We start from the raw sequence: 194070 nt of genomic DNA on the forward strand, positions 1-194070 counted from the left end.
TTTCATCCGGACCTTCGGTTGGGGTTTGTGCCCCGCCGCCGGGGCCCCGGGGGCGGGCGCTGCCATGCCGGCCGGCATGGCAGCGCACTGCTGCAGGCCGAACTTTCCCAGAACCACCGCGCGAAACTGATCGTTCAGCTGGGCCGCCAGGGCGAGACCGAAACGCGCTCCCATCGACATCCCGAGATAGCCGAGCCGGCCGACGTCGACCCGGCCGCAGGTGGCGACCGCATCAAGGGCGGCCTTCCAGTCGTCGGTCATGCGGTCGAGGGCCACCTCGACCCCGAGCTCGGCGATCCGGGCCTGATATCGCTCGGCCGGCACGGGGGCCGGCACCCGCTCGCCGTGGTAGGGACCGTCGATCGCGACCACGGCGCATCCGCCTTGACCGGCGAACCAGCGGGCGTGCTCGACAACCCGGGCGCTGCGCTTGTGGCCGCTCCCGCCGTGACCGATCAGCACGAGCGGCACCGCGGCGGACGCCTCCGGCGGCAGCCACATCGCACCAGGCACACGACGCCCGGAACAAACGGCACGAAACGACCCTTCGACGACGCCGTCCGCCGCCTGATCGGCAAACCACGTGAGACCCGATGGCACCGCTCCATCCAACCACCCGCCCCGTGACGCGGCCACCTGCTTCCGCGCCCCTGACTGCCCTCGCCGGGTCGCCGGCCCGGCTGGCCGGGGTCGGGAAGGGCCTGAGGTGTGAGGGCCTGCTGCCGGAGAGTGAGCGGGGGACCGAGGTTCGCGAATCGGGCGGTGGGGCGGCTACTCTCGGGGCGGCCGTGGCGCGTTGGTGCTGGGTTCGGGCGGTCGTGAGCTTGTCGTGGGGTGGGGCGTCCAAGGGCGGTCACCGCTCCCGGGTGGCGTTCAACAAGATCACGTAGGCTGGTCCGGCCGTGTTGCGCGGGGGTGGTTCCCTGTGCCGGCGTGTTCGCGCGGTCCCCGTCGAGGAAGGTGGTCTGGAGCTCCGTGTCTGTCGGTAACCGGACGAAAGACCGTAAGTGGCCCACCAAGGCCGTGTTGCTGCTCCTGTGCGGGCTTCTGACCGGGGTGGTGGTTTCGGCCGCCTCGTTCCCGGCCTTCGCGCTGGGCGGGCTGGTCGCCAAGGCCGGGGCGCAGGAGTTCGCCGCGCTGCCGAGCACGCTCAAGGAGCAGTCGGCGCCGCAGGTGACCCGGGTCTTCGCCAACGACGGCAAGACGCAGATCGCCGTGCTCTACGACGAGTTCCGCAGCGATGTGCCGATCAGCCAGATCTCCCAGCACATGCAGGACGCCATCGTGGCCGCCGAGGACCACAAGTTCTACGAGCACAACGGCGTCGACCTCAAGGGCATCGCCCGGGCCGCGGTCAACAACAACAACGGCGGGTCCAAGCAGGGCGCCTCGACGCTGACCATGCAGTACGTGCGGATGGCCCAGGCCTACGGCGCGAAGACGCCGCAGGAGGCGATCGACGCGACCAAGGACAGCCCGGAGCGCAAGGTCACCGAGATCAAGTACGCGCTGCAGGTCGAGAAGGATCTGACCAAGAAGCAGATCCTCGAGCGGTACCTCAACCTCGCGCCGTACGGCAACGGGGCGTACGGCATCTATGCCGGCAGCCAGGTCTACTTCAAGAAGACCCCCAAGAACCTGACCATCGCCGAGGCCGCGCTGCTGGCCGGCATGGTCAAGGCGCCGACCTCGTTCGACCCGACCACCACGACCGGTTACCCGCAGGCCCTGGACCGGCGCAACTACATCATCGACAACATGGTCTCGCTCGGGCAGATCACCAAGGCCGAGGGCGACGCGGCCAAGAAGACCAAGCTCGGCCGCACGACCAACCGCCCCGGCAACGGCTGCACCAACGTCGCCAAGAACAACTGGGGCTTCTTCTGCGACTACTTCTACCGCTGGTGGCTGGACCAGAAGGACTTCGGGGCCAACACGTACGAGCGTGAGCGCCAGCTCAAGACCGGCGGGTACCGGATCGTCACGTCCCTCGACGTGAAGGCGCAGACCGCGGCCCGGGCCGAGATCAGCAAGAAGATCAAGGACAAGAACAAGAACGCCGTCCTGATCGCCGGGGTCGAGCCGGGCACGGGCGAGGTCAAGGCGCTGGCCGCCAACCGCACGTTCAAGCTGGACAACGGCTCCAACCCGCTGAGCTCGAACCCGCAGGCCCGCAAGGCCGGGGTGAAGGCGACGTACCCGAACACGACGAACCCGATCATCACCGGTGGCGGGGACATCAACGGCTACCAGGCCGGCTCGGTGTTCAAGATGTTCACCATGGTGGCCGCCCTGGAGAACGGTCTCGAGCTCAGCCACTCGATCACCTCGGACTACTTCTACAAGTCGGGCTACCCGGTCGCGTTCAACTCGCCGGCGGCCTGCCCGAACACGAGCATCTACTGCCCGCAGAACGCGTCCAAGAACGAGAAGGGCACGTTCAACATGTGGACCGGCTTCGGCAAGTCGGTCAACACGTACTTCGTGCCGCTGCAGGAGCAGGTCGGCGCGGAGAAGGTGGTCGACGTCTCGAAGCGGTTCGGCATGCAGTACCGCGCCAAGGGCGACCGCGACCTGATCGCCACCAATGAGGCGGCGCACCAGTTCGGCGCGTTCACCCTCGGTGTGACCTCGTCGACGCCGCTGGACATCGCGAACGCGTACGCCACGCTGGCCGGCGACGGCATGTACTGCACACCGACGCCGATCAAGCAGATCACCACGGCGAGCGGCAAGAAGCTGAAGACCGGCCAGCCGTCCTGCAAGCGGGCCACCACGCCCGACGTGGCCCGTAAGGCCCTGGACGCGGCCCGGTGCCCGGTCGGCGACCACGCCCAGCTGGGCAGCTGCGCCGGCGGTACGGAGATGAACGCGTACCGCACGATCAAGCACCCGATCTTCGGCAAGACCGGCACCACCGACAGTGACAAGACGGCATCGCTGGTCGTCGGCTCGCGCAACCTGGTCGTGGCCGGCTACATGGTCAACCCGGACTGGGCCAACCACACCGACCGGATGCCGCACAACATCGTCAACCCGGTCGTCTACAACACGCTCGCCGATTACATGGAGGGTCAAGAGAGCGTCGAGTTCAAGAAACCGGGCGAGTAGAGGTAAGTTTGGCCGCCCGTACCGCGGGTAACGGGCACCGATCATGCTGGACGAGATCAACCGAGGTCGACATGTCATTGGATTACCGGATCGAACGCGACGCGAGCACCATCACCGTCGTGCCCGAGGGTGACATCAGCCTCGAGACCGTCGACGTGCTGCGCCAGGTGCTGCGCAGCACGGTCGAGACCCCGAACACCGACCGCGTCGACGTCGACATGAGCGGTGTCGCCTTCCTCGACTCCAGCGGCATCGGCGTCCTGGTCGCCGCCCAGCGCATGGCCGCCGCCCGCGGCGTCACCCTGATGCTGCGCGAGCCCACCGCCATGGTTCGCATGGTCCTCGACATCGCCAACCTGGGCGACATCCTGGTCCGCCAGCCGGCCACCGACCAGCGCGAGCCGGCCGCCGACTAGGAGGCGGCCGCGATGTCGCGGTCGTAGCGTTTCATCAGCTCGAGGCCCTCGCGGCCGGGGCGGTCGCCCTCCCCGGCCCGCTTCACGACAACGCCCCAGGCCGCCCAGAGCAGCCCTTCGACCTCGTCCGGCTCCTTCCGGCAGGCCCGCTCGATCGGCGCGACGAACGCCGCGACATCCCCCGCCGCCACGACCGCCGGATAGTGGGCAAGGGCTTCCTCGTAGTTCACACCGCCAATCCACGGAGGCGTAAGAAGCGGCACGCGCGCCCGCCCTCGGCGGCGAACCCGCACGGTGTCGGGCGTGCTCGGGGGCGACCGGCGTGGCCCTTTCGCGCATGGGTTGGCGGTGGTGCTCGGCGGAGCGGGGCCGGCGTGGCTGAACTGGAGGCATGCCTGACATCACGCATCAGACCGCGCCCACGCAGTTCGCCGAGGCCGGCGGCATCTCGTTCGCCTACCGGCGGTTCGGGCACGGGGGTGAGGTGCCGCTCGTGCTGCTTCAGCACTTTCGCGGGAACCTCGACAACTGGGATCCGGCGCTGACCGACGGGCTGGCCGCCGGGCGCGAGGTGATCCTCGTCGACTACGCCGGGGTGGGGTCCTCCACCGGCGCGCCCGCGCACTCGGTCAACGAGAGCGCCCGGCACATCATCGCCTTCACCGAGGCGCTCGGGCTCGAGCGGTTCGACCTGCTCGGCTTCTCGCTCGGCGGGTTCGTCGCGCAGGAGATCGCGCTGATCCGGCCGCTGGCCGTGCGCAAGCTGGTGCTGGCCGGCACCGGGCCCAAGGGCGCGCCCGGCATGCACGCCTGGCGGGCCGACATCGCCGAGCATGCGCGAGCGCAGGTCAACGACGCCGCCGACCTGCTCTACATCTTCTTCGCGCACACCGAGACCAGCCAGGCGCTGGGTAAGCAGTTCCTCGGCCGCATCTTCACCCGCACCGAGGACCGGGACGAGCCGACCACGGTCGCCGTCCGCGACGCCCAGTACGACGCCATCATCGAGTGGGGCATCCCGGACCACTCGGCGCTGCAACGGCTGACCGGCATCGCCGCGCCCACGCTGATCCTGCAGGGCGACGACGACCTGATGATCCCGACCAAGGGCAGCCACACGATGGCCGGGCTGATCCCGGACGCGCGGCTGCGCATCTACCCCGACGCGGCGCACGCGTCGCTGTTCCAGTACCCGGCCGACGCGGCCAAGGACGTCAACGAATTCCTCGGCTGAAGGAGCCACCATGACCGACCTGCTTGAAGTGATCCTGGAGTCGTACGGCGGCCGCCAAGCGTGGGCCGAGGCCCAGCAGATCAGCGCCCGCCAGTTCTTCGGCGGCGCGCTGTGGGCGCTGAAGGGCTGGCCCGGCGCCCTCGACGACGTCCAGGTCACTGTGGACCTGCACCGCGAGCACACCCGGCAGGAGCCGTTCTTCGCCGACGGGCACCACACGAACTTCACCCCGCAGCGGGTGGCCGTGGAGACCGCCGACGGCGAGGTGGTCGAGGAGCTGCTCGACCCGCGGGCCTCGTTCACCGGGCACGAGCTGACCACGCCGTGGACGCGGCTGCAGCTCGCCTACTTCTCCGGGTACGCCATGTGGACGTACACCACCGAGCCGGCCTCGCTGCTGCTGCCGGGCGTGCGAACCGAGGAGATCGACGGCTGGACCGAGGACGGCAAGAAGTTCCGGCGGCTCGCGGTCACCTACCCGGACACGATCGCCACCCACACGCCGCGCCAGGTCCTCTACGTCGACGGCGACGGACTGATCCGGCGCCGCGACTACACCGTCGACATCGCCGGGAGGGCGCCGAGCGCGCAGTACGCCCTGGACTTCGCCACGGTCGGCGGCCTGGTCGTCGCGACCAGCCGGAAGATTTACAGCACGGACGGGAACAACCACAAGGTGCCGGACCCGCTGATCGTCTCGATCGACCTCAAGGACGTCGAGGTCAACTGAGGAGGTACGGGGCCCGGCCCGGCCGGGCCCCTCTCAGACCACCCCGTAGCGCATGGCGTGGGCGATGATGTGCGATCGGTTGCGCAGCCCCAGACGCCGGGTGATGGCGTGGATGACGCCCTTGACCGTCCGCTCGGAGTAGCTCAGCTTGGCCGCGATCTCGGTCGTCTCCAAACCCTCGGCCATCAGCCGGATCACGTCGATCTCGCGCGGGGTCAGCCCGGACGCGTTCAGCCCGGCCTCGTCGAGCACCTGCCGCTGCAGCTGCCGCAGGTGCTCCAGCAGGTCGCCGACCAGCGGCGGCGGCATCACCCCGTCACCGGCCGCGACCGCGACGACGGTCCGGGTGAGCCGCTCGGCCGTGACGGCCGCCCGGGGCAGCACCGCCTGGACCCGGCACTCGACGGCCAGCAGCAGCTCGGAGTCGTCGAGGTCGTCGAGCACCAGCACGACCGGCCGGCGGGTGGCCGCGGCCGAGCGGCGCAGGGCGGGCGCCACCCGGGAGTCCAGGCGGGCGGCGGCGAAGACCAGGACGTCGCCGCCGGCCTCGCCCTCGTCGAGGATCCGCAGCTCCGGCCGGCCGGCCAGCAGCACGGTGAGCCCCGTGAGCGTGAGCGAGTCGGTGGCCTGCACCGACACGTCGATCGTCTGGACCACTGCCTCGGTCATGGGGGCCTCCTTCGCGGCTTGCTGAGGCAACAGTGCCGCGCTCGCCGGGTGGAGGCATAAGTCGAATCACTGACGGCTTGCGTGCACCGACCGTACGGCCGCCGATCCTTCACCGACCGCCGCCGCGACCCGCTTGAGCGAGCCCTGCCGCACGTCGCCCACCGCGAACACTCGAGGGATCGAGGTGGCGAACAGGGCATCGGTCACGATGAACCCGGACTTGTCGGTTTCGACACCCTCGAGCCACTCCGTCGCCGCCGTGGCGCCGATGAAGCTGAACAGGCCGCGGCACTCCAGCGGCTCGTCGCGGCCGGTGAGCGTCAGAGCATCCAGGTGCTCGTCACCGCGTACGGCCAGGATCTCGGTGTTGGCCAGGACCGTGATGCGAGGGTCGGCCAGGATCCGCTCGACCAGGTACGACGACATCTTGGCGGACAGGTCCGGGCCCCGCACGATCAGCGTCACATGCGATGCGTAGCGAGCTAGATGCAGCGACGCCTGCCCGGCCGAGTTGGCCCCGCCGACCACCGCGACCGGCTCCCCGGCCACGCCCTGCGCCTCCAGATCGGTCGCGGCGTGGTAGATCCCGTTGCCCACGAAGTCGTCCCACTCCTCGATCGGCAACGACCGGTAGGCCGCCCCGGTGGCCACGATGACCGCCCGCGCGCGAACCTCGGCGCCGTCGTTGAGCACCAGCGTGTGGCTGTCCGAGCCCGGCCGCAGCGCCTTCACCCCGCACGGCGTGGCGATCTCGGCCCCGAACTTCAGCGCCTGCACGGCGGCCCGGGTGGTCAGGTCGAGGCCGCTGAGCCCGAACGGGAAGCCCAGGTAGTTCTCGATGCGGGCGCTGGTCGCGGCCTGCCCGCCGGTCGCCACCCCGTCCAGCAGCAGCGTGCTGAGCCCCTCGGAGGCGCCGTAGACGGCCGCGGCCAGTCCGGCCGGTCCGGCGCCGACGATGGCCAGGTCGACGGTTCCGCGGCCGATGCTGCGATAGGTCAGCCCGAGGTGCTCGCTGAGGTCGCCGGGCGTCACCCGCCGCAGGACGCCTTGCGGCGTCAAGGCCACCGGCAGGTCGGCGTGCGTGAGTCCGGCTTCCTGCAGTACGGATCCAGCCTCGCCGGACGCTTCGTCGAGCCACAGGTGCGGCAGCCCCTGGCGGTCGAGGAACACGCGCAGGGCCAGGCTGTCGCCCGAGCGCGGATCGCCGATGATCCGGGTGTTCTGCTCGGCCCCGAGCCGCAGCAGCCGGCGGCGGGCCAGGAAGGCCCGCAGAAACAGGTCGCCCAGATCGGTCTGCTGGGCCATCAGGCGCCGGAACGACCCCTGGTCGATGACCCGGACCGTGCCCGGCTCGACCACGGTGACCGACTGGTTGCGGATCTGCCCGGTGAGCAGGCTGAGCTCACCGGCGAAACCACCCGGGCCGTACGTGAACGAGCCGTCGGAGAGGGTGGCGGTCCCGCACAAGACGAGATCGCAGTTCGCCTCGCCCACCTCGGCCAGCCGGGTCCCGGCGGTCACCGTCTGCTCCGTCCCGTACGTCGCGGCCCGGGCGAGCTGCTCGGTGTCGAGGCGGGCGGTCGCGGCGGCGGGCAGATCCTCGATTTCCGGGAAGGACGTCCTGTTCATTCGGGCAACGGTGACAGGGCGCGGTGGCTTGCGTCACGGGATGGGCGTTTCCAGGGTCACAGGGGCAAGGGCGGTTGCCCCCGCCGCCGCTAAGCTCGGTTCCGTGCCGGCTCGAACCCCCTCCCTGATCGGGCGCGAGCGGGAGCTGGCCCACTTCCGGGAGCTGCTCGCCGCCGTCGGCCCGGCCGGTCAGGCCGTCGTGGTCGAGGGCGAGGCCGGCATCGGCAAGAGCACCCTGGTCGACGTGGTGGTGGCGCTCGCCGCCGAGCAGGGCTTCCGTGAGCTGCGCTGCACCGGCGTGGCCAGCGAGACCACCTCAGGCTTCGCCGGCCTGCACGAGCTGTTCCACCCCGTGCTCGACCGCCTGGCCGCCCTTCCGCCCCGGCAGCGGCAGGCCCTGGAGGTGGCCCTCGGGCAGGACGACGGTCCGGCCCCGAGCCGGCTGATGACCGGCCTGGCCGCGCTCGGCCTGCTCGAGGAGTACGCGGCCGAGCAGCCCACGGTCGTGGTGGTCGAGGACGCGCAGTGGCTCGACGCGTCCAGCGCCCAGACGGTCGCCTTCGTCGCCCGGCGGCTGTCGCAGGCCCGGGTGCTGCTGATCGTCACCATGCGGGCCGCCTCGGAGCTGTTCGGCTCGTTGCCCGAGCTGCCGCTCGGCCCGCTCTCCGAGGAGGAGGCCGAGCGGCTGCTGCCGGAGCTCGACGGGCCGGCCCGCAAGCGCGTCCTGGCCGCGGCCGTCGGCAACCCGCTGGCCCTGACCGAGCTGCCCCGGGCCCTGAGCTCGGCGGCGCGCACCGGCGACCAGTGGCTGCCGATGACCCGGCGGCTGGAGCAGGCCTTCCTGGACGGGGCGGCCGGGCTGCCCGAGCGCAGCCGGCGGATGCTCCTGCTGATCGCCGCCGCCCCCGAGTCGTCGCTGCGGCAGCTCATGGCGGCCGCGGCCGGCGCCGGGCTGACCCTCGACGACTTCGCCCCGATCGAGCGGGCCGGGCTGGCCACCGTGCCCGGCGACCGGGTGGTGCTGCGCCATCCGCTGGTGCGCTCGGCCGTCTACGGCGCGGCGTCGTTCGCCGAGCGGACCGCCGCCCACCGGCTGCTGGCCGCCGCCGCCACCGACCCCGACCGGGCCGCCTGGCACGCCGCCGCGGCCACCCCGGACTACGACGACGAGGTCGCCGCCGCGCTCGAGGAGACCGCGAACCGGGCCCGTGACCGCAGCGCCCAGAACGAGGCGGTGGCGGCGCTGCGCCGGGCCGCCGCCCTCTCCTCCGCGGTGACCGACCGGGCCCGCCGGCTCGCGGCCGCCGCCGAGATCGCCCGGCAGGCGGGCGAGGTCACCGACAGCGCGCTGCTCGTGCACGAGGCCTGGCCGCTGGCCACCGACCCCGACGTGCTGGCCCACCTGGCCTTGACCGAGGCCGCGCTGGGCGCGAGCGCGGCCGTGCCCGGGCACAGCACCGGCGAGCTGCTCGACCTGGTGGCCCGGCTGGCCGGCCCGAGCGGCCGGGACAACCAGATGCAGCGGCTGCGCGTGCTGGCCACGGCGGCCACCGCCCAGGCCATCCAGGGGTTGCCGGCCGAGCTGCGCGACCGGCTCCGGCAGGCCATCGACGACGCCGCCACCGGTCAGGACGGGCCGCACGCCCTGGTCGGCCGGGTCCTGCTCCAGCCGGCCGAGCACGCCGCGCAGGCCCGGTCCGCGCTGCCGGGCCTGCACCGCAGCGTCCGCGACTACATGGCGGCCGGGCCACCCAGCCGTTCCCAGCTCATCATCGGGGTCGGGCTGATGGCCCAGGCCGTGCACGACCTGCCGGCCGCCCTGCGGTGGTGGGACCTCGGCGTCGACCACTTCCACCGGGCCGGGGCCATCGGCGACGAGGCCTGGATGCTGCGGGAGCGGGCGGTCATCCGAGTCGGCCTCGGCCGGCTGACGGAGGGCCTGGCCGACGCCGAGATGGCGCTGCGGCTCAGCCAGGACCTCGGGCTGCGGGTCACCACGGCCGACTCGGCCTTCGCGGCGGCCCGGGCGTACGCGTGGCGTGGTGACAACGCCCGCGCCCGCGACGCGCTGCGCCAGGGTGAACAGGTCCTGCCCGACGCCACCTTCCTGCGGGCCCGGGCGAGTTGGTCGGCCGGCCTGATCGCGCTCAACGAGCACCGGTACTCCGACGCGTGGGACCTGCTGTCGGGCACCCAGGCCATCGCCACCACCGGCCTGTGGTCGCTCGGCGACCTGACCGAGGCCGCGGTCCACCTCGGGCACGAGTCCGCGGTCGAGCCGCTGCTGACCCGGGCCGCCGAGCAGGCGGCCGCGTTCGCCAGCCCGTACCTCGACAACCTGCTCCTGCGCGCCCGGGCCCAGATCGCGCCCGGGCCGGAGGCCGAGGCGCACTACGAGGCCGCGCTGGCCCTCCCGGCCCCGGCCGCGGGCGCGCTGGAGTCGGCCCGGACCCGCCTGGCCTACGGCGAGTGGCTGCGCCGCCGCCGGCGCATCGTGGACGCCCGCGAGCAGCTCGGCGCGGCCCTGCGGGTCTTCGAGGGCGCCGGGGCGATGCCGTGGGCCGAACGGGCCTCGGCCGAGCTGCGCGCGGCCGGCGTCGCCCCGGCCGCACCCCGCCCGGCCGGTCCGTCCTACGCCCAGCTGACCGCGCAGGAGATGCGCATCATCGAGCTGGCCGCGGACGGGCTGACCAACAAGGAGATCGCCGACCAGCTCTACCTGTCGCACCGCACGATCGCGACCCACCTGTACAAGGTCTTCCCGAAGCTGGGCATCAGCAACCGCAACCAGCTCAGAAACGCGCTGTCCAGTTCTCCCGCTCGTACAGAGGCGCCAAACCGGACCTGAGCATGTTGGACAGCGACTGGTTGCCCTCGCCCTGCCACGTCTCGGCGAACAGGCGCCGGCAGCCGGCCTCGGCCGCCGCCCGGGCCCGGGCGCCGATGAGCGCCGACTGGGCGCCCCGGCCCCGGTGACTCGGCCGGGTGCCCGCGGCGTTCAGGCCGGCCCCGTCGCCGTACAGGTAGAGATTGGCCCCGGCGACGATCTCGTCACCCGCCCAGGCCGCGAAGGGCCGCCACTCCGGCCGCCCGGCGGTCGAGGCCAGCATCGCCGTCAGATCGCCGCTCGGCATGCCGAACGTCTCCAGCACGACGTCGGCCCACGCCTCGGCGTGCTTCTCCTCGACGGGCGCGACACGCAGATCAGTCGGCCCGGCGACGACCGCGGCCGGGTCGCCGCCCAGTTTGATCCAGGTGCTGCCCTTCTCCAGCCCGCGCCCCGCGAAGCCGTCCGGCAGCACCGAGGGCACCAGCTGGAGCGTCGCCTGCCGCACCCCGTGGCCGCGGTAGAAGTCGAGCACCTCGTCCAGGACGGCCAGGGTGAACGGCTCGGTCACCCCGAACCCGAGCGCCTTGCTCCAGTACGACGTCGGATCGTTCGGCATGGCCAGCGCCACCCCACCCCCGATCCGTGCGGCGGCCACGCCCAGCCTCGCCCGCGCCGCTTCCGGCATGCGCGTCTCGTAATCGTGCATGAACGCGGCCTCAGTCAGCTCGGCCTGCTCGTCCACCTTCAAACCCCCTGCCCGTACGCCTCGTCGCGCTCGCCGGCTCATCATCGGCGAGTCCCGGCTCCACCGCGATGAGCCCGATCACGCCGGCAGATCTCGGCGCCACTGTCGCGAGGGCTGGGCATCTTCTAGGTTGGTGATCTGGCTCCGATCCGATGTGGTGCCTGAATGGGCCTCACTCCCGGGGAGCCGGAGCGGGGAGGGCAACCTACATGCGCAGCCGATGGCTGGCGGGCACGGCGGCGATCGTCCTGGCGATCCCGGTGGTGTCGGCCTGCGACAAGTCCGACGCCCCGGCCCACAACGCCTCCCCGCCCGTCACGGTGAGCCTGCCGGACAAGCCCATGAGCGCCGAGGCGGCCGCCGCCGTCGAGAAGACGGTGTCGGCGCTCCAGGCGGCGAACGCCACCGAGGCGCCGGCGGTCCTGGTCGGCGTGTGGGATCCGGCGAAGGGCTTCTACACCGGCGTTTTCGGCAAGTCGGAGGCGGCTTCGGCGGCCGACACCGTACGGATCGGCAGCATCACCAAGACCTTCGTCGCCACCCTGGTGCTCCAGCTGGTCGCGGAGGGCAGGCTCACCCTCGACGGGACGGTGGGGCAGTACGTTCCCGAGCTGGCCACCCGGTACCCGGAGGTCGGCTCGCGGACCGTCGAGCAGCTGCTGTCGATGCGCAGCGGGCTGCCCGACTACGCGGCCGCCGTCACGGGGCGCATCGCCTCCGAGCCGGCTCTGACGTCGAAGGCGTGGACCGCGGACGAGCTGATCAAGGACGCCCTGGCGGACGGGCCGGTCGGCCCGGCCGGGGCGACGCCGGCGTCCTACAGCAACACCAACTACATCGTGCTCGGCGAGATCCTGGAGAAGGTCACCGGCATGTCCCTGCCCGACCTCGTCTCGGCCCGCCTGCTCAAGCCGTTGGCGCTCAACCGCACGGCGTACCCGCCGGCCGGCGACACGAGGCTGGCGGCGCCCGCTTCCCACGGCTACGTGATGGCCGGCGGCGTCGGCGAGCTGACGGTGGCGGGCGGGACCTTCCGGGCGGGCACCGACGTGTCGGACTGGACCGCATCCTGGGGCGGCGCCGCCGGGATCATGAGCTCGACCGTCGGGGACCTGGCCCGCTGGGCGGCGACGGGCTTCGGTTCGGCCACCCTGCCGGAGTCGCTCCGGACGGCCCGGGCCAAGTCCGTCCGGCTGGAGCATCTCGGCGAGTACGGGCTGGGCCTGCAGAAACTCGGCGCCTGGAGCGGGCACATGGGCGGTGTTCCCGGCTGGTCCACCGTGGCCCTGCGGAACACCACCTCGGGGGCGATCGTCGTCGTCGCCGTCGACGCCTGCTGCGGGGACACCTCGTCGGTGCTTCCTTTGAGGGTCGTCGACGCGCTGTATCCGGGCACGCTCTCATTGACGTGACGCCGATCGGTCATCCGTCGCGATCCGGCTCGTAGGATCGGGCGATGGACCGTCGGCTGGCCATCGGTGGGCTCGCGGCGACGGCGGCGTTCGTGGTCACGGTCGTGACCCGGGCGGTGGCGCATGGGCGGGCGGTGGAGCGGATGACCGGGGCCGCCACGTACCGCGAGCTTTTCGCCGTGCAGGCCGAATATCAGCAGACCAGCCGCGTTCTGCTCGTGCTGTCGCTCGTCTCGCTGCTGGTGGCCGGGGCGGCACTGCGGCTGGGGCGCCGGCCGTGGGGACTGTGGCTGGTGGTGGCCGGCGCCTTCGTGGCCTGGACCGTCTACGGCTGGTGGCAGACGTTCGCCCGGACCGGAGGGGGCGGAGGCGCCATGGTCGTCTCGGCCGGCGCCCGGCCGGCGCCCGAGGTGCTGGCCGCCGCCGTGGAGGCGTACCGCGGGCCTGGCCTTATCGGGGTGTCCCTGGCGATCCTGCTCCTGGTCGTGCACGTGCTCTCAAATAAGCGTCGCTGAGGCGCCCGCGTTGGCCCAGACGGCCAGCTCGCCGCCGGGCAGGCAGACGATCAGCGGGCCGTCCGGGTTGGTGAACGCCCACGACTCGACCTCCGGATCGGGGCCGACGCGCAGCTCCGCGCCCGTCCCGAAGGTCAGGCTGAGCTCGCCGTCGCTGGCCTGGGCGGTGCTGACCACGTCGCCGAGCAGCGGCGCCAGCACGTCCGCATCGTCCTCGCCGGGCACCACTGTGGCCCGGCTCCCGGCCGCGGTGAGCAGGGCGGCCGTCTCGATCAGGATCTGGCTGCCGCGCGAGAAGCTGAGGACGAGGGCGTCGCCCAGGCGCACGTACTCCAGATGCTGGCCGACCAGGGGGGTGAGCGGCGACATGACGTACCTCGATCAGCTCGTGGAATCTCGACGAGCAGGACCGTAGACGGAGTTTTCATAAGGGGGCCTTAAAAGGCGGCCCGGATCGCTTCGGCGAGGCTCGGCTTGCCGTACAGCTCGGCCCTGATCGCCGCGAGGCTCTCGGCGGCGAGGGCGTCGCGGTAGGCGGCCTCGGCCCGCTGCATGGCGACCTTCACCGCGCACGGATCGGTGGGGCGCGGGGTCAGCGCGCCGATCCGGCCGGCTCCTCGTCGACGAGCACATGCGGGTGCCGGGCGTGCCCGGCGTCTACGCGGCCGGCGACACGGCGGCCGCCGTGGTCGAGGCCGGGCGGATGACGATGCAGAGCTGCCAGCACGCGCAGCCGATGGGCAATGCGCGGGCCACAACGCGGTCTCCGACCTGCTGGGGGGCGTGGCGATCGGGTTCGCTCCCGACCCGTACAGCAACCATCTTGATCTCGGCGCGGTGGCCACGAAGGGCTGGGACCGCGTCGTCTCCAATCGGGCATACGCCGCGTGAGGCGTCCCCGGGACACGAAGGGATGACCTGACCGGCTACTCTTCCGCCCGACAAGGCGAAAGACGCTCGCCATCGATGCGCCATCCCACAGGAAGAATTCGCCCATGCGCCAGCCCTCGGTGACCCTCTCGGTGGTCACGCCGATGTTCAACGAGCGCGAGGCGGTCGACCACTTCGTGGCTCGGCTGCGCCCTGTTCTCGACGGCCTGGGAGACTCGTACGAGGTCGTGGCCGTGGACGACGGCAGCAGCGACGCGACGGTCTCGCGCCTGATGCAGCTACGGGCCGACTGGCCGCAACTGCGCGTGGTCGCCCTGCGCCGCAACGTCGGCCACCAGACCGCCCTGCGCGCCGGCCTGCGGGCCTCGCGCGGCGACTACGTGGTGAGCATCGACGCCGACCTGCAGGACCCGCCCGAGGTGATCGGCGAGATGCTGGCCGCGGCCCGCCGCGAGAAGGTCGACGTCGTGTACGGCGTGCGCAGCGACCGCAGCACGGACACCGCCTTCAAGCGGCAGACCGCCGGCCTCTACTACCGGATGATGCGCAAGCTGGTCGGGCCGTGGATCTCCGACCAGGCCGGCGACTTCCGCCTGATCAGCCGGGCCGTGGTCGAGGTGCTGAACGCGCTGCCGGAGCCGCGCCCGGTCTACCGGCTGATCGTGCCGTCGCTGGGCTTCAGCAGCGCCGAGGTCCCGTACGTGCGGGCCGAGCGCGTCGCCGGCGAGACCAAGTACCCGCTGTCGAAGATGATCAAGCTGACGCTGGACAGCATCACCAGCTTCTCGGCGGCCCCGCTGAAGATCGCGACCTGGCTCGGCATGCTCAGCTTCCTCATCTGCGTGCTGCTGATGGTGATCGCGCTGGTCGCCTGGATCGCGGGCTCCGTGGTCCCGGGCTGGACGTCGCTCTACATCGCGGTGCTGCTGCTCGGCGGCGTCCAGCTGGTCTGCGTGGGCCTGCTCGGCGAGTACATCGGCCGCATCTACGCGGCCGGCCAGGGCCGGCCGCCGTTCCTGGTCGCCTTCGACACCGCCGCGCTCGACGTGGCCGACGTGGCGGCCACCCCGGTCCCCGGCGGCCCGATCACCGAGGCCGAGCTCGAGGGCGTGGAGCTGGCCGGGCGCCCTGTCGCCTGAGCATCGCGATGAGCATGGCCGGGAACATGAGGATGTGCCCGGCCATCATCAAGGTGCCACCACTGATCAGACCCAGGCCGTACGGAATCAGCAGCGCCACGAACGGCACGAACATCGCGGCGCACATCCCGGCGATGTGCCCCCACGAGTGCTTGCGCACCAGCATCCAGGCGGCCATGCCGATCGACATGTTCGTGGCCATCACCATCGCCGCGGCGGCCGGGTGGTCCTCCAGCGAGGGTACGGCCGCCGCCCAGGCCGGACCGAGGGCGATCATGCCGGCGACCATCGCGACGACCATCTCGAAGTAGTGAAGAGCGAAACGGGCTTTCGTCGAAGTCATGCCGATGATGCTCGCGCCCGGCGGGTCATGTTCTCAGGTGCCGAAGGTCATGGCCGGGGTCACTCGTTCAGCAGACCCAGCTCCCGGCCCCGCAAGGCGGCCTGGGTGCGGTCGCGGACGCCGAGCTTGCCGAGCACATTGGTGACGTGGTTCTTGACGGTGCCCTCGGCCAGGAAGAGGGCGGCCGCGATCTCCCGGTTGCTGCGGCCCCGCGCGAGCAGGCGCAGCACGTCCCTCTCCCGTTCCGAGAGCGGATCGACCGGCGGCGACGTCTCGGGCAGCCGCGCGACCCGGGCCACGACCTTGGCCGCGACCGACGGCTGCAGCACCGACTCGCCCCGGTGGGCGGCCCGCACCGCCTCGACCAGCCGCTCCGACGACACGTCCTTGAGCAGGTAGCCGATCGCCCCCGCACGCAGCGCCGCGAACACGTCGGCGTCGTCGTCGAACGTGGTCAGGGCGATGACCTGCGTCTCCTGATGCCGGGCCCGGATCCGGCGGGTCGCCTCGACGCCGTCCAGCACCGGCATCCGCAGATCCATCAGCACGACGTCCGGCCGCACCTCACCGGCCCGGGCCAGCGCCTCGTCGCCGTTGCCGGCCTCGCCCACCACCTCGAGATCCTCGACCACGCCGAGCAGCACGGCCAGCGCCTCCCGGAACAGCGCCTGATCGTCCACAATGAGCACACGGGTCACCCCGGCACCTCCATCCGCAGCGTCGAGCCGGCCCCGGGCGTGGACTCCAGGGTGAGGTCGCCACCGAGCCGGGCCGCCCGTTCCCGCAGGCCGACCAGCCCGAACCCGCCCGTCGCGCCGCCGGCGACGCCCTTGCCGTTGTCGCGCACCTCCAGGCGTACGGCCGCCGGCCGGGAAAAATCGAGAACCAGGGCGGCTTTCGTCGCGTGGGCGTGCTTGCGCACGTTGGTGAGGCCCTCCTGCGCCGTACGGAACAGCGACTCCTCGGCCTCCGGAGACAGGGGCCGGGCCTCGCCGACGATGTCCACGTCGCTCGTCAGCCGCCGCAGGGCCTCCGTCAGCTTTCCGCCCAGCGCGTCCCGCTCCTCCCGCAGCGCACCCACCGACCGGCGGACCTCCCGCAACGCCTCCTCGGCCTGCTCCTGCGCCTTGCCGAGCAGCTCGTCGGCCTTTTCGGGCTGCTTCCCGAGCACCGCGCGGGCCGCCTTGATCTGTATCTGAACGACGGTCAGCCCGTGCCCGAGCCCGTCGTGGATGTCCCGCGCGACCCGGTTCCGCTCCTCCAGAGTGGCCAGCCGCGCCGCCGCCCGCCGAGCCTCCTGCTCACGCATCAGCAGTCGGGTGACCACCGCCGCGAACGCGCCGACCGCGAACAGCCCGAGCCCTTCCCGCACCCCGGCCGCCAGCTCCATGCCCACGTGGAACAACGGCAGCAACGCGACCACCACCACAACCGCCGCCACCGGCAGCAGCAGCGTCGCCTGAATGACCAGCACGACGAGCATGAGCGTCGCCCCCACCGACGCCGCCGAGGCCACAAAAACCACAAAACCACAGATCAAAAGCAGCGTGACGTACGCATACGCGAGGCGCCCCCGCCCCGCCACCCACCCGGCACCGATCGTCGCCACCAGCACGAAAACCGCCCCCGGCACGAGCGCGAACCCCGCCCGATGCCCACCCAGCACATCGACGAGCAGCGTCACGAAGGCAGCGACCGTCAACGCCGCCATGGCCCGTCTCACGACCTCACTGTCGAGCACACCCCCGCAACCGGTCAAACCCCAGCCCGAGAGACCGACTGCGCGGCGGTCAAGGACGCCACGCACAACGCCTTCGGACGCCCCAGCGCGGATCTCCATGAGGATGGGCCGACGAGCCCCGCCGCTGGCGGCCCGGCTCACCTCCCGCCCCGCCGGTGTTGATCACCCGTTCGGGGGAGTGCCGAGCGGTCCTTTCACCTTTCCGGCCTCCCTCCTCCAAGATCATCTATGGCTTGCTCCGCCGGGGGTGGGGCGGTGGCGATCGGGTGCGTGATCGAGAAAGCAGGCGCCGACCCGATCGTGCCGGCGGCGCTTGCGCTCGGGGTGTCCGAATGAGGGAGGCCCGCCAGTGGGTGGTGACGGCGGAGCCCGGAGTGTCCGATCGGTGGGTGGCGCCTGACGAAGGTCTGGATGCGGGAGTGGTCGATGGGTGAGACGCATCGGCGGGGTTCGGAAGGGGCGAGCCGGCCGGAGCTCGTCGCAAGGCGGCCGTGCGGGCAGTGCCAGGGTGTGACCGACCGGAGCTCGGTCCTGGCCTGCGGGCGTTGCGGCGGCCCGGGCTACGCGTTCGACCCGGGCCGGGCGCCGCAGGGGTCGGAGGAGACCGAGGCCGCGGTGGAATGTCTGCTGCAGCACGTTCCCGTGCTGCGCCCGCTCGATCGCGGTGTGCTCGGGGCGATCGTCGATGACCACTTCCGGGCGGGCTGGTGTGTGCGTGACGTCGTGCACGCGCTCGACCAGCGGCCGGACAACGAGGGGCACGAGATCTGGTCCGCGAAGGAGCCGCCCGAGCGTCTTCTGTGGCACGTCCATGAGCGGCTGCGGACGTGGCGGTGGACCGACGGAGGCGAGATCATGGCCGGTCCCTGGACCGCCCGGCGGGCCGCGATGGCGACTGCCCACCGGCTCCAAGCCGACCGGCAGCGCGAGCGCGACGAAAGCTGGCACGAGCAGATCGCCGGGGCCCGCGCCGCCACCGGGGCCGGCCGGGCCGAGGCCCGCCGGGTCGCGGCCGAAGCCGGCGCTGCCGCCCGGCGGAACCGCGCCCACGCCGCCGAAGCCGACGCCATGCACCGCCGAGCGCAGGTCCGCGCCGCCCGGCAGCAAGCCCTCACTGACGGCGGCTGACATCTGCTGCTCAATCGGCGGCGGGGGAGCTGTGGTGCGGGCACGGTGGGGAGTGGCCACGCTGGCCGTTCTGACGATGGCCGGTTGCGGCGGGCACAAGAAGGACGTTCACGAGCTCGAAGCGGTTCTCGCCGAGCGCTACCAACGGTGAGCGGTCGACGCTGAGCCCTGGAGCGGGGCGACGCGGGTCACGACGGCTGGTCGGACGCGCTGGGCTGGGCCGAGCTGTGCCCCGGCGCGCCGAGCGGCCCGGTGGCCATGGGCCCGCCGACGAGATCGTCCTCCGGGGCCGGGTCGCCGACCGTGCCGGCCCAGGCCTCGGCGTCGTCGACCGGCGTGTAGCCGATGGCGCGGCCGCCCGCCGCCGACCACCAGCGGCGGGTGTTGGCCGAGACGCCCCAGACGACGTGGAAGCCGGTGGCGGTCAGCGCGGCCTCGACCAGCCGGGCGACGTCGTCGGGGGACAGCCACGACGACAGGTCGCGGTGGTGTTCCGGTTTCTCCTTGCAGGAGCCGATGCGCAGGCAGATCACGTCCATCCCGTACCGGTCGTGGTAGAGCCGCCCGAGCGACTCCATCGCCGCCTTGCTCCAGCCGTAGTAGGAGTCGGGCCGCGGCGCCACGTCGTCCGGCAGGTCCTCGGTGTACGGCTGAAGCCCCACCGCGTGATTGCTCGACGCCAGGATCACCCGCCCCACGCCCGTCTCGTGGGCCGCCTGCAGCACCCGCTCGGTGCCGCGCACGTTCACCGCCAGCACGTCCTCGAACGGCCCCTCGCTCGCGATGCCACCGAGATGCACCACCGCGTCCACCCCACGGCACGCCTCCCGCACCGCGTCCAGGTCGGTCACGTCCAGCTCGGCGATGCCTTCGCCCGGCTGTACGTCCGTGGCCCGCAACCCACTCAGGCGCGCCCGCAGCATCGTGCCGATGGCCCCGGACGCCCCGGTCAGCAAGATCTCCATGCCGTGCGTGTGCCCGCGCCGGCCAGGAACAACCCTTCCGCGGCTCATCCGATGCGGGACCAGAGCCCGCAATGGTGCTCGGCCGCCGCGTCGACCGGGCCGACCGCTCCGGCGGCGAAGGCCTGGACGTAGGGCGCGCCGGGCCAGCCGGCCCGGCCGGTGGCGGCGAAGCGGGCCCAGGCGTCGACCATTCGGTCGGCCAGCGCCGTCTGCGGCTTGCCGGCCAGATAGCCGACGTCGAACAGGTACGGCAGCTCGGAGCCGTGGAAGGCGCCCCACGCGTACGGCACGGCCGGCGCCGGGCCGTCGCGCTCGGCGAACTCGTACGCGTAGGTGGGGTTCCGCCGGGCCAGGAGCCGGTCGCCGGCCAGCGTGGGGCAGGCCCAGATCCGGTCGGTGGCCACGGCGGCCCAGGCCAGACCGGGTGAGGGGTACGCATCCACGGGGTAGGCGGCCCGCACCCGAGCCGCTTGCTCGCCGAAGGCCGCGTGCAGGATCGCGGCGTACCGCTCGGCCGTGACCGGGGTGACCAGGTCGACCGAGGCGACGAAGCCGCGGTGCTCGTCGCGGGTGTGACCGGACAGCACCGGCATGTGGTGGAAAGCCCCGGCGCGCAGGGCGTCGGCCGGCGCCCAAGGCAGCAGCGGCGTCCCGTAGGCCGGCGTGACGAACGCCTGCACCCCGATGCCCTGGGTGTGGCTGAGCAAGGTCTCCGGCGGCTGCGCCCGCAGGCACGCCAGCCTGTCACCCCGGCAGCCGAGCGTCGCCGCGAGCTCGGTGCCCTGCCTCTGTACGGCGTCGAGCGGCGACCACTGGGAGCCGGCCCCGACGCCGGGCAGGAACAGCTCGTCCGGCCAGTCGGTGAGACACGACCCGGACTGGATGACCGCCCGCTGGAACAACCCGGCCGCGGCCGGCGAGGTGAGCTGCGCGCAGACGCTCATGCCGCCGGCCGACTGCCCGGCCAGGGTGATGTTGGTGGGGTCGCCGCCGAAAGCCGCGGCGTTGCGGTGGGCCCAGCGCAGCGCGGCCTGCTGGTCCTGCAGCCCGAAGGTGCCCGAGCCGGCCAGCCCGGGCAGCCCGAGGTAGCCGAAGACGCCGAGCCGGTAGTTGACGGTCACCACGACGACGCCCCGCCGGGCGAGCCGGTGCGCGTCGTACATGCTGCCGGATCCGGTCTGGAAGCCGCCGCCGTGCAGCCACAGCAGGACCGGGTGGCGTCCGCGGCCGTCGCGGGGCGTGGTCACGTTGACGTAGAGGCAGTCCTCGTCGCTGGGTGAGGCGCCGGACGACGCGCCGTTCTGCGCGCAGTCGGGACCCGGTGCGTCGGCCGCCCGTACACCCGCCCAGGCTGTGACCGGCTGCGGCGCCCGCCATCGCCGATCCCCGGTCGGCGGGGCCGCGTACGGTACGCCCTGGAAGGTGCGGTAGCCCTCGTGGGCGACGCCCCGGACCAGGCCGGCGTCGGTCCGGACGGTCAGGGCGCTCCCGGTGCCGGCGGGGCCGGGCGCGCCGCCGATCGCCAGGGCCGCCGCCATGAGCACGGCAGTGAAAGTCATACCGCCAGCCTCGTCACCGATCGACGGGCGCGGATCAACCGCTCGATGATCGATCGGTTGATGCTCACCTCCGCCGATCGGTGGAGGCTGGGCCTCACTCCGCGTCGGTGGAGGCGGCCAGGGCCTCCTGCGGCTCGATCTGGGCGAGCCGCTCGCGCAGGGCGGTTGTCACGAAGCGGTACGCGTCGGAGCCGAGCACCAGGCGCAGCGGGGCCGGGCTCTGGTCGGCGCTGTCGATGATGCGGGCCGCCATCTTGGCCGGGTCGCCCAGCGGGGGCCGGCTGCGGTCCTTGGCGCCGCGGACCATGGCGGCCGGGGTGTCGTCGTAGGCGGCCAGCGGGGTGGCCAGCTGCAGACTGTCGAAGCGGAACTCGGTGCGCGCGCCGCCGGGCTCGACGATCGTCATCTCGATGCCGAACGGGGCCACGTCCTTGGCCGTGCCCTCGATGAAGCCTTCGATGCCCCACTTGCCGGCGTGGTAGAGCGACGCCCCCGGGTTGGTCGCCTGCCCGCCGTACGTCGAGATCTGGACGACCCGGCCGCCGCCCTGGGCCCGCAGGTGCGGCAGGGCCGCCCGGACCACGGCGATCGAGCCCAGCAGGTTGGTGTTGAGCTGGGCGACGACCTGCTCGTCGGTCAGTTCCTCGGCCGCGCCGAACAGCCCGTACCCGGCGTTGTTGACCACCACGTCGATCCGGCCCAGCTCGGCGAACGCGCGGTCGACGACGGCCCGTACGTTCGGCAGGTCGGTCACATCCAGGTTGGCCACCCAGAACTGCTCGCCGTACTTGTCCTTGAGGTCGTCGACCGAGCCGTCCCGGCGGACCGTGCCGGCGACCCGGTCGCCGCGGGAGAGCAGCTGCTCGGTCATCCGCCGGCCGAAACCGCTGTTGACCCCGGTGATGAACCACGTTTTCGTTGTCATGCCTCGACTGTGCGGCATCCGCGGCCGGCCTGGCAGACAGAGTTGTTCCTGGTAGCAGCGGGGACAGGCACGGCCGGGGCGGGCCGCCTACGGTGGGATCATGAGCAACGCGCTGGGTGATTTCCTGCGGGCCCGCCGGGAGCTGGTCACCCCGGCCGAGGTGGGCCTGCCGGGCGGTGGGCTGCGCCGGGTGCCGGGGCTGCGCCGCGAGGAGGTCGCGATGCTGGCCGGCATCAGCGCCGAGTACTACCTGCGGCTCGAGCAGGGCCGTGACCGGACGCCGTCCCGCCAGGTCGTGGAGGCGCTGGCCCGTGTGCTCCGGCTCGACGCGGAAGGCACCTCGTACCTCTCGGAACTGGCCCGGCCGAAAGGCCGCCGCCCGGCCAAGCGCCCGGCCGAAAGCGTCCCCGCCGGGCTGGAGATGCTGCTGGGCACGCTGAACGTGCCGGCCTTCGTGGTCAACCGCTACCGCGACGTGCTGGCCGCCAACCCGCTGGCGGCCGAGCTGTCGCCGCTGATGCGGCCCGGCGTCAACCGGCTGGTCGTGCTCTTCACCGACCCGGCAGCCCGGGCCTACCACCCCGACCTGGACGAGAACGTGGGCAACGTGGTCGCCCAGCTGCGGGCCGAGATGGGCGCCGACACCGACGACCCGCGCCTGCAGTCGCTCATCGGTGAGCTGTCGCTCAAGAGCGAGCAGTTCCGCAAGCTGTGGGCCCGGCACGACATCCACCGCGGCGGCAGCGACACCGGCGTCATCCACCACCCGCGGGTCGGCGAGATGCGGCTGCGCCGCGAGAAGCTGGCCGTCATCGGCAGCGACGGCCTGCAGCTGGTGATGTACCACGCCGAACCGGGCAGCCCGGCCGCCGACGCCCTCGCCCTGCTGCTCAGCGAGCTAGAACCGCGCTGAACAGCGCCCGCTCCCGGGCCCCCACGCCGGGCTCCGACGCTAGGAGCCGGGCGCGGGACCGGCATGAGTCACGCGACTGACAGACTCCAGTCGAGGATCTCCTGGGTCGAGGACGTGCTGCCGGTCGAGCCGGTGAAACCGGCCCAGGCCCGGTCGGCGCCGACCTCGGCGGCCAGGTCGACGGTCGTGTCGACGACCTGCTCACTGTCGACGTCGACGGTCAGGCGGTGGGCGCCGGCGTCGTAGGCCACCCGGACCTCGACCGGCGAGCCGAACAGCCGGGTGCTCAGCGGGGCCGCGGCCAGGTGGTAGTCCGGGTTGCCGCGCAGCACCACGGCGGCGTGGTTGGCGTCGGCGTCGCCGGCGTTGCGGAAGTCGTCCAGCTCGACGGCGACGCTCTGCCGGATGCCGCGGTAGCCGAGGCCGCCGCCCCAGCCGCCCAGCGCGCGCGGGCCCACACCCTGGACCAGGAAGGCCACGCCGTCGGCGCCGGGGGAGTTGCCGCGCAGGTGGACGCGGAACGAGGTCTCGAAGGAGCGGGTCAGGTCGATCTGCTCGCCGCCCCAGGCCGAGCCGGCCTGCCGGTAGCCGCCACCGGTCAGGCGCAGGACGGAGCTGGGCGAGTCGGCGGCGGACACGAAGCTCGCCGAGCCGTTGAGGCTGAAGTCGCTGAACGGGAACCCGCCGGCCGCGGCCTGGGCGGGCGAGGCGGCGGTGACCGCGGTGGCGAGGGACGCGGCGGCAGCCAGCAGACCGCCCATCACCCGCTTGCGATAGACAGACTGGGACATTGTTCGGTCCTCCAGATGAGCGATGAACGCGGGCTCACCGTAGGACGGGAATCCGGCTCATGTCCCCAAAACCGGGCAAAGTGTTTCGACCGCCACCACGCGGGAAGTCGGCGGTCATTTTGCCGTCCCCACCGGCATAGGGTGGGGGCCGTCGACTGACGTTGAGGAGCGCGAATGAGCGGCACCATCGAGCTGGGCGGCAAGACCGTGAACCGGCTCGGCTACGGGGCGATGCGGATCACCGGCCCCGGCATCTGGGGACCACCGGCCGACCACGACGAGGCGATCCGGGTGCTGCGCCGCTCGGTCGAACTCGGCGTGACGTTCATCGACACCGCCGACTCGTACGGGCCCGAGGTCTCGGAGAACCTGATCCGGGAGGCCCTGCACGACGGGACGGGCTACGGCGACGTGGTCATCGCGACCAAGGGTGGCTTCACCCGCACCGGGCCCGACGCGTGGGTCGCCCTGGGCCGGGCCGAGTACCTGCGGCAGTGCATGCAGCTGTCGCTGCGCCGCCTCGGCGTCGAACAGATCGACCTGTGGCAGCTGCACCGCATCGACCCGCGCACCCCGCGCGAGGAGCAGTTCGGCGTGCTGCGCTGGTTCCTCGACGAGGGCCTGGCCAAGCAGGTCGGCCTCTCCGAGGTGAGCGTCGAGGACGTCAAAGAGGCGCAGGCGTCCGGTGTGCCGGTCGCCTCGGTGCAGAACCGCTACAACCTGGGCGACCGCCGGGCCGAGGAGCTGCTCGACTACTGCGCCGGCCAGGGCATCGCCTTCATCCCGTGGGCCCCGGTCGACGCCGGCGCCCTGGCCCGCCCCGGCGGCCCGCTGGACAAGGTCGCGGCCGCCCACCCCGGCACGACCACCGGCCAGCTGGCCCTGGCCTGGCTGCTGCGCCGCTCCCCGGTCATGGTCCCGATCCCCGGCACCTCCTCGGTCGCCCACCTCGAGGAGAACATGGCGGCGGCCGCGATCGAGCTCACCGACGACGAGTACGACGCCCTGACCTAGGCGCGCCGGGCGGCGAACTTCCCGTCCGGGTCGAGGCGGGTCAGGATGGCGCCGGCGATCTCGCTGAGCTGGGTGATCTGCTCGGGGGTGAGGGCGTCGATCACGTACTCCCGGGCCGTGGCGACATGGCCCGGGGCGCTGTCCAGGACCTTGGCCGAGCCGGCGTCGGTGAGCCGGGCGTTGGTGGCCCGCCGGTCCTCGGGGCAGGGGAAACGCTCGACGAAGCCGCGCCCCTCGAGGCGCTGCACGACGTGTGAGAGGCGGGGGAGGGTGGCGTTGGTCATCTGGGCCAGCGCCGTCATCCGCAGCGTCTTCTTGTCGGCCTCGGAGAGCATCGCGAGCACGTAGTACTCGAAGTGGCCGAGGTCGGCGTCGCGGCGCAGCTGACTCTCCAGCACCCCGGGCAGCAGCTCCAGCACGGCGGCCAGGCGCACCCAGGCGGTCAGCTCGTCCGAGCTCAGCCATCGCGTGTCCATGCCCACATCCTCGCACCAAATTGGTTGTTGCTACAACTTTGGCCTTCTGCGACAGTTGTAGCAACAACCAATCAAACGGCGGCGAGCCCACGACGGTCCTGATCGCCGGGGACGACGCCGACGCCGAACAGCGGCTGGCCGGCATCGTGACCGCCGCCGGTCTGCGCGCCGTCGACGCCGGGGCCCTCAAGCGGGCCCGCGAGCTCGAGTCGCTCGGCTTCCTGCAGATCGGCCTGGCCGCCACCGAGAAGGTCTCCTGGACCGGGTTCGCCGTCGTCGCCTGATCTCCGGGAACCGGGGTGGTGCGGGTCTGTGCCACCTCGGAGCTGGGCGGGCTTAGCGTCGCGCCATGAAGTCGGCGCCGATGCTGGTGGTGATGTCGGTGGCGTCGGCGCAGTCGGGGTCCGCGGTTGCGCGCGGGCTCTTCGGGGAGCTCGGGCCGGCCGGGGTGCTGGTGTGGCGCATGGGTCTCGCCGCGCTGATTCTCGCGGTTCTCGTCCGGCCCGGCGTTCGGCGCTGGGCCGGGGCGGCCTGGCGGGCGGCGGTGCTGTTGGGGGTCTTCGCGGCCGGGTTGACGACCTTGTCGTACCTCGCCCTTGAGGTTGCCCCGCAGGGTGTGGTGGTGACGGCGTCGTTCGCCGGGCCGCTCGTGCTCGTCGTGGCTCAGACGCGGCGGGCGGTTGATCTGCTGTGGGCGGGGCTGGCCGGCGGCGGGGTGGTGCTGCTGGGGTTGCGTACGGGGACTGACGTGCCGCTCGCCGGGCTTCTGCTCGCGCTCGCGGCCGGAGTCTGCGGCGCGGGGTACATCGTCTTCAGCGCCCGGCTCGGCGACGCGCTGCCGGGGCTGGACGGGCTGGCGGTGTCGTTCGCGGTGGCCGCGCTGCTCGTGCTGCCCTTTGGCGCGCGCGGGGCCGTGCACGCATTCGGCGAACCGGGGTTGCTGGCCGGCGGGATCACCGTTGCGGTGCTGGCCGGCGTCGTTCCGTACGGCCTGGAACTGATGGCCCTGCGGTCGCTGCCGACCCGGGTCTTCGGGGTGCTGATGAGCCTGCAGCCGGCCGGGGCGGCGGTCGCCGGGCTGCTCATCCTGGGTCAGCGGCTGGGGCCGGGGCCGATCGTGGCGCTGGTGATGGTGAGCCTGGCCGGTTTCGGGATCACCCGTTCGGCGCGATCATCTGAACGTTCGGCCGATCGGAGATAGGTCCGAATTGGACCGTTTGGAGCCCTGGTGTGGTGGTGATCTCCCGGCCCGGGGCGACGAAACTGTGCGTCCGCTATGTATGGTGCCTCGCCAGATCTTTTACAGGAGAGCGGTAAGGGCACCACATGACGACGTCCGACACCCGGACCCGGCAGTCGATCCCCGGTCAGCGCGAGCCCCTCGACGGGGACGTCGCGGGCCCGAGCGCCGGTAAGCCGTCCGCGCACCCCGGGTTCCGGCCGGACATCGAGGGGCTGCGGGCCATCGCGGTCACCCTCGTCGTGCTGGGCCACGCCGGGTTGCCGTTCCTGGCCGGTGGCTATGTCGGCGTCGACGTGTTCTTCGTCATCTCGGGCTTCCTGATCACGACCCTGCTGCTCAAGGAACTGACCCGCAGCGGGCGGATCTCGCTCGCCCGCTTCTACGCCCGGCGCGCGGCCCGGCTGCTGCCCGCCTCCACCCTCGTGGTGGTGGCCACGCTGGTGGCCAGCTGGCTGTGGCTGCCCCCGAACCGGTTCAAGGGCATCACGCTGGACGCGTTGTTCAGCACGTTCTACGGCATCAACTACCGGCTGGCCGCGATCGGCACCGACTATCTGAACGCCTCGGCGCCGCCCTCGCCGCTGCAGCACCTCTGGTCGCTCGCCGTGGAGGAGCAGTTCTACCTGGTCTGGCCGCTGCTGCTGGGCGGGGTCTGGGCCTGGCGCAAGCGCCGCCGGCCCATCGCCATCGCGCTCGGCCTGGTCATCGTGGTCTCGCTGGCGGTCAGCGTCTACCAGAGCTCCAGTGCGGCCCCTTGGGCCTACTTCGGGGCCCACACCCGGGCGTACGAGCTTGGCATCGGCGCCCTGATCGCGCTGGCCGCCCGGTACTCGGCCCGGCTGCCGAAGGTGGCCGGGGGAGTGCTGGCCGGGCTGGGTCTGGCCGCCATCGTGGCCGCCGCGCTGCTGTACAACGACGACACGACCTTCCCCGGCTACGCCGCCCTGCTGCCGGTCCTGGGCACCGCCGCGGTGATCGCCGGTGGCACCACGGCGTCGATCCCGGTCCTGCGCAGCTGGCCGTTCCAGCAGGTCGGCAAGCTGTCGTACGCGTGGTACCTGTGGCACTGGCCGGTTCTGATGATCGGCCCGTCGGCGCTCGGCCTGAACGCCTCGACGAAGGTCAAGCTGGCCCTCGCGGCCGGGTCGCTCGTGCTCGCGTACCTCTCGTTCATCCTGGTCGAGAACCCCGTGCGCAACCGCGCCTGGATCAAGCTCAAGGCGTGGCGCGGTGTGGGTCTGGGGCTGGTCCTTTCCGGTTCGGCGGCCGCGCTGGCCCTGATCGCCTCGAACCTGACGCCGCCGCTGCCGACCGGCCCGGCCGCGGTCGACACGATCGGCGTGGTGGCCTCGTCGGCCGACCCGCAGAAGACCCTGACCGACCTGATCACCAAGGGCGTGGCCGAGAAGCGCGTCCCGTCGAACATGACGCCGACCGTGGAGAAGGCCCTGCCGGACGTGCCGCGGGTCTACCCGGACGGCTGCAGCGTCGGCTACTTCGAGGTCGAGCAGAAGAGCGCCTGCGTCTACGGCGATCCGAACGGCGCCAAATCGATCTACCTGATCGGCGACTCCCACGGCGCGCAGTGGTTCCCGGCCGTCGACGCCATTGCCAAGAAGCGGGGCGTGCGGTTCGTCTCGCTCACCAAGAGCGGCTGCCTGGCCCCGTCGGTGACCATCGCCAACAAGGTCCTCAAGCGCACGTACACCGAGTGCTCGACGTGGCGTTCCTGGGTCATCGCCAAGATCCAGCGGGACAAGCCGGACATGGTGATCATGGCCTCCAACGGCAGCGACGAGGGTGGTTTGGTCGACGCGGCCGGCAAGAAGGTGCCCGCCGCCGGGCCTGCCGACGACGCGCTGTGGGTGGCCGGCTGGCAGTCCACGTGGAAGCAGCTGGCGGCGCCCGGCCGCAAGCTGGTCGTCTTCCTGGACACCCCGTGGCCGTGGCGCAGCGCGCCCGACTGCGCCGCCGAGAACCCACGTGACCTGGTCAAGTGCGGCCGTCCGTCGAACAAGGCGTTCTACGAGCCGGCCCGCCGGGCGGCGGTGGCGGCCGCGGCCAAGAAGGCCGGCGCCACCGTGGTCGACCCGGCGCCCTGGTTCTGCGTGAAGGGCTTCTGCCCGGTCGTGGTGGGCAATGTGCTGGTCTACAAGGACTTCAGCCACATTTCCACCTATTACGCCCGGACCCTGGTGCCGCTGCTCGACCCGAAGATCCCCGCCCTCTGACCCGAAGCCTGTCCATAACCGACAACTAGGCCCTTCACAGGGTGTGGTGCTCTGCGGTTAGGATTCGCCGTCGGCGCACAGTACGAGACCCCCCAGGTGTAACCGTGAACCCCTCGCAATTTGCCCGCTTCGTTCCCGGAGCAGCGGTATGACGGCGTTGCTCCAGGAGCCGCCGGTCGCGACTCCGCAGACGGCGGGCAAGCCGCACGGCAACGTGCTGTGGCGGGTGGTGCCCTGGGCCGTCCCGTTCGTCGCGGCGGTGATCGTGCTGCTCAAGTACGACACCCCGGCCGGCCAGATCGCGATCTACGGGCTGTACTTCGCCCTGGCCGTCGTGCTGCCGGGCACCCTGGTGATGCGGGCGCTGTACGGCAGCCGGGGCAACTGGCCCGAGGACCTCGGTGTGGGCGCCGCGGCGGGCCTGGTCGTGCAGTTGATCGGGTGGGCGCTGGCCGCCGCGACCGGGGTCGAGCTGCTGCTGCCGATCTGGATCGGCCTGGTCGTGCTCGCCTTCCTGGCCGTGCCCAAGTTGTGGCGGCACTGGCGCGTCAGCAATCCCGACCCGCTGCCGCTGGCCTGGTCGTGGGGCATGGCGGCGGTGCTGCTGATCGTCGTTCTCTACGGGGCGAGCAACCTCCGCGGTACGCCCCTGCCGCCCGCGACGTTCCAGATCTATCAGGACATCTACTACCATCTCGCCCTGGTCCACGAGATGATGCGGACGATGCCGTTCCACGTGCCCCAGGTGGACGGCGAGATCCTGCGCTACCACTACCTGTCCGACTCCGACATCGCGTCGGCCAGCATGCTCACCGGCATCGACCCGGTCATGGTTTACCTGCGGCTCTGGATCATCCCGATCATCGCCGTCGGGGCCATGGTCTTCGCCGTGATGGCCCGCTCGGTCAGTGGCAAGTGGTGGACCGGCCCGGTGGCGGCCGCGGTAGGTTTCGGCGGGCGGGCCCTGACGCTGAACGGCCCGATCGCCCCGTTCGGCGGCGGCAACCCGTTCTCCATCCTGAGCCCCTCACAGACGTACGTCATCCCGCTCTTCGGCCTTTTCGGTCTGATCTGCGTCGAGGCGTTGCGGGGCAAGCAGCTGCGCTGGATGTGGGCCGCGCTCCCGGTGCTCGCCGTGGCCGTGGCCGGCTCCAAGTCCAGCGCCCTGCCGCCGCTGTTCGCCGGTGTCGGCCTGGCCGCGCTGGTCCTGCTCGTGCGGCGGCGGGCGATGCCGTGGATCGCGGCCGGCCTGCTCGGCTCGATCCTGTTCGGCGTGGTCGTCGGTCTCAAGCTGTTCGCCGGTGGCGGCGCCGGCACGCTGGCCCTGCAGCCGCTGGCGACACTGCGCTTCATGGACCCGTACGAGCGCACGCTCGGCACCCACGACGGCATCCTGCTCGGCGGGTTCCTGCCGCCGGGCGTGGCCAACGCCGACGGCAAGGGTGTGCTGTTCATCGTCTTCCTGCTCGTGTGGTGGGTGCTGGCGCAACTGCCCCGGCTGCTCGGCCTGTTCGTGCCGCTGCGCAACCGCGCCGAGGGCGAGCGCGGGCAGGACGTCGCGTACTGGATGATCGGCGGCGTCGTGGTGGCCGGCACGGCCGCGTTGTGGCTGTTCTGGCACCCGTCGGCCAGCCAGGGCTACTTCTTCAACGGCATCCTGCCGTTCGCCGCGGTGCTCACCGTCTGCGCGCTGGCCGACCACGCCGAGCGTTTCCGGCTCGCCGCGGCCGGCGCCGCCGCGGCCGCCGCGGTCGGGGTGCTGCTTCTGCCCAAGACGCCCTGGCCGGCCAAGAACACGTTCGTCGACTGGGGTCAGGCGCTGGGCGCGCCGTTCCTGATCGCCGCCGGCGCCGTCGTGCTGCTGAGCGCGATCGCGCTGGCCGTGTGGCGCAAACGCGCGCTGCTGGCCCTGCCGGCCGCGCTGATCGCCGCGGTCCTCGGAGCCAGCCTCGCCACCGGCGGCGACAACCTGGTCACCGCCCTGGACAACCCGATCCCGCCGGTGAAGGAAGCCAACGCCATCACCGACGCCGAGATGCGCGCCGCGCTGTGGCTCAACGACAACGCCGGCCAGGACGACCTGGTCGCCACCAACGTGCACTGCTTCCCGATCAAGTCGAAGAACGCGTGCAACTCCCGCGCGTTCTGGATCGCCGGCCTCGGCGGCCGCCGTACGCTCATCGAGAGCTGGGGATACTCGGACAGCGCGGTGGCCGCGCACGGCGTGAACGGCCTGCCGTACTCCTTCCAGCCCGCGCCGGACCTCGCGGCCTTCGACCTCAACGAGCGCGTGTTCGCCCAGGGCGCCGCGGCTGACGTGCAAAAGCTGCGGGACACGTACGGGGTGAAGTGGCTGTTCGCCGACACCCGGGCCGCCCCGGTCGCGCCGGCGCTGGCCCAGGCGGCCGACGTCCGTTACCGCGACGGGTCGGCCACCGTCTACGAGATCAGGCCCGGCGCCTGACCCACGAGCTCGACATCACGGGGCGTCAGCGGGCGGCCGCGGGTGATGACAACGACATGCTCCAGGCCGTACGACCGTAAGTCGGCGCAGCGGGCGGCGAAGGCTTCCGCCGGCTCGCCGTCCCGCAGCGCGGTCGCCACGGTCTTGGTGATGCCGGCGAAGTCGCGGCCGGCCGCCTCGCAGTGGCCGCGCAGCACGTCGAGCTTGCGCCGGATCGTGACCCCGCCGTCCGGGATGTCGAAGACGTTGCAGGCGTCGGCGTACTCGGCCACCAGCCGCAGCGTCCGCTTCTCCCCGGCGCCGCCGATCAGGATGGGCGGCCGCTTGATCGGTGCCGGGTGGGACAGCGGGCCGTCGCCGGCCCACGTGCTGATCGCCTCGCGCAGCGTCTGCTCGAGCAGGTCGAAGCGCTCGCCCATCGGCGGCAGCGGCAGCCCGGCCGCCTCGGCCTCGCCGGCTTCGTAACCGGCGCCCAGGCCCAGCCACGCCCGGCCCCCGGAGAGGACGTCGAGCGTGGTCACGGTCTTGATCAGCACGGACGGGGCGCGGAAGGTGACCGGGCTGACCATGGCCCCGAGCCGGATCCGGCTGGTCACCGCGGCCAGATGGTTGAGCACCGAATAGGCCTCGAGCATCGGATCGGTGGGCTTCGCGGCCGGGTCGGCCTGGATGAGGTGGTCGGCGACCCAGAGCGTGTGCAGGCCGCAGTCGTCGGCGGCGTGGCCGAGCCCCTTCAGGTCGACCGGATAGTTCGTGATGCTGACGCTGACGTCCATGTCGCCCTCCCCGTTTGTTAGAGTGACTCTAAACTTAGAGCGACTTGAAGAAAAGGGGCCGGATGGGTCTGCGCGAGGAGAAGAAGGAGCGCACCCGGCGCCAGATCGCCGACACGGCGTGGGTGCTCTTCGCCGACCGCGGCTTCGAGCAGGTGACGGTGGCCGAGGTCGCGGCCGAGGCCGGCGTTTCCGAGGCGACGGTGTTCAACTACTTCGCGTCCAAGGAGGACTTGTTCTTCGAGCGCCTCGATCGCTACGGCCTCTCGCTGGTCGACGGCGTGGCCTCCCGGCCGGCCGCCGAGAGCCCCCTGGCCGCCTTCCGCCGCCTGCTGCTGACCTCCGGCGGCCTGCTCGCCCGCCTCGACGAGGACCCACGCGCCCTGGACCGGCTGCGCACGATCAACCGCGTCATCGCCGGCAGCCCGTCCCTGCGCGCCCGGGAGCAGCTCTCCTTCGCCCGAATCGCCGAGACCCTGGCCGCGAGTCTCCCGGGCGACCCGGTGACCGCCCACGTCGTCGCCTACTCGCTGGTGGGCGTGCAACGCTCCCTGGTCCAGCACGTCCGCACCGCCATCCTGGCCGGCGAGATCCCGGACGACCTGGCCGCCCGCGCCGAGCAGGCCTTCACCCTGCTGGAACACGGCTTGGGCTAGCCCCGCTCACCCGGGCCCACTCCGTTGCGCGCGCCCGCTCACCCGCGCCCGCTCCATTGCGCGTGCCCGCTTACCCGCGCCCGCTCCATTGCGCGCGTCGCTTACCCCCGGATCTGGTCATTGCGGGCGTCGCTCATTGAGTCCGCCTCGCTTGCCAGGTCGGTCCCGTTGCGCGCGTCGCCCATCGTGGGCTGCTCCCTTGTGCGCGGCGGTCCGCTGGCTGGCCGACGCTGCGGGCAGGGGCGAGATTGCGGGATTGTTAAACTGGATTACAGTTTCGTCACTTTGGTGGCTGTCGATGGAAAAGATCGAGATCGGTGGGTGCACGATCACCGCCACATCGATCGTCTTTCATCGAGGAGCCTCATGCTCAGAAGGACCCGCCGCACCCTGGCCGCCGCGCTGATCGCCGCCGGCCTGGGCGCTGTCCCGGCCACCCCGGGGCTGGCTGCTCCCACCACCGACTCCGCCGCCGGCGCTCTCACCGTCACCCTGCTCACCGGGGACGTCGTCACCGTGAACCCGGCCATCCCGGGCTGCGGCGGCGTCCGGGTCCGGCCGGCCGGCCGGCACGGCGCGATCCTGCGCCGCTGCGACCCGGACGGCCACGTCCACATCGTCCCGTCGAGCGTGGCCGGGCAGATCGGCACGCTCTACGACGAGGACCTGTTCGACGTCACCACACTGATCGCGAACGGCTACGACGACGCCCGCTCGCCCGACCTCCCGGTCATCATCAAGCCCGCGGGCAACGCCAAACTCACCGGCCGGCCCCTGCCCAGCATCGGCGCGGTCGCCACCCGCCTCCCCAAGCAAAGCCTCGCCGGGCAAAGCTCCGCATCGCAGCCGAGCAACGCCTCCGGCCCGGGTCCTTCCTCCCGGCGAAGCGGGGCCGCGGTCCCGTCCGACTCCGCCACCCCGCAGCCGGGCGCTTCCGGGCAAGACGCCGCGTCGAAGCCGGGCGCATCTCAGCAAGGTGTCGCTTCCCCGTCGGGTGTCGTCGGGCACGGCAACGCCTCTCAGCCGGGCCTCGCGGCGGTGGGTGGGGCCGCGAAGATCTGGCTGGATCATCGGGTGCGGGCCACGCCGATTGCCGGATCGGGCCGGCTGGACACCAACCTCACCCAGATTGCGGCCGACCAAGCCTGGCGGGCGGGTTACACCGGGCGCGGGGTGAAGCTGGCCGTGCTCGACACCGGGGCTGACTTCACCCATCCCGATCTGGTGGGGCGGGTGGCCGAGAAGGCCGACTTCGTCACCGAGGGCGGGGACGCGGTTGACGGCAACGGTCATGGCACGCATGTGGCGACCACCGCGGCGGGTAGCGGGAAAGCGTCCGGCGGGGCCCGGCGTGGTGTCGCCCCGGACGCGCAGCTGCTGATCGGCAAGGTGCTCGACGACGGTGGCTACGGCTCCGACTCGCAGGTCATCGCGGGTATGGAGTGGGCCGCGGCCCGGGCCGACGTGGTCAGCATGAGTCTCGGTGACTCCAGCGCGGGGGAGGACGGCCCGCTGACCCAGGCGGTCGACGAGCTCACCGCGGCGACCGGGGCGCTGTTCGTCGTCGCGGCCGGCAACGCCGGGCCGGGTCCGGGCACGGTGGCCTCGCCGGGCACCGCGGCGGCGGCGCTGACCGTGGGCGCGGTCGACAGCCGGGACCGGATCGCCGGCTTCTCCAGCCGGGGTCCGCTCGCCGAGGCGCACACGGCCAAGCCGGAGGTGACCGCGCCGGGCGTGGACATCGTGGCCGGCCGGGCCGAGGGCACGACGCTGGGCGCGCCGATCGACGCCGACTACGTGTCGCTGTCGGGGACTTCGATGGCCACTCCGCACGTGGCGGGTGAGGTCGCTCTGGTCAAGCAGCGCCATCCGGACTGGTCCGCCGACCGGCTCAAGGCCGCCGTCATCGGCTCGGCCGACCCGTTGCCGGGCGTCGACACCTACACCGGTGGCGCGGGGCGGGTCAACGCCGCGCGGGCGCTCGGACCGGTCGTCAGCGAGCAGCCGGTCATCGCGCTCGGCGCCGACGGCATCGAGGCCAAGCTTTCGTGGTCCGGACCGGTGAAGCGGTGGGACGTGACCACGTACGACCGGTCCGGTCGGGCGGTGGCCGGTCGTCCGGTGACCCTGTCCGGAACGAGACTTCGGCTCGACCGGGCGGCGCTCAAGAGGACCGGCTTCTACTCGGCGGTCGTCACGGTGAACGGCGGGGCGGCCCGGACGGTCGTGACCTTCGAGATCCCGGCGCCGCGTCACACGCTGACCGTGCGGACCAGGCCGATGCCGGACGCCTACCCGGGCGGCACCACCGTCGTCGTGGTCAACCTCGTCAACGAGGACGACCCGGCGGTCAAGGCGGTCGGCGCGTCCGGTGAGCCCGGTGGCACGGTGACGTTCGGTGACGTTCCGGCCGGGCGGTACGCGATGGAGACGATGTACTTCAGCAACGATGCCACGTACGACAACCAGCGCGTCGCGTACCTCTCGGAGGAAGTCAGCGTGACCGGCGATCTCAGCCGGACCGTCGACCCGGCCACGGCCAAGCTCGCCGACGCCGCAGTGGACGGTGTGCGGACCCGGACCGACGAGGCCGCCGTCTCGGTCTTCCGGACGTCGGCCAACGGCATCGCCTGGGGCAGCCAGCTCTCGGTGTACGGCCCCGACCCGGTGCGCCTGTCGATCGGCACGATCGGCCGGCCCGCGACGGGCAGCCAGCGCCTCTACACCTCGTACAGCCTGGTTGATCCCGACCGGAGGTCGCACTTCGACCTGATCAGCGCGCACCCGAAGGGCATGCCGGCCGGCGAGAGCCTGCGGGTGTCCCGGGCGGGCCTGGCCCGCATCGACCAGCGGGCCGACGTGATGACGTTCCCGTACGAGGTGGTGCCGACCATGCGCCGCTACGGCTACACGCCGGACGGCGAATACCTGTCGCACAGCTTCGGCGAGCTGCGGCCGGAGGGGCGCACCGACTACGTCACGCCGGGCTATCTGTGGCAGGACGAGGGACGGTTCAGCCAGCTCGGCCAGGAAAGGCTGGTGTCGTACGCCGCGGGAAGCCGAACCGAGAAGCACTGGGGCCGCCAGCCGGTGCACGCGGACTGGTTCGACGACCCGGCCGTGGGCGAATGGGGCTGCGCGACGGCGCCGGCGCGTACCTCCGGGACCCTGCACCTGGACATGACCACCCAGACCGAGCGGCACGATCGCGCGGACTGCCTGGCTGCCGGGTCGATCCTGTTCACCCGCTCGATGTCGTTGTACCGCAACGGCGAGCTGGTCGGCACGACGGCCGAGTCGCGCGCCGACTTCGACGTGCCGCGGGAGCGGGCCGGCTACCGGCTGAAGTTCGATGTGGACATGAGCCGCATCCAGTCCGTCTCGACGAAAACCAGCACGACGTGGGGTTTCCGGTCGACCGGGCCGACGGGCCTGAACACCGTGGCGCTGCCGTTGCTGGCTGTCGACTACGACCTGGCCCTCGACCATTTCAACCACGCGACGGGCCGGCCGGCGACCTTCACCGTGCGACAGTCGCGCACGCTGAAGCCGCAGCGCATCACGTCGTTCACCGTTCGCACCTCGGTTGACGACGGTGTCACCTGGCGGCCGGTGCCGGTCCGCGGCTTCCAGGCCACCCTGCCGCCCCCGCCCGCCGGCGGCTTCCTCTCCCTGCGGGTCACGGCCACCGGCGACGGTGGCAGCTCGATCGATCAAACCATCATGCGGGCGTACGCTTCCCGCTGAGCCACCGCGGCGGCGAGGGGGCGCCCTCTCGCCGCCGCTTCTCGGCTCTCCAGCGACCGTGACCGGATCGAGTACCGCTTCCCAGGCTGACTCTGTCGGCCAGGTGGCGGCGGCGCTCGGCCGGCGCCGTCACCATGGGCGGATGACTGACCTGGCCCCTCTCATCGACCGCGTCTCCGAGGCGGCCCGCTGCCTGATCCGCGGGGACGCGCGCGGCTACATGGATCTGCTTCCGCACGCCGAGGATTACACCCTGATGTCGCCGTACGGAGGGGAGGTCGACCACGATTCCGTCCTGACCGACGAGGTGGTGGCGAGCATCGCCGACTGGTTCCGCGGCGGCGAGGTGGAGACCGAGGTCGTGGCCGCCCACCAGTCGGACGGCCTGGCTGTGCTGGTCGTGGTCGAGCGGCAGCACGGCATCGTCGGCGGGCTGCCCTGACAGGAGTGGTCGCTGCGGGTGACGCTGGTCTTCCGCCGCTCCGGCGATCGGTGGCTTCTGCTGCACCGGCACGCCGACGCCCTGACCCACCGCATCGACCATGACACGCTGGCCCGGCTGGCCCGGGGCGACCTCAAGCCGGGTTCTGGGCCAGATAGCGAAGACCGCGCTTGAGATAAGCCCGCGGGTTGGTGTCCAGGTAGCTCGCCCACGTCGGCGCCGGTTCGCCCCGCAGCCAGGCGTAGCGGGCCAGCGCGTACCCGAACATCGGCTCGGTCAGATAGCCCAGCCGGGAGGTGCGGTAGCCCGTCTCGTGCCGGTTGAACTCGAACGCCGCGTTGGCCGCGAAGATCCCGAGCCCGTAGAACACGGTCAGCAGGTCGGTCAGCGGTTCGTGGTCCTCGCGCTCCGGATCGATCCGCAGCCCGTCGTTGAGCAGGATCGCATGACCGAGCTCATGCGCGATCGTGGCCACCAGGGCCATCGGCTCGGCCGCCTTGTCGTCGCGGATCCCGATGACCGAGCGCCCGCCGCGGATCCGGTGGTGTCCCGCCGCCACCTGCCACTGCCGATTCAACGGCACGTACGCGGCCAGGCCGTCGTCCTCGTCATCGGCATCATGCTCGAGGTCGATCCGTCCGGGATCCACCCCCATGTGCGCACACAACCGCCGGAACACCGCGCGGATGTCGTCCCGGCTACCTCGGTAGACCCCCGGGAAGAACTCATCCGTCGGCAGCACCACCGCCCCGAGCAGCCGGGCCCGCCCGAACTCGCCCACCATCCAGTCGAGCGACGTCTCGATCCACTCCCGCTCCACCGCCCGTACCGGGCTCTCCACCCGCCCCCACCACCGCATCCCCCGATTGTGCGGCGGCCGCTCAAGTCACCCCGCGGGCCGGACGGGCAGGCGCTGCAGGCCGCGGAGCAGGAGGCCCGGTCGCCACTCGGGCTGGACGTCCGGCGCCAGCCGCAGGCCGGGGAAGCGTTCGGCCAAGCGGGTGAAGGCGACCATGCCCTCCAGCCGGGCCAGCGGCGCGCCGAGGCAGTAGTGGATGCCGTGCCCGAACGCGAGATGCGGGTTGTTCTCCCGGTCGAGCCGCATCTCGTCGGGGGCGTCGAAGCGGTCGTCCCGGTTGGCCGCCAGCAGCCCGACCACCACCTGGTCCCCGGCCGCCACCGGCCGGCCGCCGATCGTCAGGTCGGTGACCGCGATCCGGAAGGTGGCCGTCTCCACCGGCGCCTCGAACCGGAGCATCTCCTCGATCGCCGCGGGCAGCAGCGACGGGCCGGCGACCAGCCGCTCCCACCGTTCCGGCCGGCTGAGCAGCAGCCAGGCCCCGTTCCCGATCAGGTTGACCGTCGTCTCGTGGCCGGCGATGAGGAGCAGGAAGACCATGGAGGTCAGCTCGTCCTCGGTGAGCCGGTCCTGATCGTCGCGGACCTCGAGCAGCGCCGCCAGCAGATCGTCGCCACTCTGCCGGCGCCGCTTGACGAGCAATTCCCGGATGTACGCGATCAGCGCCATCACGGCACCGCGATGGTCGACCCCCGGCTGGGGCCCGGCGACGATGATGTTGGTCCAGGTCCGGAAGTCGTCCCGGTCCTCGCCGGGGACGCCGAGCAGCTCGCAGATGACCTGGATCGGCAGCGGGAACGCGAACGCGTCGATCAGATCGATCTCGTCCCGGCCGGAACGGGCCACGTCGTCCAGCAGCCCCGCGGTGATCTCCTCGATCCGGGGCCGCAGCGCCTCCACCCGCCGCGCGGTGAAGGCGGCCGACACGAGCCGGCGCAGCCGCGTGTGGTCGGGCGGATCGGCCGACAGCATGTGCCGGCTGACCGCGGGCAGCCCGACCACCGGGTACTGCTTGGAGAGCCGGGGATCGCTGAGCGCCCGCTTGGCGTCCTCGTAGCGGGTCACCAGCCAGGCCCGGCTCCCGTTCGGAAGCGTCACCAGGTGCACCGGATCGGTCCGCCGCAGCGCCGCGTAGAACGGATGCGGATCGGCGTGGAACGCCGGGTCGCCGAGATCGAGCTGAGCATCCTGCGTCATGAGATCCCCTCCACGCCATCCATGGCCGTGAATGAGCCTACCGGCTGAGCCGGAGCCTTCCGGCCCGATCGCGGCGGGCGATCGGGCCGGGAATCGCTCAGATCTCGCCCCAGCGGGCCGACTCGCCGGCCGGGGAGCGGTGCTGCGGGACGTTCCACGGGTTGTCGTCGCGCAGCGGCTCGGGAAGCAGCTCCGGTGGGCAGTCCTGGTAGGTGACCGGTCGCAGGAAGCGGTCGATCGCCGCGGTGCCGACCGAGGTGGTGGTGGGGTTGGTGGTGGCCGGCCAGGGGCCGCCGTGCTGCTGGGCGGGGGTCACCGCGACACCGGTGGGCCAGCCGTTGAACAGCAGCCGGCCCGACCGGTCGCTCAGCACGGCGACCAGGTCGCGCAGCCAGGGCGACGCTTCACCGGCGCCGATGTGGACACCGGCCGCGAGGGAGCCCTCGACCAGGTCGGCCAGCCGGGCGGCGAGCGCGCTGTCCGGGTCGTAGCGCACGACCAGCGACAGCGGCCCGAAAGCCTCGTCCAGCAAGGTGTCCCGATGCGCAAGCAGCGTCTCCAGGTCCGTTTCGACCAGCGTCGGCGAGGCGTCCAGCCCGTCCACGTCACCGGCCACGACGACGGTGACACCGGGCGTCCCGAGCACCTCGTCCCGCCGCCGGCCGTAGCCGTCGGCGATTCCCGCGTGCAGCAGCCGGTGCGGCCCAGCAGCCTCGAACGCCCCGGCCGCCAGACCGGCGAAGTCGCTGGAGAGCGAGGCCGAGGGGGAGGTGGGATCCGAGGCGGTGGGTGAGGCGGGCGCCGAGGCGGTGGGTGAGGCGGGGGGCGGGACGGGGGCCGGGACGAAGAGCAGGCCGGGCTTGGTGCAGAGCTGCCCGGCGGAGGCGGTGACGCTGGTGGCGAAGCCGGCGGCGATCTGCCCGGCCCGCTCGGCGAGAGCGGCCGGGGTCACCACGACCGGGTTGATGCTGCCCAGCTCGCCGTAGAACGGGATCGGATGCTCCCGCTCGGCCGCGATGCGGGCCAGCGCGCGGCCCCCGGCCACCGACCCGGTGAACGACGCCGCGGTGATGCGCGGGTCGCGCAGCGCGGCCACCCCCTCCTCCTGCCCGTGGATCACGGTCAGGGCGTCGGCCGGCAGCCCGGCCGACGCGAGGGCGGCCCGGGCGATCTCGGCCGTACGGTCGGAGAGCTTCGGGTGACCGGGGTGCGCCTTGACCACGACCGGGCAGCCCGCGGCCAGGGCCGATGCCGTGTCCCCGCCGAGCACCGAGAAGGCGAACGGGAAGTTGCTGGCCGCGAAGTTGAGCACGGGACCGAGCGGCACCCGGTAGCGGCGCAGGTCCGGGCGCGGCCCCAGGACGAAATCAGGGTCGGCGTCGTCGATGCGTACATCCAGGAACTCACCCGCCGCCGCGACCGAGGCGAAGAGCCGGAGTTGCACGGTGGTCCGTTTGAGCTCGCCGCGCAGCCGGCCCTCGGCCAGGCCCGTCTCGGCCTGCGCGACGGGGACGAGCTCGTCGGCCGCGGCGTCGAGCGCGTCCGCGACGGCGACCAGGGCCCGGGCCCGGTCGCGCGGGGAGAAGGCGTCGAAGCCGGACGAGGCGGCGGCGCCGATTGCGTCAGTCATGGGAACCTCAGAACGCGAAGCCGGTGGGATAGGGGTCGGACGGGTCGAGCATGTACTGGCCGATGCCGGTGACCCAGGCCCGCCCGGTGATGGCCGGGATGACCGCGGGGCGGCCGTCGACGGTGGTCTCGCCGATCAGGCGGCCGGTGAAGCGGCTGCCGATGAACGACTCGTTGACGAAATCCTGCCCGAGCGCCAGCTCGCCGCGCGCCCACAGCTCGGCCATCCGGGCCGACGTGCCCGTGCCGCAGGGGGAGCGGTCGAACCAGCCGGGGTAGATGGCCATGGCGTGCCGGGAGTGCTGGGCGGTGGAACCGGGCGCGATGAACTCTACGTGGTGGCAGTGGTCGACCCCGGCGATCGACGGGTGCCGGGGCGGGTCCTGTTCGTTGATGGCGCTCATGATGGCCAGCCCGGCGTCGAGGATGTCGCGCTGACGGGCCCGGTCGAACGGCAGCCCGACCGCCGTCAGGTCGACCATCGCGTAGAAGTTGCCGCCGAAGGCCAGGCTGTACGGCACGGTGCCGAGCCCGGGCACGTCGATGCTCACGTCGAGCCGGTCGCAGTAGGCCGGCACGTTCTCCAGCGTCACCGCGTCCGCGTGCCCGTCGCTCACCTGGACGTTGGCCACGACCAGCCCGGCCGGGGTGTCGAGCCGGATCGTGGTGACCGGCTCGGTGACCGGCACCATGCCCGTCTCGACCAGCACCGTGGCCACGCCGATGGTGCCGTGCCCGCACATCGGCAGGCAGCCGGACACCTCGATGTAGACGACGCCGAAGTCGGCGTCGGGCCGGGTCGGTGGCTGCAGGATCGCGCCGCTCATGGCCGCGTGCCCGCGCGGCTCGTTCATCAGCAGCTGCCGGAGGCCGTCCATGTGCTCGATGAAGTGCAGCCGGCGCTCGTTCATGGTGGCGCCCGGGATGGTGCCGACGCCGCCGGTGACGACCCGCGTCGGCATGCCCTCGGTGTGCGAGTCGACCGCGGTGAACAGCCTGGACGACCGCATGTCAGACCGCCAGGCCCGCGACGGCCTCGACCGCCCGCTTGGTCTCGGCCTCGATCTGGGCGCGGTGCTCCGGGGTGAGCGCGCCGCGCGGCGGGCGGCACGGGCCGCCGTACCGGCCGACGATGTCCATGCTCAGCTTGATGGCCTGGACGAACTCGGTGCGCGAGTCCCAGCGGAACAGCGCGACGAGCTTCTCGTAGAGCGCGCGGGCCTCGGCCACCTGGCCGTCGAGCATCAGGTCGTAGATGCGCACCGACTCGGCCGGGAAGACGTTGGGGAAGCCGGCGAACCAGCCCACCGCGCCGTCGACCATGAGCTCGAAGAGCACGTCGTCGGCCCCGGCGACCACGTCGATGTCGCACTTCTCGCGGATCTCGAAGAGCCGCCGCACGTCGCCGCTGAACTCCTTGACCGCCTTGACCTGCGGGATCTGCGCGATCTCGGCGACCAGCGAGGGGACCAGGTCGACCTTGGTGTCGTACGGGTTGTTGTAGATCATCATCGGCAGGCCGGCCTCGGCGATGTGCGTGTAGTGCTCGACCACCTGGGTCTGGCTCGCGCGGTACATGGTCGGGGGCAGCGCCAGCACGCCGTCGGCGCCGTCCTCGGCCGCCAGCTCGGCCCAGTGCTTGGCCTGGTGCCAGCCCGGCCCGTGCACGCCGGCCACGACCACGCCGCGCCCGCCGACGGCCTCGACCGCGACCTGGACCACCTGGCGGCGCTCGGCGTCGGTCAGCGACGAGTACTCGCCGAGCGAGCCGTTGGGCCCGACTCCGTGGCAGCCGTTGCTGATCAGCCAGTCGCAGTGCTCGGCGAACTTGTCGTAGTCGACCGCGAGCCCGGCCGGGGCCGAGGGGTCCTCGCGGTAGGGGAGGGCGGTGGCGACGATGACGCCGCGCAGGGTCTCGGTCATGGGGTGTCTCCTTCCGGGCGGGCCAGTTCACCGAGGCGAACCAGCCCGGCGAGGGGGCGGGTGGCGGTGCGGCCCGGGTCGAGCAGGCCGCCGGTCGTACGGTCGAGAAGGTCTTCGACGCTGCGCCCGCAGACCCGGCCCTGGCAGATGCCGAGCCCGGCCCGGGTGCTCAGTTTCAGCGAGCGCAGCCCGCGCGAGCCGGTGGCCGTGGCGACGTCCCGCAGCTCGCCGGCGGTCACCTCTTCGCAGCGGCAGATCAGGGTGTCGTCGGCCGGCCAGGTCGTCCAGCCCGGGCGGATGCCGTGCCCGGCGCTCAGGCGGGCGGCGAAGCGCTGGTACGTCAGGACTTCACGGCGCTGGGCGGCGGTCGGGGTGCCCCCGGCGGCCACCGTGCCCGCGAGCGCGCCCTCGGCCAGCGCGAGGTCGGCGCCGCCGATGCCGGTGATCTCGCCGGCCGCGAGGACGCCGGGGATGCTCGTGCGGCAGTTGCTGTCGACGACGACGGCACCGTCCGGCCCGGTCTGACAGCCGGCGGCCACGGCCAGCTCGGCGCGGGGAACGAAGCCGTGGCTGACGCAGACGGCGTCCACGGCGACCTTTTCTTCGGTTCCGGGGACGGGGGCCCACTGCGCATCGAGGCGGGCGACGGTCACCGCATCGACCCGGTCGTCGCCGTGGGCGGCGATCACGCCGGTCGCCACGCGGTACGGGATGCGGTGCCGGGCGAGGTCCCGGACGTAACCGGCGAGCTCGCCGGCTTTGTGCGTGGCCCCGAGGAGCTGGAGAGGGTGGGCCGTCCAGGCGCGGCCGAGCCGGCCCCAGCCGCCGGCCTCCAGCACCCCGGCCACCCGGGCGCCCGTGCGGACCAGGCTGGACGCGACCGGCAGCAGGAACGGCCCCGCGCCGGCCACCAGCACGCGCCGGCCGACCGCCACCCGCTCGGCCTTGGCCAGGGCCTGGGCGGCGCCCGCGGTGAAGACCCCGGGCAGGTCCCAGCCGGGGAAGGGCAGGGTCCGCTCGTACGCCCCGGTGGCCAGGATCAGCGCGCCGGGATCGAAGGTGCGGCGGACGCGGCCGGCGCCGTCGGCCGGGCCGATGAGAACGTGGACGGTGGGCGGCCGGTCGTCGTGGCGCTCGGCCAGCCAGACCTGGGCCCCGGTCACGATCTCGACGCCGGTCAGCTCCCGGCGCAGGGCGGTGAACCGCTCCCAGCCGTGGTGCAGCACCTGCTCGCGGGCGGCCGGCTGCCGGTCGGGGAGATGACGCCAGTACTGCCCGCCGGTCTGCTCGGCCGCGTCGAGCACGACGACCCGGGCGCCGGCGCGGCGGGCGGCCACGGCGGCGGCCAGACCGGCCGGCCCGGCCCCGATGATCAGGACCTCAGTCATGGGTGGTCACCTCGTCTCCGTCGGCGGCGCGGCGCTGGCACGCCCGTACGTCCCGCAGGCCGTTGACCGTGACCAGGCAGTCGAAGCAGACGCCGATGCCGCAGAAGACGCCCCGGGGGCGGCCCTGCCGGGCGGTGGTGCGCCAGCTCGAACGGCCCGCGGCCATCAGCACGCCGGCAATGGTCTGCCCGGCCACCCCCGTCAGGGGAACGCCGTCGACCACGATCGCGACCTCGGCCGCGGCACCCGGCTCGACGGGGTCGTCGGCGGGGCTGATGCGGGAGGGTCCGGTCGCCGTCATGCCAGTAGTATGTCACACACTACTGAGCAGATGCGAGGCCAGAGTGGGCCGTTCCACGGCGAACGGCGAGGCCGGCACCCGCGTCGGGCGCCCCAGCAACAGGTCGGCGAGCAGCTCGGCGGTCGCGGCCGACAGCACGATGCCCGCGCCCTCGTGACCGGTCGCGTGCCACAGCCCGGAAAGGCGCGGGTCCGCCCCGATCACCGGCAGGTGGTCCGGAACGTACGGCCGGAAGCCCCCATAGGCCCGCATGACCGCCACGTCGGCCAGGAACGGAAAGAGCACCATCGCCTTCGCGGCCAGCGCGGACAGCACCCGGGCCTCGATCCGCCCGTCGAACCCGCGCCGCTCCCGCGAGGAGCCGATCAGCACGGTGCCCGAGGCCGTCGACTCGACCACGCTTGACGTCTGCAGGGCGGCGTCGCTCGACCCGACCGCGCCCACATAATCGGCGTCGTACACCTTATGGCGGATGCGCTGCGGCATGCGGGTGGTGACCAGGATCGTGCCGCGCCGCGGCCGCACCGGCAGGGCCACCCCCAGGCGGGACGCCACCTCGCCGGACCACGGCCCGGCGGCGACCACGACATGGTCTGCGTGCAGGTCGCCGGCAGTCGTGCGAACCCCGGTGAGCCGGTCACCCGCACGCAGGGCGGAAAGCACCTCCACGCCCTGCCGTACGACCGCACCTCGCCGGCGAGCGGCGGCGAGCAGGGCCTCGGTGGCGATCGCGGGCTGCACCTGCGCGTCCTGCGGGTAGTGGACGGCGGCCGTGTAGTCGCGGGTCAGATCGGGCTCCAGCTCGTGCGGGTCGACCTCGTCGGCGATCACCCCCGCGCCGCGCTGACCGGCCGCGAAGGCGCGCAGCCGCTCGGCCCCCGCAGCGGTGGTGGCGACGACCAGGCCGCCCTTGGCCTCGTACTCGATGCTGGGGAAGCCCGGCACCTCGTCCTTCATCGACTCCCACAGGGTCAGCGAGCGCTGGGCCAGCACCAGCTCGTCGCCCGGGCCCTTGTCGGAGACCAGCAGGTTGCCCTCGCCCGCGGCCGACGTGCCGCCCGCCGACGCGGCCCGGTCGAGCACGGTCACCGCGACGCCCGCGCCGGCCAGCTCGCGGGCCACCGCGGCGCCGACGATGCCCGCGCCGACGACGACCACCCTCATCGCGAGCCCTCGGGACGCCCGCTCCACCAGCCGGTGACGTGGCCGATGTGCACCCGCATCAGGCCCTCGGCGGCGGCCCCCTCGCCGGCCACCAGCAGGTCGAGCAGCGTGTGGTGCTCGGCCGAGGATCGGGCCAGCTCGGAGGTGCCGAGCATGGTGGTCAAGCCGACCAGCCGGGTCTGCTGCCGCAGGTCGCCGACCAGGGTGACCAGCCGGTCGTTGCCGGTCAGGCCGAGCAGGCGCAGGTGGAAGGCGGTGTCGGCGATCAGGTAGGTCTGCAGGTCGGAGGCGGCCGCGCTGGTCACGATGTCCTCGGCCTCGGCCCGGAGCTGGACCAGCGCGTCGCCGTCGAGCTTGCCCGCGAGCAGCCGCATGGGTGGCGCCTCGAGCCACTGGCGGATCTGCACGATCTGCTCGAGCTCCTGCTCGCTGACCTCGGTGACCCGGAAGCCCTTGTTGCGGGCGATCTCCACGAAGCCGCGTTTCTCCAGGTTGAGCAGCGCCTCCCGCACGGGGGTGGCGGAGACGTCGAAGCGCGCGGCCAGCGTGGGCGCGGTCAGCATGGTGCCCGGTGGGAACTCGCCGGAGACGATGGCGGCCGACACCGCCTCCTCCACGGACTGGCGGTAGCTGCCGGCTGTGCGCAGCGGTCCGATCGTCATGCCGTTGCCCTCCCTCAGTGGTGTGTGACATAGTACAGGCCATGTTCAGCGCGGACCAGGTGCACTCGCTCGGATTTCCCGAGGCCGTCAAGGCCCTGCGAGCCGCTCTCGCCGCCGGCCTCGACCCCGAGCACGAGCCGCCGCGCATGCCTTTTGACACCGGCAACGGCGAGATCCTCGTGATGCCGTCCGCCGACGGCAAGACCGCCGGCGTCAAGCTCGTCTCCATCGCCCCCGGCAACCCCGCACGCGGCCTGCCCCGCATCCACGGTGTCTACGTGCTTTTCGACGCCGAGACGCTCGTGCCGCGCGCGGTCCTCGACGGCGCTGCGCTCACCGCTCTGCGTACCCCCGCGGTCTCGGCCCTGGGCGTCGGCCTGGTCGCTCCGCCGACCGCCCGCCACTTGGTCGTCTTCGGCACGGGCCCGCAGGCCCGCGGTCACGTCGAGGCGCTGCGGGCAATCCGACCCATCGAGGCGGTACGGGTCGTCGGCCGCGACCCGGCCCGCACGGCCGCGTTCGCCGACAGCCTCGGCGCGGAGGTCGCTGATGTCTCCGCGGTCGACGGCGCCGACCTGGTCGTCTGCTGCACCACGGCCCGTGAGCCGCTCTTCCCCGGCACGTTGCTCGGCCCGGAGGCGGTCGTGGTCGCGGTCGGCTCACACGAACCCGGCGCCCGCGAGGTCGACGCCGAGACTGTGAAGCGGTGCGGCGTGCTGGTGGAGTCGCGCGCCAGCGCCCTGCGCGAGGCCGGCGACGTCATCCAGGCCCTCGACGCCGGCGCGATCACGGCCGACGCGCTGGTCACCTTGGCCGACCTGATCCGGGGTTCGTCCCCCGCCCGGCCCAGGCTGATCAAAACTGTGGGGATGGGCTGGGAGGACCTAGTGATCGCCACCGCTGTCGTGGAGGCCGCCGCATGAGACTGTCCGCTCTCGTGCTGCCGGACCGGCACCCCACCAGCACCTTCCTGGCCGAAGTGAGCGAGGCCGAGCAGTTCGGCGTGCACACCGTCTGGACGTACGACCATCTGACCTGGCCCCTGCTGGCCGGCAACCCCTGGTACGGCTGCGTTCCGCTGCTCGCCGCCGCGGCCGTGACGACCGATCGCGTACGTCTCGGCTGCCAGGTCGCCACGCCCAACTACCGCCACCCGGTGCCGTTCGCCAAGGAGCTCATGACCCTCGACCAGCTCAGCGGCGGCCGCATCGACGTCGGCCTGGGCGCCGGCGCCGAGGGCCCCGACGCGCAGGTCCTCGGCGACCCGCCCCGCACCCCGCGCGAGCGCATGGACCGCTTCGCCGAATGGATCGGCCTGCTCGACACGCTGCTGCGCGAGCCGGTCACCACGGTCCACGGCGAGCGCTACTCGGCCGTCGACGCCCACCAGCTGCCCGGCTGCGTGCAGACCCCGCGCATGCCCTTCACCGTGGCCGGCACCGGCCCGCGCTCGCTCAAGCTGGCCGCCCGCCACGGCCGGTCCTGGATCACCTACGGCCCGTACGGCCCGGCCGTCGAACCCGGCGAATGGTTCGCCGCCCTGGAGAAGCAGACACGGCAGCTGGACGCCGCCCTGGCCGAAGGCCAGTCGATGACCCGCATCGCTCAGTTCGCCGTCACGGTGACGTGGCCCTTCGAGAGCAAGGACCGCTACCAGGACACCGCCGGCCGGCTCCGCGCCCTGGGCTTCGACGAGATCAGCATCCACTGGCCCCGCCCCGACGGCCTGGGCGTGCCTCGCGCGGCCCTGGACTTCATCGCCGAGGCTCACGGCTTGTAAGGGACCTCAACGCCCGGTCGAGCGTGCTGAAGACGGTGTCCGAGCCGCCCTCCCAGGCGGGGACGGGGTCGGGCTGGCCGGGACGGGCGGGCCAGCCGTCCAGGCGGTCGGCGACCATCAGGTCGACCGTGCCGAGACGAAGCTGAGCGTGGATCAGCTTGCCGTCGGGCGTGGGGGTTCGGGCCTCGGCGGCCTCAGCGACACCAGCGGGCGGTCCGGACGGGCTGCGAGTCTACGAGTGCAGGTGGTGGTGGCTCTACCTCTGATCGGCGGTCTTGCACCATCGAGAGGCGTTCCCGGAATCCGTACGGTCGATGTCAGTGATCGAGGGAGGGACGTCGTTGCTGGATCATCTGATGCCGCTGGTCTCCTCGCCGTGGCTCTACCTGGTCGTCTTCGCGCTGGTGGCGATCGACGGGTTCTTCCCGGCGACACCGTCCGAGGCCGTCGTGATCAGTTTGGGGGCGCTCTCGGCGACCGGTGAGCCGAACCTTGTCGCGCTCGCCGTCGCGGCGGTGGCCGGCGGGATGGCCGGGGACCGGATCGCCTATGGGCTGGGCCGCCGGGCTGGGCGCTGGGTTCGGGGCCGCAAATTGGTCAAGGCCAAGGACAAGGCTGAGCGGACGCTCGAGCGTTACGGCGGGGCGGCCGTCCTGATCGCCCGGTTCCTGCCGTACGGGCGGACGGCCAGCGCCCTGACGTCCGGTTCGATATCGATGCCGGCGGCGCGGTTCCGGTTCTTCTCCGCGGTGGCGAGCGCGGCCTGGGCGGCGTACGTCATCGGTCTGGGCCGCCTGGGCGGCGCTGCCTTCGCCGATTCGCCACTGCTGGGCGCGGTGCTCGGCTGCGTGCTGGGCCTGAGCGTGGGCGGGGTGACCGCGCTGGTGGGCAGGAAACGAGCGGAGAGACGGCGCGCCGAGCGACCAGCCAGTCGGGAGCTGGTGAAGGCCGGCGGGCGCCGGACTTGAGAAGCCGGCGCCCGCGTGCTCAGGAGACGATCGCGCCGGCCTGGATGACCGTGCGGTTGGCGGGGCCGGCCCAGAGGACCGACGAGTCGTCGAACGGGTTGCCGTCGATGACCAGGAGGTCGGCCACCGCTCCGGGAGCGACCCGGCCCAGGTCGTCGCGGCCGATCAGCTCCGCGTTGACCGAGGTGGCCGACCTCAGCGCCAGCAACGGGCCGTCCACCTCGACCTGGAGGCGCAGGCCCTGGAGCTGCTCCTCCTCCAGAACGCCCATCAGGTCGGTGCCGAAACCCACCTGGACGCCGGCCGCGCGGGCCAGCTCGACGGCTTTACGGCCGGCCTCCAGGACTTCGCGGTTCTTCTGCTGGGAGATCGGAGCCATGCCGAGAGCGTCGCCACGGCGGTCCATGGCGTCGTAAGCGGCCAGGGTGGGCACCAGGAAAGCGCCCTTGGCCGCCATCAGCGTGGCCGTGTCGGCGTCGAGCAGGTTGCCGTGTTCGATGGTGCGGACACCGTTCTCCACCGCGTGGCGGATGGCCTCGGGGGAGTAGGCGTGGGCGGCCACATAGCTGCCCCGCCGGGCGGCCTCCGACGTCACCGCCTGGATCTCCTCGGGGGAATACTGCGGGATGCGGATCGGGTCGGTCAGCGACACCACCCCACCCGACGCCATGATCTTGATGGCGTGCGCGCCGCGGCGCAGCCGGTCGCGGACCGCCACGCGCAACGGGTCCACGCCGTCGACCACCTCGACCGTGTGGGCGCCGCAGCCGCAGACGTCCGAGTCGGCCGCCCGTACGTCGCCGTGGCCGCCGGTCTGACTCAGCGCGGCCCCGGTCCACAGGTAGCGCGGCGACGGGATCAGCCCCTCCTTGATGGCCCGGTCCAGCCCCGCGTCGCCGCCCGACGGGTCGCGCACGGTGGTGAAGCCGCGCGCGAGGGCCCCGGCCAGCCGCTTCGCGGCGGCCAGCGCGATGTAACTCAGCGGCCGCGACTCCAGCTGCAGCATATTGAGGTCGATGCCGTACGCATGGCAGTGCGCATCGATGAGCCCGGGCAGCACGGTCCTCCCGCGCGCGTCGAGCACCCGGTCGGCCCCGCGCGGCGCCCCGTCGCCGACAGCCGTGATCCGGCCGTCGGCGACGTGCACCGCACCCTCGACGAGGTCGCCGCTGACCCCGTCGAAGATGGTCGCGTTGATGATGGACAGGCTCACGCCGGCACCCGGAGCCGGGCGGTGGCGTCCTGATCGACCTCGAACGTCACCGGGTCGACCACGACGCCGTACGAGTCGCGGGCGGCGGAAGCCGAGACGAAGCCGTTGCGGACGTCGGCGGCCACTCGCGCAGGGTCGCGGTCGAACGGGTTGCCGTAACCGCCCCCGCCGCCAGTGTTGTTGACCAGCACGTCGCCGGTGTCGAGCTGGTTGTAGCTGCCCCCGGTCACCGTCTCGCGGTCCGTTCCGGGGTTGAGCACGATGTGGTTGTTGTCGCCCTCGCGCCCGCCCTCGATGGGCCACGGCTTGGTCTTCGTCTTGTAGACGATGCAGATGCCGGTGGACGGCGCCGTGAAGCGGTAGGACCGCCCCACCCCGACGCCGCCGCGGTGCTTGCCCGCGCCGCCGGTGTCGGGGCGGTAGCCGTACGACTCGATGAACATCGGCGATTTGGTCTCGAGCACCTCGACCGGGTTGTTGCGGCAGCCGGGCTCGGACAGGTGCATGATGCCGTCCGCGCCGTCGCCGCCCGCGTGGCCGCCGAAGCCGACGGCCTCGTTGGTCGCCTCGAGCCAGGCCTCGCCGTTGCGCGGGTTCACGCCCAGCCCCATCATCGAGCAGACGTCGCCGCCCGAGCAGGCCGGCACGAGGTCGGGCATGCCCTGGGCGAGCGCCTTGAGCACCACTTCGCCGCCGAGCAGGCCGGTCCACAGGGTGAAGGTCGGCATGGGCGGTACGGCGTGCATCACCGACCCGGGTTCCGTGACGACCCGCAGCGGCCGGAAGTTGCCGGCCACGACCGGGGTGTCGGGGGTGGTCAGCGATTTGAAGATGAGCGAGCAGAACGCCTCGGTCTGCCCGACCGGCAGGTTGATCGGGCCGCGGACGTCCTTCTCGCTGCCGGTCCAGTCGACGATCATCTCGTCGTCGGTGACGGTCACCGTCACGTTCATCTTGATCAGGCGGTCCAGGTCGACGCCGTCCTGGTCGACGAAGTCGTACGCCGTCCAGGTGCCCTTGGGCAGCTTGGCCAGGGCCAGCCGGGCCAGCTTCTCGCCGTGGTCGTTGATCGCCTCCATCGCCTCGGTCAGGACGTCCGCGCCGTACTTGGCGGCGATCTCCTGCGTGCGGCGGACACCGCTGACGCAGGCCGACACCTGGGCCTGCAGGTCGCCGATGGTGCGCTCGGGCATGCGGCTGTTGAACCGGACCACATTGAAGACGTCCTCGTTGGCCACGCCTTCGCGGTAGAGCTTGGCCGCCGCGAAGAAGATGCCCTCCTGGTACATGTCGGTCGAGTCGAGGACGTACCCGGCGTCCTTCTGCTTGAGGTCCAGCACGTGGATGCGGCAGGAGGTGTAGCCGATGAGCTCGCCGTCGCTGTGGACCGGGGCGAAGACCAGCGGGTCCAGGGTGTGCGCGGAGGACCAGTACGGATAGTTGAGCAGGAAGACGTCGCCGGGCAGCATCTTGTCGGCGCCGAGGAACTCGACCGCCCGCTTGATGCCGTGGTCGTTGCCGCGGGTGAACACGGCGATGCCGGGCGCGTCGGCCACCACGTCGCCGTTCGCGTCGTGGATCCCGATGCCGTAGTCGTGGATCTCGTAGACGACCGTGTTGTAGGCCGTCCGGCACAGGTTGCGGGCCATCTCCTCGGCCGCGGCCAGCAGGCCGTGCCGGATGACCTCGATGGTGATCGAGTCGATCATGAGTCCGCCTTCGAAACAGTGATGACCAGTTCCCCGTGGGTTCCGACGCGCAGGTGGTCGCCGCTGTGGATCACGGTCGTTGCGGTGTGCTCGTGGATGACCGCCGGCCCGGCGATCTCGTCACCGGCCAGCAGCGCCTCGCGGGTGTAGAGCGCGTACGGCACGGCGGGCTGCGACTCGGAGACGTACACGTCGCGCGTGCCCTCCGCCTCCAGCGACCCGGACGCGCGCGAGCCGAGCTGAGAGAGGACCGGCTTGTCGACCTGCCCGGTGGCCCGCAGCCGGAGCGTGGTGACCTCGATCGGGTCGTCCATGACGTGCCCGTACTGCCGCTCGTGGAGCTCGGTGAACTCCCGCTCGACGACGGCCGCGATGCCCTCGCCGTCCACCGGGACGGGCACGGTGACCGTGTGCTCCTGGCCGGCGTAGCGCACGTCCACGCTGCGGGTCAGCACCTGGGCCTCCGGGGCGAAACCGTCGGCGGCCAGGGCGGCCGCGGCTTCCACGCCCATCTCGGCGTACGAGCCCTCGACGTCGGGCGAGTCGAGCCCGGCCAGCGGCGTGATGGCCGTCCGGGAGAAGTCGTGCTGGACGTCGGCGAACAGCATGCCGAAGGCCGAGAACGCACCCTGCCCGGGCGGCACGATCACGGTCGGGATGCCGAGCTCGTGCGCGACGTCGATCGCCACCAGCCCGCCGCCCCCGCCGAACGACAACAGCGCGAAGTCCTTCGGGTTCTGCCCGACCTCCACCGTGATGGCCCGGACGGCGCCCATGATCTTCGTGGTCGAGATCCGGATGATGCCCCGCGCCAGGCCCAGCGGCGTCATGTCCAGCTTGTCGGCCAGGGGAGTGAGCGCCCCGAGCGCGGCCGGAAGATCCAGCGTCAGCCGGCCGCCGAGCGCCGCCGTGGTGCCCATGTAACCCACGGCCAGGGCCGCGTCGGTGAAGGTGGGCTGGGTGCCGCCCTTGCCGTACGAGGCCGGGCCCGGATCCGCCCCCGCGCTCTGCGGCCCGACCTGCAGCGCCCCGGCGCCGTCGAGCCAGGCGATGGACCCGCCGCCGGCGCCGATGGTGTGGATGTAGAGCGACGGCGTGTTGATCGGCAGGTTCTCGAACTCGGCGCCCTGGTGCAGCACCGGCGCCCCGTCGACCACCAGCGACGCGTCCAGGCTGGTGCCGCCCATGTCGATCGTGATCAGGTTGGGCTCGCCGATCAGCCGGCCGAACTCGGTGGCGCCGATGACGCCGCCGGCCGGACCGGAAAGGATCAGGCTGACGGGTTGCTCGCGGGCCGCGCTGGCGGTCATCGCGCCGCCGCCCGAGCGGGTCATCAGGAAGCGCCCCTCGAAGCCGCCGGCCGCGAGCTCGCCCTCCAGGCGGGTGAGATAGCGGCGGACGATCGGCTTGACGTACGCGTCGAGGACCGCCGTGCTCGTCCGCTCGTACTCCCGGTATTCCCGCGAGAGCTCGTGCGACAGAGTCACGACCACGTCCGGCGCGACCTCGGCCAGGATCTCGCGCATCCGCGCTTCGTGGGCCGGGTTGGCGTACGAGTGCAGGAAGGCCACCGCCACCGAGTCGTACCCCCGCGAGGCGATCTCGGCTGCGACGGAACGAGCCGCCTCTTCGTCGAGCGGCTGGTGCACCGAGCCGTCGAACAGGCTGCGCTCGGGCACCTCGAACGTGTCGTACCGCTCGAGCAGGGCCGGCGGCGGCCGGTAGGTGATGTCGTAGTTGGTGCGCCGGTCGGTCCGCCCGAGCAGGTAGACGTCGCGGAACCCGGCCGTGCCGATCACCGCGGTGCGGGCGCCGGTGCGGGTCAGCAGCGCGTTGAGCCCGAGCGTGGTCCCGTGGGTGAACATGGCGACCTCGCCCATCGGCGCCCGCGTCGTGCCGAACGCGTCGAGCACGCCGGCGGTCGGCTGGGACGGGGTCGTGGGCACCTTGCCGAACCGGATCTCCCCGGTGGCCGGCGTCAGCTCCACGACGTCGGTGAACGTGCCCCCGACGTCGATGGCCACGCGGCTGGTGCTGGTCATGGTGTTCGCCTTTCGCCAAAGCGCATGCGGCGGCCAGGAGGGCCGGGAAGAAGGCATGCGGACAGGAGACGGCTGTGTGGAAAGCCGGAGGACGTCGCCGGTTGGCGCGGCGAGGAACCGAACGTTTCACGGGCTTATTTGCCGTGTCAATCGTGAACGACGGGGCCGCCGGTTCCCGGAAAAGCACAGGAACGGGTGCCTGCACAGCGCACGGCCGCGCCGGTGTGCTCGGCGCACATCCGTGGCGGAACGGCCACCGTCAGCATTTGCCAACTCCTGAACCCATGAGCACCGGGAGGCCCCGTGTTCCGCAGCGTTCTCACTCTCAGGGCGGCAGCCGGCAAGGCCGCCGACCTCGAAACCTTCTACGCGGACCACCGGGTCCTGGAGAGGGCCCGGACGTTCCCCGGGTGCCGAGCCGCCGAATTGTTGCGATCCGTCGACCCCGGCGCCGCGACCCACATCGTCACCGCCGATTGGGACACCGCCGCCGACTACGGCAACTGGGTCGTCGACCCGTGGCGGGCCTCTTTGTCCGAGGGGCTCACCGCACTTCTGGACATCCGGGAAGACGAGCCGCTCGTTGGCGGAGTTTTCGAGCTCGTCGAGCCCTCTTCGCAAACAGAGGAGCACCAGTGATAAAAGCCGCCCGTTTCGTCGGAGCCGCCGGTCTCGCCGCCGCGGTCCTGCTCGCCGGCTGCAGCAAGCCGGACACGTCGACCGCCGGCAGCGCCGCCACGGCCGCGCCGGCCGACAAGAAGCTCAGCATCGGCTTCTTCGGTTTCGCCAAGGCGAACTCCTTCGCGCAGGCCACCTGGGCCGGCATCCAGGAGTACGCCGCGGCCAACAACGCCGAGGCGACCTTCCTCGACTCGAACTTCGACGGCCCGACGCAGGTGAACCAGCTGCAGGACGCCGTCACCTCCAAGCGCTACGACGTCATCATCGTCCAGGCCAACGACGGCACCGCGATGGTCAACCCGGTCAAGCAGGCGGTCGCGGCCGGCATCCCCACGGTCGTCGAGTTCACCCCGGTCGGCGGCAAGTACGACACGGCCGACCCGCAGATCCCGGGCACGATCAACATCATCGACCCGCCCACGGTCAACGGCGACGGCCTGGCCAAGCTCGGCAACGAGGCGTGCAAGACGGTCGCCGCGGGCGCCTGCAAGGTCGCGTACTTCCAGGGCTTCGCGAACTACCCGCTGGACACGGCCCGTACGGACGCCGCCGTGAAGGCCCTCAAGGCCGGCGGCGCGTCGGAGGTCATCTCCAACTTCGTCGGCGGCTACACGCCCGACAGCGGCCGCACGGCGATGCAGAACCTGCTGCAGGCCCACCCGGACGTCAACGTGGTGATCGGCTCCTCGCAGGCGCTCGAGGGCGCGACCCCGCTCGCGGCCGGCAAGAAGATCACCTTCGTCGGCAACGGCGGCTCGACGCAGGCCTACGACTACGTCAACAAGGGCACCTGGTACGGCGTCTACTCCGTGCCGGAGAAGAAGTCGGGGGCCAAGGCGGCCGAGCTCGGCCTGGCCAAGGCCCGCGGGCAGAGCGCGCCCGAGTCGACCGTGGTCTGCACGACCCTGACCACGTTCAACTGCCTCGGCACCAAGACCACCCTCGAGGGCCAGAAGGCGGACTACTCCGACTGACCGGCGTCGGCGGCCCCGGGCGACCGGGGCCGCCTGTGAGGAGCCAAGCCAATGAGCACGAACATCAGCCGGGCCCCCGCCATCGACGTGCGGGGCATCGGCAAGAGCTACAGCGGCGTGTCCGTGCTGCGCGGCATCGACCTGCACATCGCCCCGGGCGAGGTGCACGGCCTGGTCGGGGAGAACGGCGCCGGCAAGAGCACCCTGCTCAAGATCCTGGGCGGGGCGATCCGGGCCGACGAGGGCACCATCAGCTTCGACGGCGAGCAGGTCAGCATCGCCAGCCCACGCGACTCGATCGCCCACGGCGTCAGCCTCATCTCGCAGGAGGGCGCGCTCGTGCCGGCGCTGTCCGTGCTCGACAACGTGTTCCTGGCCCAGTGGTCGCAGCGCGGCAGCTGGATCCAGGCCCGTCGGGACAAGAAGCGGCTGGCCGAGCTGATCGAGCTGACCGGTTTCACGGTCGACCCGGACGCGCGGGTCGACCGGCTCCCGATCGGCGTCCAGCAGCAGGTGGAGATCCTGCGCTCGCTGGCCCGCGGGGCCCGGGTGCTCGCCCTGGACGAGCCGACCGCGGTGCTCAGCGAGCATGAGAAACAGAACCTGCTCGGGCTCATCCGGCGACTCGCGGCGGGCGGCACCACGGTCATCCTCATCTCGCACTTCCTGGACGAGGTGCTGTCCGTGGCGGACCGGATCACCGTGCTCCGGGACGGCAATCTCGTGCGTACCGGCGCGGCCTCGGAAACATCGCCGCGTGACCTCGTCGCCCAGATGGTGGGCCGCGAGATCGATGTCCTCTACCCCGACCCCGACCCGGTCCCGGACGGCGCGCCCGTCGTGCTCAGCGCCCGCGGCCTGCGCCGCGGCCTGGTCCAGGGGGTCGACCTGGAGGTGCGGGCGGGGGAGATCCTCGGCATCGCCGGGCTGGTCGGCAGCGGGCGTACCGAGACCTTGCGGTTGCTCTTCGGGGCCGACAAGGCTCTCTCGGGCGTCGTGGAGGTCGACGGCGCGGCTTTGAAGAAGGGCACCCCGAGGCACGCGATGGCGGCCGGGGTGGCGATGGTGCCCGAGTCGCGCAAGGAGCAGGGCCTGGTCATGGTCCGCTCGGTGGCCGAGAACGTGGCCCTGTCCTCGCTGCCGGGCCGCCGCGTCGGCCCGTTCGTCCAGAGGAAGAGCGAGAGCGCGGCGGTCGGCGAGATCTCCAAGACGGTGGACATCCGGGCCGCGAACCCGGGGGCTCCCATCGAGACGCTCTCCGGCGGCAACCAGCAGAAGGCGCTGTTCGCCAAGTGGCTGCTGCGCGGGCCCAAAGTGCTGCTCATCGACGAGCCCACCCGCGGCGTGGACGTCGCCGCCAAGACCCAGATCCACCACCTCATCACCGACCTGGCCCGTGACGGCATGGCCGTCGTCTGCGTCTCGTCGGAGATCGAGGAGCTGCTCGCGCTCTCGCACCGGGTCCTCGTGCTGCGGCACGGCCGGCCGGTGGGGGAGTTCCCGCGCGGCACCACCCCCGAGACAGTCATCTCAGCCGCGTTCGGCGATCAGGAGGTATCCGCGTGAGCGTCGACTTGTCCCCCCAGGCGGCCACCGCGCCGCCGGCCGCGGCGAACGCGTCGTCGCTGGCCTTCCGGCTGCGCGACTACGGCATCGTGGCCGCGTTCGTGGTCATCGTCATCGCGCTGTCACTCAGCACCGACACGTTCCTGACCAGCGCCAATCTTGTCAACCTGCTGGATCAGACGGCCGTGCTGGGCCTGCTCGCGGTCGGCGCCACGGTCTGCATCATCAGCGGCGTCTTCGACCTGACGGCCAGCGCCACGCTGGCCCTGTCGGCCATCATCGGCGTGCAGATCGTCAAGGTCACCAACGTGTACGTCGGGTTCGCGGGCGCGGTCGCGGCCGGCGCCCTGCTCGGTTTCATCACCGGCATGGTGGTCACCCGCAGCGGCGTCAACTCGTTCGTCGGCACGCTGGCCACCAGCCTCGTCTACCGCGGCCTGGCCGTGATGGTCACCGGCGGGGCCATCGTCTACCCCCTCGCCACCCAGGCCGAGGACTTCGGCATGCTGACCTGGCCGTCGCTGTTCAGCCTGACCTCGGCGACTATCGTCTTCGTGGTGGTGGTCGTGGTCATCGGCCTGATCGTGGCCCGCACGACCTTCGGCCGCCGGCTGTACGCGGTGGGCGGCAACGCCGAGGCGGCCAGGCTCTCCGGCATCCGGGTCGGCTCGATCCACGTCTCCGCGTTCGTGATCAGCGGCATCTGCTCGGCCCTGGCCGGGCTGATCCTGGCCTCCCGGGCCGGCTCGGCCCAGTCGACCATGGCCACCGGCATGGAACTGACCGCCATCGCGGCCGCCGTCGTGGGCGGCACCAGCATCCTCGGCGGCGAGGGCGCGGTCTGGCGCGGCATCGTCGGCGCCCTGCTGCTGACCCTGATCGGCAACGGCTTCAACCTGCTCGGCTGGGACACGATCTACCAGCAGGTGCTGCAGGGACTGCTGATCCTGTTCGCCGTGACCATGGACCGCTGGCTGCGGAAACGCACAAGATAGCGGACTAGGCTGTCGCAATGTCGGCACCAACCATCGGGGTCAGCCTGCGGCCCGAACGGGCGTACGCGGCGGTGGTGCACGGCGCCACGGTCGTCGGAGTCGAGCCGGTCGCGCCGGCCCGCACCGACGCCGACGGGGTCATCGCGGCCGCGGTGGCGGCGGCCCGCCGGGCCGAGCCGGGCGGGGCCGACGCCGTGACCGTGGACATCGCGCCGGTGCTGCTCGACGCGCTGCTGCGCCCGGACAGCGAGATCCCGCCGGTGGCGGTGGTGCGGGTCGTGCCGCGCGCCGCCACCGACCCGGTCCTGGCCCGCTCACCCGCCGAGGCGGTGGAGCGCCGGGTGGCCGCCCGCTGGACCGTCGGCGGCGGCCACGACCTGCTCGGCAACGAGCTGCTCCCGCTCGACCGGGCCGCGCTGGCCACCTTCACCGCGTCCCTGGCCGAGACCGGCATCCGGCACGTGGCCGTGGTCGCGGCCGGCTCCCAGGCCAAGCCCGCGCACGAGCGTGAGGTGGCGGATGCCGTCCAAGCCGCGGTGCCCGGCGCTCGCATCTCCGTGGCCAGCGACTACGGCGGCCAGGGCCTGACCGCGCGGGAGGCCACGGTGATCCTCGACTGCGCGCTGACCGCGCTCACCGAGCGGCTGCTCGACCGCTGCGAGCGCACCCTGGCCCGGCTGCCCGGAGACGTACGCCTGCGCGTCGCCCGCGGCGACGGCGGCTACAGCACCCCCTCCCGCATCCGGGTCACCCCCGTCATGGCCTTCGGCGCCACCGACGCCCTCGAGCTGTGCGGCGCCGCCCACCGCGCCGGCCTGGACGACTGCCGGGTGCTGCTGCGCCGCGACGACCGGGACGTGGCCGGCGAGGTCCGGCACCGGCTGGCCGTGGTCCGCCTGGCCGAACAGCCCCTGCTCGGCACCGAGCTGGTGGTCCCGACGGCCGCGCTCACCCCGCAGCCCCGCGAGAGCTCCCGCGGCGCCGACGTGCCGCTGGTCATCGCCCAGGACCCGGAACTGCTGGCCTGCGTCGGCGCGGCCATCGCCCGCCCCGCGTCGTGGCTGGACGAGGTCGCCTTCATCGAATCGGCGGACGAGCTCGAAAGCGTCCGCCGCGACGTCGAGGAGCGCGCCACCGCCATGGTCATGGCCAACGGCGCCGCCCCCGGCACCACCCACATCGCCGAGATCTCCACCGTGGCTGTCCCCTACAGCCCTTCCGGCACCGTCCGCATCCGCGTCCGCGTGGCCGGCGCCCCCGACGACGCGTTGGCCGCCGGATGATCGCCCCCACCGAGCAGACCCCCACGGCCGCCCATGCCGCCGCAGAAACCGTTGGTGCCACTAACGTCTGCTCCGCCAGCGCCAGCGCCAGCGCCAGCGCCAGCGCCAGCGCCAGCCCGGCCAGCGCCAGCCCGGCCAGTGCCGGCCCTGCCAGCGCCAGTGCGGGCTCTGCCAGCGCCAGTGCGGGCTCTGCCAGCGCCAGTGCGGGCTCTGCCAGCGCCAGCGCCAATGCCGGTCTCGCCAGCGCCAGCGCCAATGCCGGTCTCGCCAGCGCCGGCTTCGCCAGTGCCGGCCTCGCCAGCGCCATCGGCAGGCCCACGAACGTTAGTGACCCTAACGGCGGACGTGTGGGCGGGGAATTCGCCGGTGCGAGCCTCGCGAACGGAAGACGCGCGAGCGGTTGTTCCGTGATGGTTGGGCTCGTAAACGTTAGTGGGACTAACGTTGGCTTTGCGCGGGCTGGCTCGGCGGGCGGCGGTCATGCTGGTGGCTGCTCTGTGTGGGGTGGCTCTGTGCGGGGTGGCTCAGGGGGCGGCGCGGCATGAGCGGGGGTGCCGGCTACCTCGGTGCGATGGCGTCGATCGGGGCCGAGGACGTGCCCGCGCTCTACGAGGGGGCCAAGTTCTACTCGCCGGCAGTGGGGGACGCGGGGCGGTCTTCGGTCACGTCTTGGCTGGCGGGGTTGTTGGAGCGGAACGGGCCGGTGCCGCTGATGCGGGTCGAGTCGGTGGCGCCGGATACGCCTTGTGTGTCGGTGTGCGTGCTCGGGTCGGGGTCGGCGATGGCTGACCTGCCGCCCGCGGGGGATGAGTTCGTGCTGGCTGTGCGGCAGATCGAGCGGCTGCAGAACGTGCGGTTCGGTGCGGTCTATCCGCTGGCTGCGGCCACCATCTCTGCGCTCGTCCCGGTGGTGACGGCGGCTCAGCTCGGGGTGCCGCTGCTGGACGCGGACGGGATGGGGCGGACGTTCGCGCTGATCCACCACACTGCCATGCATCTGGCCGGGGTGTCGCCGACGCCGCTGGTCGCGGTCGGGCCGACGGGGGAGAGCGTGCTCGTCGAGGTGCTGTCCGGGCCGCGGGCCGACCGGATGCTGCGGGCCAACGTCGACACGGTCGGTGGGTGGGCGGCGCTGGCCGCGTACCCGGTCGATGCCGGCACCCTGCGCCGAGCCGCCCTGCCCGGGACGATGTCGCGGATCACCAACGTGGGGCGGGTGCTGCTGGGGACGACCGACCCGGAAGAGCTGGTCACCCGGCTCGGCGCGATCACCGGCTGCAAGCGGATCGCGCGGGGGCGGATCGCCGAGCTCGAGCATCTGAGCCGGCAGAACGACGTGACCATCCCGGCCCACCCTTCCAGCCTGGTCGTCGAGGAGACCGGCGGGCTCGGCCGGCAGCTGCGCATCGAGCTGCGCAGCGAGATCGTCGCTGTCTTCGCCGACGGGGCGCTGATCGCGGGTGCGCCCGATCTGATGTGCCTGCTCGACGTCACCCGGGGGGCGCTGGCCACGCTGGACAGCCTGGAGCCGGGCGACCTGATCGACGTGCTGGTCACCCCGGCCGACGCGGTCTGGTACTCACCGGAGGGAATGGAGATGGTCGGCCTGGCCTCACACGGAATCCCGCTCGAACACCCGAGGCGCCGATGAGGGCGCGGCCGTCGACCCTGCCGATCACCCTCGGCGAGCTGGCTCGGGTGCGACCGTTGGCGGGGGCCGAGCTGCATCTGGCCGATCCGGCTCGGGCGGTTGAGCAAGTTGTGCTGGCCGAGACGTTCGAGCGGCTGCGGCACTGCCTGCCGCACGAGCTGGTCGTGTTGCATGACGAGGCGGCGACCGGTGGGTGGTCGCTCGCCGCGGCGCTGCACCTGGCGTGGGAGCGCAACCTGTCGGCGGTTGTCGTCTCGCGGGCGGTGGCCGGGGCCTCCAGCGCAGCGCTGGCCGAGCGGCTGGCCATGTCGCTGGTCGTCATCGACGAGGATCCGGTCGAGGTGGCGCTGCAGCTGGCCGGGCAGGTCAGCGCGCCCGCCGCGGCGCGGGCCCAGCGGCAGGCGCGGGTGGCCGAGCAGCTGGCCGAGCAGACCGGCATCCGCGGGGTGGTGGGCGTGCTCAACCGGGAGCTGCAGGGCGTGCCGGTGGCCCTGGTCGTGGGTGACGTCGTGGTGGCCGGGCAGGCGGCGGCGCTGACCGAAAAGGGTCAGGTCCGTCCGATCGAGGTCGAGGTGCACGGGTCGGCGGCCAAGATGGTCGCGGCGGTGCCCGTGCCGGGGCCGGCGGCGGTCGACCAGGTCGCGTCGCTGTTGCGGCTGGCCCGGCCGTCGCTGCAGGCCGCTTGGGCCCGGAGCCGGCTCGACGCGGCCGCTCGGGCCTCCCACGAGCAGGCGGCGTTCGAGCTGCTGCGCCGGCTCGGCAGTGGCGAGGCGCCCAGCTGGACGGCCGAGCTGGGCTGGCAGGTCGGGCTGCACAACCGGGCGGTCTGGCTCGCGCCCGTACATCCCGAGGGGGAGCCGTCGGACGAGGTCACCTATCTGATCCGGGCGTCCTGGCAGCGCGGGCACAGCACCTGGCCGCTGATCGCCGAGGGCGACGGCTGGATCTCCTGGCACAGCGCGGGCGACCCGGACGACCTGACCGCGTTGCGCCGGGCGCTGACCGGCTTCCGCGACTCCGCCGTGGCCCACCGGCTCGTGCTCGGGGTCGGGCGGGCCCACGAGGGCGTGGACGGGCTGATGCGCTCGGTGGCCGAGGCCCGGCTGGCCGCGCACGTGGCCCGCGAGGCCGGGACCGGCTCGGTGCAGTGGTTCGACCAGGTCGGCGCGGCGGCCGCGCTGGCCTGGCTGCCCACCACCGAGATCGCCCAGGTGGCCGACCTGACCCTGGCCGAGCTGATGGCGGCCAAGGACCGGGCCCCGCTGGTGCAGACCGTGCTGGCCGTGCTCGACGCCGGCGGGTCGCTGAGCCAGGCCTCGAAGCAGCTGGGCGTGCACCGCAACACGGTGCTGGCCCGGCTCGCGCGGGCCCGGCAACTCGGCCTGACCTACGACGAGCCGGGCCAGCGCCTGGCCCTGCACGTGCTCTGTTACTCGCTCACGAATCTGTGGAGCGAATCCCGTAGCGGGAGCGAGCCGTCTCCGCCGTGATGTTGCGGTCGAGCACGTCGGCGCGGACGTCGTCGGCCGACCGCTCGACCGGGTCGCCGTAGCCACCACCGCCGCCGGTGGCGCAGCGTACGACGTCGCCCTTCTTGATCTTCATGCCGTTGATCTTCAGGATGCGCTGCTCGTCCTCGCGGCCCGGGTTGACGATGACCTCGGGGCCGACCGCGTCCTCGCCGCCGAACAGGCCCCAGGCGGGCTGCCGGGAGCGCTCGAACCACAGCGACACCGACATGTCGGTCTGCGCCTCGTACTCGCGGACGACGCCGTTGCCGCCGCGCCACTTGCCCGAGCCGCCCGAGTCGGGACGGATGCGGTACTCGGTGATCCGCCACGGGTAGCGGGTCTCGTGCACCTCGATCGGGATGTCCTTGAGCGAGCCGTTCACGTTGTTGATCAGCGCGCTCTCGCCGTCGGAGCCGTTCCACGCGCCCCAGCCGCCGACCGTGGCCTCCAGGCTGACGAAGTCGCGGCTCACCCGCGGGTCGGTGCCCGAGCTCAGGATGATCATCGAGTCGCCGTGGCTGGCCCCGGCCACCTGGTCGGGCAGCGCGGGCGCCAGGGCCCGGGCCACCATGTCGATCAGCAGGCCGAGGTGGGAGAAGTACCACTGGCAGGCGGCGGGGGAGCGGGCGCCGAGGACGGACCCCTCGCGGACCTGGGTGGTCATCGACCGGAACGAGCCGCCGTTGCCCGGCAGATCCGGGCTGACCAACAGCTTGTAGCCGACCCGGAGGGCCGAGACGGCCTGCGAGACGCCGCAGTTGACCGGGCCCACGGTCTGGTCGGCCGACTCCGTCACGTCGAAGTCGATCTGTTCGCCGGCCACCGTGATGCGCAGCCGGATCGGGATCGGCGTGTCGAGGTCGACGCCGTCGTTGTCGAGCACGCCCTCGGCCGTGTAGACGCCGTCCGGGATCTTGGCGATGACCGCGCGTTCGAGCAGCTCGGTCTGGTGGAAGATCTCGTCGCGGGCGGCCTCGAGCGTGGTCAGCCCGAAACGCCGTACGATCTCCTGCAGTCGCCGCTCGCCCATCTGGATGCAGGCCATCATCGCGTGCATGTCACCCGTGGTGGGGTACGGGAAGCGCACGTTGGTGGCGATCGTGTCGATGACCGCGCGTTCCTCCGTACCGCCGGAGACCAGCTTCTGCGGGCCCAGCCGTAGCCCCTCCTGGAAGATGGAGATCGAGTCCATCGAGCCGCCCGGGTCCTTGGAGCCGACGTCGATCCAGTGGGCCCGGCTGGCCGTGAAGCCGACGAGGGTCTCGTCGACGAAGACGGGACCGAAAATGGTCACGTCGTTGAGGTGCGTGCCGCCGAGGTAGCTGTCGTTGAGGATCCACACGTCGCCCGGCTGCCACACCTCGCGGCCGAAGCGCTCCTCGGTGGCCAGGGTGCACGTCTCCAGGTTGCCCAGGAAGATCGGCAGGCCGGCCGACTGGCCCAGCACCTGGTGGTTCGCGTCGAGCAGGGCGACCACGCAGTCGCCGCACTCGTAGATGATCGGGGTGTACGCCGAGCGGATCAGCGTGGCGTTCATGTCATCGGCGGCCGCGTTGAGCGCGTTCCGGATGATCTCGACGGTTACCGGATCGATGGTCACGCTGTCTCCTGCCTGATCGCGAGCTTCTCCTGCTTGATCACGAGCGAGCCTCCTGCTTGATCACGAGCGAGCCGATGTCGTCCACGCTGACGGCGTAGCCGGGCGGGACGACGGTGGTGGCGGTGTCCTCCACGACGACCGCCGGGCCCTGGAAGGTGTGGCCCACGAACAGGTCGTCCCGGCGGGCGACGATGGTGTCCTTCTGCTCCCCGTCGAAGACGACCGTCTTGATCTCGTGCGGGAACTCCGCCTGGTCGGCGGCGGGCCACTTCTGCGGCTCGGGCCTTCCCAGATCACCGAAGGCGGCCGTACGCAACGCGACGAACTCGATCGGGGCGCCGAGGTTGGCGTGCCCGTAACGGGACTTGTGCAGGTCGGCGAAGCGCTGCGCGACGTTGGCCAGGAAGTCCTCGTCGTTCGGCTCGTCGGCGCCGGCCAGCGGGACGGTGAGGGTGTATTCCTGTGCGGCGTAGCGGATGTCGACCGCGTGGGTTGCGCTGCGCTTCTCCTCGTTGACGCCCTCGTTGCCGAGCGTGGCGAGGCCGTCGTTCTCCATCCGGGTCAGTTGCGCTGACATATCGGTTTTATCTAGATCCTGGTCGAGGTAGAAGTACGGCTCGGTCCAGTCCTGCCGGATGCGCGTCTGCAGCATGCCCCAAGCCGAGAAGGCGCCCGGGAAACGCGGCACGATCGTCTCGGCGATGCCCAGCTCGCGGGCCAGGAAGACGGCGTGCATCGGGCCGGCCCCGCCAAAGGCGACCAGCGCCGACTCGCGCGGCTCGATGCCCCGGGAGACCGTGATGGTCCGGATCGCCTGGGCCATCTTCGAGTTGGCGACATCGCAGATGCCCTCGGCCATGGCCTGGGTGGTCATCCCGAAGATCTCGGCCAGCCCGTCGACGGCCGTCTCGGCCGCCTTCGTGTCGAGCGTCATCTGGCCGCCGGCGAAACCCTGCGGGTCGATGCGGCCCAGCACCAGGTTGGCGTCGGTCACCGTCGGTTCCGTACCGCCGCGGCCGTAACAAGCCGGACCGGGCCGCGCGCCGGCGGAGCGGGGCCCGACCCGTAGGCCACCCGCCTCGGCCCACGCGACCGAGCCGCCGCCCGCGCCCACCGTGTGGATGTTGACCACGCTCATCAGCATCGGCAGACCCTCGAGCTGAGCCTCGGCCGACACATCGGGCTCGCCGTCGACGATCAGGGACACGTCGAAGCTCGTACCGCCCATGTCCACGCCGATCAGGTGCGGACGGCCGGTCTGCCGGGACAGCTCGGCCCCCGCGATCGCGCCGCCGACCGGGCCGGACAGCAGCGTCTGCAGCGGCCGGCGGCGGGCCGAGTCGGCGGTCAGGATGCCGCCCGACGACTGCATGACGTGCAGCGGCACCCGCAGGCCCTTTGTTTCGAGCCGCCCCTCCAGGTCGAGCAGATAGCGGCGGACGATCGGGCCGGTGTACGCCTCGACGACCGCCGACGACGTGCGCTCGTACTCCCGCCACTCCTTCGCGGCCTCGTGCGAGACCGAGACGGTGACGTCGTCACCCAGCTCCTCGTGCAGGATCTCCCGGGCCCGCAGCTCGTGCGCCGGGTTCTTGTAGCTGAACAGGAACGCGATGGCGACGGCGCCCTTGACGTGCTTGGCCGCCTCCCGCACCGCGTCCTCGTCCAGCGGCGTCAGCTCGGTGCCGTCGGCCGCGATGCGCCCGCCGATGCCGATCACGTCACGCCGGGGCACCAGCGGCTCCGGTTTGCGGTAGTGCAGGTCGTAGAGCCGGGTCCGCGGGCCGCGGGCGATGTGGTAACTGTCCTCGACACCCGCGGTTCCCAGCAGCAGCACCGGCACACCGCGGCGCTCCAGGAACGCGTTGAGGCCCTGGGTCGTGCCGTGCACCAGGAAGTCGATGCCGGACGGCTCGTCCACCACCGCGTCCAGGCCGGCCAGCACGCCCTCGCTGAGATTGCCCGGGGTGGTCGACGCCTTGGTGGCCGCGAACGTCCCGCTCTCCTGGTCGTACGTCACGACATCGGTGAACGTGCCACCGATGTCCATCGCTACTCGATACCGCCCCATCTGCTCTCCCTCGATCGGTCCTCGCAAGCTAGGGGCGGGTGGGGCGGGAGAAGTGTGCGCGGGGCCTAGCCCCGGCGCGTCATTGAGTGCGGCGCGCACGATCCGCGTCCCGGGCGGGCCCCCAGACTGCGGCCATGCCTGTCTTCGCTTCGCGTGACCGCCGATCGGAAATCGACGCGGCCATCAATGCCGTGGCCACCTCGGGCGCCGCCGGCGACGCGGTCCGCCTGGCCCAGCTCCTGACCAGCGCCCCGGCCAACGTGCTGACCCCGGCCGCCGCCGCTTCCTGGGCGTCGTCGCTGCCCGGGCTGACCGTCACCGTCCTCGACGCCGCGGAATTCGGCGCCCTGTCGGCCGTCGGCGGTGGCTCGGTCAACGCGCCGCAGATGGTGCGGCTCGACTACCTCGGCGGCTCTCCCGGCATCGCTCTCGTCGGCAAGGGCATCACCTTCGACAGCGGCGGACTCTCGCTGAAGTCGCCGGCCGCCATGCAGTCGATGCGGATGGACGTGGCCGGGGCCGCCACCGTGCTGGCCGTCATGGCCGCCCTGCCCGCCGCCGGCTGCCCGGTGCCGGTCACCGCGGTCCTGCCGTTCGCCGAGAACCTGCCCGGCCCCGGCGCCGCCCGCCCCGGTGACGTGGTGACGGCCTGGAACGGCACCGAGATCCAGATCTTGGACACCGACTTCGAGGGCCGGGTCGTCCTGGCCGACGCCCTGGCCCTCGCGTCGTCGCTGTCCCCGTCGCTGCTGATCGACCTGGCCACGCTGACCTACCAGGCCGAGATCGCCCTCGGTCCGGAGATCGCCGCCGTCTTCGGCCGCGACGATGCTGCCGTCAACCGCTTCCTGGCCGCGGCGGGGCGCGCCGGCGAACCGATGTGGCGCCTGCCCTACGACGAACGCTACCTGGACCAGGTCCGGACCCCGTACGGCGTACGGAACCACCCGCTGCACGACTCCGGCCGGGCCATCACCGCCGCCCTGTTCCTCGGCGAATTCGTCCCGCCGTCGATCCCCTGGGTGCACGTCGACATGACCGGCCCGGCCTGGAAGGGCGACGCCTCCATCGACGGCGCCACCGGCTTCGGCGCCCGGACCCTGCTGGAGTTGGTGCTGGCCAGCACCGAATAGGCGCTTTGTCAACCGCACACCGACTGGGAGTGCCGGGGCGGCATGAGACGAGCGGCACGCCCCGTTCATCACGCGTTTCGTGGCCCGGCGGCCGGGATCGGAATAGCTTCACGGGGAGCAAGCAAAAAACCGACTGCGGGAGGCCACATGCCTTACATCACCACGAACGACGGTGTGGAGATCTTCTACAAGGACTGGGGCACGGGCCAGCCGATCGTCTTCAGCCACGGCTGGCCGCTGTCGTCCGACGACTGGGACGCGCAGCTGATGTTCTTCCTGGCCAAGGGTTACCGGGTCATCGCCCACGACCGCCGCGGCCACGGCCGTTCGACGCAGGTCGCCGACGGCCACGACATGGACCACTACGCGGACGACCTGGCCGCGCTGACCGCGCACCTCGACCTGCACGACGCCATCCACGTGGGCCACTCCACCGGCGGCGGCGAGGTGGCCCACTACATCGGCCGCCACGGCGAGTCCCGCGTCGCCAAGGCGGTGCTGATCAGCGCCGTACCGCCGATCATGGTCCAGACCGAGAACAACCCCGGCGGCCTCCCGAAGAGCGTCTTCGACGGCATCCAGGAGCAGGTGGCCACCAACCGCTCGGTCTTCTACCGCGACCTGCCGGCCACCGCGTTCTACGGCTTCAACCGCGACGGCGTCGAGCCGATCGAGGCCATCATCCAGAACTGGTGGCGCCAGGGCATGATGGGCGGCGCCAAGGCCCACTACGACGGCGTGGTCGCGTTCTCGCAGACCGACTTCACCGAGGACCTCAAGAAGATCACCGTCCCGGTGCTGGTCATGCACGGCGACGACGACCAGGTCGTGCCGTACGCCGACTCGGGCCCCCTTTCGGCCAAGCTGGTCCAGAACGGCACCCTCAAGACGTATGCCGGTTTCCCGCACGGCATGCCGACGACGCAGGCCGCGACCATCAACGCTGACCTCCTGGAGTTCATCCAGTCGTAGGCAGTCGCGCTTCCGGGGCCGCCAGGCATTTCTGGCGGCCCCGGACGTCATTCCGGCTCCGTGGCGGGCGTCGTCAAGCCGGCCGCGTGGGCCAGCAGGCCCGCCTGGGTGCGGTTGTCACAGCCGAGCTTCTCGAACAGGTGCGACACGTAGCCCTTCACCGTCGTCTCGGACAGGAACAGCCGGCGGGCGATCTCGGCGTTGGACAGGCCATCGCCGATGGCCGTCAGGACGTCGCGCTCCCGGTCGGTCAGCCCGGTGACGCGGGCCAGTGCCGCCTCCCGCTCCCCGTGGGCCGTCACCGACGCCGCCACCAGCCCGCTCTTGGCCACCGGCGACAGCACGGTGTGGCCCCGGGCCGCCACCCGGACCAGATCGAGCAACTCGGCCGGCGGCGTCGACTTCACCAGGTAGCCACCCGCGCCGGCCCGGAGCGCACGGATCACATAGCCATCGGCGTCGAACGTCGTCAGCACCAGCACGACGGGCGGCTCCGACAACGCCCGGATCCGCTCGGTGGCGGCGATCCCGTCCACGCCGGGCATCCGCAGATCCATGAGCACCAGGTCGGGCCGCTCCCGCACCGTGACCTCAACCGCCTCGGCCCCGTCCGAAGCAGTGCCCACCACGACGACATCGGGCGCGGCGGCGAGAATCGACGTGAGCAGCCGGCACACCATCGGCTCGTCGTCGACGATCAGGACCCGGATCGGCTTCACAGCAGCTCCCGCTCAGCCGTCGGCTCTCGCTCAGCCACCAGCTCCCGCTCAGCCGTCGGCCCCCGCTCAGCCGGCTGCTTCCTGTCGGCCGCCGCGGAGGCGGGCAGCACTGTCTCGAGGCGGAAGCCGCCGGTGCCGTCCGGGCCGGCGTCGAGCGTGCCGCCGATCGACTCCACCCGCTCCCTCAGCCCGGCCAGCCCGGCCCCGTTGCCACGGGCGGAGTTCGACGAACGCCCGGCGCCGTTGTGGACGACTATGCGCACCCGCTCCGGGTCGAACTCCGCGGCGACCCGCACCGGCGCTCCGGCCGCATGCTTGCGGGCATTGGTCAGCGCCTCCCGCACCACCCGGTAGGCGGTCCGCCCGGTCACCCGCGACAAACCCGCCGGCTCGCCGGTCACGGCCAGCCCCACCCGCTGGCCGGCCTGCCGGGCCTCGTTGACCAGCTCGGCCAGCGGCGGCAGCGGCGTCTCGTCGAGCGGTGTCTCCGCGGACCGGCCCCCGCGCCGGAGCACGCCGACCAACTCGCGCAGCTCGTCGAGCGCCAGCGCGCCGTTGGCCCGCAGCTCCTCGGCCGCCACCCGGATGTCGTCGTCGGCCGCGGTCACCGACAACGCGCCCGCCTGCAAGGTCATCAGCGTGACCCGATGCGCGACGAGATCGTGCAGCTCGCCGGCCAGGCGGGCGCGTTCCCCGGCCCGCGCCTGCTCGGCCCGCCACCACTGCTCGCGCTCGGCCCGTTCGGCCCGTTCGTTCAGGAGCTGCAGCTTGCGCCGCCGGGCAGCCAGATAGAGCGCGACCAACGGGGCGACGGCGCTGTGCAACAGGCCGTTGACCACAAGGCTGACGGTCGGATCCCATGGTCGCACGCTGAGCAGAGTCAGCAGCCCGATGAGACCCCAGATCACGGCCGTCCACCGTGCTGACACGTTGCGCTCGGTCGTGTTCTCGACCACGACGGACAGGGCGATCGGAATCCACGCGCTGACCGAGAGCAGCGCCTCGGCCACGGCGGTCGGAGCGGCGAGCGCCACCGACGTCTGCACGATCGCGGACCCCACGATCACCACCGCGGTCGTCGTCGGCCGGCGCCGCCGCAGGAGGACCACGCCCGAGGTGAGCACCTGGATCGCGGTCACCACCCAGGCCCACGCCAGGGAATCAGCCGCCCCGGCGACCCGCACGGTGAGCACGCCGCCGAGCGCCGCCGCCGCGACCAGCGCGGACAGCAGCACGCCGTCGATCAGCACGTCACGCCGCTTCATGGGCCCGACGCTACCGGGCCCGGCCGGGCGGGGGACCCTACCAAAGTAGGGGTTCGCCCCCTACCTTCTCCTCTGCCGCCGACCGCCCGCGCCCGGGCTGAATGGAGCCGACGACAACGAACGGAGAAGACCATGAGGAACGTGACGAGGCGCGGATTCCTGGGTGCCGCCGCCGGTGCGGCCGCGCTGACCGCGGCGCCGGCGGCCGCCGGCCCGGGCCGCACGCCCCCTCGCGGGATCACCACTTTCGTGATGGTGACCGGGGCCAACGGCTCGGCCAGCGGCGACGCCGAGCTCACCCTGCGCGGCCACCGTACGGTCGGTGTCGAGCTGCCCGGGCACGGGGCCGCCGCCGGCCAGTTCCGCCGCTCCTACCAGGCCCCGCAGAACCTGACCGCCCTGGCCACCGAGCCCTCACCGATGGCCGGCATCACCCTCGACGACTACGTGGCGGCCACGGTGGCGGTGGTCCGCCGGGCGGCCCGGTTCGGCCCGGTCATCCTGTGGGGCGGCAGCATGGGCGGCGCCACGGTCAGCCGGGTCGCCAACGAGGTGCCCACGCTGATCAGCCGGTTGGTCTACAGCTCCGCCTTCTGCTGTGTCGACCTGCCGACCATGGGTCATTACCTGCAGACCCCCGAGGCCGCCGGCACCCTGATCCTCGAGCTGGGCGGCGCCTCCCTGGCCGACCCGGCGGTGATCGGCGCGACCCGCACCAACTTCCGCACCAACGACAAGGCCGTCCTGGCGAAGATGAAACGGGCCCTGTGCGCCGACGCCACCGACGCCGAGTTCATGACGATCCTCAACGCCTCCCACCCCGACGAGTCGGCGCAGATCCCGATCGCCGACGCCCGCGGCCACAAGGACACGTGGGGCACGATCCCGCGTACGTACATCCGGCACACCCGCGACCGGATGATCCCGTTGCCCCTGCAGAATCGTTTCATCGCCGAGGCCGACCGTCTGACACCCGACAACAAGTTCGACGTACGCTCGATCGCCACCTCCCACGCCGCCGACCAGGCCGGCTGGGCCGCCTCCGTCGAGATCCTCGACGACCTGGCCCGCCGCTGATCCCGGCCTGAGGCTCCTCGCGCTGCCACTCGTGACGGCGTCCCGCTATGTGGCCCGCAGATGCTGCGCGATGAACAGGGCGGCCCGGTCCAGGGCGAAGTCGGCCTCGTCGAGCCGGCCGATGAAGGACTGGAAGACGTGGGGCACGCCGGCGGTGACGTCGAGGGTCACGTCGACCTCGGCCTCGCGGGCCCGCTCGGCCAGCCGGACCGAGTCGTCCAGCAGCAGCTCGTTCGTGCCGACCTGGAGCAGAATCGGGGGGAAGCCGGTCAGGTCGGCGAGCACCGCGGGCGCCGCCAGCTCCTGATGTGGATCCTGCCCGCCGAGATACATCGCGCCCGTGTGAGCCATGCCTTCTTTGGTGAAGTACGGGTCGGTGCCCTGCTTGGTGTCCATCGACGCGCCGGACCGGGTGTGGTCGAGGCCGGGGGAGAACGCGACAAGCGCTCCCGGCAGCGGCAGGCCGGCGTTGCGGGCCGCGAGCGTGGTGGTGATCGTGAGGCCGCCGCCGGCCGAGTCGCCGGCGAACGCGATCGAGTCGGAGGCGGCGCCGTCGTCGAGCAGGGCGCGGTAAGCGGCGAGGCAGTCCTCGATGCCGGCCGGGAACGGGTGCTCGGGGGCGAGGCGGTAGTCGATGGAGATCGACCGCATGCCCGTGCGGTTGACCAGGCTCGCGGTGAGGCCCATCGCGGTCTCCGGCGAGCCGAGCGCGAACGAGCCGCCGTGGAAGTACAAGATCGTGCCGGGCCGGGTCACGCCGTCCTCCGGCTCGACCAGCACCGCCCGGCGACCGGCCAGCGTCAGCTCAGACGTACGCGCCGGTGGGACGGGGAACATCGCCATGAGCCGGACGAAGTCTTCCCGCATCTTCTCGACCGGCTGAGGTTCGGTGTCCTTGGGGCCCTTGCGCAGCATCGCGTCCAAGTCCGCTCGCTGTTGCCTACTCATGGTCGACGCCCTTCCGCAGCGTAAATTACATGCCGTGGAAGCCAATTTACCTGCCGCGGCATCTTCTTTGCCTGCGGAGTCGATCACACTCGCCGCAGTGTTCAGCCACCTCGTCCGCAGCGAGACGCGGCTCTACAACGGTCTGAACGACGTGCTGCGCCGGGAGCACGGCCTCGTAGCGTCGCAGTTCGAGTTCCTGAGATACCTGCGAGACCATCCTCGGTCACGGGTAGCGGACCTCGCGGAGTTTTACGCGATCGGCATCGGCGCGACCAGTAAGAGCGCGGGCCGGCTCGAGGACCGGGGATGGGTGCGGCGCGTACCGAATCCGGCCGACGGCCGTTCCCTGCTGCTCGAACTGACCCCGGCCGGCGCCGAACTCACCGAGGCCGCTGAGATCACGTTTCAGCGGTACCTGGTCCTGCGCATGGGCCGGAGCATCGATCCGGAGCAGCTGGAGGCGGTCGGCCGGACGCTCGGCCGTTTACGGGAAGACCTCGAACGCGACGGCGTCGGCATTCCCGTCGGCTGACCGACGGGAATGCCGGGACATCAGACGGTCCGGTCAGCAGACCTTGCGGAACTGGGCGCTCTGCACGTTCGCCTTGACCTGGCCCGATCCGGCCGTGCCGCTGTTGGACGCGTAGGCGAACAGCTTGACGTGCACCTCGGTGGGCGCGTCCAGGACGAGGAAGGTGGAGATCGCCAGCGTCGGGTCCTGGGTCAGGGTGTTGCTGTCCGACTTCGGGATCATCACGCCGCCCGCGGTGACGTTGTTGGTGAAGTCGGAGTTGATCGTCGCGCCCTTGACGACGGTCATCGTGCCGGTCAGGAAGACGCCGGAGGGCAGCCAGGTGTCGTTGTTGTTGAATCCGGTGAATCCGCCGATGACGCGGGCGTCGTAGGTGCCCGCCGGCAGGTTCACGCTGCCGAAGTCGGTGGCCCCGGCGCGGATGCTGCCGCCGACGTTGGTCAGCGTCTTGGTGCTGGGCTCGATCGTCGAGATCGTCGCGGTGCACGTCGGCGCCGGCGGGGTGGTCGTGGGCGTGGTGAACGACTGCAGCTGCAGGGTGAACCGCGTCCGGGCCGTGCTGCGGACGGTGAGCCGGCCCCGGCTGTCCAGCGCGACGTTGGCGGTGCCGGAGGCGTTCTGGCCCCGCCGGAAGCTGACGGTGGCGGGCCCGCTCGGCCGGTTGCTGCTGGAGACCGTCAGGCTGCCCGACGACGACGGGTTGACGCTGGTGATCTTGACGACCGCGGCGGTGGCGTTCGACGGCACCGCGGTACCCGAGAAGCTCCGGCCGGCGACCTGGATCGTCGCGGACTCACCGCTGCCCAGCCAATTGCCGGGAGGGGCGACGATGTACGGGTTCGAGGGCGTCGGCGTGGTGTCCGCGTTGGCGACGCCGACCGCGGCGACACCACCACCGGCGACGACGGCGACAACGGTGGCGGTGATGGCGAACCGCCTCGTCCTGACCCGCTTGGCCAGCGTGCTTGTGCTCTCGTTCATGGGGGGAATTCCTCTTCCGGTTCTCGCGCGGACCGGTCGGCTGACCGGCCGCTCTTCCCCTGCACAACGCCCGCGGCGCCCACCCGGACGCGCGCCGGCCGGTCGAAGTGGCTGAAACCGGACTTCGGGTGCGGGTGTGCCGCTACCGTGAGTGGCGGCGAAGGGAGCGTCGTGTGTCAACACCGCCATGGTCGTCCAAGCCGGTTGTGCTGGTCGTCGACGATGAGCCGGACATCCGCGAGACCATGACCTTGATGCTGCAGTCGCGCGGCTTCGACGTCGTGACCGCCGCGGGCCCGGACGAAGCGATGACGATCTGTCAGCAACGCGACGGCCGGATCGACGCGCTGGTGGCGGATCTGTCGTTGCCGGGTGACCTCAACGGCGACCTGGCTCGCCGGGTCACAGCGGCCTATCCGCACGTCAAGGTGCTTTTCGCCACCGGCGTGCCGCGCAACATCGCGCTGGCCACCGGCCTGGTCGACCCCGCTGCGCCTTACCTCCAGAAGCCGGTCGACGCCCACACGCTCGCTGCTTCTCTGCACGGTCTCCTGACTGCGCGGCCGGGGCCGTCGGGTAGGTCCTGAGCGCTCAACCTGGGCTTACGTGCCGGCCAGCATGAGGTAGGCGGCGGCGGTCCAGGTGTACGCGCGATCGCGCAGCCCCGCCCCGGTCTGCGCGTCGAAGTTCTCCGCGAAACCCGACTTCTCGCAGAGGGACAGGAAACGTCGCCGGACGGTGTCGGCGAGCTCGGTGAAACCGGCGCGGCGCAAACCGTCCTCGATGAGTACGGTCGACGGCGCCCAGATCGGTCCCCGCCAATAACCGTCGGCGGTGTAGAGCGGTGAGTCCGGCGACTCGGTGGCGAGCCCGTGCCCGGTCAGGTGGCGCTCGATGCCGGCGGCCAGTGCGGCGGCGACCTCGTCGGGCAGATCCTCACCGAGGACGATCGGCATGAGGTCGAGCAGGCTGGCGCTCGCGTGCACCCGCCCGGAGATCGCGGCCCGGGCCACGAACCGCGAGTCCTGCCACAGTTCGCTCACCAGGGCGTCACGGAGCGTACCGGCGGTCTCCCGCCAGTGCCGGGCGTCGTCGGCGCGTCCGAGGTCATCGGCGAGAACGGCCAGCTCCCGCAGCTGGAGCACCAGGAAGGCGGCCAGGTCGGCGGTCTCGACGACGCGGTCGCTGTCGAAGGTGGTGGCGTTGTCCCAGCCACTGTCGTTGCCGTGCTGATAATGCGGGAGGGCCCGGCCCGGCGCCCGGCGCTGCTCGAGCCAATACCGGGTCCAGGCGACGAGCCGGCCGTACGCCTCCTCGAGCTGCCCCTGCCCCAGCCGCAGCCGTTCGCGCAGCCGGCGGAGAGCCCAGCCGTGGATCGGCGGTTTGACGAAGTTGTAGAGCACCTCGGAATGGGTGACCGAATCCGGCAGCGCCCCGCCCTCGTCCTGATGGTCGAAGGGCAGTGCGTACTGGTGCCAGGCCAGGGCCGGATCACCGTCGGCCAGGGCGAGCGCGTTGAAGCAGTGATCCCAGCTCCAGATCTTGTCCATCCAGTGCTTGGACATCAGCACACCCGGGCGGGTCAGGAAACCCGCCGGGTCGACCGTGGCCGACCAGAGCACGTACGCCGCCGGCTCGGCCGCCGGGGTGCCGGCGCTGCGCCACGGCGCCACGGCGTCGAGGAAGGCAGCGAACTGACGAGCCGCCGCATCGGCCGTCTCGTCGAACGGCGGGGGAGCGGCCAACGGCGCCCGCCCGGTCGCGAACTCCTCGATCGCGATCTCCCAGGGCTCGTCGCCGGGAAAGGTGAGATGGCGGTCGCCGGCGCCGAGGAGCTCGACGCCGGCCGCCTCGACAGGAGGCCCGGCCAGCTGGGTGATCCGGTAGCGGCGCCCGGTCTCGTACGAGGTGAGCACGTGCGCGCCCGAGACCGGATCGCGGAAGAGGTAGCCGCCGCTGAACGGGGTCAGCGTGCCGGCGGTGACGGCGAGGCGCAGCCCGAGGCCGTCGCCCCGCACCCGGACGGTGTCCGCGCTCTGGAAGGCGAGCTCGATCCGCCCGGCGTCGTGCTGCCAGGTCAGCCGGGACGGCGTGGCGACGATCCGGGTCTCGGCGCGTTCCCCGGCCCGCCACGGCACGATCCGGAGCACGGCGTGCAGGCCGGTCTGGTGGGAGACGAGGTGCAGGTCGTCGGCGTACGTGTTCTCGGCGATGACCGGCGAGATGTCGAGCCAGGAACCGCGATACGAGAATGGGACCTCGTTGATGGAGGACATCGCTCCCGCCTTTCCGCCGAATCGCCGCCCGGGTTGACGCTACAGCGCCCTCTTCAGTCCGTGGTGGGGCTGACGCTGGTGGCGCCGGCGAGCGCCCAGGCCAGCCGGAGCCAATGCCAGTCGGGACAGATCTGCCTGTTCGAGAACGAGAACTTCACCGGCGGAATCTTCCGTATCTCCGGCGGATGCGACAGGGACCTCGGCGACAACTACTTCGACAACGGAACCCGGGTGGTCGACCGAGCCTCATCGGTCATCAACAACACCGGTTCGGCCGTCTTCATGTCCGAGTTTCCCGACCCCTACCGCTACACGGGATACGAACTAGGCGTCTCCGGCCACAGCTCGTTCTCCAGCCTGCGCAACGTCAAGGTGCTCAACTACCGCAACGGCAAGTTCGAGTACGTCAACCTGAACGACAACGCGTCCGCCCTCTGCTGAACGGTGCGGCCGCCGGTGCGCGCCACCGGCGGCCATACCGTAATTGCACCGATGGCAGCAGCTTGCGGCGCGGGCAGAGTGAGGTCACCGGGTGCGGGAAGGCCCGCATTCACAAGTGACCAGGGGGCTGTTCCGATGTCGATCCTCAAGAAACTCGGCCGGTTGGCGCCGGCCGTTGTGCTGGCCGTGTCATTGTTCGCGCCGGCGCCGGCGAGCGCCGCGTCGCCGCCGGTGAAGGCACACGCGAAACCGACAGTGGTGCTGGTGCACGGCGCGTGGGCGGATGCCTCCGGCTGGGACGGCGTGACCGCCCGGCTGCTCGACAAGGGCTACAGCGTGATCGCGCCGGCCAATCCGCTGCGCGGGGTCGCCGAGGACAGCGCCTACCTGAAGGACTTCCTGTCGACGATCAGCGGGCCGATCGTGCTGGTCGGCCACTCGTACGGCGGTGCGGTGATCACCAACGCGGCCACCGGCAACAAGAACGTCAAGTCGCTGGTCTACATCTCCGCCTACGCCACCGAGCGGGGTGAGACGATCGCCGAGGCCGGAGCGCTGGCCGGCGGCGACAACTCGCTGCTCGTCTCGCACCTCGTGCAACGTCCCTACCCGAACGACGCCGGGCAGGTCGACACCACCATCGACCCGGCGTGGTTCCCCCGGTTGTTCGCCGCGGACGCCCCGCTCAGCAAGACCAAACTGATGGCCACCCAGCAGCGAGGGCTGTCCACTGCGGCCTTCGCGGGCCGGACGGGCGTACCGGCTTGGAAGACCATCCCGGCGTACTTCCTGGTCGCCCTGGACGACCTGGCCATTCCGCCCGCCGCCGGAAAGGCCATGGCCGCCCGGGCCGCCAAGGGACGCACTGTGATGATCCACAGTTCGCACGCGGCGATGCTGGCTCACCCGGACGCGGTCACCAGCCTGATCCTGCGGGCCGCACGGTCCTGACCGGCATCAGCTTGATCCGCTACCGGCCGCGTTGGCCGCCCGGCGGTCGACCGCGGTCCGGGTGCCCCGGTTCAGCGGCACCGGGCGGCCCGCGGCGCCCAGCCCGAACGCCGGCATGTTCCCGTAGAACACCTCGAACGTGCCGTCACGGACGACGTACGTCTCGTGCCAGATCCCGACGTCGCCGCTGTCGCCGACGGCCTTGTTCCATCGCTTCCAGGCCGGCCGATGCGGCAGCCGCGCGTCCTTGGCGAACTCCTCGAGCTGCTCGACGCTGCGCCAGTACTGCACCAGGAGCGGGCCGCGGGGCCCCACCCAGGCGGTGAAGTGCAGCAGGCCGAGCTCCTTGCGCCGGATCAGCTCGCGGAGCATCGGCGCCATGGCCATCGAGACCGGCACCCACTTGTGCAGCTTCCACCACTTGTTGATCCGCATCCCGATGAGGAAGACCACGAAGTCGCCCTCCATCTCGGCGGTGGCGTAGCCCGGTACGACCTTGCTCATGAGCCCTCCCGGAGTGGATAGTTCTGCTATCCGCTAAGGATAGCTAAACTATCTGCTCCGAAGGGCGGTGATCGCAAGTGCGTATCGGCGAATTGAGCCGGCAGAGCGGTGTCCCCATCCCGACCATCAAGTACTACCTGCGGGAACGCCTCCTGGCCCCGGGCGCCGCGACCGCCGCCAACCAGGCCGACTACGGTGACGAGCACCTGCGCCGCCTCAAGCTGATCCGCGCCCTGATCGACGTCGGCGGCGTCTCGGTGGCCGGCGCCCGTGAGGTGATCGACGCCCTGAGCCGCGACGCCGACGACCCGATGTCCCAGCTCGGCCAGGCCCAGATCGCGATCTCGCCGCGGCACCACCCCGACCGCTCGACCCAGGAGTGGGCCGAGACCCGAGACCGCGTACTGCAGCTGATCAACGACCGCGGCTGGGCGATCCACCCGGAATCGCCGGCCGTGGACCAGGTGGCCGATGCGCTGGCCGCGCTGACCTCACTCCACGTCACCGAACTGCTCGACAACCTCGACCGCTACGCCGACGCGGCGGCAACCCTGGCCGCGCTGGACATCGAGGCCACACTGAACCGCCCGGCCGCGACCGACCGCCTGGAGCTGGTGGTGCTGGGCACCGTGCTGGGCGAGGCGCTGTTCGCGGCGTTGCGGATGCTGGCCCATCAGCATGAGAGCTACCAACAGCTGACCAGAGGGAAGACCCGGTCCCAGCCTCCGCCCGGCCGGCCGTGAGTGCCTTACGGAGTCGACCCGGGACGGGCCGGCTGCCCGTCCCGGGTCTCGTCCGTGCCGGCGCGTTCACCGTTGCAGTACGGGCTCCTGGTCGTCGGCGAGCGAGTGCCGCCCTGTCGGCGGCGTCTCCGCCGCCGGCCGGGACAGCCGGCCGGGCCACCAGATCCGGCGGCCGGTCAGCAGGGTGAGGGCGGGCACCAGCACCGACCGCACCAGCAGGGCGTCGAGCAGCACACCGAAGGCGACCAGGAACCCGAGCTCGACCAGCATCACCAGCGGAAGTGAGACGAGGACCGCGAACGTGGCCGCCAGGACCAGGCCGGCCGAGGTGATGACGCCGCCGGTGGCGGAGAGGGCTTTGAGAATGCCGTCTCTGGTGCCGAGGCGTACGGTCTCCTGCCGGGCCCGGTGGGTCAGGAAGATGTTGTAGTCGACGCCGAGCGCCACCAGGAACATGAAAGCCAGCAGCGGCACCGAGTAGTCGATGCCCTTGAACCCGAGGATCGTGTCGAAGACGAACACGCTGCCGCCGAAGGCCGCGGCGAACGAGACGATCACGGTGGCCATCAGGACCAGCGGGGCCGCGATGGCGCGCAGCAGCAGCCCGAGGATGATCAGGACGACGGCGAGCACCAGCGGGATCACCACCTTCTGGTCGCGCCTGGTGGTCACGTCAGTGTCGAGGTGCTCCGCGCTCGGCCCGCCGACGATCGCGTCCGCCCCGTTCACCGCGTGCACGGCGGTGCGTACGCGCCTGATCGTGTCGTACTCCGCTGTGGTGTCCGGCGCGTCCTTCGGGAACACGGAGATGTCGACCCAGCCCCCCTTGGTCTCACCCGTTTCGACCTGTGCCACGCCGGGGGTGTGCTTGACGACGTCAAGAACCTGCTTCTGGTGCGCCGCCCGCGTGAAGACCGTCATCGGCTGGCCCCCGAGCTCCGGGAAGTGCTCGCGCAGAACGGTGAAGCCGGTGACCGATTCCGGCGTGGACAGGAACTGGTCCTGCTCCCGCAGGATGCTGGTGTTGCCCGTCAGCCCGACGGTGAGCACGCCGAGGACTCCCAGCGAAGCGAGCGTCGCCACCCACCGGCGGCGGCTGATGGCGGCGCCGAGGCGTACCCACAGCCCTGGCTTCTGCTGCGCGGCCGTGCCGAAGCGTGGGATGGCCGGCCAGAAGATCCGCCGGCCGAGCACCACGAGCATCGCCGGGAACAGGGTCAGCATGGCCACCAGGGCGCACAGGATGCCGGCCGCACCGATCGGGCCCAGCCCGCGGGTTTCGTTCAGGTCCGCGGCGAGCAGGCAGAGCAGGCCGGCGATGACAGTGGCCGCAGATGCGACGATGGCCGGCGCCGCGCCGCGTAGGGCGTGGAACATCGCGACTCGGACGTTTTCGTGCTGGTGCAGTGCCTCCCGATATCGGGCGATGAGCAACAGCGCGTAGTCCGTGCCGACGCCGAACACCAGAATCGTCAACAGCGCCGAGTTCTGGCTGTTGATCACGAGGCCGAGGCCCTTGACGAGCAGGTAGACGGTCGCCATCGAGGTCAGCGCGGCCACACCCACCGCCACCAGCGGAACGAACCACAACACCGGGCTGCGGTAGGTGAGGATGAGCAGGATGGTGACGACGATGACGGTGGTCAGGAAGACCTGCACGTCGATGCCGTCGAAGACAGCGTCCATATCGGCGTCGATTCCGGCCGGGCCGGTCACGTCGAGGTCCAGGCCGGCGGGGCGGTCCTTCGCGGTGTCACGCATCGGGCCGATGAGGGCCGCCGGTTCGCCGTAGCTCGTGCTGACGTTGAGGGTGAACATCATCGCCTGGCCGTCGTTGGAGATCTGCGCCGGCGGGCCCTCGTCGTTCTCGCCGGCCGGCGGCGTCACCTTCGGCGGGTACCGCGTGGCCAAGGTGTTGTGATGACGCTCGACCGCCGCACGGTCGTCGGCGGTGACACCGCCGGCACGGTGGTACACGAAGACGAACGTGTTCTCCTCACCACCGGGAAGCTTGTCCTCCAGCGCCGCCACCTTGGTGGAGTCGGCACTGGCGGGCAGGGCGTCCACGGCGCTGTCTTTGGTCACCGAGCCCAGCTTCCCGCTCAGCGGCACCATGACCGCCGCCAGCGCCACCCACAAGCCGATCACCAGCCACGGTACCCACCGGCTGGCCAGCCGGCGGGGCGGCGTTTCCTTGGTCGGCGCTTCGTTGACTGCCATCTTTCCTCCTGCGTGAGCGTTACCTCGCTTGTCCGACGCCGACTTCGTACCGAGTGAATCTGAGACGATCATTAATGTGCCGCTCAGACCGGCCTGAGAATTTCTAACGTTCGTCTCAGATTCACCAGGTACGAATTCGGTGTCAGATCACATACACCGGAAGAGAGATTGACATGAACTCGATGGGACGCCGTAGCTTCCTGGCCGCAGCCACGGCACTCGGTATCGGCGCCGGCGTGTCCACGCATGCGATCGCCTCGGCCGTAAGCGACGACAAGACCCCGGAAAAGGCTCCGGATCAGAACGCGGACATCTACCAGCGAGACCGGGACCTGACCTTCATCGGTGCGGAAGAGACATTTTCAACTCCCGAGCTGTTGAAGCTGAACTCCATCAATGCGGATCATGTCGCGTTCCTCACGGAGATCGGTCTTGCTGACCTAGGGCAACGCCGCATCGGCGACATGGACGCGGGGGGACTCAACGTCCAAATCCTTTCTGCTCATACCCCGTCCGTGCAAAATGTCCCCGGGAAGAAGGGCATCGACTTCGCCCATCGCCTCAACCGGCTGCTTGCCGAAGGGCCGATCGCCAAATATCCGGGCCGTTTCAAGGCTTTCGCCACCCTGCCCCTGCAGAGCCCGGAAGCGGCGGCGGACGAACTGGAACGCTCGGTCAAGGAAGATGGCTTCCTGGGCGCACTTACCAACGGGCACATCACGAAGAGGTATCTCGATCATCCCGATTTCGAGCCGGTGTTGGCACGTGCCGTTGCGCTCGATGTGCCGATCTACCTGCACCCCGGCTATCCAGCGGACGAGATCTTCAAGATCCTTTACGACACCACGCGGTCTGCGTACACGAAAGAGTTCCAGCCCTACATTTTCAGTGGATCCGGATACGGCTGGCACCAGGAGGTGCTGACCCAATGCATTCGGATGATCACGTACGGGGTCTTCGACAGATTTCCCAAACTGAAGATCATCATCGGCCACATGGGCGAAGGTCTTCCCTTCTACCACGAGCGGATCGTCAATGACATGGGCGAGCCGACCGAAAGCTCGCTCAAGAAGCCCTTCGGGCAATACTTCCAGGACAACTTCTGGATCACCACCAGCGCATTCCCCCAGACGCATCTGCTCACGCTCCTGCTGAAGCACATAAGCGTGGATCGAGTGATGTTCGCAACCGACTATCCGTTCGCGGACATCAAGGAGCAGACCGACTGGTTCCGTGGAGTTGATCTGCCACGCGCGGACAAGGAAAAGATTGCGTTCCGAAACGCGGAGAAACTGTTCAAAATGAAGGCACCCGTCAAGTGACGCGCCGGCATCGGCAGCAGTGGCGACCGTCCTGAGATCCCAGCGCGCCGCCGCGTACGGCTCGAGGCCCCGAAGGCCCGAGCCGTACGCGATCACATCAGCTGACGACGAGGGTTTTGACGATCTTGTCGGAGATGGTCTGCTTCTTGGCGTCCCACAGGGGGAACAGGAAGCCGATGTAGCAGATGACCGCGTCGACGAAGTGGGCCAGGTCGCGGGCGAAGGCGAGGCCGGCGCCGATCGGCTGGCCGGTCTGCTCGCCGACCAGGCGCAGGCCGAGGGCCTTCTTGCCCCAGCTTTGGCCGGTCTTGCCGGCCTGGAACCAGCGGTTGTAGCCGGTGACGGCGAGCCCGAGCAGGGCGAAGACGAAGTAGAGGGCGTTCACGCCGTCGTCTCCCATGCCGAGCAGGGCGGCGAGGATCGAGAACGGTGCGACGCAGAGGGCATCGATGAGGTACGCGCCGACGCGCTGGATCCAGCTGGCGTAGGTGACCGCCGGAGCGGGGGCGTATCCGGGAGTTCCGGGCTGCGGATATGTCATTTCGGGTTCCTTCGGTGGTGGCTCAGGAGATGTCGAGCCGATGGAGTTGATACAGCCAGCTCGCGAACGCGAGCAGGAGGGCGAACCACCCCGTCAGCCGCCGGCGGGCCACCGGCCAGGGCTGGGGTGGTCGAATGAGGGCCGTCGCCCGCAGCGCGATGAGCGGGCCGACAGCAAGGGCCGGCACGGCGAGCAGCAGGATCGCGGGATTGGCCGCGCATGCCGTGTGCAGGTCGCCATGGACCAGAGCGATGGCCGCGGTAGTCAATCCACATGCCGGGCACGGGATGCCGGTCAGGGTCCGCAGCGGACACGGCAATCCCAGCCCGGTCCGGCTCGTCACGGCAGGCCACGCGGTCGCAGCGACAGCGGCGAGGACGCCGAAACCGCCGATGCGTTCGGGCACCGACAGCTCACGGCCTAGCTGCTTCAGAGGAACCACGCGCCGGAGCATAGATGATCATGCAGGTGGTGGCGCTACCCCGTTCGGCCGATGTCGGCCGGTCCTCGAAGAAACTTTTGGCGGCCATGTCGATTCGGGTGGTTCCCGTTCGAGAGAGGAGATGACGGGCCGGTCGGCGGCCCCGCCGAAGGAGACGACCGCATGAGACGCGCGTTAGTGATAGCCGGACCGCTGTACGTGGTGGTGTCGCTGATCGAGGTGGTGACCCGCGACGGTTTCGATCCCACCCGGCACGCCTGGAGCGTGCTGGCCAACGGCGAGCACGGCTGGATCCACACCGTGACCCTGATCGTCAGCGGGATCCTCACCGTGCTCGGGGCGGCGGCCCTGCGCAACCGCTGGATCGTGGTCTACGGGCTGGGCCTGATCGGCGCCGGCCTCTTCCGGGCCGATGCGGGGCGGGGCTTCCCACCCGGCACGCCCGAGACCGTGCCGGTCAGCTGGCACGGGACGCTGCACTTCGTGGTCAGCGGCATCGGCTTCGTCGCCCTGGTCGTGGCCTGCCTGCGGAGCCGGCGCCACATGCTGTTCTCCCGGATCACCGGGGTCGCCTTCCTGGTCACTTTCGTGGCGATGGCGGCCACCGGGGGAGCGGCCTGGTCCCTGCTGGGGTTCACCGCCGCGGTGATCCTGGCATCCTGCTGGCTGAGTGTGATCGCGACCGAGAAGGAGAAGGCCCATGCGGTACCTGACTTTGCTGCGCGCTAAGCCGTCCACTACCCCGCCGCCGCCGGAGCTGATGGCCGCGATCATGGCGTTGGGCGAGGACGCCACCAAGGCCGGCGCCCTGCTCGACACGGCCGGGCTGGAGCCCAGCGCCACCGGCGCCCGGGTGGCCCTGACCGCCGGCGAGCTGGCCGCGACCGACGGGCCGTTCGCCGAGTCGAAGGAGGTCATCAGCTACGCGATCTACGAGGTGGCCTCGAAGCAGGAGGCCGTCGAGTGGGCGTCGCGCTTCCTGCGCGCGCACCGGGATCTGTGGCCGGGCTGGGAAGGCGAGGTCGACGTCCTCAAACTGTTCGGATGAGCGTGAGCGACGCCCGGCGTGTCCTGGAAGCGGTGTGGCGGATCGAGTCGGCCCGGCTGGTCGCGGGCCTGGCCCGGCTGGTCCGCGATGTCGGCCTGGCCGAGGAGCTGGCCCAGGACACGCTGGTCATCGCCCTGGAGCAGTGGCAGCGCGACGGTGTGCCGGACGACCCCGGCCCCTGGCTGCGGGCCACCGCGCGGCACCGCGCCATCGACGTGCTCCGGCGGCGCCGGAAGTACGCCGAGAAGCTGGCCCTGCTGAGCCGGGACGCGGAGTGGCGCGAGGACGGCGTCGAGGACGAGCTGGACGATCACATCGGCGACGACCTGCTCCGGCTCATCTTCACCGCGGCTCACCCGGCGCTGTCGGCCGAGAGCCAGATCGCGCTGACCCTGCGCCTGCTGGGCGGCCTGAGCACCGCCGAGATCGCCCGTGCGTTCCTGATCCCCGAGCCGACCGCCGCCCAGCGCATCGTCCGGGCCAAGCGGACCCTGGCCGCGGCCGGCGTGCGCTTCGAGATGCCCACCCCGGCCGAGACCGCCGAGCGCCTCGGCACGGTGCTCAGCGTCCTCTACCTGATCTTCAACGAGGGCTACTCGGCCACGAGCGGCGCCGACTGGACGCAACCGGCCCTCTGCCGCGAGGCCATGCGGCTCGGCCGGGTCCTGGCCGGCCTGCTCCCGGGCGAGGCCGAGGTGCACGGCCTGGTCGCGCTCATGGAGCTGCAGGCCTCCCGGCTGCCGGCCCGCACCGGCGCCGGCGGCCGGCCGGTGCTGCTCGGCGACCAGGACCGCCTCCGCTGGGACCGGTTGCTGATCCGCCGCGGCCTGGCCGCGCTCGACCGGGCCGAGGGGCTCGGCGGCGGCCCGTACACCCTGCAGGCCGCCATCGCCGCCTGCCATGCGCGCGCCCACCGGGCGCAGGACACCGACTGGACCCGGATCGCCGCCCTCTACGAGGTTCTGGCCTACCTGCGCCCGACCCCGGTGGTGCGGCTCAACCAGGCCGTGGCGGTCGGCAAGGCCGGCAACCCCGCACGCGCCCTCACGATCGTCGACGCGCTTCCGGCGATGCGCGATTACCCCCAACTTCCGGCCGTACGCGGTGAGCTGCTCTTCTTGCTCGGACGGCCGGCCGAGGCGCGGGCCGAGTACGCGCGGGCCGCTGCGATGACCCGCAACGAGAGCGAACGCGAGCTCTACTCCCGGGCCGCCTTCTCGAAGAGTGGGAACGGCCGCCCCGGCTGAACCGGTTCACATCCGAGTTCGTACTCCACAAAGGAACTCGACCGGCCCTGCTCTCTCGTCCTGCCCGATTGAGGTCACATGCGAAGAAAACCGAGGTCCATACGCTCGAAGATCGTTCTCAGCCTGCTGGTGCCGCTGGTCGCGCTGACCAGTCTGTGGGTGGTCGACGTGAAGGCGTCGTTCGCCGATGCGACGGCCTTGCGGGACACGTACAACACGCGGGACAACGTGAGTCTGCCCTGCGATCGGATGGTGGCCGCCCTGCAGGGCGAGCGCACCGAGTCGGTGGAGTTCCTGGCCACGCCGGGCAGCGGCGCCAAGACCCTGCGCGCCCGGCGGGCGGCCACCGACGAGGCGATAGCGCAGTTCCAGGAATTGTCCCGGCGCTACGGCGGGAGCGGGTTCTCCGCCGAGATCACCCGGGCCCGGTTCGCCGACATGGCCGTACGCCTCGAGTCCCTGACCGAGATGCGGGCGCGGGTCGACGCCCGGGACACCACCCTGATCGACGTGCTCAACGGCTACAGCAGCGTCATCGGGTACGCGTTCAGCGTCTCGAACGCCGCCGCGGCCTCCAGCGAGCCGCTGGTGGAGCGGGTCATGCGCACGATGGTGGCCATGCGCCGGGCCGGGGAGCTGCTCTACCAGGAGGACGCCCTGCTGACCGGCGTCACCGCGGCGGGCCGGTTCGGCGACGGGGAGTACCTGCAGCTGATCCAGATCGTCGGGGCGCTGCGGTTCCAGATCCCCACGGCCGGCTCGACCCTGCCCGCGCCGGATCAGGCCCGGTTCAAGGGCATGCTGAGTGGTCCCGCCTTCGCGGCGCTGCGCTCGGCCGAGGACCGGATCATGGGGCAGGGAAGTCGCGGTGGGCCGGTGGAGATCACCAGTGAGGTCTGGAAGGCGACCTCGACGCCGGCCATCGGGCAGCTGTTCGCCTTCCTGGCCGACGGCTACGACCACGCGGTCGAGTTCGCCCGGGACGCCCGGGACCGGATCCTGACCCGCTTCGCCGTCTCCGGCCTGCTCGGCCTGATCGCCATCGTGGTGTCGCTGGTGATCGCCGTACGGATCGGCGGCTCGGTCGTCCGCCGGCTGTCCGTGCTGCGGACGGCGGCCACCGAGCTCGCCCGCCGGCGGCTGCCGGAGTTGGTCCGCCGCCTGCGGGCGGGGGAGCGCATCGACGTGGACGGTGAGACGCCCCGCCTGAGCCTGGGCGACGACGAGATCGCCGAGGTCGGCGCCGCCCTGACCGACGTGCACCAGAGCGCCGTCGAGTCGGCCGCCGGGGAAGCGGCCCTGCGCCAGGACATGAACAAGGTCCTCGTCAACGTGGCCCGGCGCAACCAGGCGCTGCTGGACCGGCAGATCGAGGCCCTCGGCCCGGTCGACGGGGGCGACGCCCGCGCCTACCAGCTGGCCGTCCGGATGCGCCGGCACGCCGAGCACCTGGTCATCCTGGCCGGTTCGGCGCGGAGCCGGCGCGGGCTCGGCCCGGAGTCGCTCGCCACCGTCCTCACCCGGGTGGCCGGCGAGACGGAGCACGCCGAACGGATCGCCATCGGCCCGATCGTGGACGCCGAGGTCCGCGAGAACGCCGTCGCCGACCTCGGTCACCTGGCCGGGGAGCTGCTGGTCAACGCCATCAGTTTTTCGGCGCCGGACACGCGCGTACAGCTGTCGGCCCGGCCGGGCCCGGACGGCATCGTCATCGAGATCGAGGACCACGGGATCGGGATGTCGCCGGCGGCGATCGAGGAGACGAATCGCCGGCTGGCCCAGCCGCGGGAGTTCGACCCGGCCGACAGCGCCCGGCTCGGCCTGTTCGTGGTGGCGACGCTGGCCGCTCAGCACGGGATGGCCGTGACCGTCGGCCCCGCCGCCGGCGGCGGCCTCCGCGCGGTCGCGACCCTCCCCGCGACGCTGGCCGTCCCGGTCGACGGGGCGCCCGAGCCCGCGCCGCCGAGACGGTCCGACGCCTCCCGGCTCGTCGGGATGTCGGGCCGGGCCGGCCGGGGCCGGTGACGGTATCGTCCACTGTCTACGCAGCGGCGCGGAGGGGGCACGATGGCCGTCCTGGGGGTTCTTTCGCCGTTCCTGGGCGGCTGGTACTTCGGTGGTGTGCTCGAGGGCATCGCCGGCGCCGCGGCCGGCGCCGGCGCCACGGTGGTCGCCGTGCAGACGCTCGACGCGGGCACCGATCAACACGAACTGACCGAGCCTCCGCACCCGCCGTACCCGCTGGCCTGGGATCACGCCGCCGGCTTCGTCGTCATCGTGAACGCGGCCAGCGCCAAGTACCTGCACGAGATCCAGGCCACCGGCCGGCCGGTCGTCGTGGTCAGCCACGAGTTCGAGGAGCTGGACTGCCCGACCGTCTTCCCCGACAACCGGGTGGGGGTACGGGCCGCGGTCGAGCACCTGATCGGGCACGGGCACCGGCGGATAGCGTTCGCCGGCTTCCTGGGGGCTCGGGATCAGCAGGAGCGCTGCGACACGTACCGCCGGACCCTGCGCGCCCACGGCATCGAGCCGGACCCGGGGTTGATCTTCGAGGCCGACGACAACCAGGAGGCCGGGGGCGCCGGGGCGGCCCGCGCGATGCTCGCCGCCGGGCTGCCGTCCACCGCCGTCGTGGCCGGCACCGACCTGAACGCGATCGGCATCCTCCGGGTGCTGGCCGAGGCGGGCTGCCGTCTGCCCGAGGACCAGGCCGTCGTGGGTTTCGACGGGCTGCCGGACGCGTCGTTCACCGAGCCGCGGCTGACCACCGTACGGCAGCCGCTGTTCCAGGTCGGCGCCACCGCGGCGCGGGTGTTGCTGGCCGCGATCGACGGCACCGGTGGCCCGCCGGCACGCCACGAGGTCGTGACCGAGCTGATCGTGGGGGAGTCCTGCGGGTGCCCCGGCCCGGCCGGTTCGCTGAAGGCCGAGGGACGGGAGCAGTACCGGGAGCGTGTCCGGCTGCAGCGCTCGCTGAGCAGTCAGTACGACATCAGCCTCGACCTGCTGCGCAGCCACGAGGAGGATCCCCGGCAGCTGGGCTGGTTGCGCCGTACCCCGGTCCGGGCCGGCTGCCTCGGGCTGTGGACGCCCGGCGAGCCGGGTCTCGAGATCGCCGGCCATTTCGACCGTTCCTCGTCCTCACCGCCCACCCCGGTGTCGCGGGTCACGGCCGGTGGTTTCCCGCCGCCGGGCCTTCTGGAGGCGGCCCGCGCCGAGCCCGGCTCGCTGACCTTCGTCGTGCCGGTCCGGGTCGGCGACCGTGACTGGGGACTGCTCGCCACGGTCGACCGGGTGGACCTGCAGGCCGCCACCGGCCGCGAGCCGATCAACCAGTGGGCGGCGCTGCTCACCGTGGCGCTGGACTACCAGGCCGCGCTGCACACCCTCCGCGAGCAGGAGGAACAGCTCCGGGCCAGCGCCCTGCACGACCATCTCACCGGCCTGCCGAACCGGACCCACTTCCTGCAACTGCTGGCCGCCGCGATCGACCGGGGGCCCGGTGTGGCCGTGCTCTTCGCCGACCTCAACGGCTTCAAGCAGATCAACGACACGTACGGCCACGCGGTCGGCGACCAGATCCTGGTGGAGGTCGCCGCCCGCCTGCGGGCCGAGCTGGGCGCCCACGGCACGGCCGCCCGCTTCGGCGGCGACGAGTTCCTGGTCCTGCTGGACACGCGCGACGGCGCTTACACCCCGGAGACCATCGCCCGCCGCTTGCTGTCGGCCCTGAACCGTCCCCATCACCTCGACGGCCGGCAGCTGGTCATCTCAGCCAGCATCGGCGTCGCCCGGGCTCAGCACACCGCCCTGCCCGACGCCGAGGCCCTGGTGCGCCAGGCCGACACCGCCATGTACCGCGCCAAATCCCGCCGGACCGGCGTCGAGGCGGTAGATATTCGGTAGGGCCGCCGAGGACCATCTATCCGATGATCTCCACCTGAGAATGTCAGATTGACAAGAACGGATGAGTGCGCCACGGTGTTCATGTCAGTTAGACATTAAATCGGTCCAGTCGCGAAGGACGGTTCCGATGGCCATCGATACAGTCGAGACCCCGACCTACGACGATCCGCCCACCCCGGACGCCACGCCGTCGGCGCCCACCACCAGCACCGCCACCCGTTACCTGTCCGTCGGCGCCTACGCCGACCCGTACTTCCGCGGGCGGTGCCTGCGCGAGGTCTACCACCAGCCCCGCCGGTTCGTCGCGCCGTCGTACGGCTTCGACCTCGGCGCGGTCCTCTGGCACTGCCTGCGCGCCCGCCGGCTGGCGATCGGGCGTGACGCCGCGATAGTCCTGGCCCTGCTCGTCACCGCGGTGCTCGACTGGCGGGCGCTCGCCGTCGTCGTGGTCGCCCTGATCGCCCTGCGCACGACTCGTACCGCCAAGGACGTGGCCGGCGAGCGTATGCGCCAGTGGCGCGCGGCCACACCAGGCACCCCGATCCGCAGCAACCGGCGCACCCTGATCATCCTCGGCGGTTGGGCGGCGGCCTGGATCGTCCTGTCCACTCTGGCCGCCACCATGGTCCTCCTCGACCCGCAACCCCTTCTCGGGCTGCCCCAGGTCGCCGGCGTGGCGTGGGCCGCCGTCGCTCTGGTGTTCGCGCTGCCGACCTTGTTCTCGCTGTGGCGGGAGAAACGGTCCGAGGAGTTCGCGTCGGACCGGCCGATGCCGGCGACCCGGCTCAACGCCCGGTTGCGCGACATCGAGGGCCAGCAGGGGGCGAACACCGTCATCTACAGCGATTTCGAGCCGTTCATCGGCGCCGGTGACATCTTCAGCAACTGGGGCTTCGCCGTCCGGTTGGTCCGCAAGCAGTCGGACCTGCCCGACGCCGGCCGGCTCACCGAGGGCGAGCGCGAGTTCCGCCGGCCGCCCTTCACCGCGCAGGAGATCGTCGACTACGTCCGGGCCCGTCTGCAGCGGCTCACCACAGGCGAGTCCGAGACGCGCATCCCCGATCTCACGGTCACCGACCGGGTCTTCCTCTCCGCGCGCGAGGAGGGCCACCGATCGCTGACCACCGACCCCGAGCACATGCGCGAGATCATCCGGAATCCCACCCAGCCGGCCCGGCACTACCTGGTCTGTCAGGTCGTCTCCTGGGGCGGCGAGGTCGTCACCACCGTCCACGTGCACATCGCCGTCCAGGGGCGCTCCCTCTACCTGGAAGTGACCACCACCCTGATGGCGCCCTGCAACGAGCGTTACCGCATCGTCGACCTCGAGGGCGGCCGCGGGTCGAAAGCCTGGATCCGCGCGCTCGCCACCGGCCTGCGGGAAACGTCGTCGACCATCACATGGGCGCCCGGGCGGCTGGTCCTGGCCTCGGCCGAGGCGATCGGCCTGCGCAACTCCCGCCGCGGCCGCCGTACGCGCCGTCTCACCGACCGCGGCGCCCAGGTCAGCGTCCGGCAGCTCGGCACCAAGGACAAACTCCGCAACTTCACCCAGGAACAGGACGTCCTCAAGTTCCGCCGGCTGATCGAGAACCGGGTCTACGCCCATGTGCTGGACTTCCTCGACCAGCACGACGTGGACACCACCGAGTACCGCGCCCGCAGCGCCTCGGTCTTCAACGTCGGCATGATCAACCACGGCGAGGCCACGGTCAACGGCGACGTCTCCGGTACGAGCAACCAGACCGCTCCGGCCGAGAGCTGACGAGAGGACCCGCCGATGAGCAGCGTGCACAACACCGGCTTCGTCAACAACGGCAACGGCAATGTCACCATCAACGGCGACGTGGCCGGGACGCTCGACAAGGGCGGGCAGCCGGCCAGTTCGGTGGACGTCCTCATCCTCACCGCGCTCCGCGAGGAGTACGAGGCGGCCAAGGCCGCGGGACCGGCGGCCTGGCAGGAACACGACGGCCGGACGTCCGCGCCGTATCTGACCGGCCGGCACGGCGGGCTCCGCATCGCCCTCGCCCGGGCCACCGGCATGGGCGGCCGCACCATGTCCTCGCTCGCCACCACCCTTGTGCTGCGCCTGCACCCCCGGTGCCTGGCGATGTCCGGCGTCTGCGCCGGCGACCCGGCCACCACGGCGCCGGGCGACGTCGTCGTGGCCGACCCCGCCTACGAGTACGACGAGGGCAAACACACCGGCGGCCGGTTCCTCGGCGATCACCGGCACTACCCGCAGGACACCCGCTGGCTGCGCGCCGTCCAGGAGTTCGGCCCGGCCGGCCTGCCCAGCCACGGCGCGGCCACCGAGGACGAGTCGTTCGTGTGGCTGCTGGAGCGGCTCTACCGCGGGCAGGACGCCCGCAAGCATCCCGCCCGCTCCCGCTACTTCCCGCGCGGCACCTGGAGCACCCGGCTGCACACCCTCGAAGCGGACGGCTTCATCGTCTGGCGCGACAGCGACTGGGCGCTGACCGGCGCGGGCAGCAGAATGATCGAGCGCCTGCTGGCCGACGACGTCGACGGGCCGCAGATCCTGCCCTTCGCCGTGCTGGCCGGCCCGATGGCCAGCGGCAGCGCGGTGATCGAGAATCCGGGCATCTGGGCCCAGCTCAAGAAGATGGGTGAGCGCCGGATCCTGGCGCTCGAGATGGAGGCGGCCACGATCGCCACGGTGGCCCACGACAAGAAGGTCCCGCACTGGCTGGTGGCCAAGGGGGTGATGGACGGCGCCAATCCGGAGAAGGACGACCGGTTCAAGCACTTCGCCGCCCGCGCGTCGGCCGAGGTGCTCTACGCCCTGCTCACCGAGGTGCTGTCCGGGCCGTAGCCCGGCCCGGCGGGGACGCGGGCGGTGAGCAGCACCATGCCCGTGGTCTCGTAGCCCTCGCCGATGTCGGCCGAGTCGACGCGGTCGATCGTCAGCTCGTCCGTCAGCGGCGCGAAGACGTCCCGTACGGTCGCCGTGTCGACGGGGAAGCCGGGCCAGTGCGGGCCGTCGGCGATCCGGTAGCGGCCCATGTTCTCCATGAAGGCGGCGATCAGCCGGCCACCCGGGCGCACGGCGCGGACGAAGGCCCGGCAGAGCTCGTGGAACTCGTCCGGGCTCTCGGTGGCGCTCTCGGCCACGAAGTGCATCGAGGCCAGGTCGTACGCGCCGGCCGGCAGCTCCTGGGCGCGGCCGCGGCTCACCCGCACGCGGGCCAGCGCCTCACCCAGGGTGGGCGGCAGCGCCGGCTGCAGCTCGCGGCAGCGGCGGTAGAAGACCTGCCAGCTCGGCTCCGGGCCGTCCTGCACCTGCCGCCGGAGGTACGCGACGCTGGCCGCGCTCGGCTCCACGACCTCGATCTCGCGCACGGCCGACGCGGCCACCATCAGCGGGTACAGGTTGGGACCGCCGCCCAGCTCCAGCGACCGCCCGAAGTGGCCGGCCGGAAACCGCCGGTAGAACGCGGAGTGATGGACCAGCACCGCGTCGTCGTCGGGGCGTACCTCCCGGTAGATCTCGTCCAGGTAGGCCGGCACCGGCCACTGGTCCCAGTCGACGTCCTGATTGCGCCACGGCGAGCCCATGCCCCGATCATGCGCCGCCCGCCCCCGAGCGGCACGCCGGGGACAGGCGGTCAGGCCGCGAGGGCGCGGGCCTGACCGCCGCAGCTCGGCCCGCTCGGCGGCCGGGATCGGCCCCACGCCTTGCCAGGTGACCAAGGTGGTCCGGTTGTCGCTGATCAGCGAGATCAGGCTCGCCGGCGCGCCGAACTCGGCGAGTCATGCCGCGAAACCAGCAAGACATCGTGAATCGCCGATGAAGTGGGGAGGGCGACAGGCTCGACCCGGGCGGTCCGGGCGAGGCGGTGGCACGATCGGGAGATGGATCAGGAGCAGCTGGCGAAGGTCGGGTCGGGAGTCGGGTTTCTCGCGGCGCTGGATCAGAGCGGGGGCAGCACCCCGAAGGCGCTCGAGCAGTACGGGGTGCCGTCGTCGGCCTGGTCCGGGGACGAGCAGATGTTCGATCTCATGCATGAGTTCCGCTCGCGGATCATCACGGCGCCGGCGTTCGGGGGTGATCGGGTTCTGGGCGCGATCCTGTTCGAGCAGACCATGGAGCGGGACGTCGACGGGGTGCCCGTGCCCGCGTACCTCTGGGGGCGCAAGCAGGTCGTGCCGTTCGTGAAAGTCGACGAGGGCCTGGCCGAGGAGAAGGACGGCGTGCGGCTGATGAAGCCGTTCACCCGGCTGGACGGGCTGCTCGAGCGGGCCGCGGCCCGGGGTGTGTTCGGTACGAAGATGCGGTCCTTCATCGCCGGCGCCGACAAAGGTGGCATCGGGGCGGTGCTGGACCAGCAGTTCGACTACGCCGTACGGATCCTCGCGGCCGGCCTGGTGCCGATCATCGAGCCGGAGGTCGACATCCGCAGCGCGGACAAGGCGGCGGCCGAGAAGCTGCTGCTGGCGGGCATCGTCGAGCGGCTCGGGGCCGTGCCCGACGGGCGGCAGGTGATGCTCAAGCTGTCGATTCCGAGCCAGGACGACTTCTACGCCGGGCTGATCGCCGAGCCCAAGGTGCTGCGGGTCGTCGCGCTCTCCGGCGGCTACACCCAGCGGGAGGCCGACGAGCGGCTGGCCCGCAACCACGGGCTGATCGCCAGCTTCTCCCGCGCCCTGACCCAGGACCTGCGGCACGACCAGAGCGACGCCGAATTCAACCAGATCCTCGACACCGCGATCACCGACATCTACCGAGCGTCATCCTCCTGACGCTCCGGTGATCCAGGTCACCCGTTCGGGTATGTCCGCCATCGGCGTTTCGGCTGATGTCACCAAGAGTTCGATCAAGCATCATGGTCCGATCTGAAACAGAAAGTGTGACCATGTTCAGGACAATTGACGCCGACTCCCGCTCGGCCACCGCGAACGAAATCGCCGCCCGCCTGCGCGCCCAGTACGTAGCCAGCGGCGACCGCGCCTACCTGCACGCCGCGGCCATCGCCCTCGGCCAGACGGCGCCGGGTGAGCCCCTCCGGCCGGAGCCGCAGCCGATCGGCTGACGGCGGGCCGACCTTTTCGGAGCTGGGTCAGCGGGCGCGGAAGGCGGCCCGGTAGGCCTCCGGGGTGACCCCGCGGGCCCGGCGGAAGTGGCGCTGCAGGGTGTCGGCGCTGCCGAAGCCGCAGCGGCGGGCGACCGCGGCGATCGTGCCGTCGGCGCGTTCCAGCAGGTGCTCGGCGTGGCGGACGCGCTGCTCACGGACCCAGGCGGCGGGCGTCGCGCCGGTCGCGGCCGTGAAGTGGCGGATGAAGGTACGCGGTGACATCGCGGCCCGGACGGCCAGGGCGGCCACCGACAGGTCGGCGTCCAGGTGGTCGGTGGCCCAGTCGAGCAGCTCGGCCAGGGTGGGTCCCGGGTCGGGCGGGGTGACCGGGCGCCGGGAGAACTGGGCCTGGCCGCCGCTGCGGTGGGCCGGGACGACCATCTCGCGGGCGACCCGGTTGGCGATGTCGGCCCCGTGGTCGCGGCGGATCAGGTGCAGGCACAGGTCGATGGCGGCCGAGGCGCCGGCGCTGGTGGCGATCGGGCCGTCCACCACGTAGATCCGGTCGGGGTCGACCGTCACCTGCGGGAAGCGGGTGGCCAGGTCGTCGGCGTACGCCCAATGGGTGGTGGCCGCACGGCCGTCGAGCAGGCCGGCCGCGGCCAGCGTGAACGCGCCCGTGCAGAGAGCGGCCACGGTCGCTCCCCGGTCGGCGGCCCGGCGCAGGGCCGACACCAGCTCCTCCGCGGGCGGCGGCAGCGGCGGGGCGGCCCCGGTCACGATGACCAGGTCGGCCCGGTCGAGGCGGTCGAAACCGGCCGTCGGCGTCATGACGAAGCCGCTCGACGTGCGCATCGGCCCGGGCGTGGCCGCGCACACCTCGTACCGGTAGCGGGGGAGCGCCGGATCGACCCGGGGCAGGCCGAAGATCTCGCTGGCGATGCCGAGCTCGAACGCGGGCACCGGCTCGGCCACGACCACGGCGACGTCGACCGTCATGACCCCAGCATGGCACGAACTGCGGCATCCATGGCAAATCTGCCAAGCCGCAGGGGGTACGGAACAGTTATGACCTTCGCCGGACCACTGCTGATCGTTTACGTCGTCTGGGGCTCCACCTACCTCGCGCAGAAGATCGGCCTGGAGGGTGTGCCGCCGCTGACCATGAACGCGGTGCGTTTCCTCATGGCCGGAGCCTTGCTGTACGCATACTGCCGGTACCGCCGTCTGCCCAGTCCGGATCGCGCTCAGTGGCGTACCGGCGCGATCCTGGGTCTCCTGCTGCCCGCCGCCGGCACCGGCGGGGCCGCGTGGGCCGAGCAGTGGCTGTCCTCCGGCATCACGGCGTTGTTCCTGGCCAGCATCCCGCTGTGGATCGTGCTCGGCCGGCGGGTCTTCGACGGCGAGAAGGTGACCTGGCCGGTCGCGCTGGGCCTGGCCGCCGGTTTCGCCGGCGTGACCATGCTGGCCCGGCCGCACGGTGGCGGCGACGCCGTGGCCATCGTGGTCGCGCTCGCCGGCGCGCTGTGCTGGGGCCTGGGCACGGTTTACGCCGGCCATGCCCCGCGGCCGCGGTCGGCGCTGATGGGCAGCGCGGCCCAGATGCTGTGCGCCGGCGCGATCCTGACCGTGGTGTCCGGCGCCACCGGCGAATGGTCGCGCATCGAGGTGACCGGCCGGGCCGCCCTGGCGATCGGCTACCTGATCGTCTTCGGCAGCCTGGTCGCCTTCACGGCGTACACCTGGCTCCTCGAGCATGTCGAGCCGCGCATCGCCGGCACCTACGCCTTCGTGAACCCGGTCGTGGCCGTGTTCCTGGGCTGGTGGGTGCTCGGCGAGCCCTTGACCGTACGGACGCTGCTGGCCACGGCCGTCATCGCGGCGGGGGTGGCGCTGATCGTGCTGGCGCCCGAGAACAAGGCATCCGAGCCCAAGCCGGAGTTGGCCCGCGCCCGGTGACGGCTGGTCACGCGTGGGGCGCGGCCGGGTACTGCGGGGTCTGGGCGGCGAGGGCGGCCATCTGCTGGCGGTACCACACGGCGGGGATGTCGCCGGCCAGGAACGCCGCCTCGACCAGCCGCTGCTGGCGTTCGGCCTCGGTCTCGGTGTCGAGCTCGCCGGGATCGACGGCGCGGCCGGTCGTGGCCGGCCGCCGGTCGGTGCGGCGGCGGCGCAACACGAAGACGGCGAGCCCGAGCGTCAGCAGGAGCACCGCGGCCGCGGAAAGCATGATCACAATCATGATTCCTCCCCTCCGCGCGCAGCGGTACCCCGATTCTCCTCTCAGGACGCGTGCAGGCAGTGCCAACTTCGGGTCCGGCGTTCAAGGCTTGGGGGCGACCGGACGGCCGAGGGCCGTGATGATGCGGTTGATCTCGGTCAGGGCGTAGGCGGCCAGGGAACGCTGGGCCTGCTCGGCGTCGTGGTCGGTCTCCTCGAGGTCGCCGAGGACGACGATGTTCTCGTCGTTGAGGGTGGCGGCCGGCGCCGTGTAGTTGAAGCTGCCCGCGATGACCAGGCGCTGGTCGATCACCATCAGCTTGTGGTGGATCTTGCGAACACCGGTGCCGGGCGTGTTCTCGTACAGCTCGGCCCCGGCCTTGAGAAGTGGCTGCGTGGCCGCCCAAGCCTGGCTGCCCTGGGCGCGGTCGAGCACGCCGCGCACCGGGACGTCGGCCTTCAGCAGCCAGGCCATGGTGTCGTCGATGCCGGACGACTGGGCGAAGGTGAACATCGCGAAGTCGACCCGCTCCCGCGCCTTCAGCATCTGCTTCATGATCTCCATCTCGGGCCCCTGATGCGGCGCGAAGATGGGCTTGACCCGGATCTTCCCGAGCCGGAACTCGGCCGGCCGCGGCTCCCGGCGCTCCCGCAGCTCGCCGAACGTGCCGCTGCGCAGCCGCTCGAACTCGCGCTGATAAAGCCCGGCCGCCGTACGCCCGTGCAGCACGACGAGATGGTTCAGGTTGTTGCCCGACTTGGCCGGCGCCCCCGGCGGATTGGTGCCGGTGTCGGTCAACGTGAAATTCGTCGACCCGGTCAGCACGGCCGCGGTCGGCTCGCCCGGATCCCGCACGATGAACTTCTGGTGGAAGATCTTCGGGTTGAGGTCGGTGATCAGGTCGACGCCTCCGCGCAGCAGCGCCGCGTGGATGACCCGGTTGAACTCGTTGTCCCCGGCCAGACTCCACGGATCGGCCGCCGGCGGATCCTCCAGCAGGTAGTCGCCCTCGAGCACCATCTGCACGCGCACCTTCTGCGCCTTGGCGGCCAGGATCTCCTCGGCGATCACCCGCGAGTCCAGCTCCTGCACCGCGATGAGCAGCGACGTGGTCGCGCCCCCGATGAACTCCCGGATCACCTTATCCAGGTCGTCCGGCCCACCGAGCACGGGCGGCCCGGCATAGAACTCGACACTGCCCAGATCAATCCCCATGGAGCGAGTCTTCTCGCCGCGCCCCTCACTCGCAGTCACCTCGCCGACTCGCGGGGTCGATCAGAGGTTGAGCTCCGCCAGCTCGTCCGGCGTCAGACCCTCGATCATGACCGCCTTCATCCCTTCGTGATACGCCTCCGGCGTGATGTGGCCGGCTTGAAGCGCCTCGGTCAGCTCGACGATCCGGGCAACTGGCGAGCCGGGCGGGGGAGGACCGGCCACGACCTGCATGCCGGTCATCCGCTCCATGAAGCGCAGCGTTGTCAGCTGCTTCTCGTTCAGCCCCTCGTACGGGCCCGGCGTCGTCATGTGGTTGACCATAGCGAGCCTTCGACGGAGCGACGTGCCAGGTGGTCCCGGCAACGCTGGTCGCAGTGGGCCGGAGCGGCTCCTGGCTCACGGTCGGTAAACAGCGGCGGTCAGCAGCAGTGGGGTGGCCGTCTGGCATTCGGCGGTAGCCGGCCTCGTGCCCGCTCGCTCCGGCCGACCGCCATTCCGGCCTTTCTGCTGTGGCGCGACCAGCTTTGTTCGCGAATGGTAACTCGACTTGATCGCGCGAGCCGAAAAACGGAATTGGGCCAGGTTGGCATGATCCAATACTGATACCGCTCGTTCGGGTGCGGGACAATTTATGGATGCGACGGCAGATGTCATTGTTCGGTCGGGCGAAATCCGGCGTGCTATGAAGAAGTGCCGAGACTGGGGATTGGCGCAACGGTACGCCGAGAAGCAGCGCCGCATGTATGGATCCGTGGAGGCGGCCCGGGCCGAGTTCGCCCGGTGCGTCCGCGAGCGGCGCATGCCCCAGCCTCCGGCCGGCCGGTGGCTCGGACGCTGTGGCGATCACGCCTGACCCCGGCCCAGCCGCTTGATCAAGTGGAGCGGGCCGGTTCGGAGGTGCGGCCCGCCGCCGCGCTATCGGCCATTCAGTGGAGGCGGCCCGGCCTCGCCGGCACGTAAAGAGAATCAACGGGGTCGGCTCGCTGTGCCCGATCACACCACCAAAAACGCACCCCAATCCTGTCCCGCGCCGGCGGGCACGCATCCTCGAACGGGTCCGCGCAAACAATTACGTAGAGAGAAACGTCAGCCACGGGCTCGGCGTATTCAATTCGGGACGACGGTGCGCTCGATCGGGACCTACCATCAAAGCCGTGTCAGGCGCTTTGGGTTGCGATGGCGGAAGAAGGCGTTCATGGTTGAGGCTCTAATGGTGGGGCCGGCGCAGTCGTGGCCGGCTCTTCTGTTGCGGGAGTGGCGGTATGACGACGTGGCGGCGTTGGTCCGGATGGGGTCCGATGACGCGTTGCGCCGGTGGACCAGCTTTCCGGCCGGGTCCGAGGAGGAGATTCGGCGGTGGGTCGGCGCGCAACGTGATGGGCGCGAGGCCGGTGACCGGATCAGTTTCGCGGTGCAGGAGGTGGGTGGCGAGCCGCTCGCTCATGTCGTGCTCAAGCTTGGCCGGGAGGCGGCGGGGGAAGTCGGCTATTGGACGGCGTCGCATGCCCGTGGCCGCAACATCGCCGCGCGGGCGCTCGGCGCGCTGTGCCAATGGGCGGTCGAGCAGTACGACTCGGCTCGTTTGACCCGCCTCGAGTTGATCCATCAGGTGGACAACCATGCGTCCTGCCGGGTCGCGGTGAAGGCTCGCTTCCCGCTGGCCCGGGTTCTCCCGCCTCAGCCGCCGTGGCCGCTGGAAGGGCATCTGCATATTCGTGAGCGCATTGACGTCCTGCACGGCAGCTGAGAAGGGAACCGGCGATGGCGCTAAACGGGCCGGGCGGTGGCGGGCGCTCTGAGCGGGGTCAGGCGGCGGCGGGCTCGGGGCTGGTCAGCAGCTCGGTGATGGCCGACGGGGGCAGGGGGCGGGCGAAGTGGAAGCCCTGGGCGTGGTGGTAGCCGAGCTCGTGCAGCCGCGCGGCCTGGGCGGCGGTTTCGACGCCCTCGGCTACGGTGCGCAGGGCCATGGTGTCGGCGATGCCGGTCAGGGCGGTGACGATGGCCTCCTGCTCGGGGGTGCCGCCGAGGCCGTCGACGAAGGATTTGTCGACCTTGATGGCGTCGACGGGGCAGGTGCGCAGCAGGCCCAGGGACGAGTGGCCGGTGCCGAAGTCGTCCAGGGCGATGCTGACACCCAGGGCGGAGAGGGCCTTCACCGTGGCCAGGGCGCGGCCGCCGCCGAAGACGGCGGTCTCGGTGATCTCGATGGTCAACTGCTTCGGCGGTACGCCGTGACGGGCCAGCGCCGACGCGACGAGCTCCGGGAGCGCGTTGTCGAGGAGCTGGCGGGCCGAGACGTTGACGGCCACCGACCGCAGGCCGGGCCAGGCGGCGGCCTGGGCGCAGGCGGTCTCCAGGATCCAGGCGCCGAGCTCGACGATCAGGCCGGTGTCCTCGGCCACCGGGATGAAATCGACGGGGGAGACGACCTCGCCGGTGGGCCGGGTCCAGCGGACGAGCGACTCGACCCCGTACAACTCGCCGTCGGGAAGCGTGACGATGGGCTGGTAGAGCAGATGGAACTCGCCGTTGGTGAGAGCCCGGCGCAGGTCGGCGGCGATGGTGGCCCGCTGGCGCAGCTCCCGTTCCAGCGAGGCGTCGTAGCGGACGACCCGGCCGCCGGCGGCCTCGCGCAGGGCGATCTCGGCCTGCCGGTAGGAGCCCTCGGCGAGGCCGACCGACACGTCGACGATCATGTCGTGGCCGGCCGCCCGCAGAGGCTCGGCGGTGGCCGCGATCAGACGGTCGACGAAGCGCGAGCCGCCGGGCGACCGGCCGGGAACGTCGGCGGCGGGAGGCGCGTGGTCGGGGATGTCGTCGGCGGGAGGCGCGTGGTCGGGGACGTCGGTGCGGGTGGGCAGCAGGACGCCGAACACGTCGCCGCCGAGGCGGGCGACGACGGCATCCGGACCGGCCAGCGCGGTCAGGCGTACGGCAAAAGCGACGAGCAGGGCGTCGCCCGCCTCCGGGCCGAGACCGTCGTTGATCGCGCGGAACTCGCGCAGGTCGGCCAGGACGACGGTGTGGTCGGCGGTGACCGCCTCGGTGAAGGAGCGGCGGTTGTGCAGGCCGGTGAGGTCGTCGTGGCCGGCCCGGTGGGCCACGGTGTCGAGCAGGGTGGCGTTCTCGGCCAGCGCGATCGCCTGCCGGGCCACCACCAGGAGCAGCAGCAGGGTGGTGCCGGCGACCTGGACCGTGCTGAGGTGGCCGGCGCGCATGTACACGACGGCGAGCTGCACGCTGGTCAGGCCGGTCGCGACCAGCGGCACCGACGTGCCGCGGCGCAGCGCCGACGGGCGGGCGACCCGCGGGGCCCGGCTCTCGGCGGCGAAGGCGCGGGCGGCCAGAACCCCGAAGAGGCCGACGAACGGCAGCACGGCCGCGCTGCCGCTCAGGTGCGGCCACGGCAGCAGCAGGGTCATCAGGACGGTGGAGAGCGGCCCGGCCGCGCCGACCGGGGCCAGCCACCACAGGGCGGCCCGCGGGACGGGACTCTGCCGGGCCGACATGATCTTCACGACGACCACGACGCCGGCCACCCCGATGGCCATCATGGTGATGTTCAGCCACCAGGCCGACATGCTGAGGCCGAACTTCCCGATGAACCAGCCCCGGTACTCGGCGCCGGCGATGCCGGCGGTCACCACGACCACGGCCACGTCGAGCACGGCGGTGGTCAGCTGACGCCAGCTGCGACCCCCGCTCGGCAGCCGGAGCAGGGCCGAGATGGCCAGGAGCGTGCCGACCACGTACAGCACGAGGGTCCTGGCCCCGACCGGCGGCATGCCCGACCAGGTCGTGGACAGGTCGGCGATCTGGCTGAGCGCGGCGGCCAGCACGAAGCCCATGGCCACGGCCAGCCGGCGCCAGAACGTGCGCAGGGTGCCGTCACGGCCGGCGGCAGCGCGGCGGAACGACTCGACGGCCAGCGTGAGCGCCACCACGGCCGGCGCCCACACCAGCAGCCACGGGAACGTGACGTGCGTGCCGGCGGCGATCAACAGGGTCTCGGCCAGGGCCGCGGCGACGGCGACCGGCGTGAACCACGTTCCTCCCCTCATGCCGGGGAGAATCGGCAGCGAGACCCTTAAGTTGAGAAAGGTCAGGCCGCTGCGGCGGGCATCTCAGCCGCCGGGGCGGCTTCCGGCCGGGCTTCCTGTCCGGCTTCCGGTCCGGCCTTCTGGTCGACGAAGCGGTGCAGGTTCTGCCACTCGAGGTCGGTGACGGCGCCGAACGCCCGTGCCTCGTCGATCAGATCGCGGGCCCTCGCGTAGTCACCGGCGGCGAAGGCCGCACTGGCCGCGGCGTTGGCCTGCCGGCCCTGGTCGCGGCGGATCTGGTTCCACTCGGCGGCGTCGCGGACCGTCATCGTGGGAATGCCGTGCTGCTTGAGCCAGGCCATCTCCTCGTCGGTGGCCTGCGTCACCCGGCCGACGTAGGCCGGGCCCCACTGCTCCAGCGCCAGCAGTAGTTGCCGCTGGCGGACGGCCAACCGTCGCCGGTCGAGACTCGCGCTCATCGTTCCCCCCAGAAGATCATCAGAGCCCTGACTGCCCTCGATGATCACCGGCTAATCCTGCCGGTGGGGCACGAGGCGATAACGATGCCGCTGATCAGCACCGCATCGCCGTGACGTCCACCACCTGCGTGTTCGGCACCGGTATCCACAGGCTGTCCCGGCCCAGACGGTCGTAGCTCCACGAGCCGAGCCGCAGCGGGCCCAGGTGCTTGACGACGGTGGTCACGCAGTTCGGCGGGGCCTCGAAGGCGTCGGTGTCGCGGAAGGCCGGGAACTGGGCCGAGAACTCGTACGGCCGGAGCCAGACCGACGCCGGAGCGTGCGAGATCCGCACGTACCAGGGGGAATGGTTCGTGACCTCGCCGCCGCAGAACGGGTCGTGCGCGGGGGCCAGGGGCAGCAGGAGGAAGAGCGCCACCGCCGCGACAGCCCGCCCGCCCATCCCTCGATGATGGACCCGGTTCGGCATTTAAGGATGTTTAAGGTTCGGTTTTCATCCTCCGTGCGACGCGTCCCCGTAGTTGTCGATCGAGACGGATCGACAACTGAGGAGCGATGCGATGTACCCGAACCGCCGGCGAAGCAAGGTGTCCCGCAAGGTGCTGCTGGGAGCGTCCGCCGTGGTGCTGGCGGGCGGCGCGTTCGCGGTCGGCACCGGGCTGAGCAGCGCGGGGGAGAACTGCGAGGGGCTCGACCAGGCGCTGCGGCAGAACCTGCAGTTCATCGCCGGTCAGCGGGCCGCGCCGGACGCACAGTCGGAGGCGCGCATCGCCAACCGGCAGGCCGTGGTCGATCTGATCAACCAGCGGCGTCAGGTTGCCGGCTGTAATGCCGACGTGGCCGGTGAGGTGCCCGGCGCGGTGGCCCCGGCAAAACCGACAAAAGCGCCGACTAAGGCCCCCACGACCGCGCCTACGACGAAAGCCCCCGCGGCGCCCCCGCCGGCCGCTGGGGCCGGCGAGGTCGTCTGCAAGGGCTCGACCGTGACGCTCTCGGGTGAGGCCGGGGCGCCGTTCGCGTCGAGCGGCACGTTCCCGGTCGGCACGACCCTGAAGGTCACCAACCTCGACAACAACAAGAGCATCACGGTGAAGGTGGAGACCACCTCCGGCAGTTGCGTCCTGCTCAACAACGCCGCGTTCGAGCAGGTCCGCGAGCCCGGCAAGTTCCTGATCCGCCGGGCCGTGATCGAGCGCGTCGGCTGATTACTTGCCGCCCAGCTTCTTCAGGTCGAAGATGTCGGCGGCGGCCGGGGCCTTGATGTCGGCGAACGTGGCGCCGTACTCGCTGAAGGCCAGGCCGCCGTCGGCCGCGGTCGGGCCCTCGAGACGCACCGGGTACGGCTCGCCCTCGGTGGCCACGTACAGCGTGCCGCCCGACTTGTCGGTCGTGTCGGTCAGCGCGATGGCCTGCCGGCCGTCGACCGTCTTGACCGCGCCCTTGTTGACGGTGCCCTCGTTGTCGAGCAGCTCGTCGATGTTGGCGATGCCGAACAGCTCGGAGGAACTGGTGTCGGACGGGTCGACCTTGACCCAGCGGTCGCCGACGACCTCGGCCACCGTCGCGCCCTGGGCGCCGCCGGTCGCCTTCCAGAACTTGGCGTCCGGCTTGTAGAAGCGCTGCTTGCCGACGGCGAGCAGCTCGACCTTGCCCTCCTTGGTGCCGAAGTACCCGATCAGGTTCTCCCCGGCCACCTTGAGGTCGAGGTCGAACTTCTGGCCCTCGTTGGTGACGCTGCCCTTGACGTGGTACGACTTGGCCGCCTTGAGCGCGGCCTTGGTCTTGGTGAGGATCTCGGCCCCGGTCAGATCGGCGACGCCGTTGCCCGAGCTCGTGCTCGCCGAGGTGGCGGGAGCGGCCGGCGCGGCGGCCGAGTTGTCCTTGCTGTCGTCCTGCCCGCCGCACGCGCTCAGCGCCACGACCGACGTCAGCGCGACCACGGCGGTCGCGATCGATCCAAGCTTCATGATCTTGTGTCCCCGTCTTCTGAATTTGCGGCGATCAACATAGCCGGGCCTGCGGTCACCCGGCAAAACGTCGTTACGCTGGCGTAATGCGTACGGGTGCGGTGACGCCCGAAGGGCTCAAGGTAGCGCCACCCGGCTAGCCTCGAACCATGTTGACCGCGGAGAAGAAAAGTATGTGGCGCGGCCAGTACCGGATGGTCGCCGACGGCCGCGAGGTCGCCCAGTGGGATCCGTCCTGGTGGCGCACCGGCGGCGATTTCGAGGTGGACGGGCACCGCTTCTCGGTCCGCGCCAACGCCTGGGGCAACCGGTTCAAGATGATCGACGAGTCCGGCGGCGAGGTGGCCCGGGTCGAGCGGGCCGGCCGCAAGAACTGGTCGGTGCACGCGGGCGGCCTCGTCTACGAGTTCCGCCGCACGTCGCTCTGGGGCAACCAGCAGGAGCTGCTGTCGGCCGGCGTCAAGGTCGGCTCGCTGCGGCGTACCTCCGCCTGGTCCGGCGGCGTCGAGGCCGACCTGCCCGGCATGCCCCTGCCGATCCAGATCTTCGTGGTCGGCGTCCAGATCGCCATGTGGCAGGCCCAGCAGGCCGCCGCGGCGAGCAGCAGCGGCGGCAGCGGCGGGTGACCGACTCCGCCGAGGCCATGTTCGGCCACGACCGCGCCAGCCGGGCCCTCGGCATCGAGCTCGAGGAGGTCGGGCCGGGGCGGGCGACGCTCACCATGACGGTACGCGACGACATGGTCAACGGATACGACCTGCTGCAGGGTGGGCTGCTCGCGGCGTTCTGCGACAGTGCGTTCGCGGTCGCCTGCAACACGTACGGCCAGGTGACCGTGGCCGCCGGCTTCGACATCACGTTCCTCGAGCCGGGCCGCGCCGGCGACAAGCTCCACGCCCATGCCGTGGAGCGGTCCCGGCGCGGCCGCTCCGGCCTCTACGACGTGACGGTGACGCGACAGGACGGCGTCGTGCTGGCCGAGTTCCGGGGTCGAAGCCGGACGATCGACACCCGTACGCCTCCTGAGAGATAGAACTCCGTCACTTCCGGCGCTTTGGATGACGGCATGAAGCGTCGTGCCTTCCTCGCCACCGCCCTGGCCGTCACCGTCGCCGTGGGGGGCTTCACCGCCCCCGCCCGGGCCGATTTCGATCGGTCGTTGCACCTGGCCTCGGCCACCAACTTCCGCGACGTCGGCGGCTACGCCACGGCCGACGGCCACACCGTGCGCACGGGCGTCGTCTTCCGCTCGAACAAGCTGAGCGACCTAACCGCGGCCGAGCAGCAGGTCATCGTCTCCCGCGGTATCACCCTCGACCTCGACATGCGCAACATCTCCGAGCGCTCGCAGGAGCCGGACAAGGTGCCGGCCGGCGTCACCTACCAGGTCGCCGACGTCGTCTCGCCCGCCCACGGCCTGCGCTTCCACAAGGATGCGGCCGCCACCCTGGCCGCCGCGCTCGCCGCCGGACTGTTCTCCGGCTCGTCCGATCTGGGACAGTCGATCGGCTACCCGTTCATGGTCAATTTTGTGGGCGCCGACTACGCCTTCCACGACGTGCTCTACGCGGTCGGGCACCACACCGGCGGCGGCGTCGTCTACCACTGCACCGCCGGCAAGGACCGCACCGGCTGGACCACGGCCGTGCTGCTCACCCTGCTCGGTGTGCCCCGGGCCACCGTCGAGCAGGACTTCCTGGCCAGCAACACGTACCTGGGCCGCCCCGACGCGGTCGAGGTGTCCTGGCTGCGGGCCGCGTTCGCCCAGGTCGACTACATCTACGGCAGCTTCGACAACTACGTACGCCAGGGTCTGAAGATGACCGACGCCGACATCGCCGCCATCAGGATACGACTGCTGGTGTGACCTCCCGCCGGCGGTACTCCTGCGGGCTCGTCCGGTATCGCCGCTTGAACGCGTTGCTCAGCGAGAACGCGCTGCCGTACCCGACCTGACGGGCCACCGCCTCGAGCGTCGCGTCCCCCTGCCGCAGCAGATCGGCCGCGAGCAGCAGGCGCCAGCCCGCCAGGTAGGCCATCGGCGGCTCCCCGACGACCTCGCCGAAGCGGCGCGCGAAAGCGGCCCGGGACACGCCCGCCTTCGAGGCCAGGGCGGAGACCGTCCAGCCGTACGCCGGATCGTCGTGCAACAACCGCAGGGCCGGCCCCACCACCGGGTCGGCCCGCGCCCGCAGCCACCCCGGCTTCGCCTCGTCCGGCGAGGCCAGCCAGGAACGCAGCACCGACACCAGCACCAGGTCGAGCAGCCGGTCCAGAACCAGATCCTGGGCCGGCTCGGTGCCACCCATCTCCCGCACAAGCAGATCGATCAGCGCCCGGTCCCCGTCCGCGGCCGGCCGCACGAGCACCCCCGGCAGCGCGTCGAGCAGCCGCCGCCCCACCTCGCTGTGCATCTGATAGGTCCCGCTGATCATCACGGTCGCCCCGTCCGGCGCCGCGCCCCACGTCCGTACGCCCTGCCCGGTCATCCGCATCTCCGTGCCATCGGCTGCTTCGCAGCGCTGCCCCGGATGGATGATCACTTGCGCTTTCCGCCCCGGCGCATCCCCCATGCCGTACGGCTGAACCCCGCTCACCACCGCAACGTTCCCGGCCCCGATCCGCGCGCCGGCCTGCCCGTCCCGGTCGATCCAGGCCTCACCCCGCACCAGCGTGATGAGCGACAACGGCGACCCATCCTGAATCCGCAACCCCCACGGCGGATCCAGCACCGACCGTAGTAGAAACGCTCCGCGCGCCCGCGCCCCATCGAGCAGCCCCGTAAGCACATCCATCGCGCCAGTATCTCCCTGGGGGCGACCCCCAGACCCCACGGTGCGGTGGGTGCGCTCATCGATCGGCTTGCGCGCCGCCCTGCTCATGCCCGCCTGCCGGAAGGGTCGGTCGAGCCCCTTTCGGTGACTCACCAGCTTCCGACAATTCTCCGACAATCGACTGGCAGATTCCATCTGCGGGCACTCGACCAGGAATGACGTCGCTGCCCGGCGTGTCGGAGACTTGCGTGCTTCGCTGAATTCCGCCCAAAGCCGACTTGTGGTTGCTCAGCGCGACTGGCATCTTGCGACTTGGTCGGAGTCACTCTCCTCGCCGTCCGACGAATCTGCCGGGACCGTCGTCGTGTCTCGTACGATGGGCGGATGAGCGCGGAGACCGTCGGCATGTCCATGCCCGCCCTGGTTACGCTCGACGACCTGGCGGCTATGAATGCCTCTGACCAGAACGGTCATCGATACGAGACCAGCCCCGAGGGAGTCTTGTCCGTCATGCCGCCTCCGGATTCGGAACACGCGCAGATCGCCAGCCGGATCTTCGCCTGGCTGATCATCGCCGGCTGGTCGGCTGAGCAGGTTCTGCAAGTTGCGGGCATTCGAGTTCCGGGGCCTGTGCCGGGACAGGACGGCGGCCGCATTCCCGACCTGAGTGTCTGGAGCAAGGCTCCTCCGCGTGGAGTCTGGTTGGCCGTCTCGGAGCTCCTCCTGGTGATCGAGATCGTCTCGCCCGGCTCGGAGGGGATGGACGAAGTCATCAAGCGCCGCGAATACGCTTTGGCAGGCATTCCTCAGTACTGGGTCGTTGATCGGGACGATGCTCAGACGGTGACGCTGTACCAGCTCACCGAGGGAAAGGCCTATGCCGAGCGGGCACGGATGCCGCTGGCCTGGTTGCTGCACACAAAGCCCGGTGACCACCTCGACGGACGCTGACAAGAGCCGAACGCCGAACGTTCGGGGGAGATCAGTTCTACATCGGAGCGGTTAGGGTCGGGCGCGTGACGCGGGAAGCGCTTCGATCGACTACGGGGTTCGTGGTGGCCACCGTGGTGGTCGCCGTGGCCGGCGCGGTCTGGTGTGTGGGCTATCTGGGCGCGGGGGTGGGCACGGAGGCCGTCGCGTACGTCTTCGTGCCGGTCGGGGGAGTGCTCGCGACCGCGTCCGTCCTCGAGCTGGCGCGCAGCGGCGAAGGGGTGGCCGGGCGGTTCTGGCGGGCGATCCTGCTGTCCTTCGGAGCCATCACGGCCGGCTACACCTGGCTGGCCGCGGACATGTTCCTCCACCTGGACGAGGTGCGGACCCGCAGCATGCCGGCGGCGGCCGCGGCGCTGGCGGCCTTCGGGTTCGTGGTGGCCATCTGGGCGCTGGGCCGGGTGCCGGTCGTCGCGGCCGGCGGGGTCGAGCGGTGGCGGCTCGTGCTGGACCGGGCGATCGCGTTCCTCGGGTGCTCGGCGGTGTTGTGGTATCTCGGGCTGGCGCCGATGTTCACCGCCCGCGAGCCGTTGAGTGAGCAGGCCACGCTGCTGGTCGGGCTCGGTCTGCTGCTCGCGGTCGGTGCGGCGACGAAGGCGTCGTACATCGCCGGTGGGCCGGTGGACCGGTTGGCCATCCGGTGCATCGCGGCCGCCGGGGGTGTTCCAGCCGGGGCTGTCAGCGTGCTCGTCGCGCATTACGGTCTGGTGGCCACCGTCCCGGCCCAGTCGGTCATCATGCCGCTGGCCCCGGTGCTGGTCTCCCTGGGGGTCGCCGCCCAGCGCCGGCGTCACCGGCCCGCGCGTGAGGGCGTACTGCTGCCTTACCTGGCCATGGCCCTGGTGGCCGTGCCACTGATCGCGGTGGCGGTCGGCGCGCCGTTGCACTGGCCGGTCCGGGCGACCCTGATCGCCGCGGTCGTCGTGATCGCCCTCGTGATGGTGCGGCAATACCTCGCGTCGCGGGAGAACGTCCGGCTGCTGGAGCGGCTGCGCTACGAGGTGACCCACGACGGGCTGACCGGGCTGGCCAACCGCGCGTACTTCCGCGAGCGGCTCGCCGCCGGCCCGGCCGCGGTGCTGCTCATCGACCTGGACGACTTCAAGACGGTCAACGACCTGCTCGGGCACGAGGTCGGCGATCATCTGCTGATCTCGGTGGCCGGGCTGCTGCGGGCCGAGGTGGGAGAGCAGGGCCTGCCCGTACGGGTCGGGGGTGACGAATTCGCCGTGCTGCTGGCCGGCGGCGACCCCGAGGCCCTGGCCCGGCGGTTGCTGGCCGCCCTCTCGCAGCCGATCAGCGAGCACCGGCTGCTGGTGCAGGCCAGCATCGGCATCGCCGCCGCCGAGCCGGGCGCGACCGTCGACTCGGTTCTGCGCAACGCCGACGTCGCCATGTACATGGCGAAACAACAAGGCAAGGCCGGGTTCGTACGCTACGTCGACGGCATGGGGGAGCCCGTGCTGGCCCACATGCAACTGGGCGGGGAGCTGCGCCGGGCCCTCGACAACGACGAGTTCCGGGTCGTCTACCAGCCCATCGTCCGACTCGACGGAAACCGGCTGATCGGCGTCGAGGCGCTGGTCCGCTGGCACCACCCGACCCGCGGGGTGGTCGCCCCGGCCGAGTTCATCCCGGCCGCGGAGCGTACCGGCCTGATCGTCCCGCTGGGCCGGTTCGTTCTGCGCGAGACCTGCCGTCAGGCGGCCGAGTGGCTCACCGAGTTCGGCCCCGACGCGCTGCGCGAGGCCGGCCTCAACGTCTCCGCGCGCCAGCTGCACGACCCGGATTTCGTGGCCGACGTGGCCCACGCCCTCGCCGACAGCGGCCTGCCGTGCGAACGCCTGGTCCTGGAGGTGACCGAGTCGGCCGTGCTCCGCGGCCAGCAGGTCTCCCGGGCCCTGTACGAACTGGACCGCATGGGGATTCGCCTGGCCCTGGACGACTTCGGCACCGGCGAGTCGTCGCTGAGCCTGCTCCGCGCCTTCCCGGCCGCCATCGTCAAGCTCGACAAGTCCTTCGTCGACGGCATCGAGATCGACGACGGCCACCCCGCGGCGGCCGACGCCCGTCAGGCGGTGGCCCGTGCGGTGATCCAGCTGGCGCACGCCCTGGGTCTCGACACGGTCGCCGAGGGGATCGAGAGCCCCGAGCAGGTGACCACCCTGCGCGCCCTCGGCTACACCCTCGGCCAGGGCTACCACCTGGCCGAGCCGATGACCGCGGCCGAGGTCTCCCAGCTACTGGCCCGCCAGCAGGCGGCCGCGTCTCGCCTGCCCTGAGCCGCAGCGGGCGTTCAGACGGCCGCACGATGGGGCCGGTGGTAGAGGTTGCGGCGTGGGCGCCGTTCCGGATCGATGGTGGCCGGGGGGATGAACTCGGGTAGTCCGTCGGCGCCGAGACGTATCTGCCAGCCGCTGTCGGGGTGGTGGATGTCGCGGTGGTGCCGGCGGCAGAGCAGGACCAGATTCTCCAGCACGGTCGCCCCGCCTTCGGCCCATCCCTTGAGGTGATGCATGTCGGTCCATCGGGGAGGGCGATCACAGTCGGGGAACGCGCAACCGCGGTCCCGCAGGTGCAGGGCGCGGCGTAGCGGGCCGCTGGCCAGGCGTTGGCTGCGACCGAGGTCGAGCACCTGACCGGAGCCGCCGAGCACCGCCGGCAGGATCCGGGCGTCGCAGGCCAGCCGCCGGGCCGTCGCCGCGGACAGGCGCGTGCCGGTCTCGGTGGTGGCGGCACTGAGGGCGCGGGTGAGCGGGTCGTAGCCGACGGTGACCGCTAGTTGGGCCGGCTCACCGCCGTTGGCGGGCAGCTCCTTGGTCCGGAGCGCGAGCCGGCACACGTCGGCCAGGGCGTCGGCGCGTCGTTGTTCCGGGCGGCGCTCGTCGCCGGGTGCCGGGGCGCACAGCGGATCCAGCGCCGCCTGCAGGAGAGCGGCGTCTTCCAGGCCGAGGGTGCCGGACAGGCGCACCATGCCGCGGTGGGGAGCGGAAATGGTGAACCCACGGGCCCGGTGGGCGCGGGCTTCCTGGCGGGCCAGGGCGGCTTCCTCGGCGCGCTCGGCCAGCTGGGGCGCCACATGCTCGAGGATGCGTTCGCCGACGCGGCGTAGCTGGTACGCCGGCAGGCGTTCCGCCATCTCGATCAGCGTGGCCTCGGCCTGCTGGCTGATCTGGTCGGCATCGCCCGGGCTGAGGTCGTCGAACTCGCTCAATCCCGCACTGGTCGCGTCGACGGCATCGGCGATCACCAGCGCTTGCCGGGCATCGACGAGCCCGTCCACCAGGGCTTGTTCGAGCGCGGGATGGTCGTGCAGGGCGGTGGCCAGGTCGGTGCGCTGGCGGGCCGCCCGGGGATCGAGCCGCAGCTGGGAGCGGAGCCAGCCGGTGGTGCTGCGGCTGCCCTGCGTGGCGGGTACGCCTCGCTCGATGGCGTGGTGGATGAGCCTGGCCTGCATGGCCGCGGCGGTCTGTTCGAGGCGGTGGGCGGCATGCAGGCAGGCGGTCAGCTCGTCGTCGCCCACCGGCCACAAGGGTGACGCGGCGAGCTTCGCGGCGTCGTCGCTGAGTCGTTCCATCTCTGCCAACATGCCGCCCATCTTCGAACACACGTACGACAGATTCGGGGGCCCAGGAGATCCACGTTCACCATGTGCACGGCCGCCCCAAACGCCAATCGAGCCGGGCCGATGTCGTCCCGAATCGGGCGCTCAAGGGCCGCCGGTCAGGCCGGGTCCCACACTCCAGTGCCGGCATGCCGGTCGGCGTACTGGGCGAAGTCGCGGGCCGGCCGCCCGAGGGCCTCGCGCACGCCGTCGGCCGGGCGGACGTTCCGGCCGTCGAGGATGTGGCGGAACATGTCGCCGAGCTCGACCGGCAGGCCGATCTCGCGGAGCACGTCCTGATACTGCTCGTACGTGATCGCGGTGTACTTCACCGTCCGGCCGGTGGCCCGGCTCAGCTCGGCCGCCACGTCGCCGAAGGTCAGCGCCCGGGGGCCCGTCAACTCGTACCGCCGGCCCTGATGCCTTTTGTCGGTCAGCGCGGCCGCCACCACGTCCGCGATGTCCTCCGCGTCGACGAACGGCTCCGGCACGTCGCCGGCCGGGAGCATGACGGTGCCGCTCCGTACCGCCTCGACGAGGAAGTCCTCGCTGAAGTTCTGCATGAACCACGCGCAGGAGACGATCGTCCATCCGGCGCCCGCCGCCTTGACCCGTTCCTCGGCCTCCAGCGCGAGCGGCTCGCCGCGCCCCGACAGCAGCACCAGCTGCTCGACCCCCTGGCTCACCGCCAGACGGGCGAGGGCTTCGACTTTCGCTGCCGCTCCGGGCAACCCCAGGTCCGGATAAAAGGTGATGTACGCGGCTCGCGCGCCCGCCAGCGCCGGGGCCCACGTCGACTCGTCGTCCCAGTCGAACCGCGTGGCGCTGCTCCGCGATCCGACGCGTACGTCCACGCCTTGCTTGTCGAGGCGCTCGGCCACCCGCCGCCCGGTCTTGCCCGTCCCACCGATGAGAAGCGTCGTGTTCGTCATGCCTCAAGTACAGTGCCGCGCCACGAGACGCAGAATGGCCGAGAACCTCGCCCTCATAAGCGAGACGCTCAGCCGCAGGTGCACGATGCCCGACCGGCGAGAACACCGAACCCGGCCCGCCCGCGGTGGGCGTCCCCGGGTTCGCCCGCAAACCGGCCCGACCCGGCGGCATGGTGGCCGCAGCCCCGCTCGAGGGCCTCAGCCCCGGTTGATCAGGTCGGTGGCCACCTGCCGGGCGCGGGCGATGGGCACGGCGAAGCCGATGCCGATGCTGCCGCCGCCTTCGAGGGTGGCGATGGCGGTGTTGACGCCGATGACCTCGCCGCGGGCGTTGATGAGGGGGCCGCCGGAGTTGCCGGGGTTGATGGAGGCGTCGGTCTGGACGGCGGTCCGGCGGGCGGTGCCACCCAGCCGGACGGGGCGGTCGACGGCGCTGATGATGCCGGCGGTGACGGTGCCGGACAGGCCCAGCGGGGAGCCTACGGCCAGGACGGGCTCGCCGACGCGGGTGGCGCGGGGGTCGGCCAGGGGTAGGGCGGGCAGGTTGGCCGAGCCTTCGACGCGCAGGACGGCGATGTCGTTGCTGGGGTCGGTGCCGACGAGCGTGGCGGTCAGGCGGCGGCCGTCGGCGCCGATGACGGTGATGGGGCCGCCGGCGGCTACGACGTGGTTGTTGGTGACTATGTGGCCGCGGTCGTCGAAGGCGAAGCCGGAGCCCGAGCCGTTGCCGGCCTGGACCGAGACGACGCCGGGGAGGGCGCGGGCCGCGGCGGCGACGAGGTCGGCCGGGACTGCGCCGCTCGCTGGGGCGGCCGCCGGCGCGTCGTCGCGGCCGGTCACGTAACCGGCCACGCCGCCCGCGCCGGCGCCGGCCGCGAGGGCCAGGACGAGCAAGCCTCCGGCAGTGGCCAGAGGCCACCGCCGGGCCGGGCCGGCGGGCTCGGGCTCGGGCCCGGACGGTACGGGCGCTTCAACGCCGGGCGCGCCCGTCGGGGGGCCGGCCCACGAGCCGGGAGACGCGGGGACGGAGGGTGAAGTGAAGTGCGGGCCGCGGGGTGTGGGCCCCAGTCCTTCGATGGTCATGGCGCGGCTCCCTCTGCCGGTGGGATGGAACGGGCGGGCGTCCGGGGTTTGGGGGGCACACGCCGAACGCCCGCCCTCGTGGTCCATGACAGCAAGGGGGACCGAAAGCGGACCGAAGAAAGATGCCCCGTGGCTGAGGCCACCGCCTGTGCCCGCGCTCGTCATGATCGGCCATAATCACCGGATGAAACTTGCTGAGGCTCTCGCCCTGCGTGCGGAAGCGTCGCGGCGCGCGGAGCAGCTCCGCGCCCGGGTGGCCAGCAGCGCCCGCTACCAGGAAGGCGAGACGCCGGCCGAGGATGCCGCCTCACTGCTGGCCGAGGCCGGCGAGGTGCTCGGCGAGCTCGAGTCGCTGATCCGGCGGATCAATCGCACCAATGCCGCCACCCAGGTCGAGGGTGGCACCCTCACCGACGCGCTCGCCCGCCGGGATGTGCTGCGTCTGCGGCACAGCGTGATCACCTCGGCCGCCGACGCCGCGGCCGGTGACGGGCAGCGTGGGTTCCGGCAGCTGCGCTCGGAGCTGAAGATGATTCCGGCGCTGCCGGTGGCCGATCTGCGGCGCGAGGCCGACGAGCTGGCCCGGCAGCTGCGCGAGGTCGACACGCTCATCCAGCGGACGAACTGGGAGGCCGAGCTGCTCGACTGATCAGGACGCGGAGCAGGTAGCCGAGGTGGAGGCGTGCACGAACCCGAGAGCCGGCGGGTGATCCGGCTCACCTCCTGGCGCGCCGAGGGCAGGCGCAGGGGTTCGACTCCCCGATTCACCGCGCATGCCCAGCACGGACGACGAGTGACGGCGCACAGGGCACCACTAATCACCAAGTGCAGATCCACCACGGTGAGGGCGGGAACGGGGAACTCCGCGGGTTGTGATCTCCGTCGAAGAGCGCGGCGGGGGTCGTGTGGCAGGCTCGGGCGATGGGACGAAGCGATTGGCCTCGGCTGAAGGTGACCGACTGGGTCGACACGCGCGACACGCTGCAGTTGTGGGCGCAGATCGTGGGCAAGGTGCGGATGGCGCACGCGCCGGCGGTCAACCACTGGTGGCATGTGACGCTCTATCCGAGCGCGCGAGGGCTGACCACGTCCGCGATTCCGTACCGGCACCTGTCCTTCGAAGTGGAATTTGACTTTCTCGACCAGGTGTTGCGGATCAGCACGAGCGACGGGCGGTCGCGGACGATCCCGCTCGAGCCCAAGACGGTCGCGCAGTTCTACCGCGAGACCATGCTCGCCCTGGCCGAGCTCGACATCGAGACGGCCATCCATCCCGTGCCGAACGAGGTCGACCCGGCCATCCCGTTCGCCGAGGACGAGCAACACCGGTCGTACGACGGTGACGCCGTCCGGCTCTTCTGGCGTCAGCTGCTGCAGGTGGAGCGGGTGATGAGCCGGTTCCGGTGGGAGTTCCTCGGCAAGACCAGCCCGGTGCACTTCTTCTGGGGGTCGCTGGACCTCGCGTACACCCGCTTCTCCGGCCGGGCCGCCCCGCAGCATCCCGGCGGCGCGCCCAACTGCCCGCCCTCGGTCATGCACGAGGCCTACTCGCACGAGCTGGCCAGCTTCGGCTTCTGGCCGGGCGGGGGAGAGGAGGGCGCGTTCTACGCCTATGCCTACCCTGAGCCGGCGGGTTACGCCGACTTCGCCGTACGCCCGGAAGCCGCTCACTACGACCACGGCATCCGCGAGTTCCTGCTGCCGTACGAGGCCGTCGCCGGGGCCGCGGATCCGGACGCGGCCCTGACCGAATTCCTCACGTCGACGTACGAAGCCGCGGCCGAGCTGGCCGAATGGGACCGCTCGGCCCTCGAACGCTCCTGACCCTGCTAGCGGCGGCCGTGGCGGCGCGGGCCGCGCGGGCCGCGCGGAAGCTCGGGCGACTCGGTGGGGCCGCCGGGGGCAGCCTGGAAGACGGTGGCGGCGGGGCGGCGCAGGGCCTCCGGCTCGGCGGCCGGGGTGGGCTCGGCCGCGGCGTCCGGCTCGTGGATGTGCCGGTGCTGCTCGTCGGCCTTGGCCCACATCTGCTCCAGGGTCACCTGGCTGTGCTCCCCGGCCACCTCGATCTCGATGCGGCAGAACAAGTCGCACGGGTATTCGACGACGAACGTCGCCTGCGGGGAGGCGGTCATCGGGGGCCGATCGTGAACGGGTGCATTCCGCCATCGTACGGGCGGGCCGATCGGCCGCGGGACCGACCGCCCCGCCCGCTCAGCCGAACAGGCCGCTCCCCCAGAAGTCGCCGGGGCCGCGCAGGCCCGGCGGGCAGGCGAAGATGCCGCTGGAGACGTGCCGCACGTACTCGTTCATCTCGTCGTTGGCGGCCAGGCTCCGCTGGACCGGGATGAAGGCCCGGGCCGGGTCCCGTTGGTACGCGATGAAGAACAGCCCTGCGTTGAGACGCCCGAGCCCGTCCGAGCCGTCGACGAAGTTGTAGCCCCGCCGCAGCATGCGCGCCCCCTTGTTGGCGTCCGGGTGCGCGAGCCGTACGTGCGCGGTCGCCGGCACGAGCGGCTGCCCGTCCGCGCCGACCGCGGTGAAGTCGGGCTCGTCGAACTCGGACTCGGCCCCGATCGGCGCCCCGCTGCCCTTGAGCCGCCCCACGATCTGCTCCTGCTCGGCCAGCGACGAGCGGTCCCACGTCTCGATCAGCATCCGGATCTTGCGGGTGACCAGGTACGATCCGCCGGTCATCCAGTCCGGGCCGTCGCCCGGCTGCACCCACAGGTGCTCGCGCAGCTGGTCGGTCTCCTCCGCCTTGAGGTTGCGGGTGCCGTCCTTGAAGCCGAACAGGTTGCGCGGCGTCGCCTGGCCGGCCGCGGTCGACGACGTACGCCCGAAGCCCAGCTGGGACCAGCGTACGCTGACCGTGCCCATCCCGATGCGGGCCAGGTTGCGGATCGCGTGCACGGCCACCTGGGGGTCGTTGGCGCAGGCCTGGATGGCGATGTCGCCGCCCGAGATGGCCGCGTCGAGCGTGTCCCCGGTGAAGCGGGGGAGCGGCGCGAGGGCCTTGGGCTGCCGGGCGGCCAGGCCGAACCGGTCCTTGCCGCCGGCGTCGCGGAACAGGCTCGGGCCGAAGCCGGCGGTGATGCTGAGCGACGACGGCGACAGGCCGAGGGCCTCGCCGGTGTCGTCCGGCGGCGCTTCCGGGATGCCGTTGACCGCGCCGATCGAACCCGCGTCCTGCCCGGCCGTCATCCGCGCCGCGGCCGCCGTCCAGTCGCGGAGCATCTGGACGAGCTTGTCGCGGTCCTTGGTGATGACGTCGAACGCGACGAAGTGCAGCCGGTCCTGGGCCGGCGTGACGATACCGGCCTGGTGCTCGCCGGTGAACGCGACGACGTCCGAGGCGGGCCCGGCCTCGGGCTCGCCCCTTCTCAGCGCGGCGCCCCCGGCCAGACCGGCCGCGCCCACCCCCACGCCGGTGCCGGCAAGCGTGATGGCTTGCCGGCGCGACATCTTCCACGGCATGATCAGGCCTTCTTGGCCACGACCGCCGCCACCTTGCTGATCGGCTCGGCGAGCGCGTTGATGGCGTCCGACAGGGTCTTCAGGTCGGCCTGGGTGAGCTGGTTGTGCAGCTTGTAACCGTCACCGTCGCGGTACTTCTCCAGCGCCGCGTCGACGTTCGCGAACTCGGTGTCCAGCGTCTTGACCAGGGCGGGGTCGCGCTCCTCGAGCACCGGGCGCAGCGCCGCGATGGCCGCCTGGGAGCCTTCGACGTTGGCGTTGAAGTCCCACAGGTCGGTGTGCGAGTAGCGGTCCTCCTCGCCGGTGATCTTGCCGGAGGCGACCTCGTCGAGCAGGCCCTTGGCCCCGTTGGCGAGCTGCAGCGGGGACAGCTTCTCGGCGTTGGCCTTCTGCACGATCTCCTTGACGTCGGTCAGCAGCTGGTCGGCGATCGGGCCGTCCTTGGAGATGTCCGGCTTGGCGGCCCACAGGTCCTTCTCGATGCGGTGGAAGCCGCCGAACTTCATGCCCTCCTCGGTGACCTCCTCGCGCCCGTCGATCCGCGGGTCGAGGTCGCCGAAGATCTCGGCCACCGGCTCGATCCGCTCCCAGTAGGTGCGGGCGACCGGGAACAGCGCCTTGGCCTCGTCGACCTTGCCCGCCTTGACCGCGGTCACGAACTCGGTGGTCTTGGTCTCGAGCGCGCCGGTCTGGCTCTTGACGTAGCGGCTGTAGCTGGCGGTGGCGTCGGCCAGCTTGGCGTCCTCGGTCAGGGCCGGGGCCGAGCCGGAGACGGTCAGCGCGCCCCGGATGCCCTTGCCGATCATCCCGGGCTTGCAGGCGGTCTCGTACGAGCCCGCGGGCAGCTCGACGTGCAGGTTGCGCGACAGCCCGGGGGCGATGTTCTCGACCTCGGCCATGACCCGGTCGCCCGGCGCGTACACGTAGAACTCGGTGACCTTGTTGCCGCCGTTGGTGATGGCGAATACGCTGGTGCCGGCGTCCACGGTGGTCTTGCCGACCTCACAGCCGGTGTCGGTCGCCTTGACCGCGATCGGGCCGCCGGCCGCCTCGTCCGTGCCGGAGTCGCCGGATCCGCAGGCGGCGACGGAACAGGCCGTCACCACGGCCAGCAGAAGGGGTGTTTTGCGCACGGTATATCTCCTAGGACTGCGCGGGGGCGGTAGTCACGGCCGCCGGCTTGCTGGCGGTCGGCTTCAGGAACAGGAAGAGGACGGGTACGGCGTAGACGACCCAGGCGACGACCTCGAGCACCGTGGCCGTCGGGGTGACGTTGAACATGCCGGTGAGCAGCGCGGTGTACCACGCGTTGGGGTCGAGGGCGCCGCTGATGTCGTACGCCAGGTTGTTGAGCCCGGGCACGACGGCGGCCTCCTGCAGGTCGTGCACGCCGTACTTGAGGATTCCGGCGGCGACCAGGATGAGCAGGGTCCCGGTCACGGTGAAGAACACCGTGAGATTGATGCGCACCGCCGTGGCGTACATCAGAAAGCCGAGCAGGACCGCCGTGGCGATACCACCGAGAAGGGCGTAAAGGGGGCCGCCGTTGATGCTGGCGCCCTGCACCGCCGAGTAGAAGATGAGCGAGGTCTCGAGGCCCTCGCGGACCACCGCGAGGAAGGCCATCACGCCGACCGCGACCGAGCCGACGGCCAGCGCGTCGGTGAGCTTGCCGCGCAGCTCGCCGGCGATGGAGCGGGCGGCCTTGCGCATCCAGAAGATCATCCAGGTGACGAAGGCGACAGCCAGGATCGAGGTGATCGCCTCGAACAGCTCGCGCTGCTCGTACTTCTGCAGCAGCGTGGTCGAGGTGTAGCTGAGCAGCCAGCCGAAGCCGACGGAGAGCGCGACGGCCAGGCCGACGCCGGCCCAGACCTGCGGCAGGCGGTCCTTGCGGCCGGCCTTGACCAGGAACGCGATGACGATGCTGACCACCAATGTGGCCTCGAGCCCCTCGCGCAGGCCGATGAGGTAGGTGGCGAGCATGGACGTCCCTTCACCGATCACTAAACACTAAGGCGTGCCTAACCTAGCTACTACAGACTGTAGATTAGGGAAGGCTGGCCTTAGTGTCCAGGGGCGTCCTCGCGGGGCTCAGTCCTCCTCGGCGTCGGCCAGCAGCCGGCGCAGCAGGTCCTCGTCGCCGGGCTGCAACTCGCCGACGAAGCGGCGCAGCACCGTCGCCCGGTCGCTGCCGGTGTCCAGCAGCGAGCCCATCTTGCGGGCGACCATCGAGGCCTCGTCGGTCAGCGGCGCGTACCGGAACGAGCGGCCGTCCTTGAAGCGTGCCAGCACGCCCTTCTCGTACATCCGGGTCAGAACGGTCACGACCGTGCTGTACGACAGACGCGACCTCAGCCGGCCCAGCACGTCGCGCGGTGTGAGCGGCCCGCCGGCGGCGACCAGGACGCGGAGGATCTCCGACTCCAGCGCGCCGGCCTGGCGGCGCCCGGGCGCCTCTTCGTCGTCGGCGTGCACGAGCGCAGCATAGCGAGATCGTCTATGCCTGCTAACTTTTACAGGCTGTAGAAGCTTTTGTTCGCGGAGGATAGGGCTGACTTCGATGACGGCGACGCTCGGCAACATCCTGCTGGTGTTCCTGGCCGACCGGCCGGGCACCGCGCACGAGCTGCAGCAGCGCCACGCCCAGACCTTCGGCCGGGAGCGCTCGGTCGACATCGCCCGCGTCCTGGCCGCCCTGCGCCGCCAGGACCGCCTCGGCCACGTCGGCACCGAGGCGGCCAACCGCCCCCGCAGCCCGCTGATCTTCTCCCTGACCGACGCCGGCTACGCCCGCCAGCGCGCCTGGATGCTCGGCGTCCCACCCGACGTCACCGGCGAGGACGTCATCGTCCGGGTCCTGCTGGCCACCGCCGCCGCCGACCGGGAGACCTTCGAGGCCGTCATCGACTCCTGCCTGGCCGCCCTGAAACGCCCGAGCCGGCGCGCCGCCACCCCGGTCCTGGAGGCGCACAACGCCCTCGCCGAGTACGAGGACGCCCTGACCGCGTCCCTGCGGTCCTGGCTACGCCGCCTGGCCGGCCGCCCCCGCGTCCGCGACGCCGCCTAGAATCGAGATCACGGGAATCCCTATGGTGGTCGGATGGCGTCCGTCAAGCAGGTCCAGATCACCTTCGACTGCGCGGACCCCGCGCGCGTGGCCCGCTTCTGGGCCGAAGCGCTCGGCTACGTAGCACCCGCCTCCAACGGCCCGGGAGCCGCCGCCTACGACCCCACCGGCGCCGGCCCGCGCCTCTACTTCCAGCAAGTCCCCGAGGGCAAGACCGTCAAGAACCGAGTGCACCTGGACGTCCGCGTCGGCACCGGCCTGGTCGGCGAGGAACGCCTGGCCGCCCTGGAAGCCGAAGCCGTCCGGCTGGTCGCCCTCGGCGCCGTCCGAGGCCGCCTCCTTCTGGCCGACGAGGAGAACGAGTCCTGCCAGAACATGCAGGACATCGAAGGCAACGAGTTCTGCCTCGACTGACGCCCGTTGGTCAGGCGAGCCGGGTAAGGAGGATCCGGCCGCCCTCATAGACGCCGCCGTCGATATTGACAACGCGCTGGGCGGCGTATCGCAGGGGCTCGCGCACCTCACTCGGCGTCACGCCGAAGTGCTTGGTCAAAGTGCTGTGCCCGTGCACCAGCACGCTGGCGCCGTACGTCGCAAGCATCCTGCTGACAGCATCGCCGGGCGTGACCGTCTCGTTGTCGCGGAAGGCGCCGCGGTCGCTCATTCGCTGGCAGAACAGTGCCCAGCTTCGGACGTCGCGCTCGGCGAGAGCTTCGGACACCGTGGCGTTGACGGCGGTGACGCTGTCGCCGAATTCGAGGTAGGCAGTGGTGTCCGAGTGGATCAGCAGGTGATCGTCGAGCACTGCCATTGCGGGCCGTGCGGCGATCCACGAGACATGGGTACCGCTGAGTCGGCGCAAGTCGTTGTCACGGCCGCCGAAGCGGGCCCAGCCACCCCGGAAACCATCGGGCACATCCCATCCGGGTACCGGCGTGGTGCCGAACAGGTGGGCCGCCATCAACTGCACCTCGTGATTGCCCAGCAGCGCGCCGACCTCGCCGCCTGCCTCGGCAGCCTGCCGGGTCCACCGCCGGATGTCGTCAATGACGCCGATACCGTCCGGTCCCCGGTCGACGTAGTCGCCCAGAAGCCACAACCGAGCGTCTCGCCCCGACCAATGGCCGTCGCCATCGACAAGACCGGCGTCGCGCAGGACATCCCGAAACTCCGCACGATGGCCGTGCACATCGGCGGCAACGAACAACGCTGATGGCGGCCGACTCTCGATCATGAATGAAATCTATCAATCTTGCAGGTCCCACACATTGACCGGTGCCTGCGGGCCGGTAAGGGGATGCCAGGCGCGGTGCATCGGGACGGTGGCGGTCAGCACGAGGCGGCGCGTTCGGCCCTCGACCGTGTGGATCGGGAGGATGCCGGCGGCGGTGGTACGGACGGTGGTCGCTGTGGTGTGTTTCAAGACGAGCCGCAGCGTGTCGAGACCGTCGGGGCCGCCGCCCTCGTGCAGATGCCTGTGGTCGGGTTCGGCGCACTCCAAAATGGACGCGGGACGCTGCGGTGGGTTGACGGCGAGCAGGTCCGCGTCGAAGCCGGCGAGCTCGCGGAAGTCGAGTTGCCGGCGCGCAGCGCGGCGATGGTGATCAGTCCGGCATTCAACGTTGGTCGTCACCCGGGGCACCCACCCACGACGGAAAGCTTGCCGGCTGCAGCGTAACAGGAGCGATGCTCTACGTTGGACGTCGTGGGTACGGTGGGCCGGCTGGCCGGGGTCACGATCGATTGCCGGGATCCGGAGGGGCTGGCCGGCTTCTGGTCGGCTGTGCTCGGTGGCCGGGTGACCGAGTCCCTACCCGGCTGGCGGCGCGTCACCGTCGCCGGCGCCGGCCCGGTGCTGACGTTCCAGCCGGTGCCCGAACCCAAGGTCGGCAAGACGCGGCTCCACCTGGACGTCGCCGTGCCCGACGCCGGCGAAGCGATGGCTCGGGTCGAAGCCTTGGGCGGCCGGTGGAGCGGCGAACGGCACGACTACCCCGAGGGCGTGGTCCTCGTCATGGCCGACCCGGAGGGCAACGAGTTCTGCGTCGTGCAGTACTACTGACGGCGAGTTACGATCGCCGGAATCCGGCCTGAGGAGGAAGCTTGGCGCGGCTTCTGCTGGTGAGGCATGGGCAGGCCTCGTTCGGGGCGGCGGTTTACGACGCGCTGTCCGAGCTCGGTGCTGAGCAGGCGCGGGTGCTTGGCAAGAGCTTGGGCGAGCGCGGGATCCGGCCCGGCCTGGTGCTGTGTGGGGAGTTGCGGCGTCACCGGCAGACGGTGGAGGGGCTGCTGGACGGGCTGGGCGAAGCGGTGCCGGTCAGCGTCGATTCCGGGTGGGATGAGTTCGACTTTCAGCGGGTGGTGGAGCTGCACGATCCGGCGTTCCGGGAGTTGGCGCCGCGGGCGTTTCAGGAGTTGTTCGAGGCGGCTACCGGGCGGTGGTGCTCGGGGGCGTACGACCGGGAGTACGACGAGTCGTTTCCGGCGTTCCGGGAGCGGGTCGCGGGGGCGCTGGAGCGGGCCGGTGAGCTGCTGGCGGAGCACCGGGAGATTGTGGTGGTGAGTTCGGGTGGGCCGATCGCGCTGGCCGCCGCGCTGCTCACGGCGGGGCCGAAGGTCGATCCGGGCACGCTCGCGACGCTGTGGACGGCGCTCAACCGGGTGGCGGTCAACACCGGCGTCACCAAGCTGGTGCGTGGCCGCAGCGGGCTGTGGCTGTCCACGTACAACGAGCACAGCCATCTCGAGCCCGGCCAGCGACTGCTCACCTACCGCTGATGGCCCGCTGGAAGCCGCCGCCCCGGGTCGACGCCGGCCCGACCGCGCCCCTCGTCGTCGAGCGGCGGCTGGCCACCGGTGGGCGCGGCCCGGAGGATGTCGTCTTCGACCGGGACGGCCACGTCGTCTGCGGGCTGGCCGGCGGGCGCATCGTGCGGATCGACCCGGCCACGGGCGACCGGACGGTTCTGGCCGAGACGGGTGGGCGGCCGCTCGGTCTGCACGCCCGCGCCGACGGCAGCGTGCTGGTCTGCGATCACGACAAAGGGCTGCTCAAGGTGGACGGCACAGTGGAGCGGCTCGTCGACGTCACCTTTCCGAGCAACGTGGTCGAGGACAGCGCGGGCGTCATCTGGTTCACCACATCCACGACGCGGTGGAGTCTCGACGAGCACCTGGGTGACATCTTCGAGCATTCGTGCACCGGGCGGCTGATGCGCCGCGACCCGGACGGCACGGTTACGACGGTCCTCGATGGGCTGAAGTTCGCCAACGGGCTCGTGCTCGCCCCCGACGAGTCGCATCTGCTGGTCGCCGAGACGGCCGGCTATCGGATCCAGCGCCATTGGATCGATGGCCGCACCGAGGTTCTGGTCGACAACCTGCCGGGCTTCCCGGACAACATGTGGCTCGGCAGCGACGGGCTGGTCTGGGTGGCGATCGCCGCGCCGCGCAACGCGCTGCTCGACCGGCTGCTTCCGCTGCCGGGTCTGTTGCGGCGGGCGCTCTGGGCGCTGCCGGCGGGCGTACGGCCGAAAGCCGTGCCGATCGCCTGGGTGATGGCCTTCACGCCGGACGGGCGGCTCGCGCACGATCTGCGGAGCGGCGACGGGTCGTACGGCTTCGTCACCTCGGCCGCCGAGCGGAACGGCCTCGTGGTCCTGGGCAGCCTGACCGAATCCGATGTGGCGGTTGTGGCCCCACCTGGGTAACAGCCCTGGGCATGAAGACCTATCGATACCACCACGCCGCCCTGGTGATCCCGTTCATGCTGCTGGCCTCGATCGCGTTGCCGATCGGGGCGCTGTTCGTCGACGCCGGGCCGTGGTGGGCCGAGACTCTCTTCCTTCTCATCGCGATTCCGCTGGGCTGGTGGTACGTGGCGGTTCGGCTGATCTACCGGATGGAGCTCACGGAGCAGGAGCTGGTGTTGCGCTCCCTGCTGGGCCGCTGGCGGGTTCCGCTGGCGGAGCTGGCCGAGATCGGCGCGCCCGAGAGTGGTAACACGGTCCGCGTGGTGCGGCGCGACGGGCGGGCCTGGAGCGTGTTCTCCGGGGAGGGGCTGGTCGCCTTCGCCGACGAGGTGGGCCGGGTCGCGCCGAACGCCGAGGTGCGCATCAGCGGGTGGCACCGCCGCACCGAGGGGTAGCACGACCGACCTACACCTAATACTCCGGCACGCCGAAAGGCGCCGGCGGCGGCATCAGCGCCGACCACTGGTTCGGCGTGGAGCCGATGACCGGGCGCGACCTGTTCGCCATCGTGGTCCACGGGGCCCGGACGTCGCTGCTGGTCGGAGTCGCCGCCACGGCCATCGCGGTGCTGGTCGGCACGCTGGTCGGCATCGCCGCCGGCTTCTTCGGGGGCTGGTTCGACCGGGTGCTGAGCCGGATCACCGACGTGCTGCTCGGCTTCCCCTGGCTGGTCTTCGCCATCGCGCTCGGGGCCATCGTGCCGGTCAAGTTCCCCAAGCAGTTGCTGCTGATCCTGGTGATCGGCCTGTTCGGCTGGCCGGGGATCGCCCGCGTCGTCCGGGGGCAGACGTGGGACGCCAAGACCGACACCGTCCGCACCGCCGGGCCCGACCAGGTCGTCTTCCAGCTCGGCCAGGACGCCACCGTGGCCGCCCAGCGGCTGATCGCCGACGCCGGCGACGACAAGAACGCGTTCGGCGCCGGCTTCGTGCCGCCCGCCCAGCTGGCCCAGATCCAGGCCAACGCGTCGGCCAAGCAGCGGCTGGTCACCTCGGACGCGGGCGCACTGGCCTACCTGGCCCTCAACACCACCCGCGGGCCGCTCAAAGACGTCAAGGTCCGGCAGGCCATCGAGTACGCGGTGGACAAGAAGGCGTACCAGGTCGCCTCGGGCGGCGCCACCGGCGGTGACCTCGCCACCACCCTGATCACCCCCGGCGTCGCCGGCCGTCAGGAGTACGACCTCTACCAGGCCGACCCGTCCGGTGACGTGGCCAAGGCCAAGCAGCTGCTCACCGAGGCCGGCCAGACCAACCTCAACCTGACCCTGCTCTCCGAGAACGACCAGGTCAGCCTGGCCAAGGCGCAGGCCATCCAGCAGGGCCTGCAGCGGGCCGGCATCAAGGTCACCATCAAGCCGGCCGAGGAGACCACGGTCACCGACACCATCACCGGCGACAAGCCCGACTTCGACCTGACGCTGAGCAGCTGGCAGCCGGACTTCCCGAGCGCCAACGGCAACATCCAGCCGCTGTTCGAGTCCAAGGAGATCGGCGGTGGGGGCTACAACATCTCGCGCTACTCGCAGCCCGAGGTGGACCAGCTGATCGAGCAGGCGCTGGCCGAGACCGACCAGGCCAAGGCGCAGACGCTGTGGGCCCAGGCCGACAAGCGGATCCTGCAGGACGCGCCGGTCGTGCCGCTGACCTACACGAAGAACTCGTTCCTGCACGGCTCCAACGTGCAGAACTTCTTCGTGGCCGCCTTCCCGGCCTACCCGAACTACCTGAAAGTCTCGCTGAAGCAGTGACTCTCCTGTCTGTGGAGGACCTCTCCATCTCGTTCGAGGTCGAGGCGACCCGCGGTGTGGCCTTCGAGCTGCACCGCGGGCGGGTCCTGGCGCTGGTCGGCGAGTCCGGCTCGGGCAAGAGCGTCTCCGCCATGTCGATCCTGGGCCTGCTGCCGGCCACCGCCACGGTGACCGGCAGCATCACCCTCGAGGGCGAGCAGCTGCTCGGCGCGCGACCGGAGCGGCTGCGCGAGCTGCGCGGCGGAAAGATCGGCACGATCTTCCAGGAGCCGATGACCGCCTTCAACCCGGTCTTCACCATCGGCAACCAGATCGCCGAGGCCCTCCGTACTCATCGGCGGGCTGCGCCGAAACAGCGGATCCACGAGCTGCTGTCGATCGTCGGGCTCGACGATCCGCCCCGGGTGGCCCGCTCCTACCCGCACCAGCTCTCCGGCGGCCAGCTGCAGCGCGCGATGATCGCCATGGCCATCAGCTGCGACCCGGTGCTGCTGATCGCCGACGAGCCGACCACCGCGCTGGACGTCACCGCGCAGGCCGGCATCCTCGAGCTGCTGCGCGACCTGCGCGAGCGCCTCGGCATGGCCATCCTGCTCATCACCCACGACATGGGTGTGGTGGCCGACCTGGCCGACGACGTGGTCGTGCTCAACCAGGGCCGGGTCGTGGAGACCGCGCCGGTCGGCCAGCTCTTCGCCGCGCCGGCCGAGGACTACACGCGGGCGCTGCTCGACGCCGTACCGAAGCTCGGCTCGTCGCCCTCTCCGGTCCTGGCGGAAACCGGGCCGGACGCCCTGAGGTTGACCGACCTGGTCGTCGACTACTCGGGCGGGTTCCGCGCGGTCGACGGCGTCTCGCTCGGCGTCGGCGGCGGCGAGATCCTCGGCCTGGTCGGCGAATCGGGCTCCGGCAAGTCGACGATCGGGCGGGTCGTGGCCGGCCTGGTCCCGGCCACGTCCGGGGTGGCGCTGGTCGGCGGCGCGGACATCGGGCGGGCGGCCCGGCACCCGTGGCGGCGCGCGGCCGAGCTGCGCCGGATCCGTTCCGGCATCGGCATCGTCTTCCAGGACCCGGCGTCCTCGCTCAACCCGCGCGTCACCATCGCCGACAGCATCGCCGAACCGCTTGTGCTGCACCGCGAACTCGACGCCGTCGCCTTGCGGCGCCGGGTCGACGAGCTCCTCGAGGCGGTCCAGCTCTCCGTGGGCTTGCGCAGCCGCTACCCGTACGAGATGTCCGGTGGCCAAAGACAACGGGTGGCCCTGGCCCGGGCGCTGGCCCTCAACCCCGCGCTCCTGATCGCCGACGAGCCGACCAGCGCCCTCGACGTGTCGGTGCAGGCCCGCGTCCTGGACCTGCTGCGCTCGTTGCAGCGCGACTTCGGCTTCGCCTGCCTGTTCATCAGCCACGACCTCGCGGTGGTCGAGCAACTCGCCCACCGCGTCGCCGTGATGCACCGCGGCCAGATAGTCGAGCAGGGTCGCACCGCCGACGTGCTGCGGGCGCCGGAACATCCGTACACCCAGGGGTTGATCGCCGCCGTGCCCGTCCCGGACCCGGCCCGTCGTCACTAAGCGTCAGGCGCGTTCGGGCCGGCGTCGGCCGGGGTGGAACCGTCGGCGCAGGCCCGGGCGAGCATCTCGCCGAGCAGCGGGGCGAACTTCATCAGATTCTCGCCGTACGTGACGAGCACCCGCCCGTTGCGCACGAACTGCAGCCCGTCGCCGAGGGCCGGGTCGTGCGTGCAATAGACCCGGCCGACCGGGCGCGGCTCGACAAACGGCAAGTGCTCGGTGACGTACGCGGTGAGGAAGTCGACCGATGCGCGTTCCGCGGCCGCTCGTCCGCCGTCCCAGGCGACCAGCGCCGCGTCGACGTCCCCGCCGACCGCCCAGGTCCCCGGCGCGGCCAGATGCTGGTAGGTGCCGCTTTCACTGGCGATCCAGCATTGCAGCGGCTCGGGCGCCCCGGGCCTGATCGGAAAGCTGACCCGCAGGTGATGCTCCAGCGCCGACGAGATCTCGATCCCGGCCTGCGCGGCCAATGCCGGCGTGCCCGCCCCCGCGCAGATCAGCACCGCATCGAACGTCTCGACGTCGCCGGCCGCCCTGACCCGCACCCCGCCTGCGACCTCCTCGACGGCGTCGACGTGCGCTCGGCGCAGCCGGCCCTGCGTCTCCCTGGTGAGGTGGGCCCGGATCCGGTCCACCCGGATCACCCCGCCGGCCGGATCAACCAGCGCCGGCCCGGCGAACGTGGTGGCCGGCAGCCGCAGCAGCGGCGAACCGGGCTCCACCAGCTCGTGGTCCACCCCCGCCATCGCCTCCGCCCATTTCGGAGCTTCGGGCCCGCTCACCACCGTGCCGACCTCGTCGACGAACTGTGTGCCGGCCCGGCCGCTCCAGTCGGCGAACAGCTCCCGCGACCTCGCGGCCAGCTCCACCATGTCCGGATACGCGTGCGCCAGCCGGAAGATGCGGGTGTCACCGGCCGAGCGTTCCCCCATCGGCTCGCCCGCCTCGTAACACCAGACGCCGACCCCATGTCGCTGCAACGCCGCAGTGACCGACAGCCCGACAACGCCCCCACCGACCACCGCAACCTTCATGCCCGCGACGCTACCGTTAGGGTCGCGCGGTGGAGAACGCCCCGCCGTCCCGGCTCCCCAGCGACGTCTTGATCACGCTCACCGTCCTGGCCGGCGTCGTCAGCCTGCCGCCCGCTCTGTTCTTCGCCCTGATGGGTCTCAGCGGCGGCTTCTTCAACCTGCCCGTTGCGCTCGGTGTGCCGGCCCTGATCGCCTACCCCACCGCGCTGTGGCTCTGGGTCCGATCCCGGCGCTCACCGACCACCGGCCGGGCCTGGCTGCTCACCATCGTCGGCCTGCTGCTCATTCTGGTCACCTCGTACCTCCCGGTCACCGTCCTCGGCTCGGCCGTCATCGAAGGCGTCTGACCAGGCTGTCCAGGACGCTTTCCGTGATGGCGGGCGGCCAGCCCCCGGCGCCGGCGGCGGCCAGGTGCTCGGTGAGATCGGCGAACGCCCGCCGGGCCACCGCGAGATCTGGGCCGGGCACCGCAACCTCGACACCTACCGGTGCCACCTGACCGAAGATCTCCAGACCCTGTTCACCATCTGGCCACCGGCCAGATCAAGGCGCAGATCGACTCCGTCTACCTCTGGATCAGGCCGCCGCCCTGCGCCGCGCCGAGCGGGGCGGCCTCACCGGCAAGATCCTGCTGGTGCCCACGGTCTGAGCTTCGCGGGATCAGGGTTTCCTCCACGATGGACAGAACGCCGGGCACCGCCACGCGAATGCTCCGCAGCGCATTCGGCCGCCACCACCGACCACGCGCGCTTGGCGACGGTTAGTGGTCGGGGCCGACGAGCAGGACGAAAGTGCGTGCCAACCCGGGGCCAATTCATCGCGGCGAGCGCTGCCTCGGATGGTTCGTGTCTTTGACCGTTGATCCGGACCTCGCATTCGGTGAAGTCACCGCCCTGCCCGACCAGCAGGCGGACACCGTTGAGGAACGGCCGGTCAAGCCCAGTCGCGATGACCGGCACCAGAGCCGACCAGGGCATCGCCTCGGCCAGCCACTCCTGTTTGCCCTGCGAACCGTCGACCGACCAGCCGGTGGCGCTGCCCACGATGGCATGCCACCCGGGGAAGCCACCCCGATCGCCGGACCGGAAGTGGGTCGCCAGCCGGCCCTTCTGCTCGACCATCTCCAGAACGGTGACCAGGCAGGTCTCGATCCACGCCTGGATGGCCTGACGCGCCGCGAGGGAAGAACCCGGATGCCCAGCGAACCTGACCGCAGCATCGGCCCGTCCGTCAACCGCCAGGTGCCACCCAAGCCACCCACCATCGGTGCGGCAATCTCGAGCACTTGCTCCGCGGCCGGCCGGGATTGGTTGTCCCGGCCGGCCGTACTGAGGGTCAGGGCTGGTGGAGCAGATCGTGGGTGTGGCTGATCTGGGCCCACGACTTCGGGGCCTTGGGGGCGGCCGTGCGGGCCAGGGTGCCGGCCACGGCCGGCTTGGCCGGGGTGTAGAGCCAGGCCTGGAACAAGGCGTCCAGGTCCTGGCCGGAGATTTTCTCGGCCAGGTCGGTGAACTGCTTGGTGGTGGCGTTGCCGTAGCGGTGGTCGGCGGCCCAGGTGCGCAGGATCTCGAAGAAGTCGTCGTCGCCGACGGCTACGCGGAGCTGGTGCAGGGTCATGGCGCCGCGGTCGTAGACGGCGTCGCCGAACAGCTGGGCCACGCCCGGGTCGGCGGGGGCGGTGGTCCAGACGGGGGCGTCGGCGGGGTACGTGGCGTACAGGTAGTCGAAGATCTCCTGGGCTGTGCCCTCGCCGTTCTTCTCGGACCACAGCCACTCGGCGTAGCTGGCGAAGCCCTCGTTGAGCCAGATGTGCTGCCAGTCGGCGACCGAGACGGAGTCGCCGAACCACTGGTGGGCGTTCTCGTGGACGACCACCGAGGTGTTGGAGCCGCGGGTGAAGAAGGCCGTCGCGTAGTTGGGGCGGGTCTGGTTCTCGAGCGCGCAGCAGAGCGTGTTGGGCGGGGCGACCACGCCGCCGCGGGCCTCGAACGGGTACGGGCCGAAGACTGTGGTCTCCCAGTCGACGATCTCCGCGGTGCGCTCGACGCTGGACTGCGCGGCCTCGCGCAGTTCCTGGCTCATGAGCTGGGAGTACGCGTTGTAGACGGGCTGCCCGGTGGCTGACGTGTCGGTCGTGACGTCGTACTGCCCGATGGTTATGAAAGTCAGATAGGTGGCCTGCGGTTTCAGGGAACGCCAGCTCCAGCGGGTGTAGCCGAGGGTCTCGCGGACCGGCGGGCGGGGCATGACGCCGTTGCTGATCGCCTCGACGCCGTCGGGGACGGAGACCGACACGTCGAAGGTGGCCTTGTCGGTCGGGTGGTCGTTGCTCGGGTACCACCACCAGGCGATCTCCGGCTCGCCGATGGCCATGGCGCCGTCGGGGGTGCGGATCCAGGCGGTGAACCCGGCCGCGACCTTGGTCGACGGGACGCCGGAGTACTGCACCACGATCGTCATGGCGCCGTCGTCGGCGACCGGCCGGGCGGGCGTGACGACGAGCTCGTGGTCGCCCTGCCGGGCGAACGTGGCCGGGCGGTTGTTCACCAGCACCGAGGACACGTCGAGCACGAAGTCGAGGTTGAAGCGGCTCAGATCCTGGGTGGCCCGGGCCAGGATCGTGGTGGTGCCGGTCAGCCGGTCGGTGGCCGGCGTGTAGCGCAGGCGGATGTCGTAGTGGGACACGTCGTACCCGCTGTTGCCGTAGTCCGGGAAGTAGCTGTCGCCCAATCCCGGCCCACCCGGTGCCGGTGCGGCCTGCGCGGCCGCCCCCGTTCCGGCGAGGGTCAACGCTGTGGCGACCAGCGCCACTAGCAGTCGTCGCACGGGACTTCCTTCCATCGAAGGGACAGTTCCCGCCGAGGCTATCGACAACCGTCGAAAGATCGCTGCCCCGTGCCGTCAGCTGACCGGGCAGTGGCGGAAGTACCGATGGTCACGCTCCCAGCGGATCGGTTGCTGCCCGTGTTCGGGGGCCGGCGGCTGTGGCGATCTGCAGGTCCTCGCGGCGGCCTTCGGGGCCGAGCGGATGGCCGGCTACACGGCCGACATCGACGCGATCCTGGCTGATGAGAGCACTGCGCCGGGCGTTCACTAATCGTGCACTGCGTTCTGGTGTGCTCGGGTCCTCATACAGAGAGGAACCGAAATGACCACTGTTGTCCTGGTCCACGGCGCGTTCGCCGACGGGTCGAGCTTTGCCCGGCTCGTGCCCGAGCTGCTCGACGCCGGATTGAAGGTGCTCGTGCCGGCGGTGCCGAACCGGTCGCTGAGCGGCGACGCCGCGTACATCTCCTCGGTCCTTCGCTCGATCGACGGGCCGGTCGTGCTGGTCGGGCACTCGTACGGCGGGGCGGTGATCACCGTGGCCGGGGCCGAGCCCAACGTCAAGGCGCTGGTCTATCTGGCCGGCTACGCGCTGGAGGAGGGGGAGAGCCTGGCCCAGCTGCAGGGCCGGTTCCCCGACTCGGATCTGGCGTCGGCGCTGGTCTACACCCCGTACCCGGTCGAGGGGTCGGCCGAGCCGGGCACCGATGTCAGCGTCGATCCGGAGAAGCTCCCGAAGATATTCGCCGCCGACATCGACCCCGAGCTCGCCCGCGTGCTCGCGGTGTCGCAGCGTCCGCTGGCGGCCGCCGCGTTCGGCGAGCCGGCGGCGGTCGCGGCCTGGCGCTCCAAGCCGGGCTGGGGTGTCGTCTCGGCCGCCGACCACACCATCAACCCGGACGTGGAGCGGTTCGGCTACAAGAGGGCCGGCCTGACCACGGTCGAGATCGACTCGTCGCATCTGGTGATGCTGTCGCACCCGGAAGAGGTGGCGGACGTCATCAAGGCGGCCGTGGCGCACTGATGGGGGCCGGGGGCGCGACGCCCCCGGCCCACTGCCTTACCGGAGTAGCTGAGCCGAGGCCGAGCTTGCCTTCAGAGATGCCCGCGGCGGGATCGCGGACGTGTCCTGGGCGAACGTGGCGATGGCGGTGGCCACGCCGTCCGCGTTGACGTCCAGGGCGTACGCGTTGATGTTGCCGATCAGGTGGTACTTCTTGCGGAGCTGCTTGTAGAGGGCCTTGTCGGCGCCGTCCTTCTCCGGGGTGAAGCTGTCGCAGGCCTGGTGGTAACACGGGTCGTAGGCGGCGCCGGCCACCCCGCCCCACAGGGCCACGTCGGCCTCGGTCTTCTCGACCTCGGCCCCGGTGAACAGGCCGCCGGCCGGGATGCCGGTGGCGATGAACGGGCCGTAATCGGAACGGCCGGTGAAGTCGGCCGGCGCGGTGGCCTCGCCCCGCTTGGCGAAGAACTTCTGGAAGACCTCCTCGATCTGCGCCGAGCCGGCCGGGCCGGGACCGGCGCCGCTGGCCGCGGAGTCGTCACCGTCGTACACGCCGAACGTGTAGTTGGGCGAGCCGATCATGTCGAAGTTGAGGTAGAGCGCGATCTTCGCCTGCTCGGCGGCCGGCAGGCTGTTCACGTAGAAGGTGGAGCCGACCAGGTTGGCCTCCTCCGCGCCCCAGAAGCCGAAGCGCAGCTTGTTCTTCGTCCTGTGCTGGGACGCCTGCAGCGCGGCCTCGAGGATCGCGGCGCTGCCCGTGCCGTTGTCGTTGATGCCCGGACCGGCCGGTACGGAGTCGAGGTGCGCGCCCGACATGACGACCTCGTCCGGGTCGCCCCAGCGCGACTCGGCGATGATGTTCGAGGTGGGCCGTACCTCCGCCTCGGCCTCGACCGAGATGCTGACGTTGAGGCCGGCGGTGCCGGCAAAGGCCACACCCTGGGGGTACGAGATCGAGATGGCCGGGATGCCGACGGGGGCGCCCAAGGTTCCCTGGAACAGCTCCTGGCGGTCCGGTGCGGCCGAGTCACCCTGGTTCATGATGATGACGCCGGTCGCGCCGGCGGCCTCCGCGTTCGCCGCCTTCTGACCGAACGGGCAGCCGCCCCGCTGCACGAGCGCGATGGTGCCGGCGACACCCACGAAGTCGCCCGCCTCGCATCCCGAGGTGCTGGTGTTGGGGGTGGTCAGCTGCAGGTCGACGCCGACCACGGCGCCGGTCGCCGAGCCGCCGCCCGAGCAGTCCAGGACGTCGTAGTCCTCCTGGTCGACATATGTCGCCGCGGTCGGCGCGTTCTGGACGAACGAGGACGCGCCGTCGGTGCAGTAGTTGAAGTCGAACGGCTGCCGCGTCACCTGGTAACCCGCGAGCTTGAGCAACGTCGCCACATAGTCGGCGCTGCGGTCGAAGCCCGGCGTCCCCGAGGCGCGGGTGTCGTTGTTACGGTCGGCGATCGCCTGGAACGCGACCAGGTGCCGCAGCACCCCGGCCAGCGTGACCGCCCGCGGCAGATCCTTGATGCTGCCACCCCCGGCCTGCGCGGGGGCGGAAAGAGCGAAAGTTCCCAGCAGTACGGCGACAGCGGCCGCGCCGATGAGGCGTCTTCGCACGATGCTCTCCCTTCGAAGTCGACAAATATCCAGCAACATAGATCGACTACGTGCGGTGCGGAAGCGGTCACTCGGTCAGCGTGCCCCGACCGTTCCGGCCAGGTTGGCCAGCGCATTTATCCACGTACATCTATCGAGTCGAGGCTGCCGGAATGGCCCTGACGCGACGTACCCTCCTGCTCAGCTCCGCCGCCGCGGACGGTCGGCACCGAGCTGGTCTGCTCCTCGATCACCTCCACCGGCGACGGCGCCGATGTCCCCTCCGGGCAGTACCCGTGGGCGGCCTGGAACCCGCACCTGCGCTTCTACAACAACCAGCGGGGGTACGTCCGTACGACCATCACGCCCGGCACCATGACCGCCGACTTCCGGGTCGTGCCGTACGTGACGACGCCCGGCGCGCCCGTGCGCACCCGGGCCACTTTCGTCATCGAGGACCGGGTGCCCGGTCTGCACCAGACTGCTTCCGCGCCGTCACCGTCCTCGCCGTCCCCGAGGTCGATCGGAGCCGAGGACACCGTGCGCCAGGAAAACCGAACGTCCCTGACTCGTGGCTCACGTGCCCGCCTCGGCCGGCGGCCGCCCAGGTAGGTACCCGGCCCATGAGAGAACGGGCCGGGACGATCGCGTTGGCGGCGGCGGCCGGGTCGGTGGACCTGCTGGCGCTCACGGTGCTGGGCGGGGCCTTCGCCAGCATCGGTGTTGACCTGGCGTCTGCTGCCCGCCACGGTGCTCGTCCCCCTGCTGGCCGAGCTGGCGCTCCTGGCGGTGATCGCGGCCGGCCCTCTCGCTGATCCCGGTATCGGGCTCAAGCGGATCCTGCTGGCGCTGGCTGCCGTCGCGATGGGCGGCCAGAGCGTGGTCGGCCTGCGGCTGCGCGCGTCGACGACCTACATGACCGGGGCTCTGGCCACCGCCTTGACCGGTGACCTCCGTAGCGCTTGGCCTACGCTGCTGCAGCTGCTCGCCCTCGTCGGCGGTGCTGCCGCGGCCGCCGCCCTGATGACCGTCGCCCACTGGGCCGCCTGTGTGCTTCCGCTGCTGCTTGTGACGACAGCCATCGGCTGCCTCGGCCAGACACCCGCCCATGGCGGTCCGGCCGATGTGGTCTGCAGCCGGCCGTGCTGAGCCGGCGGGAGATCATGGCCCCCGGAGTGCGAGCGCCGCTGGCCCCGAGCGGACGGGCCGACGCGGTCGCCGCCATCGGCACCATCGACGTCGCCGGGGCGAGCCTGCCCCTGGGCTCGATGCTGGCCGCCGTGAAGCAGCTGTGGCCGCTGCCGAGGTCCGGCGCGACGGTCACCGGGCGTCTGTATCGCCGCGATGAGGCGCTCACGCTCACCGTCCACATGCGGCGGTCGCGCAAGACGGCGCCGCACGAATTCACGGTGACCGTGCGCCCCGGTGACACCTGGGAGAGCTACAACGACCTCGTCGCGTCGGCGGCCAGCCGCCTCGCCTACGAGCTGTCGCTGGGGGACAAGGGCATCAGCAACGACGGTTTTCCACCATCTCACCCGCGCGCTCGGGCATTACACGCGCACGAGTGGGCGCTCAGCCGGGATCCCGACAACTCGTACGCGCTCGACGGCATGGGTAAGGCGATGCTGGCCCTCGGCGACCTCGCCGGGGCGCGAAAGATGCATGAAGCAGCGCAGAAGATCAATCCCGCCGACGCGTACGCCCCGCACGGCGTCGCCGACGTCCTGATGGCCTGCGGTGACTACGACGGCTCGATCGCCGCCAACGAGCAGGCCCTGCGCGTCGACAAGCTGGCCGCGTACGCGCTCAACGGCATCGGCGACGCCTACGAGCGGAAGCGCTGTTACCCGGAGGCCGAGCAGCGGTTCGGGACGACGCTGGCGACGGCCGGCGACGACGTGGCCGCGGCCGCCTACGCCCACGACGGGCTGGCCCGGGCCGCCTTCGCCCAGGGCCGGTTCCCGCCGGCGCTGGAGCACGCCCAGAAAGGGGCCGGGCGTACGTCTGGCAAGGCGACTTCGCCACGGCCGCCGAGACCTACCGCAAGGCGATGACCGCCGCGCGCGACGACGGGAGGCTGGCCTGTGGGGCGGCCGATGTTGCCCTGCGCGGCGTGGTGGCCGGCGCCGCCGGGGCCAGTCTGGACGACGCGGTGAAGGACTACGACGTGGCCCTCGGCCTGGACCCGGCGCTATCGATCGTGGTGCAGGTCCGGCTCGCCGTCATCTGTTCGTACCGGCAGGGGCCGCAGGCGGCCCGGCGGCATGCCGAGGTGGCGCTGCGAGAGTTCGACACCGGCTGGGCGCGCCGTCCGGTGGCCGATTTCGATCTGCTCGAGCTCAGGGCGCTGGCGCTGCTGATCTCCGGCGATCCGGGAAGCGCCGCCGCGGCCCGGGAGGAGGCGCGGGCCGCCCTGCCCCTCGGTGGCCGGTTCGACTCGGTGCGGGTGGGTGTCTACGACTTCCTGACCGATGACCACGTCGGGGGATTCGGGGACTTCGCGGCCGCGATACCGCGTGATCCGGAGCTGTCGTAGGCCTGTTCCCGATCACTGCTCCGACTCGGTCGGGTCGGGGTCTGGCGGGGGCTCGCATTCGGCGCGGAGGGCGTCCAGCCGGGCCTGGGCCCGCTGTACCGCGGCGCGGGAGCGTTCCAGGAAGGCGTCGCTGCGGTCGAGACGGGAGACCTCGCGGGCGAACGCGCCCTGGACCTGCTCCATCGGGTCGGCGCGCTCGTCGGTGCCGGCGTCGCTGCGGGTCTGACGGTCGTCGAGTTCGCGCTCGCGGGCGGTGGCGTGCAGCTCCCGGCCGTCGGCGATGGTCTCGCGTTCGTCGGCGCGGCGGTCGCGTTGCTCGGCGGCGACCTCGCGCTCGGCCGACAACCGCTCTTGCTCCAGCACAGCCTCCTGCCGTTCGGCGAGCTCGCGCTCCCGGGCCTCGAGCTCCCGCTCCCGGGCATCGAGTCTGCGCTCCCGCTCAGTCAGGTAGCGGTCGCGCTCGTTCCAACGGTCATCCGGAAACACCATCACATCGTAGGTTCACGAGATCCTCAGGCGGCGTAGTTGCGGAGCAGGCGCAGGGCGGTGTCGGCGTCCGGGCCGCTGGTCCGCAGGCCGGAGCCGGCGGGGGCGAGGCGCTGGGCGCCGACCCGGCAGAAGGCGCCGGCCGGGCCGCGGATCGAGGAGGCGGCCGACGGGTTGCCGTACTGCCACGTCGTGCCGTCGGGGGCGGTCAGTTCGCAGTAGACCTCCGGCGGCGGGAGCTCGGCCAGGCGGAAGGCGTACGGCAGGGTGCTGTGGGCCAGCCAGGCGATGTGGCGCAGACGGGCGGTGTCGGGGTAGTCGATGCCCAGTGGGCCGGTGATGTCCAGGGCGTGGGCCCAGTGCTCGGCCAGGCGGGTCGTGGCCAGGGTGCGGGGCTTCAGAGAGCCGGTGACCCACGGGACGGGTCGGGACGGGTCGGCCTTGCGCAGGGTCTGCAGGGCGGCGACGCGGGCGGCGCGCCAGCGGTCATGGACGACGGTGGCGGGGGCGCGCTGGGCGTCGACCATGGCGGCCATCGCGGTGTCCACGTCGCTGCCGAAACTGCGCCAGTCGGTCACGTTGGCGCCGCCGGTGGCGTTCATGACGACCGCCTCCTCGGTCTGGGCGAGGTGCAGCACGACGTCGGCCACCGTCCAGCCGGGGGCCGCCGACGGGGTCAGCCAGGCGGCGGGGGACAGGCGGCTCAGGACGGCGTCGAGGGCCTCCTGCTCGGCTTCGAGGTCATCGAAGGTCATAGCGGTATGGTCGCAGGCCGGTCGGGAAAGACGATGTTGATCTTCGGTCTGACTTTTCGTCACTTCGATGTCCTCTGCGGACCGGATGCTTCGTTGTTGATCGATACTCCGGCCGAAGGAACATGAATGCGCATCCGTTACCTGGCCTCGGCGCTGGCGCCGCTCCTGGTGATCGCGGGGCTGGCCACGCCCGCGGCCGCCCACCGGGAGCTGTCGCCGTTCGACGCGGTCGACCAGTTCATCGGCACCGAGATGGACACGGCGCAGAACAAGAGCAACGACGCCTACGGCAACACGTTCCCCGGCGCGGCCGTGCCGTTCGGCATGGTCCAGCCCTCGCCGACCACCTACAAGGCCGGCAACGCCCTGGTCGGGGAGAAGGGCGGGTACGAGTACACGGCTTCACTGATCCGCGGGTTCGGCCTGACCCGTTATTCGGGGACCGGGTGCACCGGCCGCTACGGGGGCTATGAGTTCCCGACCATCCCGTACGCGGGTGAGCTGCCGGACGGCAAGCTGCCGTCGAGCCCGGCCGACGACGTGAAGCCGTACTACCTGTCCTTCAGTCACGCTGATGAGGTTTCCGAGCCGGGCTACTACAAGGTCGCGCTCGACAACGGCGTGACGACCGAGCTCACGGCCTCGGCCCGGACGGCGGTGAGCCGGTTCGCCTTCAAGGGCAACGCGGCGCTGATCCTCGACGTGTCGGGCCAGAACAACCGGTCGTTCGGCAGCGAGGTCACCATCGACCCGAAGACGCGGACGGTCAGTGGCTGGATGTACGGCGTCGACGTGTGCGACGTCGGCAACTACTACAAGGCGTACTTCTCGACCACGTACGACCAGCCCTTCACCTCGTACGGCACCTGGAACGACGGCGAGATGACCGCGGGCTCGGACCACGCGGTCAAGAGCACGGCCGACACCGGGGTGGACTACCGGCACGACACCGGCGCCTGGATCACGTTCCGGGACGGCGCGAAGGTCACGGCCAGGACCGGGTTCAGCTACGTCAGTGTCACCAACGCTGCTGCCAACCGGGACCACGAGGTCGGCCGGGCTTCCTTCCAGGCCGTACGCTCCCGCGCGGGCTCCCTCTGGAAACAGGCGCTCGGCACGATCGACATCGGTGGCGGCACCGACGCGCAGCGGACGAAGTTCTACACCGCGCTCTACCACTCGCTGCTGCACCCGAATGTGCGCGACGACGTCAACGGGCAATACCAGGGGTACGACAACCAGGTGCACACGGTCGCCCGGGGGCGCCACTTCTACGCGAACCTCAACTTCGCCGGCTCGGGCTGGGACATGTACCGCAGCCAGGCCCAGCTGATCGCGCTGACCTTCCCGAAGGTCGCCGGCGACATGGCCCAGTCGATCGTCGACATGGTGAAGCAGCGCGGCTCGTGGGCGCCCGGCAATGCCCGCATGCAGGGCGACAACTACCAGGTCATCCTGGCCACGCTGGACGACATGGGGATCACGGGGTACGACCGGAAGGCCGCGCTCGCCTCGATGGTGGCCACCCAGAAGCTGCCCGCCACGTCGTCGTCGCGCTCCGACGCGTACCAGTACTCGGCGACCGGCCTGATCGAGAACCGGAAGGGCGACTTCGCGACGTCGCGGGTGCTGGAGTACTCGATCGACGACTTCGCCATCGCGCAGCTGGCTCTTAAAGAAGGCGAAAAATCGGACGCGGCCTTCTTCATGGCCCGCGCGCAGAACTGGATGAACGTCTTCGACCCGGTCACCCAGCACATCCGCCCGCGTGAGCGCACCGGCTTCGACCGTAGCTTCGACCTCCGCGTGCGCGAGGACGGCGCCGGCCGTGGCCAGTTCAACCAGTCCACCGGCTACCAGTACGGCTGGCTCGTCCCGCACAACCTGTCCACGCTGATCGCCCAGCGGGGCGGCGTCGCGGCGGCCACGGCCCAGCTCGACACCCTGATGGCCCAGCTCGACGCCGGCGCATACACCCAGACCGGCAACTATCTCTCCAACCAGCCGGCCTTCAGCACGCCGTGGGTCTACAACTGGCTGCAGGCGCCGGCCAAGGGCGCCGACGTCCTCCACCGGGCCGTCACCGAGATGTACGACACGACGCCGTCCGGGCTGCCCGGCAACGACGACCAGGGTTCGCTGAGCGCCTGGTACGTCTTCGCCAACCTCGGCGTGTACCCGGCCATCTACGGCACGGGTGACCTGGTGATCAGCGCTCCGATGTTCCCGAGCATCACCATCGACCCGGTCGGCAGCCTTCTCCGCACGATCCGGATCACCGCTCCGGGCGTACAGACCGGCCAGAAGTACGTCTCGGGGCTGCGGGTCGACGGGTTCCGGCGGAGCGCCAACTGGCTCGGCGCCTCCTTCGCCCGTACGGGTGGTCGCCTCGACTTCACGATGTCGGCCACGCCCGGCTCGTGGGGCACGGCGGCGTCGGACGTCCCGCCCTCCTACACCGACGGCGCGAACGCGCGGAACAACGTCGGCACCACCCCGAACGGCCAGGGGAACCTGGGGTCGATGGACCTGAGCGACTGGTCCTTCTCCCGCGAGAGCCTGGCCGCCGCCGGTGCCACGCCGGGCGCGTCGCTGCCGCTGGGCGACACCGGCATGAAGTTCACCTGGCCGTCCGCGGCCCCGGGCACGCCGGACAACTGGATCCCGCACGGCCAGCGGATCTTCGTCAACAAGAACGCCGGCAGGGTCTCGTTCCTCGGCCTGGCCACCAACGGCCCGTCCACAGGCACGGCGACCGTGGTCTACACGGACAGGACGACCCAGCCGGTGACCGTCACGTTCGCCGACTGGGCGGCGGCCGACCCGACCGCGCTCATCACCCTCGCCGGCCGCAACAACGTCAACGGCACGGCCGGTGACGGGACGTTCCGGGTCTTCGCGACCGCCCCGGCCGCGCTGGACAGCACCAAGACGGTCGACTCGGTGATCCTGCCCGAGTCCACCGACAAGGGCATCATGCACGTCTTCGACGTCGCGGTGTCCTGACCTCGTGAGATGCCGGCCGCCCGCCCGGGCGGCCGGCATCCGGGTCTCCTAAGCTGCGGTCATGCCCAAGATCTCTGTGCCCCTGCCGGAAAAGATCCTCGACTTCCTCCGGCAGCCCAACCCGGCGGTCATGGCCACGGTCGCCGCCGACGGCCGGCCGGTCAGCGTCGCCACCTGGTACCTGCTGGAGGACGACGGCCGGATCCTGCTCGGCCTCGACGCCAAGCGGGCCCGCCTCAAGCACCTGCACCACGACCCGCGGCTCTCCCTGACCGTGCTGGCCGGCGACGACTGGTACTCCCACGTCAGCGTCCAGGGCCGCGCCGTCTCCATCACCGACGACGAGGGCCTGCCCGCCATCGACCGCCTGGCCCGGCACTACACCGGCGAGCCGTACGCGAACCGCGAGCGCCCCCGCGTCGCCGTCCAGGTCGAGATCGACCACTGGCACGCCTGGGGCGACCTCCGCGAGTAGCACCCCGGCCGGTCGCTTTCGGCTCGCTTTGTCGCCCGACGAGGGTGGCGGCGAAGCCGGTGGCGACGGTGTCACGCATGGTCCGCCTCCAGCCGGCCGGGCAGGCCGAACGAGGGGAAGCGATCGCTGTGGAACGTGGTGATGTCGGCGATCGCGCCGCCGGTGATGCGCAGGACGTCGATGGTCAGGGGCAGGTACGCGCCCTCGGCCTCCCGCCAGTGGTAGTACGCCAGGGCCGGCTGCCGGTTGGCCGAGGTGGGGACGGCGCGCAGGCCGGTCATGCCCTGGAAGCCGCTCTCGATCCAGTACCTCACCACCGCGTCGCGGCCTTCGTGCAGGCCCGGGGTCGGCGGCATGGACGTACGGATGTCGTCCCGCACCATCGTGGCCAGCCGCTCGACGTCCGTGGCCACGCTCGCCTCGGTGTAGCGGCGCACCAGCTCCCGCGTACCGGCGTCCTCGTCCCCACCCGTCCAGTCCTGCCGCTCGGCCGGCAGGTGCTCGCGCAGGCCGGCCCGGGCCCGCTGCAGCGCGCTGTTCACCGAGTTGACCGAGTCGCCGAGCAGCTCGGCGACGTCCTTGGCCGGCCAGCCCAGCACCTCCCGCAGGATCAGCACGGCCCGCGGGCGCGGGGCCAGATGCTGGACCGCGACCAGGTACGCCAGCTCGATGGTCTCCCGGGCCACGGCCACGGTCTCCGGCTCGTCCGCCGCGAAGGCGGGCAGCTCGTCGAGCAGCCGGTCCGGATACGGTTGCAGCCACCGCACCTCGCCGCCGGTGGCCGGCTCCGGCCGGTGCTTGGCCAGCAGGTCCAGGCAGGCGTTGGTGGCGATCCGGTAGAGCCAGGCCCGCGCCGTCGACCGGCCCTCGAACGTCTCCCGCCGCCGCCACGCCCGCAGGAACGTCTCCTGCACCGTGTCCTCGGCGTCCTCGAACGACCCGAGCATCCGGTAGCAGTGCACATGCAGCTCCCGCCGGTGCCGCTCGGCCAGCCCCTCGAACGCCGGCTCGCCGGCCTCGCTCAACCACGTGTCCGCGCTCATCGCGCCATCCTCCCGCGTCGTCATGTCCTGTCCTGGGTATGACGGCCGCGGCCGCGGATACTCATCACACGCGGCATTGCCGTGCTTCTGCGGGCGCGCCTAGGTTGGGGGGATGAGCGAGGCCTATCTCTACGCCGCTGTCCGTACGCCGTTCGGGCGCTTCGGGGGTGCGCTGGCCGAACAGCGGCCGGACGATCTGGCGGCGGTGGCGCTCACGGGCGTACTGGCCAAGGCCCCTGACCTTGACCCTGGGGTTGTCGGGGACGTGGTGTGGGGATGCGCCAATCAGGCCGGCGAGGACAACCGCAACGTCGGGCGGATGGCGGTGTTGCTGGCCGGGCTGCCCGTCGAGGTGCCGGCGACGACCGTGAACCGGCTGTGCGGGTCGTCGCTGGACGCGGCGATGATCGGGTCACGGGTGATCGAGACCGGGGACGCCGAGGTGGTGGTGGCCGGCGGGGTCGAGTCGATGACGCGGGCGCCGTGGGTGCTGCCGAAGCCGTCGAAGGCGTTCCCGGCCGGCAATGTCACCGCGGTGTCGACCACGCTGGGGTGGCGGCTCGTGAACGAGAACATGCCGAAGGAGTGGACTGTCTCGCTGGGTGAGGCCAACGAGATGCTGGGGGAGAAGTTCGGCATCTCGCGGGAACGGCAGGACGAGTTCGCCGCCGCCTCGCACAACCTGGCCGACGCGGCGTGGTCGGCCGGGTTCTACGACGACCTGATCGTGCCGGTGGCGGGACTGTCGCGGGACGAGGGCATCCGGCCCGGCTCGACGGCCGAGAAGCTGGCCGCGCTCAAGCCGTCGTTCCGGGCCGACGGCACCATCACCGCCGGCAACGCGTCGCCGCTGAACGACGGGGCCTCGGCCGTGCTGCTGGGTTCGGCCGGGGCCGCCGACCGGATCGGGCTCGAGCCGCTGGCCCGGATCGCCGGGCGGGGCGTGTCGGCCGTCGAGCCGCCGATGTTCGGCTACGCGCCCGTCGCGGCGGCCGACCGGGCCCTGGCCCGGGCCGGGATCACCTGGGACGACGTGTCGGCCGTGGAGCTCAACGAAGCGTTCGCGGTGCAGTCGCTGGCCTGCGTCGACGCGTGGGACATCGACCCGGCGATCGTCAACGCCAAGGGCGGCGCCATCGCCATCGGGCATCCGCTCGGCGCGTCGGGCGGCCGGATCCTCGGCACGCTGGCCGCCCGGCTGCGCGAGTCGGGCGACCGTTGGGGCGTGGCCGCGATCTGCATCGGGGTCGGTCAGGCCCTGGCCGTGGTGCTCGAGAATGTCTCAGCCCACTAGCGCGGCGATCTGCTCGTCGAGCCAGGGGTAGAGCTCCTCGGCCTTGGTGTTCAGGCGGGACTTCAGGAAGCGGGTCTGGTCGTCGGCCAGCACCTCGATCGAGCCGTCGGCGACCGCGTCGTAGGCCTGGGCGACGACGCTGGCCGGGCTCACCTTGGGCACGTCCCAGCGAGCCGACATCGGGGTGTCGATCATGCCGACGAGCAGGCCGATGACGTGCGTGTGCTGGCGGCGGAGCTCGACCCGGAGCGCGTTGGTGGCCGACCACATGGCGGCCTTGGAGGCGGCGTAGCCGGTGGGCATGGTCACCCAGGCCGCCGAGGACAGGATGTTGATGAGCGCGCCGCCGCCGTTGGCCGCGAGCACCGGGGTGAAGGCCTGCGCGACGCGGAGCGTGCCGAAGAAGTTGGTCTCGAAGGTCTCCCGGAGCAGCTGCTCCGGGCCGGAGATCGAGTCGGCCTCGGGCGCGATCGCGGCGTTGTTGACCAGCAGGTCGACGTCCGGAGCGGCCAGGGCGGCCATGGTCGCGTCGTCCGGGCTGGTCAGGTCCAGGGTGAGCGGGTGGATGCGGCTGTCGTCCCACTGCTTCGGCGTGCGGGCGGCGGCGTACACCTTGGCCGCGCCGCGCTCGAGGGCTTGGCGCACGAACTGCTCGCCGAGGCCGCCGTTGGCGCCGGTGACGAGGACCGTACGGCCGTCGAGGGTCTGGGTCATCTAAACTCCTTCGGGAAGTGGGGAGTGCCCCCGGAACGACTATGTGGGGACACTCCCCAGATCTGCAACAAGGAGTGACGATGGCGACAGCCAGGCGCCCGCTGCGCGCCGACGCCCAACGCAACCGGGACGCGATCCTCGCCGCGGCCCGGGAGACGTTCGACGCCGAGGGGGTGATGGCCTCCCTGGACGGCATCGCTTTGCGCGCCGGCGTCGGCAACGCGACCCTCTACCGCAACTTCCCGACCCGCGACGATCTGCTGGCCGCCGTCATGCAGACCGCCATCGACGCCGCCCTGACCGAGGCCGCCGACCTCGCCCGCACCCTCGAACCACGCGCGGCGCTCGCCGAGTGGCTGTTCCGCCTGACCTGGCAGCTGCGCATCTGGCACGACCTGCCGTACTGCCTGTCCACCTCGCACAACGACGACGCCTCACCGATGAAGCCGACCACCGACCCCCTGCTGGAGCGCACCGCCACCCTCCTCAAGGCCGCCGGCACGCCCGGCGACATCAGCCCGGACGAGGTGTACGAGCTGGTCCTCGCCCTGTCCTGGGCGGTCGACCGCTTCGCCGACGACGAGCCGGCCGCCCGCCGCCGGGTCGCGATCGGAACGGCGGGCGTTCTCACCGCCCGGTCCCGTACGGCTTGAGCGCCCTCATCCCCGGCGGGCGAGGCGCCGGCCGGCGAAGATTCGTTACCTTGCGGCGGTGAGCTGGGTCGAGGTGCGGGGGCGCCGCGTTTTTGTTCGGCGCGGGCCCGAGGTGCCGGGCTCGATCCCGATGGTGCACGTCCACGGTTTCGCCATCTCCGGCGGCTACATGGTGCCGACCGCCCGGGCGCTGGCCCACCGCGCCACGACGTTCGTCCCCGACCTGCCGGGTTACGGCCGCAGCAAGGCCTGGGGACACACGCTGGGCATCTCGTCGCTGGCGTGGGCGCTGCTGGAGATTCTCGACGCGCTCGGGCTGGACCGGGTGGTGCTGGTCGGCAACTCGATGGGCGGGCCGGTGTCGCTGGAGGTGGCGCACAGCGCGCCGGAGAGGGTGGCCGGCGTGGTGCTGGCCTCGCCGGCCGGCGGCGTGCAGAACCAGCCGCTGGCCCGGGCGCTGATGCAGCTCGCGCGGGACGTGCCCCGGGAGTCGGCGCGGATGGTCCGCGTGGCGCTGCCCGACTACCTGCGCTTCGGGCCGGTCAACGCAGTGCATTTGTTCGGCGAGCTGGTGCGCTTTCCGTCGTTGGAGCGGCTGCTGCGGACGCCGGTGCCGACGCTCGCGGTGCTCGGCGGCCGCGATCCGCTGATGCCGCCGGGCCGGCGCGTTCGGGAACTGGCCCGGCTCGCGCCGCCGCACCTGAGCGTGGCGACCATCGAGGGGGCGGCGCACGCGATGAACTTCAGCCACCCGAAGGAGCTGGCCCACGAGATCGGCGGGTGGCTGGACGGGCTCAAGTGAGCTCGCCGGCCAGCAGGTCCATGAGCAGGCCGGTGACGGGCCAGGGTCCGTACGGCGTCGGTCCCGAGCCCCAGCGCCGGGATGTCGTCCTCGGTCGAGGGGCGCAACAGCACCAGCGCGCCGTGCAGAGTCTGCATCCGGCGAACGTGGCAGCCGACCGTTCAGAGGTGGGCGCGGAGGAAACCGGCGACCATTCCAACAGTGGCCGGAGTGTCGAAGGCCGGGTCCTCGTGGGCGGCGCCGCCGAGCAGGACCAGGGTGGACGGGGCGCCGGCGTCGGTCAGGGCGTCGTGCAGCACGGTGGACTGGGTCGGCGGGACCAGGCGGTCGCGGTCGCCGTGCATGATCAGGAAGGGTGGGGCGCCGGCGTGGGCCAGCCAGCGCGGGCTCGCGGCGCGGGCGGCCGCCACGTCGTCGAGAGGGCTGGCCAGGCCGAGCAGCTCGCCCTCGGGGCTTGGCATGTACCTGGGCTCGACCGGGCCGCGCGGGGCGGCCCGGACCAGGTCGGTGGTGGGGAACCACAGCACGGCGGCCCGGGGGAGAGGGGAGCTCAAGGCGGCCACCGCCGCGAGGTGGGCACCGGCCGACGCGCCCCACAACGCGATGCGGGCGCCGTCGAGGTTGTCGTCGAGCCATGCGAGGGCGGCCAGGACGTCCTCGAGTTGCGCGGGATATTTCGCCTCGCCGCTCAACCGGTAATCGACGGAGGCCACGGCGAAACCGTGGTCGACCAAAGCCCTCTGCCGGGCGGGATTGTCCTTGCGGGAGCCGACCCGCCAGGCGCCGCCGTGCAGGTAGACGACGACCGGCGGGCTGTCCACACCGTCGGGGAAATGCAGGTCGAGTTTGCGGCCGTCGGCGTAGTCGACGTCGAGGCGGCTCGTCATTGCTCGGCCGGGACGGTGGCGGCGGGCTTGGTCACGATGGGCGGGAACTTACGCAGCACCCATTGCTGCTGGGCCAGCGTGAACAGGTTGTTGGTGACCCAGTAGATGACCACGCCGATCGGGAACAGAACGCCCGAGACGAGCAGGGAGGCCGGAATTCCGTACAGCATCAGCCGTTGAATCATCTTCTGCTGCGGATCCTCGGACCAGCCCGTCTTGAGGATCATCTGGCGGCTGGTCAGATAGGTCGTCAGCATCATGGTGACGACGAGAATGCCGGCCACCACCTTGACCGTCATGTCGCCGCCGCTGAAATGGGCGGGCAGCGGAGCGGTGAACAGCGCGGCGTGGCTCGCGTCGTAGAACTGGTCGGCCGTCCACCCGTACCGCGTGGTCCCGAGATTGTCCGGCGTGAGCCGGCGCAGAACGTGGAAAAGGCCGAGGAAGACGGGGATCTGGATGAGCATCGGGAGGCAGCCCATCAGCGGGTTCGCCTTTTCCGCGCGATAGAGCTCCATCATCGCGGCCTGAAGCTTCTGCGGCTCGTCCTTGTGCTTCTCCTGCAGTTCCTTGATTTTCGGGGCCAGCGCCTGCATCGCGCGCTGCGACTTGATCTGCTTGACGAAAACCGGGAACAGCACGGCCCGCAGGGTGACGACCAGGAAGACGATGGCCAGGATCCACGTCCAGTTGGTGCCCAGCACGAGGCCGTCGGGCACGCCGGCGGAACTCCAGAGATCCTGCCAGCGCAGCAGGATCCAGGAGATGACGTAATAGACCCCGTCGAGGCTCATGGGCCACGATCCTACGGGGCGGCCTTCCTAGTCCCGGCGCTGGCGGGACATCCACTGCCAGATGTGCGTGCCGTTCTGGCTCGGGTCGTTGCGGGCGACGTAGATCCAGGACCAGTGGCCCGGGAACTGGTGACCATTCCAGATCACGTTGTCGTAGAGCGTCATCCGGGACCGCCGGATCAGCTCGTGGGCGTGCACGGTGTTGGCGATCGGGTCGATCGTCGTGTCGTCGCGGGAGGCGACCAGCCAGCTCGGGGTGGTGATCGTCGCCAGCTCGGCGTCCGGCAGGAGCGGCGGGTTGCCGGTTACGGCACCGCAGATCGGTACGGAGGAGGCGAACAGATCCCGGTACACGGTGGTCATCTTCATGCTCATGTACCCGCCGTTGCTGCAGCCCACGACGTGGATGCGGGCGCGGTCGACGTGATGCCGGCGGGCCACCTCCTCGATGATCTCGCGGATCAGCGGGGCGAAGCGGGGGCCGTCCAGCATCCAGGCCGAGAAGCTCTGCGGGGCCACGACGTACGCGCCGTTGAAGATCCGCTGCGCCTCGCGGGTGGAGAAGCCGAGAGCGCCGCGGTTGGCGCGCAGCGTCGTCTCGTTGTCGTAGTAGTCGTCGGGCAGCGACGCGCCCTCGCCGCCGCCGTGCAGCCAGACGATCAAGGGGCGCTTACCCCGGGCGTCCGGCGAGTAGAGCCGGTACTTCATGTCCGATTTCGACTGGTGGTAGCTGTACGCGTCGACCTCGGGGTTGGACAGCCGCTTCTGCGTGAAGCCCTCGAGGGTGACCGATCGGCCGCGCGCGACGAAGGGAGCGTTCTGGGTGATCGTGTAGGCCAGGTTCAGCTGGACGTTGCGGCCCTTGCTGACGATGTAGCCGAGCGTGCCGCCGCCGGGCTGGCCCTCGGCGTAGCTGAGCTCGAGGACGATGTTCCCGTGCCGGTCGAGCCGGGCCGCGGTCACCGCGCGGTCGAGGTCGTAGCCGGGGTCGGGGGTCACCGGGATCGGGCTGGTGGCCTTGACGTGCACGCTGAAGGTGCCGGTGGTCAGGCTTCTCGGGTTGATCGGCCCGAGCCGGTGGGTGTCCAGGGTGAGGCTGACGACCTGCTCGCCGCCGTCGAGGGTGACGGCGTTGAGGGTGAAGGTTGTTTTGTGGCCGCGGGCTTGGGCGGCGGCGGGGATGGCCAGGCCGGCGGCGGCGCCCGCGCCGGTGGCCAGGACAGTGCGACGACTGAGGGGCATGGTGGGGGACTCCCAGGCTCTCTCGCGTGAAATATCGATAGTCGTCACAACGTATCGCGGTCGAAATCCGGTGGCAACAATTGGCGCGGGACCTCGGTGAGGTCCCGCGCCGCTCGGGGTTCCTCAGGAGGCGTACGTCTCGAACTCCGCGACCCTGGGTGTCGCGCCGGCGCCGGTGATCTCGAACGTGATCTTCTTCAGGGCCGTGGCGGTGAAGGTGATCGTGCCCGCGCCGGAGCCGGTCTTCAGGACGGCGCCGGTGTCGCCGTTCAGCAGTCGCCAGGCGCCGATCGCGCCGGTGGCCCCGCTGTGCTCACGGATCGTGACGCGCGAGACGGAGGTGGCCGCGCTCCACTTGATCGAGATGGAGCCGGTGGTGCCGCTCGGTGACCAGTACGTGCTCACGTTGCCGTCGCGGACGTCGCCGTAGCTGGTGCCGCTCGCCTTGCTCGAGCCGTCGGAGCCGGCGCCGATGCTGAGGTTGGTCCCGCTCGGCGGCGGCGTGGTCGCCGGCGGAGTCGTGGCGGGCAGCGTTGTCGCCGGCGGGGTCGTGGCGGGCGGCGTTGTCGGGTTGGTGGGGGTGCAGCTTCCGCTCGAGGTCTTCAGGCCGGTGTTGGCGCCGGCGGTCTGCCGGACGATGTTCGGCACGCACGAGGCGTTGTCCAGGCTGTAGCTGTACGGGACCGAGACGCTCGTCGTCGACGTCAGGTTGGGGCCCGCGGGGTTGTTCTCACTGCCCGGGCTCGACCAGGTCACGTTGTCGAGGATGTTGCCGGCGACCTGCCAGTAGCCGGCCGCGTCGGTGTAGAACGTGCCGAGCACATCCTTCGAGTCCTCGAAGTAGTTGTTCTCCACCTTGGCCCGGGCGCCGGCGCGGCTGTTGATGCCCGACTCGTTCAAGCTGTAGTAGTAGTTGTTGTAGATGTGCGCGACGCCGCCCCGTAGCAGAGGCGTGCGCGAGTCGATGTTCTCGTACCGGTTGTGGTGGAACGTGATGAAGCTGTTGCCGGTGTCGCTCTCGCTCGAGCCGATCAGGCCACCACGGCCGGAGTTGCGCAGGATCGCGTACGACAACGTCACGTACTGCGTGTCGTCCTTCATGTCGAACAGGCCGTCGTAGCCCTCCGACTCCCCGCCGCTCGCCTCCAGCGTGACGTGGTCGACCCAGACGTTGCGGACCGTGCTCTCCATGCCGATGGCGTCGCCGCCGTTCGAGGTGGGTGAGCCCGACTTCTTGACGTTCCTCACGGTCACGTTCTGGATGATGATGTTGCGCGAATCCCGGATGTGGATGCCGAGCTGGTCGAAGACCGCCCCGCTGCCCACCCCGATGATCGTGACGTTGCTGATCTCCTTGAGCTCGATCTTGTCGGCCGCGGTGTTGCAGCTGTCGCCGGAGACCTTCGTCGTGTTGCCGTGGTTGATCGTGCCCTGCACCTCGATCGTGATCGGGGTGCTGCTGCTGGCGCGACTGCAGAGCGCCTGGTGGATCTGGGTGCCGGTGGTGGCCCGGACGGTGGCCCCGCCGTTGCCGCCGGTCGTGCCGCCGTTGGCGCTGGCGTAGCCCGTCGCCGTGTCGACCGCGGCCGCCTCCGCATTCGGTGAGGCCAGGCCCACCACGATCGCGGCGCCGGTGACCCCCATGACCAGGGCCGTGGCTGTTCTTGCGCGCATTTCCGCTCCTCCTCGCATACTTTCGGGCGCTGCTACGAACCGATGCCGTCTCCCACGCCGAGCAGGATTCGTATGCAGGAAAGCGCTTACCTTGGTGCTGCTGCCGAGAATAGAAAGCCGTCGATGCTTTCGGCAAGCGTTTGCAGTGTTTGCAATTTCCCGCCTACCGTCGGACCGTGATCTCGGCCCTCTCCGGATTCGCGGTCATCGCCGTGATCGTCCTCATCGGCTGGACCGCCGGCCGCTGGGCCCATCTCCCGCCGTCCACGGTCCCGGTCATCGGCCGCCTGGCCTACGTGGTCCTTTCACCGTGTTTGCTGTTCACCAGCGCTTCCGCCTCAGACCCCCGCGTCCTCTTCTCAGAGCCGCTGCTGGTGTCCGCCCTGGCCGCCTGCACGTGCTTCGCCCTCCACGCGCTGATCACCCGCCGCCACAGCGTTGATGCCGGCTCCGGGCCGCGGATCATCGGCGCGCTGGCCGCCGGTTACAACAATGCCGGCAACATCGGCATCCCGATCGCCGCGTACGTCCTGCACGACCCCGCCCTGGCGGTGCCGATCGTCATCCTCCAGCTGCTGGTCATCACGCCGATCGCCCTGACCCTGCTCGAACTCGCCACCACGGGCCACAATTCCTGGCGCACCTCACTGACAGCACCGCTGCGCAGCCCACTCACCGTGTCCGTCCTGCTCGGCGTAGTGGTCGCCGTAACCGGCCTGCACCTACCCAGCGTCATCACCACCCCGATCGACGCCATCGGCCAGTCCGCCGTACCCGTGGTCCTGATCGCCTTCGGCATGTCCCTCTCCGGCGGCCGCGTACTGGCCCCCGGCCCCGACCGCCTGCCCACCCTCGCCGCCGTCGTGCTGAAGGTCGCGCTGATGCCCGCCGTCGCCTACCTGCTGGCCCAGGCCCTGCACCTGTCACCCACGGAGACGTACGCCGTCACAGTGCTGGCCGCCCTCCCCGCGGCCCAGAACGTCTTCCTCTACGCCCAGACGTTCAACACCGCCGTGACCCTCGCCCGAGACGCCGTCTTCCTGTCCACCCTCCTCTGCGTCCCCATCCTGCTGACAATCGCCGTAGTCGCCGCCCCCTGACGCGCGTTTCCCTACCCACGCCCTGCCTCCTACGTCGTTCTTGCCTGAGTGTGGTTGTGCGGCGTCGGCAGGCGGCGGGATGTTGATCATCGCTATCGTGGGCCGGTGACCGTCGCCAGCGCCGCCCCGCAGCATCGGGCCGGGAGGGCGCGGCGAGGAGCCGCCGCTGTGCTGATCTGCGCCGGAGCGCTGCTCAGCGCCGTTCTGGCCGCGCACCGGGCGGTACCGGGCGCGACCGGCTCACTGGTGGACAGCGCCCTGCCGTGGCTGGCCGCCCCGATCCTGTTCCTGCTCGCCGGAGCCATCGTGACGCGCCACCGATGGGCGATCGCAGCGACGCTGACGCCCGCGCTGATCTGGGCCGTGATGTTCGCCCCCGACCTCCCGGACCGGGCCATCCCTGGCCCTCACGACCTGCGCGTAGCCTCCCTCAACCTCGGCACCGCCGCCCCCGGCACCGCGCTGGCCCCGATCGTCGCCGAAAATCCCGACGTAATCGTCCTGGAGGAGGTCACCGCCGCCGACCGTACAGCCGTCACCACCACCCTGACCGGCTCCTATCCCCATCGAGCCGCCGCCGGAACCGTAGCCGTCTACAGCCGCTTCCCCCTGTCTCGCACCAACCCCGTCGACATCCAGATCGGCTGGACCCGGGCCCTGGCCACCACCGTCACCACCCCGGCCGGCCCCGTCCGTGTCTACGCGGCCCACCTGGCCTCGGCCCGCGCCGACATGACCGCCAAGCGCGACAAGACCCTGGAGGCGCTCGCCACCGCCGTACACGCCGACCCGGCTCCCCGCCTTCTCCTGGCCGGCGACCTCAACACAGCCACCACCGACCGCCGTTTCGCCGCCCTGGCCCCGCTCCGCGACACCCAGGAAGACGCCGGCGCCGGCTTCGGCTTCACCTGGCCCGACACCCTCCCCGTCGTACGCCCCGACCACCTCCTCCAACGCGGCATGACCACCCGCCGAGCCTGGGTGACCCGAGCCCCCGGCAGCGACCACCGAGCCGTCCTGGCCGACCTGGACACCACCCCACCCACCGACAACCGCTCGTGACCGCAGCTGCCGCCCGCTCGTCACTGCAGGCGCCGCTCCTGTGGCAACCGCACTTGACCGTCGCCGCCGGGCAACGGTGGGCCGCTGAGCGGTGCCTGCCGGATCAGCGCACCTCCGCCGGGTCGACGGGTGTCTATCCGCCCGCAGCGGGCGATGCGGCGGCCGAAGGTGACCGCGCGGCCGGATACCGTTGCTACACGTGAACCTTGATCATGCGGCGCTGCTGGTGGCCGGGGGCGTCGGGTCAGGGCTGACCGGCTCGATGGCCGGGCTCGCGTCGCTCGTCAGCTACCCGGTGCTGCTGGGCGCGGGCCTGCCCCCGGTAGCGGCGAACGTGACCAACACCGTGGCCCTGCTGTCGAGCGCGGCCGGCTCCGCCGCCGGTTCGCGCCACGAACTGCGCGGGCAGGGCGGCCGCCTGCTCCGCCAGTGCACAGTGGCCGCAGTCGGCGGCGCGGTCGGTGCGGTACTGCTGCTCAGCACCCCAGCCTCAGCGTTCGAGCGAATCGTTCCCTTCCTCGTCGCGCTCGGCGGCATCACGCTGCTTCTCCGTGACCCTCTGCGGGTCTGGTACGCGAAGCCCGGCTTTCGCCCACCCCTGGGCATCAGCATCTTCCTCATCGCGATCTACGGCGGATACTTCGGCGCCGCCGCCGGCGTACTGCTGCTGGCCGCCATGTCGCTAGCTGTCGCCGAGCCACTCCCTGTCACGAACGCCGTCAAAAGCATCGTCCTGGGCGCCTCCAATCTCGTCGCTGCCGTCCTGTACGCACTGATCGCTCCCGTCCACTGGTCAGCCGCAGCGCTCCTCGCCACCGGCTGCCTGGTAGGGAGCCGCCTCGGCCCGGTCCTGGTCCGCCGCCTCCCCGAACGCCCGCTGCGCGTGACGATCGCCCTCGCCGCCTTCGGCCTGGCCATCTCTCTCTGGCTCAACTCCTGAACCCGCGCGGCCGGCCCTCCGCTCCGCGCCGACCCCGCTCCGCGCCGACCCTGCCCTGGCCTCGGCCCCACTCCGACGCCGCCCCGCCTTGGCTCCGCCCCGCGGCGGCCCCGTCGCACGGCGACCCCGCTCCGCCTTGCCGCGTGCCGATCCGTTCTGCGTCAACCCTGCCCGCCCTGGCCCTAATCTGCGCCGCCCTACGGTGCCGGGTGAGGGCTCATTCATCGGCCGGGCCGTGTCGGTTGGTGGCGAATGCGGGTCTCCACAGGGAAGCGGCGAGGCCGAGCGCCAGGCAGCAGGCGATCGAGGCGGTGACGGCCGGCCAGGAGATCGAGATGGGGACGTGGTCACCGATCTGGGCGCCCAGGGAGCGGGCGGCGCCGGCGATCGCGAACAGCCCGGCCGTGCCACCCAATAGAGAGCCGATCGCCACGACCAGGGTTGTCTCCAGAGTGACGGCGCGGAGGATCTGGTTGCGGGAGGCGCCGGCCCGGTGCAGTGCGCGGTGGTCGGGGCCGCGGCGACGGGCCGTCATGAGGAGTGTGTTGGCGACGGCGAGCGCGCCGGCGCCGGCGGAGACGGCCAGCAGCAGCATCGTGAACGCGCCGATCAGGCGGTCGTCCTCGGCGTCGGCCTGGCGGGCCATGTCGCCGGGATCCGCGATCTTGGCTCCGGCGGGCGCCGATCCCGAGGGAGCGGGATAGACCGCGGGGGCCAGCGCCGACGGGTCGTGTTTTCGCACGGTGTCCCGGGGCAGGATCAGGTCGGACGTGAGCGGACCCGGTGGCGCTGTTCCGGCCACACGCAGCGTCTCGTGCTCGCCGTCGGCGAAGGTGATTGTCACCGACGATCCGTAGCGGGCGGCGGCGTCGGTGGAGACCAGCGCCGTACCACGGGCTACGGGGTCGGCACCGATCACATTGACGGCTGTTCCCTTGACGTAAGCGGTCGCGTCCAGGGGAGCCCGGGCCGCTGTGCTGTCGGGGAGACCGGGAGTGCCGTCCGGGACCAGCGCGGTGTCGGCGGCCACGGTGTTCGCCCGGCGGGTCTGCCAGGCCTCGGCCGAGGTTTGGACGGTGCCCGTGACGAAGACGGCGAACGCCACGGTGAACAGGACGGGAGCCGCCGTGGAGGCGGTGCGCCGTACGGCGGTGCGAGCGCTTTCGCGGGCCAGCACGGCGGTGATCCCCGGCCAGGGGCCGAGCAGGACGCGGACCAGCGTGGGCACGACGGCCGGTGCGAGCAGGGCCGCCGCCGCGACCAGGGCCATGGCCCCGAGCAGCGCGTAGGTGCCGACATCGCGCATGTCGGCGCTGCCCGCGGCGGCGATGGTCGCGCCCAACGCGGCCGTCGCCGCGGTCAGCCCGGTGATCCAGCGGGCGCGGCCCATGGCGCGCGGCTCCACCTGGGCGACCCGGAGCGCCTCGATCGGACTGATCCGGGCGGCCCGCCGCGCCGCCACGGCGGCCCCGGCCAGCGAGATCAGCGGACCGGCCGCGAAGGCCGCCGCCAGCTCCCAGGGCTGCCACCGTACGGCGTACCCGTGCGGCTCGAAACCGGCGCCGACCAGGAGGCCGGCCACGGGAATGGCGAGGAGGCCACCGAGCAGGACACCGATGGGAGCCGCGCGCAGGCCCAGGAGAAGCGCCGAACGGTGGAGCATCGAGCGGATCTGGCGCGGAGTGGCGCCGACGGCTCGCAGGAGGCCGATTTCGCGCCGGCGTTGATCGACGGCATACGCCGAGGTCGACGCGATGAGGAAGACGCAAGCGAAACCGGCGAGCGCCGTGGTAGCGGTGAGCACCTGCATGCCGATCCACCGGGTGCGTGGGTCGGAGCGCGGCTCAGCGATGCCACGTGCGTCACCGGTCGACACGGTCCCGGCGGAGCCGATTGCCGCCCGTACGGCGTCTGCCGTTGGGGTGCCGGACACTCCGATGGCTCGCGCGCCGGGGCCCAGCTGCTCGGCATCCTTCGTCGAGAAGTAGACGCCCGGCCAGTCGACGTGCCCGCTGACCTGCCAGGTCGTCGGCCCGGTGCCGGTCAGCAGAGTGATCGGAGCGCCGATCGGCACGCCCAGCGAGCGATCAACGATCACATGACCCGATCGGGGTGGGCTTTCCCCGAGCCAGGCGTGCCCGGCCGTGCTGTCGGGGACCGGGCGGCCGTCGAGCAGCGGTTGGGCGTAGAAGCTCCGGTCGACGGCGACCGCCTCGACACCCGGCACCGTGCGTAGGCGCTGCACCAGCGACCGCACCTCGGAGGCGGACCAGGGCACCGGCTCAGCGAACTCGTCGGCCCGGTTGCCGGCCACCGGACTCGTCACCACCGCCGGGAACTCGGCCAGGCGATCCGGGACGCGGGGCTGTCCGGAAGTCAGCAGGAGGAGGAACGTGGTGACCATGGTCGTGCCGAGCAGGACGGCAAGGAACGTGCCTCTCCGGTCGCCGTGGAGTGACGTGAGAACACGACTCGTCATGATGACCGCTCCATGACGGTCATCCGGTCGGCCACGGCGGCCGCGTCGGCGCCGGCCAGTTCCTCGGTGACCCGGCCGTCGACCAGGAGGAGGACGCGATCGGCGGCCGCCGCGGCGACCGGGTCGTGGGTGACCAGGACGATCGTCCGCCCGTGCTGGTCGACCAGGCGGCGCATCAGGGAGAGCACGTGATGAGAGGTGGCCTTGTCGAGGGCGCCGGTCGGCTCGTCGGCGAAGACGACGGCCGGCTGCGCGAACAGCGCCCGGGCGATGGCGACCCGCTGCTGCTGACCGCCTGAGAGCTCGCTCGGCCGATGGGTTGCCCGGTCGGCCAGGCCGACCTCGTCCAACGCGGCGGTCACGGCGGCGGGGTCGGCCCGGCGGCCGGCCAACCGAACCGGCAGCGCGACGTTCTGTGCCGCGGTCAAGGAGGAGACGAGGTTGAAGTCCTGAAAGACGAAGCCGACACGGTCGCGGCGGAATCGGGTGAGCGCGTTGCCGTCGAGCTCGCCGAGCACCGTCCCGTCGATGGTGACGGTGCCCGATGTGGACGGCTCGAGGCCGGCGGCGCAATGCAACAAGGTTGATTTGCCGGAACCGGACGGACCCATGATGGCGGTGAAGGTGGAATCCTCGAAGCCGAGAGTGACGCCGTCGAGCGCCGTCACGGTGCCCGCGGTGGCCTCGTAGGTCTTGCGTAGTTCGTGCAGGACGACTGTCATGCCCTGACGATCGGGCAGGGAGCCACCGCTGTCGTCAGACCTGGGTCTGTCAACCCGTGGTCTGACGCGGGTGCCGCCCGCGGCCGATACTGTCGGTCGCGTGATGCTTCGTCGATTGATGGACGTCGCGCTCGCCTCGGCGGCATGGCTGATCTGCTGGTATGCGGCCGTCGAGGCAACCGGCTTCCAGGAACCCGTTTCGCTCACCGTCCTCACGGTGGTGCTGCTTGGTGCGCCCCTTCTGGTCCGAAGGCGGTGGCCGATCGCCGGCGCGCTCGTTCTGGGCGTGACGGCGAGCCTGGCGCTGGCCTTCGGCATCGTGCCGGATTACGCCTCCACCGGCCCGCTCGCCGCCGTCGCCGCCATGCTGTTCACGGTCGGCCTCTATGTTCCGGTCCGCCGGAGTAGGAAGGTGGCGACAGCGACCACGGCCATCCTGCTGGTCGGCACCGTGGCCGCCGACGTCTCGACGGACGGCCCCGGGCTGGCCGGCGCGGCGTTCGCGGCGCTGGTCTGCGCGTCGAGCTGGGTGCTGGGGTGGACGCTGCGTGAGCGTCAACGACAGGCACAACTGGCCATCGAGCGGGCCACCGAGCAAGCGGTCACCGACGAGCGGCTGCGCATCGCGCGGGAGATGCATGACATCGTCGGCCACAGCCTGAGCCTGATCGCGGTGAAGGCGTCCATCGCGAACCACGTCGCTACCCTGCGGCCGGAGGAGCTGCCGGCCGCGCTCTCGGTGATCGAGGCGACCAGCAAACAGGCTCTCGTGGAGCTGCGCCGGTCGGTGGGTGAGCTGCGCACCGAACCCGATTTCACCCCGCCGCCGAAGCTCGGTGACCTTTCCGTCCTCGCCGAGCGGGCGACTACGGGCGGGGTGGTGGTCAGCTTGAAGGTACGCGGTGGCGACGATGCGCCGGAGAGCGTCGTTCTCGCCGCCTACCGGATCGTTCAGGAGTCCTTGACGAATGTGGTGAGGCACGCGGCCCCGGCGAAGTGTGACGTGGAGGTCGCGGCGGACGGCCGGCAACTACGGGTCGAGGTCATTGACAACGGCACGCGGCGACCCGCGACGGCCGGGAACGGCACTGGGCTGGCCGGCATGCGTGAGCGCGTGGCCGCCCATGGCGGCAGCTTCGCCGCAGGACCGCGCCCAGCCGGCGGCTTCACCGTGGTCGCCACCCTGCCGTACGGAGACGCGCAATGACTATCGACGAGCAGCCCGACGGCGTCGGGCGAGGGGAATTTCCCGACCGAACCGAGTCGGCTGGCACGGCCGAGGCGGGCGGCGGTGGGCTCGAGGCGGTGGTGCGGGTGCTGATCGCGGATGACCAGGAGCTGTTGCGGGCGAGCTTTCGGCTGTTGGTCGAGCTGACGCCGGGGCTGCAGGTGGTGGGCGAGGCCGGCACGGGAGCCGAGGCGGTGGAGCTGGCTCGGCGGGAGCAACCCGACGTGGTGCTCATGGACATTCAGATGCCGGATGGCGACGGCATACAGGCCACGCGCCGCATCTGCGGCGATCCGCGCACGCCCGATACGCGGGTGCTGATTCTGACGACGTTCGACTTCGACGCGTACGTCTTCGCGGCGCTGCGGGCGGGAGCCAGCGGGTTTCTGCTCAAGGATGTGGCGCCGGCCGACCTGATCGCCGCGGTGCGCGTGGTGGCGGCCGGGGACTCGCTGCCCGCTCCGTCAGTTACCCGGCGGCTGATCGCACACTATGCCGCCGGTGCGTCGCAGACCGGCGCCGGCCGTCCCGTGGTGGGGCTGGATCATGTCACCGACCGGGAGCGGGAGGTGCTCGTCCTGATTGCGGGTGGACTGTCCAACGCTGAGATCGCCGATCGTCTGCGGCTCAGCCTGGCCACGGTGAAGACCCACATCACTCGGCTCCTGGCCAAGCTGCACGCGCGCGACCGGGCTCAGTTGGTCATCGCGGCGTACGAGTCGGCGCTGGTGGTGGCCTCTCATCAACGCGAGGGGAGGTCTGAGGCGCGGGCGGCGCCCACGCTGGATAGATGATGACGTTCCGGGAGCTGGGCCGATGAAGGTGCGGGCCAGCGACGTGGTCGACGTGTTCGCGTACGTCGTGGTCCTGAACCTTGCCGTCGAGTATGTGCCGGAGGTGATCAGCGAGGGCTTCACGTTGTCGTTGCTGACTGCCCTTCTGCTCAAGGTGGCGCTGGAGGTCGTGCTGGCGCTGAAGGGACGGACGCTGGCGCGGATGCGTGCCGCGACCACCCCAGCCGGCAAGGTCGTTGCGGCGGTGACGCTGTGGGTGGTCGCCGCGGGCAGCAAGTTCGTCGTGCTGGAGCTGGTGAATCTGGTTTTCGGAGATGCGGTGAGCCTCGGAGGGTTCGTGTCGGTGACTGTTCTGATCATTGTGCTGCTGGTGGCCCGCTCGCTGGTTCGGCGGCTGCTGGGCGAGCCACCGGTGGCCTAACGGTCGGCGACCCGGGCGTCGGCGGGTCGGTCGCGGCCAGGGCGGCCGGGGTCAGGGCGGCCGGGGTCAGGCGCGGTATCGGCCGGCTGTGTGACGCGGTCGTGGCTCAGAGAGGAGCGGGCGGTCTCGCGAGTGACCAGGACGGAGATGACAGTGAGGACGGAGGCGATGGTCATGTAGACGGCCACGGCAGTGGTGTTGGGGTTGTCGGTGCTGCCGAGCAGGCGTACGGCGATGATCGGGGCCAAAGCCCCGGCGAAGATGGACGCCAGCTGGTAGCCGACCGAGGCGCCCGTGTAGCGGACGGACGTTCCGAACAACTCGGAGAAGAAGGCCGCCTGCGGGGCGTACATCAGGGCGTGCAGCACGAGGCCGACGACCACGGCCAGCGTGATCAGTCCTTCGGAGCGGCTGCCGACCAGGTCGAAGAAGAAGAACGACCACACCGCCACACCGACGGCGCCCACGAGGTAGAGCGGGCGGCGGCCTATGCGGTCGGACAGCGCGCCGATCAACGGGATCACCACGAACTGCACGACCGAACCGATCAGGAGGGCGCTCAGGATCAGATCGCGGTCGGACTTCTCGCCGGCGTACGTGGTCAGGAAGGTGATCGAGATGACGGTGAACAGGTAGTAGGAGATGTTCTCGGCCAGTCGCATGCCCATCGCGACCACGACCTCGCGCGGGTAGCGGCGCACCACCTCGAGCAGCGGCTGGTGCCGCTCGGTGAGGCGGCTGCGGGCCTCCCGGAACAGCGGGGACTCCTCGACGGACAGACGGACCCACAGACCCACCAGGACCAGAACGGCACTGAGGAGGAAGGGAATGCGCCAGCCCCACGCGTTGAACGCCTCGTCGGACTGCACGGCGGCCAGCACCCAGAGCACGCCGGTGGCGAGCAGATTGCCCAGCGCGACGCCGGCCTGCGGCCACGAGGTCCAGAGACCGCGGCGGCTGTCGTCGCCGTGCTCGGCCGCCATCAGCACGGCGCCGCCCCACTCACCGCCGACCGCGAAACCCTGCGCGAGGCGACATACGAGCAGCAGCACCGGGGCGGCCACCCCGATCGTCGCGTACGTGGGCAGCAAGCCGATCGCGATCGTGGCCAGGCCCATCGTCATCAGCGAGACGACCAGCATCTTCTTGCGGCCGACCCGGTCGCCGAAGTGGCCGAAGACGACGCCGCCGAGGGGGCGGGCGACGAAACCCAGCGCGTACGTGCCGAAGGCCAACAGGGTCGCGGTGGCCGGATCCGACGACGGGAAGAACAGCGAGCCGAAGACCAGGGCGGCCGCGGAGCCGTACAGGAAGAAGTCGTACCACTCGACGGCGGTGCCGACCAGGCTGGCGAAGACGACCTTCACCAGGGATGTTCGAGGGGCGGTGAACGCCGGCATGAGGACCACTCCAGACTGTGATCGAGGCCACATATCGTTAGCCGACGATATGCCGCATGCCGGTCGGGAACCCATGTCCTCCGAAGCCACAGACTGGCGATCCGGTGTGTCGCCCGGCTACATGCTCAGGCGGTGCAGGCGCAGGGCCAGCCGCAGGTCGAGCGATCGGTCCGGCTCCTGCCAGCCGGGGCCGAGCAGCTGCGTGATCCGGTCCAGCCGTTGGCTGACGGTGTTGACGTGGACGTGCAGCTCCTCCGCGGCGCGGGCCAGCCCGCCGCCGGCGGCGAAATACGCCTGGAGGGTGGGCAGCAGGGTGGTGCCGCGCTTCTGGTCGTACGCGATGACGGGGCCGAGCTGGTTCTCGACGAAGCCGGAGACGTGGTGCCGCCGGCCCTCGCCGAGCAGCAGGCCGACGTAGCCGAGTTCGGTGGTGCCGGCGCCGGTGCCGGTGCGGCCGAGAGCGGTGAGCGCGCGGGCGCACTGCTCGGCCTCGCGGTGGGCCGGGGCCACGGCGGCTGGGCCGTCGACGGGGCCGGCGGCTCCCGCGGTGACCGGGCGGCCGAGGGCGCGGGAGGCGTCCTTCGCGACGGTGCGCGCGGCCTGGCCGGGGTCGGCGCCGGGGAGGAGGAGGGTGGTGCGGCCCTCGCGGGTCATGGCCAGGCCGCCGCGGGTTGCGGCGAACGTGCGGGCCCACGAGGTGATCGGGGTGCCGTCGGTCACGAGCACGACGTGGGGGGCGTCCAGGTCGAGGCCGAGGTGGGCGGCCCGGGAGCGGAGGGCGGCCGGGTCGCGGGCCGGGTGGCTGATGAGGTCGTCCAGCAGTTCGCCGCGGACCTGGGCTTCGGCCTCGGCGACCGTGCGGCGGAACAGGAGCAGGAGGGCGGTGATCTGGGCGGCGCGTTCCAGGGTGCGCTGGTCGGCGTCGGACAGTGGGCGCGCGGGCTGGAAGACCAGGGCGCCCAGGTCGTCCGCGCCGGCAGCCACCGCGGCGACATAGAGGGGCCCCCGGCGCACGCTCCGGCCCTCGGACCGGGACGCGGCAACAGCCTCGGCCAGCACAGCGGGATCAGGCGCGGCGAGCACAGCGGAGGAGCGCGCGGCGGGCGCGGCGGTGGTGGGCGTGGCCGGTGCGGGGGAGGGGAGGGAGCCGGCGGCGGCCAGGCGGTGGCCGTGGGCGTCGACGACCAGGAGGGCGCCGTCGAGGATTTCGGCCAGGTCGCGGGCTACGTCCTCGACGCCGCCGCCGCGGAGGACCAGGGTGGTCAGGCGGTCGTGGGCGGCGGCGGCTCGTTCGACGGCGTGGTTGGCGGCTGAGAGGTCGGCCAGGGCGGCGCGGGTCTCGGTCAGCAGGCGGGCGGCGTCGATGGCCACGGCGGCGTGGGCGGCCAGGGAGACCAGGAGGGCCACCTCCTCGCGGGCGAAGGGGCGTTCGGTGCGGTTGGCGGCGAACAGGACGCCGATCACCTGGGCGCCCAGCTTCAGCGGTACGCCGAGGATGGCCACCAGGCCCTCGTCGCCGACGCCCCGGTCGATGGCGGTGGTGTGTTCGAAGCGGGCGTCGGCCGGATAGTTCGCCGTCGCGTAGGGGGTGCCGGTCAGAGCCACCAGGCCACCCAGGCCGGCACCGGGTGGCAGCCGGAGGCCCTGGAAGCTGGCGGCGACCGAGCCGTCGGTGATCCGCATGTAGGTGTCGCCGCGGGCGGTGTCGTTCAGGGTCATGTACGAGACGTCGGCGTTGAGCAGCGTGCGGGCCCGGTGGACGATCGCGCGCAGCACCGCGTCGAGATCGCGCAGGCCGGCCAGGTCGCCGGCCGTGTCGTAGAGGGCGGACAGCTCCTCCTCGCGCCGGCGGCGGCGCTCCAGCATCGCGCGCACCTGCAGGGCGCGCAGCTTGGTCCGCTCCAGGGCGGCCAGCTCCGACGGGGACGCGCCGGACTCCCGGGCGGCGGCGATGGGCTGCTCGAAATCGGCGGCCGGGGCCTCCCGCACAAGCAGGTCGAAGAAGTCCAGCGGAGCCTCCGAAGGCAGGTCGAGGAGCAGGGTGAAGGAGCGGCGGGGTAAATACGGGGGCCAAGGGGCGGCGGGGTAAATACGGGGGCCAAGGGGCGGCGGGGTAAATACGGGGGCCAAGGGGCGGCGGGGTAAATACGAGGGCTAAGGGGCGGCGGGGTACCGCGGGGGCAAAGGAGCGACGAGTGAAGGGGCGGAGGGACGGCGTGGGCTGGGAGAAAGGCTCAGTGGGCGGTCCACCCGCCGTCGAGGGGGATTGAGGCGCCGGTGATGATGGCGGCGGCGGGGGAGCACAGGAAGGCGACCGTTTCGGCGACCTCCTCGGGTTCGATCAGGCGTTTGATCGCGGCCCGGTCCAGCATGACCTGGGTGATCACTTCGCTTTCGGAGATGCCGTGCTCGCGGGCCTGGTCGGCGATCTGCTTGTCGACCAGGGGCGTACGGACGAAGGCGGGGTTGACGCAGTTCGAGGTGACCCCCTGGGCCGCGCCCTCCAGGGCCACCGTCTTGGACAGGCCTTCGAGGCCGTGCTTCGCCGTCACGTAGGCCGCCTTGAAGGGGGACGCGATCAGCCCGTGTACCGACGAGATGTTGACGATCCGGCCCCACCCCTGGGCGTACATGTGCGGCAGCACCCGCCGGACCAGCCGGAACGGCGCCTCGACCATGACTTTCTGCAGGTAGGCGAAGCGGTCTGGCGGGAAGTCGGGCACCGCCGCCACGAACTGCAGGCCGGCGTTGTTGACCAGCACGTCGACGTCGGCCCGGAGCGCGTCGATCGTGGCCGGGTCGGCCAGGTCGGCCGCCACCGCGACGCCGCCGATCTCGGCCGCCACCTTTTCTGCGGCCGTGCCGTCGAGGTCGACCGCCACCACGTGGGCGCCCGCCGCGCCGAGGCGGAGCGCGCAGGCCCGCCCGATGCCGCTGCCGGCCCCGGTGACCATCGCGGTGCGGCCCTGAAGGTCGAGGTCGACCACCCGAGTCTGAGTCATGGTCCCAAACTACGGCTCCGGCCGGGCGGGCCACATGGCTCCTCCGCACATAGCCATCCGATCACGTATGGGCGCCACCCCTACCCGATCTGAGGCGACCGATAGAAATTGACGCCCTGATATGTCCAGCGCGGATAGTAGGCGCGGGTCCGCTCGCGGAACGACTCCCAGTCCTTGGTCGCCGACCAGCCGATCTCGGCGATGGCGGCCAGCCGCGGGAACGCCATGAACTCGATGTCGTCGAGGCTGCGCAGCGTCTCCGACCAGAGCGGCGCCTCCACCCCCAGAATGTACTGCTCGGGCGTGTAGGAGGCCGGTTCCCAGCCGTACGCGGTCTGGACCTCGATGAATCCGGCCCAGCTCAAGCCGAGCGGGGTCGAGGGGTCGTATTTCATGTCGAGATAGGCGCGGTTGGCCGGCGACAGGATCACCTTCGACGCGTTCACCGGCGTGAAGGACGGCTCCAGGTTCCAATATTGAAGGACGGCGTCCTTGGCCGCCGGTGCCTGGTCGATCTCGTTCCAGCCGTACGCGGTCTTGCCGTACTTCGCCACCAGCGGGAGCACCCGCTGCTGGAACGCGATGTAGTCGGCCGGTGCGGTCGCGTGCGCCTCGTCGCCGCCGATGTGCAGGTACGGGCCGGGGGTCAGCGCGGCCAGTTCGCGGATCACGTCCTCGACGAACCGGTACGTGACCTCCTTGCCGATGCAGAGTGAGCTGTAACCGACCTCGGTGTCGGTGCGTGGCGGCGGCGCGACCCCGTCGCAGGTCAGCTCCGGGTACGCCACCTGGGCCGCGTTGACGTGCCCCGGCATGTCGATCTCGGGCACGATCGTCACGTACCGCTCGGCCGCGTAGCGGACCAGATCGCGGTAGTCGGCCTTGGTCAGGAATCCGCCGCCGACCCCGTCCACGCCGGTCCCCGGCGCGCCGCCGACCGTGGTCAGCCGCGGCCACGAGTCGATCTGGACGCGCCAGCCCTGGTCGTCCGAGAGATGAAGGTGCAGGTAGTTCACCTTGAAGCGGCTGATCTCGTCGATGTAGCGCTTGACCTCGGCCGGGGTGTGGAAGTGGCGGGCCAGGTCGAGGTGGGCGCCGCGGTAGGCGAAGCGCGGCTGGTCGACGATCTCGCCGCCGGCCACGGTCCACTTGGCCTTCTGTGGTGCCGGGGCGTCGATCGCCGGTGGCAGCAGCTGGCGCAGCGTCTGCACGCCGGCGAAGAGGCCGGCGTTGCTGCCGGCGCTGATCGTGACCTGATCTTTCCTGGACGCCAGTTGATAGCCCGCCCGGCTCTGGTAGCGCAGAACGATCTTGTTCGAGGCCGCTTTGCGCACTACGGGCAGCCGGTAACCGGTGGCGGGTCGCAGCGCCTCGGCCAGCCGATCCGCGACATTCCGGGCACCGGCCGGCGCCTCGATGACGGTCCGGTCGGTGAGCCGGAACGCCGGCCCGCGCTGATGAACCTCGGACGGCGCCGGCACCACGCTGTCCAGGTCGAGGGCACGTTCCCACGGAGGCGCAGGGGTCAGCGGCAGGGCGAGCGCGAGCAGGGCAGCGGCAACGATGCGCATGGCCCGACGATAGATGTACGTTCGTCGATCTGTGAAGAGTCTTTCCCAAGCCGGTGCGAACAAGGCGTCATGTCGGGATGACGATGTTCTTGACGTCGGCCATGTAGCGGTTGCCGGCGGCGACGGCCTCGTCCGGGGTGCTGCCGTTCTGGCGGGCGTTCAGGTACGCCGCGTACCAGTCCCACCAGTTGTGCGGCGGGGCCACGGCCTCGAAGTCGCCGTGGTGCTCGGCCGTCTCGTGCAGAAGATCGGCGAGCCGGGCCACGTCACTGTCACTCATCGGGTTCCTCCCTTTCTCGTACGGCCAGCATGCCGTGCCCGGCCCCGGGCCGAACCCGTGGACACCCCTGGTCCGTACGCGGGAGGTCTAAAGCGGGCCGCCGATGGGTAGCCCGCCGATCATGTCCTCCGGAACCATTCGCACCGATGTCCCGGCCCGGCTCGACCGGCTGCCCTGGGCACGATGGCACTGGATGATCGTCATCGGGCTCGGCACCGTCTGGGTGCTCGACGGCCTCGAGGTGACGATCGTCGGCAACCTGTCGGGACGCCTGGCCGAGCCGGGCAGTGGCCTCGACATCACACAGAGTCAGGTCACCGGCCTCGGCGCGGCGATCTACGTGCTCGGCGCCTGTTTCGGCGCCCTCTTCTTCGGGTGGCTGACCGACCGGTTCGGCCGCAAGAAGCTGTTCATGGTCACCCTGGCCGTCTACCTGTTCGGCACGGCGATGACCGCGCTCTCCTTCGACGTGTGGTGGTTCTTCCTGTTCCGGTTCATCACCGGCGCGGGCATCGGCGGGGAGTACGCGGCGATCAACTCGGCCATCGACGAGCTCATCCCGGCCAAGTTCCGCGGCCGGATCGACCTGGTCATCAACGGCACCTATTGGGCCGGGGCGGCGGTCGGGGCCCTGCTCACCGTGCCGATTCTCACCCAGTTGCCGGTCAGCTGGGGCTGGCGGGTCGCGTTCGGGCTCGGCGTCGTCCTCGGCCTGGTCGTGCTGCTCGTCCGCCGGCACGTGCCGGAGAGCCCGCGGTGGATGTTCATCCACGGGCGCGGCGAGGAGGCCGAGGCCTTGGTGGCCGACGTCGAGAAGACCGTCGAGCGCGAGGACGACGTCAAGCTGGAGCCGGTGGACCGCAGCATCGAGATCCACACCCGCAAGACCATCGGGTTCGGGACGATCGCCAAGACTTTGATCACCCAGTATCCGAAGCGGGCCGGGCTGGGGCTCGCCCTCTTCATCGGCCAGGCGTTCCTCTACAACGCCATCACCTTCGGGTACGCGCAGATCCTGCAGACCTTCTTCGACGTGCCGTCGGGCAGCACCGGGTACTACTTCGCCGTCATCGCCGTCGGCAACCTGCTCGGCCCCCTGCTGCTGGCCCCGCTCTTCGATTCGGTCGGCCGCAAAATCATGATTACCGGGACGTACGTTCTGTCGGGCGTCCTTCTGCTCGTCACGGCCTGGCTGTTCAGCGCGGGCGTGCTCAACGCCGTGACCATGACCGCCTGCTGGTGCGTCGTGCTCTTCTTCGCCTCGGCCGGCGCCTCCTCGGCGTACCTCACCGTCAGTGAGATCTTCCCGATGGAGACGCGGGCCCTGGCCATCGCGTTCTTCTACGCCATCGGCACCGCGGCCGGCGGCATCACCGGCCCGCTGCTCTTCGCCGACCTGGTCGGCACCGGCCAGGTCGGCGACACGGTCGTCGCCTTCGTCATCGGCGCCGCCGTGATGATCGTCGGCGGCGTGGTCGAGGCCTTCCTGGGCGTCAAGGCCGAGCGCCGCAGCCTGGAGGACATCGCCACGCCGTTGACCGCGGCCGGCTCAGGCTCGTCCTAGCACCCCGTCGAGGGCCTGGCGGAGCGTTCCCGCCGGGTCCTCGACCAGGCTTTCGCTGCGGAAGCAGACGTGGTTGTCGGGGCGCAGCAGCACACAGCCGCTGTCGGCGATCTCGCGCAGGCGGGCCCAGTCGCCGTACAGGTCCTCGTAGTCCGCGCCGGGGCCGATGACGACCGCCTTGACGCCGTGGGCGCGGGCCGCGGCGGCCCAGGGCTCGCCGCCGAGGCCGGTCAGCAGGGTGAACTGGCCGTTCCCGCCGAGGTCGAGGGTGGAGACGCGCTGATCGCCGCGGGTGACCCACGCGTGCGGGACCTTCGCGCCGGGCCACGTCGTCGCGTGGTGGTGGAGCTCGTCGTCCCGCGGGTTCACCGGCGGGGGCGTGCCGTCGGCCAGGATGGCCTCCGAGGCGTACCGCTGGTTGAGCTCGACGCCGTGGGTGTTGAACTCGTAGTCCTTGAACTCGATGGCCTCACGCAGGGCGCGGCGCTGCTTCTCGGCCTCCGGCGTGGGAAGCTTGCGGGCCTCCATGTTCGCGCGCAGCTGCGCCGGGTCGTCGGTGGAGAGCAGGCCGAGCGCCTCGAAGATGCGGCCCGTCTCGCCGATGCTGCGGTTGGCCCGGTCGACGATCTGCTTTCCGATCGGGGCCCGCTCGGCCGAATACGTGTCGAGCAGCGACGGGCCGGCGGTGCCGTCCAGGACCAACTTCACCTTCCAAGCGAGGTTGTACGCGTCCTGGATCGACGTGTTGGAGCCGAGCCCGTTCGACGGCGGGTGCCGGTGCACGGCGTCACCCATGCAGAAGACCCGGCCGTTGTGGTACGTCTCCGCGTACAGATGATTGACGGTCCAGGCCGAGGACGACTTGATGGTGACGGGCACGCTGTCGTCGCCGATGAGGTGATGGGCGATGCGGCGGGCGTACTCCTCGGTCAGGTCCGGGGGTTCGCCGTTGATGTCGTAGCCCCACACGATGAGCCATTCGTGCCAGGGGCGCACGCAGCGGACCAGTCCCATGCCGATGCCGCCGACGTCCGAGCCGGTCTGCAGCACCCAGTAGAGGGTGCTCGGCCGGTGTTGCGTCAGATGGGTCAGGTCGGCCTCGAAGACGATGTTGATGCTGCCCGCGACGCCCATCCGCCCGACCATCGGCAGCCCGATGTCGTCGGCCACCTTGCTGCGGCCACCGTCGGCGCCGATCAGATATTTCGCGCGGATCTGGTATTCGTCGCCACGCAGCCGGTCCCGCACGGTGGCGGTCACCCCGTCGGCGTCCTGCTCCAGCGAGAGGTATTCGGTGTGGAATCGGAACGCCGTCCCGCGCGCGATGGCATTGGAGGCCAGCACCGGCTCCATCAGATGCTGCGGCATGTCGCAAATGCTCGACGGCGAGGCCAGCGCGTGGTCGGCGAGCCGCGACGGATGGGTGTACCAGGTGCGCAGCCGGCCCAGCTCCTCGCCGGCCAGGCTGGTGCAGAACGTGGTGTCGCCCATCAGATGCTGCGGGGTGGCCTGCGCGATCACCTGATCCTCGATGCCGGCGTCGCGCAGCACCTCCATGGTCCGCTGGTTGGTGATGTGGGCCCGCGGAGTGTCGGAGAGGCGGCCATATTTGGTGACGACCACATTCGGTACGCCGTAGGTGCTCAGCAACAGTGCGGCGGCCCCGCCGGCCGGGCCGCTGCCGACGATGAGGACGTCAGTTTCCAGCATTGTCGGCTCCCAGCTTGAAGGTGAATTCGACTGTTCGCTCGCCGTTCTCGCCGGCGGGGAAATCGACGATCAGGTCGTCCTTGACCCCGAAAACCGCGTCGGAGTCGAGATAGGGGCCGCCGGCGACGAAGAGCTGGGTGATCAGCTTGCGGTAGCCGGGGGCGCTGATCATGAAGTGCAGGTGCGGGGCGCGGTACGGATGACGGCCGGTCGCCCGCAGCATCTTGCCGACCGGGCCGTCGTCCGGGATCGGGTACTCCGACGGCAGGATCGAGCGGAACCACAGCCGGCCGTCGTGGTCGCTGCGCAGGCGCGCCCGCAGCACGGGTCCCTCCAGGTCGGGCAGCTGCACGTCGTAGAAGCCGTCCTGGTTGGACTGCCAGACGTCGACCGTGGCGCCGGGGATCGGCCGCCCGTCCAGGTCGGTGATGGTCACGTCGGCCCGCAGCGGCACGCCGGGCAGGCCCTCGGCGAGGTCGGCGCCGTGCTCCTTGACCGGCGGCCCCTCGACGTAGAAGGGGCCGAGCACGGCCGACGGCGTCGTGTCGGGCGACCGCGAGTTGCTGAGCAGGTCGACCGCGCTGGAGATGCCGAGCGTGTCGCTGAGCAGCACGAACTCCTGCCGCGTGGGCGAGCAGATCTGCCCGGCCTCGGTGAGGAAGTCGATCGCGGCCATCCACTCGGCCTCGGTGACGTCGTTGTCGGCCACGAAGCCGTGCAGCCGCGTGACCAGGTCACCGAGCAGGGCGGCGAGCCGCTTGTCGGGCGCTCCGGCCAAGCTCGCCACCACCTCGGCCGTCAGCCCCGCCAGCCGGTCCGCGGTGCTGCCGGCCGGCCGGGCGCCGCGCCAGGCTTCGGCCAGCAGCGTGGCGACGCCGTCCTTCGTCACCGTCCGTGGGTTCGGATAGGGCTGGGCGGTGGCCTTCGCGGCCGCATCGGCCAGATCCTTGTCGGACAGGCCCAGCGCGGCCAGCGAGGTCGGCGCGCCCAGCCGCGCGGCCAGGTCGAAGACGCCGGCCGGCGCATCGGCCACCCCGAGCGCCGCGGCGATCCGGCTCATCGCCTCCGGAGCGGCCGGCGCGTTGTAGGCCATCGCGTGCGGCAGCACGACCGCGTGCGTCTCGGAGTGCGGCAGCCCGTACGAGCCGCCCAGCACATGACACAGCTTGTGATGCAGACCCATCCCGACCGTGCCCAGGCAGACCCCGGCCAGCCACGCCCCGACCAGCGCGTCCGCGCGCGCGTCGAGGTCGTCCGGCCGCTCGGCGATGCGGGGAAGCGCCCGCGCGAGCCGGGTGATCGCCTCCGTCGCGAAGCCGTCCACCATCGGGTTGGCCTGCGGCGAGTACAGCGCTTCGACCGCGTGTGCCAGGGCGTTGAGCCCACTGGTCACCGACAGCCCGACCGGCAGCGACCGGGTCAGCTCCACGTCGTAGATGACGCTCCTGGGCACCAGCGCCGGATCGCTGCGCGTGGTCTTGACCCCGCCCTCGGTCTCCCCGAGCACCGGCGTCATCTCCGACCCCGCGTACGTCGTGGGAACCGCGATCAGCGGCAGCCCGGTCCGGGCCACGAGCGCCTTGCCCAGCCCGGTGCTCGACCCGCCCCCCAGCGCGACCAGGCAGTCGGCCTCGCTCTCCCGCGCCACGGCCAGCGCCCGCTCGGTGACCTCGACCGGCGTGTGCATGGCGGCACCGTCGAAGCGGGCCACGGCCTCGATGCCGGCGGCCCGCCCGGACGTCGAGAGCACCAGCACCCGTGCTGCCCCGAGCCGCGCCACCTCGTCCGGCAGCCGCCCGAGCACCCCCGCCCCGAAGATCACCCGCGAGGCGTGCCCGTTGTATTCGAAGGACTCCACCGCCCCAGTGTCAGCCCGCCGAGATCGCCCGATCCTGCACAATCCCGCTGCACATTCCGGCCCTGCTCAGGCGTGGCGCATCGCCGCCGGGGTGGTGTCCAGATGCGCACGCATGACCCGGGTCAGGTGCTCTTGATGCGAGAAACCGCAGCGCTGGGCCACCTCGGCGATCGGCATCGGCGTCCGGCGCAGCAGCTGGCAGGCGGCGTCGACCCGGTGCTGGATCAGATATTGGTGCGGCGGCAGCCCCATCCGCGCCTTGAACTGCCGCGCGAACTGGCTCACGCTCAGCCCCGCGGCCGCCGCCATCTCGGCCAGCGGCAACGGCTCGCCCAGCCGTTCCTCGATCAGCCCGCGCACGGCGGTCACCTGCCGATCCGACAACCCCGCGCGGGCCGGGCGCGGCGTCTCGGTCACACGCTTCGGCCGTACGCTGTGCAGCCGCGCCAGCTGCGCCGCCAGCGCATGCCCGAGATGGTCGACATAGGTCCGCGCCGACGGTTCCCAGCAGCGCAGCACCCCGTCGAGGGTGAGCATCAGATGCTCCACCAGCGGGTCGAGGCTGCCCAGCTCCTCGGCCAGCTCCACCGGCGCCCCGCCGTGCGCCGCCCGCAGCATCTCGTCGGTCAGATAGGCGTGCACGGTGTCGAGCTGCCCGCCCAGCTCCACGGTGAGCTCCTTGCCGGCCGGATGCACGAACAGCCCACCCGGCGGCACCGTCCGTTCCCGCGCCAGCCCGAGATGCCCCCGCCGCACGACCACCGGCCCGTTCAGATGCAGGATGACCAGGTGGCTCCGAGCTCCGCCGAACGACGCCTGATAGGGCTGCTCCCGCTGCGTGGACACATAAAGCTGCTCCCACCCGAGCCCCCGGCTGGTGCGCTCCGGCCGGACCCACGCCTGGCGAAGAATCCCATTAGTGTCGGCCACCGTCATCTCCGCCATGGCCACGTCATAGCCCCTCACCCATGATCAAATCAAGGCGCCCCCAGGTCCGGACGGCGTCGCGGTAGTTACGTCAGCAGGCGGATCGGCTGGCCGGAGCGCCAGGCGGTGATGTCCTCGACGACCTGTTCGTACATGGTTCGCAGGGCGGTCTCGGTGACGTAGCCGAGGTGGGGGAGCAGGACGGTGTTCGGGGCGCCGCGGAGCGGGTTGCCCAGCGGCAGCGGCTCCTCGTCGTAGACGTCCAGCCCGGCGCCGGCGATGGTGCGGGCGGTCAGGGCGGCGACCAGGGCGCCCTGGTCGACGATCGGGCCGCGGGAGGTGTTGATCAGGACCGAGGTGGGCTTCATGGCGGCCAGCTCGGCCGCCCCGACGAGGGCGGTCGTGCGGTCGCTGAGCTTGAGGTGGATGCTGAGCACGTCGCTGATGGCGAAGAGCTCCTCCTTGCTCACCTGGGTGACGCCGGCTTCCGCGGCGCGGGCCGGGGTCAGGTTCTGGCTCCAGGCGATCACCCGCATGTCGAAGGCCTGCCCGATCCGGGCGACCTGCGTGCCCAGCCGGCCCAGCCCGAGCAGGCCCAGGGTGCTGCCGGCCAGGTCGGTCCCGACCGTGGTCTGCCAGCGGCCGTCGCGCAGGGCACGGTCCTCGGCCACGACGTGCCGGCGGGTGGCCAGGATGAGGGCCCAGGTCAGCTCCGTGGTGTTGGAGCTTTTCGCCGAGCCGGACATCTGGGTCCCGCTGACCGCGACGCCGTGCGCGGCCGCGGCGTCAAGATCGATGGCCGCGTTGGCCATGCCCGTGGTGACCAGCAGCCGCAGATCCGGAAGCCGCTCGAACAGCGCGGCCGGGAACGCCGTCCGCTCGCGCATCGCCACCACGACGCCGGCGCCGGCCAGCGCGGCCACCAGCTCGTCCTGATCGCCGACATGCTCGTGCAGCACCTCGACCTCGGCCTCCAGCGTGTCGAAGGCCCCGTACTCCCGCGCCACCCGCTGATAGTCGTCCAACACGACAATCCTCATGGTCATCACCGTACGACGCCCACCGGCCGCCGTCGCCCGGCGCCAGCCGCGCGGTCAGGCCGGCCGGGAGGCCGGGCCGGCGGAGGTCGCGGCGAGGGCGCAGGTCATGGCGGGAGCGTGAGGTCAGGCCGGGGCGGCGGGGTCAGGGAGGGGTCTGGCCGGCGGGCTGGAGGTTGGCGGGGCGTTCGGTGGTGTGCGGGGCGCGGGGGAGGACGGTCAGGGCGATCAGGGCCGCCGCCAGCAGCAAGGCGGCGCCCAGGAGCATGCCGAGGGCGTAGCCGGCGGTTAGGGAGGACGCGGTGATGAAGGGGCCGGTGCGATGGGTGGCGGCGGTGCCGAGGGCGGCCAGGCCGAGGGAGGCGCCGATCTGGCGGGAGCTGCTGAGCAGGCCGGAGGCCATGCCGGCGTCGGCCGGGGCGACGGTGGCGGTGGCCAGGGAGACGATGGGGGCCAGGCAGAGGCCGAAGCCGACGCTGGCCACGAGGGACGGGCCGAGGATGTCGGTGGCGAAGGAGCCGTCGGGGCTGATCAGGCCGAACCAGGCGAAGCCGGCCGCGGTGAGCAAGGCGCCGGCCACCAGCAGCAGGCGCGGGGGGAAGCGGTAGCCGAGCTTGACCGCGAGCACCGAGCCGGCGATGACGCCGAGCGCGAACGGCAGGAACATCACCCCGGTCAGCGCCGGCCCGACGCCCAGCACGCCCTGCAGGTAGAGCGAGGCGAAGTAGAAGGCCGCGGCCATGGCCGCCCCGACCAGCAGGTTGTAGGCGTTGGCCCCGGCCACCGAGCGGTTGGCGAACAACCCGAGCCGGACCAGCGGGTCGCGGCGGGTGCGGTGCTCGACCAGGATGAAGGCGGCCAGCAGCACCACGGCCGGGCCGGCCCACAGCCACGACTGCCGGACGATGGCGAAGACCAGCACGCTCATGCCGGCCGTGGCCAGCACCGCGCCGGCCACGTCGGGCCGGCCGCCGGGCGCGATCGGGCGGTCGCGGTCGACCCGCGCCACCAGCGCGACCGCGACCAGCGCCATCGGGACGCTGACGAACATGACCCAGCGCCAGCCGGCCCACTGGGTGAGGACGCCGCCGATCAGCACGCCCAAAGCGCCGCCGGCCGCGTTGGTCGCGGCCCAGACGCCGAAGGCCCGCACGCGGGGCTTGCCGGTGGGGAAGGCGGCGGTCAGCAGGGCGAGGGCGGCCGGCGCCAGGGCGGCCGCGCCGATGCCCTGGGCATAGCGGGCGGCCACCAGCTGGCCGGGCGTCTGGGCGAAGCCGCCGGCCAGAGAGGCCACGGCGAACACGGCCAGGCCGATCAACAGGACCCGGCGGCGGCCGAAGCGGTCGGCCGCCTTCCCGCCGAGCAGGAGCAACCCGCCGAAGGCGAGCGCGTAGGCGTGGATGACCCACGTCAGGCCGGTGGCGCTGAAGCCCAGACCAGCGGCGATGGAGGGAAGTCCGACATTAACGACCGAGAGGTCGAGCGACACCATGAACTGCACCATGGCGACGGCCGAGAGCGTCAGGGCAGGAAGGGTGAGCGACTTTCGGAACATGTTCCTAAACTAGCGACCAAGAAAATAACAAGCAAGATGGAGAACGTGCCAAGAACCGGACGCCCGCCCGTCACCTCCCAGGCCCAGATCGTCGACACCGCCCGCCGCCTGATCGACGACGACGGCTGGGAGAAGCTGACGATCCGCCGGCTGGCCGGCGAGCTCGGCATCGGCGCGACCACGCTCTACCACCACGTACGGCACAAGGACGACCTTCTGCTGCTGCTCCTGAACGAGTACGCCGAGCGGGCCGCCCCGCCCGAGCTGCCCGACGACCCGAAAGAGCGGATCATCGCCGCCGCCCACGCCATGCACGCGGGCCTGGCCGCCTGGCCCTGGGCGGCCGAGGTGCTCTCCGTCGACGGCTTCGTCGGCCTCCTGAGCGATCCCGCCCTGCGCCTGGTCGAGGCGGTCCTGGACGGCGCCGTCGCCTGTGGAGCCACCCGTGACCAGGCCGTCGACGTCTTCCGCAGCATCTGGTACTACACCGTCGGCGAGGTCACGGTCCGCGCCCGGTCGACCCGCCGGACCGTCGGCGGGTGGGAGATCACGTTCACCAACTTCGACTCGAGCCGGGTTCCCACCCTGGCCGCCATCGGGGAGCGCTGGCCCGAGCTGGCCGCCCGCGACATCTACTCCCGCGGCCTACGCGCGCTGGTCGACGGGCTGGTAGGCGGCGCGGGCGAGCGCGATCAGCTCGGCCAGCCCTGACGGCGGGTCGTTCCGCCACCACGCCAGCCGCACCTCGATGCGCGGCGCGTCCCGGACGGGCCGGTAGGCGACACCCGGCCGGGGGTTCTGGTTGGCCGTCGCCTCCGACGTCACCCCGACCGCCTGCCCGGCCGCGATCAGCGTGAGCCACTCGTCCACGCCGTGCGTCTCCCGCGTCGAGGCCGGGGCCGCGCCCGGTGGCCAGAGCGACGCCGTCGTCGTGCCGGTCCGGCTGTCCAGGGCCAGCGTGTAGCGGGTGAGATCGCTCAGCCGGACGGCCCGCCGGCGAGCGAGCGCGCTGTCGGTCGCCACGGCCGCGTAGCGCGCCTCCGTCCCGATCAGCGCCGTCTCGAAGCGCGGATCCTTGAGCGGCCGCCGCAGCACCGCCACGTCGGCCAGGCCCTCGGCGAGCCCACTGGAGGCCGTCCCGGACTGTACGAACACCAGCGGCGCGCCGGTACGCGGCCAGGCCTTCTGCAGGCGCCGGGTGTGCTTGCCGAGCGCGGCCCACGCGTACCCGACCCGCATCTCGGCCGCGGGCTCGGACGCGACGAGCCGGAGGTGGGCGGCCTCGGACAGCACCCGCCGGGCCACCGGCAGCACCCGGGCCCCGGTCGCGGTCAGCGCGACCTGCCGGGTGGTGCGCTGCAGCAGGCGGGCCCCGAGCGACGACTCCAGCCCGGCGATGGCCCGCGAGACGGCGGCCTGCGACATCCCCAGCGTGGCGGCCGCCTCGGTGAAGGTGCCGGCGTCGGCCACCGCCACCAATGCTTCGAGCTGCCGCAGATTCATGCGTCGAGCGTATAGAACATTTCCCTTCGGCCCGCGCGGAGCGAACGCTGACCGACATGAAGGCCGGATCCACCGCGGGCATCGCCACCATGCTCACCAGCGCCGCCAGCAACCAGGCGGGCGCCGCCCTCGGCGCCCACGCGTTCCCGTCGATCGGCCCGGCCGGCGTGGTCGCGGTCCGCCAGGTGGTCGCGGCGGCCGTGCTTCTGCCCCTGGCCCGCCCGGACCTCCGCCGCTACACCTGGGCTCAGTGGTGGCCGATCCTGGTGCTGGGCCTCATCTTCGCGACCATGAACCTCAGCCTCTACGCCGCGATCGACCGGATCGGCCTGGCCCTCGCGGTGACCCTGGAGTTCCTCGGCCCGCTGGCGATCGCCGTCACCGGTTCACGTCTGTGCGCCGCGCTGGCCGGGGCCGGCGTCTACATTCTCGTTCTGCCGGGTCCCTCCAGCGACTTCCTCGGGGTCGGGCTGGGCCTGCTCGCGGCCGGCTGCTGGGCCGCGTACATCCTCCTCAATCGACTCGCCGGAAGGCGCCTGACGGGCCTGCAGGCCCCGGCGGTCGCGTCCCTGGTCGCGGCCGTGACCTACCTCCCGGTCCTGCTGACAATCAACTTCCAGGGCGTGGGGTACGCGGTGACAGCCGGCCTGTTGAGCTCGGTCGTGCCCTACGCGGCCGACCTGATCGTGCTCCGCTTCGTGCCGGCGCGCGTCTTCGGCGTCTTCATGAGCGTGCACCCGGTGATGGCCGCGCTGGCCGGCCTCGTCCTGCTCGGGCAGGCCCTGGCCGCGCATCAATGGTCCGGGATCGGGCTCGTGGTGGCCGCAAACGCGCTCGCGCTGTGGCGACCCGTACCCGGACCAGGGCAACTCCCGGGTGCGCCCCGGGGTAGTACGGCGTCATCGTGAGAGCACCACGAGACAGGGGAGTAGTCATGACGCCACACTGGCCGGCCGGCCTGCACTCGGCGAACCGTCATCTGCCGGTGGAGGGCCGGCTGCCGCGGCTGGACGGCGCGACGGGCTGGCTCGGCACCGACCCGCTGACCCCGGAAGGCCTGCGCGGCAAGGTGGTGCTCGTCAACTTCTGGACCTTCACCTGCGTGAACTGGCTGCGCCAACTCCCGTACGTCCGGGCCTGGCACCGGAAATACGCCGATCAGGGTCTCGTCGTGCTCGGCGTGCACACGCCGGAGTTCCGTTTCGAGCACGACACCGAGGCCGTACGCCGGGAAGCGCGGGCCGATGACGTCGACTACCCGGTCGCTCTCGACAACGAGTACGGCGTGTGGCGCGCGTTCGGGAACCACTACTGGCCCGCGCTGTACCTGGCCGACACCGAGGGCGACATCCGGTACCACCACTTCGGCGAGGGCGAGTACGAGCGTACGGAGATGGCCCTCCAGCGGTTGCTGACCGAGGCCGGCGCCGACCCCGGGCGGGAACTGGTCACCGTCGAGCCGCGCCCGGCCGAGGAGGCGGCCGACTGGTCGACGCTGCTCTCGCCCGAGAACTACACCGGCTACGACCGCACGGAGCGCTTCGCCTCACCCGACGGCCTGATCCTCGGCAAGCCGCACCACTATGAGCTCCCGGACACGCTCGGGCTCAACGAGTGGTCCCTGGAGGGCGACTGGACGATGAACGAGCAGGCCACGGTCGCCGGCGCGGCGGGCGGCCGGATCCTCTACCGCTTCCACGCCCGCGACCTCAACATGGTCGCCGGCGCGGCCACGCCCGTACGCTTCCGGATCCTCGTCGACGGCGAGCCGCCGGCCGCCGCCGCGGGCCAGGACATCGACGCCGACGGCTACGGCACGCTCGGCGACCGCCGCCTGTACCAGCTGCTGCGCCAGCCCGACCCGATCACCGACCGCACCGCGGAAATCACGTTCCTCGATCCCGGCGCCGAAACATACAGCTTCACCTTCGGCTAGAGTGCGCGGTCATGTTCGGCTCTCAGGCGCTGGAGACGGCGATCGGGCTCGTCCTCGTGTTCTTCGTCCTGGCCTCGCTCGCGTCGGCCGTCGTGGAGGGCGTCTCCCGGCTGCTGCGCAAGCGGGCCAAGGACCTCGAGGAGACCATCGGGCAGATGCTCAGCGGCAGCACGACGTTCGACGCGGCCGCCCAGCACGCCCTCGACATGTTCCGCGGGACCGCGGTCTACCAGTCGGCCAACGTCGCCGCGGGCCGCGGGCGGCGCTGGTTCCGTACGGAACTCGGCCCGGCCTACCTGTCGGCCCGCTCGTTCGCCAACGCGGTCGACGAGATGACCGATCAGGAGCCGTTCAACGCCTGGCTGGGCGATCTCAAGGCCGGCGGCCGGGCGATGACCCTGGACGCCAAGGCCGCCGTCGAGAGCTGGTACGACGAGACGATGGGCCGGCTCAGCGGCGCGTACAAGCGCTGGGTGACCGCCGTGCTGTTCGTCGTCGGCCTCGGCATCGCGGTGGCCGGCAACGTGTCCGCCTTCCACACGGCCCAGACGCTGTGGCAGCAGCTGGCCGTCCGCGAGGCCGCCCTGAACGCGGCCGAGCAGGCCGCCGCCAAGGCCCCGTCGCCCGACGGCCTGGTCGGCGCGAACGTCAAGACGGTGCAGGACCTGTCCGGCATCGGCCTGCCGTTCGGCTGGGACCACGGCACCGACTGGAGCAGCCTCGCCTGGACCACCTCGCACGTCGCCGGCTGGCTGGTGACCGCCCTGCTGCTGATGCTGGGCGCCCCGTTCTGGTTCGACCTGCTCTCCCGCCTGGTCTCCCTGCGCGCCACCGGCGCCAAGCCCCCGGCGGCGGCCCAGGACCCGGCCGCCGCCACTACTCTGCGCACCGCCGTCATTACCGCGGCGGCCAGAGACGCGTGATCCGCGGCGCGTCGAAGTCACGGTTGTCGATGACGATGTCGGCCCGCTCGGCCGGGCCGATCTCGGCGAGGTAGAGCTGCTCGCCCGGGACGTAGTAGTCGCGGTAGCGCGCCTCCGCCGCCGCGGCCGACGCCATCCAGGCCAGATCGCGGATCGGCCCGCGCCGCATCACATCGGCCACCTCGATGTGCAGGTAGACGACCAGGTCCCAGTGCGGCGCCAGCGCCGGCTTCTGCAGGAAACCGCCGTCCGCGACGAGGATCGCGTCCGGCGCGGCCACGTGACGGCCGGAGTCGACGGGCGTACGGCCGCTGAAGTCCATGACCTCGCTGCGGTAGCGGCGATCCCCGCCCGGCCCGAGCGGCCCCAGGAGCTCGTCGCGGATCGCCTCCACGTCGAACATCTCGTGGTAATAGCTCTCCGGCGACCCGGCCGGATATCCCGTCCGAAGGTCGACGTGCCGCTTGAACCGGTCGATCGACACCCGCAGCACGGGCCGCGCCGTCCGCCCCCGCAGAACGCCGGCCAGCTCGTCGGCCAGGGTCGTCTTCCCGGCCGCCGAGTGCCCGTCGATCCCCACCCGCACCGGATGCTCCCGCCGCAGCCCGAGGATCCGATCGGCCAGTTCCCGCAGCATCCGCTGCCGGGTCATCGCTTCGCCGCGCAGCGGGGGCACTGGACCGGGCAGGGGGTCTGCGGGGTGGCGTGGGCGAGGCCGCTGCCGTGCAGGATCTCGGTGACCGTCTGCTCGAGGGTCGACGTCTCGGGGATGACCTGCTCGCCCGGGACGCCGAGGAGGTCGAGCGGGGAGTACCACTCGCGCATCCGGGCGGCGGTGACCGGGATCGGCTCCGGGCGCTGCTGGTGGCGCCGGACGGTCTCGTCGAAGGAGACGTCCAGCCAGTAGGCGCCGGCCGGGCCGTCGTAGGCGGCGATCAGTGAGCGCATCGGGCCGCCGTACTGCCCGGTGTGCAGGATGCCCTCGAGAACGACGTGGTAGCCGTGGCCGAGGGCCGCCTCGACCACGGAGACGAGGAAGGACGGCGTGACGGCCGGGGTGTCGTCGCTGCCGTGCTCGCGGAGCAGGACGCGGCGGATGTAGTCCTGCTCGATCAGGGCGCACCCGCGGCCGTACCGCCGCCGCACCTCCCGGGCGACGGTGGTCTTCCCGGATCCGCTGGCGCCGCGGAGAACGACAAGGCTCACCCCACGGAGCGTACGGGTGCTGCTGGTCACACTGCGGAGGCACGCGGGCCCACCGTACGGGCCGTTCGGGCTGCCCTTTCGGCCTGCAAGGTCAAGAAACGAGTTTGTGCTGGTCGCCACCCTTGAGCAAGCACACAGCAAACTTCACACCCACTACACAGTTGGCGCACAGAAGATAGCCCCATGATGCAGAACCGGTTGGCGGGTCCACCGCTCTCCAGGCGGACGATCGCCCGGCTGGTCCAAGTGGCCGGCCTCCTCGACGTCGTCTCCGCGCTCGCGCCGCCGCGGCGCGGTCACATGTCCGCGCTGATGGAGTTCGTCCCCGCCTTCGGGGTGCTCTCGGCCCGGGCCGCCACCGTCGTCGCCGGTCTGCTCCTGATCTATCTCGGCGCCGGTCTGCGCCGGGGCAAGCGCCGCGCCTGGCAGGTCGCGCTGGGCCTGTCCGCGCTGGCCGTGGCGCTGCATCTGGTCAAGGGCCTGGACTACTACGCGGCCGGCGTGAGCGGCGTCCTGTTCGTCATGCTGCTCGCCACGCAGGACAGGTTCACCGCCCTGGCCGACCGGGCCAACCGCTGGCGCGCCCTGCAGGCTCTGGTGGGATTCGCCGCGGCCGGCTTCGTGCTCGGCTTCCTCGAGATCTGGATCCGGGTCAACCATCTCGTCGGCACCCCCGGGGTCAGCCAGTGGGCCGAGCAGTCGGCGCTCGGCCTGATCGGCGTCCACGGCCCGCTCGAGTTCCGGCGGCACTTCGGCGCCGACGTGGTCGCCTACACCACGGGGGCGTGCGGGCTGCTCGCGGTCGGCGTCGCGCTGGTGTTGCTGCTCCGGCCCGGCTCGCGCCGGCCCGAGCGCAGTGAGGAGGGCGAGGTGCGCCTGCGCGGGCTACTTCAGCGGTACGGGGGCGCCGACTCGCTCAGCTATTTCGCCACCCGCGCCGACAAATCGCTGATGTGGTCCGAGAACGAGGCCGCCGTCGTGGCGTACCGGGTCGTCAACGGCGTGAGCCTGGCCGCCGGCGACCCGATCGGCCCCGAGTCGGCCTGGCCCGAGGCGATCGGCGCCTGGCTGGCCGACGCGCAGCAGCACGGCTGGACTCCGGCCGTCCTCGGTTGCGGCAACGCGGCCGGAAAGGCGTACCGCAAGGCCGGTCTGGACGTGGTCGAGCTCGGTGACGAGGCCATTGTGGACACCGGGGCGTTCTCGCTCGACGGCCGCCCGATGCGCGGGGTGCGCCAGGCGGTCAACCGGATCCGCCGGGCCGGGTACACCTGCCGGGTCGTCCGGCAGCGCGACCTCACCGGGGCCGAGCTGGCCGAGGCGATCCGCGCCGCCGACGCCTTCCGGGACGGCCCGGTCGAACGGGGCTTCTCGATGGCCCTGTCCCGCCTCGGCGACCCGCGGGACGCCGACTGCGTGCTGGTGCTCTGCCACGACGAGCAGGGCGCGCTGCGCGGCCTGCTGCAGTTCGTCCCGTGGGGCGCCGACGGCCTGTCGCTCGACCTGATGCGCGGCGACCGCACCGCCGACAACGGCCTGACCGAGCTCATGGTCGTCGCCGTTCTCGAGGAGGCGGGCGTACGCCGCGTGTCGCTCAACTTCGCCGTCCTGCGCTCGGTTTTCGCCCGGGCGGAGGAGCTCGGCGCGGGCCCGGTGCTGCGGCTGTGGTCGCGGGTCCTGCGGGCCGCCTCGAAGCTGTGGCAGATCGAGTCGCTCTACCGCTCGAACGCCAAATATCTGCCGACGTGGTCGCCGCGCTACCTCTGTTTCCCGACCGCGCGGGACCTGCCGCGCATCGCGGTCGCGGCGATGCGGGCCGAGGCCTTCCTGCCCGAGCCGCGGCTGCCGCGCCTCTCCGCGCCGCGGGTCGGGGTGGCGGCGTGAGCCTCACCGGCCGGCCCCTGCTCTTGTTGACGGCCACGCTCGCGCTCGCGGTCGGGGCGGCCACGGTGTTTCTCTGGTCGCGCGGCGGCCGGGTGCGCTTCGTGACGCGTACGGCCGGGGTCCTTCTCTTGGAAGTGCTTGTCGTGCTCACCGCGGGCCTCGAGTACAACCGGCGCGAGCGCTTCTATCCGTCGTGGCAGGCGCTGCGGGGCGACACCGGCACGGTCGTGGTCACCGGTGCGGTCCAAGCCGGGCTGCTCGACGGCCGCGCCCCGGCCGGGACCTTCGAGTGGCGACCGCCGGGCTGGCAGCAGTGGCACCTCGCCCGGGCGCCCCGGATCACCGTTCCGGCCGACTACGCGGCCCGGCCTCAGGTGGCCTTCCCGGTCGCGCTTGCGCTTGGGGGCGCTGCCCCGCGTACGCCCGAGGCCGTGACCGTGACCGTCGCACCCACCTCGGCCACCACCGCCACCGCGCTGCTGAGCCTGCCCGCCGAGCTCGGGCGCGATCTGCGCGTGAGCATGGTCGGCTGGGACGTGTCAGGTTCGCTCGGCGCGGCCTTCGTCAAGGCGGCCCCGGCCGGGCTCGCGGTCCTCGACCAGCCGGCCGACGAGTTGCCGCCCGCCCTGAAAGCGCCGAAAACCTTGCCCTCGTCGGGAGTTCCGGCGTGATCACCCTGTGGCTGGCGCTCGCCGCCGTGCTCCTGACCGCGGTCGCACTGGCTGCTTTCTGGAACAGACTGCGCTGGATCGGGCGCAGCCTGCTGGCCCTGCTGTCCGTGGTGAGCGTCGTCGCCGCCGTCGGCATCCAGCTCAACGCGCTCACCGAGACGTTCCCGACCGCCACCGCGGCCGGGCCGGTCTCGCACGACACCGGCGCGAGCCAGCTCTTCGCCGTGACCGTGCCGGGCCATCTGACGGTGCCGATGTACGTCTACCTGCCGGCCGGCTACCACAACAGCACCATCCGGTATCCCGTCATCGAAGCCTTCCACGGCGTCCCCGGCACACCGCAGTACTGGGTGCACAAGCTCAACGTCAAGTCCACTCTGGACACCGAGATCGCGGCCGGCCGGATGGCGCCCACGGTGGTGCTCTTCCCGCAGCAGAGCCCCAGCCCGACCCTCGACACCGAATGCACCGACCTGCGCGGCGGACCGCAGGCCGAGACGTTCCTGACCGTCGACGTGCCCGCCTACGCCAGGGCCCACTACCGGATCCGCACCGACCGCGCCGGCTGGGGCCTCGCCGGCTACTCGGCCGGGGCGTTCTGCGCCATCAACCTGACCCTGCGCCACCCCGGCCAGTTCGCCGCCGGAGCCAGCCTGTCCGGCTACGCGTCGGCCGGCATCACCATCGGCGACGGCTCCGAACACAACACCAACAACCCGTTCTGGCGCCTCAAACACCTGCCGCAGCCCGCCGCCGCCCTCTGGCTCGGCTGGGCCGCCGACGACAAGCAGTGCTCCCGCGACTCGCGCTTGCTGGCCGCAGCCGCCCACAAGCCACTCGCGGTGACCACCGCCGTGCTGGCACGGGGCGGCCACAGCACCGCGGTCTGGCGGCAGATGGAGGCTCCTGCCTTTGATTGGCTCTCCGCCCATCTGGCCGGGCCGCAGCCGTGAGACCCCTCGCCGCCTTGCTCCTGCGCGGGCCCGCCGCCTTGCTTCGGCTCCGCCCGGCGGCTGCCTTGCTCCTGCTCGGCCTGGCCGCCTGCGGCCCGGCGGGTACCCCGTCGGTGGTCACCCTGGGCGACTCGGTCGCGGCCGGCGCCGCCTGCGGCTGCCAACCTTTCCCCGCCCTGTACGCCTCCGCGCAGCACGCGACCAACGTCGACCTGGCCCAGTCGGGGGCCGATTCCGCCGACGTACGAGCCCTGGTACCCCTCTCGAAACCAGCCCTCGCGGCCGCCGCCGAAGTCGTCATCATGGTCGGCGCCAACGACATGGCCGCCGACTTCGAAAAACCTGCTTCGTACCCATCCGTGGCCGCCGCCGTCCGCACGAACGTGACCGCCACCATCACCGCGATAGAGCAGATCCACCACGTCCGCGTCATCGTGCTCGGCTACTGGAACGTCGTCCTGGACGGCCGGGTGGCCGCCACCAAGTACGGCCCCACCGGCGTCCGCGCGTCACTGACAGCCACCGACACCGTCAACGAGGCCCTGCGGACCGCCGCCCAGCAGACCGGCGCCCGCTACGTGCCCACCGCCCCCGCCTTCCACGGCCCCGACGGCACCCAGGACCCCACGGGATCACTCGCCCCCGACGGCGACCACCCCAACGCCAACGGCCAGGCCGCGATCGCCGCCCTGATCCCGCCACTGCCTTGACACCCTCGCCTCCGGTCACCATCTAGTTCCTGTCGCTGGGCGTGGTCTCGGTGGCCGTCTCGTCCTCGTGGGCGGCTGAGACCCCGATGACCATCTCGTCCTCATCGCCGGCCGCAATCCCGGTGGCCTCGAATCCGGGGCGCCGGTAGAACCCTGCGGCGCGCCGGTTGCCGCGCCGGACGAAGAGCCGCACGCGGCCCGCCCGGGCTTCCTCCCGCGCCCAGCGGATCACCACGGCCAGCAGGTCGTCGGCCGTGCCGCTGCCACGGTATGGCGGAGAGACGTAGACGCCGACGAGCCCTTCTCCTCCGTGAAGCACGTGGCCTTACCGACGAACCTGCCGTCCCGCACGGCCACGAACATGCGCTCTTCAGGCCCCGAGGACCCGTCCTCGACGCGCCGCCGCCAAGAGTCGTCCGCCCAGGTCAGCAGCTCGGCATACCGCTCGTCGAAGGCTTCCGGCGCTTCCTGAAGCGCGGCCGGCCGCAGCTCGCGGTATCGCCGCCACTCACCGCCCCCGACCCGGCGCACTTCCCACGTCATGACCGACATGCTGCCCAGGGCGTCCTGCCGCCAGCACGAATTTTGCCCGGCCGCGACCTGCGCACGGTGGCCGGCGTCGTGCTGGGCCGAGAACCGCGACCGGCGAAGAGCCACCTCCTCTTCCGGACCCGGGGCCAGGCTGACGGTAGGGGGTACCCGGGCCGGGACCAGGCTGACGGTAGGAGACGACCCGGGCCGGGACCAGGCTGACGGCGGGACGCGGCCGGCGGCGGCCTCTCTCAGGGCAGGATGGCGTCGACGTAGCCGCCGTCGACGCGCAGCGCGCCGCCGGTGGTGGCCGAGGCGAAGGGGGAGGAGAGGTAGACGACCATGTTGGCGATCTCCTCCGGCTCGATCAGGCGCTGGAGCAGGGACTGGGGGCGGTGCTTGAGCATGAACTCGTGCTGGGCCTCGTCCCAGGGCAGGTCGTCGCCGACCAGCTGCCGTACGAAGCCCTCGACCCCGCCGGTGTGGGTCGGGCCGGCCATGACGCTGTTGACCGTGACGCCGGAGCCGGCCGCCTCCTTGGCGAAGCCCCGCGACACCGCCAGCAGGGCCGTCTTCGACATGCCGTAGTGGATCATCTCGGCCGGCGTCACCACCGCCGAGTCGCTGGCGATGTACTGGATCCGCCCGAAGCCGCGGTCGCGCATCCCCGGCAGGTAGGCCCGAGTCAGCCGTACGGCGGCCAGGACGTTGACCTCGAAGTAGCGCCGCCACTCGTCATCGGTGATCTCCAGCGCCGGCTTGGCGCCGAAGATGCCCAGGTTGTTGATCAGGATGTCGACCTCGGGCAGCGCCTCGAGCACGGCCGCCGTGCCCTCGTCGGTGGCGACGTCGGCCGGCGCGGCCACGTACTCCCCGTCGCCGAGCTCGCCGATCGCCCGCTCGACCGATTCGGCCGAGCGCCCGTTCACTCCGACCCGGGCCCCCGCCGCGGCCAGCCCGGCCGCGATGGCCCGCCCGATGCCCTGCGTCGACCCGGTGACCAGCGCCGTCTTCCCCGAAAGATCAATTCGCATGCCCCCGATTGTGCGCTTCGCGCGATCATCGCGCAGCGCCGGTGGCACACCGGCCGGCGCCGGTTCCGTGGGGTGAGCCGATCAGGCCGCAGCGTCCATGGCCCGGGCGGTGACGCTCGGGAGGGACGGGCCGCGGGCGGGGATGCTGTCGGCCCGGGACGGGTCGGTGCGCCACAGCGAGCCGTCGGCGGCGCGCTGGATCGTGGAGAGCATGGAGACGTACGCCGTGCGGATCTGGGATTCGACCTGGGCCTCGGGCAGATCGGAGAGCTCCACCAGCAGGGAGGCGCTGCCCAGGATGCCGTAGGCGTTACGGGCGATGCCCTCGTAGTCGCCGCCGGGATAGCGGGTGACGTTGGCCCCGGCCAGCTTGGTCATCGCGTCGAAATTGGCCACCGCGAGCCGGCGCGACCGGGTCACGTCGCCGGCCCGGGGACTGGTCGGCCACAGGATCGAGGCCGTGGTCTCGCGGCCGTCGGGCTGCCGGTAGCGGCCCTGCATGTGGTAGTCGACGACCACGCGGGGATGGGTGGCGTGCCATAGGCGCAGGATAGCCCGGGACTCCGGCACCGGGTTGTCCTCGATCGGCGTCAGCGGGTTGTGGAAGCGGTTGATGTCGTAGCCGACACCCGGCTCCGAGTAGTCCCCGTCGGCGCCGGGGTCGTGGTTGTAGCGCTGATTGCGGACCGCGCCGTCCGGGTTGGCCTGCACCACGACGTCGAGGGTGACCCGCTTGAGCAGCGCCCGCTGCCACGGGGTGTCTGGTACGCCCAGCGTCCACAAAGCCCGGATGGCCGCCGGGGTGCCGAGCGGCTCGTCGCCGTGCTGCTGGGTGACGAAGAGCAGCCGTACCGGACCGTGCCCGACGCTGGCCAGCCGCAGTGGCCGGCCCTCGTTGCTCCGCCCGATCGTCCCGAGCCGCACCCGCCCGTCGCTGGCCCGCGCGATCCTCGTGAGGGCCCGCTGGACCTCGGCCGGACCGGGCCGCGCCGCGACCGCACTTCCGGCGGCCCGCGCTGGTTCCGACGTGACCCCGAGCGTTCCGGCGATCAACGCGGCACTGAGAATGGCGGCCAACTTCGTCCTCATCGCGCAGCCCTTCGCTCGACATCGACGTCTGTCGATCAGGATAGAGCAGTTAAGTTGTTCGCGTGCCGATACTGTCCGTTTCCGACGTCCTGCCGTGCCGACCCTCGCGCATCCTGGTCGCCGGAACGTCCGGATCGGGCAAGAGCACGATGGCGCGCCGGATCGGGGAGCGCCTCGACGTGCCGTACGTCGAGATCGACTCGCTCTTCCACGGGCCCGGATGGGTGCCCCGGCCGTCGTTCGTGGCGGACGTGCAGCGCTTCATCGCGGGCCCGGCGTGGGTCATCGAGTGGCAGTACAAGCAGGTCCGCGAGCAGCTCGCCGAGCGGGCGGACCTGCTGGTCTGGCTCGACCTGCCCCGCTGGCGGGTCATGCGGCAGGTCACCGCCCGCACGGTGCGCCGCCGGCTGGCCCGGCAGGTGCTGTGGAACGGCAACCTCGAGCCGCCCCTGCGGACCTTGCTCACCGACCCGGATCACATCATCCGCTGGGCCTGGAGAACCCACGGCGCGTCCAGCGACGCGGTCACGACCTTGGCCGTACGGCTTCCCGAGCTCCCGATCGTCCGAATCCGCAGCCGCCGCGAAGCCCACCGCTTCCTGACCACCCGCCTTACCGGGAAGCCGCCGGCAGCTTGAGGAACTCCTCCGTCGAGGGCACGGAGGCGCCGGTCGCCGAGATCGTCAGCTGCCACTCGCAGTCGGAGCGGTGCAGCGTCCACGTCCGGAAGCCGTGGAAGCCGCCCTCCTTGCCCCATAGTTCGCCCAGGCCGGGCACGTCGTAGCGGGTGATGCCGAACCCGCCGTCGAGCATGGTCCGGCGTTGCTCCGGGGCCAGCAAAGGACCGGTCAACAGCCCACGGAAGTACGCGTTCACGTCGCCGGCCGTAGAGATCATGCCGCCCGAGGCCCCGGCCGTGGAGGGGTTGTAGTCGGTGATGTCGACCAGTTCGCCGTTCACCTCCAGGTAGGCGTGGGCGTGCGGTTCGGGGATCAGCTCGCTGTCGTCGCGCACCAGGGTTCGGCGCAGCCCCAGCGGCCGGAGGATCCGCTGGGTGATCTCCTCGCCGTACGGATGACCGGTGACCCGCTCGATCTCCAGGCCGAGCAGCAGGTAGCCGGTGTTGTTGTAGGCGCGGGACGTGCCGGGCGCGAATTCCGGTTCCCGCCGGCACGCGGCCCGCGCGCCGCCCGACTCGGTAGTGCCGCCGTTGCGGAGCTCGCCCAGAGCACCCACCGCACCGTTCGCGACCAGGCCGTCGAGCAACCGCTGCAGCATCAGCTACGGCGTTCCCACGAGGAGGCAGAACGGGTGGCCGGCCGGATCGGCCAGGACGTAGAGAGGTTCCTCCTTGTCGCCGGTGCGGTCCAGGAGGAGGGTGGCGCCCAGCTCCTCGGCCCGCCGGCGATGGCGCTCGAGCTCGTCGGCGTCGGTGACGTTGAAGTCGAGGTGTATCTGTTTCGGCACGTCGTGGGCGGGCCAGTCGGGGCGGGCCAGTTCCGGCACGCGCTGGAAGGCCAGCACCCGCCGTCCGTTGCCGTCGACCAGGACCAGCCAGTCCTCGCCCTCCTCGGGGGTCTCGTCGCCGGGGCGGTAGGTCACGCCCAGCAGCTCGCGGTAGAACTCGGCCAGTCCGCGGACGTCGGTGGCGTCCAGCGCGGTGTGCATCAGCACGGGATGAGTCTCAGACACCCCGGCATCTCATCACAGGCGGAGGGAGAAGCCGAGCGCCCGCCCGGTCGTCTCGATCAGCCGGGCCTGGGCGTCGTGGTCGAGGGCCTCCGGGTTGGGCGCGGCGGGCCGCCGTTCGTCGTAGTAGGTGCCGTTGTCGCGCCGGCGGGAGGCCACGTAGCGGACGTTCTCCGCCGCATGGGACGGCTCGTCCCCGGCGATGGCGAACATGGCGTGCAGCAGCGGCGTGGCGATGATCCCGGGGTGCATGCTGACCACCTCGGAGCGGCTGCCGGACAGCCAGCAGCTGTAGGTCACCAGGGCCAGCTTGCTGTACGCGTACGCACCCGTCCCAGCGTCGGACCGGTGGTCGCCCTCGAAGGTGGCCGACAGGTGGGTGGCCGAGGCGATGTTGACCACCCGGCGCGTCAGGTCGAGCAGCCGCGTCGTCAGCAGCACCGGCGCCAGATAGTTGGCCTGGTAGGTGACCTCCTGCCCGGCCTCGTTGACCGTCCGGGCCGGCGGGCCGGGCCGGGCCGCGTTGTTGATCAGGACGTCGATGTGGTCGGTGGTGGCCCGGATCCGGGCCGCGAGCCGTTCCACCTCGTCGAGGTCGCCGTAGTCGGCCGGGAAGTAGGTCATCCGTACGCCCGGGGTGAAGCCGCCGATCGTCGGCTCGAGCCCGTGCAGGATGAGGTGATCGGTCGACCCGGCCAGCAGCTGGGCGGTGGCTCGGCCGATCCCTGTGGTGGCCCCGGTCAGGACGATGCTCACGGCCGCATCCCGAACAGGAACCGGGTCACGCGCGTACGCCGCACGAGCACATCGTAGACGGCGAACATGACCGCGAACGTGATCACTACGATGGCCAGGTACTTGACGATCATCGGCAGGTCCCGGCGGACCACGAAGTACGCGACGACGACCAGGATCGGCTGGTGCAGGATGTAGAGCGGCAGCGCGGCCAGGCCCAGGTAGCCGAGCGCGCGGCTGCCCGGCGGCGGCCGGCCCCGGTCGAGCAGGCCGAGGATGGCGACCAGCCAGAACCATCCGGCCAGCCCGAAGAACACCCGGGCGATGATCGCGTGCGCGGTCATGTCCGTGAACGGCTCGCCCTGGTCCGTGCCCAGGAACGCCCCGGCCGCGCCGAACAGCAGGAAGCCGATGGCGGCGGCCCACTTGGCGTCGCGGCGCATGGCGGCCCGGAACCGATCGTCGGCCGCGAGCAGAAATCCGTACAGGAAGAAGAGCAGGTAGGCCCACCGGCTCCACCCGGCGAAGGACTCCTCCATGCCGAGCAGCGCGCCGATCAGCGCGACCGGCACCGCCGGCAGGAAGACCACCCCGCGATGCCGCATCGGCCCCCCGACCAGCGGGAGCCGCCCCGCCACCAGGGCCAGCATCAGGGAGAACGCGAGCAGCAGGACCACGAACCACAGATGGCCGGTCTCGAAGAGGTCACCCCGGACGAGAAACGGGAACTCCGACAGTCCGAGATGGACGTCGAAGTAACGCCGGAGGAATTCGGGGTACGGCTCCGAGGCGCCGTACCGGATCCATTGGGGGATCGGCACGATGGTCAGCGCCGCGAACACCAGCGGCACCCCGAGCCGCAGCAGCCGCTCGACCACGAAACCGCGCGTCCCCCGGCGCCCGATCGAGTGCCACGACCCGAGCCCGGCGATCAGGAACAGCGCCGGCATGGCCCACACGACGCCCAGCCCGGCGATCCAGGTGACCGCCTCGGTCGTCTGCGGGTTCTTGACGTAGAAGTCGTCGCGCGTGTCGAAGACCAGCGCGGCATGGAAGAACACCAGCCCGAGGACCACCACGAGGCGGATGAGGTCGAGCTCGGGCCGGCGCACCCGATGAGCATCGCAGCGCGGCCGGGGAACCCACATCGGCCGAGCGGTGTCATCCGCACATGAAGGCGCTCGTTCTGCTTCTTCTCCTGGCCGGCTGCACGGCGCCGGCGCCCCCGCGGGCCTGTGGCTCACCCGTGCGGACCGATGCCCTTCCGGAATGGGCCCGCGCCGGCTTCAGCGGGGACGGCAGTGGCACCCCGCACGTGTTCGGCGAGCGCGGTGAGATCCTGGCCGTGCTGTTCGGCGCGCCGCTGCGCAGCCCGCCCGCCGAGGACCGCAGCAACAAGATCCTCTGGGTTCCCCGCGCCCCGATCGAGCCGGGTTCCGATCTGACGATCGTCGCGACCCTGGCCGGCGCCGATGTCCGGGCCGAGGAGAAGGTCGCCCCCGGTCCGTCGCTGGTCGACCTGCCCCGGGCCGGCTGCTGGCATCTCACGCTGGCCTGGTCGGGCCGCACCGACACCATGGACCTGATCTACGAGTAGGCATAGATTGACCTCCATGGTCGTGGATCTGTTCCCCACGAAGCATCTGCCCGCTCCGGAGCTGCGCGATCTGCCCGAGCCGCCGGCCAGTTTCCGGCGGGTGATCGGGCCGGGCATCATCGCGGCCGGGGTCGGCCTGGCCAGCGGCGAGTTCATCCTGTTCCCGTACATCGCCTCGCAGGTCGGCCTGGTCTTCGTCTGGGCCGCGTTCGTCGGCCTGGCCACCCAGTACTTCCTCAACATGGAGATCGAGCGCTACACCCTCGCGACCGGGGAGACCGCGCTGACCGGCTTCAGCCGGTACTGGCGGCACTGGGGCCTGGTCTTCGCGATCCTGGCCTACTTCGCCAACATCTGGCCGGGCTGGGCCACCAGCTCGGCCACCCTCACCACCTATCTGGTCGGTGGCCGCGTGACGCCGGTCGCCATCGGGTTCCTGCTGCTGATCGGCGTCATCCTGACCCTGGCCCCGGTCGTCTACCAGGCGCTCGAGAAGATCGAGATGGTCAAGGTGGCGGCCGTCCTGCTGCTGCTGATCGTCGGGTCGGTGGCGGCCATCGGCGCCACCGCCTGGCGCGACGCCGGCCAGATCATCACCCGGGCCGGCCTGCCGTACGAGGAGCTCGGGTTCGCCCTGCTGATGGGCGCGCTCGCCTTCGCGGGCGCGGGTGGCGGCCAGAACCTGTGCCAGAGCAACTGGATCCGCGACAAGGGGTTCGGCATGGGCGCGTACGTGCCCCGGATCGTCAGCCCGGTCACCGGTCAGCTCGAGGCCGCCCCGTCGACCGGTTTCGTCTTCGAGCCGAACGCCGAGAACCTGACCCGCTGGCGCCGCTGGTGGCGCTTCGCGAACGTCGAGCAGCTCAGCACGTTCGTGCTCATCACGTTCCTGACCATCTTCTTCACCTCGATGCTGGCCTACGCCACGGTCTTCGGCGACGAGGGCCTGACCAACAACATCTCGTTCCTCAAGGCCGAGGGCGAGGCGCTCAACACCGCGGTCGGCGGCTGGTTCGGCACCTTCTTCTGGATCGTCGGCGCGTTCTCGCTCTTCGCGGCCGCGCTCGGCATCGTCGACTACACCAGCCGGCTGGCCGCCGACGTGCTCAAGACCTCGTACCTGACGGCCCTGAACGAAAGCAAGATCTACTTCGCGCTGGTCTGGGGCCTGGTCGCGATCGGCGTCGTGGTGCTGCTCTCCGGCGTCACCCAGCCGCTCGTGCTGCTGGTCATCTCGGCCGTCACCGGTGGCCTGATGATGTTCATCTACTCCGCGCTGCTGATCCTCGTCAACAAGCGGATGCTGCCCCGCGAGATCCGCCCCGGCGCGGGCCGGGTGGCCGCCCTCGTCTGGTCGTTCCTGCTGTTCGGCTTCCTGTCCGTGCTCACCTTCAACGAGCAGATCCGCAAGCTGTTCGAATGACCGCCCCGACCCGCTTCGGCCTGGACCGCGAGTGGGGCGAGCGCGCCGCGGCCTCCCTCCGGCGTCTCTGCGGCCGTGGGGCTCGCCCTTCTGAGGGCGAGCTCGCGGCTCTCCGCGACGCTTTGTCGCGGTCGGACGAGCTTGCGGCGGCGCTGGTACGGGCCGTGCCCGCGCGCTCGCTTCATCGCGCCTTGAGCGACCCCGCCTCGTACCCGCCGGCCCAGGCCTTTCTCGACGCCGTCCGGGCGCGGCCGTCCTGGGTCGACGACCGGTTGCTCGCCCGCGGCGCGGAGGCCTGCCGGTCGTACGGCCTGGATGCCGGTCTGGTCCTGGCCTACGGCTCCCTGCTCGGCGGTTACCGCACCGCCGCCGCCCTCGAGCCGCTGGTCCGCACCGGGCGGCTGGCCGGCGGCGAAACCCTGCGCCGCATCAAGGAGACGACCCTCTGGTGGCGCGCCGTCACCGCGCCCGGCGGCCTCGCCCCGGAAGCCGAGGGCTTCCGGCTGACCCTGCACGTCCGGGTCATGCACGCCCTGGTCAACAAGCGCCTCGCGGCCGACCCGACCTGGGACCACGCGCTGCGCGGCGTGCCCATCAACCAGTACGACCAGGCGAGCACCCTCGGCGTCTTCAGCACCAGCTTCCTGCTCCACCTGCGCCTGCTGGGCGTACGGGTCACTCGCGCCGACGCCCGCGCGGTCATGCACCTCTGGTCGTACATCGGCTGGCTGATGGGCGTCGACGAGCGCTGGCTCCCGTTCACCGAGCAGCGCGGCCGCCGCCTCCTCTATCACTTCCTGTCGTACGACCCGCCGCCCGACCACAACAGCCGCGCGCTGGCCCAGGCCCTGATCGCCATGACCGACCATGAGGTCGACGGCCGCTCGCGCCGCGTCTTCGAACGCGAGCGCGCGCTGTCGGTCAGCTCCTGGCTCCTGGGCCGCCGCGCCCTGCACGACCTCGGCCTGCCCTACCGCCCGCCCTGGTACGGCCTGACCCGCGTAGCCGCCAACCTGTTCCTCACTCACGGGGTGGGCCGGCTCCCCGGCGGCCGCCGCCTGCTGCTGGCCCGCGGTGAGCGCCAGGCCCGAGCCCGCTTCGCCCGCTGGGGGATGACCTTGGACGGAGTCAGCTCGGGCTGAGCAGGCAGAACTCGTTGCCCTCGGGGTCGGCCAGGACGCGCCACGCGACGCCGGGACCCAGGTCGATCGGAGTGGCGCCCAGGGCCCGCAGCCGCGCCGCCTCGGCTTCGGGGTCGTCGCCGGGGTAGGGGCGGACATCGAGGTGGACGCGGTTCCAGCCGGTCTTGGCGTCGGGGGTGCGCAGGAACTGCAGGTACGGCCCGACGCCCTGGGCCGAGCGCAGGACCGCGCTGTCGTCGGTCACCTTCTGCACGGTCCAGTCCATGGCCTCGCCCCAGAAGCGGGCCATGGCCCGCGGGTCGGCGCAGTCGACCACGACCGAGGCGATCGGGCCGGTGTCGCGGTCCGGGTCGTGCCAGTCGAGGACGCAGAACTCGTTGCCCTCCGGGTCGGCCAGGACCACCCAGTCGACGTCACCCTGGCCGATGTCGGCCGGGGTCGCGCCGAGCGCGGTCAGGCGGGCGACCAGCTCGGCCTGGTGAGCGGACGAGGTGGTGGCCAGGTCGAGGTGGACCCGGTTCTTGCCGGTCTTCGGTTCGGTGGAGGCGACCAGGTCGACGACGACCGCGACCGGGTCGGGGTAGACGAAGCCCTCCGGTTCGAGGTTGGTCACGCCGGGACCCTCGCTCGAAGTGGCCCAGCCGAGCGCCGCCGCCCAGAAACCGCCGAGCGCGACGTCGTCGTGCGCCTTCATGGTGACCTGAACCAGCCGCGTCGTCATGGCGACGATCGTAGAAGCTCAGTAGCCCCGGACGGACGGGCGGTAGAGGCCGACCGAGGTCTGGCCGTAGGAATCGGTGACGGTGTAGCGGACCGGCGGGATCGGGCCGGCAATGCCCCGGGTGGGCGAGAAGATCAGCGTGCCCGCGGCGCCGATGAGGGTGTCGTCCGAGGGCTGGCCGGCGGTGGCGGCGATCGACGAGATCATGGCCAGGCCGAGCCTGCCTTCGGGAAACTCCATGGGCTGCCCCGGGGCCAGGCCGATCGAGCCGCCGGCCGGGATGGCGAAGGTGACCGACTGGAAGGTCCGGCTGGAGCCCGTGGTCGTGTGGGTCGGGGCCGACGGGGGTGCCGGGCAGGTGACGGTGGCTGAGTAACGAAGGGTGCGGGTCCGGCCGCCGGGGCCGGTCAGCCGGATCGTCACCGGGGTGGCGGTGCCGATGAAGCGGAGCTTCGGCGTGTAGGTGACCGTGCTCGGGGAGTCCTGGGTGTAGAAGCCCTCCGGGACGATCACCGTTTCGACGTACTCGGGGTCGCGGCCGTCGAGCGTCATCCGCCAGCCGGCCGGCACCGGCACGGTGGTGGTCTGCTTGAAGAGCCCGGCGCCGGTCGAGGTGAGACGGCTCGGCGTGGCGGCCGGGGCGGTCACGGTCGCGGGGCACACCGGGGGCGGGGTGGGCGCCGGCCGCGCGGCCGGCGCCGGCGCGGCCCCGGCCCGGCGCG

The 194070-nt window shown here is 71.5% G+C and carries 189 protein-coding genes and 3 pseudogenes; 95 read left to right on the top strand and 97 right to left on the bottom strand.

Annotated elements, in window-relative coordinates:
- The coding region (locus AB0J66_RS34290) for a dienelactone hydrolase family protein (RefSeq protein WP_364669736.1) at window positions 1-501 on the bottom strand (501 nt) is incomplete at its 3' end.
- Between the two features lie 474 nt (window positions 502-975).
- Between AB0J66_RS34290 and AB0J66_RS34295 the strand changes: the two genes are divergently transcribed.
- Window positions 976-3111, top strand: a complete 2136-nt coding sequence (locus AB0J66_RS34295) for a transglycosylase domain-containing protein (RefSeq protein ID WP_364669738.1) — start codon at window positions 976-978, stop codon at window positions 3109-3111.
- Between the two features lie 71 nt (window positions 3112-3182).
- Window positions 3183-3527 (top strand): STAS domain-containing protein, encoded by a 345-nt coding sequence (locus AB0J66_RS34300; RefSeq protein WP_364669741.1) that lies wholly within the window; start codon window positions 3183-3185, stop codon window positions 3525-3527.
- Here the strand turns inward: AB0J66_RS34300 and AB0J66_RS34305 are convergent.
- Entirely contained in the window at window positions 3524-3757 is a 234-nt protein-coding gene (locus AB0J66_RS34305; protein ID WP_364669743.1) for a hypothetical protein, read from the bottom strand. The genes AB0J66_RS34300 and AB0J66_RS34305 overlap by 4 nt on opposite strands.
- 161 nt (window positions 3758-3918) lie before the next feature.
- Here AB0J66_RS34305 and AB0J66_RS34310 point away from each other — a divergent pair, with 161 nt between their 5' ends.
- Both AB0J66_RS34310 and AB0J66_RS34315 read left to right on the top strand, forming a co-directional pair.
- The gene (locus AB0J66_RS34310) at window positions 3919-4761 is read left to right on the top strand and encodes an alpha/beta hydrolase (RefSeq protein WP_364669745.1); all 843 of its coding nucleotides are present in this window, start codon (window positions 3919-3921) and stop codon (window positions 4759-4761) included.
- A gap of 10 nt (window positions 4762-4771) precedes the next feature.
- A complete protein-coding gene (locus AB0J66_RS34315) occupies window positions 4772-5491 on the top strand; it encodes a hypothetical protein (protein ID WP_364669747.1) in 720 nt (239 codons plus the stop codon).
- 33 nt (window positions 5492-5524) lie between these two features.
- Here the strand turns inward: AB0J66_RS34315 and AB0J66_RS34320 are convergent, their stop codons facing one another.
- Both AB0J66_RS34320 and AB0J66_RS34325 read right to left on the bottom strand, forming a co-directional pair.
- Window positions 5525-6160: a LuxR C-terminal-related transcriptional regulator gene (locus tag AB0J66_RS34320; protein ID WP_364669749.1), complete on the bottom strand. Its 636-nt coding sequence runs from the start codon at window positions 6158-6160 to the stop codon at window positions 5525-5527.
- Between the two features lie 66 nt (window positions 6161-6226).
- Window positions 6227-7789 (bottom strand): FAD-dependent oxidoreductase, encoded by a 1563-nt coding sequence (locus AB0J66_RS34325; RefSeq protein WP_364669752.1) that lies wholly within the window; start codon window positions 7787-7789, stop codon window positions 6227-6229.
- A 103-nt stretch (window positions 7790-7892) separates the two neighbouring features.
- Between AB0J66_RS34325 and AB0J66_RS34330 the strand changes: the two genes are divergently transcribed.
- Window positions 7893-10637: a LuxR family transcriptional regulator gene (locus AB0J66_RS34330; RefSeq protein ID WP_364669754.1), complete on the top strand. Its 2745-nt coding sequence runs from the start codon at window positions 7893-7895 to the stop codon at window positions 10635-10637.
- On the opposite strand, the gene AB0J66_RS34335 is transcribed toward AB0J66_RS34330, so the two are convergent.
- Window positions 10582-11361 (bottom strand): GNAT family N-acetyltransferase, encoded by a 780-nt coding sequence (locus AB0J66_RS34335; RefSeq protein ID WP_364669757.1) that lies wholly within the window; start codon window positions 11359-11361, stop codon window positions 10582-10584. The genes AB0J66_RS34330 and AB0J66_RS34335 overlap by 56 nt on opposite strands.
- A gap of 212 nt (window positions 11362-11573) precedes the next feature.
- Between AB0J66_RS34335 and AB0J66_RS34340 the strand changes: the two genes are divergently transcribed.
- Together AB0J66_RS34340 and AB0J66_RS34345 are read left to right on the top strand one after the other, a co-directional pair.
- Window positions 11574-12776, top strand: a complete 1203-nt coding sequence (locus tag AB0J66_RS34340; RefSeq protein ID WP_364669760.1) for a serine hydrolase domain-containing protein — start codon at window positions 11574-11576, stop codon at window positions 12774-12776.
- Window positions 12777-12820: 44 nt separating this feature from the next.
- Window positions 12821-13291, top strand: coding sequence for a hypothetical protein (locus AB0J66_RS34345; protein WP_364669763.1), 471 nt, complete (start codon window positions 12821-12823; stop codon window positions 13289-13291).
- Here AB0J66_RS34345 and AB0J66_RS34350 read toward each other — a convergent pair.
- Window positions 13274-13660 (bottom strand): DUF6188 family protein, encoded by a 387-nt coding sequence (locus AB0J66_RS34350; protein WP_364669766.1) that lies wholly within the window; start codon window positions 13658-13660, stop codon window positions 13274-13276. The genes AB0J66_RS34345 and AB0J66_RS34350 overlap by 18 nt on opposite strands.
- Window positions 13661-13728: 68 nt before the next feature.
- Window positions 13729-13857, bottom strand: coding sequence for a hypothetical protein (locus tag AB0J66_RS34355; protein WP_364669769.1), 129 nt, complete (start codon window positions 13855-13857; stop codon window positions 13729-13731).
- A 35-nt stretch (window positions 13858-13892) separates the two neighbouring features.
- Between AB0J66_RS34355 and AB0J66_RS34360 the strand changes: the two are divergent.
- Window positions 13893-14021, top strand: a pseudogene (locus AB0J66_RS34360) (NAD(P)/FAD-dependent oxidoreductase); the annotation flags it as partial.
- A 265-nt stretch (window positions 14022-14286) separates the two neighbouring features.
- Window positions 14287-15321 (top strand): glycosyltransferase family 2 protein, encoded by a 1035-nt coding sequence (locus AB0J66_RS34365; RefSeq protein ID WP_364669772.1) that lies wholly within the window; start codon window positions 14287-14289, stop codon window positions 15319-15321.
- Here the strand turns inward: AB0J66_RS34365 and AB0J66_RS34370 are convergent.
- Genes AB0J66_RS34370 through AB0J66_RS34380 form a run of 3 tightly spaced genes read right to left on the bottom strand, consistent with a single transcriptional unit; the run spans window position 15269 to window position 17387 of the window.
- Window positions 15269-15664 (bottom strand): hypothetical protein, encoded by a 396-nt coding sequence (locus AB0J66_RS34370; RefSeq protein WP_364669774.1) that lies wholly within the window; start codon window positions 15662-15664, stop codon window positions 15269-15271. The genes AB0J66_RS34365 and AB0J66_RS34370 overlap by 53 nt on opposite strands.
- 59 nt (window positions 15665-15723) lie before the next feature.
- On the bottom strand, window positions 15724-16362 hold the full coding sequence (locus AB0J66_RS34375) for a response regulator transcription factor (RefSeq protein ID WP_364669776.1): 639 nt from the start codon (window positions 16360-16362) through the stop codon (window positions 15724-15726).
- Entirely contained in the window at window positions 16359-17387 is a 1029-nt protein-coding gene (locus AB0J66_RS34380; RefSeq protein WP_364669779.1) for a sensor histidine kinase, read from the bottom strand. Before AB0J66_RS34380 ends, AB0J66_RS34375 begins: the two co-directional genes overlap by 4 nt.
- 528 nt (window positions 17388-17915) lie before the next feature.
- Here AB0J66_RS34380 and AB0J66_RS34385 point away from each other — a divergent pair.
- Complete coding sequence (locus tag AB0J66_RS34385) at window positions 17916-18533, top strand: hypothetical protein (RefSeq protein ID WP_364669781.1); 618 nt, start codon at window positions 17916-17918, stop codon at window positions 18531-18533.
- Between the two features lie 188 nt (window positions 18534-18721).
- Here the strand turns inward: AB0J66_RS34385 and AB0J66_RS34390 are convergent, their stop codons facing one another.
- From AB0J66_RS34390 to AB0J66_RS34400, 3 genes are all read right to left on the bottom strand, one after another.
- Window positions 18722-19498, bottom strand: coding sequence for an NAD(P)-dependent oxidoreductase (locus tag AB0J66_RS34390; protein WP_364669783.1), 777 nt, complete (start codon window positions 19496-19498; stop codon window positions 18722-18724).
- Window positions 19499-19542: 44 nt separating this feature from the next.
- Window positions 19543-21057, bottom strand: coding sequence for a carboxylesterase family protein (locus AB0J66_RS34395; RefSeq protein ID WP_364669785.1), 1515 nt, complete (start codon window positions 21055-21057; stop codon window positions 19543-19545).
- 94 nt (window positions 21058-21151) lie between these two features.
- The gene (locus AB0J66_RS34400; protein WP_364669788.1) at window positions 21152-21982 is read right to left on the bottom strand and encodes an SDR family oxidoreductase; all 831 of its coding nucleotides are present in this window, start codon (window positions 21980-21982) and stop codon (window positions 21152-21154) included.
- Window positions 21983-22082: 100 nt separating this feature from the next.
- Here AB0J66_RS34400 and AB0J66_RS34405 point away from each other — a divergent pair, with 100 nt between their 5' ends.
- On the top strand, window positions 22083-22895 hold the full coding sequence (locus tag AB0J66_RS34405) for a helix-turn-helix transcriptional regulator (protein WP_364669791.1): 813 nt from the start codon (window positions 22083-22085) through the stop codon (window positions 22893-22895).
- A gap of 68 nt (window positions 22896-22963) precedes the next feature.
- Here AB0J66_RS34405 and AB0J66_RS34410 read toward each other — a convergent pair whose 3' ends face one another.
- Window positions 22964-23686: an L-type lectin-domain containing protein gene (locus tag AB0J66_RS34410; protein WP_364669794.1), complete on the bottom strand. Its 723-nt coding sequence runs from the start codon at window positions 23684-23686 to the stop codon at window positions 22964-22966.
- Between the two features lie 174 nt (window positions 23687-23860).
- Here AB0J66_RS34410 and AB0J66_RS34415 point away from each other — a divergent pair, with 174 nt between their 5' ends.
- The gene (locus AB0J66_RS34415; protein WP_364669796.1) at window positions 23861-24700 is read left to right on the top strand and encodes an aldo/keto reductase; all 840 of its coding nucleotides are present in this window, start codon (window positions 23861-23863) and stop codon (window positions 24698-24700) included.
- Here the strand turns inward: AB0J66_RS34415 and AB0J66_RS34420 are convergent.
- The gene (locus AB0J66_RS34420; RefSeq protein WP_364669798.1) at window positions 24697-25176 is read right to left on the bottom strand and encodes a MarR family transcriptional regulator; all 480 of its coding nucleotides are present in this window, start codon (window positions 25174-25176) and stop codon (window positions 24697-24699) included. The genes AB0J66_RS34415 and AB0J66_RS34420 overlap by 4 nt on opposite strands.
- Window positions 25177-25196: 20 nt before the next feature.
- On the opposite strand from AB0J66_RS34420, the gene AB0J66_RS34425 reads away from it, so the two are divergent.
- The 4 genes from AB0J66_RS34425 to AB0J66_RS34440 all read left to right on the top strand — a co-directional run bounded on the left by AB0J66_RS34425 (window position 25197) and on the right by AB0J66_RS34440 (window position 31114).
- Window positions 25197-25460 carry a hypothetical protein gene (locus tag AB0J66_RS34425; protein ID WP_364669801.1) on the top strand — a complete coding sequence of 88 codons (264 nt, stop codon included), beginning with the start codon at window positions 25197-25199 and terminating at the stop codon, window positions 25458-25460.
- A 65-nt stretch (window positions 25461-25525) separates the two neighbouring features.
- Window positions 25526-26377, top strand: a complete 852-nt coding sequence (locus tag AB0J66_RS34430; protein WP_364669804.1) for an EamA family transporter — start codon at window positions 25526-25528, stop codon at window positions 26375-26377.
- 125 nt (window positions 26378-26502) lie between these two features.
- Window positions 26503-28650 carry an acyltransferase family protein gene (locus AB0J66_RS34435; protein WP_364669807.1) on the top strand — a complete coding sequence of 716 codons (2148 nt, stop codon included), beginning with the start codon at window positions 26503-26505 and terminating at the stop codon, window positions 28648-28650.
- Window positions 28651-28798: 148 nt separating this feature from the next.
- Window positions 28799-31114 carry a hypothetical protein gene (locus AB0J66_RS34440; RefSeq protein ID WP_364669810.1) on the top strand — a complete coding sequence of 772 codons (2316 nt, stop codon included), beginning with the start codon at window positions 28799-28801 and terminating at the stop codon, window positions 31112-31114.
- On the opposite strand, the gene AB0J66_RS34445 is transcribed toward AB0J66_RS34440, so the two are convergent.
- On the bottom strand, window positions 31090-31890 hold the full coding sequence (locus AB0J66_RS34445) for an LLM class flavin-dependent oxidoreductase (protein WP_364669813.1): 801 nt from the start codon (window positions 31888-31890) through the stop codon (window positions 31090-31092). The two genes, AB0J66_RS34440 and AB0J66_RS34445, sit on opposite strands and share 25 nt — an antisense overlap.
- A gap of 62 nt (window positions 31891-31952) precedes the next feature.
- Here AB0J66_RS34445 and AB0J66_RS34450 point away from each other — a divergent pair, with 62 nt between their 5' ends.
- From AB0J66_RS34450 to AB0J66_RS34460, 3 genes are all read left to right on the top strand, one after another.
- Entirely contained in the window at window positions 31953-32543 is a 591-nt protein-coding gene (locus AB0J66_RS34450; RefSeq protein WP_364669816.1) for a TetR/AcrR family transcriptional regulator, read from the top strand.
- 366 nt (window positions 32544-32909) lie between these two features.
- The gene (locus AB0J66_RS34455; protein WP_364669819.1) at window positions 32910-36290 is read left to right on the top strand and encodes a S8 family peptidase; all 3381 of its coding nucleotides are present in this window, start codon (window positions 32910-32912) and stop codon (window positions 36288-36290) included.
- A gap of 142 nt (window positions 36291-36432) precedes the next feature.
- On the top strand, window positions 36433-36732 hold the full coding sequence (locus tag AB0J66_RS34460) for a hypothetical protein (RefSeq protein ID WP_364669822.1): 300 nt from the start codon (window positions 36433-36435) through the stop codon (window positions 36730-36732).
- A gap of 133 nt (window positions 36733-36865) precedes the next feature.
- Here AB0J66_RS34460 and AB0J66_RS34465 read toward each other — a convergent pair whose 3' ends face one another.
- The 9 genes from AB0J66_RS34465 to AB0J66_RS34505 all read right to left on the bottom strand — a co-directional run bounded on the left by AB0J66_RS34465 (window position 36866) and on the right by AB0J66_RS34505 (window position 45855).
- A complete protein-coding gene (locus AB0J66_RS34465) occupies window positions 36866-37591 on the bottom strand; it encodes a hypothetical protein (RefSeq protein ID WP_364669825.1) in 726 nt (241 codons plus the stop codon).
- A 27-nt stretch (window positions 37592-37618) separates the two neighbouring features.
- Window positions 37619-38788, bottom strand: coding sequence for a cytochrome P450 (locus AB0J66_RS34470; RefSeq protein ID WP_364669828.1), 1170 nt, complete (start codon window positions 38786-38788; stop codon window positions 37619-37621).
- Window positions 38789-38885: 97 nt separating this feature from the next.
- The gene (locus AB0J66_RS34475; RefSeq protein ID WP_364669830.1) at window positions 38886-40418 is read right to left on the bottom strand and encodes an aldehyde dehydrogenase (NADP(+)); all 1533 of its coding nucleotides are present in this window, start codon (window positions 40416-40418) and stop codon (window positions 38886-38888) included.
- A 7-nt stretch (window positions 40419-40425) separates the two neighbouring features.
- Complete coding sequence (locus tag AB0J66_RS34480) at window positions 40426-41427, bottom strand: proline racemase family protein (protein ID WP_364669832.1); 1002 nt, start codon at window positions 41425-41427, stop codon at window positions 40426-40428.
- A gap of 1 nt (window position 41428) precedes the next feature.
- Window positions 41429-42340 (bottom strand): dihydrodipicolinate synthase family protein, encoded by a 912-nt coding sequence (locus tag AB0J66_RS34485; protein WP_364669834.1) that lies wholly within the window; start codon window positions 42338-42340, stop codon window positions 41429-41431.
- Window positions 42337-43728, bottom strand: coding sequence for an NAD(P)/FAD-dependent oxidoreductase (locus tag AB0J66_RS34490; protein ID WP_364669837.1), 1392 nt, complete (start codon window positions 43726-43728; stop codon window positions 42337-42339). The genes AB0J66_RS34485 and AB0J66_RS34490 overlap by 4 nt, the downstream gene beginning before the upstream one ends.
- The gene (locus tag AB0J66_RS34495; protein WP_364669840.1) at window positions 43721-44029 is read right to left on the bottom strand and encodes a (2Fe-2S)-binding protein; all 309 of its coding nucleotides are present in this window, start codon (window positions 44027-44029) and stop codon (window positions 43721-43723) included. The genes AB0J66_RS34490 and AB0J66_RS34495 overlap by 8 nt, the downstream gene beginning before the upstream one ends.
- Before the next feature lie 12 nt (window positions 44030-44041).
- Window positions 44042-45193, bottom strand: a complete 1152-nt coding sequence (locus AB0J66_RS34500) for an FAD-dependent oxidoreductase (RefSeq protein WP_364669842.1) — start codon at window positions 45191-45193, stop codon at window positions 44042-44044.
- On the bottom strand, window positions 45190-45855 hold the full coding sequence (locus tag AB0J66_RS34505) for a GntR family transcriptional regulator (RefSeq protein WP_364669845.1): 666 nt from the start codon (window positions 45853-45855) through the stop codon (window positions 45190-45192). Before AB0J66_RS34505 ends, AB0J66_RS34500 begins: the two co-directional genes overlap by 4 nt.
- A 41-nt stretch (window positions 45856-45896) precedes the next feature.
- Here AB0J66_RS34505 and AB0J66_RS34510 point away from each other — a divergent pair, with 41 nt between their 5' ends.
- The 3 genes from AB0J66_RS34510 to AB0J66_RS34520 all read left to right on the top strand — a co-directional run bounded on the left by AB0J66_RS34510 (window position 45897) and on the right by AB0J66_RS34520 (window position 48603).
- Window positions 45897-46778 (top strand): ornithine cyclodeaminase family protein, encoded by an 882-nt coding sequence (locus tag AB0J66_RS34510; protein ID WP_364669848.1) that lies wholly within the window; start codon window positions 45897-45899, stop codon window positions 46776-46778.
- Window positions 46775-47635 carry an LLM class flavin-dependent oxidoreductase gene (locus AB0J66_RS34515; protein ID WP_364669850.1) on the top strand — a complete coding sequence of 287 codons (861 nt, stop codon included), beginning with the start codon at window positions 46775-46777 and terminating at the stop codon, window positions 47633-47635. The genes AB0J66_RS34510 and AB0J66_RS34515 overlap by 4 nt, the downstream gene beginning before the upstream one ends.
- Before the next feature lie 320 nt (window positions 47636-47955).
- Window positions 47956-48603 carry a VTT domain-containing protein gene (locus AB0J66_RS34520; RefSeq protein WP_364669853.1) on the top strand — a complete coding sequence of 216 codons (648 nt, stop codon included), beginning with the start codon at window positions 47956-47958 and terminating at the stop codon, window positions 48601-48603.
- Between the two features lie 19 nt (window positions 48604-48622).
- On the opposite strand, the gene AB0J66_RS34525 is transcribed toward AB0J66_RS34520, so the two are convergent.
- The 3 genes from AB0J66_RS34525 to AB0J66_RS34535 are packed head-to-tail and all read right to left on the bottom strand — an operon-like array spanning window position 48623 to window position 53567.
- Complete coding sequence (locus AB0J66_RS34525; RefSeq protein WP_364669856.1) at window positions 48623-49816, bottom strand: amidohydrolase family protein; 1194 nt, start codon at window positions 49814-49816, stop codon at window positions 48623-48625.
- On the bottom strand, window positions 49813-51525 hold the full coding sequence (locus AB0J66_RS34530; protein WP_364669859.1) for a hydantoinase B/oxoprolinase family protein: 1713 nt from the start codon (window positions 51523-51525) through the stop codon (window positions 49813-49815). Before AB0J66_RS34530 ends, AB0J66_RS34525 begins: the two co-directional genes overlap by 4 nt.
- Window positions 51522-53567, bottom strand: a complete 2046-nt coding sequence (locus AB0J66_RS34535) for a hydantoinase/oxoprolinase family protein (protein ID WP_364669862.1) — start codon at window positions 53565-53567, stop codon at window positions 51522-51524. The genes AB0J66_RS34530 and AB0J66_RS34535 overlap by 4 nt, the downstream gene beginning before the upstream one ends.
- 303 nt (window positions 53568-53870) lie before the next feature.
- Between AB0J66_RS34535 and AB0J66_RS34540 the strand changes: the two genes are divergently transcribed.
- The 7 genes from AB0J66_RS34540 to AB0J66_RS34570 all read left to right on the top strand — a co-directional run bounded on the left by AB0J66_RS34540 (window position 53871) and on the right by AB0J66_RS34570 (window position 62207).
- The gene (locus tag AB0J66_RS34540) at window positions 53871-54206 is read left to right on the top strand and encodes a hypothetical protein (RefSeq protein ID WP_364669864.1); all 336 of its coding nucleotides are present in this window, start codon (window positions 53871-53873) and stop codon (window positions 54204-54206) included.
- Window positions 54203-55222, top strand: coding sequence for a sugar ABC transporter substrate-binding protein (locus tag AB0J66_RS34545; protein ID WP_364669867.1), 1020 nt, complete (start codon window positions 54203-54205; stop codon window positions 55220-55222). Before AB0J66_RS34540 ends, AB0J66_RS34545 begins: the two co-directional genes overlap by 4 nt.
- 51 nt (window positions 55223-55273) lie before the next feature.
- Window positions 55274-56788 (top strand): sugar ABC transporter ATP-binding protein, encoded by a 1515-nt coding sequence (locus AB0J66_RS34550; RefSeq protein WP_364669870.1) that lies wholly within the window; start codon window positions 55274-55276, stop codon window positions 56786-56788.
- Window positions 56785-57783, top strand: a complete 999-nt coding sequence (locus tag AB0J66_RS34555; protein WP_364669872.1) for an ABC transporter permease — start codon at window positions 56785-56787, stop codon at window positions 57781-57783. The genes AB0J66_RS34550 and AB0J66_RS34555 overlap by 4 nt, the downstream gene beginning before the upstream one ends.
- Before the next feature lie 17 nt (window positions 57784-57800).
- Entirely contained in the window at window positions 57801-59066 is a 1266-nt protein-coding gene (locus AB0J66_RS34560; RefSeq protein ID WP_364669875.1) for a hydantoinase/oxoprolinase N-terminal domain-containing protein, read from the top strand.
- Between the two features lie 541 nt (window positions 59067-59607).
- Window positions 59608-60717, top strand: a complete 1110-nt coding sequence (locus AB0J66_RS34565; protein WP_364669877.1) for a DUF917 domain-containing protein — start codon at window positions 59608-59610, stop codon at window positions 60715-60717.
- Window positions 60714-62207: a helix-turn-helix domain-containing protein gene (locus tag AB0J66_RS34570; protein WP_364669879.1), complete on the top strand. Its 1494-nt coding sequence runs from the start codon at window positions 60714-60716 to the stop codon at window positions 62205-62207. The genes AB0J66_RS34565 and AB0J66_RS34570 overlap by 4 nt, the downstream gene beginning before the upstream one ends.
- Here AB0J66_RS34570 and AB0J66_RS34575 read toward each other — a convergent pair.
- The gene (locus AB0J66_RS34575) at window positions 62155-63828 is read right to left on the bottom strand and encodes a hydantoinase B/oxoprolinase family protein (protein WP_364669882.1); all 1674 of its coding nucleotides are present in this window, start codon (window positions 63826-63828) and stop codon (window positions 62155-62157) included. The genes AB0J66_RS34570 and AB0J66_RS34575 overlap by 53 nt on opposite strands.
- Before the next feature lie 37 nt (window positions 63829-63865).
- Window positions 63866-65878: a hydantoinase/oxoprolinase family protein gene (locus AB0J66_RS34580; RefSeq protein ID WP_364669885.1), complete on the bottom strand. Its 2013-nt coding sequence runs from the start codon at window positions 65876-65878 to the stop codon at window positions 63866-63868.
- Window positions 65879-66033: 155 nt separating this feature from the next.
- On the opposite strand from AB0J66_RS34580, the gene AB0J66_RS34585 reads away from it, so the two are divergent.
- Complete coding sequence (locus tag AB0J66_RS34585) at window positions 66034-67032, top strand: M17 family metallopeptidase (protein WP_364669888.1); 999 nt, start codon at window positions 66034-66036, stop codon at window positions 67030-67032.
- A 147-nt stretch (window positions 67033-67179) separates the two neighbouring features.
- Window positions 67180-68004, top strand: a complete 825-nt coding sequence (locus AB0J66_RS34590; protein ID WP_364669891.1) for an alpha/beta hydrolase — start codon at window positions 67180-67182, stop codon at window positions 68002-68004.
- 47 nt (window positions 68005-68051) lie between these two features.
- On the opposite strand, the gene AB0J66_RS34595 is transcribed toward AB0J66_RS34590, so the two are convergent.
- Both AB0J66_RS34595 and AB0J66_RS34600 read right to left on the bottom strand, forming a co-directional pair.
- Window positions 68052-68723: a response regulator transcription factor gene (locus AB0J66_RS34595; protein ID WP_364669893.1), complete on the bottom strand. Its 672-nt coding sequence runs from the start codon at window positions 68721-68723 to the stop codon at window positions 68052-68054.
- Complete coding sequence (locus AB0J66_RS34600; RefSeq protein ID WP_364669896.1) at window positions 68720-69988, bottom strand: histidine kinase; 1269 nt, start codon at window positions 69986-69988, stop codon at window positions 68720-68722. The genes AB0J66_RS34595 and AB0J66_RS34600 overlap by 4 nt, the downstream gene beginning before the upstream one ends.
- A gap of 141 nt (window positions 69989-70129) precedes the next feature.
- Here AB0J66_RS34600 and AB0J66_RS34605 point away from each other — a divergent pair, with 141 nt between their 5' ends.
- Window positions 70130-71065 (top strand): alpha/beta hydrolase, encoded by a 936-nt coding sequence (locus AB0J66_RS34605; RefSeq protein WP_364669899.1) that lies wholly within the window; start codon window positions 70130-70132, stop codon window positions 71063-71065.
- Window positions 71066-71110: 45 nt separating this feature from the next.
- On the opposite strand, the gene AB0J66_RS34610 is transcribed toward AB0J66_RS34605, so the two are convergent.
- Window positions 71111-72013: an alpha/beta hydrolase gene (locus AB0J66_RS34610; RefSeq protein ID WP_364669901.1), complete on the bottom strand. Its 903-nt coding sequence runs from the start codon at window positions 72011-72013 to the stop codon at window positions 71111-71113.
- Between AB0J66_RS34610 and AB0J66_RS34615 the strand changes: the two genes are divergently transcribed.
- Complete coding sequence (locus AB0J66_RS34615; RefSeq protein WP_364669903.1) at window positions 72012-72545, top strand: MarR family transcriptional regulator; 534 nt, start codon at window positions 72012-72014, stop codon at window positions 72543-72545. The two genes, AB0J66_RS34610 and AB0J66_RS34615, sit on opposite strands and share 2 nt — an antisense overlap.
- Window positions 72546-72578: 33 nt before the next feature.
- Here the strand turns inward: AB0J66_RS34615 and AB0J66_RS34620 are convergent, their stop codons facing one another.
- A complete protein-coding gene (locus AB0J66_RS34620) occupies window positions 72579-73526 on the bottom strand; it encodes a hypothetical protein (protein WP_364669906.1) in 948 nt (315 codons plus the stop codon).
- A 173-nt stretch (window positions 73527-73699) separates the two neighbouring features.
- On the opposite strand from AB0J66_RS34620, the gene AB0J66_RS34625 reads away from it, so the two are divergent.
- On the top strand, window positions 73700-74113 hold the full coding sequence (locus AB0J66_RS34625) for a response regulator (protein ID WP_364669909.1): 414 nt from the start codon (window positions 73700-73702) through the stop codon (window positions 74111-74113).
- Window positions 74114-74128: 15 nt separating this feature from the next.
- Here the strand turns inward: AB0J66_RS34625 and AB0J66_RS34630 are convergent, their stop codons facing one another.
- Window positions 74129-75802, bottom strand: coding sequence for a trehalase family glycosidase (locus AB0J66_RS34630; protein ID WP_364669912.1), 1674 nt, complete (start codon window positions 75800-75802; stop codon window positions 74129-74131).
- Between the two features lie 60 nt (window positions 75803-75862).
- Between AB0J66_RS34630 and AB0J66_RS34635 the strand changes: the two genes are divergently transcribed.
- Window positions 75863-76243: a peptidase inhibitor family I36 protein gene (locus tag AB0J66_RS34635; protein ID WP_364669914.1), complete on the top strand. Its 381-nt coding sequence runs from the start codon at window positions 75863-75865 to the stop codon at window positions 76241-76243.
- 135 nt (window positions 76244-76378) lie between these two features.
- On the top strand, window positions 76379-77194 hold the full coding sequence (locus AB0J66_RS34640) for an alpha/beta hydrolase (RefSeq protein ID WP_364669917.1): 816 nt from the start codon (window positions 76379-76381) through the stop codon (window positions 77192-77194).
- Window positions 77195-77200: 6 nt separating this feature from the next.
- On the opposite strand, the gene AB0J66_RS34645 is transcribed toward AB0J66_RS34640, so the two are convergent.
- Entirely contained in the window at window positions 77201-77698 is a 498-nt protein-coding gene (locus tag AB0J66_RS34645; protein WP_364669920.1) for a DUF4188 domain-containing protein, read from the bottom strand.
- A 77-nt stretch (window positions 77699-77775) separates the two neighbouring features.
- Here AB0J66_RS34645 and AB0J66_RS34650 point away from each other — a divergent pair, with 77 nt between their 5' ends.
- Window positions 77776-78441: a MerR family transcriptional regulator gene (locus AB0J66_RS34650; RefSeq protein WP_364669923.1), complete on the top strand. Its 666-nt coding sequence runs from the start codon at window positions 77776-77778 to the stop codon at window positions 78439-78441.
- A gap of 66 nt (window positions 78442-78507) precedes the next feature.
- Here AB0J66_RS34650 and AB0J66_RS34655 read toward each other — a convergent pair whose 3' ends face one another.
- Window positions 78508-80661, bottom strand: coding sequence for an MMPL family transporter (locus tag AB0J66_RS34655; RefSeq protein WP_364669926.1), 2154 nt, complete (start codon window positions 80659-80661; stop codon window positions 78508-78510).
- Between the two features lie 173 nt (window positions 80662-80834).
- On the opposite strand from AB0J66_RS34655, the gene AB0J66_RS34660 reads away from it, so the two are divergent.
- A complete protein-coding gene (locus AB0J66_RS34660) occupies window positions 80835-81983 on the top strand; it encodes an amidohydrolase family protein (protein ID WP_364669928.1) in 1149 nt (382 codons plus the stop codon).
- A gap of 97 nt (window positions 81984-82080) precedes the next feature.
- On the opposite strand, the gene AB0J66_RS34665 is transcribed toward AB0J66_RS34660, so the two are convergent.
- Window positions 82081-82524, bottom strand: a complete 444-nt coding sequence (locus tag AB0J66_RS34665; RefSeq protein WP_364669930.1) for an RDD family protein — start codon at window positions 82522-82524, stop codon at window positions 82081-82083.
- Window positions 82525-82546: 22 nt separating this feature from the next.
- Complete coding sequence (locus AB0J66_RS34670) at window positions 82547-82966, bottom strand: DUF2752 domain-containing protein (RefSeq protein WP_364669933.1); 420 nt, start codon at window positions 82964-82966, stop codon at window positions 82547-82549.
- A gap of 162 nt (window positions 82967-83128) precedes the next feature.
- Here AB0J66_RS34670 and AB0J66_RS34675 point away from each other — a divergent pair, with 162 nt between their 5' ends.
- From AB0J66_RS34675 to AB0J66_RS34705, 7 genes are all read left to right on the top strand, one after another.
- On the top strand, window positions 83129-83695 hold the full coding sequence (locus AB0J66_RS34675) for a DUF998 domain-containing protein (protein WP_364669936.1): 567 nt from the start codon (window positions 83129-83131) through the stop codon (window positions 83693-83695).
- Complete coding sequence (locus tag AB0J66_RS34680; RefSeq protein ID WP_364669939.1) at window positions 83667-84014, top strand: YciI family protein; 348 nt, start codon at window positions 83667-83669, stop codon at window positions 84012-84014. The genes AB0J66_RS34675 and AB0J66_RS34680 overlap by 29 nt, the downstream gene beginning before the upstream one ends.
- Window positions 84011-85261, top strand: a complete 1251-nt coding sequence (locus tag AB0J66_RS34685; RefSeq protein WP_364669941.1) for an RNA polymerase sigma factor — start codon at window positions 84011-84013, stop codon at window positions 85259-85261. Before AB0J66_RS34680 ends, AB0J66_RS34685 begins: the two co-directional genes overlap by 4 nt.
- Before the next feature lie 78 nt (window positions 85262-85339).
- Window positions 85340-87286: a nitrate- and nitrite sensing domain-containing protein gene (locus AB0J66_RS34690; protein ID WP_364669943.1), complete on the top strand. Its 1947-nt coding sequence runs from the start codon at window positions 85340-85342 to the stop codon at window positions 87284-87286.
- A gap of 42 nt (window positions 87287-87328) precedes the next feature.
- A complete protein-coding gene (locus AB0J66_RS34695; protein ID WP_364669946.1) occupies window positions 87329-89170 on the top strand; it encodes a GGDEF domain-containing protein in 1842 nt (613 codons plus the stop codon).
- A 127-nt stretch (window positions 89171-89297) separates the two neighbouring features.
- Window positions 89298-90935 (top strand): hypothetical protein, encoded by a 1638-nt coding sequence (locus tag AB0J66_RS34700; RefSeq protein ID WP_364669949.1) that lies wholly within the window; start codon window positions 89298-89300, stop codon window positions 90933-90935.
- 15 nt (window positions 90936-90950) lie between these two features.
- Entirely contained in the window at window positions 90951-92009 is a 1059-nt protein-coding gene (locus AB0J66_RS34705; protein WP_364669952.1) for a hypothetical protein, read from the top strand.
- Here the strand turns inward: AB0J66_RS34705 and AB0J66_RS34710 are convergent.
- Complete coding sequence (locus AB0J66_RS34710; protein WP_364669955.1) at window positions 91973-92752, bottom strand: class I SAM-dependent methyltransferase; 780 nt, start codon at window positions 92750-92752, stop codon at window positions 91973-91975. The two genes, AB0J66_RS34705 and AB0J66_RS34710, sit on opposite strands and share 37 nt — an antisense overlap.
- A 297-nt stretch (window positions 92753-93049) precedes the next feature.
- Between AB0J66_RS34710 and AB0J66_RS34715 the strand changes: the two genes are divergently transcribed.
- Together AB0J66_RS34715 and AB0J66_RS34720 are read left to right on the top strand one after the other, a co-directional pair.
- Window positions 93050-93937, top strand: coding sequence for a fructose bisphosphate aldolase (locus AB0J66_RS34715; protein ID WP_364669958.1), 888 nt, complete (start codon window positions 93050-93052; stop codon window positions 93935-93937).
- A 113-nt stretch (window positions 93938-94050) separates the two neighbouring features.
- Window positions 94051-94227, top strand: a complete 177-nt coding sequence (locus AB0J66_RS34720) for a hypothetical protein (RefSeq protein WP_364669961.1) — start codon at window positions 94051-94053, stop codon at window positions 94225-94227.
- A gap of 27 nt (window positions 94228-94254) precedes the next feature.
- On the opposite strand, the gene AB0J66_RS34725 is transcribed toward AB0J66_RS34720, so the two are convergent.
- Window positions 94255-95208, bottom strand: coding sequence for a helix-turn-helix domain-containing protein (locus tag AB0J66_RS34725; RefSeq protein ID WP_364669963.1), 954 nt, complete (start codon window positions 95206-95208; stop codon window positions 94255-94257).
- Window positions 95209-95277: 69 nt separating this feature from the next.
- On the opposite strand from AB0J66_RS34725, the gene AB0J66_RS34730 reads away from it, so the two are divergent.
- Window positions 95278-96168, top strand: a complete 891-nt coding sequence (locus tag AB0J66_RS34730) for an EamA family transporter (RefSeq protein ID WP_364669966.1) — start codon at window positions 95278-95280, stop codon at window positions 96166-96168.
- A gap of 7 nt (window positions 96169-96175) precedes the next feature.
- Here the strand turns inward: AB0J66_RS34730 and AB0J66_RS34735 are convergent, their stop codons facing one another.
- From AB0J66_RS34735 to AB0J66_RS34745, 3 genes are all read right to left on the bottom strand, one after another.
- A complete protein-coding gene (locus AB0J66_RS34735) occupies window positions 96176-96451 on the bottom strand; it encodes a hypothetical protein (protein ID WP_364669969.1) in 276 nt (91 codons plus the stop codon).
- 81 nt (window positions 96452-96532) lie between these two features.
- On the bottom strand, window positions 96533-97645 hold the full coding sequence (locus tag AB0J66_RS34740; protein ID WP_364669971.1) for a phospholipase D-like domain-containing protein: 1113 nt from the start codon (window positions 97643-97645) through the stop codon (window positions 96533-96535).
- A 60-nt stretch (window positions 97646-97705) separates the two neighbouring features.
- Complete coding sequence (locus tag AB0J66_RS34745) at window positions 97706-97954, bottom strand: hypothetical protein (RefSeq protein ID WP_364669974.1); 249 nt, start codon at window positions 97952-97954, stop codon at window positions 97706-97708.
- Between the two features lie 886 nt (window positions 97955-98840).
- Here AB0J66_RS34745 and AB0J66_RS34750 point away from each other — a divergent pair.
- The gene (locus AB0J66_RS34750) at window positions 98841-99392 is read left to right on the top strand and encodes a GNAT family N-acetyltransferase (protein ID WP_364669977.1); all 552 of its coding nucleotides are present in this window, start codon (window positions 98841-98843) and stop codon (window positions 99390-99392) included.
- A 58-nt stretch (window positions 99393-99450) separates the two neighbouring features.
- Here the strand turns inward: AB0J66_RS34750 and AB0J66_RS34755 are convergent, their stop codons facing one another.
- From AB0J66_RS34755 to AB0J66_RS34765, 3 genes are all read right to left on the bottom strand, one after another.
- Window positions 99451-101706, bottom strand: a complete 2256-nt coding sequence (locus AB0J66_RS34755; RefSeq protein ID WP_364669979.1) for a bifunctional diguanylate cyclase/phosphodiesterase — start codon at window positions 101704-101706, stop codon at window positions 99451-99453.
- Window positions 101707-101747: 41 nt separating this feature from the next.
- The gene (locus AB0J66_RS34760; RefSeq protein ID WP_364669981.1) at window positions 101748-102164 is read right to left on the bottom strand and encodes a hypothetical protein; all 417 of its coding nucleotides are present in this window, start codon (window positions 102162-102164) and stop codon (window positions 101748-101750) included.
- A gap of 94 nt (window positions 102165-102258) precedes the next feature.
- A complete protein-coding gene (locus tag AB0J66_RS34765; protein ID WP_364669984.1) occupies window positions 102259-102606 on the bottom strand; it encodes a hypothetical protein in 348 nt (115 codons plus the stop codon).
- A 118-nt stretch (window positions 102607-102724) separates the two neighbouring features.
- Here AB0J66_RS34765 and AB0J66_RS34770 point away from each other — a divergent pair, with 118 nt between their 5' ends.
- Entirely contained in the window at window positions 102725-103369 is a 645-nt protein-coding gene (locus AB0J66_RS34770) for a hypothetical protein (RefSeq protein ID WP_364669987.1), read from the top strand.
- Here the strand turns inward: AB0J66_RS34770 and AB0J66_RS34775 are convergent, their stop codons facing one another.
- Window positions 103370-104131 (bottom strand): hypothetical protein, encoded by a 762-nt coding sequence (locus AB0J66_RS34775; protein WP_364669989.1) that lies wholly within the window; start codon window positions 104129-104131, stop codon window positions 103370-103372.
- A 149-nt stretch (window positions 104132-104280) separates the two neighbouring features.
- Between AB0J66_RS34775 and AB0J66_RS34780 the strand changes: the two genes are divergently transcribed.
- From AB0J66_RS34780 to AB0J66_RS34790, 3 genes are read left to right on the top strand one after another with little or no spacing between them, the layout of a single operon-like run.
- The gene (locus AB0J66_RS34780; RefSeq protein WP_364669992.1) at window positions 104281-104757 is read left to right on the top strand and encodes a hypothetical protein; all 477 of its coding nucleotides are present in this window, start codon (window positions 104281-104283) and stop codon (window positions 104755-104757) included.
- Window positions 104754-105164 (top strand): hydroxyphenylacetyl-CoA thioesterase PaaI, encoded by a 411-nt coding sequence (gene paaI / locus AB0J66_RS34785; RefSeq protein ID WP_364669994.1) that lies wholly within the window; start codon window positions 104754-104756, stop codon window positions 105162-105164. The genes AB0J66_RS34780 and paaI overlap by 4 nt, the downstream gene beginning before the upstream one ends.
- 33 nt (window positions 105165-105197) lie before the next feature.
- Window positions 105198-105998: a tyrosine-protein phosphatase gene (locus AB0J66_RS34790; protein WP_364669997.1), complete on the top strand. Its 801-nt coding sequence runs from the start codon at window positions 105198-105200 to the stop codon at window positions 105996-105998.
- Here the strand turns inward: AB0J66_RS34790 and AB0J66_RS34795 are convergent.
- Complete coding sequence (locus AB0J66_RS34795) at window positions 105976-106926, bottom strand: AraC family transcriptional regulator (RefSeq protein WP_364670000.1); 951 nt, start codon at window positions 106924-106926, stop codon at window positions 105976-105978. The genes AB0J66_RS34790 and AB0J66_RS34795 overlap by 23 nt on opposite strands.
- A gap of 363 nt (window positions 106927-107289) precedes the next feature.
- Here AB0J66_RS34795 and AB0J66_RS34800 point away from each other — a divergent pair, with 363 nt between their 5' ends.
- Both AB0J66_RS34800 and AB0J66_RS34805 read left to right on the top strand, forming a co-directional pair.
- Window positions 107290-107856 carry a Uma2 family endonuclease gene (locus tag AB0J66_RS34800; protein ID WP_364670003.1) on the top strand — a complete coding sequence of 189 codons (567 nt, stop codon included), beginning with the start codon at window positions 107290-107292 and terminating at the stop codon, window positions 107854-107856.
- 65 nt (window positions 107857-107921) lie between these two features.
- Window positions 107922-110177 carry a bifunctional diguanylate cyclase/phosphodiesterase gene (locus tag AB0J66_RS34805; RefSeq protein ID WP_364670005.1) on the top strand — a complete coding sequence of 752 codons (2256 nt, stop codon included), beginning with the start codon at window positions 107922-107924 and terminating at the stop codon, window positions 110175-110177.
- Between the two features lie 14 nt (window positions 110178-110191).
- Here AB0J66_RS34805 and AB0J66_RS34810 read toward each other — a convergent pair whose 3' ends face one another.
- The 3 genes from AB0J66_RS34810 to AB0J66_RS34820 all read right to left on the bottom strand — a co-directional run bounded on the left by AB0J66_RS34810 (window position 110192) and on the right by AB0J66_RS34820 (window position 113514).
- Entirely contained in the window at window positions 110192-111472 is a 1281-nt protein-coding gene (locus AB0J66_RS34810) for a DUF222 domain-containing protein (protein ID WP_364670007.1), read from the bottom strand.
- 146 nt (window positions 111473-111618) lie between these two features.
- Complete coding sequence (locus AB0J66_RS34815; protein ID WP_364670010.1) at window positions 111619-112431, bottom strand: NmrA family NAD(P)-binding protein; 813 nt, start codon at window positions 112429-112431, stop codon at window positions 111619-111621.
- Window positions 112432-112629: 198 nt separating this feature from the next.
- Complete coding sequence (locus AB0J66_RS34820) at window positions 112630-113514, bottom strand: trypsin-like peptidase domain-containing protein (protein ID WP_364670013.1); 885 nt, start codon at window positions 113512-113514, stop codon at window positions 112630-112632.
- A gap of 184 nt (window positions 113515-113698) precedes the next feature.
- Between AB0J66_RS34820 and AB0J66_RS34825 the strand changes: the two genes are divergently transcribed.
- Together AB0J66_RS34825 and AB0J66_RS34830 are read left to right on the top strand one after the other, a co-directional pair.
- Window positions 113699-114163 carry a DIP1984 family protein gene (locus tag AB0J66_RS34825; protein WP_364670015.1) on the top strand — a complete coding sequence of 155 codons (465 nt, stop codon included), beginning with the start codon at window positions 113699-113701 and terminating at the stop codon, window positions 114161-114163.
- A gap of 272 nt (window positions 114164-114435) precedes the next feature.
- Window positions 114436-115338, top strand: coding sequence for a DUF5996 family protein (locus tag AB0J66_RS34830; RefSeq protein WP_364670018.1), 903 nt, complete (start codon window positions 114436-114438; stop codon window positions 115336-115338).
- 5 nt (window positions 115339-115343) lie between these two features.
- Here AB0J66_RS34830 and AB0J66_RS34835 read toward each other — a convergent pair whose 3' ends face one another.
- The 5 genes from AB0J66_RS34835 to AB0J66_RS34855 all read right to left on the bottom strand — a co-directional run bounded on the left by AB0J66_RS34835 (window position 115344) and on the right by AB0J66_RS34855 (window position 119466).
- Window positions 115344-115646, bottom strand: coding sequence for a hypothetical protein (locus AB0J66_RS34835; RefSeq protein ID WP_364670020.1), 303 nt, complete (start codon window positions 115644-115646; stop codon window positions 115344-115346).
- A gap of 79 nt (window positions 115647-115725) precedes the next feature.
- Complete coding sequence (efeB, locus tag AB0J66_RS34840) at window positions 115726-116988, bottom strand: iron uptake transporter deferrochelatase/peroxidase subunit (RefSeq protein ID WP_364670023.1); 1263 nt, start codon at window positions 116986-116988, stop codon at window positions 115726-115728.
- 2 nt (window positions 116989-116990) lie between these two features.
- Window positions 116991-118121, bottom strand: a complete 1131-nt coding sequence (gene efeO / locus AB0J66_RS34845) for an iron uptake system protein EfeO (RefSeq protein ID WP_364670026.1) — start codon at window positions 118119-118121, stop codon at window positions 116991-116993.
- A gap of 10 nt (window positions 118122-118131) precedes the next feature.
- Window positions 118132-118974: an iron uptake transporter permease EfeU gene (gene efeU / locus AB0J66_RS34850; protein WP_364670028.1), complete on the bottom strand. Its 843-nt coding sequence runs from the start codon at window positions 118972-118974 to the stop codon at window positions 118132-118134.
- Between the two features lie 108 nt (window positions 118975-119082).
- Complete coding sequence (locus AB0J66_RS34855) at window positions 119083-119466, bottom strand: BlaI/MecI/CopY family transcriptional regulator (protein ID WP_364670031.1); 384 nt, start codon at window positions 119464-119466, stop codon at window positions 119083-119085.
- 85 nt (window positions 119467-119551) lie between these two features.
- On the opposite strand from AB0J66_RS34855, the gene AB0J66_RS34860 reads away from it, so the two are divergent.
- Window positions 119552-120058, top strand: coding sequence for a hypothetical protein (locus AB0J66_RS34860; protein ID WP_364670034.1), 507 nt, complete (start codon window positions 119552-119554; stop codon window positions 120056-120058).
- A gap of 33 nt (window positions 120059-120091) precedes the next feature.
- A complete protein-coding gene (locus tag AB0J66_RS34865) occupies window positions 120092-120472 on the top strand; it encodes a VOC family protein (RefSeq protein ID WP_364670037.1) in 381 nt (126 codons plus the stop codon).
- A 10-nt stretch (window positions 120473-120482) separates the two neighbouring features.
- Here AB0J66_RS34865 and AB0J66_RS34870 read toward each other — a convergent pair whose 3' ends face one another.
- On the bottom strand, window positions 120483-121292 hold the full coding sequence (locus tag AB0J66_RS34870) for a metallophosphoesterase (protein ID WP_364670040.1): 810 nt from the start codon (window positions 121290-121292) through the stop codon (window positions 120483-120485).
- A gap of 12 nt (window positions 121293-121304) precedes the next feature.
- The gene (locus AB0J66_RS34875) at window positions 121305-121691 is read right to left on the bottom strand and encodes a hypothetical protein (protein WP_364670043.1); all 387 of its coding nucleotides are present in this window, start codon (window positions 121689-121691) and stop codon (window positions 121305-121307) included.
- 72 nt (window positions 121692-121763) lie between these two features.
- Between AB0J66_RS34875 and AB0J66_RS34880 the strand changes: the two genes are divergently transcribed.
- From AB0J66_RS34880 to AB0J66_RS34905, 6 genes are all read left to right on the top strand, one after another.
- Entirely contained in the window at window positions 121764-122120 is a 357-nt protein-coding gene (locus AB0J66_RS34880) for a VOC family protein (protein ID WP_364670046.1), read from the top strand.
- Between the two features lie 41 nt (window positions 122121-122161).
- A complete protein-coding gene (locus AB0J66_RS34885; RefSeq protein WP_364670049.1) occupies window positions 122162-122836 on the top strand; it encodes a histidine phosphatase family protein in 675 nt (224 codons plus the stop codon).
- A complete protein-coding gene (locus AB0J66_RS34890; RefSeq protein ID WP_364670051.1) occupies window positions 122836-123768 on the top strand; it encodes an SMP-30/gluconolactonase/LRE family protein in 933 nt (310 codons plus the stop codon). The genes AB0J66_RS34885 and AB0J66_RS34890 overlap by 1 nt, the downstream gene beginning before the upstream one ends.
- 11 nt (window positions 123769-123779) lie before the next feature.
- On the top strand, window positions 123780-124205 hold the full coding sequence (locus tag AB0J66_RS34895; RefSeq protein ID WP_364670054.1) for a hypothetical protein: 426 nt from the start codon (window positions 123780-123782) through the stop codon (window positions 124203-124205).
- Window positions 124206-124291: 86 nt separating this feature from the next.
- Window positions 124292-125560, top strand: a complete 1269-nt coding sequence (locus AB0J66_RS34900; protein WP_364670056.1) for an ABC transporter substrate-binding protein — start codon at window positions 124292-124294, stop codon at window positions 125558-125560.
- Window positions 125557-127134, top strand: coding sequence for an ABC transporter ATP-binding protein (locus tag AB0J66_RS34905; RefSeq protein ID WP_364670059.1), 1578 nt, complete (start codon window positions 125557-125559; stop codon window positions 127132-127134). Before AB0J66_RS34900 ends, AB0J66_RS34905 begins: the two co-directional genes overlap by 4 nt.
- On the opposite strand, the gene AB0J66_RS34910 is transcribed toward AB0J66_RS34905, so the two are convergent.
- Window positions 127131-128168 carry an FAD-dependent oxidoreductase gene (locus tag AB0J66_RS34910; protein WP_364670062.1) on the bottom strand — a complete coding sequence of 346 codons (1038 nt, stop codon included), beginning with the start codon at window positions 128166-128168 and terminating at the stop codon, window positions 127131-127133. The genes AB0J66_RS34905 and AB0J66_RS34910 overlap by 4 nt on opposite strands.
- Before the next feature lie 29 nt (window positions 128169-128197).
- On the opposite strand from AB0J66_RS34910, the gene AB0J66_RS34915 reads away from it, so the two are divergent.
- A complete protein-coding gene (locus AB0J66_RS34915; protein WP_364670064.1) occupies window positions 128198-128515 on the top strand; it encodes a hypothetical protein in 318 nt (105 codons plus the stop codon).
- Here the strand turns inward: AB0J66_RS34915 and AB0J66_RS34920 are convergent.
- From AB0J66_RS34920 to AB0J66_RS34930, 3 genes are all read right to left on the bottom strand, one after another.
- Complete coding sequence (locus AB0J66_RS34920) at window positions 128499-128663, bottom strand: hypothetical protein (RefSeq protein WP_364670067.1); 165 nt, start codon at window positions 128661-128663, stop codon at window positions 128499-128501. The genes AB0J66_RS34915 and AB0J66_RS34920 overlap by 17 nt on opposite strands.
- Before the next feature lie 119 nt (window positions 128664-128782).
- The gene (locus AB0J66_RS34925) at window positions 128783-129523 is read right to left on the bottom strand and encodes a DUF6348 family protein (protein WP_364670231.1); all 741 of its coding nucleotides are present in this window, start codon (window positions 129521-129523) and stop codon (window positions 128783-128785) included.
- Entirely contained in the window at window positions 129504-130994 is a 1491-nt protein-coding gene (locus tag AB0J66_RS34930; RefSeq protein WP_364670069.1) for a M1 family metallopeptidase, read from the bottom strand. Before AB0J66_RS34930 ends, AB0J66_RS34925 begins: the two co-directional genes overlap by 20 nt.
- A gap of 322 nt (window positions 130995-131316) precedes the next feature.
- Between AB0J66_RS34930 and AB0J66_RS34935 the strand changes: the two genes are divergently transcribed.
- Entirely contained in the window at window positions 131317-132018 is a 702-nt protein-coding gene (locus tag AB0J66_RS34935) for an alpha/beta hydrolase (protein WP_364670072.1), read from the top strand.
- Window positions 132019-132147: 129 nt separating this feature from the next.
- On the opposite strand, the pseudogene AB0J66_RS34940 reads toward AB0J66_RS34935, so the two are convergent.
- Window positions 132148-132858 (bottom strand): annotated as a pseudogene (locus AB0J66_RS34940) (M28 family peptidase); the annotation flags it as partial.
- A gap of 84 nt (window positions 132859-132942) precedes the next feature.
- A pseudogene (locus AB0J66_RS34945) lies at window positions 132943-133647 on the bottom strand (PA domain-containing protein); the annotation flags it as partial.
- 189 nt (window positions 133648-133836) lie between these two features.
- Here AB0J66_RS34945 and AB0J66_RS34950 point away from each other — a divergent pair.
- The 4 genes from AB0J66_RS34950 to AB0J66_RS34965 all read left to right on the top strand — a co-directional run bounded on the left by AB0J66_RS34950 (window position 133837) and on the right by AB0J66_RS34965 (window position 136126).
- The gene (locus tag AB0J66_RS34950; RefSeq protein WP_364670233.1) at window positions 133837-134199 is read left to right on the top strand and encodes a hypothetical protein; all 363 of its coding nucleotides are present in this window, start codon (window positions 133837-133839) and stop codon (window positions 134197-134199) included.
- A 108-nt stretch (window positions 134200-134307) separates the two neighbouring features.
- Complete coding sequence (locus tag AB0J66_RS34955) at window positions 134308-134736, top strand: DUF1275 family protein (protein ID WP_364670075.1); 429 nt, start codon at window positions 134308-134310, stop codon at window positions 134734-134736.
- Entirely contained in the window at window positions 134730-135644 is a 915-nt protein-coding gene (locus tag AB0J66_RS34960) for a hypothetical protein (protein ID WP_364670078.1), read from the top strand. The genes AB0J66_RS34955 and AB0J66_RS34960 overlap by 7 nt, the downstream gene beginning before the upstream one ends.
- The gene (locus AB0J66_RS34965) at window positions 135641-136126 is read left to right on the top strand and encodes a hypothetical protein (RefSeq protein ID WP_364670081.1); all 486 of its coding nucleotides are present in this window, start codon (window positions 135641-135643) and stop codon (window positions 136124-136126) included. Before AB0J66_RS34960 ends, AB0J66_RS34965 begins: the two co-directional genes overlap by 4 nt.
- Before the next feature lie 12 nt (window positions 136127-136138).
- Here AB0J66_RS34965 and AB0J66_RS34970 read toward each other — a convergent pair whose 3' ends face one another.
- Complete coding sequence (locus AB0J66_RS34970) at window positions 136139-136612, bottom strand: hypothetical protein (protein WP_364670084.1); 474 nt, start codon at window positions 136610-136612, stop codon at window positions 136139-136141.
- A 26-nt stretch (window positions 136613-136638) separates the two neighbouring features.
- On the bottom strand, window positions 136639-137367 hold the full coding sequence (locus AB0J66_RS34975) for a maleylpyruvate isomerase family mycothiol-dependent enzyme (protein WP_364670086.1): 729 nt from the start codon (window positions 137365-137367) through the stop codon (window positions 136639-136641).
- 126 nt (window positions 137368-137493) lie between these two features.
- Between AB0J66_RS34975 and AB0J66_RS34980 the strand changes: the two genes are divergently transcribed.
- Window positions 137494-140373 (top strand): GH92 family glycosyl hydrolase, encoded by a 2880-nt coding sequence (locus tag AB0J66_RS34980; protein WP_364670089.1) that lies wholly within the window; start codon window positions 137494-137496, stop codon window positions 140371-140373.
- A gap of 61 nt (window positions 140374-140434) precedes the next feature.
- Window positions 140435-140848 (top strand): PPOX class F420-dependent oxidoreductase, encoded by a 414-nt coding sequence (locus AB0J66_RS34985; RefSeq protein ID WP_364670092.1) that lies wholly within the window; start codon window positions 140435-140437, stop codon window positions 140846-140848.
- A 71-nt stretch (window positions 140849-140919) separates the two neighbouring features.
- On the opposite strand, the gene AB0J66_RS34990 is transcribed toward AB0J66_RS34985, so the two are convergent.
- On the bottom strand, window positions 140920-141891 hold the full coding sequence (locus AB0J66_RS34990; RefSeq protein WP_364670094.1) for an RNA polymerase subunit sigma-70: 972 nt from the start codon (window positions 141889-141891) through the stop codon (window positions 140920-140922).
- 112 nt (window positions 141892-142003) lie between these two features.
- Between AB0J66_RS34990 and AB0J66_RS34995 the strand changes: the two genes are divergently transcribed.
- Entirely contained in the window at window positions 142004-143185 is a 1182-nt protein-coding gene (locus AB0J66_RS34995; protein WP_364670097.1) for a thiolase family protein, read from the top strand.
- On the opposite strand, the gene AB0J66_RS35000 is transcribed toward AB0J66_RS34995, so the two are convergent.
- Window positions 143174-143899, bottom strand: coding sequence for an SDR family oxidoreductase (locus AB0J66_RS35000; RefSeq protein ID WP_364670100.1), 726 nt, complete (start codon window positions 143897-143899; stop codon window positions 143174-143176). The genes AB0J66_RS34995 and AB0J66_RS35000 overlap by 12 nt on opposite strands.
- A gap of 80 nt (window positions 143900-143979) precedes the next feature.
- Here AB0J66_RS35000 and AB0J66_RS35005 point away from each other — a divergent pair, with 80 nt between their 5' ends.
- Together AB0J66_RS35005 and AB0J66_RS35010 are read left to right on the top strand one after the other, a co-directional pair.
- Window positions 143980-144552, top strand: coding sequence for a helix-turn-helix domain-containing protein (locus AB0J66_RS35005; protein ID WP_364670102.1), 573 nt, complete (start codon window positions 143980-143982; stop codon window positions 144550-144552).
- Between the two features lie 58 nt (window positions 144553-144610).
- On the top strand, window positions 144611-145354 hold the full coding sequence (locus AB0J66_RS35010; protein WP_364670105.1) for an alpha/beta fold hydrolase: 744 nt from the start codon (window positions 144611-144613) through the stop codon (window positions 145352-145354).
- Between the two features lie 161 nt (window positions 145355-145515).
- Here the strand turns inward: AB0J66_RS35010 and AB0J66_RS35015 are convergent, their stop codons facing one another.
- From AB0J66_RS35015 to AB0J66_RS35030, 4 genes are all read right to left on the bottom strand, one after another.
- Entirely contained in the window at window positions 145516-146241 is a 726-nt protein-coding gene (locus AB0J66_RS35015) for an alpha/beta hydrolase (protein WP_364670108.1), read from the bottom strand.
- Entirely contained in the window at window positions 146238-147035 is a 798-nt protein-coding gene (gene yidC, locus AB0J66_RS35020) for a membrane protein insertase YidC (protein ID WP_364670111.1), read from the bottom strand. The genes AB0J66_RS35015 and yidC overlap by 4 nt, the downstream gene beginning before the upstream one ends.
- A gap of 27 nt (window positions 147036-147062) precedes the next feature.
- The gene (locus AB0J66_RS35025; RefSeq protein WP_364670114.1) at window positions 147063-148277 is read right to left on the bottom strand and encodes a hypothetical protein; all 1215 of its coding nucleotides are present in this window, start codon (window positions 148275-148277) and stop codon (window positions 147063-147065) included.
- Window positions 148278-148400: 123 nt separating this feature from the next.
- Entirely contained in the window at window positions 148401-149951 is a 1551-nt protein-coding gene (locus tag AB0J66_RS35030) for a pectate lyase (RefSeq protein ID WP_364670116.1), read from the bottom strand.
- Window positions 149952-150127: 176 nt separating this feature from the next.
- Here AB0J66_RS35030 and AB0J66_RS35035 point away from each other — a divergent pair, with 176 nt between their 5' ends.
- From AB0J66_RS35035 to AB0J66_RS35045, 3 genes are all read left to right on the top strand, one after another.
- Window positions 150128-151051 (top strand): AEC family transporter, encoded by a 924-nt coding sequence (locus tag AB0J66_RS35035; RefSeq protein WP_364670119.1) that lies wholly within the window; start codon window positions 150128-150130, stop codon window positions 151049-151051.
- Window positions 151052-151156: 105 nt separating this feature from the next.
- On the top strand, window positions 151157-152113 hold the full coding sequence (locus AB0J66_RS35040; RefSeq protein ID WP_364670122.1) for an endonuclease/exonuclease/phosphatase family protein: 957 nt from the start codon (window positions 151157-151159) through the stop codon (window positions 152111-152113).
- 199 nt (window positions 152114-152312) lie between these two features.
- A complete protein-coding gene (locus AB0J66_RS35045; RefSeq protein WP_364670125.1) occupies window positions 152313-153053 on the top strand; it encodes a sulfite exporter TauE/SafE family protein in 741 nt (246 codons plus the stop codon).
- A gap of 217 nt (window positions 153054-153270) precedes the next feature.
- Here AB0J66_RS35045 and AB0J66_RS35050 read toward each other — a convergent pair whose 3' ends face one another.
- The gene (locus AB0J66_RS35050) at window positions 153271-155532 is read right to left on the bottom strand and encodes an ABC transporter permease (RefSeq protein WP_364670128.1); all 2262 of its coding nucleotides are present in this window, start codon (window positions 155530-155532) and stop codon (window positions 153271-153273) included.
- Window positions 155529-156254 (bottom strand): ABC transporter ATP-binding protein, encoded by a 726-nt coding sequence (locus AB0J66_RS35055; RefSeq protein ID WP_364670131.1) that lies wholly within the window; start codon window positions 156252-156254, stop codon window positions 155529-155531. The genes AB0J66_RS35050 and AB0J66_RS35055 overlap by 4 nt, the downstream gene beginning before the upstream one ends.
- A gap of 70 nt (window positions 156255-156324) precedes the next feature.
- Between AB0J66_RS35055 and AB0J66_RS35060 the strand changes: the two genes are divergently transcribed.
- From AB0J66_RS35060 to AB0J66_RS35070, 3 genes are all read left to right on the top strand, one after another.
- Entirely contained in the window at window positions 156325-157461 is a 1137-nt protein-coding gene (locus tag AB0J66_RS35060; protein ID WP_364670134.1) for a sensor histidine kinase, read from the top strand.
- Window positions 157462-157559: 98 nt separating this feature from the next.
- A complete protein-coding gene (locus AB0J66_RS35065; protein ID WP_364670236.1) occupies window positions 157560-158276 on the top strand; it encodes a response regulator transcription factor in 717 nt (238 codons plus the stop codon).
- Between the two features lie 22 nt (window positions 158277-158298).
- Window positions 158299-158697 carry a hypothetical protein gene (locus tag AB0J66_RS35070; RefSeq protein WP_364670137.1) on the top strand — a complete coding sequence of 133 codons (399 nt, stop codon included), beginning with the start codon at window positions 158299-158301 and terminating at the stop codon, window positions 158695-158697.
- Here AB0J66_RS35070 and AB0J66_RS35075 read toward each other — a convergent pair.
- The 5 genes from AB0J66_RS35075 to AB0J66_RS35095 form a co-directional block, all read right to left on the bottom strand.
- Window positions 158694-160097, bottom strand: a complete 1404-nt coding sequence (locus AB0J66_RS35075; protein WP_364670140.1) for an MFS transporter — start codon at window positions 160095-160097, stop codon at window positions 158694-158696. The two genes, AB0J66_RS35070 and AB0J66_RS35075, sit on opposite strands and share 4 nt — an antisense overlap.
- A gap of 117 nt (window positions 160098-160214) precedes the next feature.
- The gene (locus AB0J66_RS35080; RefSeq protein WP_364670239.1) at window positions 160215-162137 is read right to left on the bottom strand and encodes a helix-turn-helix domain-containing protein; all 1923 of its coding nucleotides are present in this window, start codon (window positions 162135-162137) and stop codon (window positions 160215-160217) included.
- A gap of 194 nt (window positions 162138-162331) precedes the next feature.
- Window positions 162332-163099, bottom strand: a complete 768-nt coding sequence (locus tag AB0J66_RS35085) for a 3-hydroxybutyrate dehydrogenase (RefSeq protein WP_364670143.1) — start codon at window positions 163097-163099, stop codon at window positions 162332-162334.
- A gap of 80 nt (window positions 163100-163179) precedes the next feature.
- Window positions 163180-164670: a beta-N-acetylhexosaminidase gene (locus tag AB0J66_RS35090; RefSeq protein WP_364670146.1), complete on the bottom strand. Its 1491-nt coding sequence runs from the start codon at window positions 164668-164670 to the stop codon at window positions 163180-163182.
- 67 nt (window positions 164671-164737) lie between these two features.
- Entirely contained in the window at window positions 164738-164950 is a 213-nt protein-coding gene (locus AB0J66_RS35095; protein ID WP_364670149.1) for a bleomycin resistance protein, read from the bottom strand.
- Between the two features lie 121 nt (window positions 164951-165071).
- On the opposite strand from AB0J66_RS35095, the gene AB0J66_RS35100 reads away from it, so the two are divergent.
- Window positions 165072-166514 (top strand): MFS transporter, encoded by a 1443-nt coding sequence (locus tag AB0J66_RS35100; protein WP_364670152.1) that lies wholly within the window; start codon window positions 165072-165074, stop codon window positions 166512-166514.
- On the opposite strand, the gene AB0J66_RS35105 is transcribed toward AB0J66_RS35100, so the two are convergent.
- From AB0J66_RS35105 to AB0J66_RS35125, 5 genes are all read right to left on the bottom strand, one after another.
- Window positions 166500-168224: an FAD-dependent monooxygenase gene (locus AB0J66_RS35105; protein ID WP_364670154.1), complete on the bottom strand. Its 1725-nt coding sequence runs from the start codon at window positions 168222-168224 to the stop codon at window positions 166500-166502. The genes AB0J66_RS35100 and AB0J66_RS35105 overlap by 15 nt on opposite strands.
- A complete protein-coding gene (locus AB0J66_RS35110) occupies window positions 168211-170082 on the bottom strand; it encodes a maleylacetate reductase and hydroxyquinol 1,2-dioxygenase domain-containing protein (protein WP_364670157.1) in 1872 nt (623 codons plus the stop codon). The genes AB0J66_RS35105 and AB0J66_RS35110 overlap by 14 nt, the downstream gene beginning before the upstream one ends.
- Before the next feature lie 66 nt (window positions 170083-170148).
- Window positions 170149-171027, bottom strand: coding sequence for an AraC family transcriptional regulator (locus tag AB0J66_RS35115; RefSeq protein ID WP_364670160.1), 879 nt, complete (start codon window positions 171025-171027; stop codon window positions 170149-170151).
- A 68-nt stretch (window positions 171028-171095) separates the two neighbouring features.
- Window positions 171096-172049, bottom strand: a complete 954-nt coding sequence (locus AB0J66_RS35120) for a D-2-hydroxyacid dehydrogenase family protein (RefSeq protein WP_364670163.1) — start codon at window positions 172047-172049, stop codon at window positions 171096-171098.
- Between the two features lie 142 nt (window positions 172050-172191).
- Window positions 172192-173601, bottom strand: a complete 1410-nt coding sequence (locus tag AB0J66_RS35125) for an MFS transporter (RefSeq protein WP_364670166.1) — start codon at window positions 173599-173601, stop codon at window positions 172192-172194.
- 45 nt (window positions 173602-173646) lie between these two features.
- Here AB0J66_RS35125 and AB0J66_RS35130 point away from each other — a divergent pair, with 45 nt between their 5' ends.
- On the top strand, window positions 173647-174312 hold the full coding sequence (locus AB0J66_RS35130) for a TetR/AcrR family transcriptional regulator (protein WP_364670169.1): 666 nt from the start codon (window positions 173647-173649) through the stop codon (window positions 174310-174312).
- On the opposite strand, the gene AB0J66_RS35135 is transcribed toward AB0J66_RS35130, so the two are convergent.
- Window positions 174247-175104: a LysR family transcriptional regulator gene (locus AB0J66_RS35135; RefSeq protein ID WP_364670172.1), complete on the bottom strand. Its 858-nt coding sequence runs from the start codon at window positions 175102-175104 to the stop codon at window positions 174247-174249. The genes AB0J66_RS35130 and AB0J66_RS35135 overlap by 66 nt on opposite strands.
- 56 nt (window positions 175105-175160) lie before the next feature.
- On the opposite strand from AB0J66_RS35135, the gene AB0J66_RS35140 reads away from it, so the two are divergent.
- The 3 genes from AB0J66_RS35140 to AB0J66_RS35150 are packed head-to-tail and all read left to right on the top strand — an operon-like array spanning window position 175161 to window position 177963.
- Window positions 175161-176012: an EamA family transporter gene (locus AB0J66_RS35140; protein WP_364670174.1), complete on the top strand. Its 852-nt coding sequence runs from the start codon at window positions 175161-175163 to the stop codon at window positions 176010-176012.
- A 26-nt stretch (window positions 176013-176038) separates the two neighbouring features.
- Window positions 176039-177040 (top strand): redoxin domain-containing protein, encoded by a 1002-nt coding sequence (locus tag AB0J66_RS35145; protein ID WP_364670176.1) that lies wholly within the window; start codon window positions 176039-176041, stop codon window positions 177038-177040.
- Between the two features lie 11 nt (window positions 177041-177051).
- Window positions 177052-177963: a hypothetical protein gene (locus AB0J66_RS35150; protein ID WP_364670178.1), complete on the top strand. Its 912-nt coding sequence runs from the start codon at window positions 177052-177054 to the stop codon at window positions 177961-177963.
- Here AB0J66_RS35150 and AB0J66_RS35155 read toward each other — a convergent pair.
- Window positions 177938-178615, bottom strand: coding sequence for a uridylate kinase (locus AB0J66_RS35155; RefSeq protein WP_364670180.1), 678 nt, complete (start codon window positions 178613-178615; stop codon window positions 177938-177940). The genes AB0J66_RS35150 and AB0J66_RS35155 overlap by 26 nt on opposite strands.
- Window positions 178612-179169, bottom strand: coding sequence for an AAA family ATPase (locus AB0J66_RS35160; RefSeq protein WP_364670183.1), 558 nt, complete (start codon window positions 179167-179169; stop codon window positions 178612-178614). Before AB0J66_RS35160 ends, AB0J66_RS35155 begins: the two co-directional genes overlap by 4 nt.
- Before the next feature lie 183 nt (window positions 179170-179352).
- Between AB0J66_RS35160 and AB0J66_RS35165 the strand changes: the two genes are divergently transcribed.
- Genes AB0J66_RS35165 through AB0J66_RS35180 form a run of 4 tightly spaced genes read left to right on the top strand, consistent with a single transcriptional unit; the run spans window position 179353 to window position 183387 of the window.
- Window positions 179353-181053: a phosphatidylglycerol lysyltransferase domain-containing protein gene (locus AB0J66_RS35165; protein WP_364670185.1), complete on the top strand. Its 1701-nt coding sequence runs from the start codon at window positions 179353-179355 to the stop codon at window positions 181051-181053.
- Entirely contained in the window at window positions 181050-181724 is a 675-nt protein-coding gene (locus AB0J66_RS35170; RefSeq protein WP_364670188.1) for a hypothetical protein, read from the top strand. The genes AB0J66_RS35165 and AB0J66_RS35170 overlap by 4 nt, the downstream gene beginning before the upstream one ends.
- The gene (locus AB0J66_RS35175; protein WP_364670191.1) at window positions 181721-182677 is read left to right on the top strand and encodes an alpha/beta hydrolase-fold protein; all 957 of its coding nucleotides are present in this window, start codon (window positions 181721-181723) and stop codon (window positions 182675-182677) included. Before AB0J66_RS35170 ends, AB0J66_RS35175 begins: the two co-directional genes overlap by 4 nt.
- Complete coding sequence (locus tag AB0J66_RS35180) at window positions 182674-183387, top strand: SGNH/GDSL hydrolase family protein (RefSeq protein WP_364670193.1); 714 nt, start codon at window positions 182674-182676, stop codon at window positions 183385-183387. The genes AB0J66_RS35175 and AB0J66_RS35180 overlap by 4 nt, the downstream gene beginning before the upstream one ends.
- 22 nt (window positions 183388-183409) lie before the next feature.
- Here AB0J66_RS35180 and AB0J66_RS35185 read toward each other — a convergent pair whose 3' ends face one another.
- The 3 genes from AB0J66_RS35185 to AB0J66_RS35195 form a co-directional block, all read right to left on the bottom strand.
- Window positions 183410-183706 carry a GNAT family N-acetyltransferase gene (locus tag AB0J66_RS35185; protein ID WP_364670196.1) on the bottom strand — a complete coding sequence of 99 codons (297 nt, stop codon included), beginning with the start codon at window positions 183704-183706 and terminating at the stop codon, window positions 183410-183412.
- A 463-nt stretch (window positions 183707-184169) separates the two neighbouring features.
- The gene (locus tag AB0J66_RS35190; protein WP_364670199.1) at window positions 184170-184952 is read right to left on the bottom strand and encodes an SDR family oxidoreductase; all 783 of its coding nucleotides are present in this window, start codon (window positions 184950-184952) and stop codon (window positions 184170-184172) included.
- Window positions 184953-185033: 81 nt separating this feature from the next.
- Window positions 185034-186041 carry a M14 family zinc carboxypeptidase gene (locus AB0J66_RS35195; protein WP_364670201.1) on the bottom strand — a complete coding sequence of 336 codons (1008 nt, stop codon included), beginning with the start codon at window positions 186039-186041 and terminating at the stop codon, window positions 185034-185036.
- A gap of 62 nt (window positions 186042-186103) precedes the next feature.
- Between AB0J66_RS35195 and AB0J66_RS35200 the strand changes: the two genes are divergently transcribed.
- Window positions 186104-186679, top strand: a complete 576-nt coding sequence (locus AB0J66_RS35200; protein ID WP_364670204.1) for an AAA family ATPase — start codon at window positions 186104-186106, stop codon at window positions 186677-186679.
- Here AB0J66_RS35200 and AB0J66_RS35205 read toward each other — a convergent pair.
- The 4 genes from AB0J66_RS35205 to AB0J66_RS35220 are packed head-to-tail and all read right to left on the bottom strand — an operon-like array spanning window position 186654 to window position 189577.
- Complete coding sequence (locus AB0J66_RS35205; RefSeq protein ID WP_364670207.1) at window positions 186654-187319, bottom strand: serine hydrolase domain-containing protein; 666 nt, start codon at window positions 187317-187319, stop codon at window positions 186654-186656. The two genes, AB0J66_RS35200 and AB0J66_RS35205, sit on opposite strands and share 26 nt — an antisense overlap.
- A 3-nt stretch (window positions 187320-187322) precedes the next feature.
- Complete coding sequence (locus AB0J66_RS35210; protein WP_364670210.1) at window positions 187323-187733, bottom strand: VOC family protein; 411 nt, start codon at window positions 187731-187733, stop codon at window positions 187323-187325.
- A 12-nt stretch (window positions 187734-187745) separates the two neighbouring features.
- Window positions 187746-188486 (bottom strand): SDR family NAD(P)-dependent oxidoreductase, encoded by a 741-nt coding sequence (locus tag AB0J66_RS35215; RefSeq protein WP_364670213.1) that lies wholly within the window; start codon window positions 188484-188486, stop codon window positions 187746-187748.
- Window positions 188483-189577, bottom strand: a complete 1095-nt coding sequence (locus tag AB0J66_RS35220; RefSeq protein ID WP_364670216.1) for an acyltransferase — start codon at window positions 189575-189577, stop codon at window positions 188483-188485. The genes AB0J66_RS35215 and AB0J66_RS35220 overlap by 4 nt, the downstream gene beginning before the upstream one ends.
- A gap of 59 nt (window positions 189578-189636) precedes the next feature.
- On the opposite strand from AB0J66_RS35220, the gene AB0J66_RS35225 reads away from it, so the two are divergent.
- The 3 genes from AB0J66_RS35225 to AB0J66_RS35235 are packed head-to-tail and all read left to right on the top strand — an operon-like array spanning window position 189637 to window position 192627.
- The gene (locus tag AB0J66_RS35225; RefSeq protein ID WP_364670218.1) at window positions 189637-190062 is read left to right on the top strand and encodes a hypothetical protein; all 426 of its coding nucleotides are present in this window, start codon (window positions 189637-189639) and stop codon (window positions 190060-190062) included.
- 16 nt (window positions 190063-190078) lie between these two features.
- A complete protein-coding gene (locus tag AB0J66_RS35230; protein ID WP_364670220.1) occupies window positions 190079-191485 on the top strand; it encodes an Nramp family divalent metal transporter in 1407 nt (468 codons plus the stop codon).
- Complete coding sequence (locus AB0J66_RS35235; protein WP_364670223.1) at window positions 191482-192627, top strand: oxygenase MpaB family protein; 1146 nt, start codon at window positions 191482-191484, stop codon at window positions 192625-192627. The genes AB0J66_RS35230 and AB0J66_RS35235 overlap by 4 nt, the downstream gene beginning before the upstream one ends.
- On the opposite strand, the gene AB0J66_RS35240 is transcribed toward AB0J66_RS35235, so the two are convergent.
- Both AB0J66_RS35240 and AB0J66_RS35245 read right to left on the bottom strand, forming a co-directional pair.
- Window positions 192614-193348, bottom strand: a complete 735-nt coding sequence (locus AB0J66_RS35240) for a VOC family protein (protein WP_364670226.1) — start codon at window positions 193346-193348, stop codon at window positions 192614-192616. The genes AB0J66_RS35235 and AB0J66_RS35240 overlap by 14 nt on opposite strands.
- An 18-nt stretch (window positions 193349-193366) precedes the next feature.
- Window positions 193367-194070, bottom strand: a 704-nt coding sequence (locus AB0J66_RS35245; protein WP_364670229.1) for a hypothetical protein, incomplete at its 5' end; no start/stop codon positions are given.

Origin of the sequence: Actinoplanes sp. NPDC049598, from assembly GCF_040675435.1 — a bacterium.
GTDB lineage: Bacteria > Actinomycetota > Actinomycetes > Mycobacteriales > Micromonosporaceae > Actinoplanes.

Excerpts from the sequence above, each read along its gene's own strand:
- AB0J66_RS34495 (WP_364669840.1), bottom strand. The coding sequence starts at position 44,029 with ATGACGGCGACCGGACCCTCCCGCATCAGCCCCGCCGACGACCCCGTC.
- AB0J66_RS34320 (WP_364669749.1), bottom strand. The coding sequence starts at position 6,160 with ATGACCGAGGCAGTGGTCCAGACGATCGACGTGTCGGTGCAGGCCACC.
- AB0J66_RS35195 (WP_364670201.1), bottom strand. The coding sequence starts at position 186,041 with ATGAGGACGAAGTTGGCCGCCATTCTCAGTGCCGCGTTGATCGCCGGA.
- AB0J66_RS34705 (WP_364669952.1), top strand. The coding sequence starts at position 90,951 with ATGAGCAGCGTGCACAACACCGGCTTCGTCAACAACGGCAACGGCAAT.
- AB0J66_RS35115 (WP_364670160.1), bottom strand. The coding sequence starts at position 171,027 with ATGGCGGAGATGACGGTGGCCGACACTAATGGGATTCTTCGCCAGGCG.
- AB0J66_RS34565 (WP_364669877.1), top strand. The coding sequence starts at position 59,608 with ATGAGCGGGGGTGCCGGCTACCTCGGTGCGATGGCGTCGATCGGGGCC.
- AB0J66_RS34830 (WP_364670018.1), top strand. The coding sequence starts at position 114,436 with ATGGGACGAAGCGATTGGCCTCGGCTGAAGGTGACCGACTGGGTCGAC.
- AB0J66_RS35135 (WP_364670172.1), bottom strand. The coding sequence starts at position 175,104 with ATGAATCTGCGGCAGCTCGAAGCATTGGTGGCGGTGGCCGACGCCGGC.
- AB0J66_RS34475 (WP_364669830.1), bottom strand. The coding sequence starts at position 40,418 with ATGACTGACGCAATCGGCGCCGCCGCCTCGTCCGGCTTCGACGCCTTC.
- AB0J66_RS34975 (WP_364670086.1), bottom strand. The coding sequence starts at position 137,367 with ATGACCTTCGATGACCTCGAAGCCGAGCAGGAGGCCCTCGACGCCGTC.
- AB0J66_RS35165 (WP_364670185.1), top strand. The coding sequence starts at position 179,353 with ATGATGCAGAACCGGTTGGCGGGTCCACCGCTCTCCAGGCGGACGATC.
- AB0J66_RS34610 (WP_364669901.1), bottom strand. The coding sequence starts at position 72,013 with ATGAGTAGGCAACAGCGAGCGGACTTGGACGCGATGCTGCGCAAGGGC.
- AB0J66_RS34810 (WP_364670007.1), bottom strand. The coding sequence starts at position 111,472 with ATGGAACGACTCAGCGACGACGCCGCGAAGCTCGCCGCGTCACCCTTG.
- AB0J66_RS34300 (WP_364669741.1), top strand. The coding sequence starts at position 3,183 with ATGTCATTGGATTACCGGATCGAACGCGACGCGAGCACCATCACCGTC.
- AB0J66_RS34765 (WP_364669984.1), bottom strand. The coding sequence starts at position 102,606 with ATGGGCGGGCGGGCTGTCGCGGCGGTGGCGCTCTTCCTCCTGCTGCCC.
- AB0J66_RS34405 (WP_364669791.1), top strand. The coding sequence starts at position 22,083 with ATGAGCAACGCGCTGGGTGATTTCCTGCGGGCCCGCCGGGAGCTGGTC.
- efeU (WP_364670028.1), bottom strand. The coding sequence starts at position 118,974 with ATGCTCGCCACCTACCTCATCGGCCTGCGCGAGGGGCTCGAGGCCACA.
- AB0J66_RS34310 (WP_364669745.1), top strand. The coding sequence starts at position 3,919 with ATGCCTGACATCACGCATCAGACCGCGCCCACGCAGTTCGCCGAGGCC.
- AB0J66_RS34735 (WP_364669969.1), bottom strand. The coding sequence starts at position 96,451 with ATGATTGTGATCATGCTTTCCGCGGCCGCGGTGCTCCTGCTGACGCTC.
- AB0J66_RS34985 (WP_364670092.1), top strand. The coding sequence starts at position 140,435 with ATGCCCAAGATCTCTGTGCCCCTGCCGGAAAAGATCCTCGACTTCCTC.
- yidC (WP_364670111.1), bottom strand. The coding sequence starts at position 147,035 with ATGAGCCTCGACGGGGTCTATTACGTCATCTCCTGGATCCTGCTGCGC.
- AB0J66_RS34420 (WP_364669798.1), bottom strand. The coding sequence starts at position 25,176 with ATGGACACGCGATGGCTGAGCTCGGACGAGCTGACCGCCTGGGTGCGC.
- AB0J66_RS34660 (WP_364669928.1), top strand. The coding sequence starts at position 80,835 with ATGAACTCGATGGGACGCCGTAGCTTCCTGGCCGCAGCCACGGCACTC.
- AB0J66_RS35140 (WP_364670174.1), top strand. The coding sequence starts at position 175,161 with ATGAAGGCCGGATCCACCGCGGGCATCGCCACCATGCTCACCAGCGCC.
- AB0J66_RS34505 (WP_364669845.1), bottom strand. The coding sequence starts at position 45,855 with ATGACGATCGGACCGCTGCGCACAGCCGGCAGCTACCGCCAGTCCGTG.
- AB0J66_RS34780 (WP_364669992.1), top strand. The coding sequence starts at position 104,281 with ATGTTGACCGCGGAGAAGAAAAGTATGTGGCGCGGCCAGTACCGGATG.
- AB0J66_RS34680 (WP_364669939.1), top strand. The coding sequence starts at position 83,667 with ATGCGGTACCTGACTTTGCTGCGCGCTAAGCCGTCCACTACCCCGCCG.
- AB0J66_RS34965 (WP_364670081.1), top strand. The coding sequence starts at position 135,641 with ATGACCGCCGCGCGCGACGACGGGAGGCTGGCCTGTGGGGCGGCCGAT.
- AB0J66_RS34345 (WP_364669763.1), top strand. The coding sequence starts at position 12,821 with ATGGACCGTCGGCTGGCCATCGGTGGGCTCGCGGCGACGGCGGCGTTC.
- AB0J66_RS35005 (WP_364670102.1), top strand. The coding sequence starts at position 143,980 with ATGGCGACAGCCAGGCGCCCGCTGCGCGCCGACGCCCAACGCAACCGG.
- AB0J66_RS35125 (WP_364670166.1), bottom strand. The coding sequence starts at position 173,601 with ATGTTCCGAAAGTCGCTCACCCTTCCTGCCCTGACGCTCTCGGCCGTC.
- AB0J66_RS35235 (WP_364670223.1), top strand. The coding sequence starts at position 191,482 with ATGACCGCCCCGACCCGCTTCGGCCTGGACCGCGAGTGGGGCGAGCGC.
- AB0J66_RS34485 (WP_364669834.1), bottom strand. The coding sequence starts at position 42,340 with ATGACCGAGACCCTGCGCGGCGTCATCGTCGCCACCGCCCTCCCCTAC.
- AB0J66_RS34760 (WP_364669981.1), bottom strand. The coding sequence starts at position 102,164 with ATGAGCGCGAGTCTCGACCGGCGACGGTTGGCCGTCCGCCAGCGGCAA.
- AB0J66_RS35000 (WP_364670100.1), bottom strand. The coding sequence starts at position 143,899 with ATGACCCAGACCCTCGACGGCCGTACGGTCCTCGTCACCGGCGCCAAC.
- AB0J66_RS34630 (WP_364669912.1), bottom strand. The coding sequence starts at position 75,802 with ATGTCCTCCATCAACGAGGTCCCATTCTCGTATCGCGGTTCCTGGCTC.
- AB0J66_RS34500 (WP_364669842.1), bottom strand. The coding sequence starts at position 45,193 with ATGAGGGTGGTCGTCGTCGGCGCGGGCATCGTCGGCGCCGCGGTGGCC.
- AB0J66_RS34515 (WP_364669850.1), top strand. The coding sequence starts at position 46,775 with ATGAGACTGTCCGCTCTCGTGCTGCCGGACCGGCACCCCACCAGCACC.
- AB0J66_RS34530 (WP_364669859.1), bottom strand. The coding sequence starts at position 51,525 with ATGATCGACTCGATCACCATCGAGGTCATCCGGCACGGCCTGCTGGCC.
- AB0J66_RS34775 (WP_364669989.1), bottom strand. The coding sequence starts at position 104,131 with ATGAAGCTTGGATCGATCGCGACCGCCGTGGTCGCGCTGACGTCGGTC.
- AB0J66_RS34370 (WP_364669774.1), bottom strand. The coding sequence starts at position 15,664 with ATGACTTCGACGAAAGCCCGTTTCGCTCTTCACTACTTCGAGATGGTC.
- AB0J66_RS34620 (WP_364669906.1), bottom strand. The coding sequence starts at position 73,526 with ATGAACGAGAGCACAAGCACGCTGGCCAAGCGGGTCAGGACGAGGCGG.
- AB0J66_RS35100 (WP_364670152.1), top strand. The coding sequence starts at position 165,072 with ATGTCCTCCGGAACCATTCGCACCGATGTCCCGGCCCGGCTCGACCGG.
- efeB (WP_364670023.1), bottom strand. The coding sequence starts at position 116,988 with ATGCCGTGGAAGATGTCGCGCCGGCAAGCCATCACGCTTGCCGGCACC.
- AB0J66_RS35015 (WP_364670108.1), bottom strand. The coding sequence starts at position 146,241 with ATGACGAGCCGCCTCGACGTCGACTACGCCGACGGCCGCAAACTCGAC.
- AB0J66_RS34740 (WP_364669971.1), bottom strand. The coding sequence starts at position 97,645 with ATGGGGATTGATCTGGGCAGTGTCGAGTTCTATGCCGGGCCGCCCGTG.
- AB0J66_RS34585 (WP_364669888.1), top strand. The coding sequence starts at position 66,034 with ATGCCTGTCTTCGCTTCGCGTGACCGCCGATCGGAAATCGACGCGGCC.
- AB0J66_RS34325 (WP_364669752.1), bottom strand. The coding sequence starts at position 7,789 with ATGAACAGGACGTCCTTCCCGGAAATCGAGGATCTGCCCGCCGCCGCG.
- AB0J66_RS34695 (WP_364669946.1), top strand. The coding sequence starts at position 87,329 with ATGGCCGTCCTGGGGGTTCTTTCGCCGTTCCTGGGCGGCTGGTACTTC.
- AB0J66_RS34990 (WP_364670094.1), bottom strand. The coding sequence starts at position 141,891 with ATGAGCGCGGACACGTGGTTGAGCGAGGCCGGCGAGCCGGCGTTCGAG.
- AB0J66_RS34800 (WP_364670003.1), top strand. The coding sequence starts at position 107,290 with ATGAGCGCGGAGACCGTCGGCATGTCCATGCCCGCCCTGGTTACGCTC.
- AB0J66_RS34900 (WP_364670056.1), top strand. The coding sequence starts at position 124,292 with ATGACCGGGCGCGACCTGTTCGCCATCGTGGTCCACGGGGCCCGGACG.
- AB0J66_RS34410 (WP_364669794.1), bottom strand. The coding sequence starts at position 23,686 with ATGTCCCAGTCTGTCTATCGCAAGCGGGTGATGGGCGGTCTGCTGGCT.
- AB0J66_RS35190 (WP_364670199.1), bottom strand. The coding sequence starts at position 184,952 with ATGCGAATTGATCTTTCGGGGAAGACGGCGCTGGTCACCGGGTCGACG.
- AB0J66_RS34350 (WP_364669766.1), bottom strand. The coding sequence starts at position 13,660 with ATGTCGCCGCTCACCCCCCTGGTCGGCCAGCATCTGGAGTACGTGCGC.
- AB0J66_RS35075 (WP_364670140.1), bottom strand. The coding sequence starts at position 160,097 with ATGCCGGCGTTCACCGCCCCTCGAACATCCCTGGTGAAGGTCGTCTTC.
- AB0J66_RS34490 (WP_364669837.1), bottom strand. The coding sequence starts at position 43,728 with ATGACTGAGGTCCTGATCATCGGGGCCGGGCCGGCCGGTCTGGCCGCC.
- AB0J66_RS34365 (WP_364669772.1), top strand. The coding sequence starts at position 14,287 with ATGCGCCAGCCCTCGGTGACCCTCTCGGTGGTCACGCCGATGTTCAAC.
- AB0J66_RS34675 (WP_364669936.1), top strand. The coding sequence starts at position 83,129 with ATGAGACGCGCGTTAGTGATAGCCGGACCGCTGTACGTGGTGGTGTCG.
- AB0J66_RS34535 (WP_364669862.1), bottom strand. The coding sequence starts at position 53,567 with ATGACCAGCACCAGCCGCGTGGCCATCGACGTCGGGGGCACGTTCACC.
- AB0J66_RS34455 (WP_364669819.1), top strand. The coding sequence starts at position 32,910 with ATGCTCAGAAGGACCCGCCGCACCCTGGCCGCCGCGCTGATCGCCGCC.
- AB0J66_RS35070 (WP_364670137.1), top strand. The coding sequence starts at position 158,299 with ATGAAGGTGCGGGCCAGCGACGTGGTCGACGTGTTCGCGTACGTCGTG.
- AB0J66_RS34750 (WP_364669977.1), top strand. The coding sequence starts at position 98,841 with ATGGTTGAGGCTCTAATGGTGGGGCCGGCGCAGTCGTGGCCGGCTCTT.
- AB0J66_RS35145 (WP_364670176.1), top strand. The coding sequence starts at position 176,039 with ATGACGCCACACTGGCCGGCCGGCCTGCACTCGGCGAACCGTCATCTG.
- AB0J66_RS35155 (WP_364670180.1), bottom strand. The coding sequence starts at position 178,615 with ATGACCCGGCAGCGGATGCTGCGGGAACTGGCCGATCGGATCCTCGGG.
- AB0J66_RS34665 (WP_364669930.1), bottom strand. The coding sequence starts at position 82,524 with ATGACATATCCGCAGCCCGGAACTCCCGGATACGCCCCCGCTCCGGCG.
- AB0J66_RS34730 (WP_364669966.1), top strand. The coding sequence starts at position 95,278 with ATGACCTTCGCCGGACCACTGCTGATCGTTTACGTCGTCTGGGGCTCC.
- AB0J66_RS35055 (WP_364670131.1), bottom strand. The coding sequence starts at position 156,254 with ATGACAGTCGTCCTGCACGAACTACGCAAGACCTACGAGGCCACCGCG.
- AB0J66_RS35150 (WP_364670178.1), top strand. The coding sequence starts at position 177,052 with ATGTTCGGCTCTCAGGCGCTGGAGACGGCGATCGGGCTCGTCCTCGTG.
- AB0J66_RS34450 (WP_364669816.1), top strand. The coding sequence starts at position 31,953 with ATGGGTCTGCGCGAGGAGAAGAAGGAGCGCACCCGGCGCCAGATCGCC.
- AB0J66_RS34655 (WP_364669926.1), bottom strand. The coding sequence starts at position 80,661 with ATGGCAGTCAACGAAGCGCCGACCAAGGAAACGCCGCCCCGCCGGCTG.
- AB0J66_RS35095 (WP_364670149.1), bottom strand. The coding sequence starts at position 164,950 with ATGAGTGACAGTGACGTGGCCCGGCTCGCCGATCTTCTGCACGAGACG.
- AB0J66_RS34895 (WP_364670054.1), top strand. The coding sequence starts at position 123,780 with ATGAAGACCTATCGATACCACCACGCCGCCCTGGTGATCCCGTTCATG.
- AB0J66_RS35030 (WP_364670116.1), bottom strand. The coding sequence starts at position 149,951 with ATGCGCGCAAGAACAGCCACGGCCCTGGTCATGGGGGTCACCGGCGCC.
- AB0J66_RS34445 (WP_364669813.1), bottom strand. The coding sequence starts at position 31,890 with ATGGACGTCAGCGTCAGCATCACGAACTATCCGGTCGACCTGAAGGGG.
- AB0J66_RS34870 (WP_364670040.1), bottom strand. The coding sequence starts at position 121,292 with ATGATCGAGAGTCGGCCGCCATCAGCGTTGTTCGTTGCCGCCGATGTG.
- AB0J66_RS34725 (WP_364669963.1), bottom strand. The coding sequence starts at position 95,208 with ATGACGGTCGACGTCGCCGTGGTCGTGGCCGAGCCGGTGCCCGCGTTC.
- AB0J66_RS35225 (WP_364670218.1), top strand. The coding sequence starts at position 189,637 with ATGAAGGCGCTCGTTCTGCTTCTTCTCCTGGCCGGCTGCACGGCGCCG.
- AB0J66_RS34600 (WP_364669896.1), bottom strand. The coding sequence starts at position 69,988 with ATGAAGCGGCGTGACGTGCTGATCGACGGCGTGCTGCTGTCCGCGCTG.
- AB0J66_RS34470 (WP_364669828.1), bottom strand. The coding sequence starts at position 38,788 with ATGACGCAGGATGCTCAGCTCGATCTCGGCGACCCGGCGTTCCACGCC.
- AB0J66_RS34790 (WP_364669997.1), top strand. The coding sequence starts at position 105,198 with ATGAAGCGTCGTGCCTTCCTCGCCACCGCCCTGGCCGTCACCGTCGCC.
- AB0J66_RS34825 (WP_364670015.1), top strand. The coding sequence starts at position 113,699 with ATGAAACTTGCTGAGGCTCTCGCCCTGCGTGCGGAAGCGTCGCGGCGC.
- AB0J66_RS34795 (WP_364670000.1), bottom strand. The coding sequence starts at position 106,926 with ATGGATGTGCTTACGGGGCTGCTCGATGGGGCGCGGGCGCGCGGAGCG.
- AB0J66_RS34710 (WP_364669955.1), bottom strand. The coding sequence starts at position 92,752 with ATGGGCTCGCCGTGGCGCAATCAGGACGTCGACTGGGACCAGTGGCCG.
- AB0J66_RS34935 (WP_364670072.1), top strand. The coding sequence starts at position 131,317 with ATGACCACTGTTGTCCTGGTCCACGGCGCGTTCGCCGACGGGTCGAGC.
- AB0J66_RS34820 (WP_364670013.1), bottom strand. The coding sequence starts at position 113,514 with ATGACCATCGAAGGACTGGGGCCCACACCCCGCGGCCCGCACTTCACT.
- AB0J66_RS34890 (WP_364670051.1), top strand. The coding sequence starts at position 122,836 with ATGGCCCGCTGGAAGCCGCCGCCCCGGGTCGACGCCGGCCCGACCGCG.
- AB0J66_RS34395 (WP_364669785.1), bottom strand. The coding sequence starts at position 21,057 with ATGACTTTCACTGCCGTGCTCATGGCGGCGGCCCTGGCGATCGGCGGC.
- AB0J66_RS34465 (WP_364669825.1), bottom strand. The coding sequence starts at position 37,591 with ATGCGGTGGTGGGGGCGGGTGGAGAGCCCGGTACGGGCGGTGGAGCGG.
- AB0J66_RS34995 (WP_364670097.1), top strand. The coding sequence starts at position 142,004 with ATGAGCGAGGCCTATCTCTACGCCGCTGTCCGTACGCCGTTCGGGCGC.
- AB0J66_RS34700 (WP_364669949.1), top strand. The coding sequence starts at position 89,298 with ATGGCCATCGATACAGTCGAGACCCCGACCTACGACGATCCGCCCACC.
- AB0J66_RS34640 (WP_364669917.1), top strand. The coding sequence starts at position 76,379 with ATGTCGATCCTCAAGAAACTCGGCCGGTTGGCGCCGGCCGTTGTGCTG.
- AB0J66_RS34720 (WP_364669961.1), top strand. The coding sequence starts at position 94,051 with ATGTTCAGGACAATTGACGCCGACTCCCGCTCGGCCACCGCGAACGAA.
- AB0J66_RS34510 (WP_364669848.1), top strand. The coding sequence starts at position 45,897 with ATGTTCAGCGCGGACCAGGTGCACTCGCTCGGATTTCCCGAGGCCGTC.
- AB0J66_RS35205 (WP_364670207.1), bottom strand. The coding sequence starts at position 187,319 with ATGCTGCAGCGGTTGCTCGACGGCCTGGTCGCGAACGGTGCGGTGGGT.
- AB0J66_RS34440 (WP_364669810.1), top strand. The coding sequence starts at position 28,799 with ATGACGGCGTTGCTCCAGGAGCCGCCGGTCGCGACTCCGCAGACGGCG.
- AB0J66_RS34685 (WP_364669941.1), top strand. The coding sequence starts at position 84,011 with ATGAGCGTGAGCGACGCCCGGCGTGTCCTGGAAGCGGTGTGGCGGATC.
- AB0J66_RS35090 (WP_364670146.1), bottom strand. The coding sequence starts at position 164,670 with ATGCGCATCGTTGCCGCTGCCCTGCTCGCGCTCGCCCTGCCGCTGACC.
- AB0J66_RS34715 (WP_364669958.1), top strand. The coding sequence starts at position 93,050 with ATGGATCAGGAGCAGCTGGCGAAGGTCGGGTCGGGAGTCGGGTTTCTC.
- AB0J66_RS34590 (WP_364669891.1), top strand. The coding sequence starts at position 67,180 with ATGCCTTACATCACCACGAACGACGGTGTGGAGATCTTCTACAAGGAC.
- AB0J66_RS34690 (WP_364669943.1), top strand. The coding sequence starts at position 85,340 with ATGCGAAGAAAACCGAGGTCCATACGCTCGAAGATCGTTCTCAGCCTG.
- AB0J66_RS34390 (WP_364669783.1), bottom strand. The coding sequence starts at position 19,498 with ATGGAGATCTTGCTGACCGGGGCGTCCGGGGCCATCGGCACGATGCTG.
- AB0J66_RS34980 (WP_364670089.1), top strand. The coding sequence starts at position 137,494 with ATGCGCATCCGTTACCTGGCCTCGGCGCTGGCGCCGCTCCTGGTGATC.
- AB0J66_RS34745 (WP_364669974.1), bottom strand. The coding sequence starts at position 97,954 with ATGACGACGCCGGGCCCGTACGAGGGGCTGAACGAGAAGCAGCTGACA.
- AB0J66_RS34340 (WP_364669760.1), top strand. The coding sequence starts at position 11,574 with ATGCGCAGCCGATGGCTGGCGGGCACGGCGGCGATCGTCCTGGCGATC.
- AB0J66_RS35050 (WP_364670128.1), bottom strand. The coding sequence starts at position 155,532 with ATGACGAGTCGTGTTCTCACGTCACTCCACGGCGACCGGAGAGGCACG.
- AB0J66_RS34755 (WP_364669979.1), bottom strand. The coding sequence starts at position 101,706 with ATGAGGGGAGGAACGTGGTTCACGCCGGTCGCCGTCGCCGCGGCCCTG.
- AB0J66_RS34860 (WP_364670034.1), top strand. The coding sequence starts at position 119,552 with ATGACGGCGACGCTCGGCAACATCCTGCTGGTGTTCCTGGCCGACCGG.
- AB0J66_RS34835 (WP_364670020.1), bottom strand. The coding sequence starts at position 115,646 with ATGACCGCCTCCCCGCAGGCGACGTTCGTCGTCGAATACCCGTGCGAC.
- AB0J66_RS34435 (WP_364669807.1), top strand. The coding sequence starts at position 26,503 with ATGACGACGTCCGACACCCGGACCCGGCAGTCGATCCCCGGTCAGCGC.
- AB0J66_RS35105 (WP_364670154.1), bottom strand. The coding sequence starts at position 168,224 with ATGCTGGAAACTGACGTCCTCATCGTCGGCAGCGGCCCGGCCGGCGGG.
- AB0J66_RS34415 (WP_364669796.1), top strand. The coding sequence starts at position 23,861 with ATGAGCGGCACCATCGAGCTGGGCGGCAAGACCGTGAACCGGCTCGGC.
- AB0J66_RS34645 (WP_364669920.1), bottom strand. The coding sequence starts at position 77,698 with ATGAGCAAGGTCGTACCGGGCTACGCCACCGCCGAGATGGAGGGCGAC.
- AB0J66_RS34550 (WP_364669870.1), top strand. The coding sequence starts at position 55,274 with ATGAGCACGAACATCAGCCGGGCCCCCGCCATCGACGTGCGGGGCATC.
- AB0J66_RS34615 (WP_364669903.1), top strand. The coding sequence starts at position 72,012 with ATGGTCGACGCCCTTCCGCAGCGTAAATTACATGCCGTGGAAGCCAAT.
- AB0J66_RS34400 (WP_364669788.1), bottom strand. The coding sequence starts at position 21,982 with ATGACAACGAAAACGTGGTTCATCACCGGGGTCAACAGCGGTTTCGGC.
- AB0J66_RS35025 (WP_364670114.1), bottom strand. The coding sequence starts at position 148,277 with ATGCCCCTCAGTCGTCGCACTGTCCTGGCCACCGGCGCGGGCGCCGCC.
- AB0J66_RS35240 (WP_364670226.1), bottom strand. The coding sequence starts at position 193,348 with ATGACGACGCGGCTGGTTCAGGTCACCATGAAGGCGCACGACGACGTC.
- AB0J66_RS34430 (WP_364669804.1), top strand. The coding sequence starts at position 25,526 with ATGAAGTCGGCGCCGATGCTGGTGGTGATGTCGGTGGCGTCGGCGCAG.
- AB0J66_RS34865 (WP_364670037.1), top strand. The coding sequence starts at position 120,092 with ATGGCGTCCGTCAAGCAGGTCCAGATCACCTTCGACTGCGCGGACCCC.
- AB0J66_RS34480 (WP_364669832.1), bottom strand. The coding sequence starts at position 41,427 with ATGCGGTCGTCCAGGCTGTTCACCGCGGTCGACTCGCACACCGAGGGC.
- AB0J66_RS35230 (WP_364670220.1), top strand. The coding sequence starts at position 190,079 with ATGGTCGTGGATCTGTTCCCCACGAAGCATCTGCCCGCTCCGGAGCTG.
- AB0J66_RS34770 (WP_364669987.1), top strand. The coding sequence starts at position 102,725 with ATGTACCCGAACCGCCGGCGAAGCAAGGTGTCCCGCAAGGTGCTGCTG.
- AB0J66_RS34460 (WP_364669822.1), top strand. The coding sequence starts at position 36,433 with ATGACTGACCTGGCCCCTCTCATCGACCGCGTCTCCGAGGCGGCCCGC.
- AB0J66_RS35085 (WP_364670143.1), bottom strand. The coding sequence starts at position 163,099 with ATGACTCAGACTCGGGTGGTCGACCTCGACCTTCAGGGCCGCACCGCG.
- AB0J66_RS34910 (WP_364670062.1), bottom strand. The coding sequence starts at position 128,168 with ATGAAGGTTGCGGTGGTCGGTGGGGGCGTTGTCGGGCTGTCGGTCACT.
- AB0J66_RS34315 (WP_364669747.1), top strand. The coding sequence starts at position 4,772 with ATGACCGACCTGCTTGAAGTGATCCTGGAGTCGTACGGCGGCCGCCAA.
- AB0J66_RS34580 (WP_364669885.1), bottom strand. The coding sequence starts at position 65,878 with ATGGACATCGGTGGCACGTTCACCGATGTCGTGACGTACGACCAGGAG.
- AB0J66_RS34570 (WP_364669879.1), top strand. The coding sequence starts at position 60,714 with ATGAGGGCGCGGCCGTCGACCCTGCCGATCACCCTCGGCGAGCTGGCT.
- AB0J66_RS34815 (WP_364670010.1), bottom strand. The coding sequence starts at position 112,431 with ATGACGAACACGACGCTTCTCATCGGTGGGACGGGCAAGACCGGGCGG.
- AB0J66_RS35120 (WP_364670163.1), bottom strand. The coding sequence starts at position 172,049 with ATGAGGATTGTCGTGTTGGACGACTATCAGCGGGTGGCGCGGGAGTAC.
- AB0J66_RS34560 (WP_364669875.1), top strand. The coding sequence starts at position 57,801 with ATGTCGGCACCAACCATCGGGGTCAGCCTGCGGCCCGAACGGGCGTAC.